This window comes from Dysgonomonas sp. (assembly GCF_035323175.1).
GTDB lineage: Bacteria > Bacteroidota > Bacteroidia > Bacteroidales > Dysgonomonadaceae > Dysgonomonas.
Genome location: NZ_DAOKYH010000007.1, coordinates 1 through 207,630, shown reverse-complemented (window position 1 = coordinate 207,630; position 207,630 = coordinate 1). Strand labels below are relative to the sequence as shown.

Here is a 207,630-nt window from a genome sequence, read left to right as displayed (position 1 = left end):
TACTGGTTCACTATCGGTCTCTCAGGAGTATTTAGCCTTACCGGATGGTCCCGGCAGATTCACACAGGATTTCTCGTGTCCCGCGCTACTCAGGATACTGCTAGGCTTACGCAAAGATTCGTATACGGGATTATCACCCTCTGTGATCGCATTTTCCAATACGTTCTACTTCCTTACGGTCTTGCCACGACGCAGTCCTACAACCCCAACATTGCCTAAACAATATTGGTTTGGGCTAGTCCCATTTCGCTCGCCACTACTTTGGGAATCACTTTTGTTTTCTTTTCCTACGGGTACTTAGATGTTTCAGTTCCCCGCGTTAGCTCACTGCTTGCAGTGTATTAGAGTCTTCCTCTAATGGGTTGCCCCATTCGGAAATCCACGGATCAATGGTTATTTGCACCTCCCCGTAGCTTATCGCAGCTTATCACGTCCTTCATCGCCTCTGAGAGCCAAGGCATCCCCCATGTGCCCTTATTTACTTTCTTTTTCTATCTATCAACAACCGAAGTCATCGATAGCAGGGTTTGATAGATTATATTCCTATAATCTTTCTTTACTTGCTCTTTTATTACATCATGTCAAAGATCTTCTTGTCTGTAAACAGCTGCTTGTTATACTTCTATAACGACTGTCGAAGACACTGTGGAGAATAACGGATTCGAACCGTTGACCCCCTGCGTGCAAGGCAGGTGCTCTAGCCAGCTGAGCTAATCCCCCGATTTTGTGCAGTCTACAGTGAACAGTTGACAGTTAACAAGCTTGGTGGCTTGTACTCTAACTGTGGACTGAATACTGAGAACTGTTCAATCGTAGTCCCAGGCAGATCGAAATAATTTCTATCTAAAATCCTGAAATATAGCTAATTATTTAAGAGAGAATATTAATTGCTCCCTTTCTTATCACTCAGCTTTTCAATACTCCTTATTTCAATGCTCTCATTGAATTTTTTGTTGATCACTTGCTCAACGGGATGCAAAAGTAGAGCTTTTTTTTGAATCCGCAAGGGATTTGAAGTTTTTTTTCTTATTTTTATCAATCATCCATTTGCCGGATAGTGTTAATGTTTTAAATAATAATGCCTTATGGATAATAAAATAAATGGCAGCTATGATAGGTTATTTACTACTATTATTAACTCTTCCGATGAAACATTGGTCAAAGAAAGGTTTTATGCCTTTATTAAAGACCTGATGGATTATTGCTCCAACGAACGCAGAGTGTTCTCAACTTACCGTGTACTGAATGAAATCAAGGCAGATGTAACTATAAGAAACAGAACAATAGATCTGTCCATATGCAATATATTTGAAAGAATATATGCTTTTATAGATACGGAAATAGCAATAGCAATGTGTAAAATAAAGAACACGAACCTGATTGATATAGATTGTTTACCGGGAAACGATCTTCCGGTTCCCTTACGTTGGACAAACGACAAGACAGCTCTGGTGGCATTGATTTATAGCATTGCCAATTCCATAAATAGCGGAAAAGCCGATATCAGCGAAATCAAAAAATGCTTTGAGTATATTTTTCAAATCGATCTTGGAGATATATACCAAACATTCAGTAAATTTCAGGGACAAAAAGATCCCTGTAAATATTTACGCACCCTTCCGGATAACCTTCTGATAAAAATAAACGAAAAACTAATCTGATAAACAGATAATTACAAGAAATAATATCCAACGTTGGATGCAACGTTGGATATTTTATTTTTCAGATAGAATGACCTTTGTCCCATTAATCAATAAAACCAAAATGATGGAAAAGGAAACTATTACAATACAGAGTGAGACTTTCATCTGTATAGTGAACAAGCTGGAGCGTATAGAGGAATTACTCAACCATTTGAAGCCCGCTGTCGAAGATTATCGGGAATACAGAAAAAGTATGCAGGATGACAGGATGGATACTGATGAGGCGGCAGCATTTCTAAAGGTAAGCAGGCAAACGATTATGCGTTATATTAAGAGAGGATGGATACCTTATACTCAAATGGGAGGGAAAATAACGTTCAGCCGGAGGAAATTATCCGACACGAAAAACAACCTAAAACGTAGTAATGCCCACCGTGACCTTATTTCAGGACTTATTACTCCGGGGTTCTCCAAGGATAAAAAATAATATCATACTCCGATGGAAGATTCCTTTGAAGAAATATTGAAGTGGATGAAAGAAATATCCGGCCGACTGGATCAGATGAACCGGAATATACAAAGACTTTTTAATACTAAAGACTGTCTGGATGGGGATGAATTACTTGATAACCAAGACCTATGCCTGCTTCTGGGAGTTACTAAACGCACCCTTAGACGCTACAGGCAAAAAAATATCATTAAATGCTATATGGTAGATAAGCAAAAAATGTATTACAAGAAATCTGAAATAAACGATTTTCTCAAACAAAAAGGGAAAAGCGGAATATGAAGATTGAAACGGATAGTCATCAAAATTACGGATAAAAATATCTAATCATTCATACTTTTTTTAGGAGTATTTTTCATTATAGCTATATGTTGTTGGGAAATAATATATAGCAGTAAACCCGGATTGCCTTCCGGTTCTCCGGGCTTATTTTTAATTTGGGTTCATTTGGTCAATAATGGCTCTTCTTTCTTCGACTTTGTTCCTGATTCTATTTTATTTATTTTCTCCTGAATTTTTTTATTACTCTTGGCATAAGTATCCATGTATTTAGTTGTCATACTATTCACATCTTCAGCAAAATGCTGCTCTGCAAATTTAGCCGCATAAAACCTGACTTTAGAAGATTTCAGATTATTTATATGAGGGGATAACAGGCACCTGAGGATATATTCGCGTTTCAGAAATCCATACTGTTCAACGGTTATATTTTTTATAATTAATTCCTTGTCTTTATCGCTCAAATATTCTGTCTTTGTATTCGTGATGCCAAATAAGGGAAAATATTTTTCATGAAGATATCCCAGCATCAGGAACAGATAAATCTCTTCTTCCAGCATAGAGAATGCTCCCAATGGCAGCTCTTTAGACTTGAGAATATCCAATGATGCCCGTGTAATACTGTTTATGGTTGATTCCCTGTTCTTTTTATCCTGCTCTTTAAGCCCGGCAACAGTATCTTCTTTATCCGGTTTACTCACCGGGACATAGCACACCTTAGGATTATTACTTCCAATATGCAGGCATCTTTTATATTCGCCGGCCTCTACTTTTTTCTCATAATCATCAAACTCCGCACTATATTCCAGGTCTTCCATCTTATAGGTATCCATAGCATCATTATAATCACATTCGAGTTTGAAGTCTTCCCGCCTGGGCTTTTTAGGAAGCTCGGGTGATTCAAACGCAATCACAGTCTTTACCTGTATACCTTCACTTTCTAATTTTTGAGCTGTGTCAACACTTATTTTCTCTGCAGGAGTTATAATAACTTCAAAATCGTTACTTTGCGTTTGTGCTCTACAAACCTGCAAGGTATGCTCGGACTGTTTATTTCTCAAGCATTCAATATTCGTACAGCGGCCTTTGCATTCATCGAACAATGTATTTGTATCGGTATTCGAATTACAGGTTTTACACTGTGTCTGGTCAAAATCATAGTCCGACAGGGTCATTGTATATAAACGTACTAACCGGCCGGCCAGGTCTTTTGTTTTAAATGTACTCCAATTTGAAACATCTTCATTCTTATAGTGATCCTCAAACACTTCTTTTTGTATAGCCTGTGAGTATTTAGACAGCTCGATACCTGCGCTTATGGTCAGGTCCTCGTTTTCCAACAGATCTCTTAATTCGCGAATCAGGCAGAGCAGCCTTAACCGTCCGCGTATATAAGCTTCTCCTTTGCCGAATTTAATGCTCAGGTCTTCCACTGTATAGTCATTGGTATGAATAAAATAGTAGAAAGCGTTGGCTTCCTCAAACGGAGACAGGTCCTTCCGGTTCAGGTTTTCTGCCAGAGCCATTACCATAACCTCTTCATCACTGTAGTCTCCGATAACTGCAGGTATCGATTCTTCCCCATTTAACAGGAAAGCCCGATAGCGGCATTCCCCGGCTACAATCTGGAGTTTTTCGCCTTTGTGGCGGAGGGTTATAGCCTGTAATAACCCAACTGTTTTCATGCTGTTCGCTAACTCCTGAATGTAGGAGTCCCTGATCTTTTTCCGGGGATTGAGCGGGTTCGGCTCTATCCTGTCGATTCTGACGTTTTGTATCTTTTTTAAGTCCTGTGCTTCCATGATATGTATTTTTTGATCTGTCGTTTCTTTTTTTTGTGGTTCTTCCTGTATATCTGAATTTATTTTTTCTTTAAGCTTGCGTTCCATCTTATAAGTATCCGTCAATCCGACAATGCAGGTTTCACAGATCCATTTAGTATGTGCGAACGATTCCTGCATATCTTCCCGATGGAGGATATCAAAGCATTTGAGATATTCCACCAGTATTTTCGGGCGTTCTTTACCCATGAATCCTTTAGGGATAAGCAATATGGCTTTGCCATCGTCAGTTAAGGCAGATGACAGCCAACCGAAGAAAGAGGTTATATCTTTTTGCTCATGCGGAGGATTGGATACGATAAGGTCAAACCGGCCTTGACTATCCTGCTCCCTGAAATCATACAGGTTGAATGTGGCCTGCGGATAGGTCAGCTTGCATATTTCAACCATATCGGGATCATTATCGAAGCCGGTAACATTGAGCTTATTCAGCAACAGGTATTTTGTTAACTGCCCTGTACCACAACAGGCATCCAGTACGAGGTTATTTTTAGGTTGAAAATTATTGGTCAGCTCCGCAAGCTGTGCAGCAGTTTTGTCCGGAGTCAAGTATTGACTGTTCTGGATACCATATCGTTTCTGCCGTTCGACCATTGCCTCATACAACCAGTTATCATCCCTGCAATCAAAAGGCAATTCACCGTACTGATTTTTATAGTGTACTACATCCAGGATGGTATCCGGATAATTATGCTTCATATGTTTAAAATAGGAATTATTCAATGCATATTTCTTCCCTTCTATCTTTTTCATATATCATTGTATTAATTGTTTTGTTGGTATTTTTCCTTCAGTTTATCTGTCCATTTGCCATTTTCATAGATATGATGCTGAACCAGCTCATTCGGTAATTCATAGGTGATGACTTGTATGTACAGATCTTTTCCGGGATATTTCTTTGTCATTGCTTCCATTGCTTCTCTTGGGAACGGGCCGTTGGTACTGAACTCCAGTTCGCAGCACCCGTTGTCAATTTCAATATCCGTGTAACACTCAAAGTTTTTCGATATGTCTTTTATGACTTGCTCCAGCACCTGTTTATCGGTACCGGTAACAACTGCAATATTGGTACATATATTTTCCATAATTATTTTGTATTATTATCATATTTGCGATCGTTAATCAATTTGTATAGTTGTTTCACCTGATTTATCCTGTTATTATTTAGGTAAGCGTGCCAGTAACGGTGTTTACGGCTCCACCGGAAGTTATACAGCCGTAATTGTTGTCTGGATTGTGGCGGCGGTTTGACGTAAAACACCAGCATGATCTTTTTCTCCGGTTGCCGGATAATCAGTTTTAGATAATTTCCGGTGGGTACAATTTGCCGCTTCCGGTAACATCTCCGGACAAGCCATTTCAATTGTCTGTACATATCAGTCCACAACTACAAGTTCATTATTGAAAACTTCTTCTTTATGCTGTTTTGCTGATACGATAGTATCCGGCTTCACAAATTCCCCGAACGGATTGAATTCCATCTGTATGCACATGTACTTGACAGCCTGTATTACATCGGTCAGGACATCCATCAGAAAGCAACTTTCCTTACGTAAGGCTTCCAGCCAGTTTTTGAGGTATGAGGCGTGGTCTTCCCGGATAGAAGTTTCTATGCCCAGATAATAGCCCATCAGGGCGGAAGACAATTCGGCGACAAGCTCTTCTTTGGCATATTCATCGGTTCCTTTAGATGCGCCTTTTTTGATCCTTCTCAGGCGGTTTTCATGTCCTGTGGAATGAACCATCTCATGTAAAGCAGTGCCATAAAAGGCTTTCCCATCCGGAAACTGTGTTTTGTAAGGCAATACGATTTTATCTTCCGAAGGGGAATAATAAGCCCTGTTGGATAATTTTTCATTGATCGGGCATACCCAGGATTGATTTGCGATGACAGTATCGAGTAGATTGTTACTGTAATTCTCCGGATTATCGTTTTGTTGGGATATTTCATGCCGGGAGAGTAACTCCGCCCATTCATCCGGATATTTTTCATTGTAATTGGTCTGGTCGAGATTGAATACATCATAGCATTTAGGCGTCATAATCATATAATAGCCTTGCTTCTCTGCATCCGTAAGAGCTTCGTATTTTTCAATGGAAATTCGTTCTTGGATCAGCGGGTTGTAATACATATAAGCGATATGGTAGACCGGAAAAGATTGTGCTCCCTTATCTATTCGTATACCGAGGTTGTTCGCCTGTAGAAACGTAAGAAATACAGGAGTACGGTAATCATAGTACATGGAATAAATCAGGAGCATCAGCGTATTGCCCCCGCTATAGAATCGTCCTGTAATATTGCGGGGCAGGTACTCCTTCCGCTTGACTGTTAACCAGGGTTTAGCCCAATCCTTATCTACCTCCGTAATACGTTTGATCATCAGGTTAGTGAATTTTTCTGCAGTCTTTTCGAGCCTTTTGTTATTAATCTTCATAATACATCTATATTGAAATGAATATTATGCGCCTGTAAGGCAGACGCTTTACCTTCAAAGGCTCAAAAGTCCGTGCCAGGGAAACACAAAGATTTTCAGGTAAAATACACTCTGAAAAGAGTGGAGATTTTACCTGAAACCTGTAAGGGTAATCTTTGTTTTCCAGAAAAAGGCACGGAGTAACTTTGCCTTTGAGAGGTAAAGCGTTGATTTTATAATAACAAAAAACAACTATTTAAACTAGTGAGGTTCTCGGATCAACTGAAGTATATCGAAGGTGATTAACCGGAGGTTTGTAATTTTCAAGTATCAGATGGTATCGATGAAAGCTGTATTACTATGCTTGTCCTGCATGCAAACATATGACACATTGCCATTAGTATGCATCGAAGTGGTTCGAAAAGAGATTAAAGTAGGTGTCAGAATATAGAAAATAAAATATTCTTATTCGTTTTTCTTACGGATGACGTTGTATATTCCTTTTACCTCCGTCGGGGTTATTTCATAGGCTCCCAGTTTCTCGTAAATTTCACCCAAAGTTTTACATCCGTAGCGGCGGGGTTTATATTTGGGCAGTATCTTTTTTATTGCCATCCCCAATTGGGATAGGGTGACTTCCGACTTTCCATCATTGGATGCCTTGTTATAAGCTTTGTCGAACAAATGGCCTTCTTTCTTAAGTATGGTTTCCGGAGTTTCACCACTTCCATGCTTTACCGGAAGTTCGCCCTGCTTGTCGGAAAAGACAAATTCCCTGCACGAATTGACAAAAGATTCCGGCGTTTTACTTTCTCCATAACCGAATACCAATAATCCTTCTTCCCTGATACGCTGTGCTAAAAGAGTATAGTCACTGTCGCTGGAGACAATACAGAACCCATCGACTGAACCGGCATGAAGCAAATCCATAGCATCTATTATCAGACTTATATCGGTGGTATTTTTGCCTTTGACATAAGGTAAAGCCTCTATTAAACGAAAAGAATATTCCCGGGCAGGTTCTTTCCATCCTGACAATGCGGACTTGCCCCAGTCTCCGTAAATACGTTTCACGGTTGCCTGTCCGTAACGTGCTGTAAAGACAAGAACTTCATTCAATTTGGTGGCTGAAGCATTATCGGCATCTACCAATATGGCCAGCTTTAAATTTTTATTGTTAGCTGCATCTTTCTTTTTCATAATCTACTGACTGAAATTTTACTACCCGGAAGATATAGTTTATAAAAAAAGAGTAACCTGTTTTCAAGTTACTCTTTCAAAGATAAGCTATCATTGCTTAATTTTTTGCTTCAGATATTGAAACTTTACGGAATTCTTTCAATTTCTTTTCAATTTCAAGAGATATCTTCCTAGCGCGTTGTCCTGCAGCTTTGTTACCTGTTTCTACCTGAGAGTTAGCATCTTTTGAGTATTCGGCAAATAATCCGTTCAGTTCTTCTACGAGTTGTTTCATCGTTATTTTATTATAAGTGTTATTTTATCAGCAGCGAAGATACTATTTTCAGGATGTTTATCATCGTAGGACAGCATCTTATTTTTGTAAATATACATCCCTTACTTTCTCGATCATAAAGGCTTCTATCTCTTTGGCTGATATTATATATTTCGGACTCAATTGGTTAAAAGAAGAGTCGCTTTTAAACCTGTCCGAGTTAACGAGCATCCCTAATAAATTCTTACTCTTAAGGTTGTGCCCCGAATATTTAAGGGCATTATCGATAATAGATTTTATCTCTTCTGCCTGCTTCAGATTCAAGATACAATAAAGATCGTAGTAATCACGGAAAACATTCCTGCGCATCATCGTTTCCATTTTTAAGGATGCAATAGTATCGATGTCCGCTAAAACCATGTTATTTAAATACGGAACAGTTTTCAAAACCGGGCTCCGTTTTTCGGGTGCGTAGAAAGAAAGCCTGACTCCTCCGTCTATATGGATTTCAACGTGATTGAATTCCAGAATATTCAGGGAGTCAATTGTGTGACGGGTTTCCAGTTCTTTTTGGATAGCCGGGATATCGACATCCATCTTCTCACCCTTATACCCTTGCCAGCGCATAAAGTCAAGATCTTCGCTCAATCGGTTTTGTATTTGCAAAGATAAAGCCGTACCACCTACAAGTACATAAGGTTTAATCAAATCCATTTGGGATATGGACTCAATTACATTCTTTGTTTTTTCGACTAATGCTTTATCCATAACCGGTTGCTATTTTGTTGAAATGGCGAGTCTCCATTGATTTAAGATATTGCAACGGCTTCTTGATATCGAAATACAGAAGGGCAAAACACAGATTCATAGAAATCAGGTAATCTCCTTGCGGAACAAGTTCGTCAAGCCATACTCTTTTGATTTGTCTTTTGGGATAGATATCGAACAGCAATTGAATATCGTCCAGATCCAGATGAATCAGGACATGTTTTATCAGATCCCGATCCGACAGGTTTCGGCATGAGTTTTTTTCATAAGACCAGAATGCGTTGGCCGCATGAAGCTTTCGTTCCAGAAATTGCTTTATGTCGTTCTTTGATTTCATTATTCAAATTTAATAAACTAATTTCATTTTTCCATATTATTTAAGGACGGGTTTATTTTCCCTGTAGTTTTGCTAATATCTATACTGCCAAATTGTGTATCCGTAGCCTTTACCATCCCGATAGGCGATACATTTCTCTTTATACTCATCCCATACGGAATATTTCTTCTCGAAGAAGGACAGGTAATTATCACAATAGAAACGTTCCAATAGTAATTGTAACATGTTTTTATCTAGCGCATTTTCTTTATTTGTATAAATAATATACCGATCCCTCTTATCATCAACTTGGACAAAGAATATATCCGTATCATCCAGCCGGATTTTATCAGGTTCCGTATCGAAAAAATCTGTAATATCCGAGATGCCATGATCCTGCATATAGTTAAATAGACCGATATCATGCCCGGCATCTTCAAGGTTTAATATCACAAGATTTCTATTGTCCTTGATATAACTCAGGATACTGTCGAGGGATAATTTGATATCTTTCTGAGCCATGTAATAGTTATTCTTATAACAAACATAAAGCGGCATGATTCCAAATGCGGATTCTTCTCCTGTCAGATAAAAGAACTTCAATTCTTTACTTAAGAAATGGCGCTTTATTACCTCCGATTCATTAATACGGATGTAGAATTCATCTTCACTGATTTGTGTGAAGCCTGTCTGGCAAGAGGCTATGTATTCTTCCCGCCTCTTTTCAAATTCTTCTGTTGTAACAGCTATTAAACCCGGCAAACCCATCTTGGCTTTATAGGTATCAAGCTTCAATGCCGTATAATTTAGATATCTGTCATCATTCATTTTGGCGACTATACACCCATTGAAATTTTCATCATCGATTATATATAACATGATTGTATATTTTATAGTTATTGAACCCTATTCTTTTTTAAATATTTGTATCCAGATCATATTTCACCTCATAGGCTTCCATCTCCTGTGAGACAAGATCAAAAAAGGCATAGCCCTCTTTTGTGTCGGTACCGATATATCCTATAAAGTCAAACAGGTTAGCTTTATATTTATCGTTATATTGTTTCAGGTAATGGTCGACCCTGTCTCCGAAGACTTTATAAAATAGTCGGTCAATTTTTTCAGGATCAAAGTTGCAGTTATACCACCATCTGAAAATACGGTAGAGTATTCCGTAATCGATACGTATACGCCAGGTTCCCTCGATTTTCACCAGACGTCCCTGACTGTCTCTTTCTTTCGCTATACGGCTCCGGGCTTTGAAACATCCTGCCCGTCTGCCGGTTTTGATTTGTTTAACAATATCATCCATAACTTTATAGTTCAACAGTTCATCATTGATATAGTAACTGGCATTCTGCGGCTGGATTTTGGATAACTTAAGTTCAATGTTGTGTCCGCATATACGGATATGTTTAGTTGGGCTCATAATAAATTGTCTTTTGTTGTTTAGATTTTTTTATTGTATACCGGGTAACAGTATGGTTGTATTTATCCATTTCCATTTTTACCGGATAACTCGCCTCTGCCTTGAATGTTATTCTCGGCAGATCGAGAGCTTTCCATGCGTTTTCTGACAATTTTATTTCCTTCTCGAAATAACACCAAAGGACAAAGCTGTTCGGCCAGTAGACGCTGTAGAGTTTTCCTCTGAATAAGCTGATATACTCATCCAGTTCTTGTTGGGTCTTAAATGCCATTCCGTTACCAGAATAGAGATATTCAGATTTTTTACTTGTTACATCTTTGGACAAGTGCACTTTTCTCCAATTTTTTGTAGTGTAATTATCGTAAACTGGATTGGGTGCTATATATTCCCATACACAGACCTCTGCCTTGAAACAGACTGCACCGTTGCCTCTGGCTCCACACCATCCCCAATCCTTGAAGAACTTCTCTTCTTTACCTACATATTTCAGGGCTTTAGGTGGAATACTCAGCCAGGCTCCTCCACTGGTCGAACAACTGATACCGTTTTTTGTCGGATGCGGATATATAAATGGAAAGTAAGGTTGTTCACAGACTGAAAAACCATCTTCATAAAGTTTCTCCAGATGGGCATAGGGATAATAGTCTCCATGCTGAGTTGTCAGGCGTATCATATCTCCGTTACGGGGCTGCTTATCCGATCTCGTGTTTTCGATCATTTGGACATAACGGTTTGCCATATCTACATCGGATTGTTTTATTCCATGTTCGTAATGATAACTCCCGTTTATGGCGATCAGGCTATTGGCAGTATATTTAGGCACTTGGGCTTTACTACGTACATAAGCCTTACCCCTTCCAGGAAATGGTCTTTTATGGCTATGCGCATATTCTCCACGCCAAAGGTCATCCAGATAAGAGCGATGCCTAAGCGCTTTAACTTGTAACAAATCGACTTTTCTCAGGACTTCGATTTTAGTAAAATCCTTACCGCAATTATAACATTGAAAATCAAATCCTTTCTGACTTGATTTACACAACGGGCGTCCACACTGGGGACAAAATCTTCTTGTTTTCATTTTTATTATTGTTTAGTTTGATTTCAAATAGGGAATAAAGTCCTTGCTGTGACAGATGATATATCTATCCTGATTGCTGTAACTTAGATCTCCGACTGCTATAAGGTAGCCTAAGGCGTTCAGGTAAACATCTCCATATACCCTGTTACCATCAAGGCCTATTGTGCCTATAATAACCTGATAACCGGTTTTACTCCTTCCCTGTTTTATCTGCGGTACACCTTCCCTGTTAGTGGTTGGATAGCGATTGCAGAAGAACGGATATGCTGAAAGTTTCTGATGAACTGCATCTCGACAAGTAGCATCATGAAACCGATCATTGCTCATTTCCAGCATACAATTCAGTTGTTCGGGATGGGATTCTTTTTCTTGATAAGCATAAAGCTCTGAGCAAACCTTGATAAATTCATCAGACATCGATGTTTTGGAGCCGTTTGTAACGATATAGAAACTGCCAACGGATATTTTCCTACGTTTAAGACTGTTCAATACAAACTTGATAGCTTCAACATTCATAGAAGGTTCGCCTCCTGTCAGATTCAAGTAGTCGATGCTTTGGGTATGCCTCAGAACATTGGTTATATATTCGAAGTTTATATCTGTATTCCGGGCATTTCCACGCATGCAATGGGAACATTTCATATTACACCGGCGGGTTATCTCAATGGAGAGTCTTTCGATTTCTAATTTCATCATTTTATTCCTTACTTATTAAAAGAGACAGGCAACGCCTTTTTCCGATACTGCCTGTCTTCTTCTTATTATTAATTTACTTATTGATCTGTAGTTCCGGACGAACCATTCAGCGCATTGAATATGCTGTCATCCCGGTTATCGACAGCCATGCTTTTAATTAAGTCATCGGTGATTTCTTTGGTGATTTCCTGCAAAACGGCTATATTACGGCGGGGGCTTTTCTTATCCCTGTAATGATGGAACTTGCCCAGGCCGGAACTCCACATGGTGGAACTACCTGATTTGGTCCAGATACTCACATTCAATACCGGTATTTTCTGTCCGGCTTCCCGGTGTTCGATAATCTCATTCTGATAATACAGGGTAGCTTTTATCAGTTTATTTTCGTCTATGGTAATTGTTTTAGACAGGTTCTTATCTCCTAATTGGCGATAATCCTGAATATCGAACTGAAAGCCGTTTGAACAACTGCTGTTTATCTTTTTGACCAATGCGATTGTTATGCTTGCCATATTATTTGGATTTTAATTATTTGTAAATAAGTTTGATTTCTTTTCCCCATGCCGAAGACATGAGTCCATACACTTCATTGATACAGTAACCGTTGCCACACCTTGGTTCGTCGACACAGATTTCACAGCGGTCATATTCTGTTTTCCGGATAAATTCAACCGGGATATACAGGTCACGAAGCAATTCCATTTCCATCAGGGAGCCTCCGCCATTCCAACTGTTGAACATGCCGCAGTTATTACCTTTGGGGATAATGATCGTCTTGTACTCCCCGAAATTGTTTTGATAGAGGCCTGTCAAAGGCATAAGCCCCATAAAAGTGAGCAGGCAGTAACAGCATTGGTTTAACATCTCGTCTGCCCAGTCTTCATAACGGACGGCTTCGTTGCCGTTACGTTTTGGTTTATTTGGCCATTTGCCTGTGGTATTAATGCCTTTCTGATTGAATACCTGCTTTACTTTTGCCGGATTCAGACACAATACATCGATCATATCCTTAAAATACTCATCGTAATAGTAGGTATTGTTCATATCGTAGTTATGGGGGAAGCAATCGTAATTGGAAAACAGGGTCGCCCTGCCGCGTATTTTACTCCGTCCCAGCATTTCTTTATAAGGTTCGCTAGTATCCCGGTCTTCTATGATTTCAAGAATTTCATTTTTGTTATCTTCCAGCCAGTCTTCGATATAGGGATGCAGGAACTGGTATTTATCAGTGACCAGGGTTTTATTTTGTAAATTCTCCAGTACATATTCGCTGCCCTCGCGTCGGGCATCAGATTCCCAGTGGTTATCGTACAGAGATTCATCACTTTTTGCATCTAGACATTTCTGGATAAGCTCTCCGCTATTATCATAATTTTCCCGGTAATCGGTATAGATCAGGGAGTATTCCTTATCCATATTATCAGTGAATGCCTGTCGGATAGCTGCCGATATTTCAGGGCTGATCGCTGTTATTGGTGTATATTCCATAATGGTATGTTTATTAATGCAAAAAGCCCGGACTGGATCAGCCCGGACTTTTCGTAGTTTTATTTATACTTTGTATTAACTGTTATCCTCTTCTTCATAGTTTGACGGGAAGAATTTACGCTGGCAATCAGGACACATACCTGTTTTTACTATCTCCCGTTGTTCATTATTCAGATAAGGAAAACAATCCTGCACCAACGCAGCTCCTGCTTCATACTTATCGTAATCACATTCGAGCAGGTATACCCAGGTAATTTTCTCTCCTTTTGAACAGCTCCGGCATTTAAACCCGAACTTATTCTTCTCTTTTTCTATTTTTTCCCGTTGGTCTGATACCAGTGCCAGCTGATTTTTCCAGTCTATGTGTACGGGAAAATAGTTTTCATTCTTGCTTAGAAATTCTTGTAATTCACTGGTAGCTATTTCTTGCACATCAAATGTTGTACGGCCTCTGCTGTATTTTTTTGTTTCCATTGTCTTTTCTGTTATTAAATTGAATCCAGATATTCTTTGATAATATCACCGTGACAGGGATTCGGCTTACAGAAGCAGCCTAAAGTTTTTCCTTTAAGTGCTTCGATACGCTTCTTGAATTGCGGATCGGTTCGCAGCCTGTTATGAAAGTATTCTTTATATCTTTCAAGAGTTGCACCTCTACCTTCACCCGGTTGAAGCTTGATGGGATTACCGAAATATCCGTCCTGCCCCTTCCCTGCCCGACCGATATATACATCGTAGTCTTCTCTACGGATGTTTACGACTCGTGTTGGTCTTGCTTGCTGCCTAGTCATTTTTCAGTTGTTGTATCGGCTACTGCCATTAATACTTCTGTTACGACCAAACGGTATGCAGCCTTGATCTCATTACGGCCCCAGCCTGTTTTCTCGTCCAGTCTCTTTTCGAAAGCTTTGTCTATAGCTTTTAATAATTCGGATGTTTTCATCTTCTTTATATTTTTAAGATTAGTATTTTGTATTGGCCTTATCGTACATCGTGAAAATCCAGTGGTGTACGCCTTCTTTTATTTCGGTTTTCATATACCTATAATATCGGGTAAGAAACTCACAGATTGCTTTATCTGCTATGACTGTGATATAATTTGCATCTGTAAAATTTGCAACTTCGATATTCACTTCCTTAAAATGGAAACCAAGTACCCTATTGAACATTCTCTTTAATTCCTGTACATCCATCTTTGAGAATTCCACAGGCTTCAATACCGGATAGGGTTGTGTTTGCGATGCAGATGAATTGTTGTATTTGGTAAAGCGTTCGATACAGTCTATCGCTTCCTTTGACATCTTCTTATCATAATAAGTAATATCCCGGTTATAACCGATATGAGCTACCGTTTTATAATCACTATATTTTTCCTGATTACGGTCGGCAATAGTTATTCCGTTACCCATGCTGCAAAACATTAAATCTTCTTTCATTTCAGGTTATATTAATAGATTAGTAAATAGATGACATAGCAAAAGATCCCGATCTGTATAAGTAGCCATATTAGTTTGATAGAGAACTTCCAGATTCTCCAGGTTAGAATAATTCCAATTATAATGTAGAATGTGCTTTGGGATATGGTATGAAAAAACTGAACCACCGCATAGATTATAAACCCCAGTAATGATATCTTTATGAGTATCATCACCAACTTATAATACTTATTCCCGCTTATATTATTCATAAGGCTGTCATTTAAAATTTCAGCGGCAAACAGCATGGATGGTTCAGGATGCAAGGTTTTTTGAATGAAATACACCCGTAGGGTGGAGATTTCTTCAAAAACCCGAAAGGGCGTGACCTTGCACATCCGCCCGGAACCAGCCATAACTTTGCCTGATGAAATAAAATGACAGACTTGGTTTTCTTATTTATGTGTAAAAAATCTTATGAATGAATAAGTATTGATTAGTGAAATTCTGCTATTTTTGCATTTCATTTTAAATTATATGATTATGACAAAAGCAGATGTTGTAAATGAGATTGCAAAAAATACGGGTATAGATAAGACCACCATATTAAAAACAGTTGAATCTTTTATGGATGTAGTAAAAGACTCTTTAGCAAAAAATGAGAATGTATATTTAAGAGGGTTTGGTAGTTTTATTGTTAAGCAACGGGCGCAAAAAACGGCCCGGAATATTTCAAAAAATACGACTATAATTATTCCGGCTCACAATATCCCGGCTTTTAAAGCATCTAAATCATTCAAAATATAAGATAGAATTTTTGCCTTATTATAGAAAAAGCAAATAGAGTCCACATATTGAGTATATGAACTTCTATTTGCTTTATTATTTACAGGACATCCTTTTTAGTAAAAGCATCAATAGCCTCTTTATATAACTTTAAAGATAGTGCATCCAATTCTGCCTTTGCTTCTTCGAGACTTAGGTCTGTAATGCAGGACTCTTCTCCATCAACCAGTAACTGCAGGTTTGAATGCCTTAGCACATCATCACGGTAATAATAACCGGGGAGATTTTCTTCGATAAAATCCCAGAATTCATTTGTCATATCCATATCCTTCCGATTTTATTTCTATTTATTATTTCTGATCCTTATCAGCTTTGTTATCCTGCACAGGAAGTATTTCGTCCGATATATTGGTGTTGAAAATTTGATTTCCTTCCTCTTTCAGTAGTTTTATACGTTCGGCTAACATCTTTCTGGTATCCGAATGAGATAACATTAAGGAAATAGCTACCTTATGGTTGCCTTTTGCGGTGAACCAGGTATATTGTATTTCTTTTTTACTTTTCCCGAATACAATATTATTCACCTCAAGCTTCTTTACGGATTTCTTAAACTCTTTTTCTGCAATATCTGCGTCTACCAATTGTCCGATAAAAAGTTCAAGATCCATCTCCAGATCAAAATCAAATTCTGTTTTTAGAGAAGGTAGACTTTTGGTATATTCTTTAGCTTTTCCCAAAAGTCTTTCCCGACCTTTTACAACATTGATGTCTATACATCCGCCTTTACCTGTATCTGAGCACTCTGCCGTTAATACTCCATCTACATAAAGTTTGGCTGAGAAAGCATTCGTTTCATCTGTCAGGGCATAAAAATGTTTGATGTTTTTTAATTCAATTTTCATTGTTCTCTTTTTTGAGGGATTTATTACTATTTGATAAAACAGTGAAAACTCAAGATAAGCTATCTCTGTTTTGGTTGTTATAAGATCATCTGTTGTATTAATTAGGGATATTGTACTGTTGGCAGAAATGGTCTACAACTTCCGGAGTGTATTTCTTGTAGTATGCCCAGTTATTTACACACCATTTTTTTACTTCTGCTTTGGATGTTAATTTCGGTTGCCAGCTTAACCCGAGCATAATTAGGTCGAATACAGGTTGAAGTTCATCAACAAAAGCCTGCACTGTCCAACCTTCCTAAATATGTTTTGAATAATTGGTCTCTTTCATTTCCGCCTAGTTTTAGAGCTTTTTTTTACAAGTTATCTGATAAGAAGGACTTAAACCTAATTCAGCTCCTATACGGTCTTCCAATTGATCTTTAAGTTTTCTTTTCCGGTTTAATAAAGATTGGCTTTTCTGAAGGGTCAATAAATCATCTATAAGAGTCAATTCTTTCTGTATTTCCTCTGCCAAGATGATACCATCACTTTTAAAGACTTTTACCCATATAAGCAGGTCCCGGATCGGGATATTCACAAATCCGGGAGTAAGTGTATGTTTACCCATATTTACTTATTTTTTATACCTGTTCATTATCAGAGCTTAGATAGTTGTTCCATATAGCTTTCAAAGTATTCATTGTATCTTTCCCGGTAAACTTCTGCATATTTTCCAGGGTTGTTTTTAACCTTGAATTCTGCAGGAAGCATTTTGAATACATCCGTCATCTTTTTTTCTGCCAGGCTGCCGGCTAATTCTTTAAGAGTATCGTGTCTTGCTTCTGCCAGCTTATTGTCAGCATTGGAGAATAAGGTCGTCTTCAATGAGTCATCTTTGATAAATTCGATTGTTGCCTGTCCCCCATTCTCTTTTAGACTTACCTGGGTATAGGTTTCTGTCAGGTATTCATAACTTTCAAAAGAGATGAAAGGATGATCATCTTCAAGCTCTGTTACATCCCGGAAATGAAGTAAACGGATGACTTCTACGGCTTGCTCATAGGAAAGGGCTTTGACATTGAATGAGGATCTCCCCCAGCCTGTTAGCAATTCATCCTGATAAAAATGATGGTATTCCATTTTCTGTTCAAACAGGTTAAAAACCTCGATGCTTTTACGGAGTGCATTTTTCACGGTATAATATGTCCCTCCTTTGGGAGCATTATCATAATAAACGATTAATTGGGTAGAGTTATCGATCAGGTAATCATTCCGTCTTAGAAAGCAGCCGTCATAATATTTTTTACTCAGGCATATCTCAGAATCTGCCGCCGACAGGATGGCGTTGTAATGCAATCTGCCTTCCATGCTCATCTTGTCGGATTGTCCCCCAAAAGGGATAATACAATGAAGTTCGATATCAGGATACTGTTCTTTTATTTTCAGAACCTCTTCCGCTGCAATCATATCAAATCCCTCGGCCATCCCACTCAGAAAGATACGATACCCCTTGACATAAAAATGGATAATTGCTGCAGCGATAAGAGTTGACAATTCTTTTTTATCAGTTGTTACCCTGTTCATCCGATGCCCTGAAAAGGCAATAGTTATTGAATTATTATTCATAGTTGCTCTGTATTTGATTGTTATTCTTTTTATTTCTGAAATGATAGTGATAAGCTTTCAGCATTAACACATATGCTCCTTCTTCTCCCAATAGCTCCGGCTGTCGACCTGCTCCCGCAAGGCTGAACATCTGAAAGAAGTATCTACGCCCAACGATCCGGATTGATGTTGCTTTAATTCCTACTAGTACGACACAGCCTTTTAAATTCGGATTGAACACCAAAAAGCGTTCAAGGGATTTATTGTCAAAGACTATCAGTCTGTCACCTAACAGATAACATTCTTTTATCCAAAGATCTCTGGCTGAGCGACAATCTTCTAACGATGGCTTTATACACCGGAAGGTAGAACCATCGGTATGGAGATACCTATAATCTATATATCGCTTTATGATATCGATCGTCTTTGTATATTCTTTTCCTACAGTAGCCATACTGATTCTTTTTATCAGGATTCGTAATATACCGACATTTTGCAATTGTAGATAATCCTCAGGTTCCGGGTAATGCAATTTGATGTTCGTTGACACATATTGTGGAATACGAGATCACGCGGAATTTCGAAAGTGAAATCAAAATCAGTGATCAGATGTTTTCCCTTTGTAATGTGTATATTCATGCTGTCACTTCCCATTGTTACATTGACCTGGCAGCTGCAATAAGGAAAACTCCCTCCGTTAAAATCTTTATGGGTGATCTTTTCTAATAATTTTTTATAATTCATAAGCGTATGATTTTTTTTCGAGGGTATAACCTGACCGGATTCTGTTCATGCAAGATTTTTACAGGAAATACAACCCAAAGGGTGGAGATTTCCTGTAAAATCTGGATAGGGTATCTTGCATGAACAAAAAGAATACGGACGAACTTACCCGAAGAAAAAGGATCATACGCTGGGAAAAATCTTGGTTGAAGCCTAATGTAGAGAGCTTCTGATATCTTATTCCATCTCTTTATACATGAAAGGTATAGTTTGTAAAATCTATTCGAATATTCAAAAGTCCGGAGCACAATTCGTTTAAACAAATCAAAGTTTTTAATTTGAATGGACAAACAATTACTTATTGAATTATTTGTTATATTTCCTCTATAAAACTGTTGTTTTCTATTCGACTTACCTATAAATCATGCTTTTATGTAAGTTTGCACATAACTAATTGGGTAAAGTATCATGGCGTCAACAATTAATATACAGGATAGAGGGAAGTGAAAGATGAAAATAAACTTTCTCCAATAGAAAACATTATTGGTGAATCTATTAATTCTCTTCCTCCACAGAGAAAACGCTTATCGAAAGAAGAATTAATAGCCGGAGTGGAGCAGACCAAAAGGGATATCCTAGAAGGTAAGTTCTATACGACAGACCAAGTAAAAGCCAGACTGGGATTGTGAGACGGACAAAGGTAATTTGGGAGGAATATGCTTTGTCTGAGTTGGGAAACATCTACTAGTATCATACCTATAATATTGGAATAACAAGCGGACAGAGGCTGGTCAGCAGAATTCTGGATGATACAATGAAACAGCTTTCTAAATTTCCGGAATCGGGAACTATCGAAACGAATCTTAGCGGAAGGAAGTGTCAATACAGATATTTAGTTATCCAAAACTATAAAATAATTTACCTATACGGGGAATTCTGTTTCAATCTTCAGAGTCTTTGATTGCCCGTTAGATCCCGATAAGATGAGTGAAAATATAAAATAAGGAAAGCCGATTATTTTCAATCGGCTTCTCTGTTCAGGTTATTACACTTAACGTCATTACCTACCTTGCTAGCTCAGCTAGATTTACAGAATTTTATTCTATAGTAAAATTTCCGACACATTTACCAATTGATTGAATATCAATTATAAGTTTATATTCTCCGGAAGTCAGGAAGTTAATATCCAACAACCATTCTTCTCCTGCGATATTGTCAACAGTTTTGTCATAACAAATAATATTATTGCGATCTGTTATTGTTATTTGTTTAGGATTTTCAAATTTATCAAAAACTACAAGGAGAGAACCAGGCTCTTGGTATACTTTCGTCCGGACTTCCATTCTTAACATTGCTCTTAACAATATGTTTTGCTTATTATGACCAGACCGTTTCTGAGAGTTCTGAGAAGTTTCGTCTACTAAACTATCAATAGCGTAAGTAGAATAAGGAACACACAATAAAATACATAGAATAATAATAAAGTTTTTTTTCATATACATAATTTATTATTTGTTTGATAATAGGGTAAGATAAAACATCTTTCACTTTGATTTGATATTCAAAGATAAAGTATGTTAATCAAGAGTTAGGTGAGATAATGTGTTAATATAAAACTCATAAACACTAATAAACTTATAATGAGAATTTTGAGTTATTAATATATAATTGACGGCAATTATTTTATCCTTGAAAAGACTAAAATATTCTGGAAGAAAAGATTTAAATAATATTATTACTTAACACTATCAAAGAGAAAATCTGAAATACCTCCACGTCTTTTAATTCCAAGTTTTTTGCGAATATTTGTTTCTTTCACATTAATAGTATTCACACTCAATTGCATAACAGGTGCAATTTCTTTACTACTCATTTTAGAACAAACCAGACAACATATCCTAAACTCGGATTCATTTAATTCCGGATACGTATCTTTTAGCCTGTCAAAGAAACCGTCGTATTGTGTATTTATGATTCTATAAAGCGTATCCCAATGAATTTGATCTTGGCCATATGCGACTCTATTGAATTCCTTAACCAATGCTGTAATGTTCTTATTACCTAAGACTGCATATTGTAATCCGGCTACTTTCTTCAAAATACTAAAACTGTGAGCACAATAATCGGCAATTGACTCTTTCGTATTGTTTGAATCTGCTCTAGTGAGTTCTAATTCTTTTATAGAATCAGTAAGCTCCAGGATTTCAAAATTAGCTCCTGTTAATTGCTTATTTTTTTTTAGAACCTGCCTGTAATAAATAATTGTAATAATAGAAATAATCAGCAATAAAAGATATATTACCCTCTGTTTCTCCAGATGCTTCAATAAAAGTCGGTTAATTTCATTTTGGGCAAGTTCATACTTATATTTCCGCTCAATATTTATGATTGTATTTGCATTGTCTTCCGAAAATTCAGCCAATAAATAATCACTGTAAGATTTATGGAAGTCTAACGAGCGATTGTAATTACCCGCACGTTCTTCAATCTCAGATAATAATAAATAAATTCCTATTAATGTATTGGCATTTTCAGGATCATTCTCATTAACTAATGAAAGGGCATTCTTTGCACAGTAACGGGCAGAATCAAGTTGATTCTTTCCCAAATATATACTGGACAAAGTTACATCAGCTTTACCGGTAACGATGATACTACTATCTATTGTCTTAGCTTCATTTACTAGCATCAAAGCTGTTTTCATATCATTTTTACCATAATACACAATAGCTTTATCCTTGGTAATACCGGCACGCTCCGAATTATCATCATAAGTATCTGCTATTTTTAGTGCTTTATTAAAATAAACAAGAGATGAGTCGTATTCCGAATTATATAAGTATGTTGACGCAATACCTTCGAAAATTTTTATTCCATATTTATAGTTCCCCGTTTGCCGGAACAATTCATTTGCTGTAATGAATTTTATTTTTGCATCGTCAATGAGTAATTGGTTGAGCATTACTTCTCCTTCTGAATATAAAATTATAGCATTGAAATCATTGTCATTATTCTTTGATGCATAGTTTCTCGCTATGTTATAATAGCTTATAGCTTTATCGTATTCTTTATTTTTTTGTAACACACGGCCAGAATAATAGGCTGATAATCCGGCATAGTATTCTTCGTTGTTTTCTTTAAAATAATTATAACCTTCTACTATCTCCCGGTCTTTTGATATATCTTTACCTATCTTATCTTTGCACTTGACAAGATATAAGATAAAAAGGTGATAGTTCCATTGATCACCGGGATCGATTTGTAACGAATCAAGAATTTGTAAGGCACTGTCTGGATCTTGCTCAATTAAATTATCAATACCATTCAAGACAGCATTTTCCTTACCAGTATTATTACACGAAAAAAAACAGATTGTAAATAAAAAGCAATATATTGTATGTTTCATTAAGGAAGTGTATTATTTTTCTATACAAAGATACGTATTATTCTCTATCCGCTTTCCCGTCTATTGTCCTTACCGAGAACTCCCGGTCTTTGAATAGTTCGGCAATGCCGGTCAATTGCTTTAATCGCAGGATTTCATCCATATCCATCCCGATATGTTTTGATATCCATGTGCTGGATTTTCCTATGGAGATCAATTCCTTTACGATTTCGGACATCAGGGTTATGTCATGGGTGCCTCTGGCCCGGTTATGACGTATGGTTGAGGCCATCCTTTCGCTTAATTCCCGCTTCGACTCACGTATATAAGTGACAGGAAGCCTGCCCTGTGTACTTTGGGATATCTTTCGGGATTTCCGTTCAGCCTGCCTACGGTGAAATCCGTCCACAATCCGGATTTTGTCCTCTTCCGGACTGCAGACAACAGGCATGGTATAGCCGTCCTCCTCAATGGATGTAATCAGCAAAGCCATTTCCGGCGGGGCAACACTATTGGGGTTATAGTCGTTGCCTTCTATATTTCCGGACTTCTCCCATGCGACAAAGTCTACCGGATGGTGTTTCATTGGACTCACTTCATGTAACATCGAACGAACATAATTCAGGATATCTATTTTTTCATCCCTGTTTTTAATACTCTCTATATAACGGCATAGGTTTCTTGTTATCTGCCCGATGGCATCCTTTTCTTCTTTCATAACATTTCTTCGTATTTCCGGATTAATTCCTGTTGCCTTAATATCTGCTTCTTTGTCATTGAGAAAGACAGAGTCCTGCATGTAATATCATTTTTAAGGATAGCCATGCACATACGCTTCCATGAAAGGAAATCCGTTTTGTTATCCAAACCGGGCAATGCGTCCGGAATGGTTTTGAAACGCACGACATATTTGTCACCCTTTCCCCGTTTACTATACTGCCGGGTATTGACAATCATATCCGGATCCAGTTCGAAAATATCTTCTTCGCTGACGGGAGAGCCAATCCTGTTCCAATAACGGATAAACTTTATGAATTTGGTCGCATATATCCTGCGGGTTTCTTCGGGAAGCGTTTTCAGCAGGAACTTACAGTAGCTTTTCCATGTATGTCCCTGGGGAAGGCTTATTCTCCTTGCTCCTGTTGCTTTGGTTCCACAATAGATATTTCCGAAGTTAGCTCCGCTGACACGGTCTACCACTCTTACCCAAGTCTCGGGCTCCAATACTTTGAAAAGGTTTAATCCGGCTTTTTGCTCGTCCCCGTAAGGCTCGCATATCCGCATTCTGGATAAAGGCACTCCCGCCATATAAAACAGGTCGTAAATACTATTATAGGGTTTACAGTACTTGCCGTTGTATGTCCAGATGTCCTCTGTTCGCCAGTCACAGATGGGATAAAAATTATAGGTCTTGTCGGATATTCTGGTTGAATAGCTTTTATCTTTATAGGAAAGTTTATCCTTTCGGGACACGGCATGATAACGGTTCAGGCTTTCGTCCGCTCGGATACCTATCAGGCAAGCAGTCTTATTATTTCCGTGTCGTGTACTGTACCAATCGCCGAATAGAGGAGTGAATTCTTCGAAAGTCATGTTTTCCCTGTAAAAATCAAAAGGATGATTGTCCTTATTGATTATGAAGTCATATTCCGGCATCGGACGCACCCATTTATCTCTTTTCGCAGGGTCCCAGAAAATCCAGAACGGCTCGTACATGGAAACCGCATTGGTAGTCGTCATCGGAAGGCATACCCAATAAGGCTCGATAAGGTCAAGATTATTTAGATACATCTGTTCTATAAAATCGGTGGTTCTTTTATAGGAAGCCTCCACATCTATATACAATACGCCTATTTTACGCTTTATCCCGTGCCGGCGCATATAGTCGAGGACTATATTGAGCATCACCCCGCTGTCTTTGCCTCCCGAAAAAGCAAGGTATATATTCTCAAATTCCGAGAATATATATCCGGTACGCTCCAGGGTGACCTCATATACATTCTTTGCGCAGCCGTTCATATGATCTTTGCCATTTTAAAATACTTTGTCCATTCCTTTTCTACAGAGAAGCCCATTTCTTCAAGGAGAGGCCGGTCCGAATTGTCGGCAACGAAAGTAACGGGCGTCCCTTTCTCTACATCCATCAAGGCCCGTTCTATCAATATCCGTAACAAGTCCTTATCCTGCCAGGTAAAGTCATTGCACAAGTGGCCGTTAACAATGGAAATGAATCCGGTAACCATATTCTTCCCTTTGATGGAAATATACCAAAGATGGTCTTCTGTGTTTTTGAAAGGATAGCCTCCGTTCAGGCGGATAACTTCCGGATTCATCACAAAAGGAGCTATCAGTTCATACAGATGGCTGTCTGTACCCCAGACCTTTTCTATCCTTATTTCGTCATTACCATACATCATCGTTATTTATAAGCTTTCTACAAATTTTCTCAGTTCCTGCCGGTCTGTAAACAGCCGGTTGACCTGGTTCGCCAGTTTTTCTTTTCGTGACAGGGTCTCTGCAATCTTCCTGTCAATTCCGCTGTTGGTTATAAAGCGTTTTACCGGGGTGTCCCGGTTCTTGTTATTTTCCCTGATATAAGCGAGTTCCCTCCTGTAATCCCGGTATCTGAAAGAGAGGCTGAAGAAAATAATTTCGCATTGTGCCCCGACTCCCTCCAGACATGTCTCCTGTATTCCTAATGTGGAAATAAGGTATTTCTTATTATTCCGCAAAAATTGTGTTCTTTCGGTTCTCCTGTCGCTTCTGTTCCTACCACAGAAAACAGCGCAGGATTTCCGCCCCCAGAATCTTGTTAACAAGTCCACTTCAAAGAGATACTTGCAAAAGATAACATACCGGCACTCTTTGGATGTATGTTCTTTCAGCAATAGTAACTTATTGGTATTGTAATAATAATCCCTTTGATGGTCTATGGAAATATAACCGCACGCAATCCTTTCCATTTCCCCCATAATCCTGAAAATATCATATACCTGTATTTCGTATTTTTCAATGAGTAAGAGTAGTTCATTCTTTTTTCTCCTGTAAGATTCTTTCTGAGAAGGGGTCAGTTCACAGATGTAGGTCTTGACTGTTGGCTCAATCTCAGGTTTACCTTTATCGTCAACTGAATATGTATAAGGTTCTGTCAATCCAACCAGATAAGACAGGTTTTTATATCCTAATATTTGTTTTCCATCCACCCCTCCGTAAATAATATGATTCCGGGAAAAATCTTCCCAATGGTAATATCCGAGTATATCCTTATTCAGGATTCGGTACTGCATATAAATGTCATGGATATTGTTCACAATCAATGATTCGGTCATCATCAATTTATAATTGCATCGGTCGGCTATATCCATCATACGCCGGGAGCGTATGGCGTCAGGGGATTTGAACAAATGGCAGTCATCGATTACGAGCATAGTTCGGGTATCTACTGACTTTAATAACCTTTCATAAGTCTGTATGTTAAAACTCATACTTTCAACAGAGATGAGGAATACCGGAAGCTTCATTCCCGGCCACTGTTTATCTATATCTTTTTTCAAATCGGGAATCTGCGCATTCGGTAAGAACAAGTATAATTTGTTGATCCGGTTATTCCGGTAACGTATATAGGCTAGGGAGAGAGATAGAACCCATTTGTCCCGCCATCTCCCTGACAGCAAAACGGATACCTTCATACTGCTTAGGAAACGGAGGGCATTTCCATAATAAGGGTCTACGTTTCCTACAATAGCGATGCATTCATCTTGCAAGCGGGTAGCCAGAGGAATGTTCCTATATATCAATTCACAATCGAATATGATTTCGTGGAACTGCTCTTCAAGAATCCGTTTAATCCGTGATGCTTCCAGCCTGCACCAGGAAGGGGTATAATCATTCGAAGAAACATCTACATTGAGCCTCAATCTGTCGTTTACAACCTCAAAGTAGACTTTTATCCTTACTCTAAACGGAGAATAATCCAGCATATAGGGAATATATACACGGCAACCCATATAAGTATTATGATAAAGTTTTGAACCCTTTATCCGATTACATAATTCTATGAGAGATTGTGGTACAACCATTAGTTTATAAGTTGTATGATTGCGAACAATCAAATTTACAGGAACCTTTATTTAAATACAGTTTGTTAAAACAAACTGAGTCCGATATAATATAACAACTTAAATATTAGCATAATAGGCGAACACTGATTGACTTTAAGTAATTCAAGCCCAAAGTCTTAGATCAAAAATAACGCTATTATGCTAAGTATTTCCGAAGTTACAGATATTTTCTATTTATGTGATGGATTTTCCTTATAATTTAACAAAACTCTCTCCTATCATCTTTTAAAAGAAAACAACGGCAGGAAGTATAAAAACAAGCCAAACCGGCTATAAGACAGTAAAGTAATAACTCTCCTGATTGCAGGACTATCAGCATATAATTTCTTGCAAAAAAATTTCAATTAGATAGAGCAGGTATTATAGGAGATAGCCAACTGATTATCTCCTATGATTATATCGAACTCTCGTTATAATAAGCATAGACCTCATTTTATAAGGTTTTATTTTTGTAATTTTGTGGAAAGAATATAATTTTAGGTTTGATACAATGAAAATTCAGCTGGCTTCCGACCTGCATCTTGAGTTGGGTGAAAATTCCGATTACATGAAGGATTTCCCCTTGATTCCCTGTGGAAACATACTGATACTCGCAGGGGATATAGGGTATATTGGAGATAATACATACAATAATTATTCTTTCTGGGATTGGCTATCCGAATGTTATGAAAGGGTTCTGGTTGTTCCGGGTAATAAGGAGTTCTACGGCAATTTTGATTTAAATCGTCTAAAAAACGGTATGAAAGTAAAAATCAAAGAAAACATTCATTGGTATTATAACAAAAGTGAGGTTATAAACGGAGTTGAATTTATAATGACACCTCTCTGGTCTTTTATTCCGGTATCAGCTGAGGCTATAGTCAAAAATGCATATCCCGATTTTAAGTTTATCCGACACAATGGAGAATTGTTGACGGTAGATATATACAATAATTTGCATTGCCAATGTATTGAATTCTTAATGGAAGAATTGCAGGAGAAGAAAGGAAAAACAGTTATTGTATCGCATCATGTACCTGCTCTTCAGTGTATGGCCGAAGAATTCAATGGTAGTCCGATGAATTGTGCATTTTATTCAGACATGGAAAAATTGATAAAACTCTATAATCCTGATTATTGGGTCTATGGACATTCACATCGTAATGTAGGACGTTTAGAAATTGGAAAAACAGTTCTTTTATCCAATCAGCTTGGATATGTAAACAAATTAGAACAACATGGTTTTGATAGAGCATCGTGTTTCATCATCTAAATTAAACGGATAAAAGCGCAATCAAAATTCAATATTGTTTTGTTTGTTTAATCTAATTTTATTCCTGAAATCTTTACTTACCGGATAGGTATCCATTTTATCAACAGGATATATTTGCAGTAAGGTTTGAATACCATTGCTGCATTAATGAAAGTGGCATATTTTGATTTTGTATGCCATAGGCGTTGTGAATATGTCCGAAAAGGTAGTAGGGCGGCCAGACTACTACTAAAGCTCTCCGAAGTAAATCGAAACATCCGTATGTGATATTACTTGCATTATCTAATATTTCTAAAGGCGGGTAATTTGATATTAAAATATATGTATTTGAGGCATTTTCGCTATCATTTTGAAATACTCGCTATATGTATTATCCGAAAAGAAAAACGGAGTGCCCCAAAACTTTACCCTCTCAATAGTTATACCGCTATTGCAAAAATAGAAACAGTTCTCAGGCAAAAAATGCTAAATTGCTTCCACATCATTTCCCTCCAAACAATAATCGTGATTACCTATGATGAATATTTTGTATTGATAGTCTAATGAACCAAACCACTCTACAAAATCGACAATTCCTTTTTCTGTTCCCGCGATCGACACATCGCCTAAATGGATGATGATGTCCGCAGCAGGAAATTGCTCAACTGACGTTGTTGATTGTATGTATCGGATAGATGAAGAACGAGCATATCTATATATACACCAGATCTGTTTATATATGAAGTTAGAATATCAAAAACCTCAAACGTACCTATAATACAAAATTAGTCAAAATAGGCCGAAGCGTGAAAATAAGTATTTTTTCAAGATACCAATTCTATCTTCAACATCAAGGCCATTTTCTTGATTTATTAGCACATGCGTTGTTTTATTATCATTGTCAATGATTTCCCATGCTCCATTTTTACAATATATTTTTTCTCCTGTTTCTTTTATATACAATGGATCTCCATATTCCCCTATAGACAGGTATTCATTGAGTCTACTGTCCCAATATACTTCCAAAAGAAATGGATCCCAATGTCTACCGGATAAGGAGGAAAATGTATTCATCATAACCACTTCATATTGGCTATCCTTTTTTCTGTCTGGATCGTTTATCCAGTGGTACATTCCACTATTTCCACTTCGCATACAATCGTATGTAACAAAGTAGTATTTCCAATCATAAATAATTTTTTCTTTATAAGTAGTTATCAATTTATCAAGCTGTTCTAAAACAGGTGCGTCAGGATTAATGCTGACAAGAAGGTGGTTTAAGCAAGACTTAGTATTCTCAAAATATCTTCGTTGATTACTAAACGAAAATAAATCTTTCCAAGTTGAATCATTCGCATTCCCCAAAGAAAATCGCCAGCCAGTGAGTAGTTGGGAATAGTCACCAATAGTTAGTAACGCCTTGCTTATAGTTATATATGGAATAGAATGGTCAAATATCTTAAAAAAAACTTTTTCTCTGCTTACTAAATTATCAATATCGTCAATATCCATAATTCTCAGTGTACCTTGCAGAAGAAAATGATCTTCCAGATGGTGTATATTATCAGTTAATGCAGGATTAGTTTTCTTCCATTCCATTTTGTAGATTTCTTCTTCTTTCTGATTTCGGCTATAGCCTAAAGATTCTAGTGAAATCTCTCCTTTTAATATCATATCATATGTTTCTTGAAGTAAGGCATTCATCCTTTCCTCACGAATTTCATCAGAAGAATTGAACACTAAATTTCGAACGATTCTTAAACGTTCAAATATATCATCATGCGTAATAGTATCTCTATTCATTTGAAATTGCAAAACTGCATATAGTAGCAGTGATGAATTTAAAGTAAAGCGTCTTCTATGTCCATCTCTTATTCCATAATCGTTACAACATTGTAAAAATAAATTACGATTGCTTGTATATAGTTTAACCTTCCCCTTTTCAAATCTGTCCCCCGAAAAAAGATTTTCAAAAAGATCATCTATATCACATCCTTTCCAACAATCTAAAGTATTGAACAAGAATCTTAGGTTATCCTTTGCTTCCGGGCAGTTTATTCCATATACAATTTCGGAAAGAATAAAGTCATCTTCTACTATTTCATAGTTGTTCCTATAGCATAATATTTCTGTTATATACCTATAGTATCTCATAAATTCATCATCGATGATATTATTTTCACCACGATATTTCCAGAGAATATCGGTCCAATCATTGTCGATCTTGAATATGAACTCATTGTATAAGTCGATGGACGCAGCCTTTAATTGGTTCTCAAAACTTGCTTTGAAATGCTCAAATGGTGTTAGTGGTTTCCCTCGCGAGTTCATTTTTATATACAGGCTATCGGTTAACCCCATTTTTCCTATAGGTAAGAAGTAGAAGCTGATGGATGGATTTGCATCATCTGTTAAGCAACTCCACAGGTTAGAAGTGTTTTTAAACCTATTGTGTATCTCGTCTATAACCACCAACATAGAGGCGATAGTGGGGTCGTTTATCCAGCTCCCCATAAACCAAGGTTGGTCGATAATATTTTCCGAAAGCTTTTGTTGTGAGAAGTCCGGTTTGAAAGAAATAAGTTGAGCACAAAAGTCTCTCGAACTGAATCGAGTGCGGTATGTGAATCTCGACAGAAAGTCTATTTCACCTATATCTTCATGTTGGGCAATATACCAGTGTAACAGGAATAATGTTGTCAACCTTTGTTGTCCATCGAGAGGCGTCATTTTACCCTCTGTAATATCTCCGTACACAAAGTCTAGCTTGATGCTTTTCCGATTGACCAGGGCATCGAATAAAACATCTAAAAAGGTTTGCCGGATCTTTTTGACTTCCGATGTTTTGCGCCCTTGAGCATAATCTCGCTGTATGATTGGTATTTCTATGGTTACTATTCGCTCTTTCTGCTCGTCTGGCCCACAAAACTCCTGAGTGAAAAGCCGTTTAAATGATATTGGTCTTGTGTATATGTCACTCATAATATTAGCCTAAATAGTTTGACAAAATCCCATCTTCTCCGGCCATAGCATTCATATATGCTAACCGATCGTTCTCTCCCCAAAAATGTAGCTGATAGTCTTTCGATTCGGTATAGTATTTTAGAAAGACCCGCTTGGTGCATATCGGGATGTAGTCCCCTTCGTTGTCCATCTGTAATATCTTATCTCTCTTCACATCGAATGTCGAATTGTTAAGGGCTGCATTGTTTTCAAAACTCAGTAATGCCATATTGGAAAGTGAATGCAAATAGTCTTTGTTTTCATTCTGTTCGGAAAGAACTTTTGTCACTTCCTTAAAGAGCTGTTCGAAGGTAGCTCCATCTATATCCTGATATTTAGTTTCTATTTTATCAATTAGTTTTCCTATTTCGGATGAATCGCTAGTCTGTGCAACAATTCGCAACGATTTGAGGTGTAATCTTAGCCATTCTTGCTGGTCTTCTTTCTTGTTCAATCCCTGCGAATTTTGCGCATGGATGTGTTCTAACGACCATTGTTTTGATTTATGCATATTAAAAGAATACTTCTCCAATGAGTTCTTTAATCGACGGATAGCCTCGACATTGAATAATAGCAAAATGTTTTCTATTTTCCCTTTATGAGAACCATTCTCATATGACAATTCCCATAGACCTTCGGCCGAAATCGATATTTTTTTCTTAATCTCTTCATCGAGTTCGGATAGAAATATACTTTTCTTCTTGCCCTCTGCTTTTTTAATTAGCGACTGCAAGTGAGATCCTGTTGCTACCAAATAGCCAACTTTGTGATAGATATCTCTATTTTCGAACCATTCCTTCAATCTTAGATAATAGTTTTGTATACTTCTCCACAAGTCAGAAATGGAAATCTTATCTATACTTATCTTGTCGCTAAAAAAATAAAATGTATAATATTTCTCTTTTTCATGTTCATGTTTGTCGGCTATCATTTCAAATAACAACTCTATACGTGTGTTGTATTTCGATGCTTTTTTATTAGTTAAAAAACCCCAGAATTCCTCATTATATAACTCTTTTTCCATTATATCCCAATTGGTTGCAATCTCGATTTGCTTTTCTTCTGTTATATCCGAATTATTATCTCTCGACAAAAATAAAGCCCTTACAAGTTCTGCGTTTGTTAATGGTATTTTCCCTATATTCAGCCGTGTAAATAGGTCCGTCGAATTTTCGTCCTCATTTGTTTCGTACCAAATCACTTTAACAAACTTGCATAAATACTGATATATGTCATCAACCGCTTCGGAATCGTTCTTCTGCCGTAGAAACCATCCTTTTATAGCCTTATATGCTCCATGTATATGATAAAAGTCGATATTCTTTTCAGCTGAATTTTCTTCTATATTTTCAAGATATGCTTTACTATTAGGACGGGTTTGGTAATTTAGTGAAAATTTTACATTTATTCTCGGTTTATATCTTTCGTTCTTCATAAAATTTAGGATAATAAAAAGAGTCGTAAGCCTTTGCTGTCCATCTATTAGCTCATATACATTGTTTTTGTTTTTTACAACTATTGGTTGTAAACAATAATTATTACTTCCATTTTCAAGAATGTCGTCCAATAACTTTTCGACTTGTTCCTTATCCCACCTATACCCTCTTTGGTATGATGGAATAAAAAAATCTCCAGATATATCCCCTACTAATTTAGGTTCTAGTTTTACTCCTTTGTTATTCATAAAATTGAAATTGTGATTAAATTTTATAATCTATATTTTGTAATGCAATCTCCACACACGCTTCTGCATCAGCTAAGGCATGATGATGATTCCCTAAGTCATATCCAATATGTGTTTGCTATTGTATGTAACTGATGGTTAACTAAGTTAGGATATTCTTTTTTCTCAGTGTGATATGTGCAAAGAAAAATATAACTAGGGTATTGCATTCTATACAAATCATGAACGGCCTTTAGGCATCCCGTGTCACTGTTGTGAGCAACCAATGGAACTTCTATCTTAGCTATAATATCCTCCCATATTTCAGGAGATTCAGGTTCTTTTAATGTATCATAATAAGACAACCCATGAATACTTGTGGCCCATGAACAATAAAAATTAGGTTGTGGACGTATAAGGCAATGTCTTTTTTCAATGATTTCATTTACAATTACAATACCTAAACGACAAGCATCTAAACGATTGTAATTTGTTGTTTCAAAGTCAATGGATGCAAAGTTTCGCATTTTAAATTAGTGTCAATTTCCAAAACAAAGGATGTATTAGCAACCTGATGTTACGGGTAACAAATATACATAAATTATGAAGAAGCGAATGAGGTTCAAACTGTTGTTATTTGCTTCGACAAAAATAATCTGTCAGTATGCCAAATTGTTACCTATGTTATTTACATATCTCTCCCTCTTTTTTTCTTTTGGTTTGTAGACAGTTTTGCTTTTTGTCCTTATTTTACTGTTCCTGATTGCAATATTTCCTTTAATATACATTGCTTTAGTTCCATTTGCAGCTCATCGCGAAAACCAAATTAAAACCTGATTGTATGATTATTAACTCATATATTTCTCTTTAAGAAACCGTCAATTAGAGTGGATATAATAGAGAATAGCCAACTGACTATTTTCTGAAAATTATTTCAAACTAGCATTATCCAAGATAATAGGATCAATTCTTAAACAGTCGATTAATAAACTATTTAATCGAAACATTAACAATCTAAAAACTCGAATTGCTTAAATGTACCACGCGTAAAGGTTGCTGCAAAAGCACTCAAAAATGTTCCTATATTCTCCATTATTTATCCATATGTCTTCTATGGATCTTTTGGTTATTTATATCAAAAGAAACTTCAGTAACTTTGTTTTTATTAAGAGTTTGTTATGAATTTGTTATGAACAGTATTACGATAAAAGAGGTTAGGACAAAACAAGAAATAAACGATTTTGTGAAGTTTGTTGATTATTTATATACCGATTGCAGATATTATATCCCTGATTTAGAGTCAGATATTCGCGACGCACTTAACCCCGCTAAAAATACGGGATTAGAGTCTTCCGAAGTCCAAGCTTTCATTGCGTACAATGAAGAAGGAAAACCTGTGGGGCGAATAGCAGGTATTATCAACTACTGTGCCAACAAGAAATGGCAAACAAAAAATGTTCGATTTGGCTTCATAGACTTTATTGACGATATGGAAATCTCGGCAGCCTTGTTGAAAGCCGTAGAACAATGGGGAAAAGAACGTGGTATGGATCACATACAAGGCCCAATGGGTATTTTCGATTTTGATAAGGAAGGTATGCTTATTGAAGACTTTGACAAATTGGGGTCGATGATTACCATATACAATTATCCCTATTACCCTATACACATGGAGGCTTTGGGGTATGAAAAAGAGGTAGACTGGATACAAATCAATATTGAGATACCTAAAGAAGTACCTCCAAAATATAGCCGTGTAGCTAATCTGTCAAAGGAAATGTTCGGATTACATGTGAAGAAACTGACAAATACAGATATATTAAAACATGGATACGGAAAAAAATTATTCGACTTACTGAATATGGCTTATGCTCCTCTTTTTGGCTATACAGAACTATCAGATAAGCAAGCAAATATCTATATTGAACGATATTTACGACTGATAGACAAGAAGTTATTGCCTGTTGTAGAGAATGAAAAAGGTGAGGTAATAGGAGTAGCGGTAACAATGGGAAGTCTGTCACATGCCCTGCGTAAAACGAAAGGGAAACTTTTTCCTTTAGGATGGTATCATTTGATTCGTGCACTGAAATGGAAAAAGGACGAAAAGGTTGAACTGCTTCTGATAGCTGTGCATCCTGATTATCAAGGGCTCGGCGTGAATGCCTTAATTTTTGACGATCTTATACCTATTTATAACAAATATAATTTTAAATACGCTGAAACAGGCCCGCAGTTGGAAGACAATATCAGGGAACTGTCTCAATGGAAACCTCTAAACCCCACGTTGACAAAGAGAAGACGGTGCTATAAGAAAAAATTATAAACAAGAGAGATAAAATATATGGGAAGAAGAGTAGTGATAACAGGCATGGGGATATGGTCATGCCTAGGGAAGACGCTCGAAGATGTACGCGATTCGTTGTATAATGGAAAGAGCGGTATTATTTTCAGTCAGGAACGCAAAAATGCAGGATTTCGTTCCGCGTTATGCGCGAATATAGAACAACCTGATCTGAAACCTTTCATTCCACGTAATTTACGCCAGTTCATGCCGGAGGAAGCACAATATGCTTATATGGCCACATGCTCGGCTCTCGAAAACGCAAAACTGGATCAAGACTATATCGACAAACATGAAGTAGGTATTATTTACGGCAATGATTCCGTAGCCGAAGCTACTATGCATGCACTTGATAAGTTCCGGGAGTTTAATGACAGCTCTGCTTGCGGTAGTGGGGCTATTTTCCAATCGATGAACTCGACCGTAACAATGAATCTGTCCTGCCTGTTCAAACTGCGTGGCATCAATTTAACTGCCTCTGCCGCTTGTGCATCCGGTTCACAATCCATAGGACTGGCATATATGCTCATACATAATGGGTTGCAGGATTGCATTATAAGTGGTGGCGCTCAAGAAGCCAATTTGTACAGTGTAGCTTCGTTCGACGGAATTCAATCGTTCTCGATACGTGAAGATGAACCTGCAAAAGCCAGTCGTCCATTCGACAGTGACCGTGACGGCCTGGTACCCGGTGGTGGTGCCGCTACGATTATTATAGAAAGTTACGAGCATGCCGTGAAACGGGGGGCTCCGATACTTGCAGAAATCGTGGGCTGGGGATTTTCTGGAAACGGGGATCATATTTCCACTCCTAATATAGACGGCCCGGCACGTTCTTTAGAGTTGTGCCTCAGAAATGGGGGTATAGATCCACGTCATATAGGATATATCAATGCCCATGCAACATCGACACGCATCGGTGACAGCAGGGAAGCTCTAGCTATAGCCCGGATATTTGGCGATAACAAGGTTCCGGTAACATCCACCAAAAGCCAGACAGGGCATGAAATGTGGATGGCCGGGGCCAGCGAACTGATTTATTCGATATTAATGATGAAAAATAATTTTATAGCGGGAAATATCAACTTTGAAAATCCCGATGAAGATACAAGCCGCATCAATATTGTGCCGGAGACCCGCGAAGCGCATTTCGACATGTTCCTTTCCAATTCATTCGGTTTCGGTGGAACGAATTCGACCCTCATCATAAAAAACTTATAATAAATAAAAGTATTATGACACGTGAAAGCATTGTAAAACAAATAAACTCTATTCTGTCAGAAGAATTTGAAGTTGATCAAGAACTCTTTACGCCGGATGCAAATATAAGAGACACTCTCGCCTTGGATAGCCTTAGCCTTGTGGATCTTGTGGCCACTATCCAATATACCTACAAAATAAAAATTCCGGCAGTTGACTTGCCTACAATAAAGACGCTTGACAATCTCTATGACTATATAGAGTTACATCTCGTACAGAATGGACAGTAAAAAAATAAAAGATCTTATTCCGCAACGTGATCCTATTTTGATGGTCGACAATCTGATAGAAGTAAGCGGAGATACGGCAGTAACCAGTTTTGCTGTCAGATCCGACAATTATTTTCTTGACGAGGACGGACTGATGGTCGAATCAGGACTTATCGAGCATATAGCTCAGTCTGCTTCGGCATTTGCAGGATACAGAGCTGTAAGTTCGGGAGCTACTGCCCCACCTGTCGGGTATATAGGTGAAGTGAAAAAATTTCATTGCCACAAACTACCGCAGGTTGGAGATGAGCTGCTCACCACTGTCAGTATAGGCGCAGAAGTTGCAGGTGTGACGATCATTACCGGAGAAACCCGACTTCTGGGGAAAGTGGTGGCTGATACGCAAATGAAAATTTTTATCAAGCCCGATTAGTTAAATGATATGTCTGTTATGTTACTCGAAAATAAATATTATAAAATAGTCAATATACAAGGAGGAGGCTTGAATGCTGTTTACAGCATCGTTCTTTTGCCCGATTGCGATGTTTATCGGGGTCATTTTCCGGGCAATCCGGTGTGCCCCGGTGTCTGCAACATTGAATTGGTCAAAGAATGTACAATGTTGCTGACGGGTAAAAAGATGAAAATCGGCAGTATAAAACTATGTCGTTTCACGGCGGTAGCCTCACCCGTTATATGCCCCCAAGCGGATGTGACAATCAACGTCTCGCCTACGGACAGCGGATTCTCCGTCATTGCAACAATAGCCGATACCGAAAGGACATATATGGAATATAAGGGAGATATGATTATATGACAGAACTTTGCATAAAGATTTACCGTTTTTTTAGCAATCATCGTACAGTTTTTTGGTTGTCGTTGATTTTTTTATTTGCTTTTTGCGGATATTTTGCCTCAAAAATACATCTGGAAGAAGACATCAACAAGCTGATGCCCTCATCGAAGAATGAAGACGGCACTACCAAACTGGCTTTTGCCAATCTGCGCATTAAAGACAAAACTTTCCTCCTCTTCGAAGGATTGAATGGAGCCTCCGTAGAGCAGATCGTAAAAGCATGTGATGCCTTTATTGATTCGCTGGAATCTAAAAACGCATCCTTAGATTCGACCCGCCAGGTCATTGGAGACATTTTCTATAAATTACCCGACGACCTGATGCCGGATGTTATCGACTATTTGAGTTATCATCTACCCGCATATATCGACACCTGCGTTTACAGTCGCCTCGATACGATGCTGACTTATACTCATGTAAGCCGCCAAATGCAAATTAACCGTAACGATCTGTTGAGTCCGGTGGGAACAATGTACCCTGAGTTTATACAGATGGATCCTTTAGGATTGCGCAGTGTGCTTCAGGAACAAATGAAGCCTCTCACTTCCGGTACCACAGGTGGTTATAAAATTATTGATGATCATTTTTTTGTTCCCGACTCTACGGTATGTGTGGCATTCATCACCCCGATGTATTCTGCCACCAACACGGGACAGGGTTCGTCTCTGTTTCGTATGTTGAATGAGCAGATAGAACAATTCTCCGTCTCTAATCCCGATGTGAAGGTCAGTTACCACGGTACACCTGCCAGCGGATTCTACAACGCATGGCGAATAAAAGCAGATTTGAAAGAGACTATTATAGGTTCGCTAATACTGGTTCTTTTATTTATTTACATTTGCTTCGGCAATAAAAAAACCATACCCCTGCTATTGCTTCCGGTAGTTTTCGGTACCCTCTTCGGGCTTGCCGTAATGTATTTCATCAAAGGTCAGTTCTCGCTATTGGCTCTGGGTATCGGGGCAATCGTATTAGGAGTGGCATTCAGCTATGTGCTGCACATTATTACGCATTACAAATATGTTAACGATGTAGAACAGGTGTTGCGCGATCAGGTCAAGCCCATTTGTATGGGTTGTCTTACTACTATTGCCTCTTTCATGGGGCTTATATTCATTCAAACGGAACTGTTGCAGGATTTCGGCCTTTTTGCCGCTTTAGCCATTGTAGGTACTATAGCTTTCAGCCTTATTTTTCTGCCGCAACTCCTTAAATCGAAGAACAACAGATACAATCGCCGGGCTTTTGCGATCATCGACCGCATCAATGCTTATCCCTTTGACCGAAATAGGCCGCTGATACTCGCGATACTTGTTATTGCAGTAGTGTGCATCGGTTTTTACATTGCCGGGGGCATTCAGTTTGATGCAGACATGCACAATCTGGGCTATAAAGCCGAAAGTACTACCTATTCGGAAAACCTGCTGCGTGCCAAGACTTACACAGGTGACAAACAGAAATATTTTGCAAGTTCGGGTACGACAATGGAGGAAGCGATTGCGAATTTTAATGTTTTGTCCAACAAGCTGGACTCGCTGCAAGGGATTGGGCTTGTGAAAAGTTATACGCATACAAACCTTATATTTGTGCCTTTACGGGTTCAACAGCAGCGCATCGACGCATGGAAAAACTTTTGGACTGACGAACGTTTGCAACTTGCACGCGATCTGGTTGACAAGACGGCTCCTGCAGCCGGGCTCCGAGCCGAAGCATTTGCCCCTTTCTTCGATTTTGCAACTGCTGATTACGAACCCGATGCCTTATACGAAGCGGGCATTATTCCGGAAGGTTACCAATCTACATTGATGGAAGAATCTTATAACGGCGAGTATATGTGCTTTACTTCTGTCAGATGCAAAAACGATTCTGTCCATAGCAAAGACAGCGACTATAACCGCATCTGCGATGCTGTAGTTTCTTCGCCCAACCTACTTGTATTAGACACCTATTATTATACCACGGACACTCTGACCCGCCTGAATGAAGATTTCAATATACTGCAATGGGTATCGATGCTCTTGGTATTTATCGTACTCTTTTTCAGTTTCAACTGTAACATTAAATATGCTTTGCTCGGCTTTATGCCTATCCTGCTAAGTTGGCTGATTGTGTTGGGTTCGATGGTGATTTTCGATATCCGGTTCAATATTATCAATATTATCATCTCAACATTTATTTTCGGCATAGGCGTTGACTACAGCATTTTTGTGATGAACGGCCTTATCGAAGGAAAGACAAACTCGCGTCTGTTGGGTTATCACAAAACGGCCATATTCTTCAATGCTGTTATCCTGATTGTTACCGTAAGTTCCATGTTATTTGCCGAGCATCCGGCTATCAAGTCGGTAGGATTCTCCTCCCTTGTGGGGCTGACTGCGGCAGTGGTAATATCATATGTCCTGCAACCGGCTGTTTTCAGGATGATTAATAAGAAAAAAGAATGAAATACGATGTCGTTATCATAGGTAGTGGATTGGGTGGATTGGAGTGCGCGCATATCCTTTCCCGAGCCGGGTTGCATGTTCTCTTGCTCGAAAGGGGGACACAAGCCGGCGGCTGCCTTCAGAGCTACAAACGGCAAGGACTGTCTTTCGATACGGGTTTTCATTACGTAGGAGGTCTTGATGAAGGTCAGCCGTTACATTCAGCGTTCAAATGTTTGGGACTTTTATCCCTTCCGTGGCATCGGCTCGATACTTGTTTTGATCAGGTAACAATAGAAAACCGCACCTTTGCTTTTGCCCAGGGATACGATACTTTTGTCGAAACATTAGCAGCAGATTTTCCTGCCGAACGCCATGCTCTGATTAAGTATGCTGCTTTGTTGAGACAATCAGGTGAACGGGAACTTGATGCCCTGAATCCCCGGAATGATAACTTATCAACGCTTTTCTCGTTTTTTGAAAAAAGCGCCTATCAATACCTGACGGAGACATTCCAAGATCCGTTGCTGATAAATGTTCTCAGCGGTACATCCCTAAAAATGGAACTTCGGAAAGAGTCACTTCCCTTGTTTACTTTCGCCCACGTCAACGGCAGTTTCATTGAGAGCAGTTGGCGGTTAAAAGGTGACGGTTCGTTGATAGTAAACTCACTGGTTGAGGATATACGCAGGCATGGAGGTGAAATTATCTGTAATGCCGAAGTTCGGGAATTGGTGGAAAAAGACAAAAAAATAACATCTGCCGTATGTTCGAACGGTGAAACCTACGAAGGAAATATCTTCATCAGCGACATTCATCCTGCTACCACCTGCAGCTTGGTGAAGCAGAGCAGTACAATGAAGAAAGCGTACTGTAAGCGCATCACCGGTTTAGAGAATACCTTCGGGATGTTTACCGTATCGCTCCGCATCAGGCCGCAAACACTCAGGTATTTCAACTGGAATCAATATATCTACAAATGCCGGGATGTATGGTCGTTTTACCGGGCGGGTAATTCCGTGAACGGAGTATTGGTCAGTTGCCGCATACCGGAAGACAATAGCGGGTATGTACAACAAGTAGATTTACTTACCCCGATGACATGGAATGAATGCGAACAATGGAGCGATACCAAAGTGGGTAATCGAAGTTCTGAATATAAGGATATGAAACAGCGTGTTGCGGACGAATGTATTGCTTTGGCCGAACGTTCTATTCCGGGACTTCGTGATATGATTACCGGATGCTACACCAGTACGCCACTCACCTATCGGAATTACACCCATACACCCGAAGGTTCGGCTTACGGTTTGCGTAAAGATTTCAATAACCCTATGACAACAGTGCTCTCGCCGCGTACGCCTATTCCCAACCTGTTGCTTACAGGACAAAATCTTATGCTGCATGGGCTACATGGGGTGACGATGACTGCATTCTTCACATGTTCGGAGATACTTGGAAAGGAGCAAATATGGAATATAATAAAGAATTAAAAAAAGAATATTACAATGAAATATGCATTAGTAACCGGAGGCAGTAGAGGCATTGGTCGTGCAGTCTGTGTCAAATTGGCTCAAATGGGCTACCATGTCATTATCAACTACGTAAGCAATACGGCAGAAGCTGAAACGACTCTTGAACAAGTGCAGCATGCCGGCGGGAATGGCGAATTGCTGATGTTTGACGTGAGCGACTTTCGGCAAACCAAAGAGGCTGTCGAATCATGGGAGGCAACTCATTCCGATGAATACATCGAAGTGCTGGTGAACAATGCAGGCATACGCAGAGACAACGTCATGGCGTTCATGCCGCAAGAAGATTGGAAGCGGGTGATCGACATTTCGCTCGACGGGTTCTACAACGTAACGCATCATCTGCTTCAACCCATGTTGGTTCGTAAGTTTGGGCGTATTATCAATATGACAAGTGTAAGCGGAATGAAAGGAATGCCCGGGCAGACTAACTATTCCGCAGCTAAAGGGGGGCTTATCGCAGCCACCAAATCATTGGCTCTGGAGGTTGCACGCAAGAATGTAACTGTAAATGCTGTAGCACCCGGATTTATCAAGACCGATATGGTAGAAGGGCTTGATGAAGAAGCATTGAAAAAGAACATCCCTGCTCTACGTTTCGGCATCCCCGAAGAGGTAGCCGAATTGGTCGGCTTTCTGGCTTCATCCAATGCCGGTTATATTACGGGCAATGTAATTTCAATTAATGGAGGACTTTATACATAAAATAAACAGATATGAAAAAAACATTTATTCTATTTATTGTTGCTATCATTTTGTGTGGCAGCATGTTTGCCCAAGAAATTGACACATGGAAAAACGTCAGATTATATAAGGGTGCAAATACTATGACGGCAATTGTTACCCGAATCAGGCATAGTGCCGCAGTGGCCGATGATGTTACAACTAAAGGGAACTTCTATTATAAGAAACCTGACAGGATGTGCATGACATTCAATGACGGAAAAGATATGCTGTTGATGGATGGAGCTGTTTTCACCATGATAAATAATGGGAAGAAAAGTGTTGCCAAAGGATCTACCCACAAGCAGTTCGAATCGCTGCGAGCTATTGTTCATCAGCTTACTTCAAATGAAAGTAACGGTATCGACATTGGAGAACTTGCCGATGTGAAGATGACAAAGCAGACCAATATGTGTGTGCTGACTATCACTCCTGTTGCCGAAGACGCTAAGGCTAAACGCAAGATGATGTTTTCATCGTTTGTGCTGACTATCGACACTCAATCCACCGAATTGAAAAGTCTGCGCATGAATGAAAAGGGCGATAATTATACTTTATATAAATTCTCCGGCTATGTACTTAATGCCGCAGTCAAAGACGATATATTCAATACTGATGAATGAGCTTGAGGATATCTGCTATGTACAGGTAAGGTTTAGCGAGATCGACTCGATGCGAAGGGTATGGCATGGATCGTATATCGCTTTTTTCGAAGATGGGCGTGAATCATTCGGACGGCATTATCCCGGTATAGGATATGCCGATATGCAACAATCCTGTATTTATGCGCCCATGTACGACTTTCACATCAAATATTTTGCACCTCTTGCCATGAACGATATTGCTGTAATACATACATATTATGTCTATAAACCGGGGGCACGGCTCGACTTCAGTTACAAGGTCTTTCGCAAATGTGATAATGTGTTGTGCGCCACCGGAAATACTACTCAATTATTCATCGACCATGAAGGTAAACTGATGGTAGACAAACCCGATTATTACCAAGAGTGGCAAAACAGATTTTTAGGCTGGGGTGAAGAATGAAGAACAGGAATAATAAGGAAAGGCGATATATGCAAAAATAAATAAGCAGCATATTCTTTACTATTGATAGCACGACTATCATTAAGATGTTTTGAATTTTAGCTGTAAACCATCATTTAAATGAAAGAAATTTATGAAAGAAGAAGTCAAATCCACTTACAAGTCAAATGATACCGAAGAATGGCTCGATACCGTTTGGACACGTCCTATTGGTTATTGGTGGGCACTTTTTTTTAAACGTTTGGATATACATCCCAATACGGTAACCATTCTTTCAATTATTCTCGGTGCAGGATCTTCATTTTTCTTTGCACATGGCTCTTACCGGACAGAAGGTATGAACGGATTGTTGTGTAACATAATAGCCATATTATTGCTGTCTTGGGCAAACTTCTATGATAGTGCTGACGGGCAACTAGCTCGCATGACTGCAAAAAAAAGCAAACTCGGACGGATTCTTGATGGAGCTGCCGGTGAGATCTGGTTCGTTTGTATCTATCTTGGACTCGTCTATAGGTTTTATATCCATCATGATTTTGAATTTCAACTTCTCGGTATTGAAAATAATCAACAGAATACGATAATTGTTACATTAATATTTTTTTTATTAGCATTGTACTCAGGGTTTGGTTGTCACAGCAGCCAGAGCAGACTCGCTGATTACTATAGACAAATTCATCTTTTTTTACTAAAAGGTAAAGTCGGTAGTGAACTGGACAACTCTTTGCAACAACAGAAAATATATGATGAAATACCTTGGAAAGGAAATTTCTTTTTGAAATTATTTTTGAAGACTTATGTGGGCTACACAAGAAAGCAAGAGGCAAAGACACCCAATTTTCAGTTGCTGATGAAGAACCTATATGGAAAATATGGCACTATGGAGAATATTCCACAATCCTTCTGTGACAAATTCCGAGTGCTCTCTCTGCCCATGATGAAATGGACAAATATTCTCACATTTAATACCCGGGCTATTGCCCTTTACATTGCTTGTCTGATTGATTTGCCCTGGCTCTATTTTTTCTTCGAAATTGTCATAATGAACATTATTTATCAACACATGCGTTCTAGTCATGAGAAATTCTGTGAAGAACTATGTGCCCAATTATAATAAATCCTGTATATATTTTGCGTCTTCCTTATCTGTCATTTATTGGCTACAGAGGCTATTATTTGTGAGTTTTAGGATATTATAATATAAAATACTGTTATACTTTTAATAAGCGATAGTTAAAAAATAGAGAATAAGAATTTGTAATGGGAAAAAAGATTGTTTTTTTACTGGCATCTATGCTCTTTACATGGACGGCAAATGCTCAGAATAGGGTAATAACAGGCGTTGTGACCGACTCGATTACAGGAGAAAGGCTACCTTATATTTCTCTTATATTCAAAGGGACAGCCATAGGAACTGTTACTGACTTGGATGGAAAATTTTCATTATCGGCTCCGGATACACTCAAAATTATGGAAGTATCGAGTATAGGGTATGACAGCAGGAAAATAGAAGTTGCCAAAGGGAAAACAACCAATCTGAAAATACAGTTGGCTCCAAACGATATTATATTGGATGAAGTGGTTGTAAAACCAAAGAAAGAAAAATACAGTAAAAAAGATAATCCGGCCGTAGAATTAGTTAAAAAGATAATTGCTTTACGGAAGAACAACGAACCTCATGATCATGATTATTATCGGTATGATAGATACGAAAAAATAATATTTGCAATGAATGATTATGAACCAAAACCTTCAAAAAATGACAAGCCCGGAAAATTTGATTTTTTAGCTGATTTTGTTGACACACTTGATATCGGTACAGTTATTCTGCCTATTTCAGAAAAAGAAAAGATAGAGACGGTCTATTACCGCAAGAAACCGGAATCGGAAAAACGTGTAGTGAAGGGAAGTAAATCCTCTGGCGTAGATGATGCGTTCTCTCGCGACGGTGTTCAACAATTTCTAAACGAGGTATTTCGGGAAATCGATATCTTTAAGGATGACATACCTTTATTCCTACAAAGGTTCGTGAGCCCACTTTCCTCTATTGGACCTAACTATTACAAATATTATATACTCGACACACTGGATGTAAATGACCAGAAATGCGTGGATCTGGGTTTTGTACCCTTCAACTCGGAGACATTCGGGTTTACCGGACATTTGTATGTCACATTAGATTCCACTTATTTTATACAGAAAGTAATTCTTAATGTTCCTAAAAATATCAATCTGAACCTCGTTTCTCAAATGACAGTCGAGCAACAGTTCAAGCGTATGCCCGACAGTACACGTATTATAATGAAAGACGACATCAGTGTAAATTTCAAATTGACAGAAAGGTCCAAAGGACTGTATGCAAGGCGTCTGAATATATACAGTAACCACTCATTTGAAGAACCGGATGCCGAACAGATTCAAGTTTTCAAAGAGAATGCACCTGTTATCACACTAAAAGAAGCCTACGGCCAACCTGATATTTTTTGGACAAGTAATCGACCAGAAGAGGCTGTTCGGGATAATCCGAATTCTGTAAAGGAATTGATGGTGAAACTGCGCTCTGTCCCGATTTTTTATATAACGGAAAAAATCGTATCGACTCTTGTATCGGGCTATATACCTACGAATGATGATCCGTCGAAAAACAAATTTGAGCTTGGCCCGATGAATACTACAATCAGTGGTAGCTCTATCGAAGGTGCCCGTCTGCGTGTAGGCGGAGCCACAACACCCTCTTTGAGCAAAAATTGGTCTTTTGATGGCTACATGGCGTACGGAACGAAAGATGGAAAGCTGAAATATAGTGCTCTTGCTGAGTATTCGTTCAATGACCTCAAAGAATTCCGCAAAGAATTTCCGATGAATTCAATCCGTTTTGAATATATGTACGATATCAACAAACTCGGACAGCAGTATATGTACACCAACAAAGACAATTTCCTTCTGTCGATAAGACGCAAAAATGATACGCAAGCCACTTATTTACGAAAATTCGAACTGACTTATTCACGTGAGTATTATAGTGGACTGTCATATAATGTCTTTCTTCGAAATAGTCGTGAATATGCTACAAAATATACAGTTTTTGACCGTATCAATGCGGACGGAACAATAAGCAGACTTGATCATCACGACATGTCTGAATTGGAGCTAAATTTCCGCTATGGAAAAAATGAAAAGTTTTATCAGACACGCAACACACGTATTCCGATTACATATGATGCTTTAATTTTCAATCTCAGCCATGTGATGGCAAAAAAGGGATTTTTAGGTTCGTCCTATAATTATCATCGTACGGACATTGGCGTTCAAAAACGTATTTGGTTCTCTGCTTTCGGTTACGTTGACATCATTACCAAGGCAGGAAAAGTTTGGACGAAAGTTCCATATCCGTTGCTAATCCTGCCTAATGCAAACCTGACTTACACGATTCAGCCGGAAGCTTATACAAACATGAATGCATTGGAATTTATTAATGACGAATATGCTTCTTGGGATTTAACGTACTATATGAACGGAAACCTCCTCAATAGGATACCTTATATCAAGAAGCTGAAACTGAGGGAGGTATTCTGCTTTCGTGGTTTGTGGGGACATCTGACAGACAAGAACAATCCGGCAAACGGTGGAAACGGACTATATCTTTTTCCCGTCCATTCCTATACAATGGGAAATACTCCTTATATGGAAGCGAGTGTAGGTGTCGAAAATATTTTTAAATTCCTTCGGGTTGATTATGTTTGGCGTTTAAACTATCTTGATAATCAGGATATTCAAAAAAGTGGTATTCGTTGTACTATGCGATTCTCATTCTAATTAAAGAGAAAATACACATAAGCCGATCAGAGAAATACAAATATTACTCATCAGAATAATTAAGTTATTTTTGTTGCCCATTGATAAACTGTTTTCTTAGTGCTTTAGGAGAATTGCCCAAATTATTCTTTACATATTTTCCAAAGAACGCAACATTGGGAAAGTTCAGTTCATTAGATATATCTTTGATGTTTTTTTGCGTATGTTTCAATAGATATTCGATATCCTTTGCAACATATACTCCAATAATTTTAGAGGCTGATTGTCCCACAGCTCTTTTGCAAACTGTTGAAAGATATTTAGGGGTTATACATAGTTTATCTGCATAAAAAGCTACATCACGATTCTTTGGATAAGAAGAGGAAAGTATGTCTATAAAAGACTTGAAGTGCTGCTCATAGGACGAAAAGTGACGTGGAGATGCTCGGACTACCCTTTTTACTATTTCTTGAAATTCATATAAAAAAGCCTGTATTAAGGTGTTTATTATTCTTTTAAAATGTTTTTCGGAAGAATGCTTTAGCCTTGAGCAAAACAAATCGTAATACAGAAGGAATATAGAAACTTCTTCCGAGCTTAAAGAAACCTGTGGGTTTCTTTCAAAAAATAGCCCTATCTCCCAGTTATTATCAGCCATAGGCATTATCTTTTGTATATATTTAGTGGATAAACAGATGCAGCAATATTTGAGATTATCGCTTGGAAGATGATTGCCTATAATAACATTAGGTGGACATACTAACAGATCATTTTTATTAATGATATACGGATTTCCATTAATATGCGACGAAGCCTTACCATTCAGACACAATAAAATTGTGTAGAAATCTGTTTTACAAGCATCTTTACGTAAGTTTAACTCGTCCAAATCATCTATAATCGCTATATCTCCATCATTATAGGTTGCCTTTTCCTTTAATTCCGGCATATTCAACTCAATCTTTTCCATAATCTACGATGCATTAGAATAAAAAAAAGTCATTCATCTTCAAACAAATAAGATCATATTTAATTGTTTGATAAACGACTAAATATATAAACAACTTTATCCGAAGTTAGTAAAAAAATATTAGAAATATTACAATTTATAGGAAGTCAGATGAATCTTTTGACGCACTATCCTCCCTGCTATGCAACCAATTTATGATTTGTAGAGACAATTTATGTCAAATCCTTCATCAAATCCGTAATTCATGCAAATACGTGGGTAGTAAACATCAGAAAGAGTTCCTCAAAAATCTGGGGGTAAAGATAATTATCAACTCAATCTTTATGGTTCTGAGATTCCCATGAGTTAGTACTATTATCAATATGTAAAAATGAGGAATTATAATTACCAATATAGCCATTATGTAAAGGATTATTCCAATTATCTAAAATTATGGTAGTTTAAGTCAAATACTTGACATTATCTAACTCTATTCATAATCTTTCCCAAAGCTTATCGAGAATATATACTTGGTTCCCATTAAAATAAACTTAACTGAACAGCTGTCTCACGCCTATAAATACGGATTCTCCTTTGGTAGTGGTCTTCGAAAGCTTTAATCTGTTTTGCAGTTTCAAGGCCATACTCATCCGAATCATCCTGTACGATGTGCGACACTATTTTATCTATTGTCCTCCCCTTCTCTATGAAATAAGACCATATCCAGTATCTTTTCACAGGGTTGCGCATCTCCATTTCTTTCCACTCCAGGTCAGTTGCCGGACGTTTATAGATGATCTTATACCAGTGGGTCTCAGCCATCCGTGCCCGTTCCTGCCAGGGCATCAAATCGATAATGACAGCTATCTCCTGCTTTTTAATACATGTATGTTTCTTCCGGATGCCATACATGACAACAGGACGATCCCAATCCGGATTCTTACTGCGGTATTCCCGTGTCTCTTCTATTTTCTGAAAAAGAGCACCAAAATCAACCTTATCTAAAAATTCTTGTAACCATTGTTCTTTAGTCGTGGTACAAAATTTAGAATCAAATGAAGACATAGTTTCGCTTAATTGAGAAACCGCCAATGTTTTTCGATACACCGACGGTTTATTATTTATTTATCCGAATCCTTTAATGGATAGTTATTCAAAGTGACATATCCCTGTAAGAATAAAATTCTGCTGCGTTTTTTCACATAAGCCTTTCAGAGCGTTCATATCCTCACAAAAGGGAAAATAATTTTTATTCCCATTCTCATCACTTGAGATCTTTATCAGTATTCTCTCTGTACCGTTCTTTGGACTGCAGTAAGCTATTTCACACCAGGCTGTCCCGGGTTCTCTTTTAAATTGTTCTTTATACGCAGAATATTTTTCTTCTATCTTTTTTCTTGTATTCTCTGAATCTGCCAGCCGGCTTTCTTTTTTACAGACATAACAATACTCATTATTGGAACTTGTCCTTACACAACGGATCAGTGCTTTTTCTGTTTCCGGTTCATTCGGGTTAATCCAGGCCAGGCATTTTATCTTCATGCTGCCGCACCGGGTACAAATAACTTTCATACAGCTTGTTTTAGCTTGTTTCTATTTTTTTGCTTTTCTTCACGCATTACAATCCAGTTGTTGGTATTGTCAACCAGAAGGTCATCATTAATGTCTTCTATAAATCCGGGAAATCTGTATTTTATGATTTTAGCTTCCATCCATAGATTATTCAGTTCTTCCAAAGAAAGATTTTGCGATTCCTCTTTCGAAAAACCGCAAACAGGTAATATAAATATTACAATATCATCGACTATCATCATTATATTTATCTTAATCGTCCAACAATAATTGATCAAAAAACTCAATGCGGTGTTGCGGATTCTCATAACACCAGCTATCTTCACTGTTGCTGTCTTCCCTCAATGTGGAGTACAGCCAATCCTTAAGATCTGCATACCCCTGAAAATACATATAGATCTTTTCATCCTCATCCTCATCCAATGTCAGCTTAACGGTATCTTGCCACGGCAAGTTATTATACCCCTTGTCTTCAAGCCATATAGTGGCATACAATGGTTCTTTTACATGCTCCTTTTTATACGCATCATACAGGCTGTCGATCTCCGTGTGTAATTCGGGTAACTCGTAATCATCTTTTGCATAATCTTTTAGTGCCACCCAATAAGAATCCATCATACTATCCAACGGCATATGATCTACAAAATTCCGCATGTCATCAGGCCCCAGTTCATCCGGATTAAATCCTACTTCACGCATATCGTCTTTACTGAGGGAAATCACGGGATAGTAACCTGTCTCATCCTCATAATAATCCGATATACGACGGATAGCAGCCATAAGATCTTGATAAGGTTCAGTCAGGTTCTTTATTGCATCCATCAATAGGGTGGCAATTTGCTTGCGGTTATCTGCCACGCATTCTGAAAAATCGATCTTTATTTTCTCCATTATTTCTGATTTTAAGGTTGTTAATATTCAAGATACTTGCTGAAAGCCTCGCCGATAGTCCGGAAAAAGGACGAGTGCCCTTCCGAACCGGTTGAATAAATGACAGCATACTTCATATCCGGCTCTTTTGTCCAGCGGCGAAGGCTGATCTTCACCTTTCCTTCTTCTTTCGTGCGGGTCATGGCAAATGGATAATTTTTACCGGGGTTCTTTCCCTCCCAATACCTGCTGCATAGTTCAAAAAGACGGTATTTCATATCTTCTGAATAGATCAGGTGTTGTATTTCGACAAAAGATGCCAGCCATTTTTCTTCACAGGCAATGCAGGTAAAGCTTACCATCATTTCAGCCTTATCATTCAATACCCCGCATAGGGCAAAAGGAGACCTCTTGCCATTCCATCCGAACGATACTTCCCCGCTATTGGTATTGTCTTTCAGTCCGTGGTAGCAGGCTATATTCAACAATAAGCCCAGTTTTTTCTGATAAAGCTGGTAGGTTCCAGGACGGTAAGTATGGTTTTCAAACAGGTCAGCAATATCCGGTTTTAACTGGCAATCCGGATGAATGAAGGATATTCCCATCTTTTTATCATACCGAATATAAGGCTGATGGCTTTCATAATTTCCCGGCTGCAGATGGTCCTCATCCGGTAAGGATAACCGCCATTGGATATTTTCGGTAGTATCCGGATCGAGGCTGTTTTCTACTCCTTCAACTTTGTCCCGGTCTTCATAGCGCAGATAATACAGGTTGCTGATATCACCGCGCCCGATCTTTATTACTGTGTTATCAGTTTTTCTTAATGCATTTTCTCCCATAATCAATTCGTATTTAGGTCGTTTATAAATAGTTTTACTGTTTCCTTATTCAGGGAATATCTATCTTGCATGGAAGCAAGCCTCGTCCGGTTAGCCGTATCAAATGCCTTCAAATACTCATCCTGTGTTTTGAACCGGTTTAACGGATGTTCCAAAAGCCAGGCTTCTACCCAATTCCGGTAATGAAAAAGGAACTGCCTGAACAGTTCCACTTTATTTTCTACTTTCTTATCCATCTGTTTGATTCTAATTGTTTTAAAGTATCGGAATATCTTCCAGTACATTCATCAGAGAGTCAAAGTCTTCATTCTCCCCGAGAACTTCAGCTATACCGCTGACTACGATCATATCCGTCCCATAGTCATCGGCGAGTGACTTTAAATACCCCATTCTGTCTCTGTAGCCATTTTGTTCGCATACATTTTTGCCTGGCATCGTTTTTATTTTTAATAGTTAGTTATAAATTCCATGGTACATTCTCCGTCCCGAGGTTCAGATACCGAAACCAGCGATAAGAGATGTTCTTCATTGATTATTTGAGCCGTTTCTTCGATTTCCTTATCAATATACCCGTCTCCGCCATCTGCATAAAAAAGCGAGATGAATAATCTCGCCTGCCAGTGAGGAATCACGAGTTTCTTTGTTCTTACCTTTTGCTTCTTCATCAGTTAATATGGATTTTGTAGAAGTTATCCCGAAACCAGCGGACACAGGTCATCTTTTCTTCTGCATGGAATACCAGCCGGCCATCTTTTTGCTTGCCAAATTGCCTATAGATTATATTGAATTTATATTGTTCTCCCTGACATCCATTATAGTCATCCCAATGTACACCCAAGATCCATATCACTTCATCTTCCCTGACAGCGGGTTGGTCCAATAAAGTTGCAATATCTTTTCTGATTTTATATATACCTTTCTCCAAATCACAAATGGGATCTTGTGTCCGGTAGCAGGACAGTTCCTTTTCATCCATCGTGCGGATATGTTCAGTCGATGGATGCTCAAAATTTCCGAACCTGCATCTATGCCGGTTTGATCCTTTAATGCGGTTGGTAACCCGCTCCAACAACACGCCATCCCCAAGTAAATCGATGACAACATATTCAAAATCGACACAAATACCGAAAGTGAACACCATTCCTGATCTTAGCTCTTTCCGGTTCATCATTATCGAAGTTGAAAGTCCGATAATTGGGCAATCCGCTCATAGTATTTATCATAGAGGGGATCGAATTCGTCCTGAAAATCTTCCGTGTAGTTTTCTCCGGACTCATCCATAAAGGCTTCGGGCAGCCAATTGTGTTTGTCGACCATCTCTTTTTCGGCTAATTCGCAGGCCATTTCCATAATATCAGAATTAATCGCATCTCTGACAGCCTGTGCATCCGTACCGTTTTTATTCCATCCCATGACATAAGCGATAAAAAAAAGGATGTCGGAGTAGTGCTCCGCTTCTATCTTAAATCCCGTCTTGTGGCAACAGCTATCATCGTCCAGTCCATCGGCATAGATAAGGCCTCCATTATCGAGATACACGTCCGTAATGGAAATGAAATAGATATCCTTACGGCCAGATAAGATGGTTGTCAAAGGGTAATCGTCATCATCCTCCTCTTTTTCAAAGGTTATACGTCCGTTATTTCCCATAACAGCCCTTTCTATTAGTGACTTCATTTTTTCGACAGCTGATTCTTCCCTGAATTTCAGCATGTAGTATTCCTGTATCATCATTTATTTTTTTTAGAGTTAATTAAAATCCCGCATACTGAATATCTTATCCATGTAGTTACCGACTGTACCTTTGATTGGCTCAAACCAATCGGATTCTTCAGGTAAGGTTTTCAGTTTAAAAATAGTCTTGAGTTCGTTCAATAGTTGTTTTTTTACTCCTGCACTCATCGTCCTTTTTACTTCAACTCTGGTCCCTTGAAAATTTATACCGGGGTTGGACGGACAGTTAAATGCCCTGACTGCGTTTTTTACCCGGCTAAGAGATGCTCCATCCGTATAATTAATCCGGATCACATAATAATCCCGGTCATATCCGGCATCAAGCTCAAAATGAGTATCCCTGAAAGATACCATTAAGGCATTTTGAACTACATAAAACTGTTTTTCCTTTTTTCGGGATTTTGCTAATACTTCCATAATCTGCATTTTAATTTTACACAATGGATACCGTAAAGAGTATCCGTTTATTCACAGGCGAAAAAATTTGTAGTGGTACGGGCAGGCAAGGTTTTACGGAAAAATACAACCCTTCAGGGTGGAGATTTTTCCCGTAAACGCCGCAAGGCAGACCTTGCCCGCACGTAAAACCGCTACAATAACTTGCCTGATGAATAAGCGGAGACAATATCAGCAGAAATGCAACCTCCTGGCGAAAGTATTTCCTCGGCTTAACTCATCCCCTATTAATCATATGTGATAACTTTATATAAGTTCGAAGAACAGGAAACCGCGCTTAGCCAACTGTTTATTGAGTTGCCTGCGCTTCCCGAACATAGTTCATCCACCCAGGTATATTTGCAACCCAATCCGTCTGTTTTTTATATCAGGCCATATTTACCTGAAAATTATGATTATAGAAAAACGATTTTAATCAGAAAATATGTATTTTTGAAAATTCTGTTTTGCGATCAACCCTATAATCCTCTAGCATGTTTTTAATCTATATCATTCTCGGAGTATCCGTTGTCTTACATCTGTTCAGGTATTATCCGGACAAACCGGTGCTTGCAGTTAAAGCCATTTTGTTTTCTGTTCTTTGCATCACAGAGATATATTATCTCTTTACGACAGAGAATTACAACTGGTTTTTGGATTATAATCAAATCGGAATATGGAAAACGATCGGAGGATTCATACTCCTTACATTGGTCTTATTGAATCAATACGGCGTATTCAGAATCCTTCTGGATGAGCTGAAGCCGGGGGAGCAGACAATAAATTACAATATCGGACTCTATTCATATACATTGGCTGTAATAGGAATAATCGTTTGCAGCTTTTTCCTTGATACAAAGTATATAAACTATATCGTATACTTTCTCTTTGCGGCACAATTAGTCCAGGTCATACTGATATTTTACCAGAGCCGCCCCCATTGGAGAGCGGCTTTATCCAGTGCCTGTATTTACCTGCTCGGAACAATTACTTTTATTATTGTTCTCTACCATTATGCCGGGCCTTTTGCCATTGCAGCAATTCTAACCGCCGCATTTTACTTTATCCTCTCGGTTGCCAGGGCCAGGTTAAATCAAAGGGATTATTAAAATAGGCTCCTTGTATTATGTCCCGGTCTGCTTTACAGGATCAGAAGTAATCCTTTCTTCATATGGCAACTTCTTCCGTTACCTCTACCGTATCATTTATATTTTCAGGTTTTCCAATTGCTTCCAGCTCGCTCTGTATTTTACGCTCCAGTGCCGCAAGGTCTATTTTCATCTGCCGCAGTTCCGACTCTTTACGCCATGGGGTGTTAACTATCTCCTGCATTGCAGCTATATTCTTTTGTTGTTCTTTAATCTCCGCTGCCATTTTTACCATCAGGTCAGGTATCCTGCCAAAAGCCCGGATAAAATTAGTTACTGCCAGTTCGGGCGTATCGGCCAGATGCCCGGAATTATAAGAATATTTACATGCCCCTTCAATATAGAAACGGTTATAGCGTTTTTCATCAATCCTGTCGGTTTTGACAAGGATATCGAATTTTAATAGGGAGCCGACTTTCTCATAATGCCCCAGCGTATCTTTAAATCTGTTCATCCTGACTAATTCCAACCCGACAGCTTCCAAATCATCGTTATAATCAAAATTATCAAGTATCAGCGGATTAGGTCGTACTCCCTCCGCATTTAGCGGAAGATGAGTATTAATATATTTCCAGTCTTCTTCTATTCCTTGTAACCGGAGTGTGTCTTTCTCTATTTCTCCTGTTATATATTTTATCTTCCATGCTGTCGTATCATTTTGTTTGTTGTGGCTTCTGAACTCACTTTCCAATGCCATTACTTTTCTCTCCAGCTTAGCCCTCTCCAGTAAATCGCTGTTTCCTGAGAGGATGGCTACAAATTCGGAATAATTCATATTGCCTTCCCCGTCCATTGCTCCTTCATCGATAATACGTGTTCCCAGCGAATTGGTTTTTAACTGCGTAATAAAAGTCTGTTTGTTCTCCAGCAGGTTAAACATATAGGTGTCGAGGCTACCCTCTGCCGCATACATATAGTTATCCACTTTATTTCCTGCAAACAAGCGCGCGACCTCATTACCTTTACGTGCTCCCCTTCCACTCCGTTGATCAAGATCTTTCGGTGTCCAAGGCATGCTCAGGTTATGTACCGCCACACATTTTTGCGGCGCATCGACTCCGGTTCCCAAACTCTCGGTATGCCCTATCAGTACCCTTATCTTCCCTATCCGGAAATCAGCGATCATCTGTTCCCGCTGGCGCATGCCGGGAGCCTCCTGTATAAAGCGGATCTCACCGGCCGGCAGATGGTACTCTTCAACCAGTTTCTTTTTCAGTTCCGAGTATACATCCCATTTATCCGGCTTATAGGTTCCGATATCGGAAAACACAAACTGTGTACCTTTCTGTTCATCGTATTTATAATAATATTCTGTGATTTTTCTGGCTGCCTGTGATAGTTTATTATCCGGATGGTCACGGTATTTCTCCGCATCTATCAGCCGCATATCTATCGCCGCTTTCCTTGCCAGATCCGTTACAACCAGCATACGCCCGGAACGCGAATCGCTGTAATCTTTCTCCGGACGCCCGATGTATTTTCCTTCTCCTGTCCGGGCAAAGTCAATCAGGTTCTGTTGGAATTCAGCCTGTTCGGGAGTCTGCCGGACTGTATAGAGGATCACATTGTTTTCGGGACGCACAATATTTACATCTTTAGCTGTCCGGTAGTCACAGATCTCCATGTAAAATTTAGCCAGCTCAGGTACGTTCTTGAAATAACGGAAGCGCTCTTTCGATTTGATCTCTCCGGTTACCGTAAACTCATAGTCCGATGTTTTCATGGCATATACTGCCGCCCAGGCATCGAATGTACGGATACCCTGTACTTCAAGTGCCCTTGGACTCAAATATTTGAAGATCAGATACAGTTCAACCAAAGAGTTACTGATGGTTGTCCCGCTCAGGAAAGTAGTGCACAAATCCCGGTCGAACTTATCCTGCATTGTCCGGATAGCGAACAACAGGTTCAACGCCCGCTGGCTGCCTTTGGGATCACCCAGACCGGCAACATTCCGACAACGGGTATCAAAACGAAGGTTCTTGAAGACGTGTGACTCATCAATATAGATGTGATCTATACCCATCGTCTTAAAATCGACAATCTCCGCATCCCTGCGCTTTTGCATCTTATTATAGAGTTCACTCAGTGTAGCTTCCAGGTTTTCCTGCCGCTTGATCAGGCCTTTCAACATCGCATTCGATGCGCTCTTACCGGACAGGCGTTCGGCTACACGCAGGTTTTCAACGACCGAATCAAGCTCCTTCTGAAAAATATCGAACTGCACCTCCAGGGATTGAGGGATCTTGAAAAACTGGTCGTGGGTCATAATGATCACATCCCAGTTATTATTCTTTATCCGGTTAAACAATCGCTTGCGGTTCTCCGGTTCGAAATCTTTTTCAGACGGATACAGTATCTTATCATTCGGATACACTCTGGCATAGGTAGCCGCTATCTCGAAGATATTTCCTTTCTTGCCGATGATTAAAGGCTTATGTATCATCTTCAGACGTTTCATTTCATGAGCTGTGATACAAACGGTTAGTGTTTTCCCTGCACCTACCTCATGATCGACTATCCCTCCGAAATTGGACTTGAGCATCCAGACCGTATCGTACTGGCTGTCATAGGGACGTTCTATCGCTAACGCTTTAAGTTGCAAATCCGGAAAGGTCTGGAATTTACCATCATATTTTGGTATGACACGGGAGTTAAATTTCCGGTTATACAAGGCCGCCAGCTTATCTTTCTCCTCAACAGGACGGGTTTGCAACCAGTCGGTAAAGGCGGCCCTGATCTCATCGATCTTGGTATTTGCCTGCTGGATGGCTTCTGTATCTGCAACCCTGATCTCTTTACCATCTGCATTGTAACGTCCCGAGCCTTTTGTTATTTTGGGTATTGTATTTAATAAAGCATGGGAAAACAACTTCAGCCCGTTGAGTTTATCACTGTCTGCCGGGTTAACGGCATATTTTTCCGTAATGTTGATCGTACTTTCACTTTCTGCATTTATATTGAAATTATCCAGGTCGACAAAATAATTGATCTGAACATCCGTCCCGAAAATTTCCGTAGCAAAGCTGTTATAGACATCTTCCGGCACCCAGCGCTCACCCAGGTTCAGGAATAAATCGGAAAAGGGTATCGGCTCGGGAATCGCATCTTTCAGCACTTTTAATGATTCTTTACTGGCTTCGATGTCCGGTGCATCGGGGTTCGAAACGATATACTCTTCAACCTCTTCGGATTTAACCAACACATCCCCCGCTATAAAATGAGCGGATATTTCATGCCTCTGCAACAAGGGGTTATAATACAGAATGCCTTTAAGTTCATCCAGTAATTCTTCCGGTGTCTTGTCCGACACCGAGGACATGTGTTGCAAATGAGGATAACCATAGATGTTCAGGGAAGAGGCAAGGGCTTCATCGGCTCTTGCTGCGATCAGCTTTCCCTTGGTACTGAAGGAAACAGGCTCCCTGAATATATCGGCTAACGTCTTATGACCGTTTACATAAGATTCCAATGCCAATACATCCTGCCCGGTCTTATCGAGAATAATCAGGCGGTAATTTTCCTTATCGTTCAGATCCCCGTGCTTCGCACAAAATGTTTCGTATTGTTCATTCAGTACGTTTCGTAAATGAGGTCCGGCACATTTGTTGTCATATTCATAATTGAATAATTGAAAATAGGCATCACGCAGGGGAATATAGTCTTTGACACGCAGCGACTGGGCATAAGACACATCTACCGGATTGAAATAATACGTAATAATCTCCCGATCTTTTTTCTTCTCTTTCTTTATGCCCAGATAGCCTGTTTGCCCCTGATATTGCAATAATGTACCTTCCACATAAAACCCTTCTATGTCCCCTTTATAAACCCGGGGATTTTTACTATTCTTCAGCACTTTAAAAGGATCTTCCAGATCAGAAACCTGTATGCCGACACCCTCCTTCTGTCCTACCGGCTTCTGTCTGACACAGGTTTGGGTGCGTTCTTCTTCCGGAATACCGAATAAATCATACAGGCTGATTACAGGCTCAGGCTCCTCCGATTCATCTGTTACATCCGTATCCGGCATATCCGCATTTTCAGGGCAAGCATATTCTTTGTATAGATCCAAATCCAGATTTGTCCGGCAATCTTCTTCCAGCCAGCATTGTAAGAGCTTACCTAATTCCGACATATCCTTTTCATAATAGAAATTAATGCCGGGCTTTCCGTATTGATCTGTACCTACATCCAACCGGGTATGTATCACACGGCTGAAATCCATGAAATAATTATTGATACTACAACCGTTACTTAACATCCTGGATTCCGTGAAAGCCGATTCACGGAATGTCATAGTCTCTTTTAGTGTATGTTTTTGTAGGATTATCAGGTCACTGCCGGCTTCTGTATTCGCTATTTCTTTAAACAGGTCGTTCGGTAAACGAATCGCCGATACAAGCCTGCAACGTTCCATCAGCCATTGCCTCACCGGGCGGTTGCCGGGAGAATCCATCAGGCGGCTGGAGCTGATAAAGGCAATAATGCCTCCTTCACGAACCATATCGGTTGCTTTCATGAAAAAGTAAGTATGGATCGCCTTACACGATTTGTGCCGGATTTCATCTTTACTGTCCGAAAATACCGGATCATAAACCCTGTAGTCTCCAAAAGGAATGTTCGATGTCACCACATCGAATGTGCCGGCATAGTCGTTGTCAATCGTCTCAAACCCTTGGGTATAAACCGATGCTTCGGGATGTAATAATCCCAGTATCATACCGGTCAGGTAATCCTTTTCAAAACAGGTTACCCCTGCACCAAAGATTCCGAACGATCCTCCAAAAGCCCCCGTACCGGCACTCGGATCCAGGACGGTTTTTATTCCTATCCCAAACGAATGCAGCGTCCGGGCCAGCGCACCGGTGACTTCTTCCGGGGTGTAAAATGCAGACAAAACCGAATGCTTAAGACTGTCCATGAAACTCGTATACCCGGTTTCATCTCTGCAATGCTTTCTTATTTCTTCATGCAACAGCACCGTATCATCGAACAGATCCTGTTCGGATTTATTCCAACTATCCCTGTCCGTACTGTTTACACAAGGCTTCAGGATACACTTCAACCCTCCGAACCCGCTGTAACGCTTCAGTACGCCCAGCTGTTCCGCCGTTGGTTCCTGCCCGCTTTCCTGTAATTCAAAGGCAGTTCGTATTGCAAGTATATTTTCCTGCAAATGTTTCTTTCTGTTATATGCCATATGACTGTCATTTTTAGTTCAGAAAGGCGGGAAGATGGTGCGTCCCGGAAAGGCAAGGTTTTCCCGGTGAAATACAACCCTTCAGGGTGGAGATTTCACCGGAAACCCGGAGGGCTGTGACCTTGTCTGTTCCTTAAGGACGTACTATATCTTCGCCTGATGAAAAAAATGACAGTTTCGTTTATCATTTTTCTTTCAAGATGATCTCCACAGACTAAGAAAATTACACAGAAGGGGAAACATGCGGACACGCAAGGACACATAAGGACAACATGCTGTATATCTGGTTTTTGTAAAATAAAATCGCCTATTTTTAACCCGAAAATATTTATTTATCAAAAAAGGTTGATTCATATGGCGGAGAAAACGAACAACAATGAAATAAGAGAAAGATTGTCCAATGAGCAATTATCAGACATACTGCTGCTCATTGACAAAAAAGGCAAAACTGTAGAAGCAGTCAAGGATATCGGTAAGGATGGAAAGCTCAAAACCGTTCCGGCTACAAAAGAAAGGCAAAATGAGTTCATGCAGGTAGGCCACAACTCCGATGCGCTTGATATCGCAATCACGGCGGTTAAAAATTTTTACAGTCAAGCGCGTGACCCTACACGCTTTGAAATACTCAGAGTCCCATTAAAAGTATTCTCCGATATCAAAAGTACGGTCAGTCTTTTTAAAGAATTACTTAAGTCCGAGCGGTCACCGCAGGCTGAAGATTTCGCGGACAGATACCGGATAGATAATCCCCAGGTTGCAAAGCAACTAATCAATAACAATAATCAAAATTCAGAAATTATGGCAAAAAATGAACAAAGTGCCGCAACAACTAAAGCAGCACAACCGGATCAACCGGATCAAGGTCAGGACAGACAACGTTTTAACGAATCGATGATCGACTGGAAGTCGATCGAAGGCTTCGGGGTATCCCGGGAATATCTCAAGGACAGAGGCTTACTCGACAGTATGCTCAAAGGCTACAAAACATCACAGTTAGTACCTGTATCCCTGAATATGGGAGCTGCTGTGATCAAAGCAGATGCCCGCTTATCATTCCAGCAATCCAAAGGGGGGCCTGTTGTGCTTGCAGTCCATGGACTGCGTCAGGAACCGCAACTGCAAAGGCCTTTCTTCGGGCACATCTTCTCGGAAGAGGACAAAAAGAACCTGCGTGAATCCGGAAATATGGGAAGGGCTGTCGAACTAAAAGGCCGTGATAACGAATACCATCCTTACCTGATCAGCGTCGATAAGCTGACCAATGAATTGGTAGCGGCCAGAGCTGATACAATAAATATACAGGAAACGATTAAAGGGGTAACCTTAACCCAGCAGGATATCGCCGACTTACGGGAAGGCAAAAAGATCCATCTGGACGGCATGGTTTCCAACAACGGCAAGGAATTCAGCGCGGATATCCAACTCAACGCGGACAGGAGAGGTATTGAGTATATCTTCCCGAATGACGGCCAGCGAAACAATCAGATCATCGGAGGGGTGGAGCTCAGTCCACAACAAAATAAAGATCTGTCCGAAGGCAAAGCTATTTTCATAGAAGATATGAAGCGTAAAGACGGAGAACTGTTCTCATCGTTCATCAAGCGGGACGAAGCAACGGGAAATCTGGCATATACACGCTACAACCCCGATTCACCGGAAGGTGCAAGGGAAATATATATCCCAAAACAAATCGGAGGAGTCGAGTTAACAGGGGAAGAGCGGGATACACTCAGAAGGGGAACGCATATTTTCCTGGATGGCATGGTCAACCGAAAAGGTGAGGAATTCTCATCTTACATCAAGGCTGATACCGAAACAGGCCGGTTGAGTTACAGCAATACGCCCGATGGATTTGCCCAACGGGAACAGTTTAAGATACCCCCTGAGGTATTCGGTGTCACGCTCAATGTTACCCAAAGGGCACAGCTTCAGGATGGAAAGGCTGTTCTGGTAGAAGGCATGAAAGGTTTTGACGGGAACGAATTTTCTTCTTACGTCAAAGTAAATCAAAATCAGGGACAACTCGATTATTACAAAGAGGATCCCGACAAGCCGAGAACTGCTCAAAGTAATGATACCAAACAGCAAGCGGGACAAAAACAGAACGAGGCAAAAGAAGAGAAAGAACAAAAGGAACAGAAACCTAAAAAATCGAGAGGCCCTAAAATGTAACAGGATGAGTGCCTATTTTTTAAATGTTTTATGAATAAAAATAACTGAAATGAACAAAAATTCAAAAGAAGGCCATATTTACAGACAGGAAGATATCAAATGGGATGAACTGGCCGCCATCAATATCTATAAAGACGACCTGGAAAAAAGTGGTAATCTCGATAAACTTCTCAGGGGAGAAAAAACCGATGTTATCAATCTGCACCTGATGCTGCTTGGAGTAGATGTTGACCTGGATGCTACCTTACAGGTGGTCCAACAGGGGGAAAGTCCTGTCGTGGAAATTATCGGGATATCCCCCGATTATGTTGCAAGCAATTAATATTCAGCTAACAAGGCTCTCCCATAGATAAAGGAGAGCCTTGTAATAATCCAATTAAGAACTATGATAGCAATAATAGCGGAAAAACCGAGCGTCGCACGGGATATTGCACGGGTATTGGGGGTAAACGATAAAAAAGAAGGATTTATCCAGGGAAAAGGCTATATGGTGACATGGGCTTACGGACACCTGGTATCACTGGCCCTGCCGGAAGATTACAATTTTCCGAATACCACCGAAGCCTTACCTTTTATACCCGATCCCTTTAAGCTTATTATCCGAAAGGTAAAATCAAAAAACGGATACAGGACGGATGGCAATGCAAAAAAACAACTGGAGGTAATTAAGTCCGTATTTTCAAAATGTGATAAAATCATTGTGGCAACAGATGCAGGGCGCGAAGGTGAACTCATCTTCAGGTACATATATAAATACCTGAAGTGTAAAAAACCGTTCTCCCGTCTCTGGATAAGTTCATTAACGGATACCGCCATCCAAGAAGGACTGGATAACCTGAAAGACGGAAACAGTTACGACAACCTGTTCCTTGCTGCTGAAACACGAAGCAAAGCTGACTGGCTTTTAGGTATTAACTCCAGCCGGGCCCTGGCACTCAGTTCCGGAAACGCAAACCACTCTCTGGGAAGAGTACAGACTCCTACCCTGGCCCTGATCTGTAAACGTTATAACGAAAATACGGGATTTACACCACAGCCTTTCTGGCAGGCAGTCTTACACGTAAAAAAGGAAGATGCCGTATTTCAGGTAAAAGCCAAAGACTCTTTCTTTGTCCAGCAAGAAGCGGAGGAGCTTTATAAAAGGCTGAAAAAATCACCGCTGGCAAAAGTCTCTCGGATAGAATGTAAAGAAACAAAAGAGCAGCCGCCGCTATTGCATGATCTGGCGAGCCTACAAAAAACAGCGAATATCCGCTATGGGTTCAGCGCGGATAAAACACTAACTCTGGCACAAGGCCTTTATGAGCGTAAACTCATTACTTATCCCAGAACAGGCAGCAGGTATATTCCAGACGATATCTTTGCGACCCTACCCTCACTCATTAATTCACTGACGACATACAAACTTTTCAGCAGTTATGCCAGGATATTGTCTGTAATGAAGCTGAACAGAAACGCTGTCAATGCGAAGAAAGTAACGGATCACCATGCCCTGCTTATCACCGGAATCCGGCCTTCAAGGATCAATGAAGAAGAAACCCTTATTTATGATTTAATTGCCGGAAGGGTACTGGAAGCATTCTCCAAGCCATGTACAAAAGATGTGACGGATGTTGAACTCTGTTGCGATGATATCATCTTTACCGCCCGTGGATGGACAATCAGGGAAAAAGGCTGGAAAGCGGTATTCGATTCCGTTCATGAAGAGGAAGAAGACAGTGAAGTCGAAAATCAAAGGCTCCCGGTATTGATGGAGGGTGAATATCTCACGATCGAAAGCCATAACCTCGTTCAGAAAAAAACAAAAGCTAAACCCTTGTTTACGGAAGCCGGATTACTTACTGCAATGGAGACGGCAGGAAAAGATATTGAAAACAAAGAATTAAAAGCTGCATTGAAAGAATGCGGAATAGGGACTCCGGCAACACGCGCAGCCATCATAGAAACCCTATTCTCCCGCGGATATATCGAACGGCATAACAAGAGCCTGATACCGACTAAAAAAGGGACGGCTTTATATAATGCCGTCAAGGCGATGCGGATCGCCGATGCAGAATTGACGGCCTCATGGGAACAGGCCCTGCTACAGATTGAATCGCAACCCGATTACCTGAACTCGTTTATGGGGGGCATCAAAGTTTATACCAAACAGGCTGTCAGTGAGATAATCAGTGTTATGCAGGCCGAGAATGCCGTCTGCGGAACTGAATATATCTGTCCCAAATGCCGTCTGGGAAAGGTGACGGTCTTCAAAGAGGTTGCCAAATGCAATTATACCCAATGCAGGTTTATCATATATCGGGAAATCTGTGGTAAAATACTGAATGATGAAGAGATAAAAGACTTATTAGTAAAAGGTAAAACCTCACTGATCAAGGGATTCAAAAACAAGAAAGGAAAGGAATTTGAGGCACATATTGCTCTGGACAAGTTTTTCAAACCGGTATTTAAGTTCCCTGATAAAAAATGAAAGGCATCTTAGCACCTTATAACCGCACTTATTTTGAAGATATACTTCAAAACTACCTGAAGGCTTACCATCCGGATCTTTCGGATGATAGGCCTTTCCTTTCTTCCCGCACAGATGAATCTTTCAGTCTGTACCATGAACTGATCAGCGATGGTGTCGCTGATCATGCAGCGTACGACCTGGCTGTAAAAGTTTTATTCGATGAACTTTAGCTTACCAAACGAAATTCTTCAATACAAATACAGATATTCTTTTATTAATCCGTAGTGCAGTAGGAGAAGAAAGTTGCTTTATCATCGGGAACTACCGGGTAAGAATTTTACTTGTTGTATCGGCAATCAAAATTTCTACATCGTTGACGCAACTCCGCAAAATAAACAATAGCATATAGGTGAAAGGATCAAAGCAAGACACAACGAATTAATCGAAAAAACATCACAATATAAACTTTTAGATATGATTTATGAACCTTTGCTACAAATCGGAGTAGCATTCCATTTATATATTTAATTAAAACATTACTGTATATCAACAATATAACAAACAGTAAGTTTATATTAACATTATAATAACATACAGTTAATGTATATAATATTTTACTTTAAAGGATAATTCCGGTGTAGCCATACCGAATCGAATATAGCAATAATCTACAATTATGATAAAGAAAAGTAAGTAGCGTATTATTCCGACAAAATTCATAACCCATGATGGGCGAAGAATACAAGATTTCATTATCCGGATAAACACTCTTTTCTAAAATAAAAGGTCTCGAAGTATTTAACTTTTACTTGACATTCAGCAAGGATTACTTTAAGCTAAGGGATTAAATCCCTTTGATAAATTCTCATTATAAAATAATGATTATGAATCTAATGCAACCAAAGGTTAAAACGGTCACAGGAAGGTATAAATATTATATATCCACATCCTTCAGAATAAAAAAGCACATTGTGAATCAGAGGCTTTAGCTATAGAAACTAAAGAACATGGGATCCGCATATTAAATAGAGGCGGAACAGCAAGCGGGTACTAAAAGCAATCCAATTCAAAATGGATGAATAGATTATGCTTGCCGGTTTCCTTTTACCACATAACTCTCTATAGACTTATCGGGAATAGAATATAGAACAGATAAAAAAGGTATTTCCCCTAATATTAAAACAAGAAAAGAAAAACGGAGTATTTAATAAAAAGGCAAATGATGATGATAAGGATTTTAGATATTTTGTTCCTCAAACAAAACATAAGGAATATGGTATGCGCCGAGAGATAAAGAAAATCATATTTTTTACTTAATAAAAACAGCCTATGAAAAAAGAATATGGTAAATATTTAAATTATGAAAGATCCGTTTTTTAGTTTCTTTTTGGTTTCAGAATGGTGTTCTTCTATGATGAAATCAAAAATAATGGGGAAATACCTTTATAGCGTACCCTAAGTCCAAAATGCGTTATCCTCTGATCACGACGATGAAACTACAATTAACATTTTAATTTCATGACAGTTAGTGATATACGATTAAAACCAATCCAACAGGAAATATCCGGTGAACAGATGACTTCAAAAAAAAGAAAATATTCCTTTCGCAAGGATAATCACTGTTAACACATAAACTACTTGTGAGTACTTTCAAATTATGTCTGCTTCCAATTTTACACTGTTCGGTTTAACTTCCCGAATAAACTGAAAAGACCGAAAAATCTGGATAATAAAAATTCATTATTTCATTTCAGTAGAGGAAATTTTATTCCTCTTATTCTTTATTTTATGAATACTTCATAATAAATAATCTGTTAGAAAACCAATAATTACTCTGCCCGGCAATTCTATCACCTGAAAACATGTAATTATACTTTTATCCATTTAATTTATAAATGTATCGGATTCGAACTCATCAGTTTCAGGTTTAAAAATAAGCCGGCTCTATCCAGCATCCCTTCGGAAAACATCCGCCAGATAAGATCACATCCCAGTTGAGCAAGAGATGAATTGATAAACAAGTTTTGCTTCCTGAGAGCCTCAGCTAACGAACAGGACGGCCCGGAGTCCTTCTCATTGATCTTTGTCACATCAAAGCGTTCTGTGAACAAGGGTAGTTTCGCTATTGTCTCATATTTCTTTGACGAAGGCTGTTCCAGTTCCGCTAAAGTACCTAGTACAACTTGTCCCGAATCCGTCGTATTGCCGAAATCGAGCCAATAATAAGGATAGAGGTAGGGCTCGTCGTTCTTATATTTCTTCTCCGATTTTTTCAAGACTTTTTCTATCTCCAGGCGGGATCTAAGCATATCCACACAACTGATAGTAATGTTACAACTCACAGCCGATTCCTCTGTAAAGAACTCCGGAACTGCTTCCCATGAAGTACCGAAAAAACGGTTGATACGTGTAGTCAACACAATGGCCTTATTCAATCCGAGATCGTCTTCCGGAAACAATTGCCGTCCTACATTCGAAGAACTGACCGTATCCGCGTCATAAGTTATAACATGAAGTCCGGGATGTCCCAACTGCTGCAAACTGTGACTGATCCGCCCCAGGCAGGTCAGTACCTGGGATCCGGTTCCTCCGCAACCGATCAGGTTTACTGTTACCGGATGCGAAGGGTTCAACAGGTAATTAGGTACAATATGTCTTTTCATTTCAATAGTTTTTTTAGGGTAATATCCATTTCTGTCAACTGTCCGTAATCGAATGATTGAACGGAATCCTTCGTCACCTGTACCAGGTTGTCTTTTGTCGGGTTCATGCTTCCTCCCAAATGGGTAAACTCGGTCAGCCAGAACTTTTTCTCCCAATAATTGATAAGGTCAGTAAAAGTTGGATTTTCGGGATACTCGATCTTCGCATTTCCCAGACAAACACTGCCGTTGGTCGTATTGAAAAAAGGGGCTTTATAAAGTTTATCTTTGAGTTTATTCCCTGTAAAAGCGAACAGGTTCAGACGATCTTCCTTGACGACATAGACGATACCGGGTATATGGTATTCTCCGTTAGGGATATGCAGTTTCTTATGGAAAAACATCATCTGCTTCCGGGGCGGATTATACCAGATATACTTTCGATATCCGATACGGCTATCGAAATACAGCATATTGGCGGGCAAGACACCATGAGGCGTGACAGACTGTTCCTCAGAGAATGACCCTGCCAATTCCGTGATACAGGCCTTGGACAAGGGCACGCCTGCCAGCATCCGGCCTTTCGAATTGATGTTATGGGATTCGATATAGACCTCATCCAGGGGGTTCTTATAGGCAACCATAGCCATAAAAGGATAGAAAGAATTTTCTTTCGATAAATCCAATAAATCACGCGTAGTATAACTCATCGTTTAATCTGTTTAACCAGTTCATAAAATCCCGTACATAGTTATTTATCTTTAGTAAGCCTGTTGTCTGCGGGGTAATTTCCATCCATCCACCGCTGATAAATTCGAAGCCCGACTCCTGTGCCATTTCATTATAGAATTTCGCCTGGCTCTCATTAACGGCATCCGAGTCATAGATAATCTGGATCACATTATCGATCTCAATCGGCCAAGCATAGTCCTCATCTACTTCCGGCGGAATGGCATAAGTGCGTATTGATCCTTTCCGTGATAAATATTTCAGCCCCTCCCCTATCAGTTCCTTTATTTTTTGTTCCCGAGAGTTTCCGGGTGTGAATCCCGCCAGCATTTGCCTAAGCTTCCGCAAAGAATATTCAGGTTTCTTTTTGATCAGTTCCAGTATCTCACCTATATCACCTTCGAAATAACGCTTGAGCAGTTCCACCCAGTCTTCATCCAGATCCGCCTCGTCGGTAGAATAAAATTCCTCCCTAATATATTCAAAATACATGCTTTCACCAAGGGGTGTCAAATGCTGTTTCTGTTGTAAAAAAGCGAAAAAAGAAACCAGTATATCCCGGAAAACGCCTTCAGACCGGGTGATTATACTGCATGGCAGATAGTAGAGTGTATGATCCTCATGCTCGGTATCAAACACCCACAGGCGCAGGCGATCATCTTCTTCAGCGCTTATACGGCATTCCTGATTCTTCGGAAGGATATCACTCAGGTAGCCGTATAAAGGTTCAAAATCCATCGGATCGTACAGCAAGGGCTTTGAGCATCCGAGCAGGCGTCCATATGCAAGTACCGATTCATACAGGTGCTTGTAGTTTTCCTCTGAAAAAAGAGGGTTAAAGTCACCTATGGGAAAGGGGTTAAAAACAACGGTCAGAAAACCATTGTTTGATTTTCTGACCCTGCCTTTTGTCTTTTTACGGTATTTACTCCCCGCTTTATATCCTTCCGCTTGTACTCCTGAAGGAAAATCTGCCCGATCTTTGCGGGCATCTTCGATAGCTGTTGTGAACATCGTCTCATCCTTTAGTTCCGATTACACTTGTAAACAGATAGACATACTTATCATCCTTGTATTCGGGGCCTTTAACCGTTGCCGTTGTTAATTCGGGATAGAGGGATGAATAAAACAACTGCACATTCTCCACCGTCATTTCAGGATTCGGGTCGGATATGACGACACCGCTTTCTTCTATACGGAACTCACGTTCTATTTCTTTTATTTCCAATGCCATAATTCTTTGTATTTTTAATTATTGATTATTGTTGTTACCTTGTTGCTGTTGGAAAGCCATAAACTGTTGGAACTGAGCGAGCATTTCAGGGGTCATACCGCCCATAGCCGGGGCAGCGTCTGCGGATTTCTTCTCTTGGGCGACCGGTTCATTATTCTTAAGAACCTGTTCGAACATATCTACGGCTGAAACGGCTGCTCCTGTGGTATTATTCCCTGCCACAGGTTCAATTTCTGCGGATAATCCGTACTGTGGCACAACAGGTTGAATATCGGCCTCTTTTACTGTAGCGGTTGAGTCCGACTCTGCGGCAAACAGGTTTCCCTGCATAGTCTTTTCCTGAAGCGCGGCAATCTTACTGATGATTTTCTGGTTGTATTTATCCAGTTCAAGTACCTTATTATAAGCAGTCAACGCTTCCTTCGGTTTATCCTTTTCCAATGCCTCGGCATCCTTAATCATTTTATTGACCTTATCGTTCTTCTCCTTCAATGCCTTGGATTCCGCAGCAGCTTTCTCCGTTTTTTCCTCAAAATCAGCCATATTCTTCAACATGCCCGATACTTTCCTTACAGGATTGGAAATAGCCGTTATAAATCCGGCATTAAGTTCTTCCGGAGTACCCTCCAGGTTCAAAGGTGTAAAATGATTTTGAGCCTCATCCTTTACTTTTTCCGAGCGTGGAAGGATACAGACTACCAGCTTTCCGCCTTTTTTCATCAGGGAAATGGACAGGATCTGTCCTTCATCCATCATGTCATAAAAATTTTGAAACATACTTATTTGTTTTTATTGTTAGTAATATGGATCCAATGATCCTTCAAGTATTCTTAAATACATAACCATCCCGGAACACAAACATGCCGTCGAAAAGCATCCACGTATATGCTTTCAGGTTAAAACCGGATTCACCGTCCGGGATGATCGACATTCGTTCCCGGGCATAATGTTGTCCAAACTGCTCTTTAGTCCGGTAATAGCCTTCGTAACTATAGCGGAACTTGTCTTCAAGGCTCTCCGGCTCAATCTCGCCCAGATCAGGACGAAACACATCCAGCCATGCTGAGAAAGCTATTTGCTCATTCTCCGGCAAGCCGGATACGAAACGTACCAATGTAAATAATTCAGGGCAGATCCATGTTTCAGAGATATATACTCCGGGAATATTTTCATAATCGAAATAGAAGACTTGCTTATCCGTTACACGCAAATATTCCTTACAGGTATTCTTAAAGGCTGTCATGTCTTTATAGTGGATCAGTTCCAGCCGGACTCCCTGAGGATAGCTTCCATCAGCCGGCTTTTGTCTACAGACATATACACTGGCTCTTGTCAAATCTGTATTTCCCATCTTCTTCCTTATTTATCTATTTATGAGCCGCAGGCTCTTATTTTTTGAGGACGGGAAAGGGCGTGTTCAGGGTCAGGCAAGTTTTTTAAGGAAAATACAACCCGCAGCCTCCAGGCAAGGTGTGGAGATTTTCCTTCAAAAATGAAATGGAACTTGACTGCCCGGTCAAGACACGCCGGATATCTTTGCCGTAAAAAAATAAGAGCCTCGGCTAAAAGTTATTCTCACCTATCAACCATTCATTTATAAGATCGGGTAAGCAGGAAGCGGGTTGGGGATAGCCTGTCTCTCTGTTTACATAAAAATGCCTGCATCAATAACTTGAATAGCAATTTTTCACATATAAAATAAGTAGATCTGTGCGTTAGTCATTATATTTGTAAAAATAATTTATAATATAGTGACATGAGCACAATAAGTTTAGAAGCAAGAAAAAGAATGATCGCAGAGAATATCCCCGATGTAGACGATGCTTCCGCACTTGAAAGGATAGAGGAAATTATTAAGAAGTTCTCCAAACCGGTAAACCGTTTTACAGTGGAAGAACTGGAGGAGCGCGTTGAAAAATCTGAGAAAGCGATAACAGAAGGACGGGTATATACAACGAATGAAGTCCGGAAAAGATTAGGCCTGTGAAGGCCAGGGTTATTTGGACTGAACCTGCACTCGATGAGCTTGCATTAATATATCAATACCTGCTTGATAATACCAACATTACAACAGCTAAACGAGTTATCGAAGATATATTAAATACCGGGCAATTAGAAGCTTTTCCTAAATCCGGAGCAGTTGAACCCAATCTAAAAAGATCAGGGAAAGAATACCGATATATTCTGCGAGGTCATAATAAGTATAAGGTTATTTACAGGATTACTGACACCGTAATTTATATTACAGACATTTTTGATTGCAGAAAAGACCCGTCTTCTATAAAAATATAAAAATCTCACAATACGGCAAGACGCTCATTAAAAGCTATTTATCAACAAGCATACGTTTCTGGTTATAAATACGCAATATATACACTATATGCCCTGTTCTTCCTCATTTTTACTTCCACATCAAAAATACAGGAACTATTTTGAATTTAAAGAGCGAACTTCCTCACAAACGGATATCTGAAAAGATAGATGACACACATCTTCAGTCCTGGTATTCTAAAATTTAGAATTTTTGATCCTGCAATGTTGAATAAACACAACCATATATAATCAGATAAGCCGTTTGAAATTCAAACGGCTTATCCTCCGGCAAATGAACAGAAAGGAATAGCCATTTCTTTCCATCGTGTATATCTGTTATTTCTAAAAATAAAAAGCGGAAAGGTATCACCTATCCGCAGAACAGGGAGTCGAAGCCCCAAACGTACAAACAGGAACACCCCCCGCAATATCAGGGAGTATTCACTTGTTTTCAGGTACGTTTTATTTTTTGTTTCGACTTTTGTTCTGCACCTAAAACAGCAAATACTTTACTCTTTTATTATATACAGGCAAAGATAAAAAATAAAAAGGATAAAGGATAATTCAGATAAAAAAGATAAAGGCAACTCTCAAAAGAAGAAGGCGAAAATACACTAAATATATGCTGAGGAAGAGCCAGCAGCTTTTGTTCCCTAAAAATCCGTTTGCACATGACAATATTATACCCTTTCCCGTTATGCGTCGGAAGTGGCTTTGCATGCTATGTCCCTTTGGCCCTTCAAAAGAGTGTTCGAATCGTCAAATTTATACAAAAAAATACACACCGGCACAGTGTGGATTTTTTTGTATACCCTGCAAGGGCCTGAATTTGACCGGTGACGAACACAAATTATACATTCGCCAAAGGGATCTAGCGCAAAGGCACTCCTTGTATATGGGAATGTGCAAACTAAAAAAAGCCTTTTTTATTGGGTATCTGTCTGCTATTCTTTCTTTATCAGATGTTGCAACTCCGGATCTTTTGTAATACGATCCAATTCATCTTCTATTATTTTTTTTACTTCTATTCTCACCCGGTCATAATTCAAGGAGATTTGTTCTTCCATCCGGTCGACACCCTGACTGTCTATAAAGTTTACAACTTCGGGAATAGGAACATACCGGCTCGTCTCTTCTTTAACAGCATCGTTATCAATAACGATTTGTGCATGGAATATTTTCTGATCGATTCGTTCGTCAAAGTTATCGGATACTGCTCCTACAAACATTCCTTGTGTCAGGTTGGAGATCTTAGAGGCTGGAATCAATGAATCGAGTTGCGTACTGATCGAGGTCGAGGTATCCTGACGGTTTATTGTCATCGACTGGCGCTTTTGCAGGACTTTTCCGAACCTTTCCGAGAGGTTCTTGGCTGTTTCCCCGACCACTTGTCCACTGAATATATTCCCAACCGTATTTTGGATTACTTTGGATTCTTTATCTCCATAGTCCCGTATCAGCTGGCTATAATCCTGAAAACCCAGGCAGACAGCAACTTTATTACTACGTGCAGTTGCAATCAGGTTATCCAATCCCCGGAAATAGATAGTCGGAAGCTCATCGATAATGACCGAACTTTTTAACTGCTTTTTCTTATTAATTAGTTTTACAATGCGGCTGTTATAGAGCCCGAGTGCTGCAGAATAAATATTCTGCCTGTCCGGATTATTTCCTACGCATAAGACTTTCGGTTCATTGGGATTATTGATATCGAGCGTAAAGTCATCACCGGTCATGACCCAATACAACTGAGGGGAGATCATTCTGGAAAGCGGTATTTTGGCCGATGCAATCTGCCCCTGCAACTGATCCTGAGCGCCTCCTTCCCAAGCATCCATAAAGGGTGAAAGGTAGTTTTCGAGTGCAGGATAAGAGGTCAGGATTGTAAAAATATCGGCATACTTTTTATTCAGGAGCTCAATGGCATGGGGAAAGGTGCAATATTTTCCTTTTTCATAAATTTTCAAGAACCAGATAATCGAAGCCAATAAGATGATAGGCGATTCGACAAAGAAATCCCCCTGCTTCTGGATCCAGGAACGGTTTAAATTTAACATGATCGTATAGGCTGCCTCATAGGCATCCGATATGTCAGTCATAAAATCCGGATTAATCGGATTACAGCGGTGGGATTTTCGCGGATCATCGAAATTAATGACATAGAACTTAGGCTTTACCCGGTAGCAATCCATATTATTTATTAGTGTATTATAAGCGATAACACTTAGATCATCAAACTTATAATCGTAAATATACATGGAGAATCCTTTCTTTATGTGTTGTTTTATGTAGTTATTAACGACAGCATAGGACTTGCCGCTACCCGGAGTCCCCAATACAATCGTTGCCCGGAACGGATTGACCACATTGATCCAACCGTCATTCCATTGTTGCTGATAATAAAATTTTGTCGGCAGATTTACGGAATACTCATTTTCCATCAGGCGGGTTTCCTGCATGAAGGATTCATTCTCCGTATTGAAAACATCTTCCATGAGCGTGTTCTTCAACAGACGGCTCATCCATAACCCGGCTACAAGGAGAAGAATATATCCTGTTGTCAGGGTAAATATATACAGGCTTGCATTTGCTTCCAAGGGCAAGGGTAGTACTAGTATCCACCAATTCAGGAAAAAAAACAGAAAACCGAAAAATAAGCATACATATATTTTATTCCAGGTGATCTTCTCGTTCTTGACTCCTTTGGTTCCCAAGCAGGACAAGGCCAGGAAAACGACACAGAACAGTTTTGTCCATAGAAGGTTGGAAAACAATCCTGCCGTATGCTGGAAGTTCAGTAATATCCGGTCAATAACACCGATATTAATTCCCCATTTAACTATACAACTGTAGCAATACCAGTAGATATGGATCACTGCGAATAAAATACTCAGGGCACGCATGAATTCCATCACTTTTGCCAATCCTCTTAAATCATCTTCATTCTGCATATCGTTTATTTTTAATGGTTTATATATTTATACTACATCCTACGCCTGTTACCGCGTTTTTTCTTTCGTCTGAGCATCTGCTTGAAAGCCTCTTCCTCAGCGTCATAAGCCGAAGAATTGAGGTAAAACACTCCGAATATTTCATCGACGGAGGCAGGTACACCAAAGGCCGGAATATCTTGTCTGCCCGGGTCGGAAAACTGTTGCCTCATTTCGACATCTACTTTATTAACAACCTGATTATCATTAAAGAACATATTGAATACATTTGCGGAAAATTCTTTTCCCAGCCTCGATCCGTTGAAAACGATCTTGTTATTGTGGTCGATGAAAGTCACACCGTATATCCTGCCTGTCTCGTTCTTACGGAAAACGACATCCATATTATTCCGTTTCAGCTGTTCCGAAAACTGTTTTTCATCCTTCGTGTTTTTCATCGCTTCAGAAATCCGTTTTTTTGCTCCGGGAACGAGAAAGCCTTCCGATTTGATCTTTTTAGCTGCCTTATCCATCTTCCGGGATAAAGCATCATAGCCTGCAAATTTTCCGATACGGGAGGATTTGATCGCTGGGCCTGCAAGTTCACCGGCTTCATCCATTGCGTTATAAATAACTCCCCGGTACATATTGCCGGCTTCTTCCCCTTTAACCTGCCGACAGTGGATGTTATAGCAGGAAAGCAGGGCGTTGAATTCTCCGAATGACTGGAAGCGATAGTCATCCAGCAAGCTTTGAAGGGTATTGGAAATTTGCCTTTTCAGGTCATTGCATCCATATTCAACCTTTTTCAAATAATATACCGACTCTTCCTTTTCCAGATCGTCTATCTGTTTTAAACCATATTCTTTCTCCAGCTCCCGGCAGGCCTGCATGGAACGTTTATAGTCATAGCTGTCATTTATCTTCTCCCCGTTTTCCCTGACCCGTACTGACACGATATGGATATGTTCGCGATCGATGTCACGATGTTTATATACGATATAAGGCTGCCCCTTATAGCCCATTTTTTCCATATAACTGTCTGACAACAGGACGAGCTTTTCATCCGAGAGTTGATCTTCCGGGGAAGGGTTTAGAGAGAAATGGGCGACCGGTGTTTTTAACGCCATGTTGGCTGACAGATAATCTTCAAATGACCGGAGGATTAGTCCGAAGTTTATAGCCTGCGAGCCGGATACATCGTGGATCATGTTATGGGTATGCATGACCGAGGCTGTACCTGCTTCGACTTTCTCATGGTTGTATGCTACAACCCCATAGATTGAAGAACCATATGCTATTTTTGCAATCATTTATACTGCTATTTTCCTGTCTGTCAGGGTTTATAAAACTCCATTCACTCTCTTTATCCGGCTATTTCTGCCCGTATTCTTTCGCCAATTCAATGACCGCCTTGGTAATTCCGATCAGTTGGAGCGTTGCTTTTTCCAGGCGGTAAAGCATTGCCAACGCGCGTTTCTCCGCGAAGTTTTTCTTGATTGCCTTGACCGTCTGGTTGTAATTGACCCCTATCATCCTGTATTGTTCATAGATATTGGTCAATCTCATATAGAAGTCTTTCGACACTTTATCGATAACGACAAGCTTCATCTCACGGTTGAAAAGCATCGCTTTGATAAACGCGGTCTTGTTCTTTTGTCCGGATTTGCGGAACAAAGACAAGAATTGTTCGTTCTCCGCAGCATTGAGTTTAATGCTGTATTTATAGATTGCAGGATCATCACTGACCTTCCTGCCCGGCTTTTTCCTTTCTTTTTTATCTGTTTCCATCCTATTATCCGATTGTTATCTGTTTTCAACTCAGGCTTTCCGACTTTGGAGGAAAGCCACCCCAACCGTCAGGTTGGGCAAGTTTGTTTTGGGGAGCCGGAAATATTCCGGGCGGACCAAAACATAACTTGCTGTTAGCAGGGGCTAACAGAATCTGCCTGCCGGCATATTACCTCCGGACCTTTTATCGGGTATCGTGTGACTGGTAGCGAGGTCTGTTCCGGATTTTTCCCTTTCTGCACCTTATTTAGTTTCAAATTTTTCATAATCTGAGGGTTATTTTTTGTTTTTGAATCTATGTCACCCGCAAAGTTACACTCATAAAAAACTGAAACAAAGTTATTTGCGTAGGACACAAGAGGTCACAGGCGGACAGATACGGCCATTTCTCCAAAGGGTAGATTATTATTTGCTCTTTTGTGTATTATTCAGCGGTTTAACGGTTCAATCGTTTTCCGGTTTCTGTGGTTCTGCTATTTAATCATTCTGCGGTTTACGAGTCTGGCCGCTTAATCATTAAAGGATATCACCGCCCGGCATGTTAACGATCCGACAGCTTAGCCGTAAAGTCGGCAAATAGTTCAATCACCCATTCGTCTGTCGGTTGGGTTATTGAAATATTCAGCCGCCAGACAGTCGGGTAATTGTATCGTAAGGCTGTGAGATAAAAGAATAGCCGGATAAGTTAGCAACAGGTTCATAGAATCGTTAAACAGCACGATTATCCAATGGGGTAGCCATGTAACGGCTAACTGATCCGATGATGCTGTTGTTTAGCGGTTCAGCCGTTGAATAACCGGGTAACTAAACCATTAAACGGCTGAATTAATTGTAATTAGTAGTAATGCATTTAAAAAAACGTCATGAAAAAAGAAACTTTATTTATTGCCATTGGCAACCAAAAGGGAGGTGTCGGTAAGTCTGCGATAACAACCTTGCTGTCAAGTTACTTATATTTTAACATGGATAAGAACATCCTGGTTATCGACAGCGACTTTCCCCAACATTCGATTTACAACATGAGGCTCGATGACCGTAAGACCGTAGAAGAAACTCTGGAGCTACAAATCGCGCTGGCAAAACAGTTCGATATCTATGGTAAAAAAGCTTACCCGGTCGTAAAAGCCGCTTCCGAAAAAGCATTGGATGAAGCATACAGCATTACCGGAGCCTCCGATGCACAAATAGATGCTGTCTTATTCGACCTGCCGGGTACTGTCAACAATGCAGGGATTATCAACCTGATACTGAATATGGATTATATATTCATCCCGATCACTGCCGACAAGCGGGTACTCCAGAGCAGCCTCGCCTTTATACTTACTATCCGGGAATACATGAAAGCCCTGGACGGAAAGATAAATCTGAAGCAGGCATATATGTTCTGGAACAAAGTGGACAAGCGGGAGCATACGGAGCTCTATGCCAATTTCAATAAAATAATGAAGGCGGAAAAAATCAATCTGCTAAAAACGCAGATACCCGACACAAAGCGGTATAACAAAGAATTATCCGCTGCCAGGCCCAGTGTATTCCGTTCTACCCTGTTCCCCCCGGAAAGGAGGCTTTTGATAAACAGCAACCTGGATAAATTGGCCGAGGAAATATGTTCCATCACTAATTTATAAAAATTATGGCAAAGATAAAAGACAGAATACAGGTCGATGAAGAGAAGATTAAAATGATGATGGCCGGGGAGATTCCGAGGAAGGCCGATCCCGAAAAAGACGTCATTTCCGTCATTTCCTCCGGAGATTCAGAGACAAAGAGCGCCGCAGATATTCCCCCGGTGACAAAACAGGAAGATAGTGACCCGGATATCCAGGAAATGGCAAAGAACAGGCGAAAGAGAAGCAGGCTTACTTATTCCGATATTTTCCTATGCAGGCCGGAAATAGTACCAAGGCGGGCAAGTACCATACAGATCGACGAGGAAAATTACCGGCAAATCATGAGGGTAATCAAGACTACCGATAATTTCAGCATTGCCGGTTTTATCAACAATGTCCTTGCTCACCATTTTGAACAATATGGGGAACAAATCGATGAGATAGTGCTTCAGTTTATAAACAGGTTATATAAAAAATAAAAATATGAAAGCATTATTTATTTGCATAGTTATCATACTTCAGGCTCTGAAGGTATTCCTTATAGCACTTAAGAAATTGCTGTTCCTATTCCATGAGGCAATATCCCGCTCTTTGAATTGTACTGGCCGGGTACTGCGGATTTTGTATATCAAAGCATACCGACTGGATAAAAATAAGAAAAAAGAGAAAGCCGGCAAGTTGCAAACAGCGCCAATACCCCGGATGGCTATTCAACATGAAGGAAAGGAAAATATCGTCGGATTAACGAAAACAGAATTTATCACGGAGTTACCCAAACTAAGATCACAGAAACCTTTTCTGAGTGTAGCCTTGGAGACAGAGCCGGTATATGTGGAAGAAGAAGAGGATATACTACCTGATGATATCGATATGGATACAGCTGAAGACATCCGGAAAATGCTGGAGGAAGAAGATCCCGAAATGTTTTCCCATGAGAATGACATGGTATCGGAAGAAGTGTCCACAGGAGTAAGCTTTGAAAAGTTGACGGAAACATTCAATGTGTTATCTGCAGATATGATAAACCCGGAACAGGAAAAAGCAGCGGCGGATGTCCTGCTGACAATAGAGGGAACCGGATTTATGTCCATATTCATGTTACAGGCTCAATGTGCTGCCAAAGCAAAAAAACTGATGGATAGCATCGGGGAGGGACAGGAACTACACATTCCTAAGAAACAAGAGGGTTTCGACATGAGTAAATATATCTGATAACAGGAATTTTGACTCGCATGAAAGAGGGCCGTGTCGCAAGGCACACCCTCTTTATTATTTCAGATCAAAATTACATAAGTATATGCTAAAATTGTCAATCAAAGAATCAACCGGTGTCCGGAAACCTTATCACAAGAACCGAGAATTTTAAAAAACAGATTTCTGATAAATCGTCGTCGAAGAGAACACTCTATTATACAAACTCAATTTAACACCACAGAACGGACACATGCGGTTATAGGCAGACACATAAGGACAATCTTATATATTAAGTATTTACGCAATATATTTTTGATATCGCAATTCATTTTTGTTTAATTAAAACTTATTTGCGATGAAAAAAATCATTCTTCTTTATGCAATGTTCTTTACCGTTATCGGTGTATTTGCACAAGGTAACGGCATGCAGGGTATTACGGATGCTACCAGCATGGTAACTTCTTACTTCGATCCTGCAACCAAGTTGATCTATGCAATCGGTGCCGTAGTCGGTCTGATCGGGGGCGTCAAAGTTTACGGGAAATTTAGCTCCGGTGATCCCGATACTTCAAAAACTGCCGCATCCTGGTTCGGTGCCTGTATCTTCCTCATTGTAGCAGCCACTATCCTGCGCTCATTCTTTCTTTAATCTTATTAAGAAAAGAAGTATGGCTGAATATACAATAAATAAAGGGATTGGAAAACCAGCAGAATTTAAGGGGCTGAAGAGCCAGTACCTTTTCATATTTGCCGGAGGATTGCTGTCGGTATTCATTGTGTTTGTCATCATGTATATGATAGGCATCAGCCAGACAGTATGTATAGGCTTCGGAGTAATTAGTGCCGCAGTTCTGGTCTGGTCGGTTTTTCACCTGAATGAAAAATACGGGGAACATGGCCTGATGAAAAGAATGGCACTGAAAAACCATCCGCGATATATCATCAACCGTATTGCTTTCAGACGGATATTCAAAAACGCTAAACCCAGAAAACAATGAGAAACATATTAAAAGCAGCCACACTGGAAAGTAAATTTCCTTTGTTATCGGTCGAACAGGATTGTATCATCTCAAAGGATGCGGATCTGACAGTAGCCTATAAGGTGGAACTGCCGGAACTGTTTTCCGTAACCTCCGCTGAATATGAGGTTATGCATGCTTCGTGGCTAAAAGCAATAAAAGTACTTCCCGATTATTCGATCATCCTTAAACAGGACTGGTTTATACAGGAAAATTACAAACCGGAGGTACAAAAGGAAGACCTGAGTTTCTTAAGCCGTTCTTTTGAAAGGCATTTTAATGAGCGCCCTTTCTTGAATCACACTTGTTTCCTGTTCCTGACAAAGACAACCAAAGAACGGATGCGTCAGCAGAGTAATTTCAATACGCTCTGCCGTGGATTTCTCGTACCGAAGGAAGTACAGGATAAAGATACAGCGATAAAGTTTCTGGAAGCGGCTGAACAGTTTGAACGGATTATCAATGATAGTGGATTCATCAAAATAGAGCACTTAGGTAAGGATGATATTGTCGGTACGGATAATAAGCCAGGTATTATTGAAAAATATTTCTCTTTATCACAGGAAGATACCACTTGTTTACAGGATATAGAACTTCAGGCGGGAGAGATAAGGATAGGTGATAAATACCTGTGTCTGCATACGCTTTCGGATGTTGATGACCTGCCCTCAGTCGTGGAAACAGATATCCGTTATGAACGTCTATCTACTGACCGGAGTGACTGCCTGTTATCCTTTGCTGCTCCTGTAGGGGTACTCTTAACGTGTAATCACCTATATAATCAATATATTTTTATAGATGATCCGGAGGAGAACCTGCGACGATTTGAAAAGAACGCACGTAATATGCACTCATTATCAAGGTATAGCAGAAGTAACCAGATCAATCGCGAGTGGATCGAAGAGTATCTCAATGAAGCACATAGCTACGGCTTGACATCGGTGCGTTGCCACTGCAATGTTATTTCATGGGCTGATGACAGGGAAGAACTTAAACGCATCAAGAATGATGTCGGTTCCCAGTTAGCTTTAATGGAGTGTAAACCCCGGCATAACACTGTTGACCTGCCTGCCCTTTTCTGGGCAGGCATACCGGGCAATCAAGCGGATTTTCCCGCTGAAGAAAGTTTTTATACTTTTCTGGATCATGCCCTATGCTTTTTTACTGAAGAAACAAACTATAAGAGTTCATTATCTCCTTTCGGGATAAAAATGGTAGACAGGATAACAGGTAAGCCACTACATCTGGATATTTCCGATCTCCCTATGAAACGCGGGATCATCACGAACCGTAACAAGTTCATTCTAGGGCCTTCGGGTAGTGGCAAATCTTTTTTTACCAACCATATGATCCGCCAATATTATGAACAGGGGACACATGTCCTATTGGTTGATACTGGTAATTCCTATCTCGGACTATGCAATCTGATCAATAATAAGACGGATGGAAAGGACGGAGTTTATTTCACTTACACGGAAGAAAATCCGATTGCTTTTAATCCATTTTATACCGATGATGGGGTATTCGATATTGAAAAAAGAGAATCTGTCAAGACACTTATCCTGACATTATGGAAGCGCGACGATGAATCCCCGACACGTGCGGAAGAGGTCGCCCTTTCAAATGCCGTGAACCTTTATCTGGAGAAATTAAGATCGGATAAGTCCATTATTCCTTCATTCAATACATTCTACGAGTTTATATGGGATGACTATATAAAGATATTGGAAGAAAAAAAGACACGGGAAAAGGATTTTGATGTCTATAATTTCTTAAATGTGCTGGAGCCGTATTATCGCGGAGGAGAATATGACTATTTGTTAAATTCGGAAAAGCAGCTCGATCTCTTAGGTAAACGATTCATTGTCTTCGAGTTGGATAACATTAAGGATAACAAGGTTCTGTTTCCGATTGTCACTATTATCATCATGGAAACCTTTATAAACAAGATGCGGAGATTGAAAGGTGTCCGTAAGTTAATATTGCTGGAAGAGGCTTGGAAAGCCATTTCCAAAGAGGGCATGGCAGAATATCTGAAGTACCTTTTTAAAACCGTCAGGAAGTTTTTTGGAGAGGCAATCGTGGTGACCCAAGAGGTTGAAGATATTATCTCCTCTCCTATCGTCAAGGAATCCATTATCAATAACTCGGACTGCAAGATACTGCTCGACCAACGTAAATATATGAACAAGTTCGATGCCATACAGACCATGCTCGGGCTTACCGACAAAGAAAGGGCACAGATACTCTCCATCAATATGGATAATGATCCTTCCCGGAAATACAAAGAGGTTTGGATCGGACTCGGCGGGGTGCAATCGGCTGTGTATGCGACAGAGGTTTCTATGGAAGAGTACCTGACTTATACGACGGAGGAAACAGAAAAACTGGAACTGTTTCAACTGGCGGAAAAGTTGGGTGGAAATATTGAACTGGCCATTAAGCAGTTGGCTGAAAGCAAACGAAGTAAAAACTAACAAACTAAAATTAAACAATATGTTCGGATTATTTAAAAAGAAAAACTATACGAAAGAGTTGTTAACTCTGCTTGTCTCTCAGAGCAATATTATGAAGCAACTGGCGGCTCTAATGCCGTTATTGGCAGATAAAGCTTTTGAAAGCCAGTATGCTGAGCCTATTAAACCGGTATCCGTACTCAGTAGTATTTGCGGTGAATGGTACAGTCAGGAACATGGAATTTGTGTTTCTATTAAAAAGCAAAAAGAGGGCTATCACGCTAGTGTATGCGATATCGGATACCTACCTGAGAGCCCCGATATAAATTACCCTATCAGTTCATACAAAGATCTGATATATTTTACCATAGACGGGCATGTCATATTTATCGAATACAGACCTGATACACATGAAATCAACCTATGCGGAAAGCTATCCTTGCTGCAAAGCAGAACTGATGCCACGCTGTGTTCTTGTATATCTGTCGATTTAATTCCCAATTAACCATTGTATAGAAGAAAATATGAAAAAGTTCTTATTCAAATATATATTACTTATCCTTTTTCTGCTGTGTTCAATCAGGGGACACGCCCAGTTCTATTCACTGGGTACGAACATTCCGGCTTTGGGAACAGCTACCATCAATGCAGAAATAAGTATGACTCTTGACCGTAAATGGTCATTGCACCTACCTGTTTATTATAATCCTTTTGTATTTAAGGACAATAAGAAGCTACAAAACTTCACGGTTTTGCCCGGCATACGTTATTGGTTGCTGGAATCCTATGTGAATGGGTTTATAGGGGTAAATGCCACCGGATCGAAGTACCATATCATATGGAAGGACAGCCGATATGAAGGGCAGGCTTACGGAATGGGGATCAGTGCAGGCTATGCGTGGCTCTTATCGCCACGCTGGAATCTGGAAATCGAAGGGGGCATCGGGCTTGTATGGGCGGATTATACCGAATATGAATGTGAGCAGTGCGGGCGCAAAAAAGGAGAATACTCTCGCTGGGTAGCCGCTCCTAACAAGCTCTCCCTATCATTAATCTATTTATTTTAATATATACGGTTATGAATATACGGATAGTTACATACCCCTTCATTTATCTGTTCCTGCCATTAATCCTGTTTATCGTATTCTTGTTTTCTTCCTGTGGAAGTAAACGCATGGATCACCAGGTGCGTGCCAATATCCATTTACCTGTACAACCTGTAGAAGAGACAAGCGATAAAAGTAAGAATAAGAGACTGCCTGATGTAATAGATATGAAGGACAGGTTGGGAAATAAGACCGCCTACGCACGTACAGAAACCGATAAAGACGGGAATTCTTTAATCTCGGTACAGCTCAGCGAGGTGACTGTTACAGCAAAGATGAAAAATGTACCGGAACGTTTCGGTAAAGTGGATGTGGACTTTATCGTTTCGGTTCCCGAAGAGTTGATTAACAGTAGATGGCAACTAAACCTCACGCCGCATCTGATCAAGGCGGGTAATATTTTCGATTTTGAAGATTTGGTAATAAGTGGGCCTGATTTCAGAAAACTACAGCAAAAACAATATGCCGAATTTGACAAGTACCTTTCTAAGATTATACCTGACAGCCTGTTCGAACAATACTTTGTAAAAACCGGAGCACTTCACCGCTATATAGACCGTTATAACCGTTCGGAGCTGAGCCGGGTATACAAAGATTCGATGGATCATGCAGGATATTCGAAGTATAAGGCAAAGCTGAACAGGCGTTACGAATATTTTAATCAGAAGATGTACCGCAACGGAAGCCGGCTGAAAAAGAAAATGAGTTTTTTAGAAATAAAAGAGCGTTATGAATATTTTGGACGGGATACAGTTCATATTGCGGCGATCTATAACAAGCGATACAACCAGATTGTAAACCTGTTACCTATGTTTCACCTGTTACGGGAATTTTCTCCGGAGTATTCTTTATGGAAGTACCGGAAAGAAAAATACATTATCGGTTTTATAAACGATTATACCCCTGTGACGTCTGCCGATTCGGTTTTCCTGAAAAAACGATTTCTGAAAAACAGGCAGATTGCAGAAAACCAAAAGCTGATCGATAACAGACATATCGCTTTTGCCGAAATGGTCAGGTTTGCGAAGAACGACAAGGCCCGGTTGGATACAGTGATCTACAACAAAGGAAAGTTCGAATATTATTACAAGCAACAAGTGTCGGCGGATGAGGACAGCCGAAGAATGAAAATATACCTGGATGGATACGCCCAATCCATTCATGGAGAGAGCCACCTGTTACCTCATTCCGATACGCTCGATTATGTGGTTTCTTCCATGATCCAGTTTTTGGATACTGTTCCACGCTATATGCGGAAGATTATCGAACGCAAAGCCACGTCTACCCTTCGGGCGAATATCATTTTCAAGACAGGCAAGTCCGATGTGGATGCCGGACTGGGAAACAACCGTTCAGAGCTGGACAAGGTACAGGAGATGTTTGATCAGTTAACCGGAACAGGCGAGTTTGTGATAGACAGCATCTCTATGATAGCCGGTTGTTCGCCGGAAGGGAGTTTTAGGTTCAACATGCTGCTTTCTAAACAGCGCGCGGAGTCCATTGGAAAATACCTGGCTGGGGAACTTTCAGATATTGAAGGCTTCTCAGGCATGTTGAAACCATATCCCAAAGGGGAGGATTGGGAAAATCTAAGTATCCTTATCCGGGACTCCATTATCAGCGATAACAAACAAGCTATTCTGGACATTATCGCTTCGGGTGGTGATCTTGATAGGAAGGAAGCGGATATCAGGCAAAAATATCCGGTTGACTATAAATCTGTCAGGGATAAACTGTATCCACTTCTCCGGGCTGTCGACTTTACCTTTCATGTGCATCGAAAAGGAATGATAAAAGATACCATTCACACAACTGAACCGGATACAGTGTATGCAAAAGGAATGAACCTGATGGCAAAACGCAGGTATAGTGAAGCCTTACAGATACTGAGTGAATATAGCGATTACAATACGGCAATCTGTTTGATGAGCCTTGGCTACGATCAGGCAGCATACAATATCCTGACGGGTGAAACAGAAACAGCGAACGGTGAATACCTGCTGGCAGTAGTGGCATCACGGTTAGGTAAGATAGAAGAAGCCGTCAGCCGCTATCGGCGGTCGGTGGAACTTGACCCGGCAAAACGCTGGAGAGGCAGGCTCGATCCCGAGGTTAATAAGCTCATTAAGGCATATAATCTGGATATGGAAGGTGATAACCTCTAAAAAAAACGAATATGAAAAATTTAAGAATAACAGGTTTAGTCATCGTCAGTATGCTGTTAGTTTCCTGTAGCCTGATAGACTTTTCCGAAGATTGTACCTATTATGGCGATGTTGAAATAAAGCCGGATTGGTCCGGATTGGTTAAGGATGGGACCAAACCTGCCTTGACGGATATATATTTGCTGTCTCCACAGGCAAATTACAGCTACCGCATTTCGGCAGATACGTTGGTAAAGGGGGTACAGGCGGTAAGTTACAAGGTGCTGGCATTTAATTCTTACGGATTATCAGATATCAGTTTATCCGGAATGGATTGCCCTGAAACGGCAAAAGCTGTTTTAAAGGTATCGGAGGAAAACGGAAAGCTATATACTGTTCAGGCTCCCGCTTTCTATGCTGCCAATGATGATCTGACAGTTCCCCCTTTTGAAAGGGGGCTGTGCGAACCTGTGCTAAAACCTGCTGTCCGGCAAATTAATATTGATTTTATCGTACTTGGCAATGGTACGCAAACGGAAGTAAAACGTATTGACGGTGAGCTTTCCGGCATACCCTATATGTATGGCTTTAAGCAACTGGACGGATTGGAATCTGCCGCACGCCTGGCATTCATCACACAACGAAATGAAAAGAAAGACAATGTATTTTCGTCTGATCTGCGGGTGTTCGGGATTAATCCGGATAAGCAGGGTGAAGGCAGAATAGATAACCTGCTGGATATTACCTTGCAAGTACCCGATGGAAACACATACAGGGAAACTGTCGATCTGACGGATGTATTTAGCGATTTTACGACTCGTATTATCAATATTACTATCGAGATCCGGCTCGGAATAATGGGTATTGAAGTGACAATTACCGGATGGAATGTTTCTGACGGAGGAGTTGTTGATCTGTAAATTTTAATAGATGAAATGATGAAAAAGATTTTAATTATATCGTTACTAACCGCCTTGGTATCGTTCTCGTGTACGGATAATTTGTCGGATAAAGAGGAGACGGAAAACAGGCAGATGAACCTGAAATCGGCAGCTGTATACAGCGACAGGCAGAATCCCGGAAGAGGAACCCTTAGCGAATTTACCGATGGGGATACAATCGGTTTATATCTGCCGGAATATTATTTCGGGTCACAGTTCCTGTTCGCAGCCCATAATTATTATTGGTGGGAATTATCCTCTACAGTATTATTACCGATACATCCGGTAAGGTTACAGGCTTTTTATCCTTACCGCCATAACGATCATGTGAACCTGAAGGATAACTATAACGGATATATCGATGTAGACCACGATTCACAGGCTGATTATATGTATGGCGGCCCTATAGACGGGTCTGTCAGTTGGAGTGAGCCGGATGTCTTCTTGCTGATGAAACATGCAATGGCCTTAGTACAGTTCCGGTTCATAAAAAACGGTTATTACGGGGAAGGTTCTATACAAAAAATATCGGTCCGTAATGCCGATGGAATACGTCATATGCACAGTAGGGGCAGGATGTCTGTTGAAACAGGAGAGATAGAACCGCTGGAGGAATATTATGATGAGGCTTGTATTATGCCTGAAAATATGCAGATTCCCGATATCTATTCGAACGAAAAAGAGTATGTCCGGATTTTGATTATTCCTACGCAACGAACAAAGCTATCCGGAGACCTGATCTTCGAGTTCACTATCGATGGAAGGATCTATACATGGCCTATAGGCCCAGGATGCAGGTGGGAAAAAGGGATGCAATATACCTATGAGGTTGAAATGGTTGCCTTGAACAGGTCATCAAAATCTGTATCATCAACTAGGGATATCAAGGTCGTATTAACAGAAACGGGCAAACGCTTATGAAAAAGAGAGACTTATTTATAATCTCATTGACGGCTCTTCTTTGCGGATGTGAAGAACAGGACATGACCGGGAGCGAGCAACAGCAAAATATTGCCTTATCAGTAACAGAAGTGGACTTTGGCATCAAATCGATAAACAATTCAGGGGATAAGTCATATTTTGATCCGGGAGATGAACTAGGCTTGTACATATACCGGAATCAAAGTTTATCACAACACAGATTGACTTATATAAACCCGCAATGGTATCTGGATGATATCGTTCTATTGCCTACCGGCAATAGCGATGTATATGCTTATTACCCTTATGATCCGGCAAACAATGATCCTGCAAACAATGATCCTGCGTCATTCAGTATAGAGCATACCAGCGGTACAGACTACTTGTACAGTTCGGGATATACGGTCAACCGCCTGTCTCCGAATCTACATCTGGAAATGAGGCATGCACTGGCATTGATCGAGTTTGAGTTTGAATACATCCCGCAAATGGAATTCGGATATATCGATTTTATATCTGTCGACGGGAATGCCCTTTACAGTAGGGCGGCTTTAAATATACGATCAGGCGGTCTGACATATCCGCAAGAGATCCATGAGCCGGCAATTATTTACGGCTGGCAAATGGAGAACCCGTTCATCCACAGCGGCATGAAAGTGGGATTGATGGTTGTACCCGTTCGTGAAGTGAAGTATGAAGGTGATATTCATTTCAATTTCTATTTCGAAGGGCTTAAAGGCCATTGGCCCGTACCTGCCGGAACTACCTGGGAAAGTGGAAAGAGATACACCTACAAGGTATTTATCAGTGAAAGGGAATTACATATCGCATATGTACAGATAGAAGGCTGGAGTGATATGGGATACGAAAAAATATACATACCCTACTATTAACAATGTATGATTCAGTATTAAGCTGAAAGAAAGCTATATAGCGGATATAAGGCACCAAAGTCCGCACTATAGCCGGATTATTAATTATTTAATCATTTAAAACAATGAAAAAGAGTTTTATATCAATGGCGGTTATAGCCGCTTCTGTTTCCAGCTTTTACAGCTGTAACAATGACGATGATACGACAGCAAACCCGGTACAGGGCCGGACGGCAGAATTACGTGTTGAAACGGAAATATTTGCTAGCCAACCCTCCCTGCGTTCGACCAAAACAACCCTCAGTAGCTTTACCGAAGGATCGGTATTAAGCCTCTTTGTTACAAGCGGAACATTGGGGAATAATTATCCGCAAGGGCCTTATAACAATGTTAAGGCAGAACTCAAATCCGGAAAATGGAAACTTAACCCCATAGTCAAACTGGGAGAAGATCCCGCTACGGTCTTTGCTTTTTACCCTTATACGGAAAATCTTGGGAATGGAGCCGGTGAGATTTTTGTACAACATACCGATCAGGTGGATTATATGTATGGGACACACACTACCGGACAAAGCGAAATAAATAAGCACAATACAAGCGTCCGCTTAAGTATGAAACATGCTTTGTCCCTGTTGGAGTTCAAATTGCATAAAGAATATTATACAGGTACAGGTAAACTGACTAAGATAGAAGTCCGTAATGCAAAAATGACGGATATGTACAGCCGAGGGACAATCAATCTGGAAACCGGTGTTGTCACAGGTTATTACGGCAGGCATGAACCAGCAGTCATCGGAAATGAGGAAGGCCTGCTTATCATACCGGATGTACCCGATATGGATATAAGCAAATATCAGCAGCTCATGGTACTGCCATCAACAAACAGAAGCCTGGGTAATATAGTCGTTGATTTTCACATCGACGGAGGTGTATATACATGGAAAGTCCCGGAAGGATATACCTGGGAGGCAGGATACAAATACACTTACGACATTGCACTCAACGGTGCGACACTGGATGTGACGAATATTGAGATTGTTGACTGGATCGACGGAGCCAGAGAAGATGTAGACCTGTACTAATAACAAGGGCGGGGTATTACCTACTCCGGCCATTACTTTGATCATTTATTAAATAGTAATTAAAAACGAGCCCTATGAAAATTCTATTTATCTATTTATTGTCCCTTTTTTTCATCCTTGTTCATTTTACCGCCTGTGATCAGGACGACACCATGGAAACCGCAAAAGATAGTTCTTCTGAACTTGTTATTCAAACCGGATTAAACCCGTTGGCAAAATCATTGAAAAGTATATCTGTTTCACAGTTTACAGATGGTAACCGCCTGGGGTTGTTCATCACAAAAGGAAATCTGGGGGAAGATTATTCATCCGACGTTTCTTCGAATATTCTTTCGACATTGACAGAAGGCCTGTGGCTACAGACTCCGGCAGTAAACCTTTATACGCACAATGCCGTGGTCTATGCGTATTATCCTTACAGTTCAGGTAATGCTAACGGCATGGAAATCCCGGTACAAAGCGGGGTAACTGATTACATGTACGGAACTCATACCCCGGGACAAGCTGCCGTGAATAAAGATAACAAGGTGGTAAACCTGACAATGAACCATGCATGTGCTTTGGTGCAGTTCAATATGTACAAAGCCAACTATCCCTGGCAGGGACGGTTGGAATTGGTCACTGTGAAGAATGCTCCGGAAAAATCCATTGTTTATTACAGTGGGAAGTTAGATATCCAAACAGGGGAAATCAGCGGTTTATCGGGAGCTGACAGGAACATCCTTCGAAACGGTTCTCCCATTATGGTTATTCCGGATACAAAATCGGATGATGAGAGCAGCTTTGTCAAATTTTTGCTGATTCCGACACAGCGTACATCTTCCGCCGCAGAGGTTGTCGTATCCTTTCATATAGACGGAAAGGATTACACATGGGAAGTACCTGCCGGAACAGAGTGGAAACAGGGAACAAAGAACACGTATGATGTACTGCTCAGCGGAAATGAACTGCGTATCGGAGATGTAAGAATAACTGCTTGGGAAGAAGGTACAAATGGAAATGTTGTTCTGGAATAACGGCTATTGCAGGGTAACAGGCAAACATTAAGCGGATTGTGATACCGCGGCAGACGGCATCACACCCCTATTATCGGATAATTTATTAATCAAAAATTTCAACAGCATGAAAACAAAGATTTTTATGTTGTGGGTGGGTTTTTTGCTCATCACAACGAATATGAGTGCCCAATGGACAGTCTGGGATCCCAGTAATTTCACACAAAGTATCGTCAATACCAGCAAACAGATTGTACAGACTTCATCGACGGCGAGCAATATGTTAAAAAATTTTCAGGAGGTTCAAAAGGTTTACAATCAGTCCAAGCAGTATTATGATGCCTTAAAAGCTGTAAACGGTTTAGTGAAGGATGCCCGTAAAGTCCAAAAAACGATATTGCTTGTGGGTGAAATCTCCGGTATCTATGTGAATAGTTTTCAAAAAATGATGGCTGACCCCAGTTTCTCCATTGAAGAATTAAATGCCATTGCCGAAGGATATACGATCCTGTTGGAAGAAAGCAGTATCATTTTAGACCAGTTAAAAACAGTCGTCAATATCAGCACCCTCTCCTTAAGCGATAAGGATAGGATGGATGTGGTTGACAATTGCTACAAGGAAGCCCTGAATTATAAAAATCTGGTTAACTATTATACCAACAAGAATATTGGTGTTTCATATCTCAGGGCGAAGAAGAAAGGGGAGACCGAACGCATCCTTTCATTGTATGGTAATCCTCACGAAAGATACTGGTAGCCATGGATTTTGATAATTTACATCAGATACTGCGGCAGCTTTATGACGATATGATGCCACTATGCAGTAATATGGTCGGCATAGCCAAAGGTATTGCCGGATTGGGAGCCTTATTCTATGTGGCATACCGTGTCTGGCAATCCTTGTCGAGAGCCGAACCGATCGATGTGTTTCCACTGCTTCGCCCGTTTGCCATCGGAATCTGTATTATGTTCTTTCCGACGATTGTAATCGGAACCATCAACAGCGTCATGAGCCCTATTGTACAGGGAACTCATGGAATGATGGAAACGCAAACGATGGATATGAGACAATATGCCCAGCAGCGGGATCAACTTGAATATGAAATCAAAAGGCGTAATCCGGAAACAGCATATCTGGTCGATGATGATGTCTTTGAGGAGAAATTAAGTGAACTGGGAATTACAGATGTCGGAGCTAAAGCAGGATTATATATAGACAGAGGGATGTTTCAATTGAAAAAATGGATGCAGCAGGCCCTGCGGAATCTATTAGAGTTATTATTTCAAGCAGCTGCACTGGTGATCGATGTTGTCCGGACATTTTTCCTGATAGTCCTCTCTATTTTAGGCCCGATTGCTTTTGCTTTTGCCGTATGGGATGGATTCCAATCTTCTCTGACCGGATGGCTCATGCGCTATATATCGGTTTATCTGTGGTTACCTGTCTCAGACTTGTTCAGCAGTATACTAGCCCGCATACAGGTACTGATGCTTAAAAATGACATTGACAGAATGGCTGCAGATCCCAACTTCTCCCTGGATTCATCGGATGCTATCTATATAATCTTTATGCTGATAGGTATTATCGGCTACTTCACTATCCCTACGGTTGCCGGATGGATTGTGCAAGCCGGAGGCGGTGGGGCGATGAGCCGAGGAATCAATACGGCTGCAATGAAAGGTGGTGCCATAGGTGGAGCACTTGCCGGGGCTGCTGCAGGAAATATTGCAGGACATGCCGGACAGGGTGCTGCCGCCATTGGAGGAAAACTAAAGCAAGGAGCAGGTGCACTGGTTCGAAGTGTCAGAGGCCACAAGCAGAACCGGGATAACAATAACTCTCAATAACTTTTGTCACAAATTATCAACTTAAACAAAATTCTGAATATGCAATTTAAATCTTTATTAAATATAGAAACAAGTTTCAGGCAATTACGTGTATTTGCTATTGTGTTTGTCTGTTTGTGCGCTATTATTACCGGCTACTCGATTTATAGTGCCTATGACTTTGCAGAAAAACAACGGCAAAAGATCTATGTACTGGACAATGGCAAATCCCTGATGCTGGCCCTATCGCAAGACCTGTCACAAAACCGCCCGGTTGAAGCACGCGAACATGTCAAACGCTTTCATGAGCTGTTCTTTACCTTGGCTCCAGAAAAAGGGGCTATCGAAAGCAATATACAAAGAGCATTGTTACTGGCAGACCGCAGCGCATTCAATTACTACAAAGATCTCTCGGAGAAAGGATATTATAACCGGGTAATTTCCGGAAATATCATCCAGAATATACAGGTCGACAGCGTTATCTGCAATTTCAGTGCATATCCTTATGATGTAATGACCTATGCCAGACAGATGATTATCAGGGAAAGCAACATCACTGAAAGAAACCTGGTAACCAACTGTAAATTGATGAACTCTTCCCGCTCAGAGAATAATCCACATGGATTTTTCATCGAAGGGTTCGAAGTGAAAGAAAATAAGGACGTACGGATAATCAAACGATAAAAAAAATTGACATGAAAGAACGAATAAAAGAATTCGGGTACACCCTTGAAGACCTGCTGAAAAGGATCGTCGGAGAGATAACCCCAGACAAAAGACTAGTTTTCGTCCTGTCTATACTCCTTATCGGTACACTAGCGAACTTATATATGACATTCAGGGCCGTGCAAAGTATGAGTAAAAACGATAACAGCAAGAACTCTTTGGAGATTCGTCATATCGGCCGCCCGGAAATCGTGGAACGAAACAACGCATTATTGGCTGACTCATTGAAAGGAAGTTGTGATGAAACGGATTAGCTACAATTATCTATTACGGAGCTGGATCCTTATTCTGCTCTGCTGTTCACTGGCGGGGATTGTTATTGACCTCTTGTTTTCCGGATCCGGATATCGGAAAAAGATTCAGCCGGAAATGGAGTATAACAGCTTTGAAGTGGATATTGACACAGGAAACGATATCCTAAAGAGTGCCTTCGACAGCATCAGAGAGATGTATCTGAAGAGTCAGGAGCTTAGTCCTGACAGTATTATTAACCATTAAAAATAATTGGAATGAGTTTTAATAACGAACAAAACATTAAACGACGGATCGGTATCCTGACATTTCTTACGCTACTCGTCTGTGGCGCAATGGTATGGGGAGGGACACGGCTGAAAGAAGTGGACAGTGGCAATAGTCTCTTATACTGGAAAACGGATAAAATAGAGCAGCTTCTTGAAAAAAGATTGGAAACGATCATCGAAAAGCTTGATTCCATGAAAGAGCCGGAACTTATCGATAGCCCTATAGATCTGCTTCCAGCAGATAAAAAAGGGGATGCACAGGATAGTATTCGAAACATTTTAAAGGATATACTGAAATATTATGAGCAACAGGCAGGATAAAAAGCAAAAGCTTAAGAAATATGCGGTATTCGCCCTGATGGGACTTGTCTTTATTACATGTATATGGTTAATTTTCAAGCCCTCTTCGGATGAAAAGGAGAAAGACAAACAGGGAATAGGTTATAATGACAAAATTCCCGACCCCACCAACAATGATATCATAGAGGACAAGAGGGAGGCTTACGAACAGGCCAGCCTGAAAGAGAGACATTCCAAAGAGATGGCAAACCTGCAGGACTACTCATCGATGCTTGACTCTAGAAATAGTAGCAACGACAGAATAGACTTGATTGAACAAGATTCTAAGCCACAGCCGCAACCCGAAAGACAAACTGCTATAGAAAACTCGGTTTCTTCATATAGGGATATCAACCGGACACTGGGTACTTTCTATGAAAAGCCTGCATATGATTCTGAAAAGGAAGAGATGAAAAAGAAATTGCAGGAGTTGGAGGATAAGCTTGCCGATAAGGGAAACAAGCAGTCGGCTATGGATGAGCAAATCGCCCTGATGGAAAAATCTTATGAACTGGCAGCCAGGTACATGCCACAGGCACAAACTACAGGCAATGTACAGTATCCGAATGAAACAGGAATAGCAGGCGACGAACCTGCCGGAACCGGAGCTCAAGAATTGAAAAATAAAATAGTCAAATCATCGAAAAACAGTAATGAGAAAGTAAAGATCTCCCCTATCAGACAGGCACAGGACAGGACGGTATCTGCTTTGAAGCAGACTTATTCGTATAATGAACTGATGACACTTTATGACCAACCGCGAAATTTTAGTTTTAATACTTTAAAAAGTGACGATAACAAGAACGACAAAAATACAATTAAAGCCTGTATCCACGGTGATCAGACCGTTATGAGCGGACAAAGCGTATTTATAAGGCTGCTGGAAACTATTGTCGTCGATGATGCTACTATTCCTGTTAATACTATCCTTACGGCAAATGCCAATCTGCAGGGAGAGCGGCTAGGCTTGCAGGTGTCCTCTATCGAATATGACGGAGTGATTTATCCCGTAAAAATAAGTATTTATGATACGGATGGGACTAAGGGAGTATATGTACCCGCTTCGATGGAACTGGATGCACTCAAGGAGGTTGCTGCCAATATGGGCAATAGCATGGGAACAAGTTTTACCATGACCGATAATGCTGGAGCACAGATTGCTTCCGACCTAACTAAAGGCATGATACAGGGAGCTTCCCAACTGTTTGCCAAGAAGATCAGAATGGTGAAAATAAATCTCAAATCTGGACATAAAGTGTTGTTATATCCTGAAAAACAATAACTAACTTATAAATAATCTGTCATAAACTATTAATTGAAATGTATATGAAAAATCTATTTTTTGTCTTATTATTTTGCATAACAGCTATATCGACTTTTGCACAAAACACTGAAAACAATCCAGTTTCAGAGAAACACATGCAGGAAATCCCTGAACCGGATGGAATCAAACAAGGAGCCAGCCCTTCTACGGGTGATTTATACTACGGACTTACCCGTAAGATTATGTATGACAGGATGATACCTCCACATGGCATTGAGGTCACTTTCGACAAGACTGTGCACCTGATATTCCCCGCTCCTATTGTTTATGTAGATCTGGGTTCTGCCAATATCGTTGCCGGAAAAGCCGACGGTGTGGATAACATCCTGCGGGTAAAAGCCGCTATACGGGATTTCGCCACCGAAACAAATTTCTCGGTCGTTACCGATGAAGGCAGTTTTTATTCGTTCAACGTCAAATATGCCGATGAACCGCAGAAACTGAATATCGAGATGAAAGATTTTACCCATGACGGGGAAGCGGTAAACCGTCCGAATAATTCGCTGGATATTTATCTGACAGAGCTAGGAAAAGAAACGCCCAAGCTTGTCAAGCTGATTATGAAGTCCATCTATGACAACGACAAACGCATCTATAAGCATATCGGCAGCAAGAAGTTCGGAATTCAGTTTCTCTTAAAGGGTATTTATGCCTATGACGGAATGCTGTATTTGCATACGCAAATTAAGAATTCGACCAACGTACCTTATGATATCGATTTTCTGCGTTTCAAGATCGTTGACAAAAAAGTTACCAAGCGGACTGCCGTTCAGGAAACACTTATTGTTCCGGTACGGGCACATAATTACGTCACACGGGTAAACGGACAGTCTATTGAACGCACCGTATTTGCCATTGACAAGATCACCATGCCTAACGGCAAACAACTTGTCATTGATCTCTACGAACAAAACGGTGGACGGAATCAGTCTTTTGTAATTGAGAATGAAGATTTGGTGAGAGCCGAACCGATTAACGAATTAAAAATAAAATAAGCCATGAGAGTCACTATATTAATTACAGTATTGTGCCTTGCCCTTTTCGGACAGGCACATGCCCAACGATACCTGCCGGGAATGAGAGGTATACAGGTAACGGCAGGAGTTGTCGATGGCTTTAAGCTAGGTAAACAGGATGGACAGGCATTTTGCTTCGGGGCCGCTATGACCACTTATACTAAAAACGGTAACCGATGGGTATTCGGCGGGGAATATTTACAGAAGAATCATCAGTATGGGAATATATACATACCCGTATCGCAATTCACTGCAGAAGCAGGACATTACTTCAAGTTCATTTCTGATAAATCCAAAACGTTCTTTTTGTCGTTGGGAGTATCGTTACTTGGTGGTTATGAAATTGTCAACTGGGGAGAGGGACTACTAAAAGACGGTACAACAATACAGAACGAAGATAATTTTATTTATGGCGGAGCCATCACACTGGAAAGTGAAACTTATCTGACCGACCGGATTGTATTGATTATCGCAACGCGGGAACGTTTCCTGCCCTCTTCTTCTGTCTCTGATTTCCATTTCCAGTTGAATATGGGGGTAAAGTTTATTATCAACTAATGCCGGAAGGTTTTTATATAATTATTTAAAGATATAAAAATGAAAAAATTTGCATGTTATATGATATATACGCTATTGCTTGCTGCAATAGCATGTGCCTGTAGCGACGATCTTGATCTTAAGCAGTCTTATGAATTCAAGGTTACTCACCTTCCGGTGCCCAAGAAGCTCAAAATAGGTGAAACCGCTGAAATCCGTTGTCAAATAGAGCGCAGCGGGTATTATCAAAATACCTCCTATAGACTTCGGTATTTTCAGAGTGATGGTAAAGGTACTTTGAAACTTGATAACGGAACCACATTCCAACCCAATGATTATTATAACCTGGACGGGGAAACTTTCAGGCTTTATTTTACATCCGGTTCGGAGGAGCAAAACAACATCGACATCTATTTCTTTGACAGCGAAGGAAATAGTTACACCTTGAGTCTGTCTTTTAATAATGACAGTCAGGATGGCAGTAATAGTGATGAAACGGCAAAGGGATGAATACAATATATTATGTTCTGATGGCTTATGAGTTCATCTCCTGGATATGCATAGCTATCAGCTTGCGGAATGCTCCTACAGATGTAGAATTATGGAATGAAGAAATAGAGTAATTATTTGTCCGGATGGCTTATGAGCTGTCCGGATAACTTAAATCCTTGTAAAATGGGAAAAAGCATCAATACGAACCAGATTTTTTATATGGTACCGGATTTAGATCCTCCTGAAAGGAAACGCTTACTGGATCGCCTGGAGATTAACAGTAAAGATATTGGAACTTCCAATATCCTGCATAACCGTGAAAATAAACGATGGTGTATTTCCGGAAAAAGGATTATAAATGAGTCTGATATCCCTGAAGGTTACAAAAAGAATCTCGAAATCCCCACATATAAAATGAGTGAAGTAGAGGATGACCGATTCAGGTTGTCCACAGGGCATTATTCCGCTTATTTCTTTACGACAGAAAACAGTATGTCTAAGGCTGCTAAAAAAATACAGGAGTTAGGATTGAATTACAAGCCGGATTACAAAGATTTTGAAACAAAAGGCCACCCTCTTTTTTTAGCCTTTAACAATACCGTATACCCCTGCACGACCGATCAGCATACACAGAATACAATGGATGCGATAGGTCTGGACTGGGATAATTTTCACAATCCTCCCTACCCTATTGATGAGTTGGTTGCCGGACAACGGAAAAACCTTGAAATACTGGAAGAAAGATGCTTGAGCTTTATTCCTTATTCATGCAGGACATTACCGGTCTGCACTATGGCGGCAGAATGTAATCCATTTAACATAAAAGATATACCGGAATATCTCTTAACCCGGAAATTTGTAGGCGATATTATTGAAACGAATCCGCTAAATCTGAAATTTATTCCCGCTGACAGGCTGGATAAGAATTTGTGTATTCAGGCTATTGATAAGAACAGCGCCGCTTTTATAAACCTGCATAAAGAACTAAAGACGTCGGAATTATGCCTAATGGCGGTAAAACAGGATGAATCGCTAAAGAAATATGTCCCGAAATCTATCGTAAATGATCCGAAACTGAATATGTACAGGTTTGGTATGCTGGTCGAAGAACAGATATCATTAAACTTTACGCAGGTCAAGAACTTGTACGAAGGTAAAAGGGTTGAAATCAATTATACGACACCAACGAACCAAATTCCGAGAAAAGTAGAGATTGAATATAATATAAAAAGAGAATCCTTAAATTATTTTGATAGTGCCCGGGATACAAAGAGGCCGGAAAACAAACCGGAAGATACAATTCTGAATAAAAGGAAAGGGCTAAAAATGTAAGTACCATTTATAATTATCACGATGGAAAATAAAGACAATAATCAGGCATACTTCCTGACCTGTAATCCGAAGGAAATCTCCTCTCCTTTTCGTCTGTTTCGCAGATTAGGTATAAACCCGGTTTTCGATGAAAACGAGTATTTCTCCAAACTAAAGCAAGATGGCATCAATGAAATAAAATTATTGGTTCACAATAAGAAAGCCTGGACATGGACAGATGGGGTATCAGGAAATAGACCGGGGAATTTATCGGATATATCCCCGGCTGAAATGCTGAAGATACTGGGATTGCCGACTGCTGGTCAAATACCTTCTTTGCAGTTAAGTGACCTGTTGAAAGAAACGGATAATGATATTTATTGGTTAGAAACGGGCAAGAACCTGCCACGCACTGAAATCGCCGGGCAGTGTTACAGCTTAGGGCTGATCCATGAAGATGAACTGGAAGGGCTGGCAAATTATCCATGGCCGATTGATAGGCTCTTAGTAGTAAATAACAAAATATACGGCTCTGAAAATATAATCGGCACAGAAGTAAAGAAAGAGCTGGGAATACTGTCGGGTCAGGAAATCAGCACAGCCAGATTAGATGATTTGGTCAAGAGGCATGAAGAAGATATACATCTGGTACAAAACGACCATTCAGGAGAACGCAGCTATCCCGAGCTGCCGGAAAAGCGAAAAACAAGGTCTGTCACACTTGCAGCCATTGAAGCGGATTATCAAAATGCGATGGATGTACCCTTAGCTCTTATCGATCAGCAAATTGCGGATGCAATGGCTGCCAGATATGGAAAAACACTGGCTATCATACCGAATGAGTTTATTACGGCAGAGATGTGCCTGAATGCTGTTAATAACGAAGGAATGGCCTTGCAGTATGTCCCTGAGAAATTCTATTCGAATGAGTTATTTGAGAGAGCTATTGAGAATGACGGTTGGGCATTGCAGTTTGTACCGGAGCTGCAAAAGACAAAAGAGATGTGCCAACTTGCATTGGAACAGGTCTTAAATATGGATTACGAAGGCTATTCAATAGCAAAGTATATCCCCTATCCGGATATTTGTCTGAATGCCATTGAGAAATTTGAGACAAAAACAGAGCCTTTGGTATTGTACTCTTTTATTGACGGGAAGGTATATAATGAAAGTCCGGAGATAGCAAGAAAGACTATAGAAGCCGACGGGCTATGCATCGGTTATATCCCTGAAAAAAATCTGAATGAGGAACTGGCTTTGATCGCCGTCTCGAATACAGACAAAGTGATTAAGGTATTGTCTCTGATACCGGATGAACTATGTACCCAAAAATTGTGTGAAAGGGCCGTAACCATCCTTCCCGGTGCAATCCGTTGTCTACCGGAAGATAACTGTACGCCTGAACTATTCCTACTGGCAACAAAACAGGATGCGGGATTAAAAACGGAAGTGCCTGAATACATCCGAAACAATAAGAATATATACAGTGTAAATGAACGGCTGGAGAAAATTACGCCGGGGAAAGAAAAGCTGACTTTCGAGCAGGTAAAAGAAATCTATCTGGGAGGTTCGGTTAAAGTACAGCAGGTAAAAAGCAGCGGACAGATATTGAACGATAAAAACCTGTCTTATGATAAGAATATGGATCGTTTCATAATTACCAATGGACAGAAACAGGAGAATAAAATACCAGCTCCACGCATAGATAATTCCCGTCACAAAAAAGGCAGGGGAATATAACTAGAGACTATTATTCGTGTATTATTCACTATTTACATTATCAAAATCATGGATACAAATATAGCTGACAATAATTATTATTTTCTGGTCTGCGATACCCCCGTAATGGATGCGAGGCATCGGATCGACCAGCTTAATCATATGGGGTTTATTGCCGACAGTAATAAGGAGATTATGGCTAATTATTTTCACCGGTTCAGTAAAAGCAAGGAGCCTGTCATTTTTATCTATCAAAATAAGATCAGAAACCTGGGTGTATTCATGGATCAGAAAGAATTCGACAAACTGGGTATTGAACAATCGTATGAGGCAATACCCCGGCTCAAATTAAGTGATTTAATGAAGCAACAGTTTGATGACCTTGAATTCGTAAGTTACAATTCTTTGGAAAAGTTGCCTGGGTACAGACGGACAACCGGTGTATGTGCCGAAGCAATACGAAACGATCCGTATAATATCCGATACGTACCAGACTATTTGCTTTCTCGTGAACTCATCGAATCTGTAATCAGCCGCGAAGGAAACACCCTGCAATATATACCCCGGGAAAGGTTGAATGCCGGAATATGCCGGATGGCAGTTGAAAACGGCTATATGTCATTGCAACATGTCCCGTTCGAATTTAAGAATGAAGATATATGCCGGAGAGCTGTCAAAGGTGCTTTGTCAGACCTTGAGAATGACAGCTACCGGGTATTGGCGTATATTCCCTATACCTTTATTTGCAATGAAGCAATCCGCCAATTCCATAAAGCGGGTGTCAGCGGGGAGGGTATGGCAAAGGTCATGATCAATAAAGAGGCTATGTCTGAGAGTATGTGTAAACAACTCTTTGCACGGGATTACAAGGCATACAAACATTTACCCCATTTATACAGGACAAAAGAGATGACCGAAAAAGCCATTTCATTAGATGGTTCTCTTTTAGCATATGTTCCGCCTAAACAACTCAATGAAGATCTGTGCCTGTCTGCTATAAAGAATTTATACAGAGCGATGGAGTTTGTTCCTCCCGTTATAAAAACTTCTGATTTCTGCCTGAAAGCTGTCGGAGTCAACGGCAATTGTATAGAATTTATTCCTCCGGCGTACAGGTCCAGACAAATTTGTGAAACTGCAATAGCAAATTCCAATAGTTACGACATTGTCAGAAATCTCCCCTACCCCGATCTCTGTCTACAGGTAATGGAAAGAAGTATTTCGTTAAAGCAGTTCGCAGATTGCGTCCAGCTATTGCCTCCTGGAGTAATTAATAAGGATATAGCTTATAAGATAGCAGAGCACGCCCCGGATTGTTTATCAATGGTTCCGGAAAAGTATATGACAAAAGAATTATGTAACCATAGCCTGAAAAATAATCCGCTGGCACTGGAGTATATTCCGGATCAATTTAAGCCGAAAGCAGTATGTATGGAAGCTGTAAAAAATAACCCCGATTGTTTTAAGTATGTACCGCAAATAAGAATTACACCGGAGATTTGTCTTATAGCAGCTAAAGGAAATCCAGCACTGATAGATACGATTCCTGACCATATAAAAAACAGTAGGAATATTTATACTTTCAACATCCGCTTAGAAACGATACTAATGGATAAGGGTAAACTTACATTCGATCAAATAGAAAGTATGTATCAAGGTAGCCCTATTAAAGTTGATTGTTTAAAAAGCGGGGATAAAATTATTGAAAATCAGTTATTATCTTATAACAGAAAAACAGACAGATTCTCTTTTACACCTGATCTAAAAGTCGATAATAAACAATTTAACCTGTTAGCCCATAAAAGAAACATGAATAAAGGTGTGAAAATGTAACTTTATTTCAGGTAATTCTCTATGGGAAAATACGGTTTTATGTATTTAGTATGTTGATTACTTACAATCAGCTTATGGTATTTCGGTTGACCTTTGACTGCAGCAAATTCTTCATTGAGTTTCTCTTTTTGTATTCTCGCATAAATTTATATCCTCTTAATATTAGGATGTCCTAATGTTCTCGAAGCACTTTCAATAGAGACTATTTTGGTTAACATAAGAGTGGCGCAGGTCTGATGTGTTGTGTGGATAAGACATAGAAATACAAGGGTTAGAAGATGTAAGAGACACAGCAGACAATACATTATAAATAAGATATTTGTGAATATTTTAAGTAACTTGAAATATTCAAATCAAAGCAGATTTACACAGTATTTCAGTTACCAAATCGTTAGCTTGCCAGTTGCCGGATGTGAATAGGTAACTAATAACAGACCGAAGGTTCTCAATATCAATGCTTTTATGTTAATACACAGCATTTTGCATAATTCCTAAATGGACTTCAACAGAAGTCAGTTTTCATAAATATTCAACTAAAAATGATAAACCAACAGCCAATGATGATAGGCTTTGTAGTTTTTCTCGTGGAAAAAAGTGTGGGAAACGACAACAGCGTGCCCTGCACATCGAAAGTCAAACGGCAACAATAGGAAAAAGAGAGTCTAAGCGAAGATAAATAAATTTTGACTCAAGATATGAAAACACTAAAGATATGTAAACCATGCAAAAGGACATGAAAACATTGTAGTCAAGCTAAAACAAGAACTAAATAAAATATATGATTTATCTTCCCCAATAAAAGAATTACTCCGTATTGAAAACCTATGTAAGCATTTAAGACTTTGTCCCAATATTCAATATCAAAAGTGTATCGTTTCTATTAGTATGTAATAAGTTAAAAAATATTAGAGGGTAACTTTAACTTGAAGTGAACCCTCTAATTAATACTTAGACTTAGCTATTGTTTTTTAATAAATTCCAATAAAATATTGATCCGCACCCGCTACAGTTGCAGCGCCTAATTGGCCATTAGCACTTGTCGAATTTACATCAAACATATAAATATGCCCAGCTTGACCAACAGGAGAAAGGGCAATGTAAAACTTACCATTTTTAACTACAGATGTTTGCCATTGTGTTAACCAAAGACCATCAGGAACGTTTAAATCTACAACTGTATTGTTGATTAAATCCATTCTTGCCAATCCCCATGGTGCAGAATAAGACGGTTGACCTTGAGGGTTAACTCCAATCTGAATTTGCGGCAAATGTTTTTTCTCGTAAGGGATATATGCGATTCCGTTTCCTACATAAAAGAAGCCATTACTGGCAGCAGGATTTCCTAATAATTCGTCCAAACTATATTTGTAAGTTGTATCGTATTGTCCATTTTTAATTTTGACAATACTAACTTTAGCGTCAGCGCCATTAGTTCCTCCGGTATTTCCACCATTACTTACCATTTGATAAATTTCTCCTGCTTCATTGACCTGTAGAGTTGGTGTTCTATAACCATTTGTCGAACCACTAGCCAAAGTAGTCTCAATAACTGTTGCATTTGTCAAACTAGGATAGTCAATTACGAATGTCATGGCACGATCGGTTTCTTCACTTTTTGCGGTAGTGGCATTGAATTTACTAACCGCAGCACCATAATACAGTTTACCATTGGACAATACGGGACAATCTATACGTGAAATATAGTAACCGTCAGCACCAAGAGTACCAGGAAGTTGAAGGTCAATATTTGAGCGGTAGCCTGATTTAAGTTGCATTGTTGCGAGATCGAGAAAACCTATAGAAACCGTCATTTTATGCCCGATATAAGAGGTTCCGTCTGTTGCATATTGAGCCGTAGCAGTTATATAATGTACAGAAGCAATTTCATCATTCAGCTTGTAAAGGCGTACTCCGACAGATCCAAGTGGAACCGAAGCATCGATAGTTGCCAATTTAGTATAATTGCTTCCACCTTTATACTCCCATTTATCAATAGTCCCCTGCTGATAAGTAAGGCTGTATATATATTTTCCATCAGTTGATGGGAATATTCTTGATGTACGGCCGGTACTTAAAAGCGCACCTGCGTTTTCAAAGGAAATAGTACCTGTATTTACATCAGCTAAGCCTTGCATATATGTTCCGGAAATTGAGCCGGAACCACTGGCAAAAGCTAACTGAAAGTCGTTTGTATCTACAGGATTTGGGTCTCCGCCATTGTTATCATCATCGGAGCAAGATGTAAATATGCCCATAGCAATAGCACTTATTGCAATAACACTTTTGAATCTAAAAAATCTCATGTTCATTTTTTTATTTAGGTAATTTGTATTATATGTATTATACTATAGTATGTTATAAGTTATCTTTCCAAAGAAAGCTCTACCCGGTTTTTGAAGTCCAAAATTGTCATATATCTGTTTGTTAAAAATATTTTTAACATCGAAACTAATGGCCACTTTTCTTGAAGGAAATGTAAACATTGCACCTATATTGTTTGAAAACTGGGTCGGGATATAGTCTAAGTTTGTCAGCCCGATATTAGACCAATTCCTTAAAAATTTATTTACGTAAGATATATTATAGTTTAGCGAAGCCCTCGAGTTTTTAATAAACAGGTTGTTGTGATAATAGGCGACATTTATATTATATTTGAAGGAAGGCTCATTTCTAATCTGTTTTCGATAGTATAAATATTCAGCACCCTCTTTATTATATTTTGTATTGAAAAGCACATCAAATTTTGATATATTGAAGTTTAGATTCAACTTGTCATTATAATTATAAGTGATTTCTGCATCAATACCTCTCGTTAAAACATCTTCCAGATTTTCATAATATGATGTTCCGCTATTGCCCGGCGATATAGCCTCTCTAATCATACCTTTAGTGTCTCTGTAAAACAATGAAGTATTCAATCTGACCGAATGATTATTAAAAGTATATGCTCCTAAATTGATTCCAATATTCGCATTAAGGCTTTTTTCTGCACTTACATCACTCGGGTTGAGGTTGATAGCTGCATTCCCAAATATTTCTCGCTCAGTCGGAAATCGGATAGCTCTCTCAATCGATCCCATAAGATATAGTTTCGGTGTCAATGCATACGATAGAGCAGCCCCATAGCTATTGTAGTCTTCTTTCTTTATACTTTTGGTCACATCGTATGTGGCAGGATTGGAGGTTACCAGATATGGTTCTTTCAACGTGACTTTTTGATAGTAGTATTTATAGAATATATTCGTTCTTAATTTATCTGAAAAAGAAATATTTTCATAGGTAATAGTCGTTATATTCTTTTGTAGATCGCGCGTATTCTGAAGACGCTGAAGCCCTAATGGAAGAAACTTATCCGATACACCTCTGTCAAAGTTATTGAAAAGGTTGTTTACATAAACCGTATTTGAATGATTGATACGGTAGCCAATATTGGCACGTATAACAAACGTTTTATCTGTATTCTTTTCAGCTGTTTTCTGATTCCCTAATTCAGCTCCGCTTGTGTACATTACAGGAGTACCATCCGGATATAATATTGGTCCTCTCCAATCATACATAATACCGACACTATCTATAACCTGAGTCTTTAGATGGGAGTAACTGGCATCCATCTTCAGTGATAACCCTTGGAGAAAGAAATCTTCTTTACTATAAGTTAAAGTTGCAATTTTTGCATTACGTTTACTATGGCGGTCTCCAAAAACCCGTTGCAAGGTTACTCCATTTTGCATTTCTTTGCGGTCATCAGAGAAAACACCTCCAATTCTGAATCGGTCAGCCCATTTTACATTATCCCAGCCTATATCAACTTTAGCGCCATACGACCGGTATGCATCATGAAAGCGCTTGGCTCTTTGATTACTGGTTACAGTTCCTTGATAATCTCGAAAAGTAATTTCTTCGCCCCATACTTCATAATCATTGTCACTATAGTTGAAAAAGCCTGATGCATCTACGGTAAAACCGTTTTTTGACTGATAACTTCCATTTATATTGTACTGGTGCGTATTGAATGAACCATAAGAATAAGAAGTCGTTAATTGGCTTTTTCTGTTTTGTTTAAGCACAATATTGATTGCTCCACCCAATGCATCATCGGATAAATATCCGGGAACGACCCCTTTATATACCTCTATTCGCTCAATCATTGCGGGCGGAATACTATTTAATGAAAATGATTGTCCGTAATTTGTTGCCGGCACTCCGTCAATAAATATTTTAACCGCATTGCCTGTCATGCCATTAATATTATAATGTATATGCGATCCTAAACCACCATCCTGTCGGATGCGTACTCCTGCCGCACGGTCAAGTAATTCGTTTGTCTGAATAGATTGTAAGGCGACATCCTTTATTTCTATTGCATTGACAGCAAACCCTTTGGTTTCAATCTTGTTTTTCAGGGTCATAGCACTAACTGTTACTTCCCCCAATATATTCTTTTGTTCTACCAAAACAAAAGAATAGTTTGATACAGCTTTATTTACAGTGATTGATGACTCAAGCTTTTCTGCTCCTATTGTTTTAACTTCTAGTAGGTATTCCCCGTATGGGATATCTGTCATTTCGTAACGCCCTCTTTCATCTGAAACAACCTGTTTTTCCAGTGCCTTTATATACACAAAAGCATGAGCTACGGGATTATTGTCTTCAAAAGTTAAAGTACCTAATATTTTTCCTGTTTGGGCAAAACTAATTCCAGAGAAAAGAAATAAGAGAGAAAATAAAATCGTAGGTCTTGCAAATTGATGTTTCACTATAAAAATATTAATAGAGGAGTAAAATCTACTTTCTGTGAGTTACAAAAGTAGACAGACTGTCGTTCTGTAACAATAATCATTTATAGGTATATTCTTACAATTAAATACCTAATGATGGGGAGGGAATGCCGATATATACTAATGCTCTATTTTATTAAATGCAAATAGAATAAAAGACTCTTAGGTTACCCACTCATCTTTCATTTCCAATATAATATCTTAATTATGCAGAGGGTATAAATATCTTTGATGTCTTTTCTTTGGCATGCCCTATTATACGTTCGGCTATACCATCCCTGATGCCCTTTTTCGCGGCTATGGTTTTCAAACTATAGAATGAGACTGTATGGAATTGATTGTCTTGTTGATACACAGATCTTTCACGATCTCCTTTAGGTATCGGGGCTGATTGGTCGAAGGTCTGAGTATAAAAATTAACGAGCCAAAGGGCACACAAGATAAAATGATTCTGATTTTATATGTTTTAAAAAATAAGCAGGTAGAAATATAAATTTTCTACCTGCTTATTTCTATATTAACAATTCACAAATTTACGGCGAATGAAACGTGTGAGTGAAGCAAATTTATTTAATTTTTAACATTCCATTTTTAGTGGACACTGGTGATCATCTCCAATAATAAATAGACCCACTTTTCCCTACTTATTTTTGTTGTTTCCTTATAAAGTGTTTGTTTACCGTTTTTGCGATATCCAGGTTTTGGGTGCTACGTTTTCAGCGATTAATTATCGCCGAGAATACTATATATCTGATTAATTTCATATTCCACCTTGTTTTAATTATATATCTATAATTGACTCAATTCGTCTTTTTATACTTTTTCTTCTTTATTCTCTTGTATGGATTAAATACACGACAAAAAATCATTAAAGTCAGGAGATAGCCAGGAATAGAAATATGTACCCACTTATTTAAAATAATACCCAGACATATGTTTGAAGACTTTCAGTATAAAATACGAATCAATTATCTTTTTTATAAGCAGGGTAATCAGTGTATCCTTCTGCTCCTTTGGCCATAAAGGTTTTCGGGTTTGAATCGGCAAGCGGGTAATTATTTCTGAAACGTTCTACCAGGTCGGGGTTAGACACATACAGATGCCCGAAGGAAACAAGGTCTGCAACACCTTCTTTGATTGCAGCCTCGGCAGTTTCCTTCGTAAATCCTTTGTTTATCATGTAAGTGCCTTTATATAACGGGCGATAATGTTTGGCCACGTTTAACACATGAGCCGCCTGCTCTTCTTCTCCTTTAATTTTGTCGGCTCTGCCCGAAATATGGAGATACGCCAGATTATAATCGTTCAGTTTCTTCACAACGTATTCGTGCAAGGGTTGTGTTTCGTCGTCATCTACAATGCCTGCTTCGTTCAGCGAAGGGGATATGCGAATGGCAACTTTAGATATGTCCACTTTATTTGCTATCGAATCCAATACCTCGAAAAGGAAACGGCTCCGGTTTTCTATCGAGCCACCATATTCGTCCGTCCTCACGTTAGCCGACTTGGCTAAGAACTGGCTGATGAGGTAACCATTGGCAGCGTGTATCTCTATCCCGTCAAAACCTGCGCCAATTGCATTTTTTGCGGCCGCAGCAAATTCTCCGGCAACCTGCCTTATCCGGGCTTTTGTCATCGCTTTTGGAACAACTACCCCTTCTTTGAACGGAATGGCGGAAGGTGCAATGATTTCACTTTCGGGGTCAACATACCTGCGGCCGTTATGCGCGATCTGCATAAAGATCTTTCCTCCTTTTTCGTGCACTTTATCAGCTACATTTTTCCATCCTTCTATTTGTTCAGCCGTATAGATGCCCGGTATATCGGGGAACCCGTACCCATTGGGTGCAATAATGGCCATCTCGGTTATTATCAGCCCGGCCGATGCCCTTTGTGCATAATACTCTGCCATCAAAGCGGTAGGAACATGCCCTTCATTGTCGGCTCGGCAACGTGTCATCGGAGCCATTACCACCCTGCTGTTCAAGTCCAGATTACCTGTTTTGTAGGCATCGAGCAACACATATCCGGAGCTTGCTTCTTTTTCAGCTTCCTGCTTGTTGGCATTTTGTTTGCACGATAAGAAAGCGGATACGAGTAGCGAACAAATGATTAACTTCTTCATAAATATTTATTTGTTTTATATCGAGTTTTAATACTTCGGTTATGTTTTATTTACTTATCTCTCCTACTGCCTGCACCAAAATTATCTCTTGCTTATCGATCAGTTTAAGCGCGGCAGGGAGTTCTTTTCTGTCGAAAGAAGCCCTGACTACCGTACCCAAGCCTTTTGAGGCACAGTACAGATACACATTTTGTGATACAAAGCCTGTGTCTATCAGCATGCCGTCGCGTCCGGCCTTGCTTTTGTCTTTATTGCCGACATATACCAAGTGAACAGGCACATCGTTTACGTATGGTTGCTGCTGTGCAGCCAGAAGGTTTTTAGAGATGCTTGCAGCAACGAATACCAGTTTATTTGCTTCGGCATCGTAGAGGTACACCCCGGTGCTGAGTAAAACATAGACACTCAACTCCTGCGCGTTACTTGCCGAGGGCACGGTGCGTTTGCCGGGACGGTTGAACCCGTATGCCGACCACAACAGGTCGGATAAAGTTTGTTTATCCAAATCTGTGTTTACATAATTATCCTTTTGGGATTTCCGTTCGCTCAACGCTTCTATCAATGGTTTGCCTCCTGTTTTTGCCGGAGCGGGCAATATTATATCCTGTGCTGAAATGTTCATAAGTGTGGTGATCATAAACAACGATAATACTAATTTCTTCATAATTACAGAAAATGATTGTTATGGTATAATTTTTTCTCCTTTCAATTTGCTGAGAGTAAGCAAGATGTCCTCGGTGCTGTCAATTTGCATTTCGTGAAAACCAAAACGACGTGCCTTGTTAACATCCTGAAAAGCATCGGATTCCACATTGAATATGAAATCGCCGAATCCCCACTGCACCAAACGGTCCAGACTATGGGGTTCGAGCTTATATTTCGTTATCATCTTTTCCCACAATTCACGCTTGCCGGGCATATATTCCTGCAACAAGAATGTTTGCGGTTCGGCAACCGGTATGCCGAAGAAATCTCCTATTTTGGGCCATAGCTGCTCCCAACGGAAAACATCGCCGTTGGTGATGTTGAAAATTTCTTCCTTTGCCTTGTCGTTCAGGGCAGCCCATTCCATAGCTTTGGCAAGCACTTCTGCGCTGGTGATGTTTACCAGTACATTGTAGGCTTTCAGGGAGCCGGGAAAACGCATCGGGATATTTTCTTCTTTACACAAAGATGCGTATACGGCTATCAGGTTCAAAAGGTTCATCGGATTGCCTACCGTAAACCCGATTACAATATCGGGGCGGATGGCCGTCCACGACCAGCCCTTGCCTTTGGATAGTTCGCGCAGAAAATCTTCCTGGTCGTAATAAAAATTAGGGGTGATGCTTCTCAGATCCGTTTCTTTGGCAGGCGTTTTGTAAAAGCCCAAATGAGCGCCGTACGCCTTGCCGCCCTGTATGAAAACCACACGCTTCAGGTTGGGTGATGTGATTTCCAATCCTTCAATCAGATTTTTCATCAGCGCAAGGTTTGCACCCGATTGCTCGTATGGTGAATGCTTTTCGGTATAAGCCGCAAAAAAGACATGCGTAACGTTTTTCAGTTTTTCACGTTCACGTCCTACAGCTCCAGCATCATTCAAATCAAGCGATACATAGTCGGCCGTAGTTGTATAGGACAGGGGCGAGCGCGATGTTACAATCACATCCCATACCCCTGTGCTTGTCAGATACTGTGCCAGATTGCGCCCTATAATTCCGTTGCCTCCGGCTATCAATGCTGTATTTTTTATCATAATTGCTTCAATAAATGTTTCTACTTGCTTGCATCGTCCAATACATCCAAATCTTCCATATCCAGCAGCAGCTCAGGTGCCGCAAATAAGGTTGCCAACTGGCTTTGGCTTGTAGCGCTTACAATAGGAGCCGCAACATGAGGCTGCGCCAGCAGCCAGGCCAAAGCTACGGTAGCCGGTTTGCTGTTGTGCTTTGCCGATACATTGTCTAAAGCGGTAAGTATCCCCAACCCTTTTTCGTTCAGGTACTTGCGGGCATCAGCTCCGCGTACACTCTTATTCAGGTCGGCTTCGGAACGGTATTTCCCTGTAAGGAAACCTGCTGCGAGCGACCAATAGGTAAGAACGCTTAATCCGTATTTGTTTACAATAGGGGCATATTCCGTTTCATATTTTGTGCGTTCCGCCAGGTTGTAGTGCGGTTGCAAAGTCTGGTACCGGGGCAATCCCTTTTCCCCGGCCAGTTGCAATGATTCTACCAAACGGTCGGGCGAAACATTCGAAGCCCCGATGTAGCGTACTTTTCCTGCTTTTATGATTTCGTCGTAAGCCGACAGGGTTTCTTCGACAGGAGTAATGCCATCGTCGAAGTGCGTATAATACAGGTCGATATAATCTGTTTGCAATCTTTTCAGCGATTCGTCTACCGATTTCAGAATATGTGCCTTGCTTATGTCTACCTTATGAGTCCTGTTCTCAGAGCCTACTTTTGTAGCCAGCACTATTTTATCCCTGTTTCCATTTTTCTTCAGCCATTTGCCGATAATTGCTTCCGACTCTCCACCTACATTCCCGTCTGCCCACCACGAATAGGTATCGGCAGTGTCGATAAAGTTAAAACCGGCTCCGGCAAAAGCATCCAGTATATCGAACGATTGCTGCTCGTTCAATGTCCACCCGAACACGTTGCCACCAAAATTGATACGTGCTACCTCCAGATCTGTTGTTCCTAATTTAATCTTTTTCATATCTTCTTCTACAAATTATATTGTTTACAAATATTGTGATTAATCCGGTAAATTATTTGTATAAACACCGGATTAATTTGTACATTTGGCGGCATGAGTATCCGGAATTTACATCAACCCTACGAAATAGTTTGCCTGCAAGAGAACGATTGCGAACGTATTATTTCCACCTTTAAGAATACTTTTTTCGAGATGGTTTTCGTGCTCGAAGGGAAAGGTATTCAAAAGATAAATGACCTTTGCTTACCTTATACCGAAAATAAGTTATTCCTTGTTTTCCCTCAGGACATATATGGCTTTAAGATAGAAGAGAGTTCCACTTTCTTTGTTTTGCGTTTCAACCAAAGTTTTCTTAAAACACAAAGCAGCGAGTGGCGGCAACGGCTCGAATATATATTCCACAACCACAACCATATGCCCGGTTGCATATTGAAGAACGTGACGGATAAGCCGCTGGTGCGTTCTATAGCAGAGGCACTTCTTCGCGAACAGGACGGAGACGCACCTCAAAAACAAGAAGTAATCAGGCAATTGGTTAATTCGTTGATTACGATAGCGGCCCGGAATATTTCGCTGATGAATACCGCTTCTGCCGAATCTCATCTATTGAATGATTCTATACGGATACTCGATTATATCCACCTAAACATATTTCAACCCGAGAAGCTAAAGATCTCAGTTATCTCTTCGCACTTCAAAATATCCGTATCCTATTTCGGCGAATATTTTAAGAAACAGGTAGGGCAAAGCCCGCAGGAATACATTGCATCGTATAAAATGAAGCTGATAGAAGAGCGGCTGCAATTCAGCGATAAGCGCCTGACCGAGATCGCCTTCGAATTAGGATTTAACGATATAAGCCACCTAAACCATTTCTTCAAGAAACAAAAGGGTATGAGCCCTACCGAATTTCGAAAAAGCAAGGTAACAAAGATTTAGATTCGGGTATAAGGCATTTTATAATTATGTTATGTTTTGTAAGTAGTAGATTTGAAACTTAGCTTAGATTTTTAATCACTCAAATTCCATTTTATCAATAATATCATTCCGAATACAGTAAAATTCGTATATAGGTTGTTTATCTATTTTGAAAACCTTCTCTAACAAGATATTATCATATATTCTTTGAAGTGAATCGTATTTGATTCTCAACTCATCGGGTAATTCATCGGCCTTGATGGGACGTTCTATTTCTAAACTCCAGTCATTGATTGTATATTCGAGAGAAAAAGTGCTTTCGCTCCAAACCAATTTTCGCTCTTTCGTACCGTCTTCATACTTTACGTAATAATGAAAATGATTCTGATTCGCGATTTTGCTTATTGTTGTAGAAAGCAGAAAAACACCTGAAATAACCATTGCAGCATAACCTATTTTTTTGAATATATTTTCGCTGATATGCGGCAAAATATATTTTACCGAAACAGATGACAATACCGATGCCACAGCAATTGTTAAACCAAGCAGCAGGGCTGCCTGTGTGTATAAGCCTAATATTATGTAGATTATTAGTTTTATGAAATGTAGAAAGATTTCGTTTGCAGCACGCGTAGCTACTATTTGCTCTTTGCTCATTCCATAGCTTAGATAGAACCTGTTAAACAACAATCCCACTGCCCCGGTCAAACCGGAAACAAAACCGGCCAAGAAACCTATTATAGCCAATATATATTTAGGATATTTTTTTCCCTTCAGAGATGTTTTTTTAGACGATCTGAAAAGCTGGGGCAAATTCATTATTAAAAAAACTCCTATAAATAACTGTAAGTATAACGGATTGGCAAATTTGATTATCCATGCTCCCAGTATAACAGCCGGTATGGAAAAAGGGACGAACCACAAAAAAATGTTCCAATTGATGTGTTGCCTGAAAACGGCAATTCTCGATGCCGAACTTGTAAATGTACCTATTGTCAACGAAAATGGGACAACAGACGTTGGCAGCAACAAATTTAGTATCGGTATCAGAATTAAACTTGCCCCACCACCGGCTATTGCGCTAAGCCAAAAGGCGACAATTGTAACAAGAAAAAGAATGCTTATTTTTATTATCATATTTTCTAAAACGTATAGGAAAGCCCTACGCCTGCACCCTTGGCTGTAGCCATAGGTGTAATAACCAGACTCTTATCTTTATCCTTTATTCCTAATATATTGTGCCAGACGGGTAATAGCAGATAACCAACTTCTGCACTTAAAATACCTACACCGGCTCCTGCAACTATATCGCTTGCCCAATGCTTTTTATTTAGCATACGCATAGTTCCTGTAGCTGTTGCAACGGCATATCCGCCTACTCCAATCCAAGGTGAAACATCTTTGTATTCTTTGAATAAAATATGTGCTCCGACAAAAGCCGTAGCCGTACGCCCCGAGGGGAAGGATGCGTTATTTGAGCCATCGGGGCGCTCTACGCCAAAGCTTGTTTTCATCGTTTGAACCGTAACCCCCATAACCAAATAGGACGTAGCCATAATGAGTGTGCGATCTCTGAAATTATGCTTCGCTTTTATCCCGGCAAGATCTAAGCCATATACAGCCACAGCAGGAGCAAATTGGGTATAATCATCATACGGCAAATGTTGTGAAATATGTTCTTTTATTTCATTGTGTGTACTATGGTCAAGATTAAGCAAAGAGTTATTCCCTCTTGCAATAACACCATATGATATCAAGGCCGTAGGAATAATGAACTTAGAATAAGACGAATTAAAAAATGTCTTCTTTTTACTGATCCCCCAATTTAACGTTATATTATCTTCTTTCGATAATGAAAATAGGTTGTTATCCATCGAACGATAATCAGATAAAGCTGAATTTAGAGGCCGATTCTGCTTGTCCTGTATCAAAGAGTCGGTCGGTAACAACCGTTTTGGGAGTTCTGACCTCTTAGTGCGGATTGTATCACCTTCTTGTGCATAAATATTTACAACAGATAAGAATGAAATAACGAATGTTATATATCGCTTAATCATAATGAGGTAAGAATGTTTATGGAAAGATATTGATCCGGGACAACGAAATTAGTTGTTTGCCGAAAACAGAGAATAAAGGGACATAACAAATAATGGTCATAGTCAGAATCTTTGCACGTAGCTTAAAATCAAAACACTGCCCCGTTATTGGTTTTTTCGCTTTTTTCCGGTACAGAAGATACATGCCATACACAAGGCTGCCTATCGAAAATCCGGCGATGGCTCCTGCAACTACATCCGAAACAAAATGTACTCCCAGATAGACGCGCGAATATGCCATAATAAATGCCCAAACGTAAATCATGATTGAATAATACCTGTTCCTGAACAGGAATGCGGTGAGTGATGCAAATCCGAAAGCATTGGCTGCATGCCCTGATATGAAACCATATCTGCCCCCCGCGTATCCGTATAATGTGCGTACATGCTCTTCGATACCGGGGTAATGGGTCGGGCGCAGACGGGCAAAATACGGTTTACAGACAGTTGAGGCAAACTGGTCGCAAAGCACAAACATTATCGCTATCGCTATCAACACGGGCAACCATTCCCTCCATCTCTGCCTGTATACCAATAGGAAAAGGATGAGTATAGCCATCGGAACCCAGATAACCCCACCTGAATATAACCACATGATAGAGTCTGTGAAGCCGGTATGAGATCCGTTTATCAGGAAAAACAGTTCTCTTTCGTAAGGTAGAATCTTTTCGAGCATAATTTTATTTATTAAAATTTACTCAAAGATGGGGGAAGAATTTTGCAGGAATTTTGAATATTGAAATAGGATATTCTGTTTGATCCATTAAGAATCAGTAATTTTATATAATCTTTTGATATTTGATGCCCTCAAATTGATAATAAATACCGCCCTGCTTTATTTTGGTTACAATGTGGTTAAATCGCAATCACTAACTAATAGATCTCTTATCCTATAACTTGTAATATTCTTTGTACCATTGTCCAAACTTATGAACACCCTCTTTTATACTAGTTGTTGTTTTGTAATTTGCGTAAGTTGCTATTTTTGATGTATCGGCATATGTTTTGAATACATCCCCTTTAGGTATCGGCAATAATTCGAGCTTGGCTTTGATTCCTATTTCATTTTCTAATATGTTTATGAAATCCATCAATTTCACAGGTTGTGAGTTGCCTATATTAAATATCTGGTAGAAAGGGATATCTGTTCTACTATCGGGTGCTTTATCTATTAAGGCTTTTATCCCTGACACAATATCGTCGATAAAGGTAAAATCTCGTAACATGTTGCCATAATTATATACTTTGATCGTATTATGCCCGAATATTGATTTGGCAAAAATCATCGGAGCCATGTCCGGCCTCCCCCACGGCCCATATACCGTAAACAGACGTACACCTGTTACAGGGAGTTTAAATAAGTCGCTATACGTATATGCCATCAGTTCATTGCTGCGTTTGGTTGCGGCATAGAAGCTTACAGGATAGTCTACGTTGTCATCTTCGCGGAAAGGAATTTCGTTCCTTATACCATATACCGATGAACTGGATGCATAAACCAGATGCTTTATATGATGGTAGCGACAACATTCCAAAATATTCGTGAAGCCTACAATATTCGATTGCACATAAGTATGGGGATTCTCGATTGAGTAACGCACCCCAGCCTGAGCAGCCAGATTGATCACAATGTCAAATTTCTGTTTATCAAAGAAACCGGACAATAACTTATAGTCAGTGATGTCTATTCTTGTAAAACTGTAGTTGTCATAAACCGAGCTGTTAATCAGCGTATAGTCTAAAATAGATTCACGTTTTATCCCGCTTACACCAAGACGGCTGTATTTAAGATTAATATCATAATAATCGTTGATATTATCTATACCGACAATCTCAATATTTTGTTCTTTCACAAGTTTTTCGATTAGCGAAAAACCGATAAATCCGGCTGCACCTGTAACTAATATTTTCATTCCTTGATTTTCTTTTTTGCCAGCCATAGATTCCGGGCATAAGTAATAAAACCGGCACTCTGGCCTATTATAAGCACCGGATCTTTACGGTATATCCCATATATGATTGTTATCAATGAACCGGCAATACTCAGCAGCCAAAAGTTGGCAGGTAATAACGACTCTCCTCTCGACTTGGAATACCACCACTGATATACAAACCGTAATGTAAATATTGTTTGTCCGACCGACCCGAATATCAATAGCCCGAGAGGGATGTGATCAAACAACCTATCCACACTTTTATCTCCATTTATAAATACATATATAAGCGCCGTTACCGGAATCAATACTATGATTAACCGAATTATGACATGCAAGTTTTTCCAATGATTTTTATTATTCAGATTCCATATATAGATATAATAGGAAAATATCTGTCCCAGAATAATTGCAAAATCTCCGCGTAACCAACCATAGATAGAGAACAGAATGGATGCAAGCAAGCTCAGTTGCCAATAGATAGCAGGCGACACGACTTTTTTTTCTTTTTCGGACATTAGCCACTGAACGAGCATCCGGGCAGAAAACAGTGCCTGAGCGACGAAGCCTATGATAAAATACCAATTGTAGCTCTCCATTATTAATTTATATTATCGGAGGCAATAGTATAGTTTATATATCTTTTCTTCATCCATCTGTAAGCAAAGCAATCCATGAAAGGGCCTGTCAGCCTGTTCCACAAATGGAATTTAGACTGCCCGGCCATTCTTTCGAAATGACGGACAGGTATCTGCTTTACTTTTCCGTTCTGTAATTGGATAAGGGCAGGGAGGAAACGGTGCATGCCTGTAAACAACGGAATGCATTTGGCATAACCGGTATTCATTATTTTCAACGGACAACCGGTGTCTTCAACGCCATCGTGTGTCATCATGCGCCGAAATCCGTTTGCTATTTTAGACGATAGTCTCTTCCCGAAACTATCCTTACGCCCGCTTCTAATACCCATCACCAATTCATATTCGTTGCGAAAAGGGAGGAGCAATTCAAAGTCTTCGGGGATAGTTTGCAAATCGGCATCTATATACCCGACAAAAGCAGATGCTGCAACATCAATACCGGCTTTTATAGCTGCACTCAAACCGTTATTCTTAGTAAAGCTGATATAAAAAAATGCAGGATTACGGCTGCATATATCTATAATCAATTGCAGGCTGTTATCCTTCGAACCGTCATTGACAAAGAGTACACAAGTACGCACCGAAGCTTTCTCTATATATTCGCCCATAACCTTATCCAGGCGGTCGATATTATCTTCTTCGTTATAGACAGGTACTATTATACAAAGTTCGTAAGCACTTATTCTGTTCATAAATAATATACAAGTATATAATTGAATTTAAAATGGTATTCTGCCTCAAAGATCCGGTTGCATTACACAACGAAACTTAATTGTTAAAATAGTACAAGAATATAAAAGTCGCTTCAAATGCCGGCTTTGAAGTATTCTTTATTTCCATCACAGCTTTCATTTCAGCCTTGGTAATACCTCTCAGGTTTGTCAATGAATTCAATTTGACTTTGATCCTGATTTCGCTGTCTACTTTTACGGGTTGGCCGTATTTCAGTTTCTCTATACCGTAATTGACCATCATCTTTATGTTATTTACCTTCACTATTTGATCCCATAAGTAAGGTAAAACCGAGATTAACAGATACCCGTGCGCTATAGTTGATTCATAAGGGCTTTCTGTCTTAGCCCGTTCCGCATCACAATGTATCCATTGATGGTCTAAGGTTGCATCAGCAAACATATTGATGCGGTCTTGCGTAATCTGAAGATAGTCGGACATTCCAATTTCTTTACCGACATATTGCTCAAAATCCTGATATGAATTAATTATAACTCTATTCATAAAAACGAGATGGTTTAAGTTATACAATTTTATTATTTATATTGATCTTTGTCTCCTTACCTTACCTTATCTTATGATAGCAACCTGACGGACTAATTCCTGATTATATCTCTTGGTATTCGCTTTTCTCCAATTATTATCAAAAGTGTCTATAAATTCTACCCGAACATCTTTTTCCCTGAAAATATCATCAATCGGAAGCTTGCTTACAAATACAAAAGGTTTGTTTTTAGATATTATGGAATCGTTAGATATGTCCAGAGGTCTGATTGTCTTGTTTGCTTCGTACACGAGCTCCATTCTCAGGTCTTCATTTTTGTTGTAGAAAAACGGTAAATTCTGAACCTTATCATTCTTTCTTAACATTCTGATACTATGTCTTTCGGGGTTTATAAACATCTGCCCGACAGGAATCAGGCACAGCCCTTCTATCATTATCATGGTAATTACAATAGCGCCGATTACATTCACTACTCTGATTCCTCTTTTGTCAAGAATAGATTTGAAAATATAAAAGCATAATAACCAACTGATAATAGATGTAATAATGAGCACCGGTAATGATATTTTATCTTCCCTGAAAAATAGAATATACAATCCCACTGGCAGGGCTATGAGTATAATAGCAATAATAATTGCATTTGCCTTGAATACGATCTTCTCATACTTAGTATTCAGGTTTTTAATCGAATTATACAGATACAAGGCTATGGTTATAGCACCGGGAATAAGTATAGGAAGTAAGTATCTGGTTTTTTTCTCCGGTATGAGGGAAAGCAGTATTAATGAGGCCAGAAACCAAATTACGGCAAACTTATATTCTTTCTTCATAGCAACATTTTTCTTGACAAAGAAGAAAATAAGCGCTGTAACCAAAAACAATGCCCATATCCCGGCTTCGGCAGGAAATTGCCAATAATAATAAAACGGACGCACATTGTGACTGATCCATGACGAAGATTCTTTTTGAGCAACAGCCAATAATGCGTCTTCGTGGAACATATAAATATATAGTACCCAGCTGAAAGATACAATTAGAGTTACAGCAACCATAACTGCCAAAGGCACTATCTTCCTCTTTACATTCGGTTTATAAGTAATTATATAACTGAGAATAAAGGGTAAAAGCAGGGCATAGAAAGAGACAGGCCCCTTGCCAAGGAAAGACAGGCCCATAAACAAACCGGAGAGCATAAAACACTGCCAATAATCAGATTCTCTTTCGAAACCTGTAACCATAAAATATATCGCTCCCAACATAAAACTATGGCAATATATATCCCATGTGGCATTTCGTCCCATGAAAACGATATTAAAGCATGTTGCCAGAACCACTGCGGAAAGAAAACCGATAAGCTTCTTCCCTGTAAGCCTCGCCGAAAGAAAATAAATGAAAAGAACCATTATAGTAGCCATCACTCCTGCGGCGCATCGCTGTGCAACTAAAGAGCCTGGTATCACGTGTTCTATTGCTGCAGCAATCCAGGTCGGCAATGGAGGTTTTGCTATTCGCAACTCCCCGTTCATTGTCGGCATCAGGTAGTTTCCTTCACGAACCATCTCCTGTGCTGTAGCCAGATTACGGGATTCCATCAAATCAGCGGGAATGACTTCATTATTAACGAAGAAAGCAAAAAAGCAAATCATAAGGATGCACAATAAATGAAAGCTGTAGCTTTCTTTCATCATTGTATTCAACTTTACTACATATTGCATCTCTTCTTCTTTTAATGTATTGAGGGTTAAAAATACAACTTCAATTTTGTAGAAATTTTGAATTTTATCTCTTATCTCTATTGATTCTAAATTTCTACAAAATCGGGACTCTAACTTCGTATTTCATTTATAAATAAATTCAGTGTATGAAGTCATGGCATTATTTACTAATATTCCTTTCATTAATACCCATAATTCTACTGAGAGATTTCACTCCCGATAATGAGTTGCGCTATATAAGTATTGTGAATGAAGCTATAACGAATGGTAATTTTTTCCATTTCACTAATCATGGCAATATCTATGCTGACAAACCTCCCCTTTATTTTTGGATTATTATGTTAGGGAAATGGTTGCTTGGCGAACATCAGGTGTGGTTTCTTTCCTTATTTTCTATTCTTCCGGCATTCATTATCCTGTATCTGATGAACAAATGGACTAAAGATGAAATGGATGACAGATACCGTACAGTCACCTCGTTAATGCTGATGACTTCAACCTTTTTTCTGGGGGGCACTCTTGTTCTGCGAATGGATATGCTTATGTCCATGTTCATACTCCTTGCCCTATATACCTTTTACAGGATGTACAAAAAAACGGCAAATAAATACGATGGCTGGTTATTCCCGTTCTATATATTCATGGCAGTATTCACCAAAGGGCCAATGGGTATATTGATTCCCTTGTTTTCGACAATCGTTTTTCTGATACTAAAAAAAGAATTCAGGACGATTGGTAAATATTGGGGATGGAAAACATGTGGTTTCCTTGCGGTTACATTTGGCTCATGGTTTCTGTTAGTTTGGCTTGAAGGAGGAAACGCATACCTGAACGATCTGCTTTTCAACCAGACTGTCAATCGGGCAATTGATTCATTTCATCATGAGAAGCCGTTTTATTATTACATAATAACTGTCTGGTATTCACTGGCTCCATGGTCCTTACTCTTTTTTGCGGTGATACTGACGGGTATGTGTAGGAAGATGATAAAGACAGACTTAGAAGTTTTCTTCGCAACTGTTATTCTCGTTACATTTGTGATGCTGTCGGTCATCAGCTCCAAAATAGAAATCTACATGCTTCCGGTTTTTCCGTTCATAGCTTATCTCACAGGAATATTACTTTATAAAATAAAATGGAGCAAATGGGCTACATTGGCAATAACGATCCCTTCTGTGGTATTAACAATAGCTCCGCTGTTATTAAATAAAATCCCGATGGATAATTTTGTCCAAATCGAAAACACATCCATAGTATATGCCGTGCCAATCCTGTTAACGATAAGCGGCATAGCAGCATTATACTTTTTGTACGGTAGAAAAGATAAGTACAAATCTATATATATACTGTCATTCAGCATCTTAATAGCATTATTCATTCTGGGCTTAGCTATTCCTTCCTTCAATAACGAGATTGGCTATAGAGAGTTGTGTATGAAAGGAATAGAGTTGAAAAAGAAAGAATCCGGAGCACAATACTACATGTATAAAATCAGGCGTGGCGAAAATATGGATGTATATCTTCACGAACAGGTTGTACCGGTATCTGTTGATGATATCGTTTCATCCAAATATGCAGGATCTGTCCTTTTTATAAACAATAAGTGGATTGAAAAAGACAATCGGTTGAACTCTTTTTTAAGGAATAAACAGAGAATTAAGGTCGGCAAAAATTCGGCAATCAAGCTTTGAAGCGATATAATCCGAATATATTCCGGTTTTCTATAAAAAGAAAACAGAGAACTATGCCTCGCTTGAGGGCATAATTCTCTGTTTATTCAACTATTATTCTTTACCTTTATGGTTTCATATCTGCAAAGTCGGCTTTATTGTTAAGCACATTGTTTACTTTCTCAACAATGAGTTTTGCCGGAACCGTAAATGTAACTGTTTGTTTTGCTCGCAGCGAAGAAGAAGCTATTTCTACTTTATAAGTACCCTGATCGGCAACCCAAGCCGAAGCCTGAGGAACAAACGATGCTAAATCTTTCGGAGTCAACTTAAGAGTTACCGACTGCGTTTCGCCGGGTTGAAGAAGCTTTGTTTTTGCAAATGCTTTCAATTCTTTTGCCGGTTTATCGACACTGCCTTTCGGTGCTGACACATACAGTTGAACAACTTCTTTGCCTGCTACGCTACCTGTATTTTTAATGTCTACCGTAACATATATCTCCTTCTTGAATTCTTTATGGCTAACTTTCGCACCCGAATAGTCGAAGTTTGTATATGACAGGCCGTAACCAAACTCATATGCCGATTTTACATTGAATGTATTGAAATAGCGATATCCCACATATATACCTTCTTTGTACATAACCTCAGCTGGTTTATCAAGCGGTAAGCCCTGAAAATCGGCAGCCGTAGAAAAAGGTATATCTTCATATTTCACAGGAAAAGTCATAGACAATCTTCCCGAAGGGTTTACCTTACCCGACAATACATCTGCCACCGAGTTTCCGGCTTCCTGTCCCGGTAACCATGCCGAAAGCATAGCATCAACCTTATCTTTCCAGCTTGCAGTTTCAATAACACCTCCTACATTGATGATTACTGCTACTTTTTTACCTTGAGCATGGTATATTTCCGATACTTTTGTTATCAGGTCCAACTCTTGCTGCGACAAGTAAAAATCTGAGTTGACTGCTCTATCATCCATCTCTCCCGAACTTCGCCCGATTGTGATGACAGCCACATCATTTGCTTTTGCAGTTTCTTTTATCAGCGATTCTTTTAGTTCTGGTTGAGGCATCAAAGGTATCAACATAAATGGGTTCTTTTGTCTCTGGACCTTTACGCTTTCAGTCTCTTTTTGAACGAAAGGAACATAAATTCCTTCCAGTTTTGCATCTAACTTATAGCCGGCATTCACCAAGCCTTTATCTAACGGAATCGTATATGCTTTGTTCACGTCTCCGCTACCGGTGCCGCCTACAACAAAGTTGTAGGAAAGGCTTCCAAATAACGCAATATTCTTTATGTCTGTACTTAGAGGCAATACCCCATTGTTCTCCAGCAATACCATACTCTCGCTAGCTACCTGACGTGTCAGTTTTGCATGATCCTCCAGGTTGGGTTGGCTTGAGTATTTATAGCCTTTCATTTTAGGAGATGCAAAGATGGCTGTCAATACGCGTTCGGCACAAATATCCAGTTCCCGCTCCGATAATTTCCCTGATTTCAGGTCATCTTGCAGATTTTGTATCTGTGGACGAATCCCGGGCATCAGCAGATCATTTCCTGCTTGTATTTGTTGTGATGTAAAATTCTCAGCCAAACTTGGGCTGTCATCCTTATTTGCAGATAAGTTCGATACATTGCTGTAACCGCCAAACCAATCGGTCATAACAAGCCCTCTAAAGCCCCACTCATCACGAAGAACGGTAGTCAGTAAATCATAATCAGCCGAAGTATAAGTACCGTTTATCTTATTGTAAGACGACATAATTGTTGCCGGAGCAGACTCTTTGACTGCTATCTCAAAACCTCTCAGATAGATTTCGCGCAAAGCCCGCTGCGAAACATTGACGTTTAATCCCATGCGGTTCTTTTCACTGTTGTTAGCCGCAAAATGTTTCAGAGACACTCCTACGCCGTCGCCCTGTATACCCTGCGTCATGGCTGACGCTATTTTCCCGGCAATAACAGGGTCTTCCGAATAGTATTCAAAGTTACGCCCGCAAAGAGGGTTACGCATAATATTCAGTGCCGGAGCCAACTGAACATCAGACCCATATTCTAATATTTCGTTACTCATTGCCTTGCCTACAGCCTCTACCAAATCAACGTCCCAGGTAGATGCTAATGCTACTCCAACAGGAAATCCCGTTGCGTAATATGTTTTTGTATCACCTGTGCGGGTGGGGCTGATGCGTATCCCTGCCGGGCCATCGGTCAGGACAATAGCCGGCAGACCATATTTAGGCATTGGCATCGTTGTTCCTGCAGAACCCGGTAACAGGTAATCTTTTTTATCGACGGAAACGATTGGATTCAATTGATCAAACCCGGATAACATTTCAAATCCGGCCATACCCGTACCCATCACGATGCTGATTTTTTCATCCACAGTCATCCTTGACAGTAAATCTGCGGTCCGTCTGCTATTGGGTAAGCGTGTATCTTCATAAGGTTGTAGTTTACCATCCTTGTTCAGGTCTGCAAACGTTTTACCGTCTACTACTATTGTAGCAGGGTTTTGTGCCGATATGCTCACTGCTGCACAAAATGCAATAGCGGCAATACTTAAAAACTTCTTTTTCATGATTAAATATATTATTTAATGATTTAGAATTTTAGAATCTGTAATTCAATCCGAATTCAACCGTAAACGGACGAATATATGAACCGGACATTACTGTATAGTTCTTTTTGGCAGCATCCGCATCAGTCAGTATCAAATCGGCATCACTGATAGAGCCTGATGCTCCTTTCTGATTAAACAGATTGACAAATGTACAATTCACATCAAAATGCTTGTTAACCTTATAACTGGCTCCGGCAAACGTCTCCCAGCGTGATGCAAAATGAAGGGTATTCGGTTTATTCATATACTCTTTACTGAAGTAACGGGCACTTGCCCACACTCTCAGGTCGTTCCATGTATAGCTGGGGTCTACTTCTATCAGGACTTTTGAAATACCTGTTACTATTTTATCACTAAAGTCGTAGCTGCTTACCGTGCCATCTGCAAATTTCACATCTCCTGCGAAGTTTTTATATTTAGGTGATTGAATAGTTAGCAATAAGTGTAAGTCAAACCCTTTGAATGGTTTTATGATAGCATCGGTTGTCCAACCAATCGTTTCGATATCATAGTGAGTCATAGGGCGTTCTATCTGACTGGGGTTATTCGGGTTAGAGAAGTTTACCGTAGAACGATATTCATCCCGATTGATATAGGTGGCTTTTGATACAAGACTTACAAGCGGATGATTGTAATACAACCCGAAGCCGGCTTCCGGTATTTTAGATTTTTTTAGTTCCGGATCGGCTCCTGACGAATAACTTTCCAATTGTCCTCCCTGTTCGTTATAATTAGCCTCGCCCAACAAACCGAATTTATCGGTTATCTTATATACGGCATTCAGTGTAAATGCTTTCTTGAACCAATTATCATCAATCTTTATTTTAGGCCCATTTATGGTTGTATATGGCAAACCTGTACCCGGATCCATTTGACTTCTGTCCAAACGGTCGCCCCTTACGGTATGGTATTCTAATCGGATACCTCCGGTCAATGTCAACTGAGGTATTACATCCCACTTATCTATGGCATAGAAAGCGTGCTTGTTTTCATGCCCGTTGTGATATTCCAATGCAAGATTATCATTGTAATTTCCTGAAGAAGAATTATGAGTCACACCTTCGGGTACCCATGACGAGCCATCGTAATTATAGCGGCGCAGTTTTCTTGGATTTGCTGCCACTTCCTGATAATACTGCGTTGTTTCGGTTGTGAATTTATCAATATTGTAGTACCATTCCTGAATGCCAACTTTCCAATCGTGATTTCCCGATTTTTTACCTACCTCAAACTGAGAGGTAAATGAACGGATTGGTGTGCGTGGGGTGGCTAGTATAAATACACCTTGTGCATCGCCTATATATGGGGTACCGTCTTCGTATTCGTATTTTACGTTCGAAGCTCTGTCTCCGGCCGCATCAATCCCAATATTATATGGAATATATATCCCCGACCGGGCCGCGTGATAACGCATGATGAGATTGACATTCAGTCCATTATTCAACGTGTTTTTACTGATAAAATCTATTGTGTTAGACCTTGATCCATAATCATTTAATACATCCCTTGTTTTTTGATTACCTGTGAAGGCATCAATGAGCGAAATCCGTCCGGATTCTTCATAATATGAATCACGTCCTAATTTAAAGTTATCCAATTCTTCCACTTTCCCATCGGTTCTATAGATGAACGGACTATTCTTGATCATTATATCTTTTGAATTTGTGTACTTGTATAACACAGAGGTAGTACCTGTTACCCAAGATAATTTATAATCTTGAGACAATGCGGCTTTATACATTTGTGTTTTGTCGGAGTAATACCTGTAAACACCTCCGTTGGGCTTAAATGTACCCGGATCAAGATTGGAATACATTCCAAGAGAAAACTTTAATCCTTTTTTGTTGATGGGGCCACTCACGTTAAGGCTGTTACGTAACAATCCATAATGGTTGGAATTGAAAGACCCTGTTCCCTGAAATTCGCTTGTGCCCAGATTGTCAAATGTGCCCACCGAGAAACCTACGTCGCCTACATTAATGGCTGTTTGTCCAAGATCCAGCAACTGAAAACCATTTGTCATGGCATCGGTGCGCCATGCTTTTGTGGGAAATTCGGGCCAGAAGAAATATACCACAGGCAGACCGTTTTCCAATACCGTTGTCCCACCCACACTGGCCGGCAAACCAATATTTACATTACGGGGTCCGGTATTATTTGATGCATTAAGCATCACATTACGGTCATTCTTGAGTCCTTCTTTGGGCGTTCCAATTGTATCAGATGCAACTTTTTCTTGTGCAAAGAGCTGTTTCCCAGGCATGCTGATCAATGATACCAAAAGAATACTTAAGCAAAATACTTTTTTTTTCATGATATTCAAGATTAGATTATTTATTAAAATAGAATGTATGAATATGTTTCAGGGTGTACTTTGTACATACAGATGACAAAAGAAGTGATTTTTTTAATAGTATGTACAAAGTACACTCTATTTTTCACATGTTATAAAACACATATTAATTCCAAATTAAAAGTAGAGTGCTACCTTTGGCTAAAAATTAGATATTACATGAATAAAGAGAAAAAATATCAAGATCTCTATATTGATCAAGAGACAATGGAAAAAATACACCCTGCATTTTCTATTGATTGTGTTATCATAACATTTCACGAAAAGAAATTGAAAGTATTATTAAACAAATTCGATTTTATTGACAAATGGATGCTCCCCGGTGGTTGGGTACAGAAAGACGAGGATATAGATACTGCTGCTCTAAGAATATTGAAAGAACGGACAGGCTTGGAAAGTGTGTATCTGATGCAATTCCATTGCTTTGGAAAAGCAAACCGTACCAATCTGGAAGAAAATAAAATGATCCTTGAGGCTTTGGGCGAACTGACAGATGAAATGCTCAAATTGTTTGTAACACGCTTTATATCTGTTGGTTATTTTGCCCTTGTAAAGTATGATGACATCGTTATCGAAGACCGTAAAAGTGATATTTATCAGTGGGTTGATTTAGATAATATCCCGAAACTTTATACCGACCATAATTACATAATAGACAAAGCTATAAATATTATCAAACTACTTATCGACTATCTCCCTATCGGTTACCGGCTATTACCCGAAAAATTTATACTTCCCGACCTGAGAGCTATTTATGAAGGCATACTTGGAGAGCAGATAGATAAACGTAACTTTCAGAAGAAGATGCTTTCTTCAGGCCTGATAAAAAGACTTGATGAACGGAAAGAAGTGAATACATATCCCAATCCTTATTTTTATGTTTTCAATAAGGAGAAATTTAAGGATTTTGATTGGATATAGTTATTTTCAATTTAAAGAATTTAAAGTCCGGTAAACTGGTTTCCTCGTATTCTTCATTACTTCTCCCTTTAAAGATATAAACAACGATATATCACTAAAATAAGGTCGTGTACTTATTTGCCTGTCCTCATATTTTGATGGCTATTGGAATAGCTTTGAGGAAAAATAGATAAGTAGTTTAATGCCGAATCATCATTTCTTTGCATTTAGAAAAATGATTTGCAGATGTATATAAATGCTATCGGATATTACAGAAGAGAAGATTGCTTAAAAAACAATATCAAGCATGAAATGCAGACTCGGGGAAAAGACATCCGATCTTGCCACAATGCGATAATCCATTCGTTGCCACACCTTCCATATGATCTGACAGCAATAGATCTGATCATATTCATGTCGGATACAGGAGCCGATGAGATCCTCCGTTTTATAAAACAAGAGTTTAGTTCGTTAAATATAAAAATGTTAACGATACCTCCAGACTCCACTATAATCAATTCTGTCGAATTGATTAATTCATATTTTTTATCGAAGTTGTCAAACAAAGCATTACTGATTTACATAGCAGAAGAGGTTGTCACTTGCTTCTTCTCTAATGAAAGGATTGCAGCAAAAGAAGGCCGGCTGATCAGTATTTCTCATGCCCCTATCGAGCACAAACAATCAAGATCTTTATACATGAGTTATGCCAGATCGACGTTAGAAATGAATGGATACTTTCTTTCCGATTTATCTTACTTAATATTTAATGATTCAAAGGATAAAGTAATCAGAAATGCCATTAATTCTTTAAATATTCCGGAAGATAAGATTTTAGTAAATACAGATAAACCAATAAGTAAACCCATCGACTCATTCTTAGCTTTAGCACAAAACTATAAAAACTTTAAAACAAATGATCTTATTTATATCCTCGTTTTCAGGGAGCGTATCCTCATGGGTTCGTTCCTGTTGGAAATAGAATAAACATTATATTTTGAAATATGCATAGAATAAAAAATATGAAAAGATTATCACTATTTATTGTTACCACACTATTCGTCAATACATTTATTATGGCACAAGATAATATACTAACGCTGGATGAATGTATTAGGATAGGAATAGAGAATAACTTGTCGCTTAAAAGCCAATCGGAAGAAATCCGAAAAGCCGGCTACGAACACTCCGCAAGCCGGACCAAATTATTACCTGTAATCAACGGCTTTGGAAATTTTACAAATAATGTAGATGTAGGTACCAGTGTTACTGATGGATCCCGGATGGGAACCATGTTAGGGATAGATATGCCCTATATGACAACACAAGGCTTGAGATACAATACCTCGGTGGGGGCACAACTCTCGATGCCTTTATATAACCAAACCCTCTATACCAGTATCTCTATAGCTGAAAAGATGAAAGAACTGACACACTATTCATACGAAAAGGCGAAAGAAGATATTACCATCGAAATATGCAAAATATATTATTTGGCACAAACAACCGTTGAGCAAATCCGGCTGACGGATGAAAATATAGCTCGCCTGAAAGCATTGGCCGATATAACCCGTGCTTTCTTTGACAACGGTATGGCGATGGATGTGGATCTGAAACGTGTTAATATCAATATAGAGAACCTGACCGTACAGCGCGAAAATGCAAAAGCAATGTACCAACAGCAACTGAATTTGCTGAAATATATTCTAGATCTGCCTTTAGAGTCTGATTTTGGACTCGTATATGTCAGTGCAGACGAAATGACTGTGCCTGAATTGTCCGGTTTATCGAAAGATCTGAACGAATTTAAAATACTCTACTCACAAAAAGATATAGTCGAAAAACAAAAGAAAGCTATTAATCAGGGCTACATTCCCACATTATCATTAGTGGGGCAGTTATCTTATACGAACTATACTGATCATTTTGATAATTATTTCCATTCCAATAACTCTAACAGCCTGAATAAATGGTACAATTCTTTTTATTGGGGCGTATCTCTCAATATCCCGATTTTTGACGGATTCAGCAAACAGTTGAATCGAAAAAAAGCAAATTCGGATTATATAAAAATAAGATTTCAGATTGAAGATACAGAGAAAAAAATGCAAACACAATACGATAATACAATTAATGACTGGCTGAATAATTATAGGAATTACACCAAACAAAAAGACAATTATTCGTTGGCCGGGGATGTATATAAAGTTACAGCTGACAGATATAAAGAAGGAATAGTATCCATGACTGAATTATTGCAGGATGAGATGAGGCTGACCGATGCGCAGAATAATTTTATCAATGCACATTATAGTTGTAGGATCACCGAGCTGCAGCTGTTGAAGTTAACAGGCAAACTGGACGAGCTTTCAAACAAATAAATTCCGTTTAATAATATTAAAAAAGAAATCATATGTCAGAGTCAAGCAATCATAAAAAGGAATTGAGAAAATTAAGGATACTACGTACCACCCGTTGGTTTATGAGTGCAATAGGATTAGTTATTATAGCCGTGGGAATCTATTTTGCAATTGATGTATTTCTCCATTTTAAAAGCAATGAGGTAACAAATGATGCCCAGGTAGAGCAATATGTTTCGCCTATTAATGTAAAAGTTCCCGGATATATCCATAAAATTTATTTTATCGAACATCAGTTTGTAAAAAAAGGAGATACGCTGCTTGTCATAGACGATCGCGAATACCAAATAAGGCTAAAAGAAGCCGAAGCTTCTTTGCAAGATGCAATGGCAGGCTCACAGGTTATAGATGCCAGTGTAAATACATCGAAAAGTAATATTATAGTTTTCGATTCGAACATCGAAGAAACGGAAGCAAGATTGAGAAAATTAGAAACCGATTATACGAGGTATCGGAATCTATTGTCTCGGAATGCAACTACACCGATACAAGTGGAACAAATAAAAACAGATTTAGATGCTACAACTGCTCGTTTGAATGCACTCAAACAACAGAAAAGGACAGCAGAATCGTCTTCTGACGAAGTCCGGAAACGGAGAGGAAACTCAGAGGCTTCTATCCTGCGGGCCTCGGCAGCATTGGATATGGCTAAGCTCAACTTGTCATATACAGTTATTACTGCTCCCTGTGACGGGTTTTTAGGACGCAGGGCATTAGAGGAAGGGCAACTGGTCAATGCCGGGCAAAATATGACATACATCATTCCCAATACCCAAAAGTGGATAGTGGCAAATTTTAAAGAAACACAAATTAAGAATCTGTATATTGGACAAGATGTGACTATTACGATTGATGCATTTGACAAGAAAGAGTTTAAAGGAAAAGTTACAGAAATATCTAATGCTACCGGAGCAAAATATTCGCTGGTGCCGGCAGATAATTCGACGGGTAATTTCGTGAAAATACAACAACGGATTCCGATACGTATCGAATTTGACAATCTGTCGTCCGAAGATAATATGAAGTTAGCCGCCGGAATGATGGCCGTAGTAAATGCAAAAGTAAAGAAATGAAAAGATCGAATTTCCCTTTTCATAGCTGGGTTCCCAAACCGCTGGGCATATTTATTTATATTCTCATGTTTGTCCCCGCTTTATTTATCAGTGGAGCTTATACAAGTAATGTAGGCGAAATGGTAGGTAGCCTGGGCATCATGACCGAACATATACAGTATGCCAATTTTGCCACAGCCGTGGGGATGGTTGTTTTTACGCCGTTCACAATTCTGTTTCTGGAAATAAGGCGTTCCAAAATGACTTATCTGCTGGGACTAACGGTTTTGGTCATAATAAGTTATATCTGTGCCCGAACAACTTCGATACCAATGCTTATGATATGTAGTTTTTTCACGGGATTCATCCGTATAATACTTATATTCAATACATTGTTCGGTCTATTGGGCTATATAGCGGGGAGAGACATCGTACCATTGCTGAAACCTTCGACAGAGCAGAGACCTGAAGAAATGGAAGAGAAATTCGAAAAAATAAAGGCGATGGCATTGCCTTTTTTATACTTGTTCTTTTTGACGATAGGCCAGCTCGGCTCATTTGTAACAGCATGGCTAGCCTTTAGCTTTCAGTGGCAGTATGTGTACTATTTTATGATTGCAATAGCCCTTATTAGCCTCTTATTGGTAGAGGTCACCATGGTCTATCAGAAAAGAATAAAGCCCATACGCCTGACTCTGATTAAATTTGGAGATACCGTATGTGCGTCACTGTTATTATTATCATTTAGTTTCATTTTTATATATGGCAAAACACTGGATTGGTTCGACAGCCCGCTGATAAATTACTCTTTAATTATATTATTTATATCTACTGGTGTATTTCTCATTTTAGAAATGTATGGTAAGAGACCTTATTTAGACTTAAAGATATTCTCTTTCCGGAATGTCATCATTGCATTGTCTGTGTTTGTTATGCTCATGGTATTGAATTCTAGCTCGATGCTTGTGAGTACATTTGTCGGCATATCGATGAAAATTGATAATTGGCAGAATGCAGTATTAAGCAATTATAGTTTGGTGGGGTATATGATTGGAGCCATAATTGCTTTTTTGATGGCAAAATGGAACATGCACTTCAAATACATCTTTAGCATAGGTTTCCTGTGTATAACAATTGCTGCGGCATACATGTATTTTCAGGTACAAAGCATGGGATTATACGAAAATATGATTTTTCCTGTTATTATTCGTTCAGCAGGCATGCTTATTCTTTATGCTATGGCCGGCATTTGGGGGATGCGCAAATTGAATATGGTATATCTCACCACCTGGATATTTGTAATGTTAGCCTTCCGTTCGGTTATAGGACCTGTTTTAGGTACATCTTTATACACAAATGTATTGAATGAAAAGCAGTTGTATTATGCCAGCCGGTTATCTCAAAACGTAGACATGCTCAATCCTGAAATTGCAGGAACGTTTACGCAAACCCAAATGGGCAGTATGCTGCAAGGCAAAAGTGTAGAAGATGCTCAGATAATGGCGACACAATCGGTAAAAGGGCGAATACAGATTCAAACCACTTTGGCGGCGTTAAAGGAGATATCGGGCTGGACTATTTACGGTGGAGTTGTCTGTATCGTTGTCGTTCTCCTGATACCTTATTCACATCACAGGCACGGCAAGAAAAATGATAAAAAAAAGGCGGAAGTTAACTGATACGGTATTCCTTAGGTGTCATGCCTGTATGTTTTTTGAAATATTTGGCAAAGAAAGACGGATTGGTGAAATTAAGTGTATCTGAGATTTGCAATATAGTTAAATCAGAATTCTTCAGTTGTGCTTTGGCATCCAAGATTACTGCTTCATTTATCATATCCAGAGCAGATTTTCCTCTAACTTCTTTTATTGCAGCACTTAGGTATTTGGCTGATATACATAACTTATCGGCATAGAAGGAGAGTATTCTTTCTTCTCTGTAATTCTTCAAGAGACATTGTATAAATTGATGGCATATCGTTTCCTTTCGGTTTCGTATTCCTTTGTCGTCGCCGTCTTTACTGTTTTTTTTCAGTTTGATTTCCCATATCCGTAATAATCCGTAGATGAGAGTTGACATCAGTCCTTGGATGACTTCTGTTGCAGGATTAGATTGCTGTCTTTCATATATCCTCTGAAATATCTTACAATAGTCCAAGAATAAATCACGGTCTGCTTTCGATTCGATATTTAATACGGGATTATCCATAATAGTAGATAAGTGAGGCATTAGCGACTGGATCAGGCCTATATTATTCATATATCCCGGCATCATGACCAGATAGTATGCATCGAACTCATCACTATAATTATTCATCTGAATGATGCTATTGGGGAAAACGGTGACTATCGATTCTTCCGTAATTGTGTAATTCTCCAAATTAATAGACATATCACATCTTCCTCTAAGGATAAGCATAAATAATCCAGCGTTTAATCTGGCGGGGTATTTATATTTCTCTATTTGCTCTTTATTCAGATTGGAATAAAAAGAAAACTCTTTGGGCAATACTACAGAACGTATATTCTGAATTTTCATTCTTGAAAAATTGAATTAAGGTCGCAAACCTATTATTTATTATCTATCCGTGTATAACTATCACTGGTTAAATATATCATTAAATACTTACTTTTACTTAATGATCAAAGATATATTTTCTTTTCATAATAATTTATATCAATTATGTAAAGTGTAATAGGTAAAATATATTCAGTAAAGGATAGAAATATATAAATTAAAACAAGTAAGGTCACAGACCTATTTATTGTCCGCCCAAGTGCAAATATAACAGTTAGTTATAATTAAAGAGCGCAGTATTAAATATTGTTTTTTACTTAATTTACTGCAAATCCAACAATAAAAATTCAGATTCAAATGTTCATTTTCGGTCTTTATACTATTATTTTTTAATAAGCAGGAGTCTGCTTCCGATAAGCTGTCCGGCTACAGCCAACCCTATAAAAAGTGGAATTGCTATTTTAGGTGTATCTAACCAAATTCGCAGAGGTATGATTAGTGGTATGGAGGCGTGTATCATAAGCCACCACATAACGGTCATTTTTTGATATCTTGTCCGGTATTTACCCAAAAAAATATTGGTTACCAGTGAAACCACTGACACTATTGCTATATTCATAAATTCATATGATTTTATATTAAGGTCTCAGACCTATTTATTATCCATCTAAGTATAATGCTGACTGTATGTTACGATTTGGAAATATATCATTAAATACTTACTTCTACTGAATAAGGAGCTATGCATCACCAAATCCCAAATAAAAATACACCGGGATAAGCAGGTAACCGACCATGATTACATGGGAATAAATTACGGCAATCTTTTGTAAACGGGGAATCCATTTGTTATTGGTGACTCCTATCGATTGAAACATACTCCAGAAACCGTGAGTGATATGGAAGCACAATGCGACAATCCAGATCACATACATAGCGACATAGAAACCATTTGAGAATAAAGTTTTCACCAGGTCATAAGGATTCTCGCCTTCATTCCCTATAAAATGTTGCAGTTGCATCTTTGCCCAGAAATGGCTTAAGTGAATTACCAATAGACCCAACACAATCAGTCCTAATGCCAGCATATTCTTAGATGCCCATGATACTTTGGTTTTACTTTTTACCCCATAACCGACAGGCCGGGATTTTCTGTTTTGAATCGTAAGGATAATTCCCATGACTACATGTACTACAAACCCGAGAGCTAAAACCGGAACCATGATCTTAATAAAAATATTCTCATCCATAAACCTACAAGCCGTTTCGTAGGCTTCGCGCGAGATTAAGGATGTGAGATTAATTGCTAAATGAAGGGTTAGAAATATAATGAGGAACATCCCGCTTAGACTCATTATTATTTTTTTTGTTATCGATGATAATTTCATATTTATTTTGAATTAGACATTTATATCAAATATTTGGTTTACAATCAACCCGACAAAAAAACTGATGAATGCTACACTCAGGCTAATTGATAACATTTCTAAAAAACGTTTTTTGAAAGGAATTCCTCTTGCAACAGATACATACCAATTGAATGCTGCTATAATTGAGATGGCTATGCCAATTGTTAAAAGTAATGCGATAAAGACGTTTTTAACTATCAGATAAGGAACTATCAAAGCAATGACTGTTGTGATATATGCAATTCCTGTGTAGAATGCCGATGTAGTGGGCTTTACTTTACCACTGTTTTCTGTTTTGGTTGATAAATACTCCGAACCTGCCATAGAAAATGCGGCAGAAATACCTGTAATAATACCAATAGCGGCTATCATTGGAGAGTTCTGGATACCTAATGTAAGTCCAGCAAGCACACCGGTTAGTTCTACTAAAGCATCATTTAGACCAAGTACAATAGAGCCGAGATAATCAAGAGGCTTATCCTTTAACATCTCAAGGAGCTTGTCTTCATGCTCTTTTTCAGTATGATACATTTCTTCCGCTTCCGGAAAGTCTGACCGCATAGCACCGTATGCCTGAACACCTCGGTGAGAATTCCGTTCCAACAATTTTATTCCAAATGTAAGACCAAAGCATCGGACGAGAAATATATAAAATGGAACTTTCCATTTATGTGGGCGGATTTCCTGCCTTGTATATGACTTCCAGATATTAGCCTGCCGTTCCTCTTCTTTTGCTATCTGCAACAATATGGCACGATTGTTTTCATCTTTTTCAAAACCCGCAATCCGGTAATAAATTTTCGCTTCGGTTAATTCTGCACGTTGCGCTTTTAACATCTTATTATGAAACCCTATAGTCACCATATAGAAACATTATTGTGTAATAATTTTCTTTGTGAACTTTCTTAATTCTTCTAAATCTTCTAAATTTGGCCTACCTCTGTGTAACAGGGCAAATTGCCCTCTACAATGAAATTCCCGTTCATCCAAAGGTATATTCTTTTTTTCCAGAAGTCCCTTTATCTGGGCATATGAAGAACTAAGGATTGCAGCTGAGCTGAAAATTACAATATTCTTCACCCGCCCATCCAATGTTGATATAAAATCTTTTACTTTATTGTCTATTCCGGCCATATAGACAGCACTTCCCAGAAAAAGGATATCCTCTTCTTCTGTTATAGGCACATCTGTGGTTTCTGCTTTAACTCCGGTTACACCCGAAACTGCCGCTGCCATCTTTTCCATGTGCCCTGTTCTTGAAAAGTATCTGATAGCTATTTTCATATAATTATTATTTTTATTATTCGACACTCAACATGCCTCTGACTTGTTCTTCATTTTCGAATAGAGTACAACCGCCCGTATGTTCCCCGCCAACCAACCCTGAATCCCTTAACTTTGCAAAGAATGGCGATCTTAATGCTTCCTTCAATCCGGTTTGAACAACGTTTCTATCTGAATACGGAGAGAAAGGGCAGGCTTCTGCTCTGCCGTCGGGGCTTATGTGTAAAAAGCCTCGCCCGGCAGCCAAACATCCGCCCATAGCTTTTTCATCACCGGGAAAAGACAGGAATATCACATCGTTACAGGAAATTCTGAGCTTCTCCAGATTCGTTTCCATTTTGGCAATTCCATCTTCATCTAAGGCCAGGTGGATCGTATCGGGGTCTGTTGGAACATACTCAATGTAAAATATGATTTTACAGCCAAGATCTTTGAGCAGATTTACATAATACAAAGAGGTGACCGTATCAAGGTTTTCGGATGTAACGGTAATTGATGTTCCGTAGAATAATCCTTTTTCTTTCAATAGTTCCATTGAATGAATAACCCGGTTAAAAACTCCTTGTCCACGCCTGTTGTCCGTATTCTCTTTACATCCCTCAAGGCTTAATACAGGAATCAGGTTAAGGTGCTGTGAAAAGAAGTTAATATATGACCCGGTTATCACTGTTCCGTTTGTAAATATAGGGAAGATCATATCTTCGACTTCAGAGGCTGCTTCCAATATATCTTTTCTTAAGAGCGGTTCCCCACCGGCCAAAAGATTGAAGTTTATTCCCATCTGTGCCGCTTCAAGGAATATCTTTTTCCACTGATCTGCTGTGAGTTCTTCTCTCTTATCCTTCTCTGCCGTTCCACATACCTTATTGGTGCGAGTATAGCATCCTTTGCAGCTAAGGTTGCAATCTATGGCGATACTTGATATAAGAAACGGCGGAATATGGAGATTCTCTTTTTCGCTATAACTCTTCCTCTTTTTTTCCGACCGCCCGAATACCGTTTGCATCCGGAATACAAATAGTGATTCCTTCGGGTTATTAAATACTGCTTTGTAAGCATTGGACATCAGATTCTTCATCCCGTTGTTCAGGTATGTGTCCAATGATAATTGATTATCCATTATTGAGTCATCCATTCAGTAGATCAACAATCTTATTTTCCAATGAGGACGGATTTTTTAGTGGACTGAATCGCTTGATTGTTTTACCATCTCTCGAAATCAGAAATTTAGTGAAGTTCCATTTGATCTTCTTTCCGAATAAACCTCCGGCTTTATCTTTCAGAAACTTGAAAACAGGAGAAGTATATTCCCCATTGACATCTATTTTTTTCATCAACTGAAATGTAACCCCGAAGTTCAGTTCGCAGAAAGATGCTATATCCTGATCGCTTCCCGGCTCCTGATGACCAAACTGATCGCAAGGGAAACCGATGATGACTAAGCCCGAATCTTTGTATTTTTTATATAACTCTTCCAAGCCTTTATACTGAGGTGTAAATCCGCATTTACTGGCAGTATTTACAATCAAAAGAACTTTTCCTTTAAATTGGGCGAAGTCTATTTTTTCGCCTTTATTACTTTTTGCCGTAAAATCATAAATTGTTTCCATATCAATCATATAGTTAAATAGAAAATATCCAACCGATTCGCCAATACGCATATAAAGCCTGTAACCATTCCATAGCAGATTCATATAGCCTGATTATGTTTTGCCTGTTTGACTTACTTTTCATAGTCGCTGGATTTTAATGTTTTAATTTAAAATTTATCGCGATACACAAAGGTAGCGAACACTAATATCTGAACACTTAAGATTAACTTAGGATAATCTTAAGATTTGCTTAGGGCTTGAACCAATAAAAAAATAAGAATCTGCAATTTTTTTGGATTATAGGATTTATTTTATTCCCCCAATTATATTAATTCAATACTTACATCAATATTTCCACGGGTGGCATTGGAGTATGGGCAAACCTGATGAGCTTTGCCAATTGCTTCCCCGGCTTGCTTTGGTTCCAAGCCCTTGATCTCTACCAATAACTTTACAGCTAATCCAAATCCTCCGTCATCATTAGTACCGATACTTACTTCTGCTGTTACCGTTGTACTTTCGGGACGGAGTTTAGACTGCCGAAAAACTAAATTTAGCGCACTGTCGAAACAGGCAGCATAACCTGCGGCAAACAGTTGTTCCGGATTAGTAGCTCCACCGCGTCCACCCATTTCTTTTGGAGTTTGTATATTCAAATCTATCATCCCGTCATTTGAACGGACTTTGCCGTCTCTTCCACCTGTCGCTGTTACGATGGCTGTATATAATGCTTTCATATTATATTTGTTTTGCCAGATAGTTTTGTATTCCGATTGATTCGATAAAATCAACTTGCTGCTTAAGCCAGATTGCATGTGCTGTTTCTTCTATCATATAATCTGTAAAGAAGTCTTTCGTTACAATATCAGGTTCTGCTGCCCGTAAAGACTGCTCTAACTCTTTCAAGCCTTCATATTGTTGTTGGCACTCATTTCTTAGCTGGTTTTCAACCTCTGGATATACAGGATATGGTGTGATTTCAAAATCCGGTGTTCCTCCTAATTCGATTATTCGGTTGATGATTTTTGCAACATTTACCATTTCTTCGTTGTATTCGTCCATCATGCGATTACCTAATTTGACATATCCTTTTTGGATATTGATTGTGGCATGTATAAAATGTTGCTGTGCTCCGCCTAAAATTCCGGATGCTACTTCTTCCAATAGCTGCAATGTTTTTTCTTTATTCTCCATCCCTTTAATTATTAATCTATTGAATATTAAATAATTTATAATAAACGAAGGTAGGTATAAGAACGATGGCAATGCTTAAGATTTGCTTAGGATCGTTTTAGGATTTGCTTAAGATTTGAACTAATAAAAAAATCCTTGTTTTAGAGTTACAAGAGTTCTCTTAGATAAAATAATTATTAATGTAAAGATTATAAATCAATTATATGATTGTATATTTATTTCACCACCTATAAAGCTCATATTTAAATTCTTACCACTTTATCCGCTACAGATTCAAAATCTTTCAGATGTGTAGCCATCAGAATGGCGATATCGGGATATAACCGTTTGATATTTCTAAAAATGGCAATCGCATTTTCGGAACTGATGCCGGCTGTGGGTTCATCTACTACTAGCAGTTGTGGCTCTTTAAGCAAAGCCTGCGCCAGCAATAGTTTCTTTCGTTGTCCACCGCTCAAGGTTTCGCCGTTTTCGCCTAACCAGCTATTCAAACCTTTAGGCAACGACAAACGCCAACTTGCTAAATCGACTATTTCTAATGCCTGTTCAATGGCTTCGTCGGAATATCCTTCGAAATTTTCACGCAGCGTTCCGGTAAGCAGATACGCTTTTTGAGTAACGTAAATACATTCAGGAACAGGCAAATGTATCAATTCCTCATCGCCATTCCATATCAATAAACCATTTTGGCAGTATTCGGGATAAAAAAGACTGTTCAGCAGGGTGGTTTTCCCTTTCCCGGTTTCTCCGAATAGTGCAACCCATTCTCCTTTTTTTATGTTGAACGACACTTCGCAGGTGCGTACAGATGTTTCCGGGATTTTCGCACTCACATTCTTTAAACTTAAATTTTCAAGAACGGAATGAACCCGTACCGTTTCAACAGGCTGTTCACCTTGCCCGATAATCGTGCCAATATCCTTAATTTGGTGTGCAACCGAACTTTTTTCCGATTTTCCCGAAAAAAGCATTTCAGACAATTCGGCTTGCGCCATTATACCAAAGAAAATACCGATTGCCAGAGGAGCATCTATACCATAATTACCCGAATCCCAAAGCAGAAACGTAGCTATATAACTAACGCCAAGCCCGGCGATCAGTTGTAGATAAAATGAATTATTCTGCAACTTATTTTCCAATCGTTCGATCTGCAATAACTTTTGTTCGTGCTGATTGATGGCTTTTTCGGCCATGCTGTATTTCGAAATTTCTATTCGTCCTCTGAAACTCTGTATAAGCGCCTGATTGTTTTCTTCGCGGCACATTTTCAATTCTTCGTAGAGTTTGCTGTTTTTCCGGAAGAAGAATTGCGGGATGATAAACAGAAGAATTGCAGATGAAATCAAAAACTCGATAGCGATAACTTGCGAAAATACGATAAGAAAAAAGAAGTAGATACTAAGCGAGAGAATAAGCGCAGTAAATGGTAAAAGCCACAAAAGGATATGGTTCAATATCTGATCGATGCCATATGTACTGTTTTCGAGCAACGCCGAGTTATTGTTGACTTGTTTTCTGAAATAAGGAAATTTGGCTACCGATTGAAATATTTTCAGTTGCAGGCTTTGCTGAGCTTCGAGCGTAGTTTTATGATTTTCTAGCCGTTCGAAATATCGTGTTGCCGTGCGCACCAGTGCCAGTAAACGGATAATGGCCGACGGAATCAGATACGAAAATGCAGTGTTTGCCGTAACGAACACCACACTACAAATAGCCAAAAACCACCCCGAAATGGCAGGGAGGGCTATGAATGCCACAGTCCAGAGCAGCAACAGAAAGATACCTTTCAGCCATCTGCCTGCTAAGGGATGCAATATATACTTTACGATAAATTTATTCATACTTCATCTGTTCTCCCCAATTTAAGTTTACGATTTTGTCAGCTATGGTGTCGAACATTTTTTCGTGCGAAGCAACAATTACCAAGCTGTTTTGGGCCAGTTTCATAATCTGTGGAAGAATGATCTCGACAGTATCGGCATCCAAATTTGCCGTAGGTTCATCCAATATGGCCACCGGTTTGGGATGCAGCAGCATCCGTGCCAGTGTAACCAACTGCTTTTCACCACCCGAAAGTTGTTTTCCATTGTGGCTTAATTCAGTTTGCCAACCGTTTTCTTTTTTAGCTAATATTTTGTCCAAGAATTCGGGATATTGGCCGTTTATTGTGGCCTCTTTTTCCAAAAAAACATTGTATCGCAGCGTTCCGTCAAAGATGAACGGAAATTGATTCATATACGCCGTATTTTCTTTCAGCCACTGATGCGACCATCCATTTTCTTTTCCATTTACCGAAACAGAACCCTCTTGTACAAACAAGCTTCCGGCAAATATTTTCAGTAAGGTTGATTTTCCCGAACCTGAAATGCCTTTCACCAGCACCAATCCTTTCGTCGGTAGTTTCAGATTGATGTCGTGTAAAACTTTTACAGGCGAATCGGGATAAGCAAAATTCAAACCTCCGATTTCAAGCATATTAAGCCTTTCACTTATGTTGGATAGAGGTTTATCAATGTCTTCGTTCAGTATCGGCATCACCAATTTTGCCGACGCCAAGGCTCTGTTGCGGTCGTGATAAGCACTCACGAATTTCCGCAGGTAAAAGAAAAAATAAGGGGAGAGGGTAAGCAGAAACAACGCGGTACGGAAATCGTAACCTTTCCCGTAGCTGGGACCCGGCATAATACCAAGAAGGCTCATCCCTAAATAAATAGCAATGGCTGCAATGCAAATTGTAACAAAAAGTTCCAGAACGGCCGACGACAGGATGGCAACCCGCATCACATTGGTAGTCGCTTTATTCAATGCCCTACTTTTTTCCGACAAAAACCGGTATTGTGATTTGAAGTTGTCTAAATTGACAATTTCGGCGATGGTCTGGAGACGGTTGTAGAAAACTGCGGAATATTTCACAAAAAGATTGATATGTTTTTTGTGAAGTGCTTCGGCTCCCACACCAATGACAATCATCTGCATGGGAATAACCAAGAATGAAACTAACAGTATGACAGCAACCCACTTTTCCATCCAGAAACTTACAACAAACAATAATACACTAACCAAAACAGACGCAATGGAATATGGAATAAAAAAAGCGAAAAAGGGCTTTAAATCGTCACTTATCCTGGTAACGAACAAAGTGCTCGATATGGAATCCTGCCGGCTGTTGCCTAGCAATCTTGGATAAAGCTCTTTTTTTATTCGGGATACGATGATATTGCCGGCTTTGTAGTTGAGCTGCGATGCAAAATGAGCAAGAACGTATCGTCCCGTCAGGAACACCGAAGCATACAGCAAAACATTGGGGTTAACCACTCCGTTGTCGAGCCACGACGCTGCAAATCCAGAGAAATACCAACAAAAAACAACAAAACATCCAGCACTGAAAATAGTGAGTGCCGAAGCTAAAATATATGTGCCTTTTGCGACAATAATCTTTTTACCCAGCCATCGGGAAGCATTTGCCTGATTAGTAATTACTGATTGTCTCTGGTTCTGACTTTCCATTGTATGAAAACGAGCGGTATTAAATGAACTGAGTGTTTTTTGTTTTATTAATAACAAAGATAATTATTGTCTATACTGTTTTCTTAAATACAGATATGTGTTTAAGACCAATTCTTCTATTTCAGCAAACCATAACTTTACTGCATATCTGTTTTATCTCTCCATCCTTTTATTTATTGATTATTGATTAAATATACCATGGCCTATCTTTAAGATTTGATAAAATGGAACTAAAGTCCAAATTTTCAAGATATATTCCCAACTAATATTATAATATACAAATATAAAGGTAGGGAACATTAATATCTGAATGCTTAAGATTAACTTAAGATGGATCAAAAAGATAAAAACTCCACAGAAAGGAGTTAGAACGTTTACGTTAAGTTTAATGTTTACCTTTCAAAGGAATCGTAAGTTTTGCCACCGTAATTTTATCTAAATCACTGGTGATTTCAATATCAATATTCAATAAGGAACAAAAGCGGTTTACGATTGGAAGCCCTAATCCGAATCCTTTAATTTCAGGACGTTCGGAGGCATATGAACGATAGAATTTATCGAAAATATATTTTAATTCTTCCTGTGGAATGCCACGTCCTGAATTTTCTATCTCGATTATCAAATGATTGTCCTGTTGATTCGCCTTTATATCGATCGTCCCCCGATCATTACTGTATTTCACGGCATTTGAAATCAAATTAGTCAAAATAGTAGAAAGTGAATATTCATCTGTATATACAGAAACCTGTTGAGGGAAAATTGATATATTTATTTCCAGTTTCTTCTTTAGAATCATATCGCAGAACAGGCACACACTATTATTTATCATATCCTCAACGGAATAATAATCATAATTCAAGGAACGTTTACCCTCTTCATATCTCGTCAGGATAAGCAATTGTTCAACCATATCATTCAGTTTATCCACTTCCTTAATACAAGCTTTGATCCTGTCTTCATATTCCGCTTGGCTTCGTGGATGCCTGATCAGCACTTCCATCGTTCCCTTGAGTACGGAAAGAGGGGTGCGGAATTCATGTGAAGCACAAGAAGTAAAGGATTTTTCCCTTTCCATAGCACATTCAATTCGCTCAAGCAGGTTATTAATAGTTTCTGCAAGTTCGTACAACTCATCTTTATGGCTTGGAAGAGGAATTCTTGCACTCAAATTATTATGTGTAATGGTATTTGCTATGTTTATTATTTCCCGGATAGGTTTTGTGCTGTTTTGCGCTATTTTACGTGATATGGCGAATAACAGGAATAGGATAAAAAAGCAACTGACACAACAGACCCTTAACAGAATCATAAACAAATGTTCCACATCTTTTAATGTAATATCCGGATTGGCTTCTAATTTATCCGTATGCAGTTTGAAAACAACCAGAATTATAGCACATAAAACCATTGTAAGCAGGGCTGTGCTTACTATGATATTAAATGCTATGCGACTTTGTAAGGATAGCTTCTTCATCATTTAATCATTTGCGATATATCCGACACCCCGCACTGTCCTGATATATCCGTTCTCCTTATCCATATTCAGTTTCTTTCTCAAGGAATTCATAAAAACATCTATCACTCCGGTGTCATATTCAAAATTGATATTCCAAACTTTATCAATAATCTCATCCCGTGTGCAGATTTTCCCTTTATTCCGGAGCAGGAATTCAAGTAAAGCAAACTCCCGCTGTGTTAAAGATATTTCTTCGCTTCTATTATAGACCTGATAAGATGATTTGTTTAACGATATATCTCCGAGTATAAGAATCTCATCTTCGTGTTTATCCCTGAAATGTATTTTAATCCGTTCGAGCAATTCCTCAAAAGAAAAAGGCTTTTTGACATAGTCATTTGCTCCGGCTCTTAAGCCCTCTATTGTTTCTTTTACTGTATCCTTTGCCGTAAGGAACAGTATGGGAGTTTCCTTATCTTGTTTACGGATCTCTTTGCAGACATCAATTCCGTGCATACCCGGAAGCATCCAGTCCAGCAGTACTAAGTCCGGTTTCGACCGAGAGAATTGATCTATTCCCTTTATCCCATCAGAAGCTATTATTATATCATAACCTTCTTCTTCCAACCCTTCTTTCAAAAAGTTGTAAATGCCCGGTTCGTCTTCTATAATAAGGATATTCATATTGATTGTTTATGCTTGTGGTTTTAATGTCATATATAGGTTACTTAATATCCGGAACATAAGACTGATAAAAATACTTCAATGCAAAAATAGATGATCTGAAATAAAGTATGCTTAAGATTGACTTAAATATAAATATCATTTTTTGTTTAAAGCATTTTTCTTTATAAGAATTCAGAAGTCATGAGAATCAAGTTTTATAAAATATTCTAAATTTCTACAAATTTGTTTTACACTTTTGTATATCCGGATAAAAAATATACTTAATGAAAACATTTGTACTTCTGTTTCTGTTACTTATTCCTTTTCTTACAATTAATGCCCAGCAATCAATTGTTTCGGGAAAAGTTGTCGATAAAAACAGTAAAGAAGATATACCCTATGTGACGGTTAGTGTTATTTCAAAAGAAAAAGGGACAATAATCGCCAGTATGATGACAGACGACAAAGGACAATTCACTCTTTCAGATTTGCATCAAGGGGAATATATTGCAAAATTTTCATACGTTGGTTACCTTGAGAAATCATTAGAATTCTTTATTGGAGACTTGAATCCGATTTACAATATAGGTAAAATTGAATTGACCGGATCGCCCCAGCTATTAGGTGAGATCCAGATAATAGGGCAACGCCAACACGTAAATCAGGCATTGGATAAAAAAATATTCGATATTTCTAATAATATTTCCCAATCGGGAGGTTCTGTACTGGATGCAATGAGTAATATGCCGGGGATATCTGTCGATCAGGACGGCAAAGTATTACTACGTGGAAGCGATAAGGTAGCAATACTCATTGATGGCAAACAATCAGTTCTTACCGGATTTGGAAACCAAAAGGGACTTGATAATATCGCTGCATCGAATATCGACCGGATAGAAATAATAAATAATCCTTCGGCTAAATATGATGCAGCCGGAATGGCGGGCATTATTAATATTATTTACAAAAAGGAACACCAGACCGGATTTAACGGTAATGCCGGCTTTACCTTTGGCTTAGGTGCTTTGACAAAACGAAAAAGCGATTTACCTTCGACATTGGGCAGTTATAATTTCAATACGAAATATATCCCATCGCTCAATTTAAACTATAAATCCGGAAACATCAATGTATTCTTGCAGACAGAGATCATAAGGCAAAGGCACTTGCCTAATAATGAATTTACGACACGCTATTACGACGATGGAACTTCCGTTATTTCGCAGATACCTGAAAACAGAACCCAAACACATTACCTGATAAAAGGAGGTATCGATTGGATACTCAATGAAAGAAACACACTTTCGTTTTCCGGACTTTATGATTATGAAAGTCATGTCGATAAAGCAGACGTGACTTTCTTTAACAATATGAATATGGATCCGCTTCGCAATTGGCAATGGGACGAACACGAGAATACGGGTCTTGCAAGTGCAGCTGTTAGTTTCAAACACAGATTTGCCGACCCGGGACATGAACTGCATGCCGCTCTGCAATATACATGCGGCTGGGAAAACGAAAAGTACCGGTTGCGTGAAATATCATTGGCACGTATTGGCGAAGATACTACCCACGTGATAGCCAAAGAGCATATAACACAACTAACCATGGATTATACAAAGCCCTTATTCAACGGCAGAATAGAAGCCGGAATGAAGGGACAGATACGCCGTTTACCCGTCACTTACAACGTATATCGGGGACATAAATCGGTTATATATCCGGGATTGGGAAATTGGTCGGATTGGGGAGAAGATATGGCTGCTTTTTATGCCAACTGGATATTCGAAAAAAAGAAAATAGATATCGAAATGGGACTACGGACAGAATATACACGTGTGTTTTACGACATCTCGTCTGATAATATCTATTATCCATCGAATGATGCTTACGATTATTGGAATCTTTTTCCCAATATACGTCTGACATGGAAGATGAATGAGGCAAATCGTTTGTCAGTTTTTTATAACCGTCGCGTCGACCGTCCGGGTGAGGCTGAGTTACGTATCTTTCCTAAATATGATGATCCCGAATTGTTAAAGGTCGGGAATCCATATCTGCGCCCCCAATATACCCATAATCTGGAGTTGGCTTATAAATATATTTGGAATAGCGGTTCTATATTTTTTGCAGGATATTACAAAATAATAAAAGATCCCTACTCCCGCATTTATGCCATCGATGAACACAGCGTCGAACACAATATTATAAATAAAATTTACGAGAACACAGGAAAGGCAAAAAATACAGGTATCGAATTGATCTTTGATCAACAGGTAAATAGTTTTTGGAAAATAACAGGGAGTATCAATTGGTACCATAACCATATTGCCGGTTATGATGGCATACTTTACTTCCCTTACGAACGTCCATTCTCGATTTCCGAAAGCAATGATAACACGTGGTATGCGAAGCTGAATAGCTTATTTTATATCGGGAAAGGCCGTCAGGTGCAACTTTCAGGTGTATACTATGCCGCGCAGAACATAGCCCAGGGACGACGCTCGGGACGGGGAGGAATTGACATCGGGTTTAGACAAACGTTTTATGATGACAGAATTGAGCTATTATTCTCTATGAAAGATATCCTGAGTACGATGGGAATAAAAGAAGAAATATATAACCAAGGGTTTAAAGCTGTCTACGAAAATTATTATGAAACGCAGATAGCCTCTCTGGGACTGAATTTTAAATTTTAATACTATATTCGAAGATTAATAATACACCTGATTATGTGGAAATGGTATGCTATACTGTCGGCGATATTTGCAGCATTGACTGCTATCTTTGCCAAGATCGGGATAAAGAATGTGGATTCCAATCTGGCTACAGCTATCAGAACCTGCATTATCCTGTTCATTACTTGGGGGATTGTAATAGCCGGTAACGGGGCGGGAGGTATAAAAGAACTGAATAAGACCAATTGGTTATTTCTTATTCTATCCGGAGTAGCCACAGGCTTGTCGTGGTTGTTCTATTTCAAAGCGCTACAGTTAGGTGAAGCCTCCAAAGTTGCCCCGATAGATAAGATGAGTGTTGTTATCACTATTTTTCTTTCCTTTGTAATACTTAGAGAACCTGTGAGTTGGAAGGTTCTGTTAGGCGGATTGCTGATTGCCGGAGGTTCACTTGTTATTTTAACCGATAAATAAAAATTGTATGAAAGTTTTGCTGATAGAAGATGAACGCGAATTATCGAACAATATAGTCACCTACCTGTCTTCGGATAATTACTTGTGCGAACAGGCTTTTAATTTTGCCGAAGCGGTAGAAAAAATAGAGTTATACACCTATGATTGTATTCTTTTGGATCTGAATCTGCCGGGAGGAGACGGGTTGAAAATATTGGAAGTAATAAAAGAGCGAAATATTGAGAGTGGAATCATTATTATTTCAGCACGCGGATCGCTTGATGACAAAGTAACCGGACTGAAAACAGGTGCTGACGATTACCTTGCAAAGCCCTTTCCTCTGCCCGAATTGAGTATCCGGATATATGCATTGATGCGCAGGCAACATTTTTCGCATAACAATACGGTATCGTCCAACGGCTTAATTATAGACCTACTGTCGAAGACCGTAAAATATAATAATACGGTAGAAATTGCATTAACTAAGTCAGAATACGATTTATTGTTATTTTTGATAGGCAATAAGAACAAAGTGGTTTCTAAAAACGCCATTGCCGAGCATTTGTCGGGCGATATGGCAGATATGCTGGACAGTCATAACTTTGTATATGCTCATATAAAGAACCTGAAATCGAAACTGAGTGATGCAGGTTGTGTCAATAGTATTAAAACAATATATGCCACAGGATATAAATGGGAAGAATGAAAAGTTTATTAAGTAAAAGCCTATTGAATTTCTTAGGATATACTGTAATTATGCTACTATGCAGTATGCCTTTGTTTTTCTATATAATGAAGCATTATTATGCCGAAGATCTCGATGATTTGATCAAGTATAGGGCAGCAGATTTCAAAATAAGCCAATTACCAACATTTTCCATCTCCGATATCGAATATTGGAACGGGTTTAATGAAGATTCGGAAATAATAGCTTTTGATGATTCACTCCCTTTAGATAAGGTTGTTCAAAAACCGTTCTATAATGCCTCCGAAGGACACCCTGTCGATTACCGCACTGTATATACAAAAGTAAATATTGATGAGCAGCCTTATATCCTTGTGTCGCGCATAGCAATGATTGAGAATGGAGATTTAATGCATACACTTGCCTTTCAGTATGGGCTTTTCTTTCTTATCCTGCTCATCGCTATATTCGGCATTCAACAAATACTTTCGCGCAGGCTGTGGAAACCGTTTTATACAAGCCTGGATAAGATAGAGAGTTTCAGCCTCGAAAAAGGTGTAATCCCGTCGTTCGGCAAGACAGATACGACCGAGTTTGTCAGGCTGAACACGAACCTGACCAAACTCATGCAAAATAATATTGATGTATATAATCAGCAGAAAGAATTTACCGAAAATGCTTCGCATGAGTTGCAAACACCATTAGCCGTATTTCAATCGCAACTCGATTTGCTGTTGCAGGATTCTACGTTGAGCGAATCGCAGATGCAGGTCATACAGTCGCTCTACGATGTATCTTCGCGTTTGACACGGCTCAATAAGAACTTATTGTTATTGGCTAAGATGGACAATTCGCAATTCAAAGAAACCGAGAACATCGATTTTTCTCAATTGTTAGATAAACAATTGTCCTATTTAAAAGAATTGGCTCTGAATAACGGTATCTCCTTGTCAATCGAAATTATTTCGGGTTCACTTGTCGTAAAGACAAATAGAATGCTACTGGAGAGCCTTGTAAACAATCTTATAGTAAATGCAATTCGCCATAATATAGAGGGTGGTTCCATCTTTATCCGTGTTGAGAATAATACATTTATGGTAGGTAATACAGGCGACAAAAAACCCTTGAATAAGGATAAAATATTCCGGCGTTTCAGCCGTGTATCCGAAGAAAAGAAAGGTAACTGGCTCGGATTATCCATTGTGAATCAAATATGTAAGCTACACGGATGGAAGATAGACTACGAATACCGGGATAATATGCATCAATTCTCGGTAATCTTTATCTGAATGGGGTTAAAAGCAGGATTCAAAATTTCTACAAAAAGCATCTTTAATTTTGACGGAAAAAGATGCAATGAAGAATGTATTGTTGATTCTCTTGTCTATAATTATTTCAATTAATGTATTTCCCCAATCAGAAAATCAAAGTTCACTCGCATATTACATTCGCGAAGCAAAATTAAATAGTCCTTTGATTAAAGATTATCTGAATCAGCAGATTGTTTCAGATTATGAACTGCAACGATTAAAAGCATTCTATACTCAATCTAAGCTTGATTTGGCCGGAAACTATTTATTTGTGCCGATTATAGCCAAAGATAATGGTAAAACAGCCTTTAAATGGAATAATCCGACAGCAACAGATTATTATGGCTACGATCTGGGGCAAACAGGACAAAGCCTGCAAGCCGGAATAACATGGTCTAAACCTCTATTGGGAAGAGCCTCTTACAAACTGGCAGAAGAACAGATAGAGGTTGACAAGGAAATAAGTAAGAACAATATACGACTGCAGGAACATGACTTGGAAAAATTGGTTACAGACCAATATATACTATGCTTACTTAACAAAAAAAAAATTGCTTTTTCAGATTCTTTATTAATACTTCTCGACCAACAAACGGATGTTGTGCAAAAACTTGCAAAAGTCGGTATTATGAAACAATCTGACATTAAACTTCTCCATGTTGAAATTCAGAATAATAAAGAATTACAGGAAACTTACAAACAGTCGTACCGAAAAGATCTACTCGATCTGAACATCCTTTGTGGCATAAGAGACACTTCTATCGTAATATTGGACGACATTAACATTGATTTAAGATTACCAATACAGTCCAACTCCCTTTTTCTCGAACAATATAGATTAGACAGCCTTAATCTGAAGACACTTCAAAATGTTTCGGAAATTCAATACAAGCCTCAACTAAACTTTTTTGTGGATGGCGGACTCCGATTTTCAGAATTTAATAAATCTGTTCCGAAGCATTTTGGTATGAGTGCCGGTATAACTTTCACCTGGACTCTATTTGATGGTAAACAACGAAAACTGACTCGTAATAAGACCAACGCTCAACTTAGCACAATATCATTTTATCGTGAGAATTTCATTCTACAGAACGATCTGAAAAGAAAACAATGCTTAACCGAACTGAAAAGTTATGATGCTCGAAAAAAGCTTTTAATAACGCAGGTTGATACATATAACCAAATTTTATCCGATTATAAACAAGAAATCAACAAAGGACAGCGATCTATGGTAGATTTTATAACAGTTTTGCGGAGCAGGACACAAACAGTCGAAAATCAATATCTGCTGGATGCTAATAGGTTACTCCTTATCAACACTTATAATAATGCTAATTGGTAATTACAAATTAAAGATATAAACTGACAGATATGAAAAAAGCAATCTTTCTTCTGCTCATCTGTATTACAGGTTGTACCCAGAAAAGCACAATAATAACTGAGACTCCCCGTACTTCTGTAACAATAACACAGGTTAAGCAAGGAAATATAAAAGACGTAATAACACTTACGGCAACAACGTGTTATCAAAATAAGAGTATCATAAGTACACCTATTGCCGGGTATATAACTAAAGTATATATATTGCAAGGAAGTAAAGTGACAGCCGGACAATCTCTGTATCAATTGGAAAGCAAAGAGCGCAATGCTTTGAATCTTGAAGATTCTACAGCCGGAGTTATTACCATCAAAGCAGGTTCATCAGGAATTATTACAGTAGTAAATCAACAGGAAGGCGGGTATTTAACCGAAGGTACACTGTTATGCACTATTGCGGATCAAAACAGCTTTGTTTTCAATATAAATGTTCCGTACGAATTTACAAAATACGTAAATCCGGGAAAAGGATGTACGCTTATTCTCCCCGATGAAACGGAAGTCAGGGCAGCTATTGGTTCTCCATTGGTTACAATGAATACTTCTTCTCAATCTCAGCAGATTGTAGCCCGTGCTAAAACTCCATTCTTACCGGAAGGGCTGATAGTAAAAGTATTGATTGACAAAGGTTCTTCGAACCATACGATGCAAATACTTCCTAAAAGTGCTGTACAGAGTGATGTGATGATGCAGAATTTTTGGGTAATGAAACTTATCAATGACAGTGTTGCTACTAAACTTCCTGTAAAAACGGGGAATAGCAATACTAATGATATAGAAATAGTATCCCCCATATTATCGCAATCTGACAGAATTGTTCTGACTGGTGCATATGCAATGGAAGATAGTACATTGGTGAAAATTGTGAAAGAATAAATTATGGAGAAGCTGCCTAAAGATAAAAATATGTTTGAAAAATATAGTAAACCTATTATTTACGTAGGTTTACTGCTTTTGTTAGTCGGATTGTATTGTTATCACACAATGCAAACGAACCTTTTTCCTGAAGTCTCTTTTCCTCGGATCACGATAATTGCCGATGCCGGCCAACAACCTGTAGACAGGATGATGATTACTGTTACCAAACCTCTGGAAAGTGCCGTGAAAAAAGTAGAAGGAGTAACTACAGTAAAAAGTAGTACTGGTAGAGGTAGTTGCGTTGTCGATGTATATTTTAGTTGGGGAACGGATGTTTATGCGACAAAAGCTCAATTGGAAAGCCGTATTAACGAAATAAAAAACTATTTGCCAGCCGGTACAGTTATTTCTACCGAAGCAATGAACCAGTCATTATTCCCCGTTTATGGTTTCACACTGGAAAGTAAGACGCATAGCCCGGTAAAAATGCGAGATGCGGGAAATCTTCTCGTCCGCCCGATATTCTCTCAGGTACAAGGGATTAGTAATGTTGTTGTTAGGGGTGGTAAGTCGAAAGAATATGTGATTATTCCCGATGCAGTAAAAATGTCTTCGTTAGGAATTACTATTTCAACCCTTACTACAGCTTTTAATAATACAAACTTTGTATTAAGCAATGGGAACATAGCAGATTATGAACGCCTTTATCTAACTATAACCGATACACGGATAAACAACATGGAAGAACTGTCTAATGTTGTTATAAAAAATGACGGAAACAGGGTAATCCGTTTACAGGATATTGCCGAAGTCAGGATTGAGGAACAAATCGAATTCCTGAAAATCAATGCAAACGGAAACGAAGTTGTGCAAATAGACTTAGTAAAACAGCCAGGAATTAATTTACTAACATTTACACAAGATGCCGATATTAAAGCAGAACAAATCCGAAAACTCCTCCCTAAAGGATATGAACTGAAACCCTATTATAATCAAGGAGCATTTGTCAGCGACAGTATTAGCAGCACCATCCATACCATCGTAGAAGGGCTCATATTGGCATTGATCGTTATGATTATCTTCCTTCGTTCATGGCGAGCCAGTATGGTGGTTATGCTAACAATACCTATTACTCTGATGTTTACGGTATTATTGTTATACCTGGCAGGTATTACGATTAACATCATGTCATTAGGAGCAATTGCCGCATCCATCGGGCTAATATTGGATGATGCCATTGTTATTATTGAGCAAATATATAGGGGACATGAAGAAAACCCCAAGGATTCACGGTTTACTGTCGTCAAAAATTCTATTCGAGATCTGTTTCCTGCAATGATAGCTTCATCTTTGGCAACCATTGTCATTCATTTCCCATTTCGGTTGATGAGTGGTTTGGCGGGAAGTTTCTTTAAAGAATTATCCGATACAATGCAATTAACATTGGTTGCTTCATTCCTTGTCACTTGGTTATTATTACCTGTATTACATCTGATTATAGGTTATAATCAGAAATTGCGCCCTAAGAATTTAGCTGATAAAACCGAGAATTATGAAGGTGATGCTACCGAAAAAGTCCATTGGTTAACCCAGTTATATAAAAAACCAATCATAGCTATTGCTATCATACTTATCGTAGGTATAGGTGCCTGGTCTGCTTCGAGAAATTTAACATCAGGATTTCTCCCTGATTTGGATGAAGGAACAATCGTTTTAGATTATCATACTCCTTCCGGTACAAGTATAGAGGAGACAGACCGCCTTTGCCGTCAGATGGAAACAATTATTATGGCTCATCCCGAAATAGAGACCTACTTACGTAGAACAGGTGTTGGAATGGCTTTTAAAACAGCACCGAGTAACTTTGGTGATTACCTTATACAGCTGAAACGAAATCACAAGCAAACAACTCCGGAGGTCATTGATGATTTACGCACCACTATTTCCCAGGCTGTCCCTGTAGTAACTATCGGATTTGGGCAGCGAATATCGGATTTATTAGGCGATCTGATGAGTACAGCACAGCCAATAGAAGTAAAAATATTCGGAAACGATTACCCTACTTTACAAAACTTGGCTGCACAAGCTGAAAATATAATTCAGAAGATAGATGGGATAACCGATATAAATAATGGATTAGTGGCGGCCGGCCCCTCACTCATATTTATGCCTGACGAAAACTTACTGTCACAATATGGAATATCTATGACTAATTTTCAAGAACAATTGACAGCCTATACAGATGGAATCCCTTTGGGCGAGAATCCCAATGTGATAGAGCCAAGCCCTGCACAAGCTGCGATGACAGGAGGTTTGCAGATAGGTAGTGTGCAAGATGGTGAACAAATGCGACGGATTCTATTTCGGTTCACTGATTTTTCTGTCAATAGTTCTGAGTTACTTCTCAAGCAACTGATATTCTTGCCTGATGGTAGTACCAAACCTCTTTCTTTTTTCTGTAAAGTAGAAGTTGTTCCAGGTGAGATTGAACAGAAAAGAGAAAATCTGAAAAGTACCATTACACTCACTGCTCGACTTAATGGACGTGATCTCGGAACGGCTATGACAGAAATACAGAGTAAGCTCAATAGTGGTCTGCCTTTGCCGCAAGGTTACAGTATCGAATATGGAGGATCTTATTCCCAACAACAACAGTCATTCAAAGAGTTATTGACTATTTTGGGATTGGCTATTTTACTCGTTTTCGCTGTACTGATGTTTCTATTCAGGAAATGGGTTATTTCACTCGCTGTATTATTTGTCTCTGTATTTAGTATTTGTGGTTGCATTCTTGCAATATGGATAACCGGAGTGCCACTGAATGTCAGTAGTTATACAGGAATCATTATGATAGTTGGTATTATCGCCGAGAACTCAATATTTACTGTACATCAATATAATATGAACAGAAAGGCCGGTGGCGATGTAACTGAATCGGTCAATTATGCCATTGCATTGCGTATACGCCCTAAACTAATGACCGCTATAAGTGCTATTTTAGCATTAATGCCTTTGGCTATCGGTATAGGCTTGGGAGCACAAATGCAACAGCCTTTGGCAATCTCTGTTATAGGTGGTTTTATTGTCGGATTGCCTATGCTTTTAATTGTTTTACCTAGTTTAATGATGTTAATTTATAAACATGAAGATTGATGTAATATCATTCAGTGCATCCCAAATCATATATATTATTAGCTACAAATATAAAATCACTCATACTGATGAATGTAAACAAATAAATAATCGAAATATCAACAACTTAAAAATTCGTATTCACTAAATAAAAAATAAATAAAATAAAAAAAACATTACTATTAGTATTAATCCTTGCATCAGCATCTTCGTTATTTGCTCAGACTGAACCTGCATATAAAAAGGGAAAATTCTTCGCTTTTTGGGGATGGAACAGGAGTCATTATACAAACTCGACCATTCATTTCACAGGAGATAATTATGACTTTAAATTATACAGAGCTGTAGCACATGATAAACTGAGTCCTGTTAATTATCATAATTATTTGCAGCTAGATCGAATAACGATACCTCAGACCAATTTCCGTATCGGTTATTTCTTTAAAGACAATATGGCGATTAGTATCGGGGTAGACCACATGAAATATGTGATGGATCAAGGTCAGACTGTAAAGGTTTCGGGAACTGTTCCTGAAGAATTTCAGGACAGAATTCATGATGGGCAGATAAACCTGGCTGAAGATTTCCTGACATTCGAACATACTGATGGTTTGAACTATATCAATGCCGAATTTGAATATTATCATAATTTTTACAAGAACGGAATCCTGAAAATAAACGGATTAGTAGGTGGCGGAGCGGGATTTTTACTTCCCAAATCCAATGTAAAACTGTTTGATCAGGAACGTCATGATAAATTTCATCTGGCCGGTTTCGGGTTGAACGGTAAAGTCGGAGCCGATGTGTTGTTGTGGGATTTATTCTTCTTACGCTGCGAAGGTAAAGAAGGTTATATCAACATGCCAAGTATCCGTACAACTTATGATAAGAGAGATAAAGCATCTCAGCATTTCTGGTTTGCCGAAATCGACTTCCTTTTTGGTTTTGCATGGCATTTTTAAAATATATTACCCGTAGTACCTAAATGCACTATAGGTAAATATGTCAAATTTATTCAATTTAGATCGATAAAATAGAATATATACCTTTATATCGGAAAATAAGTGAACCTTTGTATCAATTAACGAAGTAGTATAATGGAGAAGCAGATTATAGAGAACATCAATTTTAACGAAATAGAATTAGATGAAGAATATTATAAATGCGTATTTGTGTCATGTGACTTTTCAAATAGAGTTATTCATAGTACCTCATTTGATAATTGTGAATTTAAACAATGCAATTTTACTCTTGTAAAGTTCTCCGATACACTTAGTGATGTGAAATTTATTGAATGTAAAATGACTGGCGTTGATTTTACAGCTATCAACAAATACTCAAGTTCTTTTTTCTTTGAAAAGTCACTCCTGAATTATGCTAACTTTGTTGCTATAAAAATAAGAAAAACAATATTCATTGATTGCAATCTTCAAGAGGCATATTTTGATAACACAGACATCTCATTGTCTGTGTTCGACAAATGTGATTTAATGGGCGCCTCTTTTCATGAAACTAATTTGGAGAAAGCTGACTTCTTTACTTCATATAATTTCTCAATTAATCCTTCTACAAATAAAATAAAAAAAACTATTTTTTCAGAAAATGAGCTGAGAGGGTTATTAGCACATTTGGATATAGTAATTAAATAACAATAATTTTCATTATACAGTATTTATTTGTAGACTTATAGTCAGCAATTAAAGCCCGATACTTTGTCCCTGAAAATACATGTATACTTTAGCGATTGTTATGCATTAGCTCTCTTTATATTGTAAAGGAGTAATACCGGATCTTTTTTTAAAATATGTACCGAAAAAAGAGGGATTTGCAAAATTTAATTCTTCTGCTATTTGCGACACGGTCATGTCCGAACTTTTGAGCATAGCTTTAGCAGACATAATAACCATCTCGTCAATCCACTGGGAAACCGGTTTCCGGCTCGCTTCTTTAATCACTTTTGTTAGATGACTGGGTGTAAGGAATAACTCCCCGGCATAGAATTTAATTGTACGTTCTTTTTTATAATACCTGAATAATAGCCCCAAAAAGCGTTGAAATACCTCCTCGTTATGTGCTAAAGACTCCATTTTTTCTCCCTTTCCTGATTCATGATGAATAAGCAAAACTTTATTTATCAAGGCAACCAGCAGGTTCTTCATAATTGCTTCATCATAATTTGTTTTTTTATACTGCCTTACAATGAAAGTATGAAATTCCAGAAGATCCAGAGCTGTTTCTTCGTCAATTCTCAAATAAGTAGCCCGTTGTACTTTCTCGATAAACTCAACTTCAGTAATCATCTTGATATCGGAAACAAAATCAAACGAGAAAAATAGAAACTCAATTTCCAGGTTCTCATCCTGCTCTAAAATCTGGATAATGTAATTAGGCAACAATGCGATAATCGAGCTTGATTCTAATTGGTATTCGCGAAGGTTGATCCTGACCCTTGCTTTTCCTTTTGTACAAATAGCAAAACCAATCCCTTCGCAAACATGCGGATATTTCAGATCGAAGAACGAATTTTGAAAATTGACAGAAGAGTTCTTAACATATATTTTTTCTTCTGATATGATAAAATTCTGTATCCCCGGTATTGAATTTTGACATACAATATCCTCCAGGGATATTTTTGCATATTTCATCTCATTCATATTAATCAGAATGTATCTCTTAATAAAATACGAAGATATTCAAAAAAAACAAGATTTTGAACATATAAGCACAAAAAACGAATATCAGTTATATATCTAAATATCCGACATTTGCATCAGGTATGAAATTAATAAATATACAATCGACATCAACTATAAAACAAATAAATTTAAAGGATAATTAAATTTACAAGCGTATGTTGAAAAATGATATTGGAATTAATGCCGGAGCAATATGGCATATATTATCAGAAAAGGGGCAACTTTCCATCAGGGAGCTTGGTGAATTGACAAATTATAAAGATACAATGATATTCTATGCATTAGGATGGCTGGCAAGAGAACATAAAATTAAGTTCCTGATCAGGGAAGACACAACCTATGTCGAACTTGTAAATTCATTCAATGAAAGATATTACTAAATATATGTGGAAATTTCGTATATATAAAAATCAACTCATGGAATATAGCGCTAACATAAAAAATAAAATAATAGATACTGCATGTGAAGTCTTTCACCAGAAAGGGTTGAAAATGACAAGGATCGGCGATATTACACAAACCCTTGATATTGATAAATCCGTAATAAATACATATTTTGGGAGTAAGGAATCTCTTTTCGAGGCGGTCATGAAAGATTCAGCAATAAAACTGCTGGAAGGAGTCAAGGATATAATCAATAATCCGAATACAAATTTCGAGCAAAAAATAGACCTCATATGCGCTTTTTCTGATAAAATACTCTCAGGCAACCGTAACCTACCTCTGTATATACTTAATGACATAGAGAATAATCCGGAAAAGGTGAACCAATTTTATCTCAAGCATTTAGGTGGTGAGTTACCTTCCTCTATCTTTTTTACACAATATCAAGAGTATACGAATTCCAGAGAATCATTACTAAATCAATATTTAAAGATGATGGAAGACGATGTATTAAGAAATTTGCGGGAAGAACGATCCCCTTATGACTTATTTGTCCATATTATTTGTTTATGCGTCTTCCCTTATTTATTGGGTAGTTTGTCTTTGCAAAGTGCAGCTGTCAAAGAAATATTTGTTTTTGACCTTTTTATGGAAGGCCGTGCTGAAATGAATAGCCGTTGGATAAAAAAAATACTGAGAATGGACAAATCATAATTTTTCAGACAATTAAATAAAGAATGACTATTAATAAAATTCTACTTATTTGAATATGGCAAATACAACTTCACAAATACAACTTCAATCCGGGTTTATAACCAATACAGGAGCAAGTGTCTACCCTGTATCCGAAATTTTTCAGATATTGGATTTTCCGGATATAAGAAAAAGTGCAGTTATAAATATAAATAAAAATATAGAAAACAAGATAACTTCAATTTCTAAAAGTATTTTGTTTATTCTATGTATAAACGGTAATCTGCGAATAAAAATAGATAAGAAACAGTATATACTTAACCCTTATTCTATATGCATAGTCCTACCAGATAGAAAACTTTCTGTACTTCAAAAGAGCCAGGATCTATTGACCGTATTTTTACATGTAACTTTCAGCAGAGATGTGCTTAACGCATTTCTCTCAGAAGTAGAAGGAATCGAAAAATTTAACTCTATTCCATCTTTTTTGATTCACAGAGAAGAAGCCTCTGATATACTGGAATTCGGATCTTTTATAATTAAGTCATATATGAAGACAGATCATCCATACCATATAGAGATGACTAAAAAAATGTTATATGCTTTGATATATACAATCCAGGATTTATATATTAAAAATGAGGAATCTGCAACTCCTCTTACCGAAAATGAAGCTATTTTTTTTCGCTTCCGGAAGTTACTTATTCAATATTATCCAATACGGGAGCCCTCATTTTATGCAGAAAAGTTATCTTATTCTCCAGTCTATCTGTCAAAAATAATCAAAGAAACCAGCGGTAAATCCATATCCGAATGGCTGGATGAACTTATATTACAGCAGGCCAAGTCTTTATTAACCGAAACCAATGCGACAATTGTCTCAATTTCAAGAAAACTAAACTTTCGGGATTCGAATTGTTTCCGGTTTTTTTTCAAAAAAAGGACAGGGTTAAGCCCTCGAGAATACAGAAAACCCAATAAAAGTTAGATCATTTTATATAACTAGTACAGAAAAAGAAATAAGATGAAAATAATTGCCAGGCTTGTTTTAGTTTATGTCCTTGGATGGAAAATAATGGGTGACTTTCCTGATTTCAAAAAGAGTGTATTAATATTTGCTCCGCACACAAGCTATTATGATGGTCTGTTCGGAAAACTTTATATGATGAGTGTAGGAGTTCATTACAAATTCTTATCAAAAAAAGAATTTTTCAGATTTCCGTTAAAATACTTTTTTCAGGCTTATGGCTCAATTCCGGTTGATGGGAGCAGTAAATATATCAATCAGATTGTTGAACTATTTCTCGATAGTCCGGAATTACATATACTCATATCACCTGAAGGACAATTGTCCAAAACCGATCACTGGAAAAAAGGTTTTTATTATATGGCCACCAAAGCAAAGGTTCCAATTGTTGTTGGGTATATGGATTATATAAAAAAAGAAATTGGTGTTAAAGGAGTCGTTGAAGACATCGGTAATTTTGATGAAACTATGTTGAATATTAATGATATGTATAAAGATGTTAAGGGGAAATATCCTGAGAAATTTACACTTGACAAAAGATTAAGTAAATAATAAAGACGTCAGATTTGTTTCAATAAATTTTTGATGGAAAAAAAAGTAGCATTGGTCCTGTCAAGCGGAGGAGCCCGTGGATTAATTCATATTGGTGTAATTGAGGAATTAGAAAAGCATGGTTATACCATAACATCTATTTCAGGATCTTCAATAGGAGCTTTTGTTGGCGGTATGCATGCGATGGGCAGGTTAAAAGATTTCTCAAATTGGGTGTGTACATTAAATCGACTGGACGTTTTTAATTTGATGGATTTCACGGTAAGTACTTGTGGTGTACTCAAGGCTAATAAAGTTTTCAAGAAGATAGAACAGAATATTCAGGATGTACTTATTGAAGATTTGAACATACCATTTGTCGCAATGGCCACCGATATCGCTAATAATAAAGAAATAGCATTTACAACCGGAAGTCTTTATAAGGCTATAAGAGCTTCAATCGCTATACCAACCATCATAACTTCAGTCGATGAAGAAAATAGAATTTTAGTTGATGGCGGTGTTTTGAACCCTTTGCCTATCAACCAAATAGGACGAACAGAAGGAGATATCCTTGTTGTCGTAAATTTATATGGGTTCGAAAAAGAAACAATCAAAAATGAACAAGAAATAGGTGAGAATAAGCCGGATGACGATTTTCATATTCGCAGGCTTTTGAATATATATAATATCAGTATTAGTATAAAAAAAAGGATTGTTGCTTTTATCCCTAAAAGCAATGAACAAAGTCAGGGATATATATCAATTATTAATAGGGTTGTTAGTTTGATGCTTCAAAAGAATGCGAATAATGCCATTGAATTAAATAAGCCGGATATCATAATCGATATTCCAATAAATTCAGCTGGAACTTTTGATTTTTACAAAGCAAAAGAACTGATACAAAAAGGCAGGACTGCTGCAAGAAAAAGTATTTGCGAGTATAACAAAAGACATCAAAATTAAACAGCTTAATATTAAATAGATATCTGGAATAAAATTAATTCAGAACAGTTTTAGTTCTCTGATTGGCAATGAATGAAGCCATTCTTAATAGGATAAAATACAAAAATTTGAACATATTTTCCTAAATTTTGATAAAAACTTTTCATTGGAATAAGCAGAACTTTGCCATTGAAATTAATATAATAATAAGAACATATTTAAGGTATGAAAAAACTGGTTTTAAGACAATGTCTATATGGATTGCTACTCATAGGAGCGGTGTCTTGTTCAGCGAATAAAGAGGATAAAGGCGAAGAACGCAAAATACCTGTAAAAGTGCAGGAGATAAGTTCAGAGAATAGTAGTTATAAACAGGAATATATCGGCTCTGTTGAAGGTGAAAATGCAGTGGATATAAGTTTCCAGACAGCCGGGAATATAGAGCAGATATACTATCAAGAAGGACAATCTGTACAAAAAGGGCAGCTTTTAGCCCGTTTAAACACGACTTCGTTACAAAGTATGTATGATGCCGCTAAAGCGACCCTAAATCAAGCCCAGGATGCCTATAACAGGTTGACGGTTTTACATGAAAACAACAGTTTACCGGAAATCAAATATATAGAGGTCAAAACAGCACTAGAGCAGGCTCAATCTTCTGAACGGATTGCCCGAAAAAGTCTTTCAGACTGCAACCTTTACGCTCCGTTTTCGGGAGTTATTGCAAAACGGTATTCCGATGCCGGAGCAAATGTACTACCTGGAACTCCTGTTTATAATATCGTAACAATAAATACAGTAAAGATAAAGATTGCAATACCTGAAAAGGAAATATCCGGCATAAGTCTCGGGCAAATATGTACGGTTAAAATATCGGCTCTGAATGATCGGGAATTTCAAGGAAAGATTGCAGAAAAAGGAATATCCGCACATCCAGTATCCCATACTTATGACATTAAGGTACAGATTATAAATAAAGATTTTAGCATTATGCCGGGAATGGTATGCAAAGCTTACCTGTCTAATAAAGAAGCAACTGAAAATACCGGAGAACTGATCATTGTCCCTTTGAAATCGGTTCAGCTGGATGCTTCCGGAAAACACTTTGTCTGGTTAAAAGATGTACAAGATAAAGCCATATATAGAGAAGTTGTTTTAGGTAAATTAATTAGTAATGGCGTGGTTGTTGAACAAGGCCTGGAAAAAGGGGATGTCTTGATTACTGAAGGTTATCAGAATATAAGCCCTAACTCCACAGTTATTGTAGCCTCAAAATAATGGAGAAAAAGATGATGAAAGAAGAAAAAGGAATCATAGCCTGGGCTATGAAATACAATAAAATCGTTATACTGATCGTCAGCATACTCGTCGTATTCGGTATTGTGGCTCTGAAAATAATGCCCAAACAGGAATTTCCTATATTCACAATACGTCAGGGAGTCGTTGTCGGGGTATATCCGGGTGCAACATCGGCAGAAGTAGAGCAGCAACTGACCAAGCCATTGGAACGTTATCTGTTTACATTCAAAGAAGTAAAAAAATCAAAGACTTATTCTTATTCCAAAGACGGGATAGCCTATGTATTCGTAGAACTTAATGACAATGTCAATAATAAGGACGAGGTCTGGTCTAAAATAAAACATGGCTTATCATTATTTAAAATGCAATTACCTGGAGGAGTCATGGCGCTAATTGCAAATGATGATTTCGGCGATACCTCTGCCTTGTTAATAACAATGGAATCCGACACAAAAAATCACAGGCAACTACAGGTTTATATGGAAAGCCTCGAGGATAAATTACGCTCTGTGGAATCAGTATCCAATTTACGGCGTTACGGGGTGCAGAAAGAACAGATAAGTATCTATATCGAAAAAGAGAAAGTAGCCAGCTACGGAATTAATATACTAAATTTGTATCAAACATTATTGACCAAGGGATTCATCACGGCTTCCGGTAAAGTGGACAATGATGAAATGGTGATACCAATTCATATAACCCGTCCTTACCAGTCAGAAACCGACCTTGAAGAACAGATCGTTTATTCCGACGTACAAGGCAACCATATTCGTTTAAAGGACGTGGCACGGGTGGTCAGGGAATATCCGTCACCGGAAAGCTATACGACCAATAATGGTAAAAACTGTCTGATCTTGTCGGCAGAAATGCGCAACGGGTACAATATTGTCCAATACGGTAAAGATGTGGATGCTGTTATAGCAGGCTTCGAGAAAACGATCCCTGATGACATCCATATTAACCGAATTGCGGATCAGCCACAAGTGGTGGATGCTTCGACAAATACATTCCTAAAAGAATTATTAATTGCCATTATTGCCGTTATTCTGGTTACAATGACTCTTCTTCCGTTACGGGTAGCCGGAGTTGCCGCATCATCCATTCCAATAACTATTTTTATCTCTATAGGCTTAATGTTCGCCTTCGGTATTGAATTGAACACCGTCACTCTGGCAGCTCTGGTCGTCGTCTTAGGCATGATTGTCGATAATTCGATTGTAATTGTCGACAGTTACCTTGAAAAACTGGATCATGGCATTTCCCGTTGGGAAGCAGCCATATCCAGTGCCAAAGAATATGCTAAAGCAATCTTTTCTGCAACACTGGCTATCAGTATCACTTTTTTTCCGTTCCTGGTGACATTCAGCGGACAGATATATGATTTTGTCGTCACTTTCCCATGGACGGTACTTGTGACTTTGAGTGTGTCCCTTGGTATTGCTATTATGTTAATCCCCTACCTTCTCTATTTTTTTATCAAAAAAGGATTAAAAGGGGATACGACTAAAAATCCGGATAAACCGCATAAAAAATCGTTGCTTGGCAAAATACAATCCGGCTATAACCGGTTAATCGAGAAAGTATTCAAATATCCTAAATTGACTCTCTGTATAGGAATTGCTTCCATTGTCGGAGGTGTCGTATTCGCACTTACCTTACCTTTAAAGCTGATGCCTGTGGCCGAGCGGAACCAATTTGCAGTAGAGATATATCTGCCTCAAGGCAGTTCTCTGGAACAGACCGAAACGGTAGCCAAAGATATGGAAACGATACTCCAAAAAGATGAACGGGTACTATCAGTAACTACATTTATGGGAATGAGTTCCCCTCGCTTTCATACGGTATACGCCCCAAAACTGGGAGGAACTAATTTTGCCCAGTTCATTGTAAATACGGGGTCTAATAGCGATACCGAAGATATATTGGACGAATATGCTTCGAAATATGCTTATCATTATCCCAATGCCTTTGTCAAATTCAAACAATTGGACTACCAGTTAGGAGTCGATGCAGACATTGAGATCCGGATATCGGGTGATAGCATTCGTGATCTGAAACACTTCGCAGACAGCCTGATGATAGAACTGAAGAAGATGGACGAACCTTTGCGTGTATATACCAATTTTGAAGAAATGTTGCCGGGGATTAATATCACGCTTGATCCGGTTGAATCAAATCGATTAGGAGTCAATGAAACAATGCTGGGACTTGGGCTGGTTTCCCGTTTCGGTGGAATGCCCATTACAACCGTTTGGGAAGGGGATTATTCTGTACCGGTAGTACTGAAGTCGGCATGGGAAAAGAAAGATCCTGTCGCCGAAGATGTAGCCAACGAATATGTATCGGGACTTGTTTCTCCGGCAGTACCTTTGAGGCAGATAGCGAATGTCTCCACTGACTGGAACGAAGGACAGATAGCTCATCGTAACGGAATCAGGACATTGTCGGTTTATGTGGATCTTAGACGGGGAGAAAAAGTCAGTAAAGTCCAATCAAGGGTTGAGGAAGTGGTCAATAATATGCAAGCGGACAAATCACTGTCAGACAATATCAGTATATCATACGGAGGTGTGAAAGATTTCAATGACGAGACTATCCCAAAAATTGCAAAAGGATTATTAGGCTCAATCTTTATTATTTTCTTTATACTGGTATTCCATTTCAGAAAGATAAAATTAGCTGTACTGATATTAGGTTCTACCCTACTCAGTATATTCGGAGCTACACTGGGGCTGAAAATTCTAGGGCTGGATTTCAGTGTGACAGCCGTGCTTGGAGTTATCAGCCTGATCGGAATAATTGTCCGTAACGGTATTATTATGTACGACTACATCGAAGAACTAAGGCATAAAGAAGGACATTCAGTCTTAGATGCCTGTATAGAAGCTGGAAAACGGCGGATGCGTCCAATCTTTTTAACTTCTGCTGCTGCATCGATGGGGGTTATCCCCATGATTATCAGCAAAAGCCCTCTTTGGTGTCCGATGGGCACGGTTATTTGCTTCGGAACAATGATCTCAATGATTTTTATCCTGACCATGTTGCCATTGATATATTGGTATAGTTACAGAAGTGCTGATAATAAACTTAACCCGGAAATAGAAAAATTATGAAAATATATTATATACAAGCAATGCTAGGCCTTATCCTCTTTTCCTGTCCTTTACAAATAAAGGCTCAGAATCAGTACGGATTAGAAGATTGTAAGAGGATTGCTATAGAAAATAATCGCAAGTTGAAAAATAGCCAGCTTGAGATAAAAGCTTCTCAACAGTTAAAAAAGGAGGCCTTTACGAACTATTTTCCTTCTGTTAGTGCATCAGGAACGGGGATACTACCCAAAGATCCGTTAGTTGCGATGAATCTTGCCGGAATGTCGTTAGGATTGCTTGACAAGGGATTTCAGACAGGGATAACAGTTACGCAGCCAGTTTTTGCCGGAGGAAAGATCGTAACCGGGAATAAATTGGCTGATTTAGGTACAGAGGTCAGCCGTTTTCAGGCTAAGCTTTCAGAAAATGAGGTCTTACTAAATACCGAAAGACTTTATTGGCAGCTACTGTCTTTACACGAGAAAGAACATACTCTGGATATTATAGATACACAACTTGACACTTTACTGAAAGATGTGGAACTGTCTTATAAAACAGGTCTTATAACACATAACGATGTCTTGAAAGTGAAATTGAAGAAAAATGAGGTAAAAAGTATGCGTATCAATTTGGAGAACGGAATAAAACTTGTCAAAATGTCGCTATGCCAACAGATGGGGATAGATCTGGCAGAAGCAGAAAGGTTTGATATTGCTATACCGGATATAGATCATGTGGAATCTCCTGTAAATTATTATGTAGATCATAAAACAGCTTTACCGGACAGGGCGGAAAGCAAATTGCTTGGCAAAAATATAGAAGCGTCCAAATTACAAACAAAAATGAAAAGAGGTGACTATTTACCTACGGTTGCAATCGGAGCCTCTTATTATGGAGAAAATGTCGTCGATAAGTGGCGCGATAACAGCATAGTCTTTGCCTCGGTAAGTATTCCTTTATCCGGATGGTGGGGAGGTGCGCATGCTATAAAACGGCAAAAAATAGAGGAGCAAATCGCTTTGAATAACAAGATAGACACTGAAGAACAATTGTTGTTACAGATGCAGAATGTAAAAAATGAACTGGATAATGCCTATAAACAAATTTTGTTGGCAAAAGATGGAGTTGAGCAATCTACCGAAAACTTGCGCTTGAACAATAACTATTATAAAGTGGGTACGGTTACATTAACCGATGTGCTGGATGCCCAGACATTATTGCAACAATACAGGGATAAATATGTGGAATCGTATGCTGATTATCAAAAGAAACGGATTGAATATCTGCAAGTAACAGGCCGCTAACTTTTTTCATATCATACCTGTCGGGAAGGGGAACTGCATGGCGATTCCATACCTGTCGCTAATAGTACAGTTCCCTATACCGACAAAACAAATATTCAGATCAATCTGGGATATAAAATATTGGATGAATTTGCATTATCAATACCCGGTATTTTAAAAGAATCCGGAGAAATACTTTATGAGGATAGAAACATAATAAAGAGGTGCAATTACAAAGACCTTGAAATAAATATAAAGAGTTTTAAAGCTCCTTTATTAATAAATTCCCCTATTGTTACTTACGTGATTCGAAGGTCAAACGATCTTACAATCATGCTATATATCTAAAAACAAGTGGTATTAGAATGCCGGATCCGATTGTTTATATTGGAATATATAAAGGTTATTCTTTTGAAGAGTCCTATCATATTTCTATACATGAGTATCTGAAATATATTGGGCTATGGTTCAGAAATCATAGATGGCAGACTGATAATAGATTTCATTCAATTTACTGCCGATTTACACAATAATAATGTTTTTCATAAAGACTATTCTCCAGGTAATATTGTATAGAGAAAAAGCGGGAAAGTATCAGTTTTTGCTTATAGATCGAACCGTATGAAATTTAGTAAATGTAATATTATTTCCCGGCACAGAAGTTTCAGACGCTTAAAAGTAAACAAACAAGACATACGAAACATAGCAGAAATATACTCACGGCTGTGGATACCATGCAGCTTCATGCTTTTTTCTGAGATAGTCTTATAATAGTTATTCTAGAAAATATTTTTATTTATGCGTCACGAAGTTAGACAACAAGAGAAACAAAAATAAAAACAGTCTATAAAACAAACGAATATGTATATAAATGCTGTAGGATACTATATTCCGACAAAAAGGGTTAATAATGACCATTTCACACAAACCAATGGGCTTACCGATGAGTGGATTCGCCAGCGTACAGGCATACGTACCCGGGCAAGGGCGTCTGAAAAAGAAACATCGGAATTTATGTGCTTTACAGCCGTAAAGCATGCATTGCCTAGGTTGCCTTATCCTATTGAAGATGTAGATCTGGTTGTTTTTGCCTCCTACACCCCAGCTGACACGATAGTCACAACCGGACATATTATACAAAGGATCTATAACATAAGCCGGGCTAAGGTATTCTATATTTCATCTGCCTGCTCATCAGCCGTAAATGCCATAGAAATAATTCAATCCTTTTTTATATCAGGAAAAGTTTCAAAAGCATTACTCGTTTGTGCGGAGAGGAATTCTTCTTATTCGGATGATTCTGATAAAGTATCGGGACATTTGTGGGGAGACGGAGCTGTTGCTTATTTTTTCTCAAACGATAAATTTTCTGATGAAGAATTACAAGTACTGGATGTAACCTCACAAGGCTTGGGACATATCGGAATGGGGACACAGGCTATCACCTTAAACTTAAAGAAAGGTAAATTACAAATGCCTATAGGACGGGACGTTTTCTTGCAGGCATGTAAATACATGGCTAAAAGCGTAGAAGAAATCACATATAAGAATGGCTATACTATATCCGACCTGACATATTTTATCGGGCATCAAGCCAATACTAGGATTCTGGATAATGTGATCAAACAGTTGAATATACCGAAGGGTAAATCATTGTCAAACATGCAAGAGTTAGGTAATACCGGCTCTGCCAGTACATTGTTGGTATTAGGCCAAAATTATGATCGATTTAAAACCGGAGACTTAATCTGTATTTCCGTTTTTGGCGGAGGATACTCCTGTGGCGCATGCTTACTTAAAAAGGGGTGATTGAATAATATATCTAAAGATAATTATAAAATAACAGACATTAAGAAAGAGTTTTACTCTTCGGGAAAAGGATTGCATTCCGGACTGAATAGTAGATATAAGGTTTAATTCTGCTCTAGGAAATTACGGTTACAAAATCAGGCGTACCAACCTGCCCAGCACCCTTATTATTGATGCTGTTGCAACTTTTAAATTAAAACATAAGAGATATTCCTTGAAAAACGGATATCTCTTATGCTGAATTTATCAGCAAACAGTACGTTTATATTCTCGATGATAACTTGTAACAGGTTTTCATATTATTCAACTGGTCTTTGACTGCTGCAAACTCTTTATCGACCTTCTCATTTAGTATTTTTGCATAAATCTGCGTTGTTTTTATATCGGTATGTCCTAATATTCTCGAAACACTTTCGATAGAGACTCCTTTGGTTAACATAAGAGTGGCGCAGGTATGACGTGAGCAATGAGTAATAACAGCAGAAACAGGTAACAGCGAAACACAGCGAATAAAACGTAACTCGTTTATAATTAATTGAAATGCTCTGATTTGCTGTTTTGTTAAAAAGCAGGATATTGCTAAATACGGCAGTATTTCAGTTACCAATCCGTTACCACGATAGTTACCGAATCAAAACAGGTAACTTGTGCAGACCGGAGAAATACCGTTCGGATTCGTTTGTTCTGATTCACAGCATTTTGCATAACAAAGAGCACTTGTATAATCGGTAACTTTGCCTTCCGGCAAAGCCCACAAAATTATAAGTGTTATGAAACAAGAAAAATTAAAGGTCTTGCTTTACCTCAAAAAGAATAATCGCAACGATTATCTGCTGAAAGAAAGCATTTTATGTTGCTCAGCGAACAAATATAGGAAATGATTTGGCAACCGTCCGGTTTCTGTGATTTGCTTCGCATTTCAAGGAGCTCGGATAACTTCTTCTACAAAGGTACACTACTTCCTTCAAACTTCAAGTATATATTTTTCCTTTTTTATCTGATAAACACTCCTCTTATGGAAAGAATAAAAGAGACAAGGCTTTTGTCGGAAATACTCTTTCGAGGTACGAGAAAGGAAGATTTTCGATAAAATTCATTTTAGCCTTGACGTTTTATTCTTGGAATATATCTTTGTGTTCAGATAAATAGGAATTATTTGGTTGTTATCACTTTTTCAAATAACATACGATTAAATAAATATTCTTCAAATCCAATTAAGGTTACAACCTTAAGACCTATATAGGCGGGATGTCTTTCGAAACTTATTACTTCATAAATATCTTCATAGTTCAATATATTATTAGGATTAGAACAAAATACACTATGCTGTATTATATATTGCTCATTTATACCAATATAGCGAACAGTATCCCCTTTCTTCAAGCTATTTCTCGGTTCGGTTTTATCCACAGCTTCAAATATCCCTCCAATAAACTTTTCTTCTCGGAATCCCACTAATTTGACAATTGTGAAAGAACGATGTATTTCTAAATATTCTATTTCGTAAACAGTATTAGTATTCAAAATACTACGTGGATCGGAATAACTATTATTCCAACGTTTTATCTGGGCATCATTTATACCAATATAATGCACTTTTGCTCCTTCCTTCAAGCCTGTTCTTTTCTCAAATTTACTCTCAATGTATTCCAACCCCTCATCGGTTGATTCAAATTGAGGAATGGACTCCTGAGAACATTCATTCTCACGGGAAACGCTCCTTGTGATTTTTAAATTTCTCATTTTAGCTGTTGCTCTTTTGATTTATTTTAACACTAACATTGGCTATATTACATGAGCTTGTCATAATTCTCTGCCGTAAATGTTCTTCAATTGGCAAATCAGAATAGCTTGCGGAATATTCACTATGAATTGGAATTATACCAAGAGTTGGATTTACAAGGCTGCACACTTCTGCTAGGGATTCGGTAGAGGCATGTCCACTTGTATGCAACTTCTCTACATGAGGAAACATAGAAACAAAGTCGATATATCGCGGTATGGCATGCTTCCCTCTATCATTTATATACTCTTTCCACATAGAGTATATCAGTACCGTATCATTCGGGGCTAATCGAGATATAAGTTCCTGATAATAATCCTTAAATTTGTCGGTTGCCCTAACAAACATACAAAAACCTTTGTCTTCCATCCAATTGAGTAATTTGGTGTTCGTTGGATTAAAATCATAGACACTATCAAAACGAAACAACGAAGTACGATTACCCGCCGATTTAGTAAATATCTCAAATATATTCTTCTGGAAACGGTCGCATACAAGCGGTCTGTATCTTAGATATTTATTTGCTGCATAGAATGAAGCTAGTCGCTCCATATCTGTGGAGGAGCACATTACAAATACATTCTTGTAACGTTTCATTATTTCCCCAGCTTCTCTTTGCAACTCATTTTCACTCATCACTCTTTCGCCAAACCTTGACAGCATAGTTCCTTCAGTAATAAGAAAATCAATGCTTCCCTGTGGTAAAATAAGTTTCTTTATAGTAGGCAACAAGCCTTTACTCAGATATCCATGCCCCCTGAAATCCCCTGTATGCAACACTCTTTTACCATCAGCTTCAACAAGAAACATATAAGCATCATAAGCCGAATGGCTTACGAAATAAGGGACTACTTTTATATCTCCTACAGTTATAATCTGTTCAGGCATGAGATCGCCCATCTTTTCAAGTTTGGAAACCTCGACCTTTGACAACTCCTCTCGACCTTTAATATATGATAGCTGTCGATGTTTACAGAGTGCAACCTGTTTGGCAACTTTACCTATATATTGCGGAGTGCTACACGGAACATAGTGGAATAAGCCCAAATGGTCACCGTGATAATGAGTGTAGAAAATCGCATCAATACCTTGTGTAATTTTCTCTATTGCTTCTCGGCTCGCCAAATTATCATCGACAATACCCTCACCATCTGGCAAATTTTGTCCCAAATCAATCAATATCCGAGTTTTGTTGGTTGCTATTTCCGTTATGCAACCCCCAATCTGGTTTATACCTCTGTGGATTATAATCTTCATAGATTGTGAATGATGTTACTTTTATTGAGAATTGTCTTAATTGCTTCGACTCTTCTTTCTCGTTTCGGAGTAAGAAAAGAGTAAGGTTCTATATACAATTCAACATTATTACAAAGCTCATAATCCTCAATGTTATCCATTCCAATCAAGCTTTTTGGTAATATTCCAAGATCATGCTTTATGACGAAAAGTGTTTTATAATAGTTGGTTATCTCTTGCTTATGGACATTTATAAATTGATGATACGCTTTCATTTGGGAGAGTATCTCAGGCTCTCCATTCTCATATTCATTAGTCAAAAGTCTCCCATCCTCTATGCGTTTTAATTCGACAAATACAATCTTGCCATTTTCCAGCTTGGTTAGGTCAATACGGGTTGTTAGATAGGTGGTTACCTCTTTCCCATTTTTATCTTTTTTCTTGCCAATAGCTTCCGGATAAGCAAATTCAGAATCTATATAATTTTCTCCAGAAGCACATATAAGCCTCGCTTTAATACCGTTTTCGGATGTATCACTATAACGCGATGCGATTCTTTCCTTTATCGTATTTGCGTCTTCGGGTAAACTATTCAACTCATAATTAACGTATTTTGAGCCTGTTTTACCCAAATAATATTCGTGTATTTTACCTTTAATCTCACCTTGCGTCAAAATGATTTTAAGTAAAGAACCGCCATTGTAATAGACATTCAGCGAGTTGTCTTTGCGAATATCTACATAAAAGCCTCCTGGCTTAATATTCTCTTTTACAAATTGCCACCAAGATGGATTACTCCTTTTTAATTTCTCAAACAATTCATATTTAGGATTTAATGAGGTAAAATGACTATCTCTCATAATTATTCCCCTGTTTGATTATCCTCTTCTTCATCTGGAAACATAAAATCAAGAAATAACAATTCTGCTTTTGCATACTCGTTTTCGAATTTTAGCTCCCAGCGCCTTTCCATAAACTCTAATAGCTTGTACCCTCTATCTAAGATAGCTTCGGGAATCCACTCATGATAACTAGCAACTTCAATCTCTGAATGAGAACCATCTGAATACCCTTGTCTTATTTTCTCTTTTTTATCGTTGTATTTTGCCTTTTTCTTTTCTTCAAAACAATCGTTTTGTAGGCTGGAATTAATACTCTGAGATAGAGGTAGTAAATTTCCTAATGTGCCTTGAAAATACGGGCGTTGTGATTTTTTATATTCTTTAAAGCCCTCTTTCCAGCATTTATGTGTAGGGGTTTGTGGATAAATATGTTCGATTGATACTTTATCTTTTTCACTCTTGACAAACAGTTTCCAGTCAATTTTTTGACTTCCTCTTTGTCGGACTTTATCCATCTCATATTCATACAGGAAGTATCTAAGTCCATTCCAATCATAAAAGCCAGTACTATTCTTGAATTTTTTCTCTATAAATAGTCTAAAATTTGAATAGTTAAAATATATTTCATCTACTCCTTCTCGACTGTAGAATAAATAATCCATTCTATCATTTAGACGTTGAATGATAGAATTTATAGATAACTCTCCATTACGTAACTGTCTTGCAGCCTTGTAGAATTCACTATTTCGATAAGATGAAAATGCTCTGCTAAGCCTGAATACAATAAAAACAAATCGTTCGATTGCTTTAAAAAGGTGAACTCGATCTGTCGAGTTAATATTCTCATTTAAAAATGATGACGTTACAAGCGGGCGAAAGTATATAATACCAATTCTATTTAAACGGTCTATCCATAAACTTTCCTCTTTTGTTAGATCTGGATTATTAACAGGATTGTGAGTGTTGTACCAATGAACTGCAGCGGATTTTAGGCTATTAACGTAATCTTCAATTTCTTTCGGCGACAACTTGGAACGAAAGACAGTCTCCTCTTCTGTTTCATAATCATTAATATCAACCTCTTCTTGATCCTCTTCTTGATTTTCTTTAATTTCTTCGAAATTTTGTAAAGAGCTAATTTTTACTTCTGCCTTTTCATAAATGTTTTGTGGAGTAAATTTTTGTTCCAACAAAAATCGTATATAATCATCTCCCTTTTCTCTTGTATATTGGAAATACATAATCCAATGAGCAACTAAAAAATCATCATCATTTAACGGATTTCGCTTATTTCTTCCTAATTGATAATATACTTCTTTCCAAGCATCATTAATTTTTTCTCTTAAAGAAATTCTTTCATCTTTTTTTAACTCTTTTTCATCGTATAAGGTAGTCAGGTAAATCAACCTATTCTTGAGTAGTTCTAAGTTTGATAATTTTTTTCCTCTATTATTCATTGTCTCAAAAGCCACGAATACATCAAAATCATCACTGATCTCATACACATTAAACATCAAGTTTTGTGTTGCCTTCTTGAACAACACTTCTATTTCAGATAAGCCATATTTATCATAATAGTTTTGTAAATTCTCTTTGAAAAAATGTTTTGAATTTTCAAGATTAAGGGTATAAAATGTTTCCTGTATCGTCCCACTATTTGGTTCTAAAAAAATCTTATGACGGAGATATTTAAAACTAGGATTATCTGTTTCGTAGCCAAATTTATAGGTTCTAATAATGAACTGAGGTGGTCGTTCAACAACTAGATATTCATCTTTAATAGCTTTTAAACTGAATGAGCCAAGATAAATGCTATCGTCTGCTTTATCTATATTCTCTGGAAGAGATTTCAATAATTCTGAAACAGTCTGAATGAAAATCACAAATGTAGTTAGACGTTGTTGCCCATCCACAACATGGAACGGTTTAAAAGCCCTATCTTCTATAAGCCAACCTTCGTCATTCCAGTTGGTCCATATGTTTCTATCCACTTTTTTTAATGAAAGAAGTCCTGTGTAATGAAATCTATCAGAAGGTAAATTAACAAGATCCTCCCAGAAATCTTTTAATTGTCTAGTAGTCCAAGCATAACCACGTTGATAATCTGGTATTTTAAATATTCTATCTTTGAAAATTCCTTTTAGTGATTCCAATTCATTCATATAATTATCTTAATTTCATTATTCGGGCAAATTTAGCAAATATTTGATTACCAGCTATGACTATTGTCTAAATCCTTTTCTTTTATTTTCAGGTGGTTTGACATAAGTTCGTACAGTCTGCTTCACTTCCTGATACTTCTGCTTGAACCAGTCGATGATATTTTGTCCATTGAGTTTCAAAAGTAGCTTGTCCGAATCATCCCGCTCTTTAAATATCTGCAATTTGGCATCCTGCACGTTGAAATCTTGATTATGTTCGGGCGAATGGAGTATTCCATTAACTGATACCGATTCGGCCTTGAAAAGCTGTTTAATAGTATCTACTGCCAATCCTATATCTTTACATAGCTGTGCTATTCGCAAGCGTTCGCTCAGGGTCGGGAGCACTTCAAACAACAGATTTATATCATCCTGTGCCTTATATGGTTTGTACTCTTGCCTGAGTCGCTCCAATCGGGTCTCGGCTTCTGATATTTCCGCCTCTTTCTGCTGCGTATATTCATGCAGATTGAGAAACTTCTCCCGTGCTTCATCCTTACGGTCGTACATATCCCGTACCTTGTCGTAAACTTCCTGCTTCTGTTCTTCGAGATACCCAATATCTTCTTTCAGGTCTTGGTTCTTGGCATACAAATCTCTATAATACTGCGGGGTAGATATATGCCTTGCTTCCGATCCATCTATTCCTCGTTGTAGCCCATATTTCGCCATTGATTCAGCGTATGTGTCCTGAAACAGTTTCAGATTATCCTTTGTCATTATATCATCGGCACATAGTCGGGAGCTATTTGTATCTTTCTTACGATACCTTTTCTTGCCCTGCTGGTTCTCCTGTTTGTTTTTCTCTTTGGCTTTTCTTCTTTCACCGGTAACAATTGGAACTACTGTAGCGTGGATATGGGGTGTTTTCTCATCCAGATGCAAAACGGCAGAAACAACATTCTCTTTTCCGAATGTATCTTGCAACCACTTTATATTATCATTGCTCCACTCATCCAGCTTGCCCTCTGCCTGTATGCGGTGCATATCTTCGGGTGTCCCCGACAGCATAATTTGCAACGCCCTCACTTGATTGTGACTTATCTTTCGCTTTATCCCCGCGGTCTCTATCCGATGCTGTATGGCGTTTGTCCTGTCCTTGACTCCATTGGGGTATGGAATAAGGTTTTCATTGAGATAAGTACGCGATTGGTCGGCATTTGCGGGGTCTACTGTCCGCTCTATATGTGCGGTAGTTCTAGCATCGTTTCCTTTCGGCTTTTGTATATGTAATACGACAAATCCCATGATTTTAATTTGATTTGGAGTTAATACTTTACATCTTTTGATGTTCATTATAGCGGAAAACTTTGGTTGTGTTTCCGTTTTCTTACTGCGGTCGTCAGACCGCTTCGGGGTGTCCAGAGGGGTGAAACCCATCGGCTTATTGGGGCATTTTTAGTGTAGATTTATCGGAGCGTTAAGAAAATGCCCTAATAAGCTACGGCTATAATCAATAGCACATTGGGTAGCTACGATCAAATGCTATCAAGAATCTCCAGCTGTTGTCATTTCGTCTGTTTGGTAATTTTCAAACTTGACAACTTGCTTGCAAATTTTAAATCTTGCATGCCGTCAAGCCGATGTCGTTTTCCTTTCACCGGAACGGTTATACTGACTCTAACCCGTTGAGTTTATCCAGCTTTTCGGAAAACATATCCATATCCCGCCCAATCTTCTCATTTGTAATCTTTGCATATATCTGTGTCGTGGTAATATCCGTATGCCCCAACATACGGCTTACGCTCTCGATAGGTACTCCTTTGGTCAGGGCAAGGGTCGCGAACGAGTGCCGGCTTTGATGAAAGGTAATGTATTTAGCTATACCACAGTGTTTTGCAATAATTTTAAGGCGGCGATTACAGTCGCTATTCTTGGGTACGGGGAACAGGTGTCCGCCATTGCGTACCGATTCATATTTCTCAATAATCCGTATTGGGATATCCAACAACTTCACGTTTACCGGAGTGCCCGTCTTCTCTCTGTGGGTAGCAATCCACTTTGAGCCGTCAGGACAGGCGATAATCTCTTTTTCAGTAAGGTTCTTAATATCGATGTAGCATAGCCCCGTAAACGCAGCGAAAACGAACAGGTCGCGGACGATTTCCAAAGTCCGGTTATCGAATTTATGGTCGATCATCAGCTTGAGTTCGTCCTCCGTAAGATACCCACGTTCCTTACTCTCCTGGCGAAGATGATAGTGCGCGAACGGATTGGTAGAGATTATCCCGCTGTTGTGGGCTTTGGTTACTATCATCCTCAAAGGAATGCTGTACAGCCATACCGTTGAAGAAGACAACCCCAATGTGATATGCAGGTAAATGCCGAAGTCGCGGATAAAGTCTTCGGTAATTTCTTTCAGGTGCAGATCGCTCCTGTTATACTCCGATTTGATAAAATCGGCCAGATGCCTGCGAACGCTCAGGTATTTATAGAGTGTGCTTTGTGAACGGTCTTTTCCCGCCCGTTTCTCAAACCCGGCGTTATGCCTGTCGAATGCGCCGAGCAGGGTATCACATTCCATACCGATGCCCTGCCACGCATTGCGTACCATTTCGGCATTGACATACGCTTCCCTGTCCGATATTCGTTGGTAATGTTTGGTAATCTGTGCCCGGATGTTGTCGAGTGTCCGGTTTACCTTTAACGCCCGGTCACTCCGTCCTGTCGCTCGATTGGATTTGGCATCCCATAATTCATGGGCAATACTCTGTTTGCAACTGAACTGGGCGATACTGCCGTTGATGGTTATTCTCCCTAAAACGGGGACAAGCCCGTTTTTTTCCTTACTTTTGTTCACGTAGAACGCGATTTTGAAAGTGCTTCTCATAAATAACTCTTTTTTGGTTACAAAATTAATTCTTAAAGAGTTATCCTGTACTATGAAAAATGACGCAAAATACTGAAACAAAATCTGTTACGCGACAAATACCGAAAAGATGCGGGAAATGATTTGGTAATGGAGCGATTGCTTAACTATGCTTAAAACTGCATTTTCCCCTGTCGGAAAAATAACGCCTATTACCACATATTGTACTGACATTCAGACAATTTGCTGCATTTTTCTCAAATCCGTTTTCCCGGGTTTTGCTTTACCTTAAAAAAAGCAGTTTGGATAAATCGGGTAAAGCTCCCATCATGGGGCGGATAACTATCGGGCGATCCATGGCCCAGTTCAGCCTGAAACTTTCGTGTACTCCCGGGTTGTGGAATCCCCGCGAAAGCCGCCTGGATGGTAAAAGCCGTGAAGCAGTAGTCACCAATGCCAAAATAGAGAAACTATTGCTTGCCGTGCATTCGGCTTATGATACGCTCATAGAGCGTAACCAGCCTTTCGATGCCGAGTCTGTCAAAAACCTCTTTCAGGGAAGTATGGGAGCACAAACAACCCTGCTTGCACTTCTTGACAGGCATATGGAAGGATTACGGACACGTATCGGAATAGATGTTGCTCCGACCACTTTGAGCGGTTATGTGTACACCCACCGTTCATTAGGCAAATTCATCAAAAAGAAGTTTAAGACCAAAGATATCGCTTTCGGACAGTTGAACGAGCTGTTCATCCAGGAGTATCAGGACTTCGTTCTTCTCGAACAGGGCTATTCAATGGATACCGTTCGCCACTATCTGGCTATCCTGAAAAAGATGTGTAAGATTGCTTTCAAAGAAGGTATTTCCGAGAAACGGCACTTTGCCCATTATAAACTGCCCAAACAAAAAGAAGCCACTCCCAAAGCATTAAGCAGGGAAAGTTTTGAAAAGATACGGGACTTGGAGATTGCTCCCAACCGTCATTCTCATCTGCTTACCCGTGACTTGTTTCTCTTCGCTTGCTATACCGGTACTTCCTATGCGGATATAGTCCGCATAACAGAAGAAAATCTGTTTCCAGATGAAGAAGGTAACCTTTGGCTTAAATACCGCAGAAAGAAAACAGACTTTCAGGCTCGTGTCAAATTACTACCCGAAGCCATCGCCCTGCTTGAAAAATATAAAGACGGGGACAGAGAAACATTATTCCCTATCCAATCGCCGGAAGTGGTACAACTCAATATGCGGGGATTGCGTGTTATGGCAGATATAAAGCAGCCAATCTCCTATCATTCAGGAAGACATAGCTTTGCCAGTTTGATTACGCTCGAAGAGGGTGTTCCAATAGAAACCATCAGCCGGATGCTCGGGCACAGCAACATCAAAACAACTCAGGTCTATGCCCGTGTTACTCCTAAAAAGCTTTTCGAGGATATGGATAAATTTATTGAAGCAACCAGAGATTTACAATTAGTACTGTAAGGTCAAGGTCGCTCTTTTTATTATCGGTTAAGGATATTATTTATTGATAGCTCTGTTTGAATACATATCATTAAATGCTTTTCTTACTTAAGTATCAAAACAAAATCATTCAAAAATATATAATTATGAGATCAACATTCAAAATATTGTTTTATATCAATAAAAGCAAAATTAAGGCGGATGGTACCACAGCTATTCTCTGCCGGATCAGTATAGACGGTAAACAAACAGTCATAACCACAGGTATCTATTGTAGTCCTGAAGATTGGAATACCAAGAAAGGAACCATTAAAATAGAAAGAGAGAATAATAAGCTTATAAGCTATCGTAACCGTATAGAGAACACCTACAATCATATATTGAGAGAACAGGGTGTTATCAGTGCGGAGCTATTAAAGAATACCATCATCGGAGTTAACTCTATCCCGACCATGCTGTTACAGGCAGGAGAAGTGGAACGTGAACGTTTGCGGCTTCGCTCCATCGAAATAAACTCTACGACAAGCTACCGCCAATCGGGAATATCACAACGGAACCTGAAAGAGTTCCTATGCTCCAGAGGGATAAAGGATATTGCCTTCTCGGATATTACCGAGGAATTCGGTGAATCGTTCAAACTCTATTTGAAAACCGTAGGAGAACGCAGAGCCGGTTATATCAATAAATGTATCACCTGGCTCAACAGGCTTATTTACATCGCTATTGATCAGGAAGTATTAAGGAGCAATCCATTGGAAGATGTGAGGTACGAAAAGAAGGAACCGCCCAAGCATAAACACATAGGTAAAGATGATTTGAAGCGGCTGTTGGAAACACCCATGCCTGAAGAACGGTTGGAACTGGTGCGCAGGGCTTTTATCTTCTCAACATTGACAGGGCTTGCCTATGTGGATATATACGGATTGTATCCACACCACATCAATAAAACGGCAGAAGGCAGATTGTATATCCGAAAACGCCGAGTAAAAACCAATGTAGAGGCATTTATACCCCTGCATCCGATAGCTGAGCAGATTCTTATGTTATACAATACCACAGATGAAAGTAGTCCCGTGTTCCCTTTGCCTGTCCGTGATAAGATCTGGTACGAGATAAACCAGATAGGAACATTAATCAATCTGAAAGAGAATCTTTCCTACCATCAAAGCCGCCATAGTTTCGGGACTTTGTTGCTTTCAGCAGGTGTTTCGATAGAAAGCGTTGCCAAAATGATGGGACATGCAAACATCAATACGACTCAGGTATATGCACAGATTACAGAGCAGAAAATATCGCAAGATATGGATAAGCTAATCAAACGAAGAAAAACAATGCAAAATACAGCAGTTCAAACCGCAATAACAATATAAGCCAGCCATGAAGAGAGAAAGAAGAGAAATAATTACAATGACAGATAATGGAATAGTTACTGTTTCAGGTCATGTAAGAATGAGTGTTTCTGAAATTGCAGATTTGTTTGGCATTTACTACCGGACGGCAAAACGGCATATCCAAGCCATTGAAAAGGAGGGTATTGCCGAAGGGGATTATACAATGAGTTGTATCGCTGATGGGCTAAAAGTCTATCCTGATTATTATGGACTGGAGATGATTATCGCTCTCTCTTTTAGAATTCAATAGAAAAATACAACATTGTTTAGAGAGTGTTTGATGGAAAGGGTATCTGTTAACCATCTGTGTCAAAAAAACAATTTAAGCTATTTTTCGTTAAACTAGATAAGAGTTATTTATATACTAAATCTAAGTTGGCTTTCAAAATCGTAGGGTTTGAAAGCCAACTTAGATTCTTTGAGAAAAATAAACAAAAATCATTTTAGAGTATTTACAACACTCTGATTGTCAGATTAAATCGAGACTATTTCAAATTAGAATCAAAGCAACATTGCTAAGCTAGGTATTTTTTTTGCTATTTTAGTGGCTGACGCTCCTAAGCTTTTAATCTTCGATATAAGCTGGGCTTGTGCCAGATTATCTTTGGAAGCTTTTTCTACAGTCTCGACCAGAGCTTTGTAGATCTGACTCCCGTTTGAATGGGGTACTACTGCCTCTATTTCTTCCTGGGACATTCCCTTCAGATGTTTTAGTTCATCGGCATACAAGCCATTAAATGACGCATTTGCTTTGGCAAATGATTCTGAAAATCTGTTTGTCTTCATTTTGCTATTTTATTAGTTAATTTTTTGATTTTATCTATTATATCATTAATTTGCTGTTGGGCTTTATCACTCTTAATATCAATTTTCTCTCCCTCTTTAAGGGCTGTATCTATAAATCCTGATAATTCCACCAGCTTATCGGTTACTGTAGTATCCATCCCTTCTAAACCTACCACAGAGAGAGCTTCACTCTGGCTTTCCTTTACTTTGCGGGCAGATGAGAGATAAGCTGTAAGATTGGTGTTGGCATAAATTGTATTTTGATACGCTTCGTCTATAGCTTTCAGTATTTCAGTTTCCTGACTTAATATAGGAGACAATAATTCGTCTCTTTTTGAATTTATTTCTTTATTTGCAGCTTCCTGAAACTCCAGCATAACGTTCAAAGCATCTTCTGTCTCTGCTTTGCCTCCTGTTTTTCCGGCCTTCTCAATAATGCCATATATAGAAAACTCGCCATTCTTGTATTTATCTAGTTCTGATTCCAGCACAAAATGAATAATATAAGGAGCATAAACGTCATCTATAAAAGTGTTTACATCTGATTTTATTCCTTCATAATATAATTGCATGACTTTACGATGTGAGCCGTGTAATATCTGCAGATCAGAACCAATTGCTGTTGATAAGGTTACAGTCTCCTTTGGTATTGAGGCACAGGATACCATCAACAGAGAAAAAAGAGCCACGCCTAAAATTTGATTTCTCATATTCTTATGATTTAATTGTTTTTTTAATGTATTCCACCACCATGCCATACACCCGTAGCAACCCAATATTCATAATGCAATAACCACTCGCTTGTCCAGGGGACAACAGTCCTGGCAAGTAACTTATTTTTGTTCCATTCTTTCGCGCTCTTTCGATATATGCACAAATGTTGTTGGGATGTATCATATACGTGTTCAAGTTTTGTCTTTCCTTCAGCTAATAGTAAAGATCTCGGTTCCAAAACATAGACATTGGGGTGTTTTTCCCGTTGATAAACGATCTTGATTAAGTAAGACGGGCTTAACTCCGTTGGTTTTAAATACCCTTTCCATACAAGAATATTTCCTCCGATTGAAAGACTTGAATCCGGGAAATAAGATTGTAATACTTGTCCCTGTACCGTCAGTGAGATCTCTTTTTCTTTAATTTTTTCCATGAAAATTATGTGTTAGGACAGGTATTGTGCCAAGAGAATTAAGAACTCCGGTATTTTTATTCATTTTTAAGTCTCCATTTTGCCTATTATTCAAATTTCGTTCTGCTAAAACAGAAAAAGTCTTATTTACAGCTGTTTCACCAAATGGTTTGCTCATGGCTGCACTAATACGATAAATCCCCTGTTGCTGTAATAGAAACTCTATATCTTTTTGAACTTGCTGTAACCATTTGTAAAAATTCTGCTCTCGAAGGGGATGATCAGCCCATTTATCAGCGAAGTTCTCCTCCGGATTCACAGGGTTTGCAATCCATTTAATATATTTCCCTGAAAATGGGTCTAAACGGGTTTCAATATAAGAATGCATATTGGTAACTACATTAGTTAAAGCCTCAATCACCGATGACTCTTTCTTATAGGCTCTTGAAGCTAATGTCGTTATAATAATAGAAATAGGCTTATCCTCACTACCATTAAACATCATATCACGGTGGCGTTTCAATATCTGCACAACCCGTTGAAGCGGCAACTTTTCTTTCTGGTACTTAGGTACCGGACTTACAGAAGCTGACAGCATAACCGTCTTTCTCTGCTCTATTACAGCTTCATTGAAGAACCATTTGGCATAGCCAAAGGGATTACTCTTCATCCAGTTTTCAGATACGGGATCTGTCATATAGCCTATGTGTTCTTTATCTGTGATACGAATAGCTAAAGAATCATAATTATTATCAGTTATTGCCGTTGCCGAAAAAGTCCTTTCCAGAATAATCTTATAATCGTGGCATACCAAACTTGGTAATATATCTAAATGATAATTGGAACTGTCTGCGTATCTTAATGTCCAACACCGGCGTCCTTCTTTATCCAGCATATCATTATAAGTAATATGGTCTTTAAGCCGATTCCCAACTATCTGCTTAAGATGATACTGTGTCCATTGCGGATTTTTTCCGGTAAGTTCACAGACCAAATCAATATCTAAATCATCTTTTTCATTAATAGATTTTATCATAGTACCCAACATAAAAGATCCTTGCGGTCTGATTTCAGGAGAGTAAGCAGACAAAGAAGATTCCGGCTTAGCTAGCCATTCTCCGACTGCCTTGTAACTACTGACCGCAGTGTTATATTGAGTTTCAGTAATATCCAATGTTTCTCCAAGTGTTTCGAGAATTTCACTAAACTGATGTTTTTGTCCTTCTGAAAGTATCATATATAATTATTTTATAGTTATTGTCTCAAAAAATCCATGATTATCATTGTTTTGATCATATATTATCATAGGCATATCGGTCTTAGGCATCCACACTCTACCCAATTCTATTGATGCAGAAATCGGCATAGCCGGAAAAATATGTAAATCAACATAGCCATGATGGAACTTTATTTTGTCAAAGAGAGATCTGACTATCTTGCGAAAATCGGAAAGTTGTTTTTCAGTTTTTAAAAAGTCATTATTTGGAGAGTCAGAGGAAACTTCCCATATACTAATATCATTACCTAAAACCTCTTCAACCCTTTTATGAGCAACAGTGCCGCTAAGACTAAAAAGAAATACCGGTGTTTTGGTTTTATCAACAGGTTCATGAATTAGATATTTTATTTCTGTCGATGATTTCTGCCACTTCCAGGTGGAAGGTTCTCGGTGCTTTTGATATATTCTAACATTGTATATATCATTCAATAAAACCCCTAGCTTAATGAGCATCGGTTGTGGAGCCATTGCGAATACTGAATATTGACAAGTCGATGACTGCATTAATAAAGGCTTGACTTTTAAATCAAACTGAGAAATCAAGTTCGCTTCTTCTGATAACCAATAGATATGGCTACTATCTTTTAAAATCGCATTTTTTGTACCCAGTTCAATAGGATCATTATCTGCCGGATAGAAATCAGGAAACATAGCATCACAGGCTATATCATATGATAGAGGAGAGTGATGTGTTCCAATATTTGCCTCATATAATATTATCTTACTTGAAAGTTTTGGTGCAATTGAGGTGAGCCGTTCTATACGGTCTTCATGTTTCTTTTTCATATCCAATAATCTGGACTCGGAATTCCCTGTAACATCTTCAATATCAATTAGTCTGTGGTGTACATCACACAACAACATCAAATTCTTAATATTATTGGCAAGCTCTGATGAACGCACTATATCTCCACGTGGCCCACATGGTTCATCGGCGACAATATGAGCTATATATGAACTGTTATATGCTTTTTTTGTTAGTATATCTTGATACAATACTCTGTTACAGCCATCATATTGACATCTACCTCCGGAAACGGCCCAAAGGAGATTTTGATTTTTTGTACTTATCTTTGTTTTACTCATATTACTAATCTAAATCTTGTTATAAAGATACAATATTTTAGTTGACAAAAATTGCTCCAATTTAATGTTTTGTCAACTAAAATATTTTTAAGAAATTTTGTCATGTCAAAATCGGAATAGAGAAAAATATATACATGACAAGTTGACATTATTAAATAAATATAGTATATTTGTCAACCAAATAGGCGGAAATTGTGTTATATAATAAAGGATAATCCGCAAAACATATATAATGAACAACTTATTTTCAGAACGATTCAGGTCTGCTCGCATCTTGAATGGATTCTCATTACAAGACTTAGCAGATGCTCTTGACAACAAAATATCTCGTCAGGCATTGCATAAATACGAGAAAGGTGAAGTTATTCCTGACAGTGATATGATTTATCAATTAAGCAAGGCTCTTCATGTACAACCTGACTTTTTCTTCAGAGACACTAAAATTGAATTAGGTAATCTTGAATTTAGAAAACAAACAAGACTACCAGTGAAAGAACAATCCAGAATTGTTGAGTCGACCAAGGATATATTATCCAGATATCTGGAATTGGAAGAGATTCTTGGCATTGGAACCCTATTTAATAATCCTTTAAAAGATTTTCCGGTTATATTGTCTTTTGAAGATATTGACAAATCAGCACATGAAGTAAGATCTTCCTGGAACTTAGGAATAGATCCCATATACAATACGATTGAATTACTTGAGGATAACCATATAAAAGTTGTTTCTGTAAACTCGGAAGACAGCTTTGATGGTATGCAGACCTGGCTTAATGATTCCATCCCCGTTATTGTTATAAATAAGAGTAATTTAAAATCAGCCGATAGGGTGCGATTTACTGTATTACATGAATTGGGCCATTTATTACTGCCCTTGGGGAATTTGCCGGAAAAGGTTAAAGAAAGATATTGCAACCAATTTGCGGCTGCAATGCTTATACCCAAACTTGCAATCGAAAAAGAATTGGGTGTAGCCCGTAAAAAAATATTCATTCAGGAATTAGGAGAGCTAAAAAAACAATACGGAATCTCTATACAAGCATTGATATACAGATGTAAAGACCTCAATATTATTTCGGAAAATCATTGCAACCAATTAGCCTCCATAATAGTCCAGAATGGATGGAAAGTAGTAGAGCCCGAAGATTATAAATATACAGGACTGGAAGAATCGAACAGATTTACTCAATTATTGTTCAGGGCATTGGCTGAAGAGCTTGTTTCTTTAAGTAAAGCAGCTGTCTTAAATAACCAGTCTCTGATCGATTTCCGTAAGCAAATTATTACAATATAATGAAAATTGCCGTAACGGATGCCTGTATATTTATTGATTTGCATGATTTGAATCTTACGAATCTTCTTTTTTCTCTTCAGCTGGAGATACATACTTCTTTAGATGTTTTTAATGAGCTACATATCCATCAGCAAAACCTACTTTTGGCATTTCAGTCGATAGAGAAATTAACAATTCATAATATCCTAGCTGAAGACAGGATTAATATACAAAAACAAAACTACCCGAAAGCCTTGTGCGAAAATGATAAGACAGTACTATTCCTTGCTGAAAAGATTCAAGCGATGATACTCAGTAGTGATAAAGCTGTAAGAAACTGTGCTAAGAAAAATTCAATCGAGTACCACGGTATGCTCTGGGTCTTTGATAAACTGGTCGAAAACAGCTTGCTCTCAACTCTTCAGGCAGCAAGTAAATTAGAAACTCTGATAAAGACTAATCTTGTATACCAAAATAATTCGGAATTAGTCAAAGAAATGAATATTCGCTTAAAAAGTTGGAAATAAATGTATTATATATTTGATTATGTTTGTGGCATTCCCTTTCTCTAATTTGTAGTTCAAAGAAAAGTCTGTAAACATTCTGCTCTATAAGTTAGAGATAGGCACATCAATTCGATCTCTTGCCACACATCGACCATCCTTAATTAGATAGCATTCAACATAATGCTCCCCTTCAAAATCTGAGGTCTCATTTCTTATACCACTTCCAGAATCGTTTAATATTTGACCTCTCAAATTATTTCGTTGTTTTGCAATTAATCCTTTATTTTTCACTTTCCATTTTACAGTATAGGGTGGTTCGACATCTGTATACTCAATGAAAAATTTCAATTTTTTCCTAGCCTTTAATTTTGTCAGCATTTTGCGAAGATATTCAGTCCTAAAACCAGCTTGACTAACCTCACATTCTATTTTTAAGATATTGGTTATATCCACAGGGTATAAATCTTCAATAAATTCTTCATCAGGAGTATAATTTAAAGAAGACTCTCTTATTTCCTTTGGATATGGAAAAGAGCTTCCAAAGATTTTACGCCATATACCATATACCGTGTTATTATCTTTTTTATTAATAGCCTCTTTTATATTTTCATATGCTTTCTTTGACTTACTTATAAAATTTGATTGTTTCTTATATATCTTTTGATTACTTCCAGGTGCATACCAATATTTCCGATTTGTGTCATAATCCTTAAGATATTTAAAAAAGTCTTGAACAAGAATGTCATAATTTGAAAGACTTGTTATTTGATGATCCTTTCGTTCTTGCAAGAATTCATAACATAAAGTATCTATCAATAATCCACATATTTTTACTCCACATTTATTTTTCCAAGCTCGAACTATCTTTGCTAAATTCTTAAGATTTCCATTTGTTGTTTGATTAAAAGAATTTATTTCGTCAATTTCAGGTTTAGGATTAGTTCTTTTCCAACTTCCTCTATCGTTAGCATCTGGATATAAATAGGCAGAGTCGTTTTTTTGCTTAAAACCAGGACAAACCTCAATAACATAGTTTGCAAATTTCACAACGACGACTTGCCCATCTCCCCTTACATCTGTAGAGGGGTAAGTCTGTTTAATTGTACTCTTAACTTCCTGTAATAAAGCAGACTGACCATTATTCTCATAATTATTGAATCTGGTATAAGTTGCAGAAGGTAATTCAAAAATCATATCTAAATCACTAACTCCATCTATAGCCGTTCTACGCCCATAACTTCCCACTTGAAGAGAATTATTAGTGTCTGAGTCTATCAAATAATATTTTTGATTAAGAATCTTAGTTATACGCTTATATCTATTCGAGATTTCTTCTCTATTTTTAATTGAAAGATTTGTCAGGAAAAGCTGAAATGTTTGTGATGTATTCATTTATTATCTTGTATTTTCCGAAGTTCAGAAGGGAGGAATAAATCTATTTCTTTATCACTAAAAGTAAGTTCTTCGCTTATTTGCAAAGATTTAGATGCTTCTTTATAAGCTTTACTATTTGTTCTAGGGGAACCTGAATATACATTATATAATCTATTTTGGAGTTCATCTCGTCTAGTTACAATCTGATTAACAGATAATAAATCAGCTTTCATGTCGGTTAGAAGAGATAAAAAACACTCCCGAATATCCCATAATTCATTAGCTGCATTTGTATGCTTCTGTGCAATCTCACCAAGGTCATAATCTTTAGTATATGTGTTTAGTCCAAGTAAAATCGTAGATAGTATTACACCAACAAATAAGGACCATTGATTTTCCCCAAATATTTTGATAAAGAAACTTGTTGTTACTAATGCTGAAATAATAATTAATGCAAGTTTTAAATTCTTGTGTAGGGTTAAAACTATATCTGCACATTTCTCTTGAGTTTTATGAGAATATACAACCCGTCCAAATATCTCTCGAATTTGTGATTCTAATTTTTCTATCTGTATTGCTTTTTCATTTTGAGGGCTTTGCTCCATAAATTCACTCCATTTTAGATTTAATGATTCTTTATCTTAGCGGATAACCTCTTGTTTAATATATTATTACTTAGGTTGCTGCTGTAAAGCGAAATGTTGTTTAAAATTAATTAATTTCTTTAATAAATCGTTTATAAAATATTTATTTATATACAAATTAACACATTTGAAATGAATTACATTTTTTTCAATATAATATTTATTCATCAGGATAAAAAAGAAAAAAAACAGCTGAGTTGATTCTTTTAGCTCATATACATAAGGAAGCAAAACTACTACTTCTGTTCTATGATAGGCTAAGACTCTCCATATACAACTGATCTACATGAAAATAAATAAAAGGAAAACTGGATCGAAGGCTTCTATAATATGCCTTTATTAAAAAGATATAGCCTATTTCAGTTTCCCATTTTGCTTCCTCTTCATCCAGAGCATCTCACTTCGCACTATATCCATTTGGCAAAAATACATGGATAAGCCACGCGGTCAAATTCAGGCTCTGTGAGTTTAGGTGAAAATACTTCCCCTGCGTTATCTCTTCGGGAAAGTATTCCCTCCTAAAAAATTGACGCTTGGCTTTCTTTATCTGCGGAGCCAAAGGGACATAGCATGCGAAGACGACATCCGACGCATAGGATATAGACCCGACTTAAGGTCAACAGCAAACAAAAAAAAGGGAACAAAAGCTGCTCTCCTCTTCCTCTGCATAAGATCTGATTGATATACCATACTCTACTCCCCCCCCCTTACAACCCAAAGGTTTAGCGGTAGTTCTCCTCCAATTTTTGTTCCCTTTAAGTACTATTTTTGTAAGTTTTGTAATATTACAAAAATGCCACTAACTTTTAACGGTTTTCCGCTATTGCCGAATGCAATTTATGAAATCTAAAAGTTCGACAGCCTGTGTTATTTAAGCGAACAACTCACCTTATCCCCCTACTTTTCCTTCTTGGAATTTGAACCCGTTCTTCTTTTTGAACTTTATTCAACACATCAAAACGCTTGTTTTCTTCCTGGGTCATAGCTGACAAACGGGTGGTAATATCCTCCCAGTTGAAGTCCTTACCTAAAAGGTCTATTTTTTCCGTAAAACGGATATCATCATAATAACTAAGACCTTTGGCTGCGCGATAGGGGTTTGTCTGCGGATATTTTGTTCCGAATGCCGTCAGCATTTCTTTTAGCGATAAATACCCCGATAAATAAGCCACATCGATAAAGTCTTTCAACCGGGTTCCATTGTCGGCAATAGCCGATAGTTTCATCGCTGCAATATCCTTCAGACTGTATAAGCGTATACCATCATCCTGTATTCTAGCTTCTACATCCGGATAGTCGTGACGGATAAAATCCAGTTTCACTCCGTTCACTTCACCTTTCAGGCTGAAACCTTCCCTGAAATCGCCTCTGAAAGCATATTTATCCTGCAAGTATTTTTCAAGCCATGAAGGGTTGAATTCTTCTACGGTAAATAAATCCAGATCAATGCTTTTCCTGTGTCCGATAAGCAATGACAAAGCAGTACCTCCGGCCAATGAGAATTGATCGAATACGGTATCACTCATAATAGATTTTAAGAGTTCATAAGTGCCTGTCTCGACTGTTTGCGTATGTAACATTTGAGATCCTCCTTCTTTAAGTTAAAAGCGGTACAAACAAAAGCAATATCTTTATCGGAAAGGATCAATACTTCATCCCGTATGATTCGTCTGACACCATCCATTCCCCCGTAAAGAGCGAACAGGGCATAATAATCCTCATCCCAGCCTCTTTCTATGACACGCTCTACTACCAGAGCCCGCATATACTGCCAGTCAAAACTGCAAAGGTCATATTCCCACAATAAACTGTGCCTTACCTTTGGCTGGTGTTTGATTTGTTCTTTCCAGTCAGACCACATACAACATTTTTTTTATTTGTTAGAACAAAAATAAGTATTTCTATCCGAATGGGGTCTATTATAAAGAGTTAATTGCTATTGTCATGCTGCTTCTATCCATGATTAAACAAAATTGATTAAATAATGATTCTCATATTTATCCGTCCACGAATGAACAGCAAGCCGGTAAAATACCAAAGCCGGAGCCCCGAAGGGTTTTCCTGAACAGAAAAAGCTTTGTCTTATTTACCATTGCTTGCTGTGTGGTAAAAGTTACCGGATAAAAAGAAAAAAATAGTTGGGTTTGGGCTAGCTTAGTCCACATCTGAAGTTCACTGCCATCCTTTACGGTAGTTTTCCTCCAATAGCTTTTGTATATCGCTTTCCCGATAAAGTACCTTACCTCCTAATTGGATATAAGGTATTTTCCCTGTGGTTCGATAATCCTGCAAAGTCCTTCGGCTGACCTTTAGCCTGTCCGATACTTCAGGATCGCTGAGAAAACGTTCCCCGTTGAGTGTCGGCTTGCATCCTGTCAGCGCGGCTTCGATCTTGTCCAGCATCCTGTCCAATGAACTAAAGAATCTTTTTATACGATCGTTTTCTCTTGTAATAATTTCATTGCTCATACTACTTTGATTTTAATTTGTTAATAACTGATTCCACATCTTCCGGCTTGTAGAATATTTTATGGTTGATCTGGGTAAAAGAGAGTGTACCGTTATCCCGGTAGGTTTGTAGGGTACGTTTCGAGATGTTAAGTATCCGGCATACATCCTGATTATCCAGCCAGCGGTGAAGACCTTTGTCCTGATGATCCCCGCACAGGTTTTCCACTTTTTGAATAAAGGCTTCAAAACGGTTCATCATCGCGTCAAAAGCTCCGGATTCAATGTTTATTACTTCCATATGAATTCTTTTTTAATTAATAAAATTCGTTTACAATCGCAATATATACCACTAAATGGTAAGTTTTTCCTATGTGACGTAATTTGTCCTGTTTAGGCGTAATTTGTCATACTTAGACAATATGTCTTTTCCTGAAAATGGTTGTCTTTTCCTGAAAATGGTTGACAATAAAAAGTGTAAACCAATGGACGGACAAAGAAAGAACTAATCCGGGAGTGTTTTCCGGGTTTACAGTCTGATGGTAGCCAGTGGCTCCGGTTTGGAAGCCGATGGCATTACCATTGTATTTATTCTATACCATATGGATGGTATAATAATAATCGAAAACCAGCCCACGGATTAATTTTCGTGGGCTGGTTTTATTGCCTATTTCCTATTTTATCTTTTCTTATCTTTTATCAGAATGCGCTTACTGCCTTATAAACTTGCGGTATGCTTCATTTCTGACCGACTCATAAGGGCTGCTGTCTTCTATCCGGTCTAGTGCCAGCAGGATGCGTTCCTGGGCACGGGGAATACGAGTGATCAGTTGTTCGAAGAAATCCGTATTGCATAACTTAAAGGCTGTCTCTACTGAAGTTTTCCGGCCTTCGTAGCCAACCTCTTTTCCGGTAGCCAGATCTGCCATTGTCTCAAGATCATCCCACATCACCCCGGAATCTCCCTGATCCATCATCCGTGCGCGAGAGATGGCAGCAACAAGGTTTTTATGCATTAATTCTTCCAATAGCTCCTTGCTGACAAGAGAGCGGGCTACGCCCACACGAAGCTCATAGCTGCTCTCTTCAATATAATGTGAGGCTTTCTTTAGTTTCCGTGATATAAAGCCGGCTACTATCTTATATAGCTTTACCAGTTGTTTCTTCACTGCTTCATATAGATCCGATGCCATACTGCGATGCATATCCACGAATGCCTTTCGAAGCGATGAACTGCTCAGAAACAATCCGGTCCATAGCCACAGGTTTATCACTACAAGTGTTTTTATAAATGTATCCATTATTCTGTCGGATTAAGATTGTTTGTATGGTAAATAGTATCTATATCTTCTCTGAAAGTTTCCAGATGGTTCAGGATGATATTTTCCACATAGCTGCTGATCGTGGCTTTGGATTCGTCCATCAAGTGAACGATGCGCATCAGCCTGCGATGGGTAGCAGCCGTAATATAGAGCGGTTTGCGATGGGTGAAATCCACACGTACAAAGAACACCTCTTGATAGTCACCCTGGGTTTTACGTCTTTTCTTTCCGGGAGTTTTATATGAAGGCAGTTCTGTTGATATCGATGTTGTTGATGCAGGTGGATTATCAGGTTTTGCATCCGGTTCCATCTTCGCAGGATCTGAACCATCCGCGACTACATCGACAGGTATTGTATCTACAGGCTCTGCTACTTTTTCTTCCTGCCCTGTTTTGTGTACAGGCTGATCCAGATCGATTCCTTTATGTGCCGATTTAAGCAGGTCTTCATATCTATTTGTTGTTTTATCTGTTGCCATTAGATCTGAGGTTTTAAGTGAATAATATCCAGTATTTCATCGACCAGCAGATCCAGGTTACTGCCTTTGACCAGTTTTTTGTCGGCAGGGAAAATCGTAGACAGAAAAACAGCATCACTGCCCTCAAGGGATTGCTCCTTGTCGTAGCGGACGGATTGGGGTATGGCAGTCTGCATCAGGGATAAGCCGAACTCCCGGATAACGCTTTTGTAATGGGTGAGCCATTCTTTTTTGATCCGTCCGTCGATACGGTTCCAGAACAGGTGGATGGATTTCAGGTTTATATCCGTATGTTCCTGTATCAATTCACTGGCGGGGACAATAAACGAAAGGGTGCTTTCCATCGAGAGCCGGGAAGGGGCCATCGGAACAAAGACATAATCCATGCCCATAAAAGTAGTAATCACACCCTCGTTGTTGATGGTACCGGGCAGGTCGAAAAAGACCACATCATAAGCGGAATTTTCTTTTGATAAGAACTCTTGTGCTCTGGCTATAGCCTCTTCGGGCTTGGCACAGACAATCGGATAGGTTTGCTTTCCCAGTGATTCGAACAGCTCAATAGCTTTGGACTGGTAATGCAGGTTGGTCTCCAATTGACGGATCTCCCGTTTACGCATCTCATAGACACTACACTGCGGATAGTCGCAGTCTATCACGGCGACATTCAGGCCCTTTTGGTAATGCAGGTAGCTTGCGGCCAGGATAGTAAAGGTACTTTTACCGACTCCGCCCTTCTGGGTGGAGAAAGCGATAAATAAAGGTTTCTGTTTCATGCGAATGGATAGTTTTAAAATTAGACATATTATTATTTAGAAAATTTTCAGTTTTTACTTCTTAATTGAAAGTTGTACGGATGACTATCAGATTTTCAATTCATCTTATTTTCAATAAAATACTAAAACGATCAACCTTTCATGTTGTGAAATCTTCAAGTCTTCCTGTTTCCAAATTACCAAACAACCAACTTTTCAAGTTTGATAATTACCGGTTTGTCAAATCTGAAAGGCTATTGGAAAAATAGCAGGTTTACCAACCTCCAATTTTTAGTGTTTTATAGACAAATTGAAAATAATCTGTTTTTTTATCTGTAAAAACTGCAAATTGTAAGTTTATCAGACTTTCAAACGCGAATATATAAGAACTTATTTATCAGTATATAATACTCGTTTCTATTGCATAGAATGACTTTGTTTTGCATTAAAAATGATGATGGTATTATCTGTTCATTTGATTTAAAAGAGAGAATTTGATTTTTTAGTGTCCGGTCGTTTATCTCAATTATAGGACAGGCAAACTGCAGCAGTCTACACCGATATTTTTATGCCTGAAACAGTAATTTACAGCGAGTCCCCGCAGATAAATCCGATCCGGGTAAAGCATTGTAATTCAAGAAATATTATTATTTAATTCGTGGTCTGTATCATTAAAATAACAGACTTATGAAAAGTGAAAAAGCACTATCAGCGGCCTCTTATCCAAGCCGTATTTTTAAAAATGATGTAACAATTAAATGTCCGGACTGTATGGTTTTATGTTCCGGAGGGTGTTTAATGGTTGCCGCCAATTCAAAAAATAAAGAGACTACCACCTCTTTATTTTTTTCTCGTCGTCAAAGTAGCAAGGTAATCGCACGGGTTACCCGAAAATCGCTCCGCACATTTTCGGACAACCTTCGTGCATACCTTGCCCTTGCAGGGGGCTGTGACCACGCAGAAGATAAATCCGGTACCCTTAGGATTTATCATCCGCTTCAAAACACGCTCACGTTGGTCGCCTGTTCTGAGGTCACTTGGCAGCCTGCGGATTTCGCTCCCGATGGTCGCAAAAGGTCCGGGCTGCGAGCGGAGACTCCACTTTATCTTCCGGTGGTCGCTTCCGTTACATCACGCTCTGATATATGGCATATGAGAGTTTTTCAATATTAAACAGAGACGGTATGGAAAATAAGAGTAAGCGTAAAGGGAGGCCGGCCAAAGAAAAGGAGAAGTTGAATTATTCGATTAATCTCAAATTGACCGAAAAGGATTTTAATTCGGTGAAGGATAAAGCAGGGAAATTGGGTATAAAAGCTACACAGTACGCACGGGAGATGGTACTTAAAGGAAGTGTAAAATTCCGCTTCTCTCTGGAAGATTTGTATCTAATGCGAAAACTATCCGGGATGGCTAATAACCTGAACCAGATAGCAAGGCAAGCCAATAAAGCAGGTCTTGCCAATACGGCTATGGAGGTAATAAGTATAACTACTAGAATCAAAAAGCTACTGGATGATCGCTAAGAATATAAAAGGAAAGTCATTTAAGGGATGTGTGTCTTATGTGATGAATGAGACGGCTGAACTATTGGAAGCGGAAGGAGTATGGGCAGATAATGCCAAAAATATGATCCGTAGTTTTGCCATGCAGCGTTCCGGCAGAAAAGAAATAAAGCAACCTGTCGGGCATATCCCAATATCGTTTGCACCAGAGGATAAAGCAAGGATCACCAATGATTTTATGGTACAGTTAGCCAAAGAATATATGCAGGAAATGGGAATTAAAGACACACAATATATCATTGTTCGTCATCATAATGCAGACAATGAACATTTACATATTGTGTATAACCGCATTAACAATGACTTAAAACTGATATCTGTCAATAACGATTATAAGCGGAATATCAAGACCTGTAAGAAGCTAAAGGACAAATATAAACTGACTTATGGTAAGGGAAAAGATCGGGTTAAAAGAGAGAAATTAGACAATCCGGATAAGGTAAAGTATTATATCCATGATGCGATTAAAGCTGTTCTGCCGAATTGTAAAAATCCGGCTGACCTTCGGTTTGGACTTAAAAAGTTTGAAATTGAGCTTGAGTATAAACTCAAACTGGGTACCAATCAGATCGAAGGGGTATCGTTTCGGTATAACAATATAGCTTTCAAAGGCTCGCAAGTAGATCGAAAATTTAGCTATGGGAATCTAAAAAAAGCGTTTCAAAAGAACATCGAATTGTTACAACAACAAGCCTCAAGAGAGCTACAGCAGGAGATGCCGATACCGAAAGTACGTTCTATCGGTGGGGTTAAATTAACGCCAGAACAGTGGCAAACCTTGGAAGAGGATGGCTTTATATATCTGGAAGGTCTTAAAAAGAAGGATAATGATGGAATATTTTCTTCCTATGTATTCCTCAATGATGAAAAGGACAAAGCTTTTTCCTGCAAGAAAAATCCTGATACTTTTGTCAAATATGGTAAATACGAAATGCGGATTCGCGATAAAATGCTGATAGAAGCAGGCTATATAACAAAAGCTAAAGTCAAGTGGTGGGGTGGTCATGATTTTGCATATCCATATCTCTGGAAAGAAAATAAAGCAGATATTGATTACAAAGAGTCATGGAGTGATCCCAGATTGCCGAAAAAGAATAAACCACAAAAACAAACTCTAAGTCAACAGCCAATCAGAAAAAATCACAGGCCCAGAATTGGATGATTTCTTGAAATAACTCAACAAAAAATCAATAATAATTACTTAATATATATTACAGGAAAAGTACGTTAAAAACTTTAATCGATTGACTTTCTAAACTCCGACGGAGGCCGCTTTGTATGCTTTTTGAAATATTTCACAAAATAAGATGGATCATCAAAACCTAATCTATATCCTATTTGATTTACATTGAGTTCTGAATATAATAACATCCTTTGCGCTTCCAAGATAATGCGTTCCTGTATCATTAGTGATGGACTTTTACCTAACAATTGATTGGTCAAATCTGACAAAGTACGTGTTGAGATGCGTAACAAGTGAGCATATTCAGTAATTGTCAATCCTTTTTGATAATTTTCATCAATCAGATTAATGAATCGAATGAGTTGATGCCGTTTTTCATTTATTTGAAAAAACGATTGTTTCCCATTTTTTTCAAACTCATTTCTTCTACGCTGAATTTGTATCAGAAACGATTTGAGATATGCCCGTAATAATTCTTCTTTTCCAAAATTATTTTCGCAAGTAAGCTCTCTCTCTATCTGTTTTAAATATTCATTTAGGATAGAATCCATATTGCACTGAATACAACACAAGGGTTGCTGGTAAGGATTATTAAATAAGCTACACCTGAGAAAAAACTCAATTTCACTATCTTGTTGTACGAGAAATGACTCATTAAAGTTTATCAACACTCCTGTATAATCAGAATATTTATCAAAGTAGTGTACCTGATTTTTAGAAATAAAAAATATAGAGTTTTCCGAAACAGGATATTCCTTAAAATCAACAATATGCTTACCATCCCCTGATCTAAACCAAATAACCTGATAGAAACTTTGAATGTGAGCCTGAGTAGCATTTTCGCCCTGTTCTTTTAGATAAGCACCTAAATCAATAACCTCAAATTGAGGCTTATCGGGTTGATAAAGATTAAGGTGATGCTCTTTTATTTTATTTATATATTTAGTAGACATCTCTTACCTCTGAATATTTAAGTTAATCCGGAGAATAAAATGATAGAGTTGTCCGATTTTACAACTCTATCACTTTACTATTCCTATTATAAATTATTTTCTACAGTCTTGTTTTTTAATAGAACTGTTTCTATAACATCCTTTAAGTTAGCTTTGGGCATTGCTCCTGCTACCATTTGTGGTTGTCCTGTCATCGGAATAAATAGTAATGAGGGAATACTTCTTATTCCAAAAACCGATGCCAATTCTTGCTCCTGTTCTGTATCTATTTTATAAATATATATTTCTCCACCGTATTCATCTGCAAGCTCTTCTAAAATAGGTGCAACTACTTTACAGGGACCACACCAATCTGCATAAAAATCGATTAAAGCAGGTTTATCGCCGAGATATTTCCATTCGGTGGGGTTTGTCTCATAATTTGCCACCTTTTTCAAGAACTCGGCTTTTGTCAAGTGAATTATTTTCACTTTATTCTCAACATTTCTAGTCTCTGATACAGATTCTTCTTTTGTTGTTTTCGCACTGCAAGATGTTGCAAATAATGCAGTAAATACTATTGTCATTATAATTGTTTTCATATCGTAAATTTTAAATTATTCCTCTTGTTTATATTTGTTATTGTTCTTCTGATTGATTCTTTCGCTTAAAAAATCCACCAACCAAAAATCCCATTATAGTCCCGTATATACTGCTATTGATTGGAGATGCAGTTATAGGGCATGTTCCGGTGGAACATCCGACATAGTGCCAATATAAATAACCGGTTATGGCTCCAATAATACCGCCTATGATGTAGGCTAAGTTGTTTTTTATATATTTCATATCATTATAAATTATCTGTATCTGCACTGAAACGCCAATCGTTTATAAACAAAGTCATCAGCTCTATGTCTTTCCGTATCATATCCGTGTCTGGCTATAGCAATACTGATTGAATCAATGTTTGTTCTCGATTCATCAAAATCCACAAGTAACATTTGTTCTCCTTGCAGCCAATAGGCAAAACGAACACCAGGTAAATGTTTTGAAGCCCGTTCAATTTCATCCTGACATAGGTCGTCATACCCGCCACTAACTTGTAAAACATAATGTTTTCCCACTTTTCTAGCTGGAGTATTAGCCAGATCCGTTTCTGTAACGATGTTAGATGTTTGACATGCTGAAATACTAAAAAGCAGAATCAACATTATAACTACTTTCATAATACTTTACAGCTTAATGATTAATACTCGATGTCCACTCGATACCACTGATATCCGTAAGAATTAATTCATAGATTCCTTTAGGCAGGTTTTGTAAACTTTCATCATCCAGAGTTAACCCAGCTCTACTGCCTAATGGAATTATAAGGCTATGCTTACCTGGCACTACTTTAGCTATATAATAATTATTGATAGCCGCTAAGGAAAATTGAGATAGTGCTTCACCGTCTTTGTCTATTATCACATTTCCATCTTGATTTTTGAGCCTAATACCAATCAGAAAGGATCCGTAAACGTCCACTCCTTCGACTCTGAAAACTGTAAATGATAATTTTCCATCTTCTAGTTTTGCGTCGGAAATTTCAACAACAGGCTTAACCGATTTATTATGCAATTCGCCCCACACACCATTATGAAAGTATTGATTGGTAAATAATGTCATAAAAAATATGATGACAGTTCCTGATATCAATATCTTGTTCACCAATTTATCACCAATGGGCAAGGGTCCTGACATAAGCCATGAAGAATATTTGAACCGATCAAATGGAGCTTTATTCTGAATATAATAATCGAGAGAATATCGGCCTCCTCCGGTAAAGAAAATTGCAAAGCCAGTAGCCATACCTAAAATCCCAATCTGCCATTCATCCAGACAGGTTGTTCCGAGCCATCCGGATCCTAATAAGATCCCGGTAGCCAAGGCTAGGACGCCTACACTCATTAATCGGGTAAATAGGCCTAGCATAATTAAAAGGCCAACAATGGCTTCTATTGCTGTAAATATGACCATAGCCCACCATAAAACATCAGGATTAGACACCAAATATTCGATCATGGGCTTTATACCTAAAGCATTGGGTAAAAAATGATTAAACTTTTCACCAATATATCCGGCTTCATCGGGATTGAATTTGTTCTCTAAAATAAGTCTTCTCCAAAAAGCTGAAAAATAAGTCCAACCCACGACCAAACGTAAGGCTAGTGTAAACGTACCAGATAAAAGATATGTATGTTGTAATTCTTGATTGTTCTTTCTCATAAACAGACTAATTAATTATAAAAAAATGAATACACAGCAAGATCGATAAAATGAATTTCATCTTATCGTCTACAAACAATTTATTCAAAATCAAATAATTAATTTCCGGTATATAAGAAATATTGGAATTGAAGGAAAGGTAGCGGAACCTGTTTCAATAGGCTGAAAAGAAGTAATATCAGTTGATAGAAGAACTTTCGGAGAAGGCCTGTTTAATAACTTTTTTATCTCAAGCTGTTGTTTCTTCTTCGCCTCTTTTGTACTCTGAGCATAGGTATATACACATACGGAGGTATTGTTCTTCTCTACTTGAATTGAGCCATTGACAGGAATACCCAATAGATGCTTAAAGTCTTGCTTCATCGAGCAAGGAAGACCTATGAGTATTACCAATGGTAATAAAAGCAGAATAGTAATAATACGCTTATGCATGATGATATTCAATTATACAAACTAAAAACGTAAAAAAAGAAGTAATGTTTATTCATTTATATTATTTTCACAGCTACTTCTATGAAACTATTTATAATTAAATGCAATATAAGGACTATAGTTTAGTCTGTAAATAATATTTCTGAAATACACCAGTTATTTTCCTTATTTTACACTACATCGCTCAGAACATAGAAAATTTGTTCAGATATTTTATTCTTCCTAATTTTCGCTGTATTCTATGAAGAAGAAATTTATCATAAAACCAAATTTTGGGTTTTGACTACCTCTATTGTCAATTAAAGATTCTGCAAAACTCCTAATCACTTATCCAACTTTCCTCTTATTAGTAGGCTAAATAAATGTAACACAAAATTGGTTATCATGCAAATATAAACCTCCTTCATGTATTAAGCGTAGATTTATGTATTATCTTAGAGAGGCTGGAAAGCCTCAGGCTGGTACTAGCTCTTGTGATGCTTGTCCGAAAACGAATAAGCAAAAACCTAAAATAAGAATAACGTCATTTTGGTTTAAATCAAACTCAATTCAGTTATATTTCTCATTACGATAATGCCTAAATTGGTATTGGACAATAAAAAATAAGATCATGCAACTCATGACACCAGATTGCAAGCTTTGTTCATGGATGGTTGAGGGGGCAATAAATTCCGCTGCTGTAATTGACTTCTTAGACCAATTTACAACACAAATAACAAAGAAAATTATAGTAGTTATTGACAATGCACCCATCCATCGTAGCTAGAAATGCCATAGCGAAAATAGCTGACTGGAAATAGCTAGATTTATTTATATACTTCTTGCCGCCGTATTACCCTCAATTAAACCTTATTGTATATCTACCGAAAGATTGTCTTTTGTACTTATCTTGAGAATGGTGTCTATAACTATCGATCTTTCGTTATTTAATATTTTTCCAATGCTCGTATTTGAGATTGTACTGAGTGAAATAAAAATAGTGCGAATATTAAGAATGATATTTTTTTCATTAAATTATTATTAATGCAACCACATCTACAGAAAATCGGATAGCCCAAAAGGTTATCCGATTTTCTGTTAGAATGTAGGATTAGTATTTTACTAGCTCACATTATAAATTGAGAAGAATAAATTAATTGAATTAATTTAAAAAATATTTCTTATTCTCTTTTGACCATTCTGTTAATGAAGTCATTTTTACAGGAAGTTTATCTAATACTTCGTTCATATTAGGATTAAATTTTTTTGGATACTCATTTACATTTTGAAGACTTTCATAATACGCAGCAACACTGGCTGCGCCGGCTTCACCTACAAATGGTGTCAAAATTTCTTTAAACTCCTTTGGAGGTTGTGGATAATAAACAATGTTTTCTCCTACGCCTTTAGAAAAATGTTCAGCCGTTTCATTACCTTTTAAATTTTCCAATCCACTGATCTTGAAACTATCCGCATTCAAGTCTTTGTTATAAATGGCTTCAACCACAAAAGCACTTACATCTCTGGAAGCGATCCAACCTATCGGCATTGCTTCCGGAGTGGGATATGCCAGCTTCTTTTCATTTTTAATAAATGGTGCACAAAAACCTCCCATTAGGTTTTCCATATAAATTGTTGGTTCAATAATTACATAGTTCAGTCCGCTATTCAACAGATAATCTTTAACATCCAATTTTACGTCGTCAACAGGAGAGCCAACTTTTGCAGCTTCCAACCAACCGCTTGTGTTCCATACAATTTTCTTCACACCATTTGTTTTTGCTGCATCGATTACATTTTTTGCATACTGTAAGCCGTCAAAGGGATTCTGTAACGAAACGGGAATCATAAAAGCTATGGCGTCTATGCCTTTTGTTATTTCCACCATTTTTTGAGCATCGCTCAAATTTGCCAATACAGGCATAGCACCTGCCTTGCTTAATTTTTCAAAACTCTTTTCAGAGCTTGTAGCTGCGATTACTTCCGCTCCTTTTTTAATACCTTCTGATATTACGTTGAATTGCTGTGAGCCTGTAGCTCCAAATACTAATATTCTCATTTTTTATTTTTATGTTTAATTATTAAAATGTATATGACTGTCCATCTTCAGGCACATTTACTTTATCTGTTATTCCGTTCTCCGCGAGAAATGCTTTTAATTCTTTTCGCGTAAGCGTATTGTGGTTTACACCCTCCATATGGCTTACTATGATAGTTGCTGACGGAATGGCTTGATGTACTGTATGAACATCTTTTTTGTTCATGATTACTTGACCGCCAAAAGCAAATTGATTGTTACCACCGTTTAATACGATTATTTCGGGGTGGTGTTGATCAATAGCTTCTTGGACGCCTTCGTACCAAACAGTATCGGCAGCTATATACAAGGTTTTTTCCGTAGTATGTTTTAGTACTAAGCCACACACAAAACCAGCGATTTTCAAAATATAGCCTTTGCCGTGTTGGGCTTTGGTTTTGCTCAATTTTATATCTCCAAATGAAGAATTTTCAGTAAGGATTTCCACATTGGTAAAGCCTGATTTTTCTATTTTGGATTTATCAGAAAGGTCCTGTACAAATATTTTAATCCCTTTGGGTAAAAAGCGTTCCGCCTCTTTGTCCCAATGGTCATAGTGCAAATGACTAACAAATACAAAGTCAACATCTTTGATGATTTCTTCCTTCGAAAAAGGTAATTCACAAAGAGGATTTTTTTTGAAAGTCCAATTTTTAGCAGGAATAAATGCAGGCAACGTTCCTTTATCTGAAAGCATCGGGTCTATCAAAATTTTCTTTCCTGCGTATTCTATAATAAGTGTGGCATTTCTTATTTGCTGAATCTTCATTTAGTACGATTTTTTTATTAGAACATCGGATTGTTATTTGCCGGTGCTTCGAGCATCTGCATCATAGCATCCCAGTGTTCTGCTAATTTTGCATTTTCTTCACGATAGACATCTATAAATCTCCATTCTTTCCCAGCGACTTCCGTACGGGAATGCAGAATGACAATATCATCTTTTGCAACAACATATTTAAATAAAACTTTCTGCTTTGTGGTACCTTGTGGAATAAACATCTGTACAACGGCTTTTACCTCTTCAGATCCATCTGAAAGGGTCGGATTATGCTGTAAAATCTTTACTTATTAATTCATCCACTCCTGTAATATCCAAATCCCTAAAAATTCTTTGGTAAGCCGTAATGGCTATCTGTTTATTGATTTCTGTCTGTATCATAATACTTAATTTTAAAACAATACTTGTACAAAACTAAGAAATAGTATACTTTTGTACAAGTACTTACTTATATGTTTGGTACTTACTAAATGGTTAAAATTACTGATTGTCAATGAGAAAAAACTTAAAAATAAATCCACCGTGCGATGATAGTTGTCCTGTTAGAGCGTCTTTAACTTTACTTGGTGGTAAATGGACACTAATGATATTGTTTCAAATCAACGTCGGTGTGATGCGGTATGGTGAATTGAAAAGAGCTGTAACTGGTATTAGCGAAAAAATGTTGATTCAGGAATTGAACATGCTTGTTTCTAATAAATTAGTCAATAAAAAGATTTATCCCGAAATTCCTCCCAAGGTAGAATATACCTTGACAGAATTAGGGCTGAAGACTTTGCCTATTGTAGATAAATTGGCTGATTTCGGTTTAGAGAACTTGGTTCAAAGATAACTAATGCAACATTTGGTTATAGCAAGAAAGAAAATAACTGCAAAAACAACTTGCCGAAGATTAATCAAATATAATCTAACAGATTATAGCCACTGTGTACTAGATTGAATGGTTGACCCTTCTTTTCAATACTTGGGACAGCAGCAATAATCACCTTAAATCTTAAATGTAGTGGTTCGTAAATTAAATAATGTGAGCATAAATAATTATGGCAACACTTTTTGTTAAAAATATGGTATGCAACCGTTGCATTATGGTAGTGCTAAATGAATTAGATAAACTTGGCTTAACTGTTATTAATATAAAATAGGGAGAAGTAATACTCGCAAAAGACCCTATCTCTGAAGAAAAAATCAAACTGACGGCTGCTTTAGATATTTTAGGATTTGAACTTATAAACGATAAAAAAAGTCGCATTATCGAAAAGATAAAGAACATTATCATTGATTTGGTACATCATCAGGATAATAATCTAAGAACTAATCTATCGGATGTATTGATTGATCAATTGCATCAAGATTACAATTACTTATCCAACCTGTTTTCAGAGGTAGAGGGTACCACTATTAAAAAATATTTTATTGCTCAGAAAATAGAAAAAGTTAAGAAATTACTGGTATATAATGAATTGTCTTTAGCTGAAATAGCTTTCCGTTTAAATTATTCAAGTGTAGTCTATTTGAGTAACCAGTTTAAGAAAGTTACTGGACTTTTATCTAGTTATTTTAAGCAGATACGGGGTAAGTAACAGTTTGCGGTTAAAATGGAAAAGTAAGAATATCTAATTAACAGAATAAATTATGGAAAATGGCCACGAACATAGCCATTCACATAGTGCAAATAAAAAGTCTTTAACCATTAGTTTGTTAATTATTTCAGCCTATATGGCAGTAGAGGTTATCGGGGGATTGATTACAAATAGTCTTGCCTTATTGGCAGATGCAGGACATATGTTGAGTGATGCTATTTCGCTTTTCATTGCCCTAATAGCCTTTAAATTAAGCAACATAGCTGCCGACTATGGTAAAACGTATGGTTACAAACGATTTGAAATATTAGCTGTGGTTATTAACTGTCCCATTCTGATACTGATTTCGGTATATATTATTTATGAAACAATAGAACGTTTCCAAAATCCGCCCGAAATTCAATCAGGGGGAATGCTCTTCATTGCATTTATGGGCTTGTTGGTAAATGTGCTTGTGACCTGTATAATGATGCGTGGTGCTGATATCAAAGAAAACCTCAGTATGAGGGGGACATACCTGCACGTAATAAGTGATATGCTTGGCTCTGTTGGCGCGATCATTGGAGCATTACTTATCATGTTTTTTGGTTGGGTTTGGTCAGACCTATTGGCAAGTGTTATCGTTTCTCTATTGGTATTGCGAGCGGTTATTTAGTGACAGAATCATCGGTACACGTTCTTATGGAGGGTATACCAAAGAATATTGAAGTTGAAAAAGTGACACGAAAAATTCTGAATACAGACGGTATTAACAGTATATACGATTTGCATATATGAACCATTACAAGTGGACTAAACGCTTTGACCTGCCACGCTGTGTTGAACGAAAAAAATGACTATTGAAGAAAATGAAAAAGACAATAACGACATCTTTTTTATAATCATAATTACCTTATTATTTTTTTACAATCTATATGGAAAGTTATTATTAGGCAGATTTCTCAACCAGGATGGAAAACTCCATACTATTGATTTTACGGTATGCACATAGGATGTTAAAAGGAGAGTCAATAATAACAGTGACCAATTACACCACTATAAAAAAAATAACCACTATATTAGTTTATTTATGGAAATTTTAAAATCTTTCGCACAGAAGAAAATTGGCTATATAAGTTTTGACGCTGCTATTCAATTAGATGGACTGTCTTTCCCCTGTACAGTATCCGGAGACTGTTATATTATTCTCTTTGCCGAAACTGGAAGTACCGTTATTTCTGACTTTGTTGAATATAAAGCCGATCGGGATACCTTGTTTTTTTTCAATATCGGTCAACAATTCCAATTGGGCAATAATACAAAGGGGGAACTCGTATATTTCAATCCGGAGTTTTACTGTATTGCCTTTCACGATAAGGAACTGACCTGTGACGGTGTCCTATTCAATAATGTCTTCGAAACACCATCGATAGCACTCAGCTTGGACGAGAGTATTTCATTCAGAAAGGTTATTGACGAGATAAAAAGGGAACTGAATACGGAAGATCACTGGACCGAGGAAATGGCAAGGACGAAACTCAAAGAACTCATTATTACAGCAAGCAGATCGTGGCTTGAACGTAGTTCTGACCAAAAAGGTTTGGGAACAACGGAGGATGAACTGAGCCGGAAATTCAGCCAATTGGTGGAAACGAATTATCAAAAAAATCACAGTGTTGCAGATTATGCAGAACTGCTCTTTATCAGTCCAAAGACCCTGAACAGAAAGATTGTACGTGAAAAGGGAATATCGCCCAATATCATTATCAAGAACAGGATCATTCTCCAGGCAAAACGGCTACTTGTCAATACAGACCTGACGGTAAAGGAAATCGCAGCTCAGCTTGGATATGAAGATCAATCTTATTTTGTCCGCTTTTTCAAAATCCACACAGGAAAAACCCCTATAGAATTTAAAAGGATGGCAGTTCCTGAATAGAAAGTGGCAAAATGTCCTATACATTGTGCCGTATGTCCATTGTCAGGAAATCTTTACATAGGTAACTTTGTCCTGTTAATAATTTTTTAAACAATAGATTTTATGGCAATAAATATTAAAGCCGTTTGGATCGGAAGTTTCAAGCAGGGAAACGGAAAGTTGGATATAGCGAGTTCCGGATTAAATAACGTAAGTTACAAACCTTTTTTTGCAAAAAGTGATGGCAGCTTTACAAATCCAGAAGAGTTGCTGGCCTCAGCTCACGCAACATGTTATGGTATGACATTAGCCTACATTCTTTCAGAAAGTGGAATTGCTGCCGATAGCCTTGAAACGAGTGCTTCACTTGTAGTCGAAAACAACGTAGTTAAGAACTCAAACCTTACCCTTGAAGCGAAAATACCTGATATTGATAATGATCGTTTTCAGGACTTTGCAGGCAAGGCTAAAGATATGTGTGCGATAGGGAATGCACTGAATGTAGAGATTAATCTAAAGGCATCGCTGAAATAAAGTAAAGAAAGCCGTTGCAAATGGCGGCTTTTTTTAAAAGCAAAATTTTAAATCTTAAATTTTCAGAAAATGACTTTTCAGGAAATAATAAATCAGGATAAACCTATACTAATTGACTTTTTTGCAACTTGGTGCGGTCCGTGTCAAATGCAGGGACCAATTGTAGATGAGGTCAAGCAAAATATGGGAGATGAAGCCACTATCATTAAAATTGATATTGACCAAAATAGACAACTTGCAACACAGTTTCAGGTTCGCAGTGTGCCCACGTTGATGATTTTTAATAAGGGGGAATTAAAATGGAGGCAATCGGGTGTTTTTCCGGTCTCTGAACTGGTAGCGTTAGTGAAAAAGGAACTCTAAACCAACGTTTTAACTTTTAATCTTTATATAACCATTAAAATTATGAACAGCTTAAAAATGAAAATAGAAATCTGCAGTGATCTTATATGCCCATTCTGCTACAGAGCAAAGCAAAATATTGAAACTGCATTGGAGCAGTTCAGGGATAAGCAAAATATTGAGGTTGTCTGGAAAAGCTTTCAGTTATATTATATATGCGGAAGCTAAAGTCACCTGACAGTGAGTCGCTTTATAGTATTTGCCATTATCGCCATTCTTGTCTTTAA

General features: G+C 38.6%; 211 protein-coding genes, 1 tRNA gene, 1 rRNA gene and 1 pseudogene. 93 read left to right on the top strand and 121 right to left on the bottom strand.

Going from position 1 to position 207,630, the window contains the following annotated elements; genetic code table 11:
• Together PKC55_RS10830 and PKC55_RS10825 are read right to left on the bottom strand one after the other, a co-directional pair.
• Window positions 1–488, bottom strand: a 23S ribosomal RNA gene (locus PKC55_RS10830); the annotation flags it as partial.
• A gap of 158 nt (window positions 489–646) precedes the next feature.
• Window positions 647–720: transfer RNA gene (locus tag PKC55_RS10825), tRNA-Ala, on the bottom strand.
• Between the two features lie 365 nt (window positions 721–1,085).
• On the opposite strand from PKC55_RS10825, the gene PKC55_RS10820 reads away from it, so the two are divergent.
• The 3 genes from PKC55_RS10820 to PKC55_RS10810 all read left to right on the top strand — a co-directional run bounded on the left by PKC55_RS10820 (window position 1,086) and on the right by PKC55_RS10810 (window position 2,433).
• Window positions 1,086–1,661: an RteC domain-containing protein gene (locus PKC55_RS10820; protein ID WP_291124473.1), complete on the top strand. Its 576-nt coding sequence runs from the start codon at window positions 1,086–1,088 to the stop codon at window positions 1,659–1,661.
• Window positions 1,662–1,764: 103 nt separating this feature from the next.
• A complete protein-coding gene (locus PKC55_RS10815; protein ID WP_291124475.1) occupies window positions 1,765–2,130 on the top strand; it encodes a helix-turn-helix domain-containing protein in 366 nt (121 codons plus the stop codon).
• 12 nt (window positions 2,131–2,142) lie between these two features.
• Window positions 2,143–2,433 carry a helix-turn-helix domain-containing protein gene (locus tag PKC55_RS10810; RefSeq protein WP_291124477.1) on the top strand — a complete coding sequence of 97 codons (291 nt, stop codon included), beginning with the start codon at window positions 2,143–2,145 and terminating at the stop codon, window positions 2,431–2,433.
• Between the two features lie 161 nt (window positions 2,434–2,594).
• On the opposite strand, the gene PKC55_RS10805 is transcribed toward PKC55_RS10810, so the two are convergent.
• The 18 genes and pseudogenes from PKC55_RS10805 to PKC55_RS10720 all read right to left on the bottom strand — a co-directional run bounded on the left by PKC55_RS10805 (window position 2,595) and on the right by PKC55_RS10720 (window position 15,349).
• Window positions 2,595–5,024, bottom strand: a complete 2,430-nt coding sequence (locus tag PKC55_RS10805; protein WP_291124479.1) for a ParB/RepB/Spo0J family partition protein — start codon at window positions 5,022–5,024, stop codon at window positions 2,595–2,597.
• Window positions 5,025–5,035: 11 nt separating this feature from the next.
• Complete coding sequence (locus PKC55_RS10800; RefSeq protein ID WP_291124481.1) at window positions 5,036–5,356, bottom strand: hypothetical protein; 321 nt, start codon at window positions 5,354–5,356, stop codon at window positions 5,036–5,038.
• 123 nt (window positions 5,357–5,479) lie between these two features.
• Complete coding sequence (locus PKC55_RS10795) at window positions 5,480–5,629, bottom strand: hypothetical protein (RefSeq protein WP_291124483.1); 150 nt, start codon at window positions 5,627–5,629, stop codon at window positions 5,480–5,482.
• 18 nt (window positions 5,630–5,647) lie between these two features.
• Complete coding sequence (locus tag PKC55_RS10790; RefSeq protein WP_291124485.1) at window positions 5,648–6,706, bottom strand: ArdC family protein; 1,059 nt, start codon at window positions 6,704–6,706, stop codon at window positions 5,648–5,650.
• Window positions 6,707–7,150: 444 nt separating this feature from the next.
• On the bottom strand, window positions 7,151–7,885 hold the full coding sequence (locus PKC55_RS10785) for an NYN domain-containing protein (RefSeq protein WP_291124487.1): 735 nt from the start codon (window positions 7,883–7,885) through the stop codon (window positions 7,151–7,153).
• A gap of 97 nt (window positions 7,886–7,982) precedes the next feature.
• Entirely contained in the window at window positions 7,983–8,159 is a 177-nt protein-coding gene (locus PKC55_RS10780) for a BF3379 family histone-like protein (protein ID WP_291124489.1), read from the bottom strand.
• A 78-nt stretch (window positions 8,160–8,237) separates the two neighbouring features.
• Entirely contained in the window at window positions 8,238–8,906 is a 669-nt protein-coding gene (locus tag PKC55_RS10775; protein ID WP_291124491.1) for a nucleotidyl transferase AbiEii/AbiGii toxin family protein, read from the bottom strand.
• The gene (locus PKC55_RS10770) at window positions 8,899–9,243 is read right to left on the bottom strand and encodes a hypothetical protein (RefSeq protein WP_291124493.1); all 345 of its coding nucleotides are present in this window, start codon (window positions 9,241–9,243) and stop codon (window positions 8,899–8,901) included. The genes PKC55_RS10775 and PKC55_RS10770 overlap by 8 nt, the downstream gene beginning before the upstream one ends.
• 72 nt (window positions 9,244–9,315) lie before the next feature.
• A complete protein-coding gene (locus PKC55_RS10765) occupies window positions 9,316–10,101 on the bottom strand; it encodes a hypothetical protein (RefSeq protein WP_291124495.1) in 786 nt (261 codons plus the stop codon).
• A 37-nt stretch (window positions 10,102–10,138) separates the two neighbouring features.
• Window positions 10,139–10,651: a hypothetical protein gene (locus tag PKC55_RS10760; protein WP_291124497.1), complete on the bottom strand. Its 513-nt coding sequence runs from the start codon at window positions 10,649–10,651 to the stop codon at window positions 10,139–10,141.
• Window positions 10,638–11,729 carry a DUF4121 family protein gene (locus tag PKC55_RS10755; protein ID WP_291124499.1) on the bottom strand — a complete coding sequence of 364 codons (1,092 nt, stop codon included), beginning with the start codon at window positions 11,727–11,729 and terminating at the stop codon, window positions 10,638–10,640. Before PKC55_RS10755 ends, PKC55_RS10760 begins: the two co-directional genes overlap by 14 nt.
• A gap of 12 nt (window positions 11,730–11,741) precedes the next feature.
• Window positions 11,742–12,425, bottom strand: coding sequence for a radical SAM protein (locus PKC55_RS10750; RefSeq protein ID WP_291124501.1), 684 nt, complete (start codon window positions 12,423–12,425; stop codon window positions 11,742–11,744).
• Between the two features lie 77 nt (window positions 12,426–12,502).
• Window positions 12,503–12,937, bottom strand: coding sequence for a hypothetical protein (locus PKC55_RS10745; protein WP_291124503.1), 435 nt, complete (start codon window positions 12,935–12,937; stop codon window positions 12,503–12,505).
• A gap of 16 nt (window positions 12,938–12,953) precedes the next feature.
• Window positions 12,954–13,913, bottom strand: coding sequence for a hypothetical protein (locus tag PKC55_RS10740; protein ID WP_291124504.1), 960 nt, complete (start codon window positions 13,911–13,913; stop codon window positions 12,954–12,956).
• A 75-nt stretch (window positions 13,914–13,988) separates the two neighbouring features.
• A complete protein-coding gene (locus tag PKC55_RS10735) occupies window positions 13,989–14,387 on the bottom strand; it encodes a hypothetical protein (RefSeq protein ID WP_291124506.1) in 399 nt (132 codons plus the stop codon).
• Window positions 14,388–14,410: 23 nt separating this feature from the next.
• Window positions 14,411–14,704 (bottom strand): annotated as a pseudogene (locus PKC55_RS10730) (DUF4326 domain-containing protein); the annotation flags it as partial.
• On the bottom strand, window positions 14,701–14,856 hold the full coding sequence (locus PKC55_RS10725; RefSeq protein ID WP_291124508.1) for a hypothetical protein: 156 nt from the start codon (window positions 14,854–14,856) through the stop codon (window positions 14,701–14,703). The gene PKC55_RS10725 and the pseudogene PKC55_RS10730, both read right to left, overlap by 4 nt.
• Before the next feature lie 19 nt (window positions 14,857–14,875).
• The gene (locus PKC55_RS10720; RefSeq protein ID WP_291124510.1) at window positions 14,876–15,349 is read right to left on the bottom strand and encodes a hypothetical protein; all 474 of its coding nucleotides are present in this window, start codon (window positions 15,347–15,349) and stop codon (window positions 14,876–14,878) included.
• Between the two features lie 522 nt (window positions 15,350–15,871).
• Here PKC55_RS10720 and PKC55_RS10715 point away from each other — a divergent pair.
• Window positions 15,872–16,135, top strand: a complete 264-nt coding sequence (locus PKC55_RS10715) for an HU family DNA-binding protein (RefSeq protein WP_291124512.1) — start codon at window positions 15,872–15,874, stop codon at window positions 16,133–16,135.
• A gap of 79 nt (window positions 16,136–16,214) precedes the next feature.
• On the opposite strand, the gene PKC55_RS10710 is transcribed toward PKC55_RS10715, so the two are convergent.
• From PKC55_RS10710 to PKC55_RS10680, 7 genes are all read right to left on the bottom strand, one after another.
• Window positions 16,215–16,439, bottom strand: coding sequence for a hypothetical protein (locus PKC55_RS10710; RefSeq protein WP_291124514.1), 225 nt, complete (start codon window positions 16,437–16,439; stop codon window positions 16,215–16,217).
• A 25-nt stretch (window positions 16,440–16,464) separates the two neighbouring features.
• Entirely contained in the window at window positions 16,465–17,016 is a 552-nt protein-coding gene (locus PKC55_RS10705) for a hypothetical protein (RefSeq protein WP_291124516.1), read from the bottom strand.
• Between the two features lie 97 nt (window positions 17,017–17,113).
• Window positions 17,114–17,299 (bottom strand): hypothetical protein, encoded by a 186-nt coding sequence (locus tag PKC55_RS10700; RefSeq protein WP_291124518.1) that lies wholly within the window; start codon window positions 17,297–17,299, stop codon window positions 17,114–17,116.
• A gap of 57 nt (window positions 17,300–17,356) precedes the next feature.
• Window positions 17,357–17,623, bottom strand: a complete 267-nt coding sequence (locus PKC55_RS10695) for a hypothetical protein (RefSeq protein WP_291124520.1) — start codon at window positions 17,621–17,623, stop codon at window positions 17,357–17,359.
• Window positions 17,624–17,652: 29 nt separating this feature from the next.
• Window positions 17,653–18,621: an SLOG family protein gene (locus PKC55_RS10690; protein WP_291124522.1), complete on the bottom strand. Its 969-nt coding sequence runs from the start codon at window positions 18,619–18,621 to the stop codon at window positions 17,653–17,655.
• Window positions 18,614–19,054: a DUF3873 family protein gene (locus tag PKC55_RS10685; RefSeq protein ID WP_291124524.1), complete on the bottom strand. Its 441-nt coding sequence runs from the start codon at window positions 19,052–19,054 to the stop codon at window positions 18,614–18,616. Before PKC55_RS10685 ends, PKC55_RS10690 begins: the two co-directional genes overlap by 8 nt.
• Window positions 19,055–19,068: 14 nt before the next feature.
• On the bottom strand, window positions 19,069–19,344 hold the full coding sequence (locus PKC55_RS10680) for a hypothetical protein (RefSeq protein ID WP_324372971.1): 276 nt from the start codon (window positions 19,342–19,344) through the stop codon (window positions 19,069–19,071).
• A gap of 482 nt (window positions 19,345–19,826) precedes the next feature.
• On the opposite strand from PKC55_RS10680, the gene PKC55_RS10675 reads away from it, so the two are divergent.
• Window positions 19,827–20,012, top strand: coding sequence for a hypothetical protein (locus tag PKC55_RS10675; RefSeq protein ID WP_291124526.1), 186 nt, complete (start codon window positions 19,827–19,829; stop codon window positions 20,010–20,012).
• 408 nt (window positions 20,013–20,420) lie between these two features.
• On the opposite strand, the gene PKC55_RS10670 is transcribed toward PKC55_RS10675, so the two are convergent.
• The 6 genes from PKC55_RS10670 to PKC55_RS10645 form a co-directional block, all read right to left on the bottom strand.
• Window positions 20,421–20,819, bottom strand: a complete 399-nt coding sequence (locus PKC55_RS10670; protein WP_291124528.1) for a DUF3244 domain-containing protein — start codon at window positions 20,817–20,819, stop codon at window positions 20,421–20,423.
• Between the two features lie 239 nt (window positions 20,820–21,058).
• The gene (locus PKC55_RS10665) at window positions 21,059–22,729 is read right to left on the bottom strand and encodes a tetratricopeptide repeat protein (RefSeq protein WP_291124530.1); all 1,671 of its coding nucleotides are present in this window, start codon (window positions 22,727–22,729) and stop codon (window positions 21,059–21,061) included.
• Between the two features lie 37 nt (window positions 22,730–22,766).
• Complete coding sequence (locus PKC55_RS10660) at window positions 22,767–23,294, bottom strand: ParB N-terminal domain-containing protein (protein ID WP_291124885.1); 528 nt, start codon at window positions 23,292–23,294, stop codon at window positions 22,767–22,769.
• Window positions 23,295–23,422: 128 nt separating this feature from the next.
• Window positions 23,423–24,727, bottom strand: a complete 1,305-nt coding sequence (locus tag PKC55_RS10655; protein ID WP_291124532.1) for a DUF3440 domain-containing protein — start codon at window positions 24,725–24,727, stop codon at window positions 23,423–23,425.
• Complete coding sequence (locus PKC55_RS10650; protein WP_291124534.1) at window positions 24,724–25,125, bottom strand: phospholipase D-like domain-containing protein; 402 nt, start codon at window positions 25,123–25,125, stop codon at window positions 24,724–24,726. Before PKC55_RS10650 ends, PKC55_RS10655 begins: the two co-directional genes overlap by 4 nt.
• A gap of 6 nt (window positions 25,126–25,131) precedes the next feature.
• Window positions 25,132–26,715 carry a DEAD/DEAH box helicase family protein gene (locus tag PKC55_RS10645; RefSeq protein WP_291124536.1) on the bottom strand — a complete coding sequence of 528 codons (1,584 nt, stop codon included), beginning with the start codon at window positions 26,713–26,715 and terminating at the stop codon, window positions 25,132–25,134.
• A gap of 604 nt (window positions 26,716–27,319) precedes the next feature.
• Between PKC55_RS10645 and PKC55_RS10640 the strand changes: the two genes are divergently transcribed.
• Complete coding sequence (locus tag PKC55_RS10640) at window positions 27,320–28,081, top strand: metallophosphoesterase (protein ID WP_291124538.1); 762 nt, start codon at window positions 27,320–27,322, stop codon at window positions 28,079–28,081.
• 465 nt (window positions 28,082–28,546) lie between these two features.
• On the opposite strand, the gene PKC55_RS18215 is transcribed toward PKC55_RS10640, so the two are convergent.
• From PKC55_RS18215 to PKC55_RS10625, 4 genes are all read right to left on the bottom strand, one after another.
• The gene (locus PKC55_RS18215) at window positions 28,547–28,681 is read right to left on the bottom strand and encodes a metallophosphoesterase family protein (protein ID WP_414647279.1); all 135 of its coding nucleotides are present in this window, start codon (window positions 28,679–28,681) and stop codon (window positions 28,547–28,549) included.
• A 168-nt stretch (window positions 28,682–28,849) separates the two neighbouring features.
• The gene (locus PKC55_RS10635; protein ID WP_291124540.1) at window positions 28,850–31,042 is read right to left on the bottom strand and encodes a DUF262 domain-containing protein; all 2,193 of its coding nucleotides are present in this window, start codon (window positions 31,040–31,042) and stop codon (window positions 28,850–28,852) included.
• A gap of 4 nt (window positions 31,043–31,046) precedes the next feature.
• Window positions 31,047–32,747 (bottom strand): DUF262 domain-containing protein, encoded by a 1,701-nt coding sequence (locus PKC55_RS10630; protein ID WP_291124542.1) that lies wholly within the window; start codon window positions 32,745–32,747, stop codon window positions 31,047–31,049.
• A gap of 98 nt (window positions 32,748–32,845) precedes the next feature.
• Entirely contained in the window at window positions 32,846–33,253 is a 408-nt protein-coding gene (locus PKC55_RS10625) for a 3'-5' exonuclease family protein (RefSeq protein WP_324372965.1), read from the bottom strand.
• Between the two features lie 662 nt (window positions 33,254–33,915).
• Between PKC55_RS10625 and PKC55_RS10620 the strand changes: the two genes are divergently transcribed.
• The 12 genes from PKC55_RS10620 to PKC55_RS10565 all read left to right on the top strand — a co-directional run bounded on the left by PKC55_RS10620 (window position 33,916) and on the right by PKC55_RS10565 (window position 46,936).
• Window positions 33,916–35,052: an N-acetyltransferase gene (locus PKC55_RS10620; RefSeq protein ID WP_291124544.1), complete on the top strand. Its 1,137-nt coding sequence runs from the start codon at window positions 33,916–33,918 to the stop codon at window positions 35,050–35,052.
• Window positions 35,053–35,070: 18 nt separating this feature from the next.
• Window positions 35,071–36,291, top strand: coding sequence for a beta-ketoacyl-[acyl-carrier-protein] synthase family protein (locus PKC55_RS10615; protein ID WP_291124546.1), 1,221 nt, complete (start codon window positions 35,071–35,073; stop codon window positions 36,289–36,291).
• Between the two features lie 14 nt (window positions 36,292–36,305).
• Complete coding sequence (locus tag PKC55_RS10610) at window positions 36,306–36,560, top strand: acyl carrier protein (protein ID WP_291124548.1); 255 nt, start codon at window positions 36,306–36,308, stop codon at window positions 36,558–36,560.
• Complete coding sequence (locus PKC55_RS10605) at window positions 36,550–36,972, top strand: hotdog family protein (protein ID WP_291124550.1); 423 nt, start codon at window positions 36,550–36,552, stop codon at window positions 36,970–36,972. The genes PKC55_RS10610 and PKC55_RS10605 overlap by 11 nt, the downstream gene beginning before the upstream one ends.
• An 18-nt stretch (window positions 36,973–36,990) precedes the next feature.
• The gene (locus PKC55_RS10600; RefSeq protein WP_291124552.1) at window positions 36,991–37,356 is read left to right on the top strand and encodes an ApeI family dehydratase; all 366 of its coding nucleotides are present in this window, start codon (window positions 36,991–36,993) and stop codon (window positions 37,354–37,356) included.
• Entirely contained in the window at window positions 37,353–39,839 is a 2,487-nt protein-coding gene (locus PKC55_RS10595) for an MMPL family transporter (protein WP_291124554.1), read from the top strand. Before PKC55_RS10600 ends, PKC55_RS10595 begins: the two co-directional genes overlap by 4 nt.
• On the top strand, window positions 39,836–41,311 hold the full coding sequence (locus PKC55_RS10590; RefSeq protein WP_291124556.1) for a phytoene desaturase family protein: 1,476 nt from the start codon (window positions 39,836–39,838) through the stop codon (window positions 41,309–41,311). Before PKC55_RS10595 ends, PKC55_RS10590 begins: the two co-directional genes overlap by 4 nt.
• Window positions 41,312–41,326: 15 nt before the next feature.
• The gene (gene flxB / locus PKC55_RS10585) at window positions 41,327–42,055 is read left to right on the top strand and encodes a flexirubin biosynthesis SDR family reductase FlxB (RefSeq protein ID WP_291124558.1); all 729 of its coding nucleotides are present in this window, start codon (window positions 41,327–41,329) and stop codon (window positions 42,053–42,055) included.
• Window positions 42,056–42,066: 11 nt separating this feature from the next.
• Window positions 42,067–42,696 carry an outer membrane lipoprotein carrier protein LolA gene (locus tag PKC55_RS10580; RefSeq protein ID WP_291124560.1) on the top strand — a complete coding sequence of 210 codons (630 nt, stop codon included), beginning with the start codon at window positions 42,067–42,069 and terminating at the stop codon, window positions 42,694–42,696.
• Window positions 42,689–43,120 (top strand): acyl-CoA thioesterase, encoded by a 432-nt coding sequence (locus PKC55_RS10575; RefSeq protein WP_291124562.1) that lies wholly within the window; start codon window positions 42,689–42,691, stop codon window positions 43,118–43,120. Before PKC55_RS10580 ends, PKC55_RS10575 begins: the two co-directional genes overlap by 8 nt.
• 133 nt (window positions 43,121–43,253) lie before the next feature.
• A complete protein-coding gene (locus PKC55_RS10570; protein ID WP_291124564.1) occupies window positions 43,254–44,234 on the top strand; it encodes a CDP-alcohol phosphatidyltransferase family protein in 981 nt (326 codons plus the stop codon).
• 146 nt (window positions 44,235–44,380) lie between these two features.
• On the top strand, window positions 44,381–46,936 hold the full coding sequence (locus PKC55_RS10565; RefSeq protein ID WP_291124566.1) for a DUF5686 and carboxypeptidase-like regulatory domain-containing protein: 2,556 nt from the start codon (window positions 44,381–44,383) through the stop codon (window positions 46,934–46,936).
• 64 nt (window positions 46,937–47,000) lie between these two features.
• Here the strand turns inward: PKC55_RS10565 and PKC55_RS10560 are convergent, their stop codons facing one another.
• The 12 genes from PKC55_RS10560 to PKC55_RS10505 all read right to left on the bottom strand — a co-directional run bounded on the left by PKC55_RS10560 (window position 47,001) and on the right by PKC55_RS10505 (window position 53,299).
• The gene (locus PKC55_RS10560; RefSeq protein WP_291124568.1) at window positions 47,001–47,885 is read right to left on the bottom strand and encodes an AraC family transcriptional regulator; all 885 of its coding nucleotides are present in this window, start codon (window positions 47,883–47,885) and stop codon (window positions 47,001–47,003) included.
• A gap of 519 nt (window positions 47,886–48,404) precedes the next feature.
• Complete coding sequence (locus PKC55_RS10555; protein WP_291124570.1) at window positions 48,405–48,929, bottom strand: hypothetical protein; 525 nt, start codon at window positions 48,927–48,929, stop codon at window positions 48,405–48,407.
• An 84-nt stretch (window positions 48,930–49,013) separates the two neighbouring features.
• A complete protein-coding gene (locus PKC55_RS10550; RefSeq protein WP_291124572.1) occupies window positions 49,014–49,436 on the bottom strand; it encodes a hypothetical protein in 423 nt (140 codons plus the stop codon).
• Complete coding sequence (locus tag PKC55_RS10545) at window positions 49,433–49,678, bottom strand: hypothetical protein (protein WP_291124574.1); 246 nt, start codon at window positions 49,676–49,678, stop codon at window positions 49,433–49,435. The genes PKC55_RS10550 and PKC55_RS10545 overlap by 4 nt, the downstream gene beginning before the upstream one ends.
• A 10-nt stretch (window positions 49,679–49,688) precedes the next feature.
• Complete coding sequence (locus tag PKC55_RS10540) at window positions 49,689–50,327, bottom strand: hypothetical protein (protein WP_291124576.1); 639 nt, start codon at window positions 50,325–50,327, stop codon at window positions 49,689–49,691.
• Window positions 50,328–50,347: 20 nt separating this feature from the next.
• A complete protein-coding gene (locus PKC55_RS10535; protein WP_291124578.1) occupies window positions 50,348–51,148 on the bottom strand; it encodes a hypothetical protein in 801 nt (266 codons plus the stop codon).
• A 2-nt stretch (window positions 51,149–51,150) separates the two neighbouring features.
• The gene (locus tag PKC55_RS10530; protein ID WP_291124580.1) at window positions 51,151–51,384 is read right to left on the bottom strand and encodes a hypothetical protein; all 234 of its coding nucleotides are present in this window, start codon (window positions 51,382–51,384) and stop codon (window positions 51,151–51,153) included.
• 19 nt (window positions 51,385–51,403) lie between these two features.
• On the bottom strand, window positions 51,404–51,583 hold the full coding sequence (locus PKC55_RS10525; RefSeq protein WP_291124582.1) for a hypothetical protein: 180 nt from the start codon (window positions 51,581–51,583) through the stop codon (window positions 51,404–51,406).
• 11 nt (window positions 51,584–51,594) lie between these two features.
• Window positions 51,595–51,813, bottom strand: coding sequence for a hypothetical protein (locus tag PKC55_RS10520; protein WP_291124584.1), 219 nt, complete (start codon window positions 51,811–51,813; stop codon window positions 51,595–51,597).
• Window positions 51,813–52,124, bottom strand: a complete 312-nt coding sequence (locus tag PKC55_RS10515; RefSeq protein ID WP_324372953.1) for a hypothetical protein — start codon at window positions 52,122–52,124, stop codon at window positions 51,813–51,815. Before PKC55_RS10515 ends, PKC55_RS10520 begins: the two co-directional genes overlap by 1 nt.
• 194 nt (window positions 52,125–52,318) lie before the next feature.
• Window positions 52,319–52,882, bottom strand: coding sequence for a hypothetical protein (locus tag PKC55_RS10510; protein ID WP_291124588.1), 564 nt, complete (start codon window positions 52,880–52,882; stop codon window positions 52,319–52,321).
• Between the two features lie 15 nt (window positions 52,883–52,897).
• Window positions 52,898–53,299 carry a hypothetical protein gene (locus PKC55_RS10505; protein WP_291124590.1) on the bottom strand — a complete coding sequence of 134 codons (402 nt, stop codon included), beginning with the start codon at window positions 53,297–53,299 and terminating at the stop codon, window positions 52,898–52,900.
• A 512-nt stretch (window positions 53,300–53,811) separates the two neighbouring features.
• Here PKC55_RS10505 and PKC55_RS10500 point away from each other — a divergent pair.
• On the top strand, window positions 53,812–54,426 hold the full coding sequence (locus PKC55_RS10500; RefSeq protein ID WP_291124592.1) for a hypothetical protein: 615 nt from the start codon (window positions 53,812–53,814) through the stop codon (window positions 54,424–54,426).
• A 58-nt stretch (window positions 54,427–54,484) separates the two neighbouring features.
• Here the strand turns inward: PKC55_RS10500 and PKC55_RS10495 are convergent, their stop codons facing one another.
• Entirely contained in the window at window positions 54,485–59,668 is a 5,184-nt protein-coding gene (locus PKC55_RS10495) for a helicase-like domain-containing protein (RefSeq protein ID WP_291124594.1), read from the bottom strand.
• A 354-nt stretch (window positions 59,669–60,022) separates the two neighbouring features.
• Between PKC55_RS10495 and PKC55_RS10490 the strand changes: the two genes are divergently transcribed.
• From PKC55_RS10490 to PKC55_RS10475, 4 genes are all read left to right on the top strand, one after another.
• Window positions 60,023–61,840, top strand: coding sequence for a DUF3945 domain-containing protein (locus tag PKC55_RS10490; protein WP_291124596.1), 1,818 nt, complete (start codon window positions 60,023–60,025; stop codon window positions 61,838–61,840).
• 49 nt (window positions 61,841–61,889) lie between these two features.
• Window positions 61,890–62,162 carry a DUF4099 domain-containing protein gene (locus PKC55_RS10485; RefSeq protein WP_291124598.1) on the top strand — a complete coding sequence of 91 codons (273 nt, stop codon included), beginning with the start codon at window positions 61,890–61,892 and terminating at the stop codon, window positions 62,160–62,162.
• Window positions 62,163–62,225: 63 nt separating this feature from the next.
• Entirely contained in the window at window positions 62,226–64,310 is a 2,085-nt protein-coding gene (locus PKC55_RS10480) for a type IA DNA topoisomerase (protein WP_291124600.1), read from the top strand.
• Window positions 64,307–64,522: a DUF1896 family protein gene (locus PKC55_RS10475; protein ID WP_291124602.1), complete on the top strand. Its 216-nt coding sequence runs from the start codon at window positions 64,307–64,309 to the stop codon at window positions 64,520–64,522. The genes PKC55_RS10480 and PKC55_RS10475 overlap by 4 nt, the downstream gene beginning before the upstream one ends.
• Window positions 64,523–66,181: 1,659 nt before the next feature.
• On the opposite strand, the gene PKC55_RS10470 is transcribed toward PKC55_RS10475, so the two are convergent.
• From PKC55_RS10470 to PKC55_RS10445, 6 genes are read right to left on the bottom strand one after another with little or no spacing between them, the layout of a single operon-like run.
• Window positions 66,182–66,955 carry a PRTRC system ThiF family protein gene (locus PKC55_RS10470; RefSeq protein WP_291124604.1) on the bottom strand — a complete coding sequence of 258 codons (774 nt, stop codon included), beginning with the start codon at window positions 66,953–66,955 and terminating at the stop codon, window positions 66,182–66,184.
• On the bottom strand, window positions 66,952–67,644 hold the full coding sequence (locus PKC55_RS10465) for a PRTRC system protein B (RefSeq protein ID WP_291124606.1): 693 nt from the start codon (window positions 67,642–67,644) through the stop codon (window positions 66,952–66,954). The genes PKC55_RS10470 and PKC55_RS10465 overlap by 4 nt, the downstream gene beginning before the upstream one ends.
• Window positions 67,625–68,677, bottom strand: coding sequence for a hypothetical protein (locus PKC55_RS10460; RefSeq protein ID WP_291124608.1), 1,053 nt, complete (start codon window positions 68,675–68,677; stop codon window positions 67,625–67,627). Before PKC55_RS10460 ends, PKC55_RS10465 begins: the two co-directional genes overlap by 20 nt.
• Before the next feature lie 4 nt (window positions 68,678–68,681).
• On the bottom strand, window positions 68,682–68,897 hold the full coding sequence (locus PKC55_RS10455; protein WP_291124610.1) for a PRTRC system protein C: 216 nt from the start codon (window positions 68,895–68,897) through the stop codon (window positions 68,682–68,684).
• Window positions 68,898–68,915: 18 nt separating this feature from the next.
• Window positions 68,916–69,674, bottom strand: a complete 759-nt coding sequence (locus tag PKC55_RS10450) for a PRTRC system protein E (RefSeq protein ID WP_291124612.1) — start codon at window positions 69,672–69,674, stop codon at window positions 68,916–68,918.
• Window positions 69,675–69,717: 43 nt separating this feature from the next.
• Window positions 69,718–70,248 (bottom strand): antirestriction protein ArdA, encoded by a 531-nt coding sequence (locus PKC55_RS10445; protein ID WP_291124615.1) that lies wholly within the window; start codon window positions 70,246–70,248, stop codon window positions 69,718–69,720.
• Window positions 70,249–70,653: 405 nt separating this feature from the next.
• On the opposite strand from PKC55_RS10445, the gene PKC55_RS10440 reads away from it, so the two are divergent.
• Window positions 70,654–70,884 carry a hypothetical protein gene (locus PKC55_RS10440; protein WP_291124617.1) on the top strand — a complete coding sequence of 77 codons (231 nt, stop codon included), beginning with the start codon at window positions 70,654–70,656 and terminating at the stop codon, window positions 70,882–70,884.
• Window positions 70,881–71,189: a type II toxin-antitoxin system RelE/ParE family toxin gene (locus PKC55_RS10435; protein WP_324372942.1), complete on the top strand. Its 309-nt coding sequence runs from the start codon at window positions 70,881–70,883 to the stop codon at window positions 71,187–71,189. Before PKC55_RS10440 ends, PKC55_RS10435 begins: the two co-directional genes overlap by 4 nt.
• Before the next feature lie 965 nt (window positions 71,190–72,154).
• Here PKC55_RS10435 and mobC read toward each other — a convergent pair.
• The 4 genes from mobC to PKC55_RS10415 form a co-directional block, all read right to left on the bottom strand.
• Window positions 72,155–74,161: a conjugal transfer protein MobC gene (mobC, locus tag PKC55_RS10430; RefSeq protein ID WP_291124619.1), complete on the bottom strand. Its 2,007-nt coding sequence runs from the start codon at window positions 74,159–74,161 to the stop codon at window positions 72,155–72,157.
• Between the two features lie 32 nt (window positions 74,162–74,193).
• Window positions 74,194–75,453: a conjugal transfer protein MobB gene (gene mobB / locus PKC55_RS10425; RefSeq protein ID WP_291124621.1), complete on the bottom strand. Its 1,260-nt coding sequence runs from the start codon at window positions 75,451–75,453 to the stop codon at window positions 74,194–74,196.
• A gap of 61 nt (window positions 75,454–75,514) precedes the next feature.
• A complete protein-coding gene (mobA, locus tag PKC55_RS10420) occupies window positions 75,515–75,931 on the bottom strand; it encodes a conjugal transfer protein MobA (protein WP_291124623.1) in 417 nt (138 codons plus the stop codon).
• Between the two features lie 134 nt (window positions 75,932–76,065).
• Window positions 76,066–76,197 carry a hypothetical protein gene (locus tag PKC55_RS10415; protein WP_291124625.1) on the bottom strand — a complete coding sequence of 44 codons (132 nt, stop codon included), beginning with the start codon at window positions 76,195–76,197 and terminating at the stop codon, window positions 76,066–76,068.
• A gap of 597 nt (window positions 76,198–76,794) precedes the next feature.
• Here PKC55_RS10415 and PKC55_RS10410 point away from each other — a divergent pair.
• From PKC55_RS10410 to PKC55_RS10280, 27 genes are all read left to right on the top strand, one after another.
• A complete protein-coding gene (locus tag PKC55_RS10410; RefSeq protein ID WP_291124627.1) occupies window positions 76,795–77,559 on the top strand; it encodes a ParA family protein in 765 nt (254 codons plus the stop codon).
• Window positions 77,560–77,564: 5 nt separating this feature from the next.
• Window positions 77,565–78,020: a DUF3408 domain-containing protein gene (locus tag PKC55_RS10405; protein WP_291124629.1), complete on the top strand. Its 456-nt coding sequence runs from the start codon at window positions 77,565–77,567 to the stop codon at window positions 78,018–78,020.
• Between the two features lie 4 nt (window positions 78,021–78,024).
• On the top strand, window positions 78,025–78,753 hold the full coding sequence (locus PKC55_RS10400; protein WP_291124631.1) for a DUF4122 family protein: 729 nt from the start codon (window positions 78,025–78,027) through the stop codon (window positions 78,751–78,753).
• Window positions 78,754–79,090: 337 nt separating this feature from the next.
• Window positions 79,091–79,384, top strand: a complete 294-nt coding sequence (locus PKC55_RS10395; protein WP_291124633.1) for a DUF4134 domain-containing protein — start codon at window positions 79,091–79,093, stop codon at window positions 79,382–79,384.
• Between the two features lie 19 nt (window positions 79,385–79,403).
• Window positions 79,404–79,733, top strand: coding sequence for a DUF4133 domain-containing protein (locus tag PKC55_RS10390; RefSeq protein WP_291124635.1), 330 nt, complete (start codon window positions 79,404–79,406; stop codon window positions 79,731–79,733).
• On the top strand, window positions 79,730–82,231 hold the full coding sequence (locus PKC55_RS10385) for a TraG family conjugative transposon ATPase (protein WP_291124637.1): 2,502 nt from the start codon (window positions 79,730–79,732) through the stop codon (window positions 82,229–82,231). The genes PKC55_RS10390 and PKC55_RS10385 overlap by 4 nt, the downstream gene beginning before the upstream one ends.
• 19 nt (window positions 82,232–82,250) lie before the next feature.
• Window positions 82,251–82,715, top strand: coding sequence for a hypothetical protein (locus PKC55_RS10380; protein ID WP_291124639.1), 465 nt, complete (start codon window positions 82,251–82,253; stop codon window positions 82,713–82,715).
• A gap of 19 nt (window positions 82,716–82,734) precedes the next feature.
• Window positions 82,735–83,277 carry a DUF3575 domain-containing protein gene (locus PKC55_RS10375; protein ID WP_291124641.1) on the top strand — a complete coding sequence of 181 codons (543 nt, stop codon included), beginning with the start codon at window positions 82,735–82,737 and terminating at the stop codon, window positions 83,275–83,277.
• 11 nt (window positions 83,278–83,288) lie between these two features.
• On the top strand, window positions 83,289–85,481 hold the full coding sequence (locus PKC55_RS10370; RefSeq protein ID WP_291124643.1) for an OmpA family protein: 2,193 nt from the start codon (window positions 83,289–83,291) through the stop codon (window positions 85,479–85,481).
• Between the two features lie 11 nt (window positions 85,482–85,492).
• Window positions 85,493–86,380, top strand: coding sequence for a hypothetical protein (locus tag PKC55_RS10365; RefSeq protein ID WP_291124645.1), 888 nt, complete (start codon window positions 85,493–85,495; stop codon window positions 86,378–86,380).
• Window positions 86,381–86,398: 18 nt separating this feature from the next.
• Complete coding sequence (locus tag PKC55_RS10360; RefSeq protein ID WP_291124647.1) at window positions 86,399–87,322, top strand: fimbrillin family protein; 924 nt, start codon at window positions 86,399–86,401, stop codon at window positions 87,320–87,322.
• Complete coding sequence (locus PKC55_RS10355; protein ID WP_291124648.1) at window positions 87,319–88,215, top strand: fimbrillin family protein; 897 nt, start codon at window positions 87,319–87,321, stop codon at window positions 88,213–88,215. The genes PKC55_RS10360 and PKC55_RS10355 overlap by 4 nt, the downstream gene beginning before the upstream one ends.
• Window positions 88,216–88,319: 104 nt before the next feature.
• Window positions 88,320–89,276 (top strand): fimbrillin family protein, encoded by a 957-nt coding sequence (locus PKC55_RS10350; protein WP_291124649.1) that lies wholly within the window; start codon window positions 88,320–88,322, stop codon window positions 89,274–89,276.
• 74 nt (window positions 89,277–89,350) lie between these two features.
• Window positions 89,351–90,292 carry a fimbrillin family protein gene (locus PKC55_RS10345; RefSeq protein ID WP_291124651.1) on the top strand — a complete coding sequence of 314 codons (942 nt, stop codon included), beginning with the start codon at window positions 89,351–89,353 and terminating at the stop codon, window positions 90,290–90,292.
• Window positions 90,293–90,398: 106 nt separating this feature from the next.
• Window positions 90,399–91,028: a DUF4141 domain-containing protein gene (locus PKC55_RS10340; protein WP_291124652.1), complete on the top strand. Its 630-nt coding sequence runs from the start codon at window positions 90,399–90,401 to the stop codon at window positions 91,026–91,028.
• 2 nt (window positions 91,029–91,030) lie between these two features.
• Entirely contained in the window at window positions 91,031–92,119 is a 1,089-nt protein-coding gene (traJ, locus tag PKC55_RS10335) for a conjugative transposon protein TraJ (RefSeq protein WP_291124654.1), read from the top strand.
• A gap of 39 nt (window positions 92,120–92,158) precedes the next feature.
• The gene (gene traK, locus PKC55_RS10330) at window positions 92,159–92,782 is read left to right on the top strand and encodes a conjugative transposon protein TraK (RefSeq protein ID WP_291124656.1); all 624 of its coding nucleotides are present in this window, start codon (window positions 92,159–92,161) and stop codon (window positions 92,780–92,782) included.
• 11 nt (window positions 92,783–92,793) lie between these two features.
• Complete coding sequence (locus PKC55_RS10325) at window positions 92,794–93,078, top strand: TraL conjugative transposon family protein (RefSeq protein ID WP_291124658.1); 285 nt, start codon at window positions 92,794–92,796, stop codon at window positions 93,076–93,078.
• A gap of 115 nt (window positions 93,079–93,193) precedes the next feature.
• Window positions 93,194–93,322 carry a hypothetical protein gene (locus tag PKC55_RS10320; RefSeq protein ID WP_291124660.1) on the top strand — a complete coding sequence of 43 codons (129 nt, stop codon included), beginning with the start codon at window positions 93,194–93,196 and terminating at the stop codon, window positions 93,320–93,322.
• 11 nt (window positions 93,323–93,333) lie between these two features.
• Window positions 93,334–93,666, top strand: coding sequence for a hypothetical protein (locus tag PKC55_RS10315; RefSeq protein ID WP_291124662.1), 333 nt, complete (start codon window positions 93,334–93,336; stop codon window positions 93,664–93,666).
• Window positions 93,647–94,966 (top strand): conjugative transposon protein TraM, encoded by a 1,320-nt coding sequence (traM, locus tag PKC55_RS10310; protein ID WP_291124664.1) that lies wholly within the window; start codon window positions 93,647–93,649, stop codon window positions 94,964–94,966. Before PKC55_RS10315 ends, traM begins: the two co-directional genes overlap by 20 nt.
• Window positions 94,967–95,010: 44 nt before the next feature.
• On the top strand, window positions 95,011–96,003 hold the full coding sequence (gene traN, locus PKC55_RS10305) for a conjugative transposon protein TraN (RefSeq protein WP_291124666.1): 993 nt from the start codon (window positions 95,011–95,013) through the stop codon (window positions 96,001–96,003).
• Window positions 96,004–96,006: 3 nt separating this feature from the next.
• A complete protein-coding gene (locus PKC55_RS10300) occupies window positions 96,007–96,582 on the top strand; it encodes a conjugal transfer protein TraO (protein ID WP_291124668.1) in 576 nt (191 codons plus the stop codon).
• Window positions 96,583–96,621: 39 nt separating this feature from the next.
• Window positions 96,622–97,071, top strand: coding sequence for a TraQ conjugal transfer family protein (locus tag PKC55_RS10295; RefSeq protein ID WP_291124670.1), 450 nt, complete (start codon window positions 96,622–96,624; stop codon window positions 97,069–97,071).
• A gap of 165 nt (window positions 97,072–97,236) precedes the next feature.
• On the top strand, window positions 97,237–98,385 hold the full coding sequence (locus tag PKC55_RS10290; RefSeq protein WP_291124672.1) for a hypothetical protein: 1,149 nt from the start codon (window positions 97,237–97,239) through the stop codon (window positions 98,383–98,385).
• Between the two features lie 21 nt (window positions 98,386–98,406).
• Window positions 98,407–100,104 (top strand): DUF4116 domain-containing protein, encoded by a 1,698-nt coding sequence (locus PKC55_RS10285; protein WP_291124674.1) that lies wholly within the window; start codon window positions 98,407–98,409, stop codon window positions 100,102–100,104.
• A gap of 48 nt (window positions 100,105–100,152) precedes the next feature.
• Complete coding sequence (locus PKC55_RS10280) at window positions 100,153–101,916, top strand: DUF4116 domain-containing protein (RefSeq protein WP_291124676.1); 1,764 nt, start codon at window positions 100,153–100,155, stop codon at window positions 101,914–101,916.
• A 968-nt stretch (window positions 101,917–102,884) separates the two neighbouring features.
• Here the strand turns inward: PKC55_RS10280 and PKC55_RS10275 are convergent.
• The 7 genes from PKC55_RS10275 to PKC55_RS10245 form a co-directional block, all read right to left on the bottom strand.
• The gene (locus PKC55_RS10275; RefSeq protein ID WP_291124678.1) at window positions 102,885–104,219 is read right to left on the bottom strand and encodes a DUF4374 domain-containing protein; all 1,335 of its coding nucleotides are present in this window, start codon (window positions 104,217–104,219) and stop codon (window positions 102,885–102,887) included.
• 42 nt (window positions 104,220–104,261) lie between these two features.
• The gene (locus PKC55_RS10270; protein WP_291124680.1) at window positions 104,262–106,673 is read right to left on the bottom strand and encodes a TonB-dependent receptor; all 2,412 of its coding nucleotides are present in this window, start codon (window positions 106,671–106,673) and stop codon (window positions 104,262–104,264) included.
• Window positions 106,674–106,899: 226 nt separating this feature from the next.
• Window positions 106,900–107,133 (bottom strand): hypothetical protein, encoded by a 234-nt coding sequence (locus PKC55_RS10265; RefSeq protein WP_324372926.1) that lies wholly within the window; start codon window positions 107,131–107,133, stop codon window positions 106,900–106,902.
• 525 nt (window positions 107,134–107,658) lie between these two features.
• Complete coding sequence (locus PKC55_RS10260) at window positions 107,659–108,819, bottom strand: alkene reductase (protein ID WP_291124682.1); 1,161 nt, start codon at window positions 108,817–108,819, stop codon at window positions 107,659–107,661.
• Between the two features lie 46 nt (window positions 108,820–108,865).
• Window positions 108,866–109,483: a SagB/ThcOx family dehydrogenase gene (locus PKC55_RS10255; RefSeq protein ID WP_291124684.1), complete on the bottom strand. Its 618-nt coding sequence runs from the start codon at window positions 109,481–109,483 to the stop codon at window positions 108,866–108,868.
• 18 nt (window positions 109,484–109,501) lie between these two features.
• Window positions 109,502–110,557 (bottom strand): SDR family oxidoreductase, encoded by a 1,056-nt coding sequence (locus PKC55_RS10250; protein ID WP_291124686.1) that lies wholly within the window; start codon window positions 110,555–110,557, stop codon window positions 109,502–109,504.
• A 20-nt stretch (window positions 110,558–110,577) separates the two neighbouring features.
• Window positions 110,578–111,525, bottom strand: coding sequence for an aldo/keto reductase (locus PKC55_RS10245; RefSeq protein WP_291124687.1), 948 nt, complete (start codon window positions 111,523–111,525; stop codon window positions 110,578–110,580).
• A 93-nt stretch (window positions 111,526–111,618) separates the two neighbouring features.
• Between PKC55_RS10245 and PKC55_RS10240 the strand changes: the two genes are divergently transcribed.
• Entirely contained in the window at window positions 111,619–112,464 is an 846-nt protein-coding gene (locus PKC55_RS10240) for a helix-turn-helix domain-containing protein (protein WP_291124689.1), read from the top strand.
• 75 nt (window positions 112,465–112,539) lie between these two features.
• Here PKC55_RS10240 and PKC55_RS10235 read toward each other — a convergent pair whose 3' ends face one another.
• The 8 genes from PKC55_RS10235 to PKC55_RS10200 all read right to left on the bottom strand — a co-directional run bounded on the left by PKC55_RS10235 (window position 112,540) and on the right by PKC55_RS10200 (window position 120,066).
• Entirely contained in the window at window positions 112,540–113,580 is a 1,041-nt protein-coding gene (locus tag PKC55_RS10235; protein ID WP_291124691.1) for a sulfite exporter TauE/SafE family protein, read from the bottom strand.
• Between the two features lie 5 nt (window positions 113,581–113,585).
• Complete coding sequence (locus PKC55_RS10230; RefSeq protein ID WP_291124693.1) at window positions 113,586–114,500, bottom strand: phosphatase PAP2 family protein; 915 nt, start codon at window positions 114,498–114,500, stop codon at window positions 113,586–113,588.
• 16 nt (window positions 114,501–114,516) lie between these two features.
• Window positions 114,517–115,215: a phosphatase PAP2 family protein gene (locus PKC55_RS10225; protein ID WP_291124695.1), complete on the bottom strand. Its 699-nt coding sequence runs from the start codon at window positions 115,213–115,215 to the stop codon at window positions 114,517–114,519.
• Between the two features lie 214 nt (window positions 115,216–115,429).
• Window positions 115,430–116,452 carry an NAD-dependent epimerase/dehydratase family protein gene (locus tag PKC55_RS10220; RefSeq protein WP_291124697.1) on the bottom strand — a complete coding sequence of 341 codons (1,023 nt, stop codon included), beginning with the start codon at window positions 116,450–116,452 and terminating at the stop codon, window positions 115,430–115,432.
• Window positions 116,449–117,072, bottom strand: coding sequence for a lipid-A-disaccharide synthase N-terminal domain-containing protein (locus PKC55_RS10215; RefSeq protein ID WP_291124699.1), 624 nt, complete (start codon window positions 117,070–117,072; stop codon window positions 116,449–116,451). Before PKC55_RS10215 ends, PKC55_RS10220 begins: the two co-directional genes overlap by 4 nt.
• A gap of 2 nt (window positions 117,073–117,074) precedes the next feature.
• Window positions 117,075–117,806: a glycosyltransferase gene (locus PKC55_RS10210; protein WP_291124701.1), complete on the bottom strand. Its 732-nt coding sequence runs from the start codon at window positions 117,804–117,806 to the stop codon at window positions 117,075–117,077.
• A gap of 76 nt (window positions 117,807–117,882) precedes the next feature.
• Entirely contained in the window at window positions 117,883–118,350 is a 468-nt protein-coding gene (locus PKC55_RS10205) for a MaoC family dehydratase (RefSeq protein WP_291124703.1), read from the bottom strand.
• Window positions 118,351–118,416: 66 nt separating this feature from the next.
• Window positions 118,417–120,066, bottom strand: coding sequence for an ArnT family glycosyltransferase (locus PKC55_RS10200; protein ID WP_291124705.1), 1,650 nt, complete (start codon window positions 120,064–120,066; stop codon window positions 118,417–118,419).
• Between the two features lie 146 nt (window positions 120,067–120,212).
• Here PKC55_RS10200 and PKC55_RS10195 point away from each other — a divergent pair, with 146 nt between their 5' ends.
• The gene (locus tag PKC55_RS10195) at window positions 120,213–121,757 is read left to right on the top strand and encodes an ArnT family glycosyltransferase (RefSeq protein ID WP_291124707.1); all 1,545 of its coding nucleotides are present in this window, start codon (window positions 120,213–120,215) and stop codon (window positions 121,755–121,757) included.
• A 106-nt stretch (window positions 121,758–121,863) separates the two neighbouring features.
• Here the strand turns inward: PKC55_RS10195 and PKC55_RS10190 are convergent, their stop codons facing one another.
• Together PKC55_RS10190 and PKC55_RS10185 are read right to left on the bottom strand one after the other, a co-directional pair.
• Window positions 121,864–124,326 (bottom strand): beta-glucosidase, encoded by a 2,463-nt coding sequence (locus PKC55_RS10190; RefSeq protein WP_291124709.1) that lies wholly within the window; start codon window positions 124,324–124,326, stop codon window positions 121,864–121,866.
• A gap of 31 nt (window positions 124,327–124,357) precedes the next feature.
• Window positions 124,358–126,682 carry a TonB-dependent receptor gene (locus PKC55_RS10185; RefSeq protein ID WP_291124711.1) on the bottom strand — a complete coding sequence of 775 codons (2,325 nt, stop codon included), beginning with the start codon at window positions 126,680–126,682 and terminating at the stop codon, window positions 124,358–124,360.
• A 198-nt stretch (window positions 126,683–126,880) separates the two neighbouring features.
• Between PKC55_RS10185 and PKC55_RS10180 the strand changes: the two genes are divergently transcribed.
• From PKC55_RS10180 to PKC55_RS10160, 5 genes are all read left to right on the top strand, one after another.
• Window positions 126,881–127,642, top strand: coding sequence for an NUDIX hydrolase (locus tag PKC55_RS10180; RefSeq protein ID WP_291124713.1), 762 nt, complete (start codon window positions 126,881–126,883; stop codon window positions 127,640–127,642).
• Between the two features lie 225 nt (window positions 127,643–127,867).
• On the top strand, window positions 127,868–128,608 hold the full coding sequence (locus tag PKC55_RS10175) for a hypothetical protein (protein WP_291124715.1): 741 nt from the start codon (window positions 127,868–127,870) through the stop codon (window positions 128,606–128,608).
• 35 nt (window positions 128,609–128,643) lie between these two features.
• Window positions 128,644–130,002: a TolC family protein gene (locus PKC55_RS10170; RefSeq protein WP_291124717.1), complete on the top strand. Its 1,359-nt coding sequence runs from the start codon at window positions 128,644–128,646 to the stop codon at window positions 130,000–130,002.
• Between the two features lie 32 nt (window positions 130,003–130,034).
• Window positions 130,035–131,114 carry an HlyD family secretion protein gene (locus PKC55_RS10165; protein ID WP_006844279.1) on the top strand — a complete coding sequence of 360 codons (1,080 nt, stop codon included), beginning with the start codon at window positions 130,035–130,037 and terminating at the stop codon, window positions 131,112–131,114.
• Window positions 131,111–132,772 (top strand): MFS transporter, encoded by a 1,662-nt coding sequence (locus PKC55_RS10160; protein ID WP_291124720.1) that lies wholly within the window; start codon window positions 131,111–131,113, stop codon window positions 132,770–132,772. Before PKC55_RS10165 ends, PKC55_RS10160 begins: the two co-directional genes overlap by 4 nt.
• On the opposite strand, the gene PKC55_RS10155 is transcribed toward PKC55_RS10160, so the two are convergent.
• The 13 genes from PKC55_RS10155 to PKC55_RS10095 form a co-directional block, all read right to left on the bottom strand.
• Complete coding sequence (locus PKC55_RS10155) at window positions 132,765–133,631, bottom strand: AraC family transcriptional regulator (protein ID WP_291124722.1); 867 nt, start codon at window positions 133,629–133,631, stop codon at window positions 132,765–132,767. The genes PKC55_RS10160 and PKC55_RS10155 overlap by 8 nt on opposite strands.
• 361 nt (window positions 133,632–133,992) lie before the next feature.
• Window positions 133,993–134,229, bottom strand: a complete 237-nt coding sequence (locus tag PKC55_RS10150; RefSeq protein WP_291124724.1) for a hypothetical protein — start codon at window positions 134,227–134,229, stop codon at window positions 133,993–133,995.
• Window positions 134,230–134,350: 121 nt separating this feature from the next.
• Window positions 134,351–134,998, bottom strand: coding sequence for a succinate dehydrogenase cytochrome b subunit (locus PKC55_RS10145; protein ID WP_291124726.1), 648 nt, complete (start codon window positions 134,996–134,998; stop codon window positions 134,351–134,353).
• A gap of 12 nt (window positions 134,999–135,010) precedes the next feature.
• The gene (locus PKC55_RS10140; RefSeq protein ID WP_324372911.1) at window positions 135,011–135,856 is read right to left on the bottom strand and encodes a VIT1/CCC1 transporter family protein; all 846 of its coding nucleotides are present in this window, start codon (window positions 135,854–135,856) and stop codon (window positions 135,011–135,013) included.
• A gap of 36 nt (window positions 135,857–135,892) precedes the next feature.
• The gene (locus tag PKC55_RS10135; protein ID WP_291124729.1) at window positions 135,893–136,303 is read right to left on the bottom strand and encodes a flavodoxin family protein; all 411 of its coding nucleotides are present in this window, start codon (window positions 136,301–136,303) and stop codon (window positions 135,893–135,895) included.
• 16 nt (window positions 136,304–136,319) lie between these two features.
• A complete protein-coding gene (locus PKC55_RS10130; protein ID WP_324372908.1) occupies window positions 136,320–137,423 on the bottom strand; it encodes a radical SAM/SPASM domain-containing protein in 1,104 nt (367 codons plus the stop codon).
• Between the two features lie 7 nt (window positions 137,424–137,430).
• Window positions 137,431–137,913 carry a glutathione peroxidase gene (locus PKC55_RS10125; protein WP_291124887.1) on the bottom strand — a complete coding sequence of 161 codons (483 nt, stop codon included), beginning with the start codon at window positions 137,911–137,913 and terminating at the stop codon, window positions 137,431–137,433.
• A 305-nt stretch (window positions 137,914–138,218) separates the two neighbouring features.
• Window positions 138,219–138,632, bottom strand: a complete 414-nt coding sequence (locus PKC55_RS10120; protein ID WP_291124733.1) for an organic hydroperoxide resistance protein — start codon at window positions 138,630–138,632, stop codon at window positions 138,219–138,221.
• A 1-nt stretch (window position 138,633) separates the two neighbouring features.
• Window positions 138,634–139,089, bottom strand: coding sequence for a ferritin-like domain-containing protein (locus tag PKC55_RS10115; protein ID WP_291124735.1), 456 nt, complete (start codon window positions 139,087–139,089; stop codon window positions 138,634–138,636).
• Between the two features lie 242 nt (window positions 139,090–139,331).
• Window positions 139,332–140,930 carry an ATP-binding cassette domain-containing protein gene (locus PKC55_RS10110; RefSeq protein ID WP_291124737.1) on the bottom strand — a complete coding sequence of 533 codons (1,599 nt, stop codon included), beginning with the start codon at window positions 140,928–140,930 and terminating at the stop codon, window positions 139,332–139,334.
• Window positions 140,923–142,596, bottom strand: coding sequence for an ATP-binding cassette domain-containing protein (locus tag PKC55_RS10105; RefSeq protein ID WP_291124739.1), 1,674 nt, complete (start codon window positions 142,594–142,596; stop codon window positions 140,923–140,925). The genes PKC55_RS10110 and PKC55_RS10105 overlap by 8 nt, the downstream gene beginning before the upstream one ends.
• A gap of 385 nt (window positions 142,597–142,981) precedes the next feature.
• Window positions 142,982–144,073 carry a HAMP domain-containing sensor histidine kinase gene (locus PKC55_RS10100; RefSeq protein WP_291124741.1) on the bottom strand — a complete coding sequence of 364 codons (1,092 nt, stop codon included), beginning with the start codon at window positions 144,071–144,073 and terminating at the stop codon, window positions 142,982–142,984.
• The gene (locus tag PKC55_RS10095) at window positions 144,074–144,736 is read right to left on the bottom strand and encodes a response regulator transcription factor (protein ID WP_291124743.1); all 663 of its coding nucleotides are present in this window, start codon (window positions 144,734–144,736) and stop codon (window positions 144,074–144,076) included.
• Window positions 144,737–145,002: 266 nt separating this feature from the next.
• Here PKC55_RS10095 and PKC55_RS10090 point away from each other — a divergent pair, with 266 nt between their 5' ends.
• From PKC55_RS10090 to PKC55_RS10050, 9 genes are all read left to right on the top strand, one after another.
• Window positions 145,003–147,417: a TonB-dependent receptor gene (locus PKC55_RS10090; RefSeq protein WP_291124745.1), complete on the top strand. Its 2,415-nt coding sequence runs from the start codon at window positions 145,003–145,005 to the stop codon at window positions 147,415–147,417.
• Window positions 147,418–147,450: 33 nt separating this feature from the next.
• Window positions 147,451–147,870 (top strand): EamA family transporter, encoded by a 420-nt coding sequence (locus PKC55_RS10085; RefSeq protein WP_291124747.1) that lies wholly within the window; start codon window positions 147,451–147,453, stop codon window positions 147,868–147,870.
• 7 nt (window positions 147,871–147,877) lie between these two features.
• A complete protein-coding gene (locus PKC55_RS10080; protein WP_291124749.1) occupies window positions 147,878–148,555 on the top strand; it encodes a response regulator transcription factor in 678 nt (225 codons plus the stop codon).
• A complete protein-coding gene (locus PKC55_RS10075) occupies window positions 148,552–149,823 on the top strand; it encodes a sensor histidine kinase (RefSeq protein WP_291124751.1) in 1,272 nt (423 codons plus the stop codon). The genes PKC55_RS10080 and PKC55_RS10075 overlap by 4 nt, the downstream gene beginning before the upstream one ends.
• A 49-nt stretch (window positions 149,824–149,872) precedes the next feature.
• Complete coding sequence (locus PKC55_RS10070) at window positions 149,873–151,186, top strand: TolC family protein (RefSeq protein ID WP_291124753.1); 1,314 nt, start codon at window positions 149,873–149,875, stop codon at window positions 151,184–151,186.
• 29 nt (window positions 151,187–151,215) lie between these two features.
• A complete protein-coding gene (locus PKC55_RS10065) occupies window positions 151,216–152,097 on the top strand; it encodes an efflux RND transporter periplasmic adaptor subunit (protein WP_291124755.1) in 882 nt (293 codons plus the stop codon).
• A gap of 3 nt (window positions 152,098–152,100) precedes the next feature.
• A complete protein-coding gene (locus PKC55_RS10060) occupies window positions 152,101–155,232 on the top strand; it encodes an efflux RND transporter permease subunit (protein ID WP_291124757.1) in 3,132 nt (1,043 codons plus the stop codon).
• Window positions 155,233–155,597: 365 nt separating this feature from the next.
• Window positions 155,598–156,173 (top strand): hypothetical protein, encoded by a 576-nt coding sequence (locus PKC55_RS10055; protein ID WP_291124759.1) that lies wholly within the window; start codon window positions 155,598–155,600, stop codon window positions 156,171–156,173.
• A 135-nt stretch (window positions 156,174–156,308) separates the two neighbouring features.
• A complete protein-coding gene (locus PKC55_RS10050; RefSeq protein WP_291124760.1) occupies window positions 156,309–156,860 on the top strand; it encodes a pentapeptide repeat-containing protein in 552 nt (183 codons plus the stop codon).
• Between the two features lie 105 nt (window positions 156,861–156,965).
• On the opposite strand, the gene PKC55_RS10045 is transcribed toward PKC55_RS10050, so the two are convergent.
• Window positions 156,966–157,856, bottom strand: coding sequence for a helix-turn-helix domain-containing protein (locus PKC55_RS10045; RefSeq protein WP_324372896.1), 891 nt, complete (start codon window positions 157,854–157,856; stop codon window positions 156,966–156,968).
• A 206-nt stretch (window positions 157,857–158,062) separates the two neighbouring features.
• Between PKC55_RS10045 and PKC55_RS10040 the strand changes: the two genes are divergently transcribed.
• From PKC55_RS10040 to PKC55_RS10000, 9 genes are all read left to right on the top strand, one after another.
• A complete protein-coding gene (locus PKC55_RS10040; protein WP_291124764.1) occupies window positions 158,063–158,287 on the top strand; it encodes a winged helix-turn-helix domain-containing protein in 225 nt (74 codons plus the stop codon).
• Between the two features lie 37 nt (window positions 158,288–158,324).
• The gene (locus PKC55_RS10035) at window positions 158,325–159,005 is read left to right on the top strand and encodes a TetR/AcrR family transcriptional regulator (protein ID WP_291124766.1); all 681 of its coding nucleotides are present in this window, start codon (window positions 158,325–158,327) and stop codon (window positions 159,003–159,005) included.
• 55 nt (window positions 159,006–159,060) lie between these two features.
• Window positions 159,061–159,972, top strand: a complete 912-nt coding sequence (locus PKC55_RS10030) for a helix-turn-helix domain-containing protein (protein ID WP_324372893.1) — start codon at window positions 159,061–159,063, stop codon at window positions 159,970–159,972.
• A gap of 36 nt (window positions 159,973–160,008) precedes the next feature.
• On the top strand, window positions 160,009–160,563 hold the full coding sequence (locus tag PKC55_RS10025) for a 1-acyl-sn-glycerol-3-phosphate acyltransferase (RefSeq protein WP_291124768.1): 555 nt from the start codon (window positions 160,009–160,011) through the stop codon (window positions 160,561–160,563).
• A 33-nt stretch (window positions 160,564–160,596) separates the two neighbouring features.
• Window positions 160,597–161,508, top strand: a complete 912-nt coding sequence (locus PKC55_RS10020) for a patatin-like phospholipase family protein (protein WP_291124771.1) — start codon at window positions 160,597–160,599, stop codon at window positions 161,506–161,508.
• A gap of 204 nt (window positions 161,509–161,712) precedes the next feature.
• Entirely contained in the window at window positions 161,713–162,765 is a 1,053-nt protein-coding gene (locus PKC55_RS10015) for an efflux RND transporter periplasmic adaptor subunit (protein WP_291124773.1), read from the top strand.
• 14 nt (window positions 162,766–162,779) lie between these two features.
• The gene (locus tag PKC55_RS10010) at window positions 162,780–165,899 is read left to right on the top strand and encodes an efflux RND transporter permease subunit (RefSeq protein WP_291124890.1); all 3,120 of its coding nucleotides are present in this window, start codon (window positions 162,780–162,782) and stop codon (window positions 165,897–165,899) included.
• A complete protein-coding gene (locus PKC55_RS10005) occupies window positions 165,896–167,182 on the top strand; it encodes a TolC family protein (protein WP_291124775.1) in 1,287 nt (428 codons plus the stop codon). The genes PKC55_RS10010 and PKC55_RS10005 overlap by 4 nt, the downstream gene beginning before the upstream one ends.
• Before the next feature lie 840 nt (window positions 167,183–168,022).
• A complete protein-coding gene (locus PKC55_RS10000; RefSeq protein ID WP_291124777.1) occupies window positions 168,023–168,970 on the top strand; it encodes a 3-oxoacyl-ACP synthase III family protein in 948 nt (315 codons plus the stop codon).
• 262 nt (window positions 168,971–169,232) lie between these two features.
• On the opposite strand, the gene PKC55_RS18210 is transcribed toward PKC55_RS10000, so the two are convergent.
• From PKC55_RS18210 to PKC55_RS09965, 7 genes are all read right to left on the bottom strand, one after another.
• Window positions 169,233–169,409: a site-specific integrase gene (locus PKC55_RS18210; protein WP_414647280.1), complete on the bottom strand. Its 177-nt coding sequence runs from the start codon at window positions 169,407–169,409 to the stop codon at window positions 169,233–169,235.
• 713 nt (window positions 169,410–170,122) lie between these two features.
• Entirely contained in the window at window positions 170,123–170,713 is a 591-nt protein-coding gene (locus tag PKC55_RS09990) for a hypothetical protein (RefSeq protein WP_291124781.1), read from the bottom strand.
• A 1-nt stretch (window position 170,714) separates the two neighbouring features.
• Window positions 170,715–172,010: an MBL fold metallo-hydrolase gene (locus tag PKC55_RS09985; protein ID WP_291124783.1), complete on the bottom strand. Its 1,296-nt coding sequence runs from the start codon at window positions 172,008–172,010 to the stop codon at window positions 170,715–170,717.
• The gene (locus tag PKC55_RS09980) at window positions 172,007–172,849 is read right to left on the bottom strand and encodes a hypothetical protein (protein ID WP_291124785.1); all 843 of its coding nucleotides are present in this window, start codon (window positions 172,847–172,849) and stop codon (window positions 172,007–172,009) included. Before PKC55_RS09980 ends, PKC55_RS09985 begins: the two co-directional genes overlap by 4 nt.
• Before the next feature lie 2 nt (window positions 172,850–172,851).
• Window positions 172,852–174,993, bottom strand: coding sequence for a DUF262 domain-containing protein (locus PKC55_RS09975; protein ID WP_291124787.1), 2,142 nt, complete (start codon window positions 174,991–174,993; stop codon window positions 172,852–172,854).
• A 60-nt stretch (window positions 174,994–175,053) separates the two neighbouring features.
• Window positions 175,054–176,280 carry a MobV family relaxase gene (mobV, locus tag PKC55_RS09970; RefSeq protein WP_414647283.1) on the bottom strand — a complete coding sequence of 409 codons (1,227 nt, stop codon included), beginning with the start codon at window positions 176,278–176,280 and terminating at the stop codon, window positions 175,054–175,056.
• Between the two features lie 361 nt (window positions 176,281–176,641).
• The gene (locus PKC55_RS09965; RefSeq protein WP_291124789.1) at window positions 176,642–177,862 is read right to left on the bottom strand and encodes a site-specific integrase; all 1,221 of its coding nucleotides are present in this window, start codon (window positions 177,860–177,862) and stop codon (window positions 176,642–176,644) included.
• A 206-nt stretch (window positions 177,863–178,068) separates the two neighbouring features.
• On the opposite strand from PKC55_RS09965, the gene PKC55_RS09960 reads away from it, so the two are divergent.
• The 3 genes from PKC55_RS09960 (at window position 178,069) to PKC55_RS09950 (ending at window position 180,945) form a co-directional block, all read left to right on the top strand.
• Complete coding sequence (locus tag PKC55_RS09960; RefSeq protein WP_291124892.1) at window positions 178,069–179,325, top strand: site-specific integrase; 1,257 nt, start codon at window positions 178,069–178,071, stop codon at window positions 179,323–179,325.
• A gap of 125 nt (window positions 179,326–179,450) precedes the next feature.
• Entirely contained in the window at window positions 179,451–180,674 is a 1,224-nt protein-coding gene (locus PKC55_RS09955) for a site-specific integrase (protein WP_291124791.1), read from the top strand.
• A gap of 7 nt (window positions 180,675–180,681) precedes the next feature.
• Window positions 180,682–180,945, top strand: a complete 264-nt coding sequence (locus PKC55_RS09950) for a helix-turn-helix domain-containing protein (protein ID WP_291124793.1) — start codon at window positions 180,682–180,684, stop codon at window positions 180,943–180,945.
• A gap of 251 nt (window positions 180,946–181,196) precedes the next feature.
• On the opposite strand, the gene PKC55_RS09945 is transcribed toward PKC55_RS09950, so the two are convergent.
• From PKC55_RS09945 to PKC55_RS09925, 5 genes are read right to left on the bottom strand one after another with little or no spacing between them, the layout of a single operon-like run.
• Window positions 181,197–181,481 (bottom strand): hypothetical protein, encoded by a 285-nt coding sequence (locus PKC55_RS09945; protein WP_291124795.1) that lies wholly within the window; start codon window positions 181,479–181,481, stop codon window positions 181,197–181,199.
• Window positions 181,478–182,191 (bottom strand): hypothetical protein, encoded by a 714-nt coding sequence (locus PKC55_RS09940; RefSeq protein ID WP_291124797.1) that lies wholly within the window; start codon window positions 182,189–182,191, stop codon window positions 181,478–181,480. The genes PKC55_RS09945 and PKC55_RS09940 overlap by 4 nt, the downstream gene beginning before the upstream one ends.
• A 23-nt stretch (window positions 182,192–182,214) precedes the next feature.
• The gene (locus tag PKC55_RS09935; RefSeq protein WP_291124798.1) at window positions 182,215–182,628 is read right to left on the bottom strand and encodes a type II CBASS E2 protein; all 414 of its coding nucleotides are present in this window, start codon (window positions 182,626–182,628) and stop codon (window positions 182,215–182,217) included.
• Window positions 182,615–183,844: a nucleotidyltransferase domain-containing protein gene (locus tag PKC55_RS09930; protein WP_291124800.1), complete on the bottom strand. Its 1,230-nt coding sequence runs from the start codon at window positions 183,842–183,844 to the stop codon at window positions 182,615–182,617. The genes PKC55_RS09935 and PKC55_RS09930 overlap by 14 nt, the downstream gene beginning before the upstream one ends.
• 6 nt (window positions 183,845–183,850) lie before the next feature.
• A complete protein-coding gene (locus PKC55_RS09925; RefSeq protein ID WP_291124802.1) occupies window positions 183,851–184,972 on the bottom strand; it encodes an SAVED domain-containing protein in 1,122 nt (373 codons plus the stop codon).
• Between the two features lie 232 nt (window positions 184,973–185,204).
• On the opposite strand from PKC55_RS09925, the gene PKC55_RS09920 reads away from it, so the two are divergent.
• Both PKC55_RS09920 and PKC55_RS09915 read left to right on the top strand, forming a co-directional pair.
• On the top strand, window positions 185,205–186,266 hold the full coding sequence (locus tag PKC55_RS09920) for a helix-turn-helix domain-containing protein (protein ID WP_291124804.1): 1,062 nt from the start codon (window positions 185,205–185,207) through the stop codon (window positions 186,264–186,266).
• Window positions 186,266–186,772, top strand: coding sequence for a PIN domain-containing protein (locus PKC55_RS09915; protein WP_291124806.1), 507 nt, complete (start codon window positions 186,266–186,268; stop codon window positions 186,770–186,772). The genes PKC55_RS09920 and PKC55_RS09915 overlap by 1 nt, the downstream gene beginning before the upstream one ends.
• Before the next feature lie 81 nt (window positions 186,773–186,853).
• Here the strand turns inward: PKC55_RS09915 and PKC55_RS09910 are convergent, their stop codons facing one another.
• From PKC55_RS09910 to PKC55_RS09870, 9 genes are all read right to left on the bottom strand, one after another.
• On the bottom strand, window positions 186,854–188,143 hold the full coding sequence (locus tag PKC55_RS09910) for an SMODS domain-containing nucleotidyltransferase (protein ID WP_291124807.1): 1,290 nt from the start codon (window positions 188,141–188,143) through the stop codon (window positions 186,854–186,856).
• Window positions 188,140–188,730, bottom strand: coding sequence for an SLATT domain-containing protein (locus tag PKC55_RS09905; RefSeq protein WP_291124809.1), 591 nt, complete (start codon window positions 188,728–188,730; stop codon window positions 188,140–188,142). The genes PKC55_RS09910 and PKC55_RS09905 overlap by 4 nt, the downstream gene beginning before the upstream one ends.
• A 923-nt stretch (window positions 188,731–189,653) precedes the next feature.
• The gene (locus PKC55_RS09900) at window positions 189,654–190,295 is read right to left on the bottom strand and encodes a nucleotidyl transferase AbiEii/AbiGii toxin family protein (RefSeq protein WP_291124811.1); all 642 of its coding nucleotides are present in this window, start codon (window positions 190,293–190,295) and stop codon (window positions 189,654–189,656) included.
• 8 nt (window positions 190,296–190,303) lie between these two features.
• Window positions 190,304–190,630, bottom strand: a complete 327-nt coding sequence (locus PKC55_RS09895; protein ID WP_006799146.1) for a DUF6922 domain-containing protein — start codon at window positions 190,628–190,630, stop codon at window positions 190,304–190,306.
• 311 nt (window positions 190,631–190,941) lie between these two features.
• Window positions 190,942–191,238, bottom strand: a complete 297-nt coding sequence (locus tag PKC55_RS09890) for a helix-turn-helix domain-containing protein (RefSeq protein WP_006799145.1) — start codon at window positions 191,236–191,238, stop codon at window positions 190,942–190,944.
• Window position 191,239: 1 nt separating this feature from the next.
• Window positions 191,240–191,518 carry a helix-turn-helix domain-containing protein gene (locus PKC55_RS09885; RefSeq protein WP_291124813.1) on the bottom strand — a complete coding sequence of 93 codons (279 nt, stop codon included), beginning with the start codon at window positions 191,516–191,518 and terminating at the stop codon, window positions 191,240–191,242.
• 409 nt (window positions 191,519–191,927) lie between these two features.
• Window positions 191,928–192,518 carry a hypothetical protein gene (locus PKC55_RS09880; RefSeq protein ID WP_291124815.1) on the bottom strand — a complete coding sequence of 197 codons (591 nt, stop codon included), beginning with the start codon at window positions 192,516–192,518 and terminating at the stop codon, window positions 191,928–191,930.
• Window positions 192,518–193,018: a DUF3408 domain-containing protein gene (locus PKC55_RS09875; RefSeq protein WP_291124817.1), complete on the bottom strand. Its 501-nt coding sequence runs from the start codon at window positions 193,016–193,018 to the stop codon at window positions 192,518–192,520. Before PKC55_RS09875 ends, PKC55_RS09880 begins: the two co-directional genes overlap by 1 nt.
• Window positions 193,018–193,794, bottom strand: coding sequence for a ParA family protein (locus tag PKC55_RS09870; protein ID WP_291124819.1), 777 nt, complete (start codon window positions 193,792–193,794; stop codon window positions 193,018–193,020). Before PKC55_RS09870 ends, PKC55_RS09875 begins: the two co-directional genes overlap by 1 nt.
• 666 nt (window positions 193,795–194,460) lie before the next feature.
• Between PKC55_RS09870 and PKC55_RS09865 the strand changes: the two genes are divergently transcribed.
• The 3 genes from PKC55_RS09865 to PKC55_RS09855 are packed head-to-tail and all read left to right on the top strand — an operon-like array spanning window position 194,461 to window position 196,500.
• A complete protein-coding gene (locus tag PKC55_RS09865) occupies window positions 194,461–194,946 on the top strand; it encodes a hypothetical protein (RefSeq protein WP_291124821.1) in 486 nt (161 codons plus the stop codon).
• 11 nt (window positions 194,947–194,957) lie between these two features.
• Window positions 194,958–195,299: a MobC family plasmid mobilization relaxosome protein gene (locus tag PKC55_RS09860; RefSeq protein WP_291124823.1), complete on the top strand. Its 342-nt coding sequence runs from the start codon at window positions 194,958–194,960 to the stop codon at window positions 195,297–195,299.
• Complete coding sequence (locus PKC55_RS09855; protein WP_324372877.1) at window positions 195,289–196,500, top strand: relaxase/mobilization nuclease domain-containing protein; 1,212 nt, start codon at window positions 195,289–195,291, stop codon at window positions 196,498–196,500. The genes PKC55_RS09860 and PKC55_RS09855 overlap by 11 nt, the downstream gene beginning before the upstream one ends.
• 74 nt (window positions 196,501–196,574) lie before the next feature.
• Here PKC55_RS09855 and PKC55_RS09850 read toward each other — a convergent pair whose 3' ends face one another.
• From PKC55_RS09850 to PKC55_RS09825, 6 genes are all read right to left on the bottom strand, one after another.
• Entirely contained in the window at window positions 196,575–197,474 is a 900-nt protein-coding gene (locus tag PKC55_RS09850; protein ID WP_291124827.1) for an AraC family transcriptional regulator, read from the bottom strand.
• A gap of 86 nt (window positions 197,475–197,560) precedes the next feature.
• On the bottom strand, window positions 197,561–198,055 hold the full coding sequence (gene trxA / locus PKC55_RS09845; protein ID WP_291124829.1) for a thioredoxin: 495 nt from the start codon (window positions 198,053–198,055) through the stop codon (window positions 197,561–197,563).
• Window positions 198,056–198,092: 37 nt separating this feature from the next.
• Entirely contained in the window at window positions 198,093–198,299 is a 207-nt protein-coding gene (locus PKC55_RS09840; protein WP_291124831.1) for a DUF6132 family protein, read from the bottom strand.
• Window positions 198,300–198,310: 11 nt separating this feature from the next.
• Window positions 198,311–198,679: a hypothetical protein gene (locus PKC55_RS09835; protein ID WP_291124833.1), complete on the bottom strand. Its 369-nt coding sequence runs from the start codon at window positions 198,677–198,679 to the stop codon at window positions 198,311–198,313.
• Window positions 198,680–198,692: 13 nt separating this feature from the next.
• A complete protein-coding gene (locus PKC55_RS09830) occupies window positions 198,693–199,721 on the bottom strand; it encodes a TQO small subunit DoxD (protein ID WP_291124835.1) in 1,029 nt (342 codons plus the stop codon).
• 90 nt (window positions 199,722–199,811) lie between these two features.
• Window positions 199,812–200,153 carry a hypothetical protein gene (locus tag PKC55_RS09825; protein WP_291124837.1) on the bottom strand — a complete coding sequence of 114 codons (342 nt, stop codon included), beginning with the start codon at window positions 200,151–200,153 and terminating at the stop codon, window positions 199,812–199,814.
• 610 nt (window positions 200,154–200,763) lie between these two features.
• Here PKC55_RS09825 and PKC55_RS18205 point away from each other — a divergent pair.
• On the top strand, window positions 200,764–200,919 hold the full coding sequence (locus PKC55_RS18205; protein ID WP_524536945.1) for a hypothetical protein: 156 nt from the start codon (window positions 200,764–200,766) through the stop codon (window positions 200,917–200,919).
• A gap of 375 nt (window positions 200,920–201,294) precedes the next feature.
• Here the strand turns inward: PKC55_RS18205 and PKC55_RS09820 are convergent, their stop codons facing one another.
• Genes PKC55_RS09820 through PKC55_RS09810 form a run of 3 tightly spaced genes read right to left on the bottom strand, consistent with a single transcriptional unit; the run spans window position 201,295 to window position 203,211 of the window.
• On the bottom strand, window positions 201,295–202,191 hold the full coding sequence (locus PKC55_RS09820; protein WP_291124839.1) for an SDR family oxidoreductase: 897 nt from the start codon (window positions 202,189–202,191) through the stop codon (window positions 201,295–201,297).
• A gap of 22 nt (window positions 202,192–202,213) precedes the next feature.
• Entirely contained in the window at window positions 202,214–202,978 is a 765-nt protein-coding gene (locus PKC55_RS09815; protein ID WP_291124841.1) for an MBL fold metallo-hydrolase, read from the bottom strand.
• A 17-nt stretch (window positions 202,979–202,995) separates the two neighbouring features.
• Window positions 202,996–203,211 carry a hypothetical protein gene (locus PKC55_RS09810; RefSeq protein WP_291124843.1) on the bottom strand — a complete coding sequence of 72 codons (216 nt, stop codon included), beginning with the start codon at window positions 203,209–203,211 and terminating at the stop codon, window positions 202,996–202,998.
• Between the two features lie 272 nt (window positions 203,212–203,483).
• Between PKC55_RS09810 and PKC55_RS09805 the strand changes: the two genes are divergently transcribed.
• The 7 genes from PKC55_RS09805 to PKC55_RS18195 all read left to right on the top strand — a co-directional run bounded on the left by PKC55_RS09805 (window position 203,484) and on the right by PKC55_RS18195 (window position 207,571).
• Window positions 203,484–203,822: a winged helix-turn-helix transcriptional regulator gene (locus PKC55_RS09805; protein WP_291124845.1), complete on the top strand. Its 339-nt coding sequence runs from the start codon at window positions 203,484–203,486 to the stop codon at window positions 203,820–203,822.
• 448 nt (window positions 203,823–204,270) lie between these two features.
• Complete coding sequence (locus tag PKC55_RS18200) at window positions 204,271–204,570, top strand: helix-turn-helix domain-containing protein (RefSeq protein ID WP_524536944.1); 300 nt, start codon at window positions 204,271–204,273, stop codon at window positions 204,568–204,570.
• A gap of 52 nt (window positions 204,571–204,622) precedes the next feature.
• Window positions 204,623–205,225 (top strand): cation diffusion facilitator family transporter, encoded by a 603-nt coding sequence (locus PKC55_RS09795; protein ID WP_291124848.1) that lies wholly within the window; start codon window positions 204,623–204,625, stop codon window positions 205,223–205,225.
• A gap of 414 nt (window positions 205,226–205,639) precedes the next feature.
• Complete coding sequence (locus PKC55_RS09790; RefSeq protein WP_291124851.1) at window positions 205,640–206,488, top strand: helix-turn-helix domain-containing protein; 849 nt, start codon at window positions 205,640–205,642, stop codon at window positions 206,486–206,488.
• 102 nt (window positions 206,489–206,590) lie between these two features.
• Window positions 206,591–207,001: an OsmC family peroxiredoxin gene (locus PKC55_RS09785; protein WP_291124880.1), complete on the top strand. Its 411-nt coding sequence runs from the start codon at window positions 206,591–206,593 to the stop codon at window positions 206,999–207,001.
• A gap of 69 nt (window positions 207,002–207,070) precedes the next feature.
• Window positions 207,071–207,364 (top strand): thioredoxin, encoded by a 294-nt coding sequence (trxA, locus tag PKC55_RS09780; protein ID WP_291124883.1) that lies wholly within the window; start codon window positions 207,071–207,073, stop codon window positions 207,362–207,364.
• 42 nt (window positions 207,365–207,406) lie between these two features.
• The gene (locus PKC55_RS18195; protein ID WP_524536943.1) at window positions 207,407–207,571 is read left to right on the top strand and encodes a DsbA family protein; all 165 of its coding nucleotides are present in this window, start codon (window positions 207,407–207,409) and stop codon (window positions 207,569–207,571) included.
• Window positions 207,572–207,630 lie beyond the last annotated feature (59 nt).

Bases quoted from the DNA above. Each gene is read 5' to 3' on its own strand.
- PKC55_RS09950 (WP_291124793.1), top strand. From the start codon at position 180,682: ATGAAGAGAGAAAGAAGAGAAATAATTACAATGACAGATAATGGAATA.
- PKC55_RS10455 (WP_291124610.1), bottom strand. From the start codon at position 68,897: ATGGCATTGGAAATAAAAGAAATAGAACGTGAGTTCCGTATAGAAGAA.
- PKC55_RS10235 (WP_291124691.1), bottom strand. From the start codon at position 113,580: ATGATAATAAAAATAAGCATTCTTTTTCTTGTTACAATTGTCGCCTTT.
- PKC55_RS10690 (WP_291124522.1), bottom strand. From the start codon at position 18,621: ATGAATAATAATTCAATAACTATTGCCTTTTCAGGGCATCGGATGAAC.
- PKC55_RS10415 (WP_291124625.1), bottom strand. From the start codon at position 76,197: ATGAAAAATTTGAAACTAAATAAGGTGCAGAAAGGGAAAAATCCGGAA.
- PKC55_RS10720 (WP_291124510.1), bottom strand. From the start codon at position 15,349: ATGAAAGAAGATTTAATGTTTTGCAGCATGGGTAACGGAATAACTATT.
- PKC55_RS10755 (WP_291124499.1), bottom strand. From the start codon at position 11,729: ATGAAAACAAGAAGATTTTGTCCCCAGTGTGGACGCCCGTTGTGTAAA.
- PKC55_RS10680 (WP_324372971.1), bottom strand. From the start codon at position 19,344: ATGAATTATAAAAAATTATTAGAAAAGATCACCCATAAAGATTTTAAC.
- PKC55_RS10760 (WP_291124497.1), bottom strand. From the start codon at position 10,651: ATGAGCCCAACTAAACATATCCGTATATGCGGACACAACATTGAACTT.
- PKC55_RS09890 (WP_006799145.1), bottom strand. From the start codon at position 191,238: ATGAGCAATGAAATTATTACAAGAGAAAACGATCGTATAAAAAGATTC.
- PKC55_RS09900 (WP_291124811.1), bottom strand. From the start codon at position 190,295: ATGAGTGATACCGTATTCGATCAATTCTCATTGGCCGGAGGTACTGCT.
- flxB (WP_291124558.1), top strand. From the start codon at position 41,327: ATGAAATATGCATTAGTAACCGGAGGCAGTAGAGGCATTGGTCGTGCA.
- PKC55_RS10280 (WP_291124676.1), top strand. From the start codon at position 100,153: ATGGATACAAATATAGCTGACAATAATTATTATTTTCTGGTCTGCGAT.
- PKC55_RS09860 (WP_291124823.1), top strand. From the start codon at position 194,958: ATGGAAAATAAGAGTAAGCGTAAAGGGAGGCCGGCCAAAGAAAAGGAG.
- PKC55_RS09835 (WP_291124833.1), bottom strand. From the start codon at position 198,679: ATGAAAGTAGTTATAATGTTGATTCTGCTTTTTAGTATTTCAGCATGT.
- PKC55_RS09875 (WP_291124817.1), bottom strand. From the start codon at position 193,018: ATGGCAACAGATAAAACAACAAATAGATATGAAGACCTGCTTAAATCG.
- PKC55_RS09795 (WP_291124848.1), top strand. From the start codon at position 204,623: ATGGAAAATGGCCACGAACATAGCCATTCACATAGTGCAAATAAAAAG.
- PKC55_RS10480 (WP_291124600.1), top strand. From the start codon at position 62,226: ATGATAGCAATAATAGCGGAAAAACCGAGCGTCGCACGGGATATTGCA.
- PKC55_RS10670 (WP_291124528.1), bottom strand. From the start codon at position 20,819: ATGAAAAAAAACTTTATTATTATTCTATGTATTTTATTGTGTGTTCCT.
- PKC55_RS10715 (WP_291124512.1), top strand. From the start codon at position 15,872: ATGACAAAAGCAGATGTTGTAAATGAGATTGCAAAAAATACGGGTATA.
- PKC55_RS10145 (WP_291124726.1), bottom strand. From the start codon at position 134,998: ATGAAATTATCATCGATAACAAAAAAAATAATAATGAGTCTAAGCGGG.
- PKC55_RS10815 (WP_291124475.1), top strand. From the start codon at position 1,765: ATGATGGAAAAGGAAACTATTACAATACAGAGTGAGACTTTCATCTGT.
- PKC55_RS10470 (WP_291124604.1), bottom strand. From the start codon at position 66,955: ATGAAAAGACATATTGTACCTAATTACCTGTTGAACCCTTCGCATCCG.
- PKC55_RS10370 (WP_291124643.1), top strand. From the start codon at position 83,289: ATGAATATACGGATAGTTACATACCCCTTCATTTATCTGTTCCTGCCA.
- PKC55_RS10295 (WP_291124670.1), top strand. From the start codon at position 96,622: ATGAAAAAATTTGCATGTTATATGATATATACGCTATTGCTTGCTGCA.
- PKC55_RS10220 (WP_291124697.1), bottom strand. From the start codon at position 116,452: ATGAAAATATTAGTTACAGGTGCAGCCGGATTTATCGGTTTTTCGCTA.
- PKC55_RS10545 (WP_291124574.1), bottom strand. From the start codon at position 49,678: ATGATGATAGTCGATGATATTGTAATATTTATATTACCTGTTTGCGGT.
- PKC55_RS10805 (WP_291124479.1), bottom strand. From the start codon at position 5,024: ATGAAAAAGATAGAAGGGAAGAAATATGCATTGAATAATTCCTATTTT.
- PKC55_RS10605 (WP_291124550.1), top strand. From the start codon at position 36,550: ATGGACAGTAAAAAAATAAAAGATCTTATTCCGCAACGTGATCCTATT.
- PKC55_RS10040 (WP_291124764.1), top strand. From the start codon at position 158,063: ATGTTGAAAAATGATATTGGAATTAATGCCGGAGCAATATGGCATATA.
- PKC55_RS09870 (WP_291124819.1), bottom strand. From the start codon at position 193,794: ATGAAACAGAAACCTTTATTTATCGCTTTCTCCACCCAGAAGGGCGGA.
- PKC55_RS10405 (WP_291124629.1), top strand. From the start codon at position 77,565: ATGGCAAAGATAAAAGACAGAATACAGGTCGATGAAGAGAAGATTAAA.
- PKC55_RS10110 (WP_291124737.1), bottom strand. From the start codon at position 140,930: ATGAATAAATTTATCGTAAAGTATATATTGCATCCCTTAGCAGGCAGA.
- PKC55_RS10660 (WP_291124885.1), bottom strand. From the start codon at position 23,294: ATGAAACACCATCCGGTAGACTTTGTCGCATGGGAGAAGTCCGGAAAT.
- PKC55_RS09815 (WP_291124841.1), bottom strand. From the start codon at position 202,978: ATGAAGATTCAGCAAATAAGAAATGCCACACTTATTATAGAATACGCA.
- PKC55_RS10665 (WP_291124530.1), bottom strand. From the start codon at position 22,729: ATGAAACATACAATATATTGCTTTTTATTTACAATCTGTTTTTTTTCG.
- PKC55_RS10590 (WP_291124556.1), top strand. From the start codon at position 39,836: ATGAAATACGATGTCGTTATCATAGGTAGTGGATTGGGTGGATTGGAG.
- PKC55_RS09850 (WP_291124827.1), bottom strand. From the start codon at position 197,474: ATGTCTACTAAATATATAAATAAAATAAAAGAGCATCACCTTAATCTT.
- PKC55_RS10170 (WP_291124717.1), top strand. From the start codon at position 128,644: ATGAAAAGATTATCACTATTTATTGTTACCACACTATTCGTCAATACA.
- PKC55_RS10640 (WP_291124538.1), top strand. From the start codon at position 27,320: ATGAAAATTCAGCTGGCTTCCGACCTGCATCTTGAGTTGGGTGAAAAT.
- traK (WP_291124656.1), top strand. From the start codon at position 92,159: ATGCAATTTAAATCTTTATTAAATATAGAAACAAGTTTCAGGCAATTA.
- PKC55_RS10100 (WP_291124741.1), bottom strand. From the start codon at position 144,073: ATGATGAAGAAGCTATCCTTACAAAGTCGCATAGCATTTAATATCATA.
- PKC55_RS10550 (WP_291124572.1), bottom strand. From the start codon at position 49,436: ATGAAAGTTATTTGTACCCGGTGCGGCAGCATGAAGATAAAATGCCTG.
- PKC55_RS10150 (WP_291124724.1), bottom strand. From the start codon at position 134,229: ATGAATATAGCAATAGTGTCAGTGGTTTCACTGGTAACCAATATTTTT.
- PKC55_RS10520 (WP_291124584.1), bottom strand. From the start codon at position 51,813: ATGAAGAAGCAAAAGGTAAGAACAAAGAAACTCGTGATTCCTCACTGG.
- PKC55_RS10155 (WP_291124722.1), bottom strand. From the start codon at position 133,631: ATGAAAATTCAGAATATACGTTCTGTAGTATTGCCCAAAGAGTTTTCT.
- PKC55_RS10440 (WP_291124617.1), top strand. From the start codon at position 70,654: ATGAGCACAATAAGTTTAGAAGCAAGAAAAAGAATGATCGCAGAGAAT.
- PKC55_RS10045 (WP_324372896.1), bottom strand. From the start codon at position 157,856: ATGAAATATGCAAAAATATCCCTGGAGGATATTGTATGTCAAAATTCA.
- traJ (WP_291124654.1), top strand. From the start codon at position 91,031: ATGGATTTTGATAATTTACATCAGATACTGCGGCAGCTTTATGACGAT.
- PKC55_RS09930 (WP_291124800.1), bottom strand. From the start codon at position 183,844: ATGATACTTTCAGAAGGACAAAAACATCAGTTTAGTGAAATTCTCGAA.
- PKC55_RS10685 (WP_291124524.1), bottom strand. From the start codon at position 19,054: ATGGCTACTGTAGGAAAAGAATATACAAAGACGATCGATATCATAAAG.
- PKC55_RS10115 (WP_291124735.1), bottom strand. From the start codon at position 139,089: ATGGAGAATAAAGAAAAAACATTGCAGCTATTGGAAGAAGTAGCATCC.
- PKC55_RS10810 (WP_291124477.1), top strand. From the start codon at position 2,143: ATGGAAGATTCCTTTGAAGAAATATTGAAGTGGATGAAAGAAATATCC.
- PKC55_RS10130 (WP_324372908.1), bottom strand. From the start codon at position 137,423: ATGGATAATCAATTATCATTGGACACATACCTGAACAACGGGATGAAG.
- PKC55_RS10560 (WP_291124568.1), bottom strand. From the start codon at position 47,885: ATGGAAAAGATTGAGTTGAATATGCCGGAATTAAAGGAAAAGGCAACC.
- PKC55_RS10505 (WP_291124590.1), bottom strand. From the start codon at position 53,299: ATGGAAGTATTAGCAAAATCCCGAAAAAAGGAAAAACAGTTTTATGTA.
- PKC55_RS10465 (WP_291124606.1), bottom strand. From the start codon at position 67,644: ATGAGTTATACTACGCGTGATTTATTGGATTTATCGAAAGAAAATTCT.
- PKC55_RS10800 (WP_291124481.1), bottom strand. From the start codon at position 5,356: ATGGAAAATATATGTACCAATATTGCAGTTGTTACCGGTACCGATAAA.
- PKC55_RS10175 (WP_291124715.1), top strand. From the start codon at position 127,868: ATGTATATAAATGCTATCGGATATTACAGAAGAGAAGATTGCTTAAAA.
- PKC55_RS10120 (WP_291124733.1), bottom strand. From the start codon at position 138,632: ATGAAAGCATTATATACAGCCATCGTAACAGCGACAGGTGGAAGAGAC.
- PKC55_RS10785 (WP_291124487.1), bottom strand. From the start codon at position 7,885: ATGAAAAAGAAAGATGCAGCTAACAATAAAAATTTAAAGCTGGCCATA.
- PKC55_RS10205 (WP_291124703.1), bottom strand. From the start codon at position 118,350: ATGAATAGAGTTATAATTAATTCATATCAGGATTTTGAGCAATATGTC.
- PKC55_RS10125 (WP_291124887.1), bottom strand. From the start codon at position 137,913: ATGGAAACAATTTATGATTTTACGGCAAAAAGTAATAAAGGCGAAAAA.
- PKC55_RS10035 (WP_291124766.1), top strand. From the start codon at position 158,325: ATGGAATATAGCGCTAACATAAAAAATAAAATAATAGATACTGCATGT.
- PKC55_RS09785 (WP_291124880.1), top strand. From the start codon at position 206,591: ATGGCAATAAATATTAAAGCCGTTTGGATCGGAAGTTTCAAGCAGGGA.
- PKC55_RS10190 (WP_291124709.1), bottom strand. From the start codon at position 124,326: ATGAAAAAGAAGTTTTTAAGTATTGCCGCTATTGCATTTTGTGCAGCA.
- PKC55_RS10135 (WP_291124729.1), bottom strand. From the start codon at position 136,303: ATGAAAATAGCTATCAGATACTTTTCAAGAACAGGGCACATGGAAAAG.
- PKC55_RS09915 (WP_291124806.1), top strand. From the start codon at position 186,266: ATGAAAATTGCCGTAACGGATGCCTGTATATTTATTGATTTGCATGAT.
- traN (WP_291124666.1), top strand. From the start codon at position 95,011: ATGAAAAATCTATTTTTTGTCTTATTATTTTGCATAACAGCTATATCG.
- PKC55_RS09965 (WP_291124789.1), bottom strand. From the start codon at position 177,862: ATGAGAAGCACTTTCAAAATCGCGTTCTACGTGAACAAAAGTAAGGAA.
- PKC55_RS10285 (WP_291124674.1), top strand. From the start codon at position 98,407: ATGGAAAATAAAGACAATAATCAGGCATACTTCCTGACCTGTAATCCG.
- PKC55_RS10535 (WP_291124578.1), bottom strand. From the start codon at position 51,148: ATGGGAGAAAATGCATTAAGAAAAACTGATAACACAGTAATAAAGATC.
- PKC55_RS10250 (WP_291124686.1), bottom strand. From the start codon at position 110,557: ATGATAAAAAATACAGCATTGATAGCCGGAGGCAACGGAATTATAGGG.
- PKC55_RS10595 (WP_291124554.1), top strand. From the start codon at position 37,353: ATGACAGAACTTTGCATAAAGATTTACCGTTTTTTTAGCAATCATCGT.
- PKC55_RS10410 (WP_291124627.1), top strand. From the start codon at position 76,795: ATGAAAAAAGAAACTTTATTTATTGCCATTGGCAACCAAAAGGGAGGT.
- PKC55_RS10015 (WP_291124773.1), top strand. From the start codon at position 161,713: ATGAAAAAACTGGTTTTAAGACAATGTCTATATGGATTGCTACTCATA.
- PKC55_RS10600 (WP_291124552.1), top strand. From the start codon at position 36,991: ATGTTACTCGAAAATAAATATTATAAAATAGTCAATATACAAGGAGGA.
- PKC55_RS10540 (WP_291124576.1), bottom strand. From the start codon at position 50,327: ATGGAGAAAATAAAGATCGATTTTTCAGAATGCGTGGCAGATAACCGC.
- PKC55_RS10325 (WP_291124658.1), top strand. From the start codon at position 92,794: ATGAAAGAACGAATAAAAGAATTCGGGTACACCCTTGAAGACCTGCTG.
- PKC55_RS09910 (WP_291124807.1), bottom strand. From the start codon at position 188,143: ATGAATACATCACAAACATTTCAGCTTTTCCTGACAAATCTTTCAATT.
- PKC55_RS10390 (WP_291124635.1), top strand. From the start codon at position 79,404: ATGGCTGAATATACAATAAATAAAGGGATTGGAAAACCAGCAGAATTT.
- PKC55_RS10625 (WP_324372965.1), bottom strand. From the start codon at position 33,253: ATGCGAAACTTTGCATCCATTGACTTTGAAACAACAAATTACAATCGT.
- PKC55_RS10695 (WP_291124520.1), bottom strand. From the start codon at position 17,623: ATGGGTAAACATACACTTACTCCCGGATTTGTGAATATCCCGATCCGG.
- PKC55_RS10385 (WP_291124637.1), top strand. From the start codon at position 79,730: ATGAGAAACATATTAAAAGCAGCCACACTGGAAAGTAAATTTCCTTTG.
- PKC55_RS10300 (WP_291124668.1), top strand. From the start codon at position 96,007: ATGAGAGTCACTATATTAATTACAGTATTGTGCCTTGCCCTTTTCGGA.
- PKC55_RS10770 (WP_291124493.1), bottom strand. From the start codon at position 9,243: ATGAAATCAAAGAACGACATAAAGCAATTTCTGGAACGAAAGCTTCAT.
- PKC55_RS10575 (WP_291124562.1), top strand. From the start codon at position 42,689: ATGAATGAGCTTGAGGATATCTGCTATGTACAGGTAAGGTTTAGCGAG.
- PKC55_RS10260 (WP_291124682.1), bottom strand. From the start codon at position 108,819: ATGAAGAAGTTAATCATTTGTTCGCTACTCGTATCCGCTTTCTTATCG.
- PKC55_RS10490 (WP_291124596.1), top strand. From the start codon at position 60,023: ATGGCGGAGAAAACGAACAACAATGAAATAAGAGAAAGATTGTCCAAT.
- PKC55_RS10635 (WP_291124540.1), bottom strand. From the start codon at position 31,042: ATGAGTGACATATACACAAGACCAATATCATTTAAACGGCTTTTCACT.
- PKC55_RS10275 (WP_291124678.1), bottom strand. From the start codon at position 104,219: ATGAGATTTTTTAGATTCAAAAGTGTTATTGCAATAAGTGCTATTGCT.
- PKC55_RS10020 (WP_291124771.1), top strand. From the start codon at position 160,597: ATGGAAAAAAAAGTAGCATTGGTCCTGTCAAGCGGAGGAGCCCGTGGA.
- PKC55_RS10820 (WP_291124473.1), top strand. From the start codon at position 1,086: ATGGATAATAAAATAAATGGCAGCTATGATAGGTTATTTACTACTATT.
- PKC55_RS10030 (WP_324372893.1), top strand. From the start codon at position 159,061: ATGGCAAATACAACTTCACAAATACAACTTCAATCCGGGTTTATAACC.
- PKC55_RS10515 (WP_324372953.1), bottom strand. From the start codon at position 52,124: ATGGATGAAAAGGAACTGTCCTGCTACCGGACACAAGATCCCATTTGT.
- PKC55_RS09935 (WP_291124798.1), bottom strand. From the start codon at position 182,628: ATGGAAAAAATTAAAGAAAAAGAGATCTCACTGACGGTACAGGGACAA.
- PKC55_RS18205 (WP_524536945.1), top strand. From the start codon at position 200,764: ATGCAACTCATGACACCAGATTGCAAGCTTTGTTCATGGATGGTTGAG.
- PKC55_RS09865 (WP_291124821.1), top strand. From the start codon at position 194,461: ATGAAAAGTGAAAAAGCACTATCAGCGGCCTCTTATCCAAGCCGTATT.
- PKC55_RS10765 (WP_291124495.1), bottom strand. From the start codon at position 10,101: ATGTTATATATAATCGATGATGAAAATTTCAATGGGTGTATAGTCGCC.
- PKC55_RS10650 (WP_291124534.1), bottom strand. From the start codon at position 25,125: ATGATGTATGGTAATGACGAAATAAGGATAGAAAAGGTCTGGGGTACA.
- PKC55_RS09825 (WP_291124837.1), bottom strand. From the start codon at position 200,153: ATGCATAAGCGTATTATTACTATTCTGCTTTTATTACCATTGGTAATA.
- PKC55_RS10005 (WP_291124775.1), top strand. From the start codon at position 165,896: ATGAAAATATATTATATACAAGCAATGCTAGGCCTTATCCTCTTTTCC.
- trxA (WP_291124883.1), top strand. From the start codon at position 207,071: ATGACTTTTCAGGAAATAATAAATCAGGATAAACCTATACTAATTGAC.
- PKC55_RS09920 (WP_291124804.1), top strand. From the start codon at position 185,205: ATGAACAACTTATTTTCAGAACGATTCAGGTCTGCTCGCATCTTGAAT.
- PKC55_RS09810 (WP_291124843.1), bottom strand. From the start codon at position 203,211: ATGTTTATTCCACAAGGTACCACAAAGCAGAAAGTTTTATTTAAATAT.
- PKC55_RS10090 (WP_291124745.1), top strand. From the start codon at position 145,003: ATGAAAACATTTGTACTTCTGTTTCTGTTACTTATTCCTTTTCTTACA.
- PKC55_RS10345 (WP_291124651.1), top strand. From the start codon at position 89,351: ATGAAAATTCTATTTATCTATTTATTGTCCCTTTTTTTCATCCTTGTT.
- PKC55_RS10450 (WP_291124612.1), bottom strand. From the start codon at position 69,674: ATGTTTCAAAATTTTTATGACATGATGGATGAAGGACAGATCCTGTCC.
- PKC55_RS10580 (WP_291124560.1), top strand. From the start codon at position 42,067: ATGAAAAAAACATTTATTCTATTTATTGTTGCTATCATTTTGTGTGGC.
- PKC55_RS10725 (WP_291124508.1), bottom strand. From the start codon at position 14,856: ATGAAAACATCCGAATTATTAAAAGCTATAGACAAAGCTTTCGAAAAG.
- PKC55_RS10375 (WP_291124641.1), top strand. From the start codon at position 82,735: ATGAAAAAGTTCTTATTCAAATATATATTACTTATCCTTTTTCTGCTG.
- PKC55_RS10200 (WP_291124705.1), bottom strand. From the start codon at position 120,066: ATGCAATATGTAGTAAAGTTGAATACAATGATGAAAGAAAGCTACAGC.
- PKC55_RS10180 (WP_291124713.1), top strand. From the start codon at position 126,881: ATGAATAAAGAGAAAAAATATCAAGATCTCTATATTGATCAAGAGACA.
- PKC55_RS10340 (WP_291124652.1), top strand. From the start codon at position 90,399: ATGAAAACAAAGATTTTTATGTTGTGGGTGGGTTTTTTGCTCATCACA.
- PKC55_RS10710 (WP_291124514.1), bottom strand. From the start codon at position 16,439: ATGGATATGACAAATGAATTCTGGGATTTTATCGAAGAAAATCTCCCC.
- PKC55_RS10615 (WP_291124546.1), top strand. From the start codon at position 35,071: ATGGGAAGAAGAGTAGTGATAACAGGCATGGGGATATGGTCATGCCTA.
- PKC55_RS10010 (WP_291124890.1), top strand. From the start codon at position 162,780: ATGAAAGAAGAAAAAGGAATCATAGCCTGGGCTATGAAATACAATAAA.
- PKC55_RS10230 (WP_291124693.1), bottom strand. From the start codon at position 114,500: ATGATTAAGCGATATATAACATTCGTTATTTCATTCTTATCTGTTGTA.
- PKC55_RS10500 (WP_291124592.1), top strand. From the start codon at position 53,812: ATGTTTTTAATCTATATCATTCTCGGAGTATCCGTTGTCTTACATCTG.
- PKC55_RS10610 (WP_291124548.1), top strand. From the start codon at position 36,306: ATGACACGTGAAAGCATTGTAAAACAAATAAACTCTATTCTGTCAGAA.
- PKC55_RS10210 (WP_291124701.1), bottom strand. From the start codon at position 117,806: ATGAACAGAATAAGTGCTTACGAACTTTGTATAATAGTACCTGTCTAT.
- PKC55_RS10315 (WP_291124662.1), top strand. From the start codon at position 93,334: ATGAGTTTTAATAACGAACAAAACATTAAACGACGGATCGGTATCCTG.
- PKC55_RS09905 (WP_291124809.1), bottom strand. From the start codon at position 188,730: ATGGAGCAAAGCCCTCAAAATGAAAAAGCAATACAGATAGAAAAATTA.
- PKC55_RS09885 (WP_291124813.1), bottom strand. From the start codon at position 191,518: ATGGAAGTAATAAACATTGAATCCGGAGCTTTTGACGCGATGATGAAC.
- PKC55_RS10555 (WP_291124570.1), bottom strand. From the start codon at position 48,929: ATGTCTTCATTTGATTCTAAATTTTGTACCACGACTAAAGAACAATGG.
- PKC55_RS09975 (WP_291124787.1), bottom strand. From the start codon at position 174,993: ATGAATGAATTGGAATCACTAAAAGGAATTTTCAAAGATAGAATATTT.
- mobV (WP_414647283.1), bottom strand. From the start codon at position 176,280: ATGGGATTTGTCGTATTACATATACAAAAGCCGAAAGGAAACGATGCT.
- PKC55_RS10380 (WP_291124639.1), top strand. From the start codon at position 82,251: ATGTTCGGATTATTTAAAAAGAAAAACTATACGAAAGAGTTGTTAACT.
- PKC55_RS10360 (WP_291124647.1), top strand. From the start codon at position 86,399: ATGAAAAAGATTTTAATTATATCGTTACTAACCGCCTTGGTATCGTTC.
- PKC55_RS09805 (WP_291124845.1), top strand. From the start codon at position 203,484: ATGAGAAAAAACTTAAAAATAAATCCACCGTGCGATGATAGTTGTCCT.
- PKC55_RS10255 (WP_291124684.1), bottom strand. From the start codon at position 109,483: ATGAAGAAATTAGTATTATCGTTGTTTATGATCACCACACTTATGAAC.
- traM (WP_291124664.1), top strand. From the start codon at position 93,647: ATGAGCAACAGGCAGGATAAAAAGCAAAAGCTTAAGAAATATGCGGTA.
- PKC55_RS18210 (WP_414647280.1), bottom strand. From the start codon at position 169,409: ATGTTAACCAAAGGAGTCTCTATCGAAAGTGTTTCGAGAATATTAGGA.
- PKC55_RS09820 (WP_291124839.1), bottom strand. From the start codon at position 202,191: ATGAGAATATTAGTATTTGGAGCTACAGGCTCACAGCAATTCAACGTA.
- PKC55_RS10075 (WP_291124751.1), top strand. From the start codon at position 148,552: ATGAAAAGTTTATTAAGTAAAAGCCTATTGAATTTCTTAGGATATACT.
- PKC55_RS10350 (WP_291124649.1), top strand. From the start codon at position 88,320: ATGAAAAAGAGTTTTATATCAATGGCGGTTATAGCCGCTTCTGTTTCC.
- PKC55_RS10160 (WP_291124720.1), top strand. From the start codon at position 131,111: ATGAAAAGATCGAATTTCCCTTTTCATAGCTGGGTTCCCAAACCGCTG.
- PKC55_RS10475 (WP_291124602.1), top strand. From the start codon at position 64,307: ATGAAAGGCATCTTAGCACCTTATAACCGCACTTATTTTGAAGATATA.
- PKC55_RS09830 (WP_291124835.1), bottom strand. From the start codon at position 199,721: ATGAGAAAGAACAATCAAGAATTACAACATACATATCTTTTATCTGGT.
- PKC55_RS10085 (WP_291124747.1), top strand. From the start codon at position 147,451: ATGTGGAAATGGTATGCTATACTGTCGGCGATATTTGCAGCATTGACT.
- PKC55_RS09925 (WP_291124802.1), bottom strand. From the start codon at position 184,972: ATGAGTAAAACAAAGATAAGTACAAAAAATCAAAATCTCCTTTGGGCC.
- PKC55_RS10240 (WP_291124689.1), top strand. From the start codon at position 111,619: ATGAGTATCCGGAATTTACATCAACCCTACGAAATAGTTTGCCTGCAA.
- PKC55_RS10195 (WP_291124707.1), top strand. From the start codon at position 120,213: ATGAAGTCATGGCATTATTTACTAATATTCCTTTCATTAATACCCATA.
- PKC55_RS18195 (WP_524536943.1), top strand. From the start codon at position 207,407: ATGAACAGCTTAAAAATGAAAATAGAAATCTGCAGTGATCTTATATGC.
- PKC55_RS10485 (WP_291124598.1), top strand. From the start codon at position 61,890: ATGAACAAAAATTCAAAAGAAGGCCATATTTACAGACAGGAAGATATC.
- PKC55_RS09855 (WP_324372877.1), top strand. From the start codon at position 195,289: ATGATCGCTAAGAATATAAAAGGAAAGTCATTTAAGGGATGTGTGTCT.
- PKC55_RS10655 (WP_291124532.1), bottom strand. From the start codon at position 24,727: ATGAACGGCTGCGCAAAGAATGTATATGAGGTCACCCTGGAGCGTACC.
- PKC55_RS09840 (WP_291124831.1), bottom strand. From the start codon at position 198,299: ATGAAATATATAAAAAACAACTTAGCCTACATCATAGGCGGTATTATT.
- PKC55_RS10745 (WP_291124503.1), bottom strand. From the start codon at position 12,937: ATGGCAAGCATAACAATCGCATTGGTCAAAAAGATAAACAGCAGTTGT.
- PKC55_RS10245 (WP_291124687.1), bottom strand. From the start codon at position 111,525: ATGAAAAAGATTAAATTAGGAACAACAGATCTGGAGGTAGCACGTATC.
- PKC55_RS10445 (WP_291124615.1), bottom strand. From the start codon at position 70,248: ATGGGAAATACAGATTTGACAAGAGCCAGTGTATATGTCTGTAGACAA.
- PKC55_RS10570 (WP_291124564.1), top strand. From the start codon at position 43,254: ATGAAAGAAGAAGTCAAATCCACTTACAAGTCAAATGATACCGAAGAA.
- PKC55_RS10105 (WP_291124739.1), bottom strand. From the start codon at position 142,596: ATGGAAAGTCAGAACCAGAGACAATCAGTAATTACTAATCAGGCAAAT.
- PKC55_RS10290 (WP_291124672.1), top strand. From the start codon at position 97,237: ATGGGAAAAAGCATCAATACGAACCAGATTTTTTATATGGTACCGGAT.
- PKC55_RS10140 (WP_324372911.1), bottom strand. From the start codon at position 135,856: ATGTTAAAAGCGCAACGTGCAGAATTAACCGAAGCGAAAATTTATTAC.
- PKC55_RS10525 (WP_291124582.1), bottom strand. From the start codon at position 51,583: ATGCCAGGCAAAAATGTATGCGAACAAAATGGCTACAGAGACAGAATG.
- PKC55_RS10185 (WP_291124711.1), bottom strand. From the start codon at position 126,682: ATGAAAAAAAAAGTATTTTGCTTAAGTATTCTTTTGGTATCATTGATC.
- mobB (WP_291124621.1), bottom strand. From the start codon at position 75,453: ATGATTGCAAAAATAGCATATGGTTCTTCAATCTATGGGGTTGTAGCA.
- PKC55_RS09990 (WP_291124781.1), bottom strand. From the start codon at position 170,713: ATGAGAAATTTAAAAATCACAAGGAGCGTTTCCCGTGAGAATGAATGT.
- PKC55_RS09790 (WP_291124851.1), top strand. From the start codon at position 205,640: ATGGAAATTTTAAAATCTTTCGCACAGAAGAAAATTGGCTATATAAGT.
- PKC55_RS10080 (WP_291124749.1), top strand. From the start codon at position 147,878: ATGAAAGTTTTGCTGATAGAAGATGAACGCGAATTATCGAACAATATA.
- PKC55_RS10365 (WP_291124645.1), top strand. From the start codon at position 85,493: ATGAAAAATTTAAGAATAACAGGTTTAGTCATCGTCAGTATGCTGTTA.
- PKC55_RS10025 (WP_291124768.1), top strand. From the start codon at position 160,009: ATGAAAATAATTGCCAGGCTTGTTTTAGTTTATGTCCTTGGATGGAAA.
- mobA (WP_291124623.1), bottom strand. From the start codon at position 75,931: ATGGAAACAGATAAAAAAGAAAGGAAAAAGCCGGGCAGGAAGGTCAGT.
- PKC55_RS10400 (WP_291124631.1), top strand. From the start codon at position 78,025: ATGAAAGCATTATTTATTTGCATAGTTATCATACTTCAGGCTCTGAAG.
- PKC55_RS10705 (WP_291124516.1), bottom strand. From the start codon at position 17,016: ATGAAAATTGAATTAAAAAACATCAAACATTTTTATGCCCTGACAGAT.
- PKC55_RS10225 (WP_291124695.1), bottom strand. From the start codon at position 115,215: ATGCTCGAAAAGATTCTACCTTACGAAAGAGAACTGTTTTTCCTGATA.
- PKC55_RS10740 (WP_291124504.1), bottom strand. From the start codon at position 13,913: ATGGAATATACACCAATAACAGCGATCAGCCCTGAAATATCGGCAGCT.
- PKC55_RS10750 (WP_291124501.1), bottom strand. From the start codon at position 12,425: ATGATGAAATTAGAAATCGAAAGACTCTCCATTGAGATAACCCGCCGG.
- PKC55_RS09880 (WP_291124815.1), bottom strand. From the start codon at position 192,518: ATGGATACATTTATAAAAACACTTGTAGTGATAAACCTGTGGCTATGG.
- PKC55_RS09980 (WP_291124785.1), bottom strand. From the start codon at position 172,849: ATGAGAGATAGTCATTTTACCTCATTAAATCCTAAATATGAATTGTTT.
- PKC55_RS10460 (WP_291124608.1), bottom strand. From the start codon at position 68,677: ATGTTCACAACAGCTATCGAAGATGCCCGCAAAGATCGGGCAGATTTT.
- PKC55_RS10795 (WP_291124483.1), bottom strand. From the start codon at position 5,629: ATGGCTTGTCCGGAGATGTTACCGGAAGCGGCAAATTGTACCCACCGG.
- PKC55_RS10780 (WP_291124489.1), bottom strand. From the start codon at position 8,159: ATGAAACAACTCGTAGAAGAACTGAACGGATTATTTGCCGAATACTCA.
- PKC55_RS10645 (WP_291124536.1), bottom strand. From the start codon at position 26,715: ATGGGTTGCCGTGTATATATTCCCTATATGCTGGATTATTCTCCGTTT.
- PKC55_RS10790 (WP_291124485.1), bottom strand. From the start codon at position 6,706: ATGAAGATTAATAACAAAAGGCTCGAAAAGACTGCAGAAAAATTCACT.
- PKC55_RS10065 (WP_291124755.1), top strand. From the start codon at position 151,216: ATGAAAAAAGCAATCTTTCTTCTGCTCATCTGTATTACAGGTTGTACC.
- PKC55_RS10165 (WP_006844279.1), top strand. From the start codon at position 130,035: ATGTCAGAGTCAAGCAATCATAAAAAGGAATTGAGAAAATTAAGGATA.
- PKC55_RS10620 (WP_291124544.1), top strand. From the start codon at position 33,916: ATGAACAGTATTACGATAAAAGAGGTTAGGACAAAACAAGAAATAAAC.
- PKC55_RS10215 (WP_291124699.1), bottom strand. From the start codon at position 117,072: ATGGAGAGCTACAATTGGTATTTTATCATAGGCTTCGTCGCTCAGGCA.
- PKC55_RS10775 (WP_291124491.1), bottom strand. From the start codon at position 8,906: ATGGATAAAGCATTAGTCGAAAAAACAAAGAATGTAATTGAGTCCATA.
- PKC55_RS09945 (WP_291124795.1), bottom strand. From the start codon at position 181,481: ATGAAGACAAACAGATTTTCAGAATCATTTGCCAAAGCAAATGCGTCA.
- PKC55_RS10000 (WP_291124777.1), top strand. From the start codon at position 168,023: ATGTATATAAATGCTGTAGGATACTATATTCCGACAAAAAGGGTTAAT.
- trxA (WP_291124829.1), bottom strand. From the start codon at position 198,055: ATGAAAACAATTATAATGACAATAGTATTTACTGCATTATTTGCAACA.
- PKC55_RS10530 (WP_291124580.1), bottom strand. From the start codon at position 51,384: ATGGATAAGAAAGTAGAAAATAAAGTGGAACTGTTCAGGCAGTTCCTT.
- PKC55_RS10630 (WP_291124542.1), bottom strand. From the start codon at position 32,747: ATGAATAACAAAGGAGTAAAACTAGAACCTAAATTAGTAGGGGATATA.
- PKC55_RS09895 (WP_006799146.1), bottom strand. From the start codon at position 190,630: ATGTGGTCTGACTGGAAAGAACAAATCAAACACCAGCCAAAGGTAAGG.
- PKC55_RS10395 (WP_291124633.1), top strand. From the start codon at position 79,091: ATGAAAAAAATCATTCTTCTTTATGCAATGTTCTTTACCGTTATCGGT.
- PKC55_RS10095 (WP_291124743.1), bottom strand. From the start codon at position 144,736: ATGAATATCCTTATTATAGAAGACGAACCGGGCATTTACAACTTTTTG.
- PKC55_RS09985 (WP_291124783.1), bottom strand. From the start codon at position 172,010: ATGAAGATTATAATCCACAGAGGTATAAACCAGATTGGGGGTTGCATA.
- PKC55_RS10060 (WP_291124757.1), top strand. From the start codon at position 152,101: ATGGAGAAGCTGCCTAAAGATAAAAATATGTTTGAAAAATATAGTAAA.
- PKC55_RS10495 (WP_291124594.1), bottom strand. From the start codon at position 59,668: ATGGCATATAACAGAAAGAAACATTTGCAGGAAAATATACTTGCAATA.
- PKC55_RS10355 (WP_291124648.1), top strand. From the start codon at position 87,319: ATGAAAAAGAGAGACTTATTTATAATCTCATTGACGGCTCTTCTTTGC.
- PKC55_RS10320 (WP_291124660.1), top strand. From the start codon at position 93,194: ATGGAGTATAACAGCTTTGAAGTGGATATTGACACAGGAAACGATATC.
- PKC55_RS10050 (WP_291124760.1), top strand. From the start codon at position 156,309: ATGGAGAAGCAGATTATAGAGAACATCAATTTTAACGAAATAGAATTA.
- PKC55_RS10510 (WP_291124588.1), bottom strand. From the start codon at position 52,882: ATGATGATACAGGAATACTACATGCTGAAATTCAGGGAAGAATCAGCT.
- PKC55_RS10735 (WP_291124506.1), bottom strand. From the start codon at position 14,387: ATGGAAACAAAAAAATACAGCAGAGGCCGTACAACATTTGATGTGCAA.
- mobC (WP_291124619.1), bottom strand. From the start codon at position 74,161: ATGCAGAATGAAGATGATTTAAGAGGATTGGCAAAAGTGATGGAATTC.
- PKC55_RS09955 (WP_291124791.1), top strand. From the start codon at position 179,451: ATGAGATCAACATTCAAAATATTGTTTTATATCAATAAAAGCAAAATT.
- PKC55_RS10565 (WP_291124566.1), top strand. From the start codon at position 44,381: ATGGGAAAAAAGATTGTTTTTTTACTGGCATCTATGCTCTTTACATGG.
- PKC55_RS09940 (WP_291124797.1), bottom strand. From the start codon at position 182,191: ATGAGAAATCAAATTTTAGGCGTGGCTCTTTTTTCTCTGTTGATGGTA.